This is a genomic window from Chitinophaga hostae (assembly GCF_018224885.1).
In the GTDB taxonomy this organism is placed as follows: domain Bacteria; phylum Bacteroidota; class Bacteroidia; order Chitinophagales; family Chitinophagaceae; genus Chitinophaga; species Chitinophaga hostae.
The window spans coordinates 114,752-345,437 of record NZ_JAGTXB010000003.1 but is presented as its reverse complement, the minus strand read 5'-3'; the positions used below and the strand labels follow the sequence as shown (position 1 = coordinate 345,437).

The 230,686-nt window shown below is 43.4% G+C and carries 170 protein-coding genes, 1 tRNA gene and 2 pseudogenes (1 of these 173 only partly in view); 99 read left to right on the top strand and 74 right to left on the bottom strand.

What is annotated here, in order from left to right:
* The first annotated feature begins 148 nt into the window (after positions 1 to 148).
* The 3 genes from KE626_RS08510 (at position 149) to KE626_RS08500 (ending at position 4,280) form a co-directional block, all read left to right on the top strand.
* Positions 149 to 1,966 (top strand): helix-turn-helix transcriptional regulator, encoded by a 1,818-nt coding sequence (locus KE626_RS08510; RefSeq protein WP_211972444.1) that lies wholly within the window; start codon positions 149 to 151, stop codon positions 1,964 to 1,966.
* A 246-nt stretch (positions 1,967 to 2,212) separates the two neighbouring features.
* A complete protein-coding gene (locus KE626_RS08505; RefSeq protein ID WP_211972443.1) occupies positions 2,213 to 3,208 on the top strand; it encodes a terpene synthase family protein in 996 nt (331 codons plus the stop codon).
* Positions 3,209 to 3,272: 64 nt separating this feature from the next.
* A complete protein-coding gene (locus KE626_RS08500; protein ID WP_211972442.1) occupies positions 3,273 to 4,280 on the top strand; it encodes a terpene synthase family protein in 1,008 nt (335 codons plus the stop codon).
* Positions 4,281 to 4,356: 76 nt separating this feature from the next.
* On the opposite strand, the gene KE626_RS08495 is transcribed toward KE626_RS08500, so the two are convergent.
* Positions 4,357 to 4,734, bottom strand: coding sequence for a winged helix-turn-helix transcriptional regulator (locus KE626_RS08495; protein WP_211972441.1), 378 nt, complete (start codon positions 4,732 to 4,734; stop codon positions 4,357 to 4,359).
* 192 nt (positions 4,735 to 4,926) lie between these two features.
* Here KE626_RS08495 and KE626_RS08490 point away from each other — a divergent pair, with 192 nt between their 5' ends.
* On the top strand, positions 4,927 to 5,460 hold the full coding sequence (locus KE626_RS08490; protein WP_249207360.1) for an FMN-dependent NADH-azoreductase: 534 nt from the start codon (positions 4,927 to 4,929) through the stop codon (positions 5,458 to 5,460).
* Positions 5,405 to 5,530, top strand: coding sequence for a hypothetical protein (locus KE626_RS35170; RefSeq protein ID WP_428845023.1), 126 nt, complete (start codon positions 5,405 to 5,407; stop codon positions 5,528 to 5,530). The genes KE626_RS08490 and KE626_RS35170 overlap by 56 nt, the downstream gene beginning before the upstream one ends.
* A gap of 92 nt (positions 5,531 to 5,622) precedes the next feature.
* On the opposite strand, the gene KE626_RS08485 is transcribed toward KE626_RS35170, so the two are convergent.
* From KE626_RS08485 to KE626_RS08455, 7 genes are all read right to left on the bottom strand, one after another.
* On the bottom strand, positions 5,623 to 6,732 hold the full coding sequence (locus tag KE626_RS08485; protein WP_211972440.1) for a type I restriction endonuclease: 1,110 nt from the start codon (positions 6,730 to 6,732) through the stop codon (positions 5,623 to 5,625).
* Between the two features lie 39 nt (positions 6,733 to 6,771).
* Entirely contained in the window at positions 6,772 to 7,764 is a 993-nt protein-coding gene (locus KE626_RS08480) for a DUF4407 domain-containing protein (protein ID WP_211972439.1), read from the bottom strand.
* Between the two features lie 11 nt (positions 7,765 to 7,775).
* Positions 7,776 to 8,342, bottom strand: coding sequence for a hypothetical protein (locus KE626_RS08475; RefSeq protein ID WP_211972438.1), 567 nt, complete (start codon positions 8,340 to 8,342; stop codon positions 7,776 to 7,778).
* Between the two features lie 10 nt (positions 8,343 to 8,352).
* Positions 8,353 to 8,754, bottom strand: coding sequence for an HNH endonuclease (locus KE626_RS34640; protein ID WP_249207359.1), 402 nt, complete (start codon positions 8,752 to 8,754; stop codon positions 8,353 to 8,355).
* Between the two features lie 433 nt (positions 8,755 to 9,187).
* The gene (locus tag KE626_RS08465; protein ID WP_211972437.1) at positions 9,188 to 9,853 is read right to left on the bottom strand and encodes a response regulator transcription factor; all 666 of its coding nucleotides are present in this window, start codon (positions 9,851 to 9,853) and stop codon (positions 9,188 to 9,190) included.
* Positions 9,850 to 11,526, bottom strand: coding sequence for an ATP-binding protein (locus tag KE626_RS08460; protein WP_211972436.1), 1,677 nt, complete (start codon positions 11,524 to 11,526; stop codon positions 9,850 to 9,852). The genes KE626_RS08465 and KE626_RS08460 overlap by 4 nt, the downstream gene beginning before the upstream one ends.
* Positions 11,527 to 11,636: 110 nt before the next feature.
* Positions 11,637 to 11,789: a hypothetical protein gene (locus tag KE626_RS08455; RefSeq protein WP_211972435.1), complete on the bottom strand. Its 153-nt coding sequence runs from the start codon at positions 11,787 to 11,789 to the stop codon at positions 11,637 to 11,639.
* Positions 11,790 to 12,152: 363 nt separating this feature from the next.
* Here KE626_RS08455 and KE626_RS08450 point away from each other — a divergent pair, with 363 nt between their 5' ends.
* The gene (locus tag KE626_RS08450; RefSeq protein WP_211972434.1) at positions 12,153 to 13,157 is read left to right on the top strand and encodes a hypothetical protein; all 1,005 of its coding nucleotides are present in this window, start codon (positions 12,153 to 12,155) and stop codon (positions 13,155 to 13,157) included.
* Positions 13,158 to 13,231: 74 nt separating this feature from the next.
* Here KE626_RS08450 and KE626_RS08445 read toward each other — a convergent pair whose 3' ends face one another.
* The 7 genes from KE626_RS08445 to KE626_RS08415 form a co-directional block, all read right to left on the bottom strand.
* The gene (locus KE626_RS08445) at positions 13,232 to 14,596 is read right to left on the bottom strand and encodes a TlpA family protein disulfide reductase (RefSeq protein WP_211972433.1); all 1,365 of its coding nucleotides are present in this window, start codon (positions 14,594 to 14,596) and stop codon (positions 13,232 to 13,234) included.
* A 15-nt stretch (positions 14,597 to 14,611) separates the two neighbouring features.
* Positions 14,612 to 16,144 carry a PKD-like family lipoprotein gene (locus KE626_RS08440; RefSeq protein WP_211972432.1) on the bottom strand — a complete coding sequence of 511 codons (1,533 nt, stop codon included), beginning with the start codon at positions 16,142 to 16,144 and terminating at the stop codon, positions 14,612 to 14,614.
* Positions 16,145 to 16,162: 18 nt separating this feature from the next.
* Positions 16,163 to 16,930 (bottom strand): DUF4843 domain-containing protein, encoded by a 768-nt coding sequence (locus KE626_RS08435; protein WP_211972431.1) that lies wholly within the window; start codon positions 16,928 to 16,930, stop codon positions 16,163 to 16,165.
* Between the two features lie 14 nt (positions 16,931 to 16,944).
* Positions 16,945 to 18,399, bottom strand: a complete 1,455-nt coding sequence (locus tag KE626_RS08430; protein WP_211972430.1) for a RagB/SusD family nutrient uptake outer membrane protein — start codon at positions 18,397 to 18,399, stop codon at positions 16,945 to 16,947.
* A gap of 19 nt (positions 18,400 to 18,418) precedes the next feature.
* The gene (locus tag KE626_RS08425) at positions 18,419 to 21,781 is read right to left on the bottom strand and encodes a SusC/RagA family TonB-linked outer membrane protein (protein ID WP_211972429.1); all 3,363 of its coding nucleotides are present in this window, start codon (positions 21,779 to 21,781) and stop codon (positions 18,419 to 18,421) included.
* Positions 21,782 to 21,920: 139 nt separating this feature from the next.
* Entirely contained in the window at positions 21,921 to 23,066 is a 1,146-nt protein-coding gene (locus tag KE626_RS08420) for a FecR family protein (protein ID WP_211972428.1), read from the bottom strand.
* Between the two features lie 62 nt (positions 23,067 to 23,128).
* Positions 23,129 to 23,710 (bottom strand): sigma-70 family RNA polymerase sigma factor, encoded by a 582-nt coding sequence (locus KE626_RS08415; RefSeq protein WP_211972427.1) that lies wholly within the window; start codon positions 23,708 to 23,710, stop codon positions 23,129 to 23,131.
* A 490-nt stretch (positions 23,711 to 24,200) separates the two neighbouring features.
* Between KE626_RS08415 and KE626_RS08410 the strand changes: the two genes are divergently transcribed.
* Together KE626_RS08410 and KE626_RS08405 are read left to right on the top strand one after the other, a co-directional pair.
* Positions 24,201 to 24,950, top strand: coding sequence for an outer membrane beta-barrel protein (locus KE626_RS08410; RefSeq protein WP_211972426.1), 750 nt, complete (start codon positions 24,201 to 24,203; stop codon positions 24,948 to 24,950).
* Complete coding sequence (locus KE626_RS08405; protein ID WP_211972425.1) at positions 24,934 to 26,130, top strand: S41 family peptidase; 1,197 nt, start codon at positions 24,934 to 24,936, stop codon at positions 26,128 to 26,130. The genes KE626_RS08410 and KE626_RS08405 overlap by 17 nt, the downstream gene beginning before the upstream one ends.
* A 43-nt stretch (positions 26,131 to 26,173) precedes the next feature.
* On the opposite strand, the gene KE626_RS08400 is transcribed toward KE626_RS08405, so the two are convergent.
* Positions 26,174 to 27,151 (bottom strand): M57 family metalloprotease, encoded by a 978-nt coding sequence (locus KE626_RS08400; RefSeq protein ID WP_211972424.1) that lies wholly within the window; start codon positions 27,149 to 27,151, stop codon positions 26,174 to 26,176.
* Between the two features lie 177 nt (positions 27,152 to 27,328).
* On the opposite strand from KE626_RS08400, the gene KE626_RS08395 reads away from it, so the two are divergent.
* Together KE626_RS08395 and KE626_RS08390 are read left to right on the top strand one after the other, a co-directional pair.
* The gene (locus KE626_RS08395; protein ID WP_211972423.1) at positions 27,329 to 28,513 is read left to right on the top strand and encodes a sialidase family protein; all 1,185 of its coding nucleotides are present in this window, start codon (positions 27,329 to 27,331) and stop codon (positions 28,511 to 28,513) included.
* Positions 28,492 to 29,013 carry a GNAT family N-acetyltransferase gene (locus tag KE626_RS08390; RefSeq protein ID WP_249207358.1) on the top strand — a complete coding sequence of 174 codons (522 nt, stop codon included), beginning with the start codon at positions 28,492 to 28,494 and terminating at the stop codon, positions 29,011 to 29,013. Before KE626_RS08395 ends, KE626_RS08390 begins: the two co-directional genes overlap by 22 nt.
* Before the next feature lie 31 nt (positions 29,014 to 29,044).
* Here the strand turns inward: KE626_RS08390 and KE626_RS08385 are convergent, their stop codons facing one another.
* From KE626_RS08385 to KE626_RS08375, 3 genes are all read right to left on the bottom strand, one after another.
* The gene (locus tag KE626_RS08385) at positions 29,045 to 29,368 is read right to left on the bottom strand and encodes an MmcQ/YjbR family DNA-binding protein (RefSeq protein WP_249207357.1); all 324 of its coding nucleotides are present in this window, start codon (positions 29,366 to 29,368) and stop codon (positions 29,045 to 29,047) included.
* 83 nt (positions 29,369 to 29,451) lie between these two features.
* Complete coding sequence (locus KE626_RS08380; RefSeq protein WP_211972422.1) at positions 29,452 to 30,609, bottom strand: FecR family protein; 1,158 nt, start codon at positions 30,607 to 30,609, stop codon at positions 29,452 to 29,454.
* 43 nt (positions 30,610 to 30,652) lie between these two features.
* On the bottom strand, positions 30,653 to 31,240 hold the full coding sequence (locus tag KE626_RS08375) for a sigma-70 family RNA polymerase sigma factor (protein WP_211972421.1): 588 nt from the start codon (positions 31,238 to 31,240) through the stop codon (positions 30,653 to 30,655).
* A gap of 241 nt (positions 31,241 to 31,481) precedes the next feature.
* On the opposite strand from KE626_RS08375, the gene KE626_RS08370 reads away from it, so the two are divergent.
* The 4 genes from KE626_RS08370 to KE626_RS08355 are packed head-to-tail and all read left to right on the top strand — an operon-like array spanning position 31,482 to position 39,438.
* Positions 31,482 to 34,964: a SusC/RagA family TonB-linked outer membrane protein gene (locus KE626_RS08370; protein ID WP_249207356.1), complete on the top strand. Its 3,483-nt coding sequence runs from the start codon at positions 31,482 to 31,484 to the stop codon at positions 34,962 to 34,964.
* A 21-nt stretch (positions 34,965 to 34,985) separates the two neighbouring features.
* Positions 34,986 to 36,950 carry a RagB/SusD family nutrient uptake outer membrane protein gene (locus tag KE626_RS08365; protein WP_211972420.1) on the top strand — a complete coding sequence of 655 codons (1,965 nt, stop codon included), beginning with the start codon at positions 34,986 to 34,988 and terminating at the stop codon, positions 36,948 to 36,950.
* Between the two features lie 42 nt (positions 36,951 to 36,992).
* On the top strand, positions 36,993 to 38,204 hold the full coding sequence (locus KE626_RS08360; RefSeq protein ID WP_346344360.1) for a DUF5000 domain-containing lipoprotein: 1,212 nt from the start codon (positions 36,993 to 36,995) through the stop codon (positions 38,202 to 38,204).
* 28 nt (positions 38,205 to 38,232) lie between these two features.
* Positions 38,233 to 39,438: a DUF4998 domain-containing protein gene (locus KE626_RS08355; protein WP_211972419.1), complete on the top strand. Its 1,206-nt coding sequence runs from the start codon at positions 38,233 to 38,235 to the stop codon at positions 39,436 to 39,438.
* 108 nt (positions 39,439 to 39,546) lie between these two features.
* Here KE626_RS08355 and KE626_RS08350 read toward each other — a convergent pair whose 3' ends face one another.
* The 4 genes from KE626_RS08350 to KE626_RS08335 are packed head-to-tail and all read right to left on the bottom strand — an operon-like array spanning position 39,547 to position 47,223.
* A complete protein-coding gene (locus KE626_RS08350) occupies positions 39,547 to 41,304 on the bottom strand; it encodes a family 43 glycosylhydrolase (protein WP_211972418.1) in 1,758 nt (585 codons plus the stop codon).
* A 4-nt stretch (positions 41,305 to 41,308) separates the two neighbouring features.
* Complete coding sequence (locus tag KE626_RS08345; RefSeq protein WP_249207354.1) at positions 41,309 to 42,637, bottom strand: glucoamylase family protein; 1,329 nt, start codon at positions 42,635 to 42,637, stop codon at positions 41,309 to 41,311.
* Positions 42,638 to 42,647: 10 nt separating this feature from the next.
* Positions 42,648 to 44,132 (bottom strand): RagB/SusD family nutrient uptake outer membrane protein, encoded by a 1,485-nt coding sequence (locus tag KE626_RS08340; RefSeq protein WP_211972417.1) that lies wholly within the window; start codon positions 44,130 to 44,132, stop codon positions 42,648 to 42,650.
* A 16-nt stretch (positions 44,133 to 44,148) separates the two neighbouring features.
* A complete protein-coding gene (locus KE626_RS08335) occupies positions 44,149 to 47,223 on the bottom strand; it encodes a SusC/RagA family TonB-linked outer membrane protein (protein WP_211972416.1) in 3,075 nt (1,024 codons plus the stop codon).
* 454 nt (positions 47,224 to 47,677) lie between these two features.
* On the opposite strand from KE626_RS08335, the gene bglX reads away from it, so the two are divergent.
* Positions 47,678 to 49,975, top strand: a complete 2,298-nt coding sequence (gene bglX, locus KE626_RS08330) for a beta-glucosidase BglX (RefSeq protein ID WP_211972415.1) — start codon at positions 47,678 to 47,680, stop codon at positions 49,973 to 49,975.
* Between the two features lie 168 nt (positions 49,976 to 50,143).
* Here bglX and KE626_RS08325 read toward each other — a convergent pair whose 3' ends face one another.
* Positions 50,144 to 50,875, bottom strand: a complete 732-nt coding sequence (locus tag KE626_RS08325; RefSeq protein WP_211972414.1) for a hypothetical protein — start codon at positions 50,873 to 50,875, stop codon at positions 50,144 to 50,146.
* Between the two features lie 154 nt (positions 50,876 to 51,029).
* Positions 51,030 to 51,473, bottom strand: coding sequence for an SRPBCC domain-containing protein (locus KE626_RS08320; RefSeq protein WP_211972413.1), 444 nt, complete (start codon positions 51,471 to 51,473; stop codon positions 51,030 to 51,032).
* A gap of 170 nt (positions 51,474 to 51,643) precedes the next feature.
* On the opposite strand from KE626_RS08320, the gene KE626_RS08315 reads away from it, so the two are divergent.
* Both KE626_RS08315 and KE626_RS08310 read left to right on the top strand, forming a co-directional pair.
* Positions 51,644 to 52,180, top strand: coding sequence for an RNA polymerase sigma factor (locus KE626_RS08315; protein ID WP_211972412.1), 537 nt, complete (start codon positions 51,644 to 51,646; stop codon positions 52,178 to 52,180).
* Positions 52,155 to 53,588, top strand: a complete 1,434-nt coding sequence (locus KE626_RS08310; protein WP_211972411.1) for a S41 family peptidase — start codon at positions 52,155 to 52,157, stop codon at positions 53,586 to 53,588. Before KE626_RS08315 ends, KE626_RS08310 begins: the two co-directional genes overlap by 26 nt.
* 59 nt (positions 53,589 to 53,647) lie before the next feature.
* On the opposite strand, the gene KE626_RS08305 is transcribed toward KE626_RS08310, so the two are convergent.
* From KE626_RS08305 to KE626_RS08280, 6 genes are all read right to left on the bottom strand, one after another.
* Entirely contained in the window at positions 53,648 to 54,364 is a 717-nt protein-coding gene (locus KE626_RS08305) for a hypothetical protein (RefSeq protein ID WP_211972410.1), read from the bottom strand.
* A gap of 5 nt (positions 54,365 to 54,369) precedes the next feature.
* On the bottom strand, positions 54,370 to 55,113 hold the full coding sequence (locus KE626_RS08300; protein WP_211972409.1) for a hypothetical protein: 744 nt from the start codon (positions 55,111 to 55,113) through the stop codon (positions 54,370 to 54,372).
* Between the two features lie 69 nt (positions 55,114 to 55,182).
* The gene (locus KE626_RS08295; protein WP_211972408.1) at positions 55,183 to 55,563 is read right to left on the bottom strand and encodes a hypothetical protein; all 381 of its coding nucleotides are present in this window, start codon (positions 55,561 to 55,563) and stop codon (positions 55,183 to 55,185) included.
* Between the two features lie 75 nt (positions 55,564 to 55,638).
* Positions 55,639 to 57,054 (bottom strand): hypothetical protein, encoded by a 1,416-nt coding sequence (locus KE626_RS08290; protein ID WP_211972407.1) that lies wholly within the window; start codon positions 57,052 to 57,054, stop codon positions 55,639 to 55,641.
* 123 nt (positions 57,055 to 57,177) lie between these two features.
* A complete protein-coding gene (locus KE626_RS08285) occupies positions 57,178 to 60,411 on the bottom strand; it encodes a TonB-dependent receptor (protein ID WP_211972406.1) in 3,234 nt (1,077 codons plus the stop codon).
* Positions 60,412 to 60,474: 63 nt separating this feature from the next.
* Positions 60,475 to 61,389, bottom strand: a complete 915-nt coding sequence (locus KE626_RS08280) for a FecR family protein (RefSeq protein WP_211972405.1) — start codon at positions 61,387 to 61,389, stop codon at positions 60,475 to 60,477.
* 214 nt (positions 61,390 to 61,603) lie between these two features.
* On the opposite strand from KE626_RS08280, the gene KE626_RS08275 reads away from it, so the two are divergent.
* From KE626_RS08275 to KE626_RS08255, 5 genes are all read left to right on the top strand, one after another.
* Entirely contained in the window at positions 61,604 to 62,170 is a 567-nt protein-coding gene (locus tag KE626_RS08275) for an RNA polymerase sigma-70 factor (RefSeq protein ID WP_211972404.1), read from the top strand.
* Between the two features lie 80 nt (positions 62,171 to 62,250).
* Entirely contained in the window at positions 62,251 to 63,312 is a 1,062-nt protein-coding gene (locus tag KE626_RS08270; protein WP_211972403.1) for a FecR family protein, read from the top strand.
* Between the two features lie 134 nt (positions 63,313 to 63,446).
* The gene (locus tag KE626_RS08265) at positions 63,447 to 66,764 is read left to right on the top strand and encodes a SusC/RagA family TonB-linked outer membrane protein (RefSeq protein ID WP_211972402.1); all 3,318 of its coding nucleotides are present in this window, start codon (positions 63,447 to 63,449) and stop codon (positions 66,762 to 66,764) included.
* Positions 66,765 to 66,789: 25 nt separating this feature from the next.
* Entirely contained in the window at positions 66,790 to 68,334 is a 1,545-nt protein-coding gene (locus KE626_RS08260; protein WP_211972401.1) for a RagB/SusD family nutrient uptake outer membrane protein, read from the top strand.
* Between the two features lie 160 nt (positions 68,335 to 68,494).
* The gene (locus KE626_RS08255) at positions 68,495 to 69,388 is read left to right on the top strand and encodes an ATP-grasp domain-containing protein (RefSeq protein ID WP_211972400.1); all 894 of its coding nucleotides are present in this window, start codon (positions 68,495 to 68,497) and stop codon (positions 69,386 to 69,388) included.
* Between the two features lie 295 nt (positions 69,389 to 69,683).
* Here KE626_RS08255 and KE626_RS08250 read toward each other — a convergent pair whose 3' ends face one another.
* The 3 genes from KE626_RS08250 to KE626_RS08240 all read right to left on the bottom strand — a co-directional run bounded on the left by KE626_RS08250 (position 69,684) and on the right by KE626_RS08240 (position 75,822).
* Positions 69,684 to 71,195, bottom strand: a complete 1,512-nt coding sequence (locus KE626_RS08250; RefSeq protein WP_211972399.1) for a RagB/SusD family nutrient uptake outer membrane protein — start codon at positions 71,193 to 71,195, stop codon at positions 69,684 to 69,686.
* A 58-nt stretch (positions 71,196 to 71,253) separates the two neighbouring features.
* Complete coding sequence (locus KE626_RS08245) at positions 71,254 to 74,322, bottom strand: SusC/RagA family TonB-linked outer membrane protein (protein WP_211972398.1); 3,069 nt, start codon at positions 74,320 to 74,322, stop codon at positions 71,254 to 71,256.
* A 195-nt stretch (positions 74,323 to 74,517) separates the two neighbouring features.
* A complete protein-coding gene (locus tag KE626_RS08240) occupies positions 74,518 to 75,822 on the bottom strand; it encodes a glucosidase family protein (RefSeq protein WP_211972397.1) in 1,305 nt (434 codons plus the stop codon).
* Between the two features lie 478 nt (positions 75,823 to 76,300).
* Between KE626_RS08240 and KE626_RS08235 the strand changes: the two genes are divergently transcribed.
* Positions 76,301 to 77,032: a GntR family transcriptional regulator gene (locus tag KE626_RS08235; RefSeq protein ID WP_211972396.1), complete on the top strand. Its 732-nt coding sequence runs from the start codon at positions 76,301 to 76,303 to the stop codon at positions 77,030 to 77,032.
* Between the two features lie 147 nt (positions 77,033 to 77,179).
* On the opposite strand, the gene KE626_RS08230 is transcribed toward KE626_RS08235, so the two are convergent.
* Positions 77,180 to 78,064 carry a COG4315 family predicted lipoprotein gene (locus KE626_RS08230; RefSeq protein ID WP_211972395.1) on the bottom strand — a complete coding sequence of 295 codons (885 nt, stop codon included), beginning with the start codon at positions 78,062 to 78,064 and terminating at the stop codon, positions 77,180 to 77,182.
* A gap of 168 nt (positions 78,065 to 78,232) precedes the next feature.
* Here KE626_RS08230 and KE626_RS08225 point away from each other — a divergent pair, with 168 nt between their 5' ends.
* Positions 78,233 to 82,261 carry a DEAD/DEAH box helicase gene (locus KE626_RS08225; RefSeq protein WP_211972394.1) on the top strand — a complete coding sequence of 1,343 codons (4,029 nt, stop codon included), beginning with the start codon at positions 78,233 to 78,235 and terminating at the stop codon, positions 82,259 to 82,261.
* 254 nt (positions 82,262 to 82,515) lie between these two features.
* Here KE626_RS08225 and KE626_RS08220 read toward each other — a convergent pair whose 3' ends face one another.
* Both KE626_RS08220 and KE626_RS08215 read right to left on the bottom strand, forming a co-directional pair.
* Positions 82,516 to 83,274, bottom strand: coding sequence for an SDR family NAD(P)-dependent oxidoreductase (locus KE626_RS08220; protein WP_211972393.1), 759 nt, complete (start codon positions 83,272 to 83,274; stop codon positions 82,516 to 82,518).
* Positions 83,275 to 83,301: 27 nt separating this feature from the next.
* On the bottom strand, positions 83,302 to 85,020 hold the full coding sequence (locus KE626_RS08215) for an IlvD/Edd family dehydratase (RefSeq protein WP_211972392.1): 1,719 nt from the start codon (positions 85,018 to 85,020) through the stop codon (positions 83,302 to 83,304).
* Positions 85,021 to 85,242: 222 nt separating this feature from the next.
* Between KE626_RS08215 and KE626_RS08210 the strand changes: the two genes are divergently transcribed.
* The 6 genes from KE626_RS08210 to KE626_RS08185 all read left to right on the top strand — a co-directional run bounded on the left by KE626_RS08210 (position 85,243) and on the right by KE626_RS08185 (position 91,281).
* Positions 85,243 to 88,017 carry an outer membrane beta-barrel protein gene (locus KE626_RS08210; RefSeq protein ID WP_211972391.1) on the top strand — a complete coding sequence of 925 codons (2,775 nt, stop codon included), beginning with the start codon at positions 85,243 to 85,245 and terminating at the stop codon, positions 88,015 to 88,017.
* A 7-nt stretch (positions 88,018 to 88,024) separates the two neighbouring features.
* Positions 88,025 to 88,795, top strand: coding sequence for a GLPGLI family protein (locus KE626_RS08205; protein ID WP_211972390.1), 771 nt, complete (start codon positions 88,025 to 88,027; stop codon positions 88,793 to 88,795).
* A 14-nt stretch (positions 88,796 to 88,809) separates the two neighbouring features.
* Complete coding sequence (locus KE626_RS08200) at positions 88,810 to 89,610, top strand: AraC family transcriptional regulator (protein ID WP_211972389.1); 801 nt, start codon at positions 88,810 to 88,812, stop codon at positions 89,608 to 89,610.
* 149 nt (positions 89,611 to 89,759) lie between these two features.
* Entirely contained in the window at positions 89,760 to 90,134 is a 375-nt protein-coding gene (locus tag KE626_RS08195; RefSeq protein WP_249207351.1) for a VOC family protein, read from the top strand.
* A 95-nt stretch (positions 90,135 to 90,229) separates the two neighbouring features.
* A complete protein-coding gene (locus KE626_RS08190) occupies positions 90,230 to 90,496 on the top strand; it encodes a hypothetical protein (RefSeq protein ID WP_211972387.1) in 267 nt (88 codons plus the stop codon).
* A gap of 251 nt (positions 90,497 to 90,747) precedes the next feature.
* Positions 90,748 to 91,281 carry a hypothetical protein gene (locus KE626_RS08185; protein WP_211972386.1) on the top strand — a complete coding sequence of 178 codons (534 nt, stop codon included), beginning with the start codon at positions 90,748 to 90,750 and terminating at the stop codon, positions 91,279 to 91,281.
* Here the strand turns inward: KE626_RS08185 and KE626_RS08180 are convergent, their stop codons facing one another.
* Positions 91,282 to 91,719 (bottom strand): acyl-CoA thioesterase, encoded by a 438-nt coding sequence (locus KE626_RS08180; RefSeq protein WP_211972385.1) that lies wholly within the window; start codon positions 91,717 to 91,719, stop codon positions 91,282 to 91,284. It abuts the gene before it with no gap.
* Between the two features lie 190 nt (positions 91,720 to 91,909).
* On the opposite strand from KE626_RS08180, the gene KE626_RS08175 reads away from it, so the two are divergent.
* Positions 91,910 to 91,994 (top strand) — tRNA-Ser (locus KE626_RS08175).
* 725 nt (positions 91,995 to 92,719) lie between these two features.
* On the opposite strand, the pseudogene KE626_RS35165 reads toward KE626_RS08175, so the two are convergent.
* Positions 92,720 to 93,508 (bottom strand): annotated as a pseudogene (locus tag KE626_RS35165) (recombinase family protein); the annotation flags it as partial.
* Positions 93,459 to 93,662, bottom strand: coding sequence for a hypothetical protein (locus KE626_RS08165; protein WP_211972384.1), 204 nt, complete (start codon positions 93,660 to 93,662; stop codon positions 93,459 to 93,461). The gene KE626_RS08165 and the pseudogene KE626_RS35165, both read right to left, overlap by 50 nt.
* 901 nt (positions 93,663 to 94,563) lie before the next feature.
* Here KE626_RS08165 and KE626_RS08160 point away from each other — a divergent pair.
* The 12 genes from KE626_RS08160 (at position 94,564) to KE626_RS08105 (ending at position 113,936) form a co-directional block, all read left to right on the top strand.
* Positions 94,564 to 95,982, top strand: coding sequence for a hypothetical protein (locus KE626_RS08160; protein WP_211972383.1), 1,419 nt, complete (start codon positions 94,564 to 94,566; stop codon positions 95,980 to 95,982).
* Positions 95,983 to 96,013: 31 nt separating this feature from the next.
* Positions 96,014 to 100,072 (top strand): DUF5977 domain-containing protein, encoded by a 4,059-nt coding sequence (locus KE626_RS08155; protein WP_211972382.1) that lies wholly within the window; start codon positions 96,014 to 96,016, stop codon positions 100,070 to 100,072.
* 39 nt (positions 100,073 to 100,111) lie between these two features.
* Positions 100,112 to 104,425 (top strand): DUF6443 domain-containing protein, encoded by a 4,314-nt coding sequence (locus KE626_RS08150; RefSeq protein WP_211972381.1) that lies wholly within the window; start codon positions 100,112 to 100,114, stop codon positions 104,423 to 104,425.
* Between the two features lie 12 nt (positions 104,426 to 104,437).
* The gene (locus KE626_RS08145) at positions 104,438 to 104,764 is read left to right on the top strand and encodes a hypothetical protein (protein WP_211972380.1); all 327 of its coding nucleotides are present in this window, start codon (positions 104,438 to 104,440) and stop codon (positions 104,762 to 104,764) included.
* Between the two features lie 446 nt (positions 104,765 to 105,210).
* Entirely contained in the window at positions 105,211 to 105,531 is a 321-nt protein-coding gene (locus tag KE626_RS08140) for a hypothetical protein (RefSeq protein WP_211972379.1), read from the top strand.
* A gap of 4 nt (positions 105,532 to 105,535) precedes the next feature.
* On the top strand, positions 105,536 to 105,862 hold the full coding sequence (locus KE626_RS08135; protein WP_211972378.1) for a hypothetical protein: 327 nt from the start codon (positions 105,536 to 105,538) through the stop codon (positions 105,860 to 105,862).
* 440 nt (positions 105,863 to 106,302) lie between these two features.
* Positions 106,303 to 107,460: a helix-turn-helix domain-containing protein gene (locus KE626_RS08130; protein ID WP_211972377.1), complete on the top strand. Its 1,158-nt coding sequence runs from the start codon at positions 106,303 to 106,305 to the stop codon at positions 107,458 to 107,460.
* Positions 107,461 to 107,849: 389 nt separating this feature from the next.
* Entirely contained in the window at positions 107,850 to 108,659 is an 810-nt protein-coding gene (locus tag KE626_RS08125) for an RteC domain-containing protein (protein WP_211972376.1), read from the top strand.
* A 236-nt stretch (positions 108,660 to 108,895) separates the two neighbouring features.
* Positions 108,896 to 109,192, top strand: coding sequence for a helix-turn-helix domain-containing protein (locus tag KE626_RS08120; protein ID WP_211972375.1), 297 nt, complete (start codon positions 108,896 to 108,898; stop codon positions 109,190 to 109,192).
* 118 nt (positions 109,193 to 109,310) lie between these two features.
* Positions 109,311 to 110,786 (top strand): DUF3945 domain-containing protein, encoded by a 1,476-nt coding sequence (locus KE626_RS08115; protein ID WP_211972374.1) that lies wholly within the window; start codon positions 109,311 to 109,313, stop codon positions 110,784 to 110,786.
* A gap of 24 nt (positions 110,787 to 110,810) precedes the next feature.
* Positions 110,811 to 112,889 (top strand): type IA DNA topoisomerase, encoded by a 2,079-nt coding sequence (locus KE626_RS08110; RefSeq protein WP_211972373.1) that lies wholly within the window; start codon positions 110,811 to 110,813, stop codon positions 112,887 to 112,889.
* A 69-nt stretch (positions 112,890 to 112,958) separates the two neighbouring features.
* On the top strand, positions 112,959 to 113,936 hold the full coding sequence (locus KE626_RS08105) for a hypothetical protein (RefSeq protein WP_211972372.1): 978 nt from the start codon (positions 112,959 to 112,961) through the stop codon (positions 113,934 to 113,936).
* 153 nt (positions 113,937 to 114,089) lie between these two features.
* On the opposite strand, the gene KE626_RS08100 is transcribed toward KE626_RS08105, so the two are convergent.
* Complete coding sequence (locus KE626_RS08100; protein WP_211972371.1) at positions 114,090 to 114,269, bottom strand: histone H1; 180 nt, start codon at positions 114,267 to 114,269, stop codon at positions 114,090 to 114,092.
* Between the two features lie 153 nt (positions 114,270 to 114,422).
* Between KE626_RS08100 and KE626_RS08095 the strand changes: the two genes are divergently transcribed.
* Positions 114,423 to 114,860: a DUF1896 domain-containing protein gene (locus KE626_RS08095; protein ID WP_211972370.1), complete on the top strand. Its 438-nt coding sequence runs from the start codon at positions 114,423 to 114,425 to the stop codon at positions 114,858 to 114,860.
* Entirely contained in the window at positions 114,847 to 120,240 is a 5,394-nt protein-coding gene (locus KE626_RS08090) for an N-6 DNA methylase (RefSeq protein WP_249207350.1), read from the top strand. Before KE626_RS08095 ends, KE626_RS08090 begins: the two co-directional genes overlap by 14 nt.
* A gap of 57 nt (positions 120,241 to 120,297) precedes the next feature.
* Here the strand turns inward: KE626_RS08090 and KE626_RS08085 are convergent, their stop codons facing one another.
* Entirely contained in the window at positions 120,298 to 120,705 is a 408-nt protein-coding gene (locus KE626_RS08085) for a hypothetical protein (protein WP_211972369.1), read from the bottom strand.
* A 306-nt stretch (positions 120,706 to 121,011) separates the two neighbouring features.
* Here KE626_RS08085 and KE626_RS08080 point away from each other — a divergent pair, with 306 nt between their 5' ends.
* Positions 121,012 to 121,305, top strand: coding sequence for a hypothetical protein (locus tag KE626_RS08080; RefSeq protein ID WP_211972368.1), 294 nt, complete (start codon positions 121,012 to 121,014; stop codon positions 121,303 to 121,305).
* A 1-nt stretch (position 121,306) separates the two neighbouring features.
* On the opposite strand, the gene KE626_RS08075 is transcribed toward KE626_RS08080, so the two are convergent.
* The 3 genes from KE626_RS08075 to KE626_RS08065 all read right to left on the bottom strand — a co-directional run bounded on the left by KE626_RS08075 (position 121,307) and on the right by KE626_RS08065 (position 124,593).
* Entirely contained in the window at positions 121,307 to 122,329 is a 1,023-nt protein-coding gene (locus KE626_RS08075; RefSeq protein ID WP_211972367.1) for a terpene synthase family protein, read from the bottom strand.
* 69 nt (positions 122,330 to 122,398) lie between these two features.
* The gene (locus KE626_RS08070) at positions 122,399 to 124,144 is read right to left on the bottom strand and encodes an ATP-binding response regulator (protein ID WP_211972366.1); all 1,746 of its coding nucleotides are present in this window, start codon (positions 124,142 to 124,144) and stop codon (positions 122,399 to 122,401) included.
* A 107-nt stretch (positions 124,145 to 124,251) separates the two neighbouring features.
* A complete protein-coding gene (locus KE626_RS08065; protein ID WP_211972365.1) occupies positions 124,252 to 124,593 on the bottom strand; it encodes a hypothetical protein in 342 nt (113 codons plus the stop codon).
* A gap of 618 nt (positions 124,594 to 125,211) precedes the next feature.
* On the opposite strand from KE626_RS08065, the gene KE626_RS08060 reads away from it, so the two are divergent.
* Positions 125,212 to 125,454, top strand: a complete 243-nt coding sequence (locus KE626_RS08060; RefSeq protein WP_211972364.1) for a helix-turn-helix domain-containing protein — start codon at positions 125,212 to 125,214, stop codon at positions 125,452 to 125,454.
* A 193-nt stretch (positions 125,455 to 125,647) separates the two neighbouring features.
* Here the strand turns inward: KE626_RS08060 and mobC are convergent, their stop codons facing one another.
* The 5 genes from mobC to KE626_RS08035 form a co-directional block, all read right to left on the bottom strand.
* Complete coding sequence (gene mobC, locus KE626_RS08055; RefSeq protein ID WP_211972363.1) at positions 125,648 to 127,666, bottom strand: conjugal transfer protein MobC; 2,019 nt, start codon at positions 127,664 to 127,666, stop codon at positions 125,648 to 125,650.
* Positions 127,667 to 127,980: 314 nt separating this feature from the next.
* Positions 127,981 to 129,432 carry a hypothetical protein gene (locus KE626_RS08050; RefSeq protein ID WP_211972362.1) on the bottom strand — a complete coding sequence of 484 codons (1,452 nt, stop codon included), beginning with the start codon at positions 129,430 to 129,432 and terminating at the stop codon, positions 127,981 to 127,983.
* A gap of 690 nt (positions 129,433 to 130,122) precedes the next feature.
* A complete protein-coding gene (locus KE626_RS08045) occupies positions 130,123 to 130,374 on the bottom strand; it encodes a hypothetical protein (RefSeq protein ID WP_211972361.1) in 252 nt (83 codons plus the stop codon).
* Between the two features lie 122 nt (positions 130,375 to 130,496).
* Positions 130,497 to 131,447 (bottom strand): DUF5712 family protein, encoded by a 951-nt coding sequence (locus KE626_RS08040; RefSeq protein ID WP_211972360.1) that lies wholly within the window; start codon positions 131,445 to 131,447, stop codon positions 130,497 to 130,499.
* Positions 131,448 to 131,449: 2 nt separating this feature from the next.
* Positions 131,450 to 131,998: a BfmA/BtgA family mobilization protein gene (locus KE626_RS08035; RefSeq protein WP_211972359.1), complete on the bottom strand. Its 549-nt coding sequence runs from the start codon at positions 131,996 to 131,998 to the stop codon at positions 131,450 to 131,452.
* 929 nt (positions 131,999 to 132,927) lie between these two features.
* Here KE626_RS08035 and KE626_RS08030 point away from each other — a divergent pair.
* From KE626_RS08030 to KE626_RS08010, 5 genes are read left to right on the top strand one after another with little or no spacing between them, the layout of a single operon-like run.
* On the top strand, positions 132,928 to 133,695 hold the full coding sequence (locus KE626_RS08030) for a ParA family protein (protein WP_211972358.1): 768 nt from the start codon (positions 132,928 to 132,930) through the stop codon (positions 133,693 to 133,695).
* Between the two features lie 4 nt (positions 133,696 to 133,699).
* Entirely contained in the window at positions 133,700 to 134,107 is a 408-nt protein-coding gene (locus KE626_RS08025; protein ID WP_211972357.1) for a DUF3408 domain-containing protein, read from the top strand.
* Between the two features lie 7 nt (positions 134,108 to 134,114).
* Positions 134,115 to 134,405 (top strand): DUF3408 domain-containing protein, encoded by a 291-nt coding sequence (locus tag KE626_RS08020; RefSeq protein WP_249207349.1) that lies wholly within the window; start codon positions 134,115 to 134,117, stop codon positions 134,403 to 134,405.
* 2 nt (positions 134,406 to 134,407) lie between these two features.
* Positions 134,408 to 135,040, top strand: a complete 633-nt coding sequence (locus KE626_RS08015) for a conjugal transfer protein TraD (RefSeq protein ID WP_211972355.1) — start codon at positions 134,408 to 134,410, stop codon at positions 135,038 to 135,040.
* A 54-nt stretch (positions 135,041 to 135,094) separates the two neighbouring features.
* Entirely contained in the window at positions 135,095 to 135,919 is an 825-nt protein-coding gene (locus KE626_RS08010) for a hypothetical protein (protein WP_211972354.1), read from the top strand.
* A 50-nt stretch (positions 135,920 to 135,969) separates the two neighbouring features.
* On the opposite strand, the gene KE626_RS08005 is transcribed toward KE626_RS08010, so the two are convergent.
* Positions 135,970 to 136,575, bottom strand: coding sequence for a hypothetical protein (locus KE626_RS08005; protein ID WP_211972353.1), 606 nt, complete (start codon positions 136,573 to 136,575; stop codon positions 135,970 to 135,972).
* A 423-nt stretch (positions 136,576 to 136,998) separates the two neighbouring features.
* Here KE626_RS08005 and KE626_RS08000 point away from each other — a divergent pair, with 423 nt between their 5' ends.
* From KE626_RS08000 to KE626_RS07910, 19 genes are all read left to right on the top strand, one after another.
* A complete protein-coding gene (locus KE626_RS08000; RefSeq protein ID WP_211972352.1) occupies positions 136,999 to 137,304 on the top strand; it encodes a DUF4134 domain-containing protein in 306 nt (101 codons plus the stop codon).
* Between the two features lie 11 nt (positions 137,305 to 137,315).
* Positions 137,316 to 137,633: a DUF4133 domain-containing protein gene (locus KE626_RS07995; protein ID WP_211972351.1), complete on the top strand. Its 318-nt coding sequence runs from the start codon at positions 137,316 to 137,318 to the stop codon at positions 137,631 to 137,633.
* An 11-nt stretch (positions 137,634 to 137,644) separates the two neighbouring features.
* Positions 137,645 to 140,149: a TraG family conjugative transposon ATPase gene (locus tag KE626_RS07990; RefSeq protein ID WP_211972350.1), complete on the top strand. Its 2,505-nt coding sequence runs from the start codon at positions 137,645 to 137,647 to the stop codon at positions 140,147 to 140,149.
* Positions 140,150 to 140,173: 24 nt separating this feature from the next.
* Positions 140,174 to 140,803, top strand: a complete 630-nt coding sequence (locus KE626_RS07985) for a DUF4141 domain-containing protein (RefSeq protein WP_211972349.1) — start codon at positions 140,174 to 140,176, stop codon at positions 140,801 to 140,803.
* Positions 140,804 to 140,814: 11 nt separating this feature from the next.
* Positions 140,815 to 141,837 carry a conjugative transposon protein TraJ gene (traJ, locus tag KE626_RS07980; protein WP_249207348.1) on the top strand — a complete coding sequence of 341 codons (1,023 nt, stop codon included), beginning with the start codon at positions 140,815 to 140,817 and terminating at the stop codon, positions 141,835 to 141,837.
* Between the two features lie 148 nt (positions 141,838 to 141,985).
* Positions 141,986 to 142,609 carry a conjugative transposon protein TraK gene (gene traK / locus KE626_RS07975; protein WP_211972348.1) on the top strand — a complete coding sequence of 208 codons (624 nt, stop codon included), beginning with the start codon at positions 141,986 to 141,988 and terminating at the stop codon, positions 142,607 to 142,609.
* A gap of 98 nt (positions 142,610 to 142,707) precedes the next feature.
* Positions 142,708 to 142,962: a hypothetical protein gene (locus tag KE626_RS07970; RefSeq protein WP_211972347.1), complete on the top strand. Its 255-nt coding sequence runs from the start codon at positions 142,708 to 142,710 to the stop codon at positions 142,960 to 142,962.
* A gap of 5 nt (positions 142,963 to 142,967) precedes the next feature.
* Positions 142,968 to 144,278 carry a conjugative transposon protein TraM gene (gene traM, locus KE626_RS07965; RefSeq protein ID WP_211972346.1) on the top strand — a complete coding sequence of 437 codons (1,311 nt, stop codon included), beginning with the start codon at positions 142,968 to 142,970 and terminating at the stop codon, positions 144,276 to 144,278.
* Between the two features lie 21 nt (positions 144,279 to 144,299).
* Positions 144,300 to 145,244 carry a conjugative transposon protein TraN gene (gene traN, locus KE626_RS07960; RefSeq protein ID WP_211972345.1) on the top strand — a complete coding sequence of 315 codons (945 nt, stop codon included), beginning with the start codon at positions 144,300 to 144,302 and terminating at the stop codon, positions 145,242 to 145,244.
* Between the two features lie 28 nt (positions 145,245 to 145,272).
* A complete protein-coding gene (locus KE626_RS07955) occupies positions 145,273 to 145,836 on the top strand; it encodes a conjugal transfer protein TraO (protein WP_211972344.1) in 564 nt (187 codons plus the stop codon).
* Positions 145,837 to 145,852: 16 nt separating this feature from the next.
* Positions 145,853 to 146,302, top strand: coding sequence for a TraQ conjugal transfer family protein (locus KE626_RS07950; protein WP_211972343.1), 450 nt, complete (start codon positions 145,853 to 145,855; stop codon positions 146,300 to 146,302).
* Between the two features lie 268 nt (positions 146,303 to 146,570).
* Complete coding sequence (locus tag KE626_RS07945; RefSeq protein ID WP_211972342.1) at positions 146,571 to 148,112, top strand: T9SS type A sorting domain-containing protein; 1,542 nt, start codon at positions 146,571 to 146,573, stop codon at positions 148,110 to 148,112.
* Between the two features lie 2 nt (positions 148,113 to 148,114).
* Positions 148,115 to 150,814 (top strand): RHS repeat protein, encoded by a 2,700-nt coding sequence (locus KE626_RS07940; RefSeq protein ID WP_211972341.1) that lies wholly within the window; start codon positions 148,115 to 148,117, stop codon positions 150,812 to 150,814.
* A 5-nt stretch (positions 150,815 to 150,819) separates the two neighbouring features.
* Positions 150,820 to 154,398 (top strand): DUF6443 domain-containing protein, encoded by a 3,579-nt coding sequence (locus KE626_RS07935; protein ID WP_211972340.1) that lies wholly within the window; start codon positions 150,820 to 150,822, stop codon positions 154,396 to 154,398.
* An 82-nt stretch (positions 154,399 to 154,480) separates the two neighbouring features.
* Entirely contained in the window at positions 154,481 to 154,972 is a 492-nt protein-coding gene (locus KE626_RS07930; RefSeq protein ID WP_211972339.1) for a hypothetical protein, read from the top strand.
* Positions 154,973 to 155,124: 152 nt separating this feature from the next.
* Positions 155,125 to 155,679: a hypothetical protein gene (locus KE626_RS07925; RefSeq protein WP_211972338.1), complete on the top strand. Its 555-nt coding sequence runs from the start codon at positions 155,125 to 155,127 to the stop codon at positions 155,677 to 155,679.
* Positions 155,680 to 155,844: 165 nt separating this feature from the next.
* Positions 155,845 to 156,396, top strand: coding sequence for a hypothetical protein (locus KE626_RS07920; RefSeq protein ID WP_211972337.1), 552 nt, complete (start codon positions 155,845 to 155,847; stop codon positions 156,394 to 156,396).
* Between the two features lie 7 nt (positions 156,397 to 156,403).
* On the top strand, positions 156,404 to 157,237 hold the full coding sequence (locus KE626_RS07915) for a hypothetical protein (RefSeq protein WP_211972336.1): 834 nt from the start codon (positions 156,404 to 156,406) through the stop codon (positions 157,235 to 157,237).
* Between the two features lie 249 nt (positions 157,238 to 157,486).
* On the top strand, positions 157,487 to 157,726 hold the full coding sequence (locus KE626_RS07910) for a hypothetical protein (protein WP_211972335.1): 240 nt from the start codon (positions 157,487 to 157,489) through the stop codon (positions 157,724 to 157,726).
* A gap of 324 nt (positions 157,727 to 158,050) precedes the next feature.
* On the opposite strand, the gene KE626_RS07905 is transcribed toward KE626_RS07910, so the two are convergent.
* The 8 genes from KE626_RS07905 to KE626_RS07870 form a co-directional block, all read right to left on the bottom strand.
* Positions 158,051 to 158,854 (bottom strand): PRTRC system ThiF family protein, encoded by an 804-nt coding sequence (locus KE626_RS07905; RefSeq protein ID WP_211972334.1) that lies wholly within the window; start codon positions 158,852 to 158,854, stop codon positions 158,051 to 158,053.
* On the bottom strand, positions 158,851 to 159,570 hold the full coding sequence (locus KE626_RS07900; protein WP_211972333.1) for a PRTRC system protein B: 720 nt from the start codon (positions 159,568 to 159,570) through the stop codon (positions 158,851 to 158,853). The genes KE626_RS07905 and KE626_RS07900 overlap by 4 nt, the downstream gene beginning before the upstream one ends.
* Positions 159,567 to 160,739 carry a hypothetical protein gene (locus KE626_RS07895; RefSeq protein WP_211972332.1) on the bottom strand — a complete coding sequence of 391 codons (1,173 nt, stop codon included), beginning with the start codon at positions 160,737 to 160,739 and terminating at the stop codon, positions 159,567 to 159,569. The genes KE626_RS07900 and KE626_RS07895 overlap by 4 nt, the downstream gene beginning before the upstream one ends.
* A gap of 19 nt (positions 160,740 to 160,758) precedes the next feature.
* A complete protein-coding gene (locus tag KE626_RS07890; protein WP_211972331.1) occupies positions 160,759 to 160,977 on the bottom strand; it encodes a PRTRC system protein C in 219 nt (72 codons plus the stop codon).
* Positions 160,978 to 161,003: 26 nt separating this feature from the next.
* On the bottom strand, positions 161,004 to 161,561 hold the full coding sequence (locus KE626_RS07885; protein WP_211972330.1) for a prtrc system protein e: 558 nt from the start codon (positions 161,559 to 161,561) through the stop codon (positions 161,004 to 161,006).
* A gap of 488 nt (positions 161,562 to 162,049) precedes the next feature.
* Positions 162,050 to 162,586: an antirestriction protein ArdA gene (locus KE626_RS07880; protein ID WP_211972329.1), complete on the bottom strand. Its 537-nt coding sequence runs from the start codon at positions 162,584 to 162,586 to the stop codon at positions 162,050 to 162,052.
* A gap of 74 nt (positions 162,587 to 162,660) precedes the next feature.
* On the bottom strand, positions 162,661 to 163,125 hold the full coding sequence (locus KE626_RS07875) for a hypothetical protein (protein WP_211972328.1): 465 nt from the start codon (positions 163,123 to 163,125) through the stop codon (positions 162,661 to 162,663).
* Between the two features lie 34 nt (positions 163,126 to 163,159).
* On the bottom strand, positions 163,160 to 163,555 hold the full coding sequence (locus KE626_RS07870; protein WP_211972327.1) for a single-stranded DNA-binding protein: 396 nt from the start codon (positions 163,553 to 163,555) through the stop codon (positions 163,160 to 163,162).
* A 642-nt stretch (positions 163,556 to 164,197) separates the two neighbouring features.
* Here KE626_RS07870 and KE626_RS07865 point away from each other — a divergent pair.
* From KE626_RS07865 to KE626_RS07845, 5 genes are all read left to right on the top strand, one after another.
* Positions 164,198 to 164,725 (top strand): RNA polymerase sigma factor, encoded by a 528-nt coding sequence (locus tag KE626_RS07865; protein ID WP_211972326.1) that lies wholly within the window; start codon positions 164,198 to 164,200, stop codon positions 164,723 to 164,725.
* A gap of 118 nt (positions 164,726 to 164,843) precedes the next feature.
* On the top strand, positions 164,844 to 165,689 hold the full coding sequence (locus KE626_RS07860) for a FecR family protein (RefSeq protein ID WP_211972325.1): 846 nt from the start codon (positions 164,844 to 164,846) through the stop codon (positions 165,687 to 165,689).
* A 139-nt stretch (positions 165,690 to 165,828) separates the two neighbouring features.
* Complete coding sequence (locus KE626_RS07855; protein WP_211972324.1) at positions 165,829 to 168,930, top strand: SusC/RagA family TonB-linked outer membrane protein; 3,102 nt, start codon at positions 165,829 to 165,831, stop codon at positions 168,928 to 168,930.
* 11 nt (positions 168,931 to 168,941) lie between these two features.
* On the top strand, positions 168,942 to 170,312 hold the full coding sequence (locus tag KE626_RS07850) for a RagB/SusD family nutrient uptake outer membrane protein (protein WP_211972323.1): 1,371 nt from the start codon (positions 168,942 to 168,944) through the stop codon (positions 170,310 to 170,312).
* 2 nt (positions 170,313 to 170,314) lie between these two features.
* Positions 170,315 to 172,816 (top strand): S9 family peptidase, encoded by a 2,502-nt coding sequence (locus KE626_RS07845; RefSeq protein ID WP_211972322.1) that lies wholly within the window; start codon positions 170,315 to 170,317, stop codon positions 172,814 to 172,816.
* Positions 172,817 to 172,834: 18 nt separating this feature from the next.
* Here KE626_RS07845 and KE626_RS07840 read toward each other — a convergent pair whose 3' ends face one another.
* From KE626_RS07840 to KE626_RS07830, 3 genes are all read right to left on the bottom strand, one after another.
* Positions 172,835 to 173,092 carry a DUF6520 family protein gene (locus tag KE626_RS07840; protein WP_211972321.1) on the bottom strand — a complete coding sequence of 86 codons (258 nt, stop codon included), beginning with the start codon at positions 173,090 to 173,092 and terminating at the stop codon, positions 172,835 to 172,837.
* Between the two features lie 57 nt (positions 173,093 to 173,149).
* The gene (locus KE626_RS07835; protein ID WP_211972320.1) at positions 173,150 to 174,634 is read right to left on the bottom strand and encodes a DoxX family protein; all 1,485 of its coding nucleotides are present in this window, start codon (positions 174,632 to 174,634) and stop codon (positions 173,150 to 173,152) included.
* A gap of 138 nt (positions 174,635 to 174,772) precedes the next feature.
* The gene (locus KE626_RS07830) at positions 174,773 to 175,576 is read right to left on the bottom strand and encodes a helix-turn-helix domain-containing protein (protein WP_211972319.1); all 804 of its coding nucleotides are present in this window, start codon (positions 175,574 to 175,576) and stop codon (positions 174,773 to 174,775) included.
* Between the two features lie 201 nt (positions 175,577 to 175,777).
* On the opposite strand from KE626_RS07830, the gene KE626_RS07825 reads away from it, so the two are divergent.
* The 8 genes and pseudogenes from KE626_RS07825 to KE626_RS07790 all read left to right on the top strand — a co-directional run.
* Positions 175,778 to 176,407, top strand: a complete 630-nt coding sequence (locus KE626_RS07825) for a TetR/AcrR family transcriptional regulator (protein WP_211972318.1) — start codon at positions 175,778 to 175,780, stop codon at positions 176,405 to 176,407.
* A gap of 807 nt (positions 176,408 to 177,214) precedes the next feature.
* Positions 177,215 to 179,230 (top strand): AAA family ATPase, encoded by a 2,016-nt coding sequence (locus tag KE626_RS07820; RefSeq protein WP_211972317.1) that lies wholly within the window; start codon positions 177,215 to 177,217, stop codon positions 179,228 to 179,230.
* A complete protein-coding gene (locus KE626_RS07815) occupies positions 179,217 to 181,073 on the top strand; it encodes a UvrD-helicase domain-containing protein (protein WP_211972316.1) in 1,857 nt (618 codons plus the stop codon). The genes KE626_RS07820 and KE626_RS07815 overlap by 14 nt, the downstream gene beginning before the upstream one ends.
* Before the next feature lie 327 nt (positions 181,074 to 181,400).
* The gene (locus KE626_RS07810; RefSeq protein ID WP_211972315.1) at positions 181,401 to 182,444 is read left to right on the top strand and encodes a ComEC/Rec2 family competence protein; all 1,044 of its coding nucleotides are present in this window, start codon (positions 181,401 to 181,403) and stop codon (positions 182,442 to 182,444) included.
* Between the two features lie 5 nt (positions 182,445 to 182,449).
* On the top strand, positions 182,450 to 183,544 hold the full coding sequence (locus KE626_RS07805; protein WP_211972314.1) for a trypsin-like serine protease: 1,095 nt from the start codon (positions 182,450 to 182,452) through the stop codon (positions 183,542 to 183,544).
* Positions 183,537 to 183,992 (top strand): hypothetical protein, encoded by a 456-nt coding sequence (locus KE626_RS07800; protein ID WP_211972313.1) that lies wholly within the window; start codon positions 183,537 to 183,539, stop codon positions 183,990 to 183,992. Before KE626_RS07805 ends, KE626_RS07800 begins: the two co-directional genes overlap by 8 nt.
* Positions 183,993 to 183,997: 5 nt before the next feature.
* On the top strand, positions 183,998 to 186,115 hold the full coding sequence (locus KE626_RS07795; RefSeq protein WP_211972312.1) for an AAA family ATPase: 2,118 nt from the start codon (positions 183,998 to 184,000) through the stop codon (positions 186,113 to 186,115).
* 114 nt (positions 186,116 to 186,229) lie between these two features.
* A pseudogene (locus KE626_RS07790) lies at positions 186,230 to 186,505 on the top strand (helix-turn-helix domain-containing protein); the annotation flags it as partial.
* A gap of 314 nt (positions 186,506 to 186,819) precedes the next feature.
* On the opposite strand, the gene KE626_RS07785 reads toward KE626_RS07790, so the two are convergent.
* On the bottom strand, positions 186,820 to 187,407 hold the full coding sequence (locus KE626_RS07785) for a hypothetical protein (RefSeq protein ID WP_211972310.1): 588 nt from the start codon (positions 187,405 to 187,407) through the stop codon (positions 186,820 to 186,822).
* Between the two features lie 41 nt (positions 187,408 to 187,448).
* Positions 187,449 to 188,036: a hypothetical protein gene (locus KE626_RS07780; protein WP_211972309.1), complete on the bottom strand. Its 588-nt coding sequence runs from the start codon at positions 188,034 to 188,036 to the stop codon at positions 187,449 to 187,451.
* 415 nt (positions 188,037 to 188,451) lie between these two features.
* Here KE626_RS07780 and KE626_RS07775 point away from each other — a divergent pair, with 415 nt between their 5' ends.
* The 10 genes from KE626_RS07775 (at position 188,452) to KE626_RS07730 (ending at position 209,342) form a co-directional block, all read left to right on the top strand.
* Positions 188,452 to 190,464, top strand: coding sequence for a M13 family metallopeptidase (locus KE626_RS07775; RefSeq protein ID WP_211972308.1), 2,013 nt, complete (start codon positions 188,452 to 188,454; stop codon positions 190,462 to 190,464).
* A 222-nt stretch (positions 190,465 to 190,686) separates the two neighbouring features.
* On the top strand, positions 190,687 to 192,615 hold the full coding sequence (locus tag KE626_RS07770; RefSeq protein ID WP_249207347.1) for a family 43 glycosylhydrolase: 1,929 nt from the start codon (positions 190,687 to 190,689) through the stop codon (positions 192,613 to 192,615).
* Positions 192,616 to 192,733: 118 nt separating this feature from the next.
* Positions 192,734 to 195,121: a glycoside hydrolase family 127 protein gene (locus KE626_RS07765; RefSeq protein WP_211972307.1), complete on the top strand. Its 2,388-nt coding sequence runs from the start codon at positions 192,734 to 192,736 to the stop codon at positions 195,119 to 195,121.
* A gap of 81 nt (positions 195,122 to 195,202) precedes the next feature.
* Positions 195,203 to 196,093 (top strand): alpha/beta hydrolase, encoded by an 891-nt coding sequence (locus KE626_RS07760; RefSeq protein ID WP_211972306.1) that lies wholly within the window; start codon positions 195,203 to 195,205, stop codon positions 196,091 to 196,093.
* Between the two features lie 369 nt (positions 196,094 to 196,462).
* Entirely contained in the window at positions 196,463 to 199,600 is a 3,138-nt protein-coding gene (locus tag KE626_RS07755) for a SusC/RagA family TonB-linked outer membrane protein (protein WP_211972305.1), read from the top strand.
* An 11-nt stretch (positions 199,601 to 199,611) separates the two neighbouring features.
* Positions 199,612 to 201,489, top strand: a complete 1,878-nt coding sequence (locus tag KE626_RS07750) for a RagB/SusD family nutrient uptake outer membrane protein (protein ID WP_211972304.1) — start codon at positions 199,612 to 199,614, stop codon at positions 201,487 to 201,489.
* Positions 201,490 to 201,535: 46 nt separating this feature from the next.
* The gene (locus KE626_RS07745; RefSeq protein WP_211972303.1) at positions 201,536 to 204,355 is read left to right on the top strand and encodes a SusC/RagA family TonB-linked outer membrane protein; all 2,820 of its coding nucleotides are present in this window, start codon (positions 201,536 to 201,538) and stop codon (positions 204,353 to 204,355) included.
* A 33-nt stretch (positions 204,356 to 204,388) separates the two neighbouring features.
* Positions 204,389 to 206,158 (top strand): RagB/SusD family nutrient uptake outer membrane protein, encoded by a 1,770-nt coding sequence (locus tag KE626_RS07740; RefSeq protein ID WP_211972302.1) that lies wholly within the window; start codon positions 204,389 to 204,391, stop codon positions 206,156 to 206,158.
* A 53-nt stretch (positions 206,159 to 206,211) separates the two neighbouring features.
* Positions 206,212 to 207,165 (top strand): DUF5627 domain-containing protein, encoded by a 954-nt coding sequence (locus KE626_RS07735; protein WP_211972301.1) that lies wholly within the window; start codon positions 206,212 to 206,214, stop codon positions 207,163 to 207,165.
* Positions 207,166 to 207,194: 29 nt separating this feature from the next.
* Positions 207,195 to 209,342: an endo-1,4-beta-xylanase gene (locus KE626_RS07730; RefSeq protein WP_211972300.1), complete on the top strand. Its 2,148-nt coding sequence runs from the start codon at positions 207,195 to 207,197 to the stop codon at positions 209,340 to 209,342.
* A gap of 92 nt (positions 209,343 to 209,434) precedes the next feature.
* On the opposite strand, the gene KE626_RS07725 is transcribed toward KE626_RS07730, so the two are convergent.
* Positions 209,435 to 213,538: a hybrid sensor histidine kinase/response regulator transcription factor gene (locus KE626_RS07725; RefSeq protein ID WP_211972299.1), complete on the bottom strand. Its 4,104-nt coding sequence runs from the start codon at positions 213,536 to 213,538 to the stop codon at positions 209,435 to 209,437.
* 238 nt (positions 213,539 to 213,776) lie between these two features.
* Between KE626_RS07725 and KE626_RS07720 the strand changes: the two genes are divergently transcribed.
* The 5 genes from KE626_RS07720 to KE626_RS07700 all read left to right on the top strand — a co-directional run bounded on the left by KE626_RS07720 (position 213,777) and on the right by KE626_RS07700 (position 218,864).
* On the top strand, positions 213,777 to 216,686 hold the full coding sequence (locus tag KE626_RS07720; protein WP_211972298.1) for a family 43 glycosylhydrolase: 2,910 nt from the start codon (positions 213,777 to 213,779) through the stop codon (positions 216,684 to 216,686).
* A 10-nt stretch (positions 216,687 to 216,696) separates the two neighbouring features.
* Positions 216,697 to 217,797, top strand: coding sequence for an endo-1,4-beta-xylanase (locus KE626_RS07715; protein WP_211972297.1), 1,101 nt, complete (start codon positions 216,697 to 216,699; stop codon positions 217,795 to 217,797).
* A 158-nt stretch (positions 217,798 to 217,955) separates the two neighbouring features.
* On the top strand, positions 217,956 to 218,243 hold the full coding sequence (locus KE626_RS07710; protein ID WP_211972296.1) for a hypothetical protein: 288 nt from the start codon (positions 217,956 to 217,958) through the stop codon (positions 218,241 to 218,243).
* Between the two features lie 2 nt (positions 218,244 to 218,245).
* Complete coding sequence (locus KE626_RS07705) at positions 218,246 to 218,419, top strand: hypothetical protein (protein WP_211972295.1); 174 nt, start codon at positions 218,246 to 218,248, stop codon at positions 218,417 to 218,419.
* Between the two features lie 4 nt (positions 218,420 to 218,423).
* The gene (locus KE626_RS07700; protein ID WP_211972294.1) at positions 218,424 to 218,864 is read left to right on the top strand and encodes a hypothetical protein; all 441 of its coding nucleotides are present in this window, start codon (positions 218,424 to 218,426) and stop codon (positions 218,862 to 218,864) included.
* A gap of 281 nt (positions 218,865 to 219,145) precedes the next feature.
* Here the strand turns inward: KE626_RS07700 and KE626_RS07695 are convergent, their stop codons facing one another.
* From KE626_RS07695 to KE626_RS07655, 9 genes are all read right to left on the bottom strand, one after another.
* Positions 219,146 to 219,538: a VOC family protein gene (locus KE626_RS07695; RefSeq protein ID WP_211972293.1), complete on the bottom strand. Its 393-nt coding sequence runs from the start codon at positions 219,536 to 219,538 to the stop codon at positions 219,146 to 219,148.
* Positions 219,539 to 219,578: 40 nt separating this feature from the next.
* Complete coding sequence (locus KE626_RS07690) at positions 219,579 to 220,052, bottom strand: SRPBCC family protein (protein ID WP_211972292.1); 474 nt, start codon at positions 220,050 to 220,052, stop codon at positions 219,579 to 219,581.
* Between the two features lie 263 nt (positions 220,053 to 220,315).
* The gene (locus tag KE626_RS07685; RefSeq protein ID WP_211972291.1) at positions 220,316 to 221,749 is read right to left on the bottom strand and encodes a trehalase family glycosidase; all 1,434 of its coding nucleotides are present in this window, start codon (positions 221,747 to 221,749) and stop codon (positions 220,316 to 220,318) included.
* Between the two features lie 10 nt (positions 221,750 to 221,759).
* Positions 221,760 to 222,962 (bottom strand): glycoside hydrolase family 27 protein, encoded by a 1,203-nt coding sequence (locus KE626_RS07680; RefSeq protein WP_211972290.1) that lies wholly within the window; start codon positions 222,960 to 222,962, stop codon positions 221,760 to 221,762.
* A gap of 15 nt (positions 222,963 to 222,977) precedes the next feature.
* Complete coding sequence (locus tag KE626_RS07675) at positions 222,978 to 224,021, bottom strand: PEGA domain-containing protein (protein WP_211972289.1); 1,044 nt, start codon at positions 224,019 to 224,021, stop codon at positions 222,978 to 222,980.
* Positions 224,022 to 224,032: 11 nt separating this feature from the next.
* Entirely contained in the window at positions 224,033 to 225,715 is a 1,683-nt protein-coding gene (locus KE626_RS07670; protein ID WP_211972288.1) for a RagB/SusD family nutrient uptake outer membrane protein, read from the bottom strand.
* A gap of 40 nt (positions 225,716 to 225,755) precedes the next feature.
* Positions 225,756 to 229,100 (bottom strand): SusC/RagA family TonB-linked outer membrane protein, encoded by a 3,345-nt coding sequence (locus tag KE626_RS07665; RefSeq protein ID WP_211972287.1) that lies wholly within the window; start codon positions 229,098 to 229,100, stop codon positions 225,756 to 225,758.
* 238 nt (positions 229,101 to 229,338) lie between these two features.
* Positions 229,339 to 230,535, bottom strand: coding sequence for a FecR family protein (locus tag KE626_RS07660; protein WP_211972286.1), 1,197 nt, complete (start codon positions 230,533 to 230,535; stop codon positions 229,339 to 229,341).
* Positions 230,536 to 230,611: 76 nt separating this feature from the next.
* Positions 230,612 to 230,686 carry the final stretch of an RNA polymerase sigma factor gene (locus KE626_RS07655; RefSeq protein WP_211972285.1) on the bottom strand. 516 nt of this gene lie beyond the right edge of the window, so 75 of the gene's 591 nt are visible here — the last part of the coding sequence; its start codon lies off the right edge, out of view; the stop codon is at positions 230,612 to 230,614.

Genomic DNA, 230,686 nt, shown 5'->3' with positions numbered 1-230,686 from the left:
AAACCGTCTACCCTCCTTGCAGGAAAGCGTCTACAATACGACTACATCCTGAAAAATATTTTGTATATCAATTATTTATAAAGATGATTAATGTTTATATTATTATATTCTTGCCATCACTTTTACCAATTTATAGTAATTTGCCGGCATGAAATTCTTGCTTCATTTTCTGTTTATATGTATTTATATTAGTTTGTCATTGGATGGTTTCACACAAACGGAAGCTGCTCAAAAGGACCAATCGGGCCTATTCTATCAACAGGCAGAAACCTATAGGATCAATAGAAGCTATGAAGCTGCCTTGTCGGCAGCCAGTCAAAGTATCCAAACCGCCTTACAAAGTAAAAACTATACCGGGGCTGCCAAAGCTTACACATTGCTGGTAAATATTAAATCCAACGCCAGGCAGTTGACCACGCTGACGAAAACAAGTGATTCGGCACTGTTGATGGCACAACGGGCGAATGACCCGGTGGCAATGGCTTATGCTTATTATGCCCGGGTACTGTTATATAAAACCCTTGACGACGCAGAAAACGTGGTGAAAAATTGCCAGTCCGGCCTGAAAGAACTGGAAAGAAAAATGGATCATAACATCGCGGGCAAATTCTACTATCAACTGTATGTGGTCAATTCAGACTGGAATAATGAAGATAAAGTAAATCTCTACGCGCGGAAAGCAACAGAAAATATCCTGCAAACAAAGGATTACAACATGTTAAGCAACTGTTATACCGCCCTGTCGGTTGCCCATGAGTATAATTATAATGCCCAAAAGGAAAAGGGGGAACTCGACAGCACCTTATTTTATTTAAGTCAATCGGAAGCACTATACCGGCAACACCCCGGTCAGGTGGCCGATTATACCTATGCTATTGCGTGTATTAATATTGCTAACTGTTACCTGAAATATTTCCCGGAAACAGACGCAGGGGCTAAAGCCCAGGCGATTCATTTCGCCAATACAGCCAGAACTGTGTTGAAAGATGCAGGTCGCAGCCAGGAAGTTGTTGCCAGTAGCTTAGGCATATTAAGCGAATATGCCCGTAGGGAAAATAACAATGCACTGGAAGAGCGCTATTTGCTGGAGGCTTACGAAGTTATGAAAACAGAACAACCGCCTTATTATTACACCATGATTAATGTGGTAAATGCATTATCAGCGCTTTATAAACGTAAAGGCGACTATCAGAAAGCACTGGATTACCAGGAAAAAGTAACGGAATACAGCAACAAAAACTTTAGTCAGAAGCAGGCGCAGAGCGCGCAAAAGCTGGAAATACAATACGAAACAGAGAAGAAGGATAACGAAATGAAAGTGCTGAAAGAACGGGAAAAAAGCCGGATGCTGCAAAACTACCTGTACGCCTGTATCGCAGTGGCTTCCTTGCTTGGCCTGGTGTTTATGTTCCGTTCCTATCATTTCAGGTTGCGCTACGCTATGCAACGGGAGAAGCAGTTGCAGTTGGAAAAACTGGATTCCGAATTACAGATAAAGCTTCAAAAAGAAGAACAGGCAAGGCTCCTGGCAGAGCAGCAACTGATGGAAACCCAGCAACAACAGCTTCAGAAAGAAGTAATGGCCAATGTATTACACCTGGAACATAAGAACCGCATGTTGCTCAACATAAAGGATAAGTTATCCGAAGGCGGCCCGGTAAATATGCAAAAGATACTAAAAGAAGAACTGGTCATTGATAATGATTTTGAAGACGCAAAATTGCAGATCCAGCGTGTTCATCCCGATTTTTTTAACCTGATTAACGAGAAAGCCCAAAGAAACCTCAGTTCGCTGGACCTGAAACTATGTGCCTACCTTTATCTCAAAATGGATACGCGGCAGATAGCCCAGCTGATGAATATCGAAGCCAAAAGTGTCCGGATGAGCCGCTATAGGATAAAGCAAAAGCTTGGACTGGGAAGAGACGAAGACCTGAATATCTTTTTACAGGGCATAGGTAGTTAAGTCCGTGTAATGCAAAACCAACTTGGCCCAGGTCATCTAAATGCTTAGGAACGCAAACCTTGTATGCGTCATCGAAACGCCCGGGAAAACTAAGTCGGGAAAAAGTACAGGAACTCACAAGATTAACATAGAAAGCGATCATACTGCTATTATACTGCAGTGATCCTTACTATTTTTGAAATGGTACAAAGAGCATCAAGCGATTATCCAGACGAAGACTCCTCAAAATAACCCAAAGCGATTTCCATGAATACTGCTATGAGAACAACCCTCGCACGTTTTCGTTATCCTTTCCCAATGCTTAAAAATCCTTTTGCCGAGCAGCTGCAGGATATCACTGATAACCAGTGGATCGATGGTGAATATCTTTACCTGTACAAGAACGATCCTGATACCCGGTATAAATATAAGAAAACAAAAACGGCGCATATTGCCTCCCAATGGTTCCCTACTGCAAGCCTGGAGCGGCTCAAACCCGTTTGCCGTTTTATGCTCTGGACACTTTACAATGATGATATGTATGAAGAGGCCCCTCTTTCGGAAGTAAAGCTTGTTCATGAAAAATCCATAGCCGTATTAGGCGGGGAAATAGCTGCAGAAGAAGCAGGAATACCTTTAGCTTTACTATTAGCGTCTTTGCGTTCAGAATTGTTACAATTTATTCCTGTTGAATCGTTACAACGTTTTATTACGGCTCTCAATAAATATTTTAATGGTCTGGAACAAGAGCTTACTTATAAGGAGAAAAGAACATTCCCTACGATTGAAGAATGTATCGCTATCCGTGAGAACTCATTGTGCCTTTTTCCGTTCCTGGAATTGATGGACATAGAAACCAAACTGCCGCTTCCTGCCAATATTTGTAATCATCCGGCGATACAACGACTAAAAGCATTGGCCAGCCGGATGATGGTATGTTATAATGAGGTGCAGTCAGTAGGAAAGGATGAAGCAACAGGAAGTATCTATTATAATCTGGTAAAAGTTATCCAGCATAATCGTAACATATCACTGGAAGAGGCTTGTCTGGAGGACTTACGCATTCATGATGAAGAACTGGAAGAATTTATTCAGTTGCAGATGTCTCTTCCTGATTTTGGCGAATGGCATGACGCTGTCGTTAACAGAATACACTACATTAGTATGACGTTAAGCGGTTGGAAAAACATTTCTGCTAAAATGGATAGATATAATACCATGGATGGATTCCCTTCAGTGCAAGCAATAAAAGCCAATAATTGATCGACTCCGGAGATAAAACCCCTCAGGAAAAATTACATAGTACTAATCTTAAGGCAACATAGCAATGAGACCAGAAGAATACAACTCAGGAAACTATCTTCCGATAAACTATTATCCATGGCCCAATTTGATTAATCCGCATGTAGAACAAATGGGCAGGGATATGGATGGGTGGATCGATAACGACTATACATTTTTGACGGAAAAGCAAAAAGTAAGATATAAGAAGATGCGCCTGCATGCCTGTACTGCTTGTATGTGGCCACATTTAACTTACGAGCAGGCGACTCCTTGTAACAGGTTTATGCTTCAGTATGTTGTGCTGGATGACCAGGTGGAGGAGTCCTCTTCCGAGGAAATCGAATATCTGCGAACCCGTTGTACGGCAATACTTCGGGGAGAGCAGCCAACTCCAGAAGAAAATGCACTGTATCAACATATAGCATTGCTGAGAGATGAGTTCAGGGCTTTCATGCCTGACATATGGGTGGAACGTTTCGCTAACTATTTTTATATCACCACCAGGTATGGGATCGAGCTTGAACATCCTTATAAAGTTGCTAATCGCCCGCCCTCCCTCGCGCTTTTCAAAGTACTTCGTGAATATAACGTCCTGATGCTGCCCTATCTTCTTTTTGGGGAGATAGAATCAGGGCTTATCTTGCCAAAACATATTGTGGAGCATCCGGTGGTACAACGAATGATCACCTTGCTGAGCAGGGTTATTGCCTGGCAAAACGATATCCATTCCCTGCCAAAGGAACTGGCAAAAGGCACAGAGGTTTTTAATCTGATTTTTGTGCTGCAACAGGATTGCCATCTTTCGCTGGAAGAAGCCTGCGTTGAGGCGCTTCGTATTCATAATGAAGATCTGGCTGAATTGCTTGCCATACATAAAGAGTATCGTGAATTTGGTGAATACCAGGAGCATGTAGATCAATTTTTGTACTATTCCGGAATAGGGATTCAGGGGGTAAATACTTTTTACCTGCAGGAAACAGAGCGTTACAGGCACGGCGGAGCCGGATTTGCCTGGCCGGATGCTGCAACGAAAAATAATCTTACACTGTAAGATAAACGCATGCTTCGTAAATGATCATTTGCAAGATAAAATCTTGATTTTACAATTTCCAGGTAAGGCCGTCTGCTCAGGATTGTTTCCGCATGCTTTGCCTGATCTTTTCCCGGTGTAGCCCGCCCCAGGCGCCCAGTTCGCCCAGCACTTTTTTTAAGGTGCGGCTGTACTCGGTTGCTTCATAGATAATAGTTACCGGCGTGGTTGGGTATACATTGCGCCTGATAAAATAATTTAGCTCCAGGTCTTTCAACTCTTTGGCTAAGATCCTGGAAGATATACCGGGTATTTCATGCTGGATCTCATTAAAGCGCTTTGATGATTGCATCAGGCAAAGAAGCAATGCCAGCTTCCATCTTCCGTTAATAACAGATAATGCATCAAGCACGTTTTTGAGCGCAGCAGCGCATTCTTCATTCCTGGGAAGGGGCTCATTTATTATCATACTCATACACACAAATGTAATTACATTACCTAAATGTAACCGCTTCCCTTTGGGTAAGTGCTCCCTTTTGACCACCCGGCAACCATAATTTTGTCTTCGATAATTCGAGCGAAAGAATTCTTTTATTGCTAGCACAGAAAGAAAATCCGGCGATCTCGAAATCTAAAAATGATAAGATTATTAAAAAAGTAGATTTTTATGAAACGTATTCTTCATTTAATTTCAAGTATACAGGAAAAAGGATCGAACAGTATTCAACTGGGGAATGCTATCATCGAAAAAATTCAGGAGAAATATTCGGGCAGTACAGTGGAGGAATTAAACCTGGTTAATATCGAAATTCCACATCTTAACCCTGCTGTTCTTCGCACTTTCTTTATTCCCGGAGATCAGCTGACGGAAGAAGAAAAAGCGTCTATTCGTTTTTCTGACGAAATGGTTAAACAGTTACTAGCTTCAGACATCATTGTGATTGGTGCCCCGCTTTACAACTTTACCATTCATACCGCGTTAAAAGCCTGGATTGATCATGTTACCAGGGTGGGAATAACTTTTGGGTATGGTGAAAATGGTCCTGTTGGAAAAGTGACAGGGAAAAAAGTGTATGTGGCCAATGTCGTCCGGTGGCGTTTATTCAGAAGGTCCCGGCAAAGCCAACGACTTTGTTGCTCCTTATCTGAATGCTTTCTTTGGCTTTTTAGGCATGACAGATCTGACGGTAGTGCGTGCTGAGGGACTAAAAGTGCCGGGAGTGATGGAGGTTGCTATGGAGAAGGCAATTGGAAGTATAAGGATTGATTAATTAATATCTTCTGATCCTATAGATCAAAGGAGTTATTTCTTGTGAAATAACTCCTTTGTTATTTTTATAAATGATAGTTAATTAGTGGGCTGTCACTGTTCCAATGTTTGTATTAATTTACCTGCACTTTTTTCTGCATCATACCAATCAACCGTCTTATGAAGTATTTCTTCGAATTTAAAGATATCATCTACCGTCATCATCTCAGTCCTGGTTTCTTTTTTTTGCTCATCAAAAGTGCCAATATATTTTCGTGAACCGTTGAAATACAATCTGCATATCGTTTTTCGATTGTTATCATCCAGTAGTATGGCGAAATAAGATTGAGCATCCCGATAGGCTATCCTGGCCGCCTTTATTTTTTGACGGAGAATTGTTTTTACGATCATGTATCCTTCTTTTTCCTCCTCGGTGGTTTCAATCAAAGCACCTTTTTCTTCGGCATTTGTTGTGGCTGTTTCCTTTTCCGCATCAGCCGGCTCAGTATCATTTTCCTTTTTCAGCGCAGATTTAAGTCTGTCCGTTATCAGGTCATTGATATATTGTTGTATTGACTTCCTGGTAAGCGCGCCGAACTGCTCCACAATTTTTGAAGTTAACATGCCCCTGTATATCTGTTTGGTGAAGAGCTTAATCAACCCTTCAGAAGGATTCTGGAACTCAATATTTATCAGGGTTTTGAGCTCATTCATATATTTTAGCTCGCTTGCGGTGGTTTGAATGTTTTCCAGGTTGAAATATGACTTATGGAATTTTTTTAGTTCTTCGATCTGGTTATCTTTTATATCTGTCACGTTAAATTCGAAGAATGGTTTATCATCCATTTTATTCTGCTCAGTAAGATCTGTATAAAAACGGTAAATGATTCCGTTGGATAACAGGCCGAACTTGGCGGTTGTTGTATGGAAATACCGGAAAAGCTGGGAGTTGTGTGGATCCAGGCTTTCTCCCCAATGCTTACATTCGATGAGTATAGATGGCTTGCCTTCTTTCAGTATGGCATAGTCCACTTTTTCACCTTTCTTAATCCCGATATCCGCGATGAATTCCGGCATTACTTCAAATGGGTCAAATACATCGTAGCCCAGCACCTTAATGAAAGGCATGATAAAAGCATTCTTGGTAGCTTCCTCTGTCTGGATCTGGTTTTTAAGCTTTTCGACTTTATCGCCGAAGAGTTTGATTTCATCTTTAAAATCCATCTTAATTTTTTTTGATATTGATGTTATCAGAAAATGTTATCATTCAAATCCTTTTCCAAGGGCATCGAGCCGCCGCATCTGTAAGTTCATATGATGGAGCACTACTTTTTCGTAATCATTTGACTTGTCGCCCAGCTTACTGAATAGTACCAGCATCTCCAGGAACAGGAAGAAAAGTATCCACAGGAACCAGAAACACATTGCAATGTAGGATGCGGATAACATCTGCTTCATGATCGTTAACTCATCCAGGAACCCTGTACTCGCTTTCATTTCTTTTTCAAGTGCAGGCTTGATGTATAGCAATTCGTTTTCTTTTTTGGCTTTTTGTTGCCGCATAGCATCAATGGCGGCGTCGAGGGATGGCAACAATGCTATTTTGGGGTTGGGTACTAAGGTAGAGGCAACAGTAACATCGCTTGTTGTTTTCCAAATAGTTGAGTCCCTGCCCGAAGATGTTATGGTATGCTCAGGCGCCCGTTTTGTTGCTCTTTGCGTGGTGGTGGCAGTTGTGGTTGGATGCTTACTGATATCCTCCACGTAGTTCCCTCGCTCCTGTTCCTTTTTACTAATTGTTGTGTCCAGTGTGGCTATCTGCTTTCTTAATTCTTCTGTTTTCGAGGGTAATATCCTGTCTACTTTTTCCGATACGTAAGAAATTTTCTGGATCTCAATATCTTTTTCGAACAATATCTGATCGATGATGACAGCTCCCAGCACAGACATCATGAGCGCCAAACAGCCCCTGGAAATTACCAGCAGCCGGTGCGGGTTGATAGACAGCACGATCTGCTTTTCGACCTGTACAATGATGATGATGGAGAGCGCTCCTGCCAGCATGCAACCCGGCAGGTTGAGCGACAGGTAACGATGTGCAAAAGTAAAACCAATAAAAAACCACAGAATGCAAACGATGAGCATAGCGGCAGTATACTTCTTCACGGATTTAAAAGCAGCTTCGCTGCAGTTTCGCAGGATGTTGTAGTTGTACCCGGTGATGAAGCAGCCGAAACGGATCCACAGATGTTTCATAGCGCCCGATTTTAAAAGTTTTTGTTCAGAATCATATGACTGGAAATGGCCGCAAGCCCATTCCTGAATCCGCGGGTATAGCTGATAATGATGCCATGCCCGACGCCCTCGTTAACCTTTGCCTGCGCTTCTATTTCTTTGACCTGGCTGATATGGCTCTCGGCAATTTCCTTCTTGACGGTAAGTTCGTCCACCGTATCTATCATGCCACTTCTGCTCCTGCTTGAGATATGGAAATTGATTTGCCGGATAAAATCTTCGTAAAACGTTTTTACTTTCCGGATAGATCTTTCGAGGTCATTTTTCAACGCGATCACATTTTGGTCCAGGTGGGTGGCATCCGGATTTATCAATGCATCGTTATATCCTTTGGATTCATAATTCTTATCGAGGAAATCGTATAACAGATGTATTCCTCCATTGAAGGGTGTTACAGATTTTTCTTCGGAAGGCTCTTTTTCCGGCGCTTCCTTCTCAATGAACGTAGTTTCGGGAATATCTGGTATCGGGTTTTCAATTGCCACCGTGTGGCTGTGCCCATTTTGGCGTTGCCGGTTGAAAATATCGAATAAGCTCATAGATATTTTATTAAATAGTGATTGTAGGCACTTTATATTTATTATGCCCTTTACTGTGACAGGATTCACAAAGCGTGATCAATAAATGCCCGGGATACTCCCAGGGAAGCCGGAACTTTTGCTCGCTTGCTATAAAGTGGTATTGCCGGTGATGCACCTGTAAATCTTTATCGCTGCTGCAATGCACACAGCGATGCATGTCGCGGTGCAGTATTTCCTTTCGTTTCGCCTTCCAGTTTGGATGAAACAGTAGTGCGCCATAACTGCCATGGGACTTGGCATTCAGAAAACCAGGGTCCTGAGTTTTGGCCGGAGGAGATTTTGCAGGAATATCTTCCCGGATATACCTGCTGTAAGATTGGTCTCCCTTAAACTGCAAATACTTATAGGGTGCATTGTTTGGGGGTGTCATAATAACATTGGTTGAAGGTGATTGAAATATAGTTCCGGTCGCAGCCAACTTATTGCTCCCACTTACAAAGGGTTCTTGTTGTCATTGCTTTGTCGAGGGGAACGCTGATGATTCGATGCTTACAATTGCTCAGTCCACGGCAATTTGAATTATAATGATACCTTGTAGCACTTTTGCTGTCGCAGATATACACCATTGTTTGGTTGCAGTGAACATAGCTTATAAGCAACCAGGTATACAGGAGTTTCATGGCGCGATAGGAAAGTGGTAAGCGGTACTGACGTGAACTTCACAATGGGGGCTGTTGTTTACATGATACTGCTGTTTCATGCTGTGATTTTTAATTTATGAAACAAAAATATATTTCGTTCACGTCCTTTTTTTACGGGAAACCGTAATCCGGTATTTTCTTTCAAATTTTTTTTAAAGATGTTTATATAGCGCCTAAATCCTTGCAGTGGGCTACGAGTTGCTCATTCTTGGTAAAGCCAAGTGCATCTTTCATTTGATTGAGCCTTTTTTCTATGCTGCTTAGGCCGGATGGTTTTATGCCGTTACGTTGAAGGTGGGCGGGTATGTCTTTCTGCAGCATTCCTTGTGCCAGCAGTGTGATGATCCTGATATCAAATTCCGAAAAAGAGTAGGCGTTTTTTTTGTCGATCAGCTGCCTGATATGATGTGGGAAGTAGCGCCGGTGCTGGGCTATTTCATTGATGGCCTCTTTAAGCGACCGGGCGTCGTTCCGGGCTTTGGGCACAAAGCCGTCTATATCATACTTGTTATAAAGTTGGTCAATAACAGCGGGCCTGTTTTCTAACGAGAAGATCAGGATATTCAGATCGGGCTGTACTTCCCTGGCGGCGATAATCAGATCCATACCACCGGACAGGACCTGTTTGCGACCATCCGGTTCGAAATGCAAATCTGTAATCAGGAGATCGAAGGAGCTTCCGGCCCTGACTGCCTGTGTTATCTTGTACAACGCATCATCGCAATAGTAAGCGTGTGCTATATCCATGACAGCCAGATCTTCCAGCGTTTTTTGCACAGAAATATTGACGGTTTCGTGATCTTCAGCAATAAGTACCTTTGTAATCATGAGGACTGAGCTATTGGGAAAGAAATATGAATTTTTAATCCTTTAGCAGGATGTTCAAATATATATTGCCCGTCAATTCTTTTAATACGGTTTCCCGTATTCTGCAGTCCGTTCCCATACTTAACTTGCGGAGAAATACCGATACCGTTATCGGTATAGAGAATTTGAACCTGGTTGTTTTGACTTTCGAACTTTATCATTACAGCATCAGCCAGGCTGTGTTTTTTCATATTAATCATTAATTCCTGCAGAATATGTTCCACTTCATGCTGTACCTGCGTATTGATCCGGCTCCAGAGGAGAGGGCTGTTGCCAATGATCAGCACCTTGATATGTTCGGATCCGAAGGACTCCAGCAAATCGTCGATTTTAGTATGAAAAGGAATCTCTGAGGTGGCGGGAGTTTCGTAAGAGATATCACGGGATCGCTCATACAGTACTTCAATCTTATCAATCAATTCCTCTTTGTCTACGGCCGGTTTATATTCAAGGTCTGTCATGATGCGGTACAATCCGTTTGCTACGACATCGTGTACTTTTTGGGAGGTTTTAAGCTGGTGTTCCTGTATCGCCTGCCTGGAAGCAAATTCTATCTGTTGGCGGCGGCGGCGATACCGGAGGATTAAAATAATACCGGCCGTAATGAAGAACAGGATGGTGAGTGCCAGTAAGAACCATTGTGCCAGCAGCTGTGTTTTCTTTTGGACATTATCTTTTTGTAGCTGAAGATTGTCGGCTTTGCTTTTTGCCGCTTCGTACCGGATTAGTGCAAATTGGTTCTTGGCGGCGTTCTTTGCGGTTTGGATACTATCTGTCAGATGCTGGTAACGGATAAAATATGGTTTCAGCAGGTTGGTGGGGCTGAGTGTAATAAGTTTGGAAAGGGCTTCGACTTCGTTGTCCGGACTCTTCATTTCCCTGGCGATTTCGTATCTTTTCAGGGCATAATAAAGTGCCGAATCGGGCAAAGAGCTTGTATAATAGTCCGAGAGATGCGCGTAGCTGGCATTAAGACCCCTGATGTCGTTTGAATCCCTACGAATTTGCAAGGCGTGTTGCAGCTCAGGTCCGGCAGGATAAGCGGAATCTTTTAACCATTTAGTTTTAGCATAGTTGGAAAGCACACGGGCATATTCTTTTTTATCATCCTTGCTCTTATCCAGCAGGGATTTGTATAGATCGATCGCCTCAGCATAGTCGCCTTTCTTCTGGTAAGTAAGGGCTATACTATTTAAAGCAATGGCTTCAACGTTTGGTTGTGTGATGTATTTGAGCGCCTTATGATAATAATCGATCGCCGCCTCATAGTTTTTAAGATTCAGACAGATATTGCCCAGCTCATGGTAATTTGAGCCCAGGCATTCCTGGTCGTTCTTTTTGTGTTCATCGAGATACGTAAGGGATTTCAACAGGCTTTCCTGCCCGCCATAATGGTCTCCCTCATGCGCCTGGATGATACCCATATAAGTATAGGCCATGGCAATTTCCAAACTGTCTGTAGCAGTGGTTGTAACAATATTAAAGTAATAAAAGGCAGAGTCGTTATTGTTATTGAAGAATGCTTCTCCTTTTTCCAGTGTGGGTGCAGAAATCGGTGGCGAAGGCTCCCGGTTGGATGTGCAGGCCAGCAGACTGCAGAAGAGTATGGTCAGGATGATGTTTGAGGGACGCACAAGGGATTATTTCTCTTAAAAGTATCGAATTTCTCAATTTTGAGGAATTATTATTAACAGGCAACAAAAAAAGTGAGGCAAGAACTTTCCTGCCTCACTGAGATGATATGTTATGGTTTTTTCCTTGGAGGAATTGTTCCGGTTTCACCATCGGTATCATCCAACGTAGTAACCTGTTGGCCATTGTTATGGTTATGGTTACCGTTATTGTTGTGGTTGGGGCATAAGAATGCCAGGAAGAAACTTAATATAATGTTAAGCATTGTGTTAGGTTTTTAAATTTTTGGAAATAGGCCGCCGGTTGCCGGGCAGCCGGCAGCGTGGTTTTGAGTCAGCGAAGAAGCGCTTCTTGCTTGCTTGTTTGGGAAGGATGGGCGTGGATTACGGAAGCTGATGATCGCTTCCCAAGCCGGTAACCGGCTTCCGCTTTCTTTGCCCGGGGTGAATCGGTTCTGTACAGAGTGCCTCTTAGCTAAGGAGGCGTTACCCGATTGCAAAACAAAGATAGGTCGAGGTAAGAGGTTGATTTACAAACAATTCCGATAATTCCGATGATTCCATTTGTTCCATTTGGAATTCCGGGAATGCGGGTTTAATTCCGATTATTCAGTTCTATAATCTCACTTATGGGCACACATTTTATCGACTACCAGCAAATGATTATGCAGGCGTATGAGCGAAAGAAGTTAAACAATACGCTGCCTCACGGTTTGAAGCACCTCACGCCCGCGAACCTCAAAGAGGAATGTTTGAAGAGATGCACAAAAGAGGTAAGCAGGCGGGATGAAAAAGCTATCAGGGATTTCTGCGTGGATTTGAAAGAGGCGAAAGACTGTCATGCTATCATTCAGCGATGCCATACGGATAAGTTCAGACCGCTGGTGAATTATCTGAAAGGGAAGTCTGGAAAGCCGGATGGGAAGAATATAGAGCTGCTGGCCTGGCTGATTGATTTTCCTGGCAGGCCCTGGGAATTGAGAAAGGAGATTTCCGCCGATGAGGAGGTAAAGGAAGAACCATCGTTAGATGGTATTAGTCAGGTGACAGAAGCCCCTGTAAGTGCAGCTGATGCCCCGGAGAACCCGCCGGCGACGGGCATTGATAAACCCGCCGGGGAACCGGGAATTCCGGAAATTCCAAAAATTCCGCTCGGGCTTTTTGGCCCGGTTGGAAAGGAAAGTGAGGGCGTTAAACCCGTGGAAATTGTTAAGCAGGAAGAAAAGTTAAAGGGGAAATCCGCGAAGATCCTGGCGGCCGCGGTGATGTTATCGCTGGTATTGGGAACAGGCGGCATGTGGTGGTGGAAAGATAAAAATCAGACCCCACGCTCCGGGTACTGTATGTATTGGCAGGAAGATCATTTTGAACCGGTAGCCTGTAACCAGAAGGTATCTAATGCGAGGGTTATAGCGCTGGATACCATGAGGTTGAAAAATTTAAGGAAGATAACCAGGCCGGATACCATCAGCTACCTGGCCGTAGGCAAGGTTTGGTATTTGAAAATTGATGGGAAACTGGAATTCTACACTTCGGGAGGAGAGCATCCGGTGATCTTTGGCCGTGAGCTGAGGCCAATTACCTTTTATATTATCGATAAGTACATCCGCTCGGGTATGATCGCGAATCAGTAACACGGTGAATACACCCCAAATAGAAAAGGCCGCCCGATGGCAGCCTCTTCACATGAATGGTTGGTTATTGAGCATTACTTTTTTACCTCGCTCTCGAGCAGCAACTTCAACTCCTTATTGGATGGCCTCGGCGCATCTGTTGAAACGATATTCCCTTGCTTATCAAACACCATAAAGCGTGGAATGCCTTTAATGTTATAGAATTTGGCAATATCGCTCCATCCGCTGGCAAACAGTTGCACGCCGCCCAGCTTTTCGCTGGCAATAAAATCTTTCCATTTCTGATGATCTTTTTGCTCGTCTACAGATACGCTCAGGAACGTTACATCCTGTCCGTGCATTTCTTCCTCCAGCGTTTTGAGGTAGGGGAGTTCTCCTTTGCAGGGACCGCACCAGGTAGCCCAAACATCTACTAATACTACTTTGCCTTTGAAATCAGTCAGGGATGTTTGTTTACCGTTCATATCCGGGTAAGTGAAGTTCACTGCCTGGCCGCCGGCGGCAGTGGCTTTCTTCGCCAGTTCCGCTTTTATGTTGTTGGCGCGATCGACCTGGTCGGAAGTGAGCAGGTATTTACCATATTGCTTGTCCAGGTCAACATAGCCAAGGTAGGTTTTCAGAGAGGCAGCCTGTTGCACCACAATTTCACCTTTCAGGGTATCGTTTTCGATGCCTTTCATCCTGGCTTCGATACTATAGTCCTTTACATCACCATTGCCCATCCTGGCTGGCAGCATTTGCAGCGTACGCATCATGCGTATACCGTAAGGATACCGAAGCAGCCGGGTATCTGTAGTGAAATAGGGGACATGTATGTTTTTGAAATAGGGGGTATAGTCGTTTTCAGAGGGATGTGCGGAACGGGGAGTACTCAACAACTCTGCAGCACAGTGCAACATATCCAGCTCACGGAACTTCTCAAACTCACTGTCAAACTGCTTGTTGCCGGAGGAAGCAAATTTTGTTTCCAGTGCTTGCCTGTGAAGCGTTTCCAGCAATGGGAAGAAGTCCACGTAAGTACTCCTGGACGTATTGAAATAAACACCCCTTCTTTCGAGCGGCAATATTGTATTATGCCATTTCTCCACGGCCCGGTTCTCAGGTGAGTTCTTACCGGTGAGCGCATAGGAGGTATCGGTGATCTTTACGTTCAGCTGGTCGTTCTTTTTGAAATAGAAGGTGTATTTGTCCATGGGCGTTTGACTGTTACCGGTGCCGATCACATAAAACCCTTCGCGTTCCGGGCGGAAATAAAACCCGAAAGATGAATCGGTGCCAGGTTTAGACGAAGCCACTTCTTCCAGTCTTCCATGCTCTACGCGATAGAGGTGTACGTTACCGTCGTTCCGGCGCATCCATTCACCGGAGATAGTTACCTGGGCTTTCATAAATGCAGGCAGGCAAAGGAGGGTGGTTAAACCCAAAAGTAATTTTTTCATTTGTAGTGAGATTGTTTAGTAACTGTTTGGATATGTATAGTTGCTAACCGGGGGAGCAATGTAGATCACATCGCCTACGCTTCCCTTTCCTTCCATTGTGAAATCAGGAGTGGTAGCGAGGTTGCCGGATGTTTTCCTGAATGCACGCACTTTATAACTTCCACCGCTGGTAGTACCTATCAGCATATAGTTGTAATAAAAAGGCTGCTCAGTGGCATTGCTGCCGGTGTATTTACGGTGACGAATGAACGTTATTTTCTCTCCCGCCGGCACGGTGTATTGCAACTGCTCAACACCGTTGCTCAGGTTCCAGGACCATATTTCCTGCCCTACGGAGAAGTACAGAATGTTCTCGTCTTCTATGATCAAACCAAAACGTTCTGCCTTGTTCAGCTTGTCCGTTGAGGCCAGCGTATCATTCACGATCTTCACGGCATAGTTGGATGGCGAGATGGTGGAAATTATCTTTAATGAAGGATCTGTTTTGTCCCTGAACAGCGCTATCCCTACGTACGGGTAGGTGGATTTCAAACCCATGAACAGCAGTTCTTTGTTATTCCTGTTGGCAGGCATTTCTGTTTCGGGTGCATCTGTTACAGCCGATAGCACAGAGCCGGTACCTGTGGCGGAAACAAAAGAACTGCTCGTTTCATCAAAGAAGAAAGGGTTTTCGAAGGGATATGCCATGAAATATTTTGAAAGACTATACGGACTGTTGTTATCATCGCGCAGCTGTTTACCACCGAACAGGCCAACGTTGGCCGACATAGAATAAACACTATGCAGGTGCCCGTCGTTTACAAAATAGTTGGCCTGTGAGCTTTCGCTGATACTTCCCGGTTTTTTTGCCGAAGGTGTTTCGTAAAAAAGGTCATTAATGCCATGTATCTCTTTAAAAGTATTAATGTTTACAACGCTGGCATCTTTGTCAGACAAAATGAACAATGCCCTGGTATTGGCATAAGCACCTGTTACATTGGATTTATAATTTGAGTAGAATCCAAAGAGGCTTGCTTCCCCATCGAGTTTTTTCCCGTTCACCAGTGAGAATACATTTTCCAGCCTGGATTGGGGCGCAATGCCAGAAGGCGTTAAGAAGAGGTCTACATCGGTTTTGCCGCCATCGCTCTTCATGATATACCAGCCACGCGTGAACTGGGTGACCACATTGACATTGGCTGTTATTATTTTGCTGAACCCGGTATGTTCATTCTTTGCACCGAACACCAATACCCAGCCTTTAGCCGGCTGTGTTACCAGGTAGTCCAGTGTTTTGGCGCGACCGATCGTATCTACTTTAGGTGCTGAGCCCTGTACATTTGTTTCATATATTCCCCACCAGTAGGAGAATTTCGCATCGGGATCAGTAGAGTTGACTTTCGGATCGATGCTGATCTTATCTACCAGCGACACTTTATCATAAGAGGTTTCAACGCCGCTGATAGTGATGTCTTCCGGGACTTTGTATATATAATTCCCCTTGTCCTTGTAACAGGAGGCCATCAGCAGTACACAGCAGGTAGCCAGGATTTGATATTTTAGTTTCATGAAAGGCTGTTTTGAAGGTTAAGGGAATACGACTGTTTCACCCGTTTCATCTGTTAGCGGCGCGCCGGGGTGAGCGTTATTGTAATCCGTGAGCACGGTTTTCAGCTTCAGTCTCCAGAAGGTGAGCAGTGCATAATCGGTGTTGACGAAAGTGAGGAATTCCTGATCCCATTTCTCACCTGTTTGACTGATCATGAAGGAGTGTTTCACCTGGCTGTATTTGCCCCAGTAGTATAGTCCGGCAGAGGTATTCCAGGCTGCGGGCTGACTGAGCATATCGGTGAAGTCCACCCTTCTCCACAGTTTTTTGATTTCCCCGGGTTGAAACTGATCATTCGCTTTCACCTGTATCTGCAGCTTCACGTTTCCTTTTTTCAGTGAAGTGTCGCGAAGCAGGATCACTGGCACGGAGGCATGTACCTGTCCTGCTTTGATCACATATACATCTTTCAGTGAGGCGTCGGAGAAAGCTTTGTAATGGGTGCCGGGCACGGCGTTTTGTTCACCCTGGAGCGTTACCTGTTCAAGGGTGAAAGGCCGGTCGCTGCTGCTCACACCTCCGATGGCATAGATGTCGAAGAACACGGTATCTTGTGTGATCGCAGCCGGTTCGTAATAAAAGGTGAACGGCTTCACGGTATCAGCCATTTCGAAGGATGCCGTATAGATCCGGTCGGGCGTAGGTCCAAACTGAATCCGGGCGATATCGTTATAGAGGTAATACTGATCTTTTTTGCAGGCAGCCAGTAAAGCGGTCAGCATGGCTACAGTGAGTATCTGTTTCATTCTTTGCGCTTTTATCATTGAACAAATTCATTTAATGGCAGTGGCACCAGGTAATTGATGGTTGCTGCGGAAGGCGCCCATAGGAAGCTGGCTTTGGGTGCGTTGATGCGTTTGTAGGCAAAAAATGCCTGTCCTTCGGCAAATAATTCCTTCCGGTACTCTTTCACCAGTTCCAGCTGTACCTGGGCAGGGTCGGCGGGCAGCGTGGAAGCGGTGATATTACGCGCGGTTCGGAAAGCCTCCCAGTATTGCTGGCCTTCACCCGCCGGAGCGGTTTCTGCGGCTACCAGGTACATTTCGCTGACACGCAGCATGGGTATCTGGAAAGGGGCAATAGCGGAACTGGTTGCAGCCGCCATGTATTTTCTCATGATGTAGCACTTGGAACCATTAGCCAGCGTGATCAGCGTCCAGAGGTTAGTTTCCCGTATATCCGTTCCAGTATTGCCATACAACTGATTATTTACGGTGGTTACACCGCTACCTTTTTTCAGCACACCGGACGTGAACTGTTGTTCAAATTTTTTTGCCAGCTGGAAATCATAGAGTCCGAAAATATGTTCCATGGAGAGGTTGAAGTTGCCGCCGGCCATATCGCTAAGCACCCCGAGCCGGAACTTCGTGTTGCCATCCGGGTTCTTCGCATCGATCACTTCTTTGGCGCAGGTATAAGCAGACCTGTTATCCTGGAACCAGAGGTATGCGCGGGCCTGCAGTGCTTTCACCGCATAGTAGTTCATACGAAGGAAACGGAAAGCGGAGTATGTATTTTCCGGCTTGAAAGGAGAGCTCACGCTGCCGGGATTGGAGAGATCAGCCTGCGAATACCGGGTGAAAGGATCTACCTCTTTCAGCAGGGCGGCGGCAGCTGTAAGATCGCTCAGCAGCTCCGTTTTATATTGATCGTAGGGCAGATGCTGATTGGGTTCTTTGGACACCTTTTTCACGTATGGCAACACGGTGCCACCCTGTATATTGCCCGGTACCGGGCCAAAAAGCCGCAACAGGTCCAGGTGGCAATAGGCACGCAGTGCAAGGCATTCACCTTTCATCATTTCGTAGGAGCCGGCGGAAAGAAACACGTCCCGGTGGGTATCTACTTCGGCCAGAATAGCATTGATGCTGGCAATGATCTTATATTCCTGCGCATACATGGAAGACAATGCGCGTTGTACGCCGTCGTCGGTATAGTTGAACAGACCGAGGCGCTGTTCGGTGGTGTTGGTGGTGACATCCCAGGAAGTCGTCAGTCTTTCTATGGTACCAAAGGTCATATCCTGGCCATAGGCGCTCCCGGATTTCATTTGGATGTACACCCCCGTCAGCGCATCCTGGAAGCCGCTTTCCGTGGTGAAAAGCACATCGGATGGCATCTGGGTTTTAGGCTGAACGGTGAGCCATTTTTTGCAGGAGGCAGTGCACATGGCAATTCCCAACAGCCCAGTGATTATATATTTCATCGGTGTCATGGAACACTAAATTTTCGGTTTAGAATAAAGCATTTACAGTAAGCGATAGCTGCCTGGAGAAAGGATAGGTGGTTCCTCTTTCGCGGCGCACGGTAGACAGGTAAAAGAGGTCGGCCATGTTGGCGGAGAAAGACAACGCCTGCATTTTTAGTTTTTTCGCGAATGAGCTTTTTACGTCATACTGAAAATTGGCATTCTGCATGGTGAGTGTCTTTTCGTCCTGCACAAAGCGGGAAGTCCTGTTGGTAGCAGCTGTTACCAGCAATCCTTTGAAAGCGGCATTGTCTCCCGGTTTTTGCCAGCGATTGTCGTATACACGGGCATCTACATTGTAACGGTAATCTGCATTCTCCACTTTGTTGATCAGTGTTTGGTTGTATAGCTGGCCACCGAAGCGGTAACCGAAAGACAGGTTCATGGAGAAATTCTTATACCGCACCAATGTGCTGAAGTTGCCGAAGTAAGCCGGTTCGCTGATGCCGCTGGCGCGCAGATCCAGGGAGTTCCAGAGGTAGGTGGGCTCCCCGTTCCTGTTTAGATATAGTTCCTTTCCGGTGCTGGGATCTATACCCAGCGAAGGCACTACCCAGATGGTGTTGGTGGAATACCCTTCTTTGTAAAGCATACCTGGTACTGCGCCTGTTGCATTCTCACTGCTTTTCTGTGCCGTTTTCAGCGCTTCGGAGATCATCAGGATCTTGTTCCTGTTATGTACCAGTGCGCCGCTGATGCTCCAGGTGAACGCTTTCCGCAGGTTGCGTATAACAAAGGCGGTAGCTTTTACCTCAAATCCGCAGTTCTCAAGCTTGCCGATGTTCTCAATATAATTGGGGAAGCCGCTGGATGCAGGAAGGTCTACGGATGATATAAGACCATTGGTTGTTTCGATGTAATAGTCAGCAACAAGACTCAGGCGGCGGTTGAAAAGGTCGGCTTCAAGACCTGCATCGTAGTTCATTTTCTGTTGCCATTTCAGCGACTCGTTGCCGAGGCCCATCAGATAGGCGCCTGTCCAGCTGTAATAGCGGTCGTCTGTATAATACCCGTAGGTAGACAGGGCCTGGTAGGCGTTGAAGTTCTGCGAACCGGTAACGCCTATGGAGCCGCGTAGTTTCAGGCGGTTGATGAATGACAGGTGTTTGAACATCGCTTCCTTATGCAGGTTCCAGCCGAGGCCCGCAGACCAGAAAGGCGCGAAGCGATTGAGCTTTCCAAACTGGGAAGCGCCGTCTGAACGAAGGGAGAGGTCCATGAAATATCGTTCATCATAAGTATAGTTCACGCTTCCGGTAACTCCTACTGAGCGGGTAAGACTTTCCGCACCACCCGGTTTACCGCCCTGTGCATATTGCAGCGCCATGGAAATAAAGTCAAATTTTGGATTGGTGAAGCCTTCCGCAACAAAGCTGTACCCGGAGGTTCTGGCTTCACGGATGTTATAGTCCAACCCGGCAAATATTGCATGGGCGCCGAGTTGACGGGTATAACTGAGGTTGGCGCTTGCATCATAGCGGAAGCCTTTGTTCACACCGTATTGGTAAGAACCTCTGCGGAGTATGTCTTCCGTGGCAGCAAACGCTGTATGGTCCGCAGGCCGGAAATAATCCGAATCTGAGTTCATTTTGGTGAGGCCCAGTCTTGCCCGGAAGAGGAGGTCGGGCTGTATGCGCCACTCTACGGAAAGGTTGTTGGTGATGTCTGTGGTTTTATATTTCTGAAAAGTATTCAGGGTAGCATCGTACAGCGGGTTGGTGGGCAATGTGTTCCAGCGGTTTCCATAGATATTGGAGCCGGGGTTGCCCAGCAGTTTTATTACGCGGCCATTTTCGTCGTAGGGCGCCCAGTAAGGGTTCATCTTCACGTAATCGGAAAATGAGCCATAGGGAGATTCGGCGCTTTCGCCCAACCCGATGATCAGATTGTTTGTGAAGCGGATGTTCCGGTAATAGTAACTGAGATTGATGGTGCCATTGAATGTACGGCGGGAAGAGCCTTTCATTACACCCTGTATATCGTTCACCTGTGCGGAAATAGAATAACGGAATGCGTTGTCGCCGCCTTCCATTCTTACGTTATGGCGTTGACCGATGCCGGTGCGGACAGGCTTGGACAGCCAATCCGTTTCCACTCCCCGGTTCACTTCACTCATCAGGTAGTTGTAATATTGTTTGAGCGGCACATCATTTTCCGCGCGGGCATTGTCGTATAGTCCTACTTTATATTCCAATTCCAGTTTTTCGCGGGCGTTCAGCACGTGATATGCGGTGAGGTCCGGCATTTCAATATTGACGTCGCCGCGGTACGACAAACGCAGTTTTCCGGGTTGCGGCGCCCTGGTTGTGATGACGATCACGCCATTGGCGCCACGTGAACCGTAGATAGCTGTGGCGGACGCATCTTTCAGCATGGTGATGGAGGCTACTTCGTTCTGGTTAATGTCCAGTAACTTTTGCAGTGAAGATTCGAATCCATCCAGGATCACCAGCGGTGTATTCATCCCCACACGTGTTTCATCCTGCAGTTCATTCACATTGGGCAGACTGGAGTTGCCGCGGATCTGTATTTCCGGTAGCCTGTTTGGATTGGAGCCGAATGTATTGCTCTCCACGATGTTAAAGGAAGGGTCAATGTTGCGCAGGGAAGTGATCAGGTTCCGGTTGCCGAATGCGGCCAGTTGTTCCGCCGTAACAGTAGTAACAGCGCCGGTAAAGCTTTCTTTTTTCCGGTTAAAGATACCGGTCGTCACTACTACTTCATTGATCTGTTGCTGTGATTTGACCAGGACGATATTCAGTGTGCCGGGGCCTGGTACTTTTATTTCACGCAATGCATATCCCTGGCAGCTTACCAGCAAAGTGACGGGGAATGCGTTCACATTCAGCCTGAATCTTCCGTCCGGTGAAGATACGGCGCCCCTGTTGGCTCCCTTCACCGCTACCGTAGCAAAGGGAATAGCGAGGCCTGCTTCATCACGCACGTAGCCGGATATCTCCTGGAAAATTGCGTTAACGGGAGTGAGCGTTTTTTCATTGATCACTACCATTTTGTTAACGATCCTGTATGTAAGCGGTTGGTTGCTCAACAGGATAGCCATTGTTTCCGGCAGGGTGGCATTGCTTACCTGTATATCCTGCGGATGGGATATTCTCAGTACGTGTTCATCCCACATAAATGATAAACCTGTTTGTGCTTCCAGTTTCCCGAATATCTCTTTCAGGGAAGCGTGTTTCAGGTTAAGATTAATCTTTTGTGCAGCGGCTGTACCGGTCTGGAGAGATACGATCAAGAGAAGAATAGCAGCGGCTTTCACGCGCTTTTGCAGTTCCATCAATAGTCCGGCAAGGGCATAGAAATGCCGGACCAAAAACGCAATTAATTGCATACATTTGGGTGGTTTTTGGTTGATAAATAAAACAGAACCTGTATTTAGTTTATTAGCCCGACCTTAATAGCCGCTCCGTGAGTCAGACGGGGCGGTTTTCTTTTTTTAGGCTAATTTCTTTATGGTTGTACGATTTTCTTTATGGTTGTACGATCAGTTTACCGTTTTCTAATTTGCAATTCACGCCATATATATTCAGCGCCTCAATCATATCGGAGAGGTTTACGTCCCTGTCGATAGTACCGCCGAATGAGCGTTTTGGGAGTTCGCCTTTCATGTTCACTTCTATGTCATACCATCTTGATATTTGCCTGAACAATGCCGGCAGATCTGTACTGCTCATCACGAACAGTCCTTTCTTCCATGCGATTGCGTTTTCCGTTTCTGCGTTGTCTTCTATTGTAATGCTGCCATTGTTATCAATATTTGCCTGTTCTCCCGGTTGAAGTACCTGTTGTTTATTGACCCTGATGCTGCCGTGCAGCAGGGTAGTTTTTACCAGTGGTTCATCCGTATAGGCGTTGATGTTAAAGGAGGTACCAAGTACTTCCACTACACCTTTTTCATTGAAGTGTACTGAGAATGGCTTCGTTGCATCTGCGGCTACTTCGAAATACGCTTCGCCGGTGATCCGTACCTCGCGCGTATTGCCGGAGAAAGCCACCGGGTATCGCAGGGATGATGCGGCGTTCAGCCAAACTTTGGTGCCATCAGGCAGCACAACGTTGAATTGCCTGCCTCTTGGCGTGGAGATGGTATTATATGCGGTAACAGCTGCGCTGGTTTCCCTGGCATCATATACAACCTGTCCGTTGTTGAGTACTACATTGGTGCCTGCCTGGCTGGCCACTACGCCGTTCTTCATGCTATCAAGCAGCACAGTGGAACCGTCTGCCAGCATGAGCACTGCTCCCTGTTTCCCTGGTGTAACAGTTGCATTGTGTTTTACCGCAATTGGCGTGCGCTTATGCTGTTCCGTTAACCGGTAGATGCCACCTGCCAGTACGAGCAACCCGATAGCTGCCGCCCAGCGCCAGTAGCGCATCCGTTTTACCGGCGTCTTACGGGGCAGGTCTACTGACTTCACATTATCCAGCAAAGGCAGCAGAGACGGATCAAATTCCAGGTCCATATCAGGTGATCCGGTCAGCTCCATGAATTTTTCCGTGAGGGCTTCCCGTTGACCGGGATCACCCAGGAGGGCATAAAATTCCTGCAAACCAGCTGCATCCAGCTTGTTGTCCAGGAAATCCTGCGTCAGTTTATGTAATCGGGTATTTTCCATGGTGTTCATAGTATATGATCAGGGTAATAATTGTTTTGTCATCATGGGACAAAAAAAATTTTTTACCCGTGCAGCAAAAGGATCAGCATCAGGAGTCCGGAAGTGGTTAGCCGCTCCCTGATAATTGCGAGGGCAGCGCTGAGTGCATTGCGCACATAACCATGGGATAACTGCAGTTTTTCTGCGATCTCCCGTGTGGTTTTTCCTTCCACACGATTCAGGTGGTATATGATTTTCCTTTGCGGAGGAAGGGATTCAATGGCTTCATGTACGAGCCGGCGGATTTCCTTCAGTTCAAGGGTACTGGTGTTATCAACAGGGCTCTGTGCTATTTGGATGGCCTCCAGCCGTTTATCGTTTGCCGCAATCCGCTGCAGCGCAAGCAGGCTTTGGTTGATGGTAATTTTCCGCAGCCAGGCGCCCAGGTGCTGTACTTTGTCGAGCTTATCCCGGTGAAGCCATACTTTGATGAATACTTCCTGTACCACTTCCTGCCGGGCATACTCACTCTTCACTATCTTCATGGCGATAGCGGCAAGCGGGGTGGCCCATGTTATAAATAAGGAGGAAAAAGCCTGCTCGTCACCTTCTGCTATGCGGAGTAGGAGCGCGGTTTCATCTGTATGTAAAGATTCTGGCGGCACTTCTGGCTTGTTTAAGATTTTGGCAGTTCATTTCAGCAAAATATAGCAACCTGAATTGAACGCCACAGCAGATCCTGGTTGTTTTTCTTGCTTGTCATTGCGTCTTCTAAAAAGTGAGGCATAGTGATCATTGTTCTCCTTGTAAATCAGTCAGCCAACGAACTTGGTTCTCATGGTTTGTTGCCGGCCAATCCAAACTTATTGATCGGTTCTTGCTAATGTCCTCTCTTAAATCACTAAATATGTTCTTACGCGATGTCTTAAAAAAGGCGAAAATAACAAGTAATTGATTTAATTGATTAAAATTATTAAATAAAATTAATGCCGGAAAGCGGTAGGCGGCTGTGAGCGCATTGTCCCCGGGAATTAGCGCTTGGGGTTATTAACCAAAGGGTTTGGCTGAGATTTCGTAAATGTTTCTTTGGAATTGTGTCCGCAAGAGTCACCCTTTTTTACAGTCTGGCTGACGTATATATGAAATCTCCTGCTGATGAGAACACGGACCTTCCTGGTTGTTTTGTTATACTTTATTTCCGGGTTGCCTGCCAGCGCACAGCTGAGTATGGGGCTGGAAACCGGCATGACCCGTAACCATCTTTACACCAGTTTGAATAACCGATCCAATACCGCTTATGAGGCAGTGAATGGCTGGCTGATAGGTGTTCCGGTAACCTATCAATTCAATTCCTGGTTGGGGATACAGGCAGACCCGCTGCTTATGCAGAAGAATTACCGGTTACGAAGAACCGGTTACTATGATGGGGTATATCATCAAAATAATAATTACTACCTGAAGTTGCCGGTGATGGCTCAATTATGCCTGCAATACCACCGGCTGCAACTGTTTCTGCATGCGGGAGGCTATGTTGCCTGGTGGATGGCCGGGCGGATTAAAGGTGTGCAACCGGCTATATTGAATAATGCGGACCCGCTTCCCGCTGATGAGGAACCGGATAATATACTGCAAATGCAACAGGCATACGCATATCATGAGCGGTATACTTTTGATGCGAGGAAAGACAGAAGGATAGAACTGGGAGGGCTTGCCGGGCTTGGAGCAGGCTGGCAGTTACCATCCGGGTATCATCTATTTGTGGAGGTACGGTATTGCTCAGCATGGAATCAACACCAAAAACCATATATGATCCGACAGCCGGCAGCATATAATGAAACACTGATGATAATGACTGGTTGCAGGTTTTATATCGCAAAACGTAAAAGAAATGAAAATGCAGATTAAATATAGCGGATTGGGGCGGCTGATGTTAACCTTACCGGCGCTGTGTTTGACGCTGGCCTGCCATAAAATGAAGGATGAGCCGGCGCCGGACAATACTGCTGATATTACTTTGAGGCAGTCATTTGAATCCTTTTGGGATAATATGAACCGTAACTATCTTTTCTGGGATATAGATACGACTGACTGGGACCTGGTATATGAAAACTATCAACCGCTTTTTGCCGCTCTGGACAAGGGTAATCCCGCTGATGTCAGAAAGGGATATAGTTATTTCAAAGCCATGACGGCCGGCCTCATAGATGGACACTATACCCTGATGGTAAATCACACGATCCCGGGAGTGGAGGATGCTGCTGATATAAGACCGGTTGAAGAACGAAAGAAATTACAGCCCGGTTATCATCCTGTTTATGATTACGGAAATACGGACCTGGTGTACCTGGATAAAGGCTACCGGGAAGCGCTTTATACAACAGCGGACGGTGATGCCTATGTGAGATGCGGTAATATAGGGAAACGGGTATTGTTTCTCCGCTTCAGCCAATGCAATTTAAAAGCGGCTGCAGCACAGCTGTCCACTGGCGTTAAACCGGTTGTTCAGTATTTCTTCGACCAGCTGCACCAGCCAGCTATCAAAGGCATAATAATAGATGTGCGGGCTAATAATGGCGGCAATACTGAAGACCTGGATTTTATTATAGGTAGTATGATCGATACACCTTTGCATTATGGATATACCCGCCTGAAATCGGGTAATGGACGTTTGGATTATACGCCCTGGATAAATGCGGTGATAAGGCCCGGAAGTGAACATGCTGTTAAAATTCCCATCATGGTACTGGCAGATCTTTATTCAAGGAGCGTAGCTGAGCTTATGACGATGGCGGTAGGCGCCCTGCCCAATGGTATGGTGATCGGAGAAACTACGTGGGGAGCTACTTCGCCGTTGGCGCCCAATGAAGCATATAACGGAGGTCCGTTCCAACTGTCTGCCCAACAATTTAATGGAAGTCTTTTTTATAAAGTATATACTTCCTCCGCTATTTTTAAATATAAGGATAACAGGATTTACGAGGATAGTGGATTTCCGCCGGATATCCTGGTAAAGCCTGATCCGGTTGCGTTTCGTAATGGTCGTGATATGCAGTTGGAGAAAGCGGTGAGCTGGATAAATCAATAGCAAAATAGTCTGCCATGGTGAACATGACAGACTATTAGTTGTTCTACTTGGCTATGTTCACTGTATCTTTTTTAACCGGGTAAAGATATTTAAGTGCGATGGTGTCATTTTTCGTAAATGGTCTGTCATTATCACCCATACATGCCAGCATCCAGGATCCGGGATCGCCATTTGCTGTTGCCGGTGTACCCGGAATATTTGCAGCTGGTGAGTAAGAAAACTCATTCCTGCCGTTATAGATATCCCTGATACCATTCCAATCGGCATCAGACCAGTTTACTCCATACAGTTTGTTCATTTGCCGGTTAGTATACTTCGCCAGGTTCTTGAAAAAAGTAGCATTACCATATAAGTTAGGAAGGCAGCTGAAGGTGCGGTCTCCGGCATCAGTGTGGCGCATACCTATTGCATGACCAATTTCGTGGGTGATCACACAGGCAAACAGGCTCAATGCATTACCTGCATAATCTTCTGCTTTCTTAGGATACTCAGTTGATTTCAACTTTATTTCGCTGCCTGGTTTTTTGTTAGCACCAGGAAAAACAGATTGCCCCAAAGTGGATGGGTCGGGAAAAACATAGGGTACCAGGTTGATCTCGGCCGTTGAGTCCTGCGGCACCCGTATGAAAGTAAGTTTGAGTTTAACACCGTTATAGCGGGCGATTGCATTATCGAGGGCCGCAATCCACCCGGTATAGGTACTGTCGTTTACTTTTAACCGGATGGTGTCATAGTTTTCTACGATGTCGTCAGTCATATACTGGCCTGTTATTTTCCGGGGATCACGTAAGGATGCATTGCTCACAAATATGTCTCCTTCCACCAGGTAACCATCTGTTGTTTTAACAGTGAAAGAAGGATCAAACCCGGCGCCAACGAGTTTTATCACATCTGTAATGCTTAATCCGTTGAGCTTCCCGGTAGGGTCATCCTGGGATTTGCTAGCGGAGTCATTTTTTTTGCAGGCGGATAGTACTGCAATGCCTAGCAGCAATGCACAAACGAGTTTTCTGATTTTCATAATTCTGATTTTGGTTTTGGGTAAAAACGGTTTTCTTACTTATGACAGGTTACCCCTGCAAAAGGGTGACCCGGTTTTTATTTTTTTTACAGGAGCCGTGGCAAGGGCCAGAAACAGCTTTCAGATGCAAGAAATTCGTATTATATTGTTTGTCATCATCTACATAATAACAGCCAAATGAAAAGCATCGGGTTCATTGCATCATTGCTCTTTACCATTTCATCCTCCGCCCAGGAGTCCGGTTCAGGAAAGGTACCCGGCGTAGTCATTCAGCATGTTTTCGCGACAGAGAAATTATATATCGGTTCTCCGAGTATTTGTATACTGCCCAATGGAAATTACCTGGCCAGTCACGAATATTTCGGCCCTAACCGCAGCGGCAAGAGCAGGGTCCAGGTATTCAACTCCGGCAACCGGGGGAAATCCTGGGAAAAAATAGCCGAAATTAATGGCCAGGAGTGGTCCGTATTATTTGTGCACAAGAAGGATGTATTTATTATCGGACCAGAAACTGCCGGTGGCGATGTTGTTATACGCAGATCATCCGATGGCGGCCATTCCTGGACCCAACCGGATACCGAACAACAGGGAAGACTCCTTAAGGGCAGGTTTCATTCGGCGCCAACACCAGTGCTTATTTACAAGAACCGCATATGGAAAGCGCTGGAGGATCTCAATGGCCCCGGGGGCTGGGGGCCCGGTTTTCGCTCTTTTATTATTTCTGCACCGGTAGATGCGGACCTGCTTAATGCGGAGAGCTGGACTGTGTCCAATACGCTTGGATATGACTCCACCTATCTGGATGGTAAATTTGGAGGCTGGCTGGAAGGCAACGCTGTGCCTGCCCCGGATGGCCATGTGGCAACGGTGTTACGAACCGACTACCGCGTAAACGGAAACGAGAAAGCTGCTATTATCAACGTCAACGACGATGGCAGCCAGATATCGTTTACACCAGCCGCCGGGTTCATTGACTTCCCTGGCGCGTGTAAAAAATTTTCCATAAGATATGATCCGGTGAGCAACCGTTACTGGACCATCAGCAACTACGTGCCGCAGGCATTCAGGGGCGGGAATCCTGAAAGGACCAGGAACACTGCCGCGTTAATGTCATCATCTGACCTGAAAACGTGGAAGGTTTGTGGTATTGTGCTGCATCATCCCGATGTGGAGAAGCACGGTTTTCAATATTTCGATTTTCAGTTTGACAATAAGGACATTATCGCGGTATCAAGAACTGCATTTGATGATAAAGATGGTGGCGCGGATAATCAGCATAATGCCAATTACCTTACATTTCACCGGATCAGGAACTTCAGGAGCTATGTAACGCCTGAAGAATGGCGGCAGCTGCTGCCATGAACGATATAGCCGTAAACAGGGGTATTTCTAAAATTGGTATGTTTGTAAGTATGATTTTCAGAACTGCAAAACTTTCAGATATTAAGCAGATCCAGGTAGTAAGACACCTGGTGAAAGAAAATACCCTGAGTAATCCCGACCTGGTGCCGGATAAAGATGTTGCTTATTATATTTCTGAAAAAGGAAAAGGGTGGGTTTGCGAGATAGACGGCCGGATTGCAGGTTTCTCTATTGTAGACCTTCGGGAAAGAAGTGTATGGGCATTGTTCGTAGACCCTGCCTTTGCGGAAAAGGGAATTGGAAAAGAGTTACATCGACTCATGATAGATTGGTACTTTCAGCAAACCAAAGAAAAGTTGGTGTTGGGAACGGCGCCTAATACACGAGCAGAGCGATTCTATATGCTACAGGGATGGAACCTGGTTGGCAGGTATGCCAACGGCGAAAGTAAGTTTGAATTGAATTATGCCGACTGGGTTAACAGAGATGATTTAAGATAACTCACAACTGGTTATGAACTTGTATATTCACCTATTTCTTTGTCTTCATCACTTCATTATAAGCAGATAATAAAGCCTCCAGTACCAGTTCCCTCGCTACCTTGCTGAGTACAAAAGTAGTGGCTCCTTTTTCGCCCCATTTGTTGGGTACCGGGTAAATATGTTCCTTATCCATTTTGCAGAACAGGGACTGCTCCTGTGGCGTAAGAAAAATATTGGCGGTATTGTCCTGCTCCAGGTAGCTGGCGAACATCCGCCTGCCGGTTACTTTAAAACCGGTTCGTTCAAAATGCGGCTGCTGCCCGGTTCCTGGAAAAGAAAGCGCCATTTCTGTAAATGCTTTTCCGGTGATCATGCTAAACGTGTTTGTTGGATAGTACTGCAAATATACCGGTGATTTCGGTAACCTGGAGATCCCGCATTTGCATCGCCGGAATTTTACAGAATCTGAAGTACACTGCCGTTCAGCTGGTATTTGATGTCGGTGGTTTTTGACAGGTTATCCATAAATTCCGGCAGCCCGTCTTTTTTGGTGAGCACGCCACTCACGTTCATATTCTCCACACCAGCCGTATTGAATTGTACGGTTACATCAAACAGGCGCCTGATCACCATGGCAATTTCCTTTAACGTAGTATTCCTGAAATAGTATTTCCCTTCCATCCAGGCAAGCGTATTCCTTGCATTAAACGCATCCACCCTGAAACCATTGTTCTGTTGGGAATTGTAGGTGGCTTCATAACCTGGCGACAGCTGCACACTTTGGTTACCGGTTTTACTTTTCAGTGCAACTTTACCCGAAGAAAGCGAGAGCCGGGGACTATTACTGCTGTAGGTGTTGATATTAAATGCCGTGCCAAGCACATTAACAGAAAACTGGCCTGTGTGTACAATAAAAGGCCGGTTGATATCTTTGCTGACAGAAAAATAGGCTTCCCCATTTACAAATACTTCACGCGTAGGACCGTTGAAGGATACCGGGAACCTGATCTCGGACATGGCATTCAGCCATATTTCCGTACTGTCCGGCAGGGTAAGTTTATAGTCTTTTCCGGCGGGCACTTGTAAGAGGTTCATGGCCATGGGTGCATTGGCGTCGGCGGATTCATACTGCAGGCTTTTGGGCGATACCCGCATCTGCGCGGCGCCGATGTTGAGCAGCGCTGATTGTGCCGTATCGGAAAGAACGATGGTTTGCCCGTTGGCCATCTGCAGTATAACATTATTGGCTGTTGCCGCCGGCTTTACGCCCGCAAGGGGATGGGGTTGTTGTTCCCGGGAAAGGAACAGGTACAAAGCGCTGCCAAGCAGCAGCAACAAACCAGCTGCTGCTCCCCGGTATAATACCCGCATGTGGCGGATATTGCCTTTTTGAAACAGGTGTTTTCGTTTTTCCCACAGCTGTGTTTCATCCAGTTGACGGAGGTATTGCTTTGCCGCGGGGGTGTGGAGTTGCTCTTGCATACGGCTGAACGCATCTTTCAATGCAGGATCGGCGGCCATAAGCCGCCGGAGCGTATGGTCGTCTTCCGGGGAAATCATCCCGGTCAGCTTTTCCAGCATTAATTGATCAGTATGTTGCTTATCAGAGGTCATTGATAGTAAACTTAATGAGAGAGGTGAACGCTTGCAGTACATTTCATTCCGACACTGGCGGGAGCAGTTTGTTGCGCAGTGTTTTAACAGCTATTTTAAGATGGGTTTTCAGTGAATTGATGCTGATCCCCATATTGTCGGCCACTTCATGATATTTTTTTTGTTGCATGTACACCAACGTAAATGCCCGCTGACGCTGGGCCGGCAGCTCGCTCAATAATTCATGGAGCTGCCGGTGAAGTTGCTCCTGTGCGTTCCACCGATCTTCCATGTCCCTTTCCTTAAGAATATTTGACTCGTACATGCCGGAATGCGTCACCGTTTCAGCGTATTTCTCAATCTTTTTCAGCGCCCTTTGTTTCACCTTATGATAGTCGTTTACCTGGTTGCGGACAGCCGTAAGCAGGTAACTTTTAAGACAGCCGTTTATATTGCGGTACAATTTCTTTTCCCACATACCACTCAATACTAACTGCACAAGATCGTCTGCCGCCACCGGATCGTTGGTGCCGAGATAGGCTTTTGTCCACATTAACCGGTAATATTTTTTAAAAATAAACTCGAAAGCATCACCGGTGTTGCCAGTTTTTAATAATGCAAGTATGACTTCATCTCCCGGGTGTTCAGGCATAAAAATACTTTTTAGACTGGTTGATTAGATAACGCGGATAATATTCATCAGGGACATTGAAGTTAAATATAGGGTGTTTGTCTGATAAAATGTTAGTTTGACAATTATTAATTTTTTTAAGCAAGCGGGATACGGGTTTTTCATTCACCCATTTTTTAAATGTGTCGTCTTAATAGAGTGCGCCATAAAAACCAGCACTTATAGTTACCACGTTACAGTCATTGTCAACCAAACAAGGAAAATGAAAAGAAGTATCCCGTTATTGAAGACTGGCCGGCGTTTTATTGCCGGTTCCAGGGTATGTATCACCATTATTTTGCTCATTTTTTTAAATGTTAATGCGCGAAGTCAAAGTACTCCTGTATCCACGGTGACCGTCAAAGGAAATAATATGACGCTGGAAGGCATTTTCCAGGCGATTGAAAAACAAACAGACCTCACTTTTTTTTACAGCGACGACCTGTTGAAAAGCGAAGTAGTCAGCGGCCCCATTGAGTATACCAATGCCAGGGTGACCACGGTGCTGAACGAGGTCCTGAAAGGCAGAAGTTTGTTGTATGAGTTAAAGAAAAATGTGGTGTTGATAAAACGGGGCACGAAAGCCGTGGCCGATAATACTGGTCAGGCAGAGAAACAACATTCCGGCGCAGCACAGGAGCGGCAGATAGCGGGACTGGTGCTGGCGGAAGATACCCGTACCCCGCTACCGATGGCAACGGTAATGCTTAAAGGCACCACCACCGGCGCTAAAACAGACCAGGATGGCCGTTTTAAGTTGAAAATTACGGGAGACAATAAAATACTGGTGGTGCAGTATGTGGGTTATATGTCGAAAGAAATACCCGTTAAAAGTAGTCCCGGTGATTATGAGATATTGCTTTCCCCCAGGGATAACACCATCAAAGATGTGGTGGTGGTCGCTTACGGCACCCAGAAAAAATCCAGTATGGTCAGTTCTATTACCGCTATTGAGCCCAAGGAACTCAAAGGACCTACCGGTAACCTTACCACCATGCTGGCCGGCAGGATACCGGGAGTGATCTCTTACCAGCGAAGCGGAGAACCCGGTGCCGACAATGCACAGTTTTTTGTCAGAGGCGTGGGAACCTTCGGCGCCGGAAAAGTAGACCCGCTGATTTTAATTGATAATATAGAATCATCCTCCAGGGATCTTGCCAGGCTGCAACCGGATGATATCGCGGGTTTTTCTGTATTGAAAGACGCTACGGCCTCTTCGCTGTATGGGGCCAGGGGCGCCAACGGCGTGATACTGGTAACTACCAAAACGGGTAACCTGGGAAAAATGCGTTTTAATTTCCGCATGGAGAATTCCACATCTGCCAATACCCAAAATTTTAAACTGGCAGATAATATTACTTATATGAAACTCGCCAACGAGGCGGTGCTGACGAGAAACCCGCTGGGAGTATTGCCATACTCACAAAATAAAATTGATCATACCGCCGCGGGAGATGATCCGTTATTGTATCCTAATAACAACTGGATACAGCAGCTAATAAAAGACCGCACCACCAACCAACGTTTTAATATCAATGCCAGCGGAGGTTCTGACAAGGCAAAGTATTACCTGGCAATGACCTATAATATTGATAATGGTATCCTCAAAGAAAATAAGCTGAATAACTTCAGCAATAATATCAAGCTCCGTTCATATTCCATTTTATCAAACGTTACTTTAAATCTTACCAAAACAACGGAAGCATTGGTAAGTCTCAAAGGACAGTTCGATGATTACAATGGCCCTATTGGCGGCGGCGCCGCTACTTTTAACAACGCTATCTGGAGTAACCCGGTGGCATTTCCGGCAGTGTACCCGTCGAACCTCTTGCCCTATGCCAAACATCCGCTGTTTGGGAATGCCCTGATACCAGGCGGCGGCGGGTTATATGTAAACCCTTATGCCCGTTCGCTTTCCGGGTTCCAGGCCACTAATACCAGCACGCTGACGGCGCAGCTTAGTTTGCGGCAGGATCTGCAGGCGGTTACTCCGGGGCTTTCTGCCAGGATGATGGCGTATACCGGGCGTTATGCGAATTTTGCGGTATCGCGCCAATACAATCCCTATTACTACCGCTCAGGTGCTGTAGATGGAAAATTTACCGGCTTAAGCCTGATCAACGACGGGGGCGTTGGCAGCGTTGGTGATATACCCACAGAGTACCTCACCTATGCACCCGGCGATAAAAATGTGAATACTACCACCTATGCCGAAGTAGCTGTAAACTATTCGAGGATCTTCGATAATGTGCATAACGTAGGAGGCATGGTAATAGGTACCATCAGGAATTATCTTACCGGAAATGCCTCCAGTTTGCAGCTTTCTTTGCCGGCCCGCAACCAGGGCATATCCGGCAGGTTTACCTACGGATACGATAACCGCTACCTCTTCGAGTTTAACTTTGGATATAACGGCTCAGAAAGATTTGCCGCCAACCACCGCTTTGGCTTTTTCCCCTCAGTAGGAGGAGGCTGGATTGTATCGAATGAAAAATTCTTTAAGCCACTGGCTAATACTATTGACCAGCTGAAGTTTCGGTTTACTTACGGCCTGGTGGGCAACGACCAGATCGGCAGCGCCACCGACCGGTTTTTCTATCTCTCAGATGTTAATCTAAATGGCGGCGCAACAGGATACTTCGGTACCAATTTTACCTATAACCGGCCCACCGTAGCGATTAACCGTTATGAAAACCGCGATATCACCTGGGAGCTGTCGAAGCAAACCAACATCGGGATGGACCTTACAATATTTAAGGATTTTACCATCACAGTAGATGCCTATGAGCAAAAACGTACCAATATCCTCATGGTGAGGGGCACCGTACCCAGCTCTATGGGATTGCAGGCCAATATTTCTTCCAATGCCGGGAAGGCATTTAGCAGGGGAATTGACCTGGTGGCCGACTACCGCAAAACATTTAATAATTCGCTGTGGATACAGGCACGCGGTACTTTTACCTATGCTAAAAGTAAACTGCTGGTAAACGAAGAACCACAGTATGCAGAAAATAACCGGAACTTATCTAAAGTAGGAAACTCGCTGGGCCAGATCTATGGCCTGATTGCAGAGAAACTGTTTGTGGACCAGGCGGAAGTAAATAATTCTCCCCTGCAATATGGCAGTATCATGGGCGGGGATATTAAATACCGTGATGTTAACGGAGATGGAAAAATTACCGATGCCGACTATGTTCCAATCGGATTCCCATACACGCCGGAAATTATCTATGGTGCCGGTTTTTCCATAGGATATAAAAATTTTGATCTGAGCACTTTTTTCCAGGGATCCGCCAGGTCTTCTTTTATTATTAACGCCGCCAACACCACGCCTTTTTACCTGAACGGAGGATACCAGAACGGGTTGCTGCAGGTGATTGCAGATAGCCACTGGTCGGAAGACAACCGCAACTCCTATGCTTTCTGGCCCCGCTTAAGCAATACTATCTCAGAAAATAATACGCAAACATCTACCTGGTGGTTACGGGATGGTTCGTTTTTACGCATGAAATCAGCTGAGATCGGGTATAACATTACCGGTTCGTTGCTGAAGAAATTACGCCTGAGCAGCGGGCGGATTTATGCCAACGGCCTGAATTTGTTTAGCATCAGCGCCTTTAAGCTATGGGATCCTGAGATGGGCGCGTCCGGACTGGGATACCCTGTTCAGCGGGTTTATAATGTGGGAGTAGCAGTTGGTTTCTAACATTCATAAAGCATTAATCATATGAGCGATAATAAGTTTAAGCGCAAAGGCCTTGCCGGTATACAGGCCCTGCATCGTGTAATATATTACATCACCTGTTTGCTCATCATCGGCGGAACCGCCTGTAAAAAGCCTTTCCTGGATGTAGTACCGGATAATGTGGCCACCATCGATAATGCCTTTACTTCCAAAACGGAAGCTGAAAAATATTTATTCTCCTGTTATGCCTACATTCCTGTTAACTACGATCCCACTTACAACGTGGGACTTTCCGCCAGCGATGAGGTATTTGTGCTGGACCCCACTAATAATATCAGGTCTACCAATGTACTAAGACTGAATTATGGAGATCAGAATACGTCAAATCCCATCTCCAACTACATGACCGGCGACAGGGATGGTGTGGCCTGCTATAAGGCTATCAGGGATTGTAATATTTTTCTCGAAAATGTAGGCAATGCCGGTAAGGTGGCAGATCTCGACATCGACACCAGGAACAGGTGGATGGCGGAAGTTACCTTTCTGAAAGCCTACTATCATTTTATTATGTTCAGGGCCTATGGACCTATACCGGTGATTGACAAGAACCTGCCCATCAGTGCATCTATCAACGAAATGTATGTTAAACGGCAGCCGGTAGATTCGGTGGTAAATTATATCGCCGGCCTGCTGGATGCCGCAGCGGTAAACCTGCCGCTGAGCATCGCCAATATTGCTTCTGAATCGGGGCGTATCACCAAACCGGCTGCACTGAGCTTAAAGGCCAAATTGCTGGTAACAGCTGCCAGCCCGTTATTTAACGGGAACTCCGACTATGGCGCTTTTAAAAATAAGGACGGCGCACAACTTTTTAATACTGCTTTCAGCGCTGCAAAATGGCAACGGGCGGCAGATGCGTGTAAAGCAGCGATAGATCTCTGCGATGCGCAGGGAATCCGTTTGTATACTTTCCCGGCGCAAACGATACCGCTAAGCGATACTACTATGACGCAGATGAGTATCCGCAATTCCATGAGCGAGCCCTGGAACAGTGAGCTGGTATGGGGTTCTACCAGTGGCGTTACCTGGGGATGCACATTCCTGCAACGCTGTGGTATAGGGCAGTTTGATTTTACAAATGCCGTGGCATCAAAAACAGGAGGCCATCCCTTGTTGGGGCCTACTATTAAGATGGCTAAAATGTTTTATACGCAAAATGGTGTTCCCATCGATGAAGATAAAACACTCGATTTTTCAAATATCGCTGCACTCCGTGTTGCTACGCATGCAGAAAGGTTTAACATCAAAGAAGGCGAAACAACTGCCCGCTTAAATTTTGACCGGGAGCCAAGATATTATGCCGATATGGGATTCGACAGGGGCGTTTGGTATATGGCCAACAGCCCGTCGAAAAGTGATGAAAACACTTTCTGGCTGATGGCCCGCGGCAGTGAACTGAGCCAGTCGTCGCCGGTGCCTATTGCAGGATTTTATATGAAGAAAGTAGTGAACTGGCACATGGACTGGAATACGGTTACCTACCCGTCTTATCCCTATCCTGAAATACGCCTGGCTGATCTGTACCTGCTTTATGCAGAAGCATTGAATGAAGTACAGGGGCCCAATGCAACCGTATACGATTATGTTAACAGGATAAGGGCCAGGGCCGGTTTGAAAACGGTACAAAGCGCATGGGCCACGTACAGCCGGAATCCTTCCAAATATACCACCAAAGAAGGGATGCGATCTATTATCCAGCGGGAAAGAGCTATTGAGCTTTGTTTCGAAGGTCATCGTTATTGGGATCTGTTACGCTGGAAAACAGCCAGCCAGGAGCTCAGCGGAAATATTACCGGTTGGGTAGTAAACGGTCGCACCGCAGAACTATACTACCGGGAAATTTCTTTTCTCTCCAGGCATTTTGTTGCGCCCCGTGATTATCTGTGGCCAATAAAAGAAAGCGACCTGCTGGCGAACCCCAACCTGGTGCAAAACCCTAACTGGTAAACTGCACTGCGTGCGGATGTTTTAACCTTAAATGATTAACAAGTGAAAACAATCAAATCAGGTACGATCTTATATACAGCGTTTTCGCTGATGTTGGTATCAGGCTGTAAAAGAGACGAGCTAAATAAAGCCATGGCTACCAATAGCAATCCTCCCGGTGTGGTAACAGGGGTAACCGTTGTAAACGCAAATGGTAAATCTGTACTTACTTACTCGCTGCCTTCCGATGCGGATCTTTCTTATGTAAAAGCGGTATATGAAACTTCTCCGGGCCATCCTGCGGAGGTAAAGGCTTCTCATTATCAAAATACATTGACGGTGGATGGCTTCGGAGATACGCTGGCTCACACCATAAAACTATATGCAGTCAACTCCAGCGAGGTATCTTCCCCGGCAGTTACCGTTAGCGTGAATCCTTTAACGCCCGCTATCAACCTGGCTTACAGGTCGCTCATAGTGGAGCCCACCTTCGGCGGGTTCACGCTTACCTGTAATAATCCAACGCTGGAAAACCTCGCGATCATTCCGCTGACAGATACTTCCGGCACAGGAAAATGGGTACAAACAGCCGGAATGGACAATGTTTACAGCAATGATCCTGTGATTAAAAGTGCCGTGAGGCAACAGCCTGCCGTGAAAAGGAATTACGCTTTCGTGGTGAGAGACCGGTGGATGAATTTTTCGGATACACTGATCGTATCACTAACACCATTTTTTGAACAGCTGTTACCTAAATCGGAATGGAGTAATTACGTATTACCAAAAGACGCAGACATTCTGAATAACGGTGGCCGCACCGATGTGCGTTACATCTACGACGGTGATTTCCACCCGGGATGGCCGCGTTGCTTGTTTACCCTCGAGCAGGCTGGCAGTCCGCAAATGGTTACGCTGGACCTGGGCAAGGCGCATATCTTCAGCCGTATGCAGGTGAATCCCTACAAAGAGGTGGGCAACAACTACTATGTAAGGGGCAATGTGAAAGATTTCGAAATATGGGCTTCTAATAACCCCAATCTGAGTGGCAACCTGGATGAGAGCTGGACCAAACTAACGACCTGTCATGTGGTGAAACCATCAGGGTCGCCTTATGCCACAGAAACTGCATCCGACCAAACACTGGCTTACAATGGCTGGCAGTTTGATTTTCCTACTGGGCAAACCGCTTACCGCTATATCAGGATCAGGAGCTTGTCGAACTGGCAGGGGTCTTATTTTATCAATATTGCCGAGTTCACCTTGTGGGGTAACTAGTTATCATCAATCAACGAAATTCAAAAAAATGAAACAACATCAACTCACCGCTTCGGGTATCATACTGGCGCTGGTGTTCCTTATAAGCGCCTGTTCCAAAATGGATGACTACAGGGATAAATATATGGGAAGCGGGGCCATCACCTATCCCGGCAAACTGGATTCTGTAAAGGCGTTTTCCGGTAAAAGCAGGGTGCTGATCACCGGTCTTTTTACTTCTGATCCCAAGATTGCTGCCTACAGGGTATTCTGGAACAGCCGGCAGGATTCCGTTGAAGTAAAGGTAAAAAGAACTGCCGGCGTAGACACCGCCAAGGTGATTATACCGGGTTTGCCGGAAGGATTGATGAATTTTGAGATCAGGACGTACGATGCCGCCGGCCATGTTTCTATCCCGGTGAATACTGCTGCTAACGTATTCGGGCAGTTGTATGAGAGCGCGCTCATTAACCGGGCTATTGCCAACGCAGAGATGCAGCTGGATGGTTCCGCACTGATCAGCTGGGCAGATGTGAATGAAGATGCAGGCGTGATAAACATGCGGATAAAATATGAAGATAATACCGGGAAGATGCATGATACCCTGATCATATCCGGCAATACCGCATTTTCCACGTCGTTGCCTGCTTTTAAAACGGGCAGCGCTGTTAGCTATCGTACAGCCTATTTACCCAATCCAACGGCATTTGATACCTTCTATGTGGCCTTCCAGGAACAGCCCGTAAAAGCGGATGTAACAGGCCAATACATGCAGAATACAGGACCTTTTGTAAGGGCCACCTACGACGGCGGCAGATGGGGTACGCTGGCTGCGCCCTGGATCACCAGCGATAATGTAAAAAATCACGGCGGCTTTGGCGGGTATGTAGCGGATGCCGGCGGCTGCCTGGTAATGGAATCCGGATGGGGCGGAACAGCCAGTATTATCAATGGTAAGATCAGTCAGACGGTTACTTTACCGGCAGGAAATTATATTTTCCTGGTGAACTGCTACACCGAAGCGCTTGACCCGGTTTACGTGGTAGCTGCTGCGGGCAACACATTACCGGATATCAGTAACCTTTCAACTGCAGCAGGATATGTCGCATTTCCAACTACCCGGTTTGCGAATGCAACGGTGCAGTGCCGGTTTACCCTTGCACAACCACAAACTGTTGCATTGGGTTTTGTGGCCACCATGACCTCGGGCAACCAGTACTGGCGTGTGCCTTCGGTTAAACTTATTAAAAACTGATCCTTTTTGTCCTATGCCTGGAGCCTGTGCCGGTAACGGGACAGGCTTTCTAAAAACTTCCATAAGCAAAAGAGGCCATCATCTGATGGCCTCTTTTGCTTATGGAAGCTATTCTGTTTTGATCACCTTTGTTCCCGCAGAAATTCCATGCTCGTTAATGGCTACTATCGAGAAATAGTAAGGCTGCAACTTATCCATTCCCTTAAAATAATACTCGTTGGCGTTATGCACCATGATACAGTTATACAGTTTGTCCGGCGAGGTACCAAAGTAAATGTTATAAGCATATGCATTGTTTACCGGCTGCCACTTGATCCACGCGCTGCGTTTATCTTTTTCGGTGCGCAGTACTATAAACGACTTCACGGTATCGGGTGCGGGGCCGTTGCCGTTTCCAAATACCCGTAGCCCGCTGATCGCGAATTTGCCGCCGGGCATATGTATATTTTCGAGTCGTATATACCGTGCCTTTACCGGTTTTGATAAGGCTACATAATCGTGCGGCACATCGGTTTTATTTTCGCTTTTATCAGCCAGCATCAGCCATTTCTTTCCGTCGGTGGAATAGCGGAGTATATACTGATGATAAATATCCAGCTGTTTCCCCATAAAAGGGGCGTCCTGGTCGGCGTAGTTGATTTGTACCGCGTTTACTGTACTGACGGCGCCCAGATCGGTTTGGATCCACTCGCCTTTGTTACCGGAGGCAGCACTCCAGTAAGTTTTAATGTTTTCGTCTACCGCATTGTTGGGAAGGTAGCCGCCAAGCGTGGATGATACTGTTACCGGCTTATTGTAATTGAGCAGCATCCAGCCGGTGAAGGAAGGATCTGCGCGAAAATCCGTATGCCCGTTCACGTTAGCATCGCGGGAAATGCGGTGCGGATAGTCGCCGAAGGCGGTATTGCAGTACAGCACATCGTCGTGGTCGAAGCCGGCGGGCCATAGTCCCAGTCGTCTTTCAAAACTGTTTTTTACGGATATCACGGTGGTGGATACATGCCACCAGTTACCTTTGGTATCCTGGAAGGTGCTGCCATGGCCTGCGCCGCGGGCAAAGCCGCCCGGCTTAAATGAAAAAGGATTTTGTGCCTGCGGGGTAAAAGGCCCCAGCGGATGATCGCTGACCACCACACCATCGGCATAGCCGCTGAACTCCGTTCCGGGTGCGCCATATTGCAGGTAGTATTTCCCGTTGTGTTTGGTCATCCAGGCGCCTTCTATAAACGGGTCCAGGAAAGTATTATCCATGTACTCCCCAAATCGCTGCCACCCGTAGCGTTCGTGGTTCAACAGGTAGAGTTCTTTCCTGGCGCCTTTGAGCTGCAGCGTTTTCCTGTTTACCTCCCCGCCGTACAGGGGATAGCTGTTGCTGCTGCCGTTGTATTGATACAATCTTCCGTCATCATCTAAAAAGAAATCCGGATCCCATCCACCGGCTGAAAAAGAATCTACTGCAGTTTTCCATTCGTTGCCTTTGGGATTGGTACTCATCCAAACAGGAAAATCGCTGGTATATGTGGAACCAAATACCATCATGGTATCGCCCATTACCCAAACTGCCGGCGCACACAGTTCATCGTATACATGATGCCAGGGCTGCAGGAATTTACGCGAAATAAAATGCCACCGGGTAAGGTCGTTGCTCCACCAGTATCCCCATTGGTTGGTAGAAAAAAGATAGTAATCGCCTTTATAGGTTACTATTACCGGGTCGGCGGTGGCGCGGTGTTTGCCCCATTCCGTAAAATTGGGAATGGGGCAGTAGCCGTAGTCGAGGTTCATCGGGTTACAGTAAGTATCTTGCGCGTATAGCCGTTCCAGTGATAACAGGCTTATTACCAGTAACAGGAAGTATGTTTTCATATCCTTATTTCAATTGCGGACTTGTAAAATCCAGTTTTTTTAACCCGGCTTGTATTTCCGGACAACTCATAAACAGTTTCCATAGCAAACCGCTGCGATAGTTTTCTATCATCACAATAATAGGTCCCTGGTCAATGGCCAGATGTGAAGAAGCGTACCATTGCCGGCTTTCGTTAAAGGCGTCTGTAAATCCGTACTGACTCCAGATCTTCTTTCCCTGTTGGTAATAAAAGTATTTCAGTGCCTGCATGGAATACGCCGGCGTGTAAGGAAAGGCTGATAAGGCGGCTGTGGGAGCAATGGTTCCAAAGTCATTTTCCGGTGAGTGGGCATTGTAACCATCGTAGGTATCACAGGCGGTAAGGCCCCAGCAATCAGCGCTGTATCCCTTGAATCCTTTAGGATTATGCACGCAGTATTCCCGGTTGATGAGCGTATGGTTTTTATTCTGTTCCCAATAGTCGGCATAACGGTCTTTTAACCCGCGCGGATCGAGGCCGAGGAAAGAATAATGCGAGAAGAAGAGCGGACCGCCATAGTCAAACCCCAGCGGCAGCCGTATCCCGAAAAATTCCTTGCCGTTGCGGAAATGGCGGCTGACAGCCCAGCCGCGGTGATATACTTCTGCTTTTACCGGGTAGGTGGTGGAAGATGCAGCCAATATATAGGTAATAAGACATTCATTCCATCCCCTGATTTCGTGGTTCATACTCCATCCGTTGTTAGGGCTCCAGTGCCAGAACAGCACCTCTCTTCCGTCGCGTGTAAACCAGTCCCATTCAACTTCCTGCCAGGTCAGGTTGATTTTGTTACGCAGCTCCTTTTCGCCGGGTGTGTCCCGGTCAAAGTATTGACGGGCGGTTAGGAGTCCTTCAAAAAGATAGGCTGTTTCCGCAAGATCGCCGCCATCGTCTTTCCGGCCGAAAGGAATGGTTTTCCCGGTGCTGCCGTTAAGCCAGTGAGGAAATACACCGTGATAGCTATCTGCTTCCCGTAAGAAGTCTACGATCGTGTGCAGCCTGCTCAGTGCGGCTTCGCGGGTAATCCATTTGCGTTCTGCGGCCACTACGATGGCCATGACGCCAAAGCCGGTACCGCCGGTAGTTACCACGTCGCCGCCGTGATCAGCGGCTTTGCTGCTGCGTTCCCGCGTCATGCCGGAAACGGGGTGACCGAAGTCCCAGAAGTAGCGGAAGGTTTGTTGCTGCACAAGTTCCAGCAATGCCGAGTCGGAAAGTCCTTTTTGTATGGCCATCCGGTTGGGCGTGTGCTGTTGCGCCTGCACGCCGGAAGCGAGCAGGCACAACAAGATGAAATATTTTAATGATTGCATTCCTGTTTGTTTAATATCCTGGATTTTGTGTCAGTTTGCCCGCGCTGATGTCTATTTCATTTTGCGGGATGGGCCATACTTCGTTTTTGCCGGTTACAAACCCAAGTTTGCCAAATACCTGTGGTGCTCTTCCCTGGCGGATTACGTCGAAATAGCGATCACTCTCCATGGCTAATTCTACCCGTCGTTCCTGCCAGATAGCATTGCGCAACGCTACTTTTTCCGTTACCGTTATATCGGGCAATATACCGGTTAAACCGTTCCTGGCCCTAAGTCTTACTGCATTAACGGAAGAAAGCGCCTGTTGTGTATTGCCCAGTTCATTGGCAGCTTCGGCGTTTATCAGCAACACTTCAGCATAACGTATTACGCGGATGTTTTGATCGGCGCCTTCGTTATAGCCACTAATGAACTTATCAAAAGGTACATATGATTTCTGGTTAAACCGGGGGTTTACACCGGCGAGCGCAATGGCATCGCCTTCGGGGGTAGTTTCGCCCCGGAAAATGATGGTGGCATCACGTCGCGGATCGCCGGTTTCATAAGTGCCCGCCAGATCAGCCGTAGGTACGTTAAAGCCCCAGCCGCCGCCTACTGCCTCTTTCACACCCTGGATCTGCGAATACTGGGAGTTAGAGGCATCTTTGTTGCCAGGAATCAGCTGTGCCTGTATTTCAAAAATGGATTCCCCAGCATTTTCATTCGGAATACGGAACAGCTGTTCATAATTGGGAAATAATGTATACCCCAGTTTCATGACCTGGTCGGTAAAATTGAGTGCGTCTGCCCATTTTTTCCGGTACATCGCTACTTTGGCGTGTAAGGATAGCGCCGCGCCTTTGGTAGCTCTTCCTTTATCGGCCGCTGCATAGCTAACGGGCAATGCGGTTGCAGCTTCGGTGAGGTCCTGTTCTATGGCGGTCCATACTTCTGCTGCGGGTGTTCTGGATAAATTATATTCTTCCGGTGTTTTCGGGAGATGTAAACGCAATGGCACATCGCCAAAAGCGCGCACCAACCGGAAGTTGGCATAGGCCCGGATGAATTTGGCTTCGGCAATATAGCGGGTCTTCAGTGCAGCATCCATACTGATGTTAGGTAGGTTGTCGATTACCTGGTTACAGAAGTTGATTTCCTGGTATTGTCCCTGCCAGAAATCAAGGAGCTGTCCTTCGGCAGGAGAAACGCTGAAGTTATCAAAAGTGGTAAGGAAGCTGGCGTCGGCGGGCGTGCTGCCTTTTTCGGTATCATCGGAGCCCAGACTTTCCACCCCTACGGAGGCAAAGCCTACCTGTTTCCATTCACGAAGATTAGCATACATGGCGTTAACGCCTTTGGTGGCGTCTGCCTGCGACTGCCAGAATTGCTCGCTTGGCTGCTGCCCCTGTGGTGGCACATCCAGGAAGCTTTTTCCGCAGCCGGCTGTTATGATAAAAAGTATCGCAGTTAAGTAAACGGCTATACGTTGTTTGTAATATATACGGCTATTTTTCATGGTTGCAGTGATTTGGTTAGAAAGTAACATTTACACCAAAGTTGTAGGTGGCATATAGTGGGTACACGCTGTTGTCGATGCCAACATTGTTAGGTGTGCCACCAATTTCGGGTGAAAATCCGCGGTATTTGAAAAAGTTGAAAGCATTCTGTGCGTTGAGATATAGCCGCAGGTTTTTCATCTTCCATCTTTTGGTCATATCGGCAGGGAAACTGTATCCCAGCTGTATGTTCCGGATCCTGAAGTAGCTGCCGCTTTCCACGAAGAAGGAATTGGGCAGGTAATTTTGGCGGCCGCCGATAAATGCGGAGGGGTAGGTGTTGGAAGTACCTTGTCCGTGCCAGCGCTTATCATAAAATTCCTTTGTGAAATTTTCGTTTCCGAAACGTAATCCCAGGTTGGCGTTATATACGTCAACGTCTGCAACGCCCTGGAAGTCGACCGCGAGGTCGAACTGTTTGTAGGAGAAATAGGTGTTGATGCCATACGTATATTTCGGGTTTGGATTGCCCAATGGCACGCGGTCATTAGCATCTATTTTCCCATCGGGTGTGCCATGTGAACCACTCAGATCACGGAATTTAAAGTCTCCCGCTTTTGCGAATGGCTGGGCGGAGGCCGCCGCTTCTGCATCTGTCTGGAAGATGCCTTCTACCTGGTATCCAAAAAACTGGCCTATCGGCTGACCTACAACGGTACGTGTTCCCAATGCGCCCCCGGTAGCGGCGGCGCCACCGCCATAGATGGGGTTGTTACCACTGGCTACAGAAAGTACTTTATTATTGTTGATGCCAAGGTTAGCGCCAACGGAGTAGCTGAAATCCTTATTGCCGGGTTCATCTTTCCAATTCACTGTAAACTCCCAGCCACGGTTCTGGATATTGGCCTGATTGGTAATAATGGTGCTGAATCGTGTACCCACAGATCCTGGGAAGGGAACATCAAAAATAGCCCGTTGTGTTTCACGGTTATAGAAGCCAGCTTCTATATACAACCTGTTTTGCAGTACGCTGGCTTCGAGGCCAACATCGGTACCTACGGCTCTTTCCCAGTAGGTAACCGGGGCCACCACAGCGTTGATGCTGGCGCCGGTGTTAACGTTACCTCCAAAGATGGCTGTCAGGTAAGGATCCTGGGCTACCCTTAACACTGATACGTTGGCGGGAATGGAAGCATTCCCTATTTTTCCCCAGCTGGCGCGTAGTTTCAGGTTATCGAATATGCCTGCATTTTTCAGGAAGGGTTCTTCACTGACCACCCATCCGGCTCCTACGGAGGGGAAATATCCCCATCGCTGGTCACCGAAAAATTTGGAAGAACCATCCGCGCGAATGGATGCAGTGAGCAGGTATTTATTTTTGTAGGCATAATTTAACCGGCCGAAATAGGAGGCTACGGTATAAAGGTCGCCTTCATCTTTTACTTCCCTGCCGTCGGTATTTCCCAGCCGCAGATAGCGGTCTCCTTCGCTGTTATTGGGCACGTTCTGCGCGGAGGCAATGAGTTTGTACAACTTGTATTGCTGGGCCGACTGGCCGGCAAGTATACGCAGGTCATGATCGCCGAATTTGTTTTCATAGGTCAGCGTATTTTCAACAATCCAGTTGGTACGGTCGGTACCCGTGCGCATTAACGTGCTGATATTATTCTGTTGTATTGTTGTAGCCTTGTAGGCCGGCGTATAATTACGGATAATACTGTCTCCATATTCACCACCGGCGCTCGCGTGGAAGGTGAAGTGTTTGGCAAAGCGAAGATCGGCATATACGCTTCCGGTGACTACATGCCTTTTGGTGGTTTGGTCGTAAAAATCCAGCGTTACCTGCGGGTTGTTGGCGGGACCGTTCCCCAGTTTGTATTTGCTGGGATCACCATAGGAGCCGTCGGGGTTGCGCACCGGCACTATGGGCGCAGAGTTATACAGCTGGCCAAAAATGGCATCGGGCACATCATTGGAATTGTATACGGAGGCGGTTACGGTATAACCAATTTTCAAAGGTTCAAATACCTGGAAATCGTTTTGCAGTCTTGCTGTAAACCGGGAGAAGTCATTTGTTTTAACAATGCCTTCCTGTTTAAGATATCCCACAGAAAAGCTGTAGGTGGATTTTTCCGTACCGCCGCTGATGGATAGCTGGTGGTTGGTGATCATGGCATTCCGCAGTTCCTGTTTGTACCAGTCGGTACCTTCACCAAAATCATCCGGTTTCAGCAGGTCGGGCTGACCATTTTGCGCGCTTAATTCATTGACCATAATCGCATATTCGTGACCGTTAGCCATTTTTACCCTGTTGGTGACCCGTTGGAAACCAACAAAGCCATTGTAGTTAACAGCAGGTTTGCCGGCTTTTCCTTTTTTGGTGGTAATGAGTACTACGCCGTTGGCTGCGCGGATACCATAGATGGCCTCGCTGGACGCATCTTTCAGGATACTCATGTTTTCGATGTCTGCAGGGTTTAAAAAGCTGATGTCATCATACCACACGCCATCCACAACATATAGTGGGTTGGGGCTGCCATAAATAGTACCGGCGCCCCTGATTTTGATGTTGGGGGCGGCGCCTGGTTTTCCGCTGTTGGTGATTTGCACACCTGCTACTTTTCCCTGTAAACCGCTTACTGCGTTGGGAGCGGGTTGTTTGGATATTTCCGAGCCTTTCACCTGCGAAATAGCGCCGGTAATATCCACTTTCCGCTGAACGCCGTAACCCACTACCACCACCTGTTCTACCTGGGTAACAGATTCTGAAAGGGTGATGTCGATCGTAGTCTGGTTGTTTACCGGCACCTCTTTACTGGAAAAACCAATGAAAGTAACTACCAGGGTAGCATTGGAAGGAGCAGAAATCGTATAGGTGCCATCGTTACTGGTCACGGTTCCGCGTGCGGTGCCTTTTACGGTGATGGTGGCACCCGGTATTGGCGCAGGGGTGCTGCCTCCTGTAACTTTACCGGTAATTTTTATATCCTGTGCCTGTGCCGCCGCAGTTTGCAACAGGAATATAAAAGAAAGTAAAAAAGGAATGGTGGCAGTGCGCATTTTCTTAAGGGCGTACAAATGGCGCTCGTAGCCTGCTAACAGTTTTCTCATACGTAGATGTTAAATGTGTGGGTAATAACAATTTTACTGCGGTTGCCGGTGTAAAATTGTTGTCTTGTTTTCAAATGAATAGTGGTGCATATTTGCGCTCATGTAATTGCTTCAGGAGCTGTTGTAAATCTGCAGGATCATAAACAGGTGTTTAGCAAGTGATAGAAAAAGAAGCATCTGGGCTATACAGTATAATAAGTTTTAGTATTTGAGCCCTGTGAAGGGCTCCTGCAAGGTTTCCGCTAAAAGATGCTTAATGTTGTGCCGGTATTATCTGATCTCAACAAAATAATGGTAACAGGTCTGTTCGCTTCATATGTTGTGCCAGTTATTACATAAACGCCGGTTACGGAAAATAAATTACCTGGAAGCGACGGTAGAATTATGCAGGTCTTTGTAATTTTATAGAGATGGTGGGTTACCCAAAAAAAATTTCGCATTTAAATATGTTGTTATGAAAAACCTTTTTTTTCCCGTTCTAACAACCTGGATCGTTGGTTTGTTACCGTTACAGGCACAAATACCGGCCGCAACAGCTAAAATGAATGCATTTGTCAGTGGACTGATGAGCAGGATGACTTTGGAAGAAAAGATCGGTCAGTTGAATTTGCTCACGCCGGGTGGGGGTGTTGCTACTGGTGCGGTGGTGAGTTCGGATGTGGAAACAAAGATCAGTAAAGGACAGGTAGGTGGTTTGTTTGGGGTAATTGGTGTGGAAAAAATCCGCAAAGCGCAGAATCTTGCCATCAGTAAGAGCCGGTTAAAGATCCCGTTGTTATTTGGGTCGGATGTGATTCACGGATATAAAACCACTTTCCCGATTCCCTTAGGGTTATCCTGCAGCTGGGATATGGCGATGATTGAACATAGTGCGCGTCTTGCTGCCATAGAAGCCAGCGCCGACGGATTGTGCTGGGTATATTCCCCTATGGTGGATATTGCCCGAGATCCGCGCTGGGGGCGGGTAGCAGAAGGTTCGGGAGAAGATACCTACCTGGGTTCAAAAATTGCTGCGGCCATGGTGCGGGGCTACCAGGGAGAGCAACTTTCGGCGAATAATACAGTGATGGCCTGTGTAAAACATTTTGCGCTGTATGGCGCGGCGGAAGCCGGGCGGGATTATAATACCACGGATATGAGCCGCATCAGGATGTACGAATATTACCTGCCTCCTTACAAAGCGGCTATTGATGCCGGTGCAGGAAGTGTTATGACATCTTTCAATGAAGTAGATGGCATTCCGGCCACTGCCAACAAATGGTTGATGACAGACCTGCTGCGCCAACAATGGGGATTTAAAGGCTTTGTGGTAACGGACTATACTGCTATTAATGAAATGATGGCCCATGGTTTGGGGAACCTGCAAACCGTGTCAGCCCTGGCGCTGAATGCCGGCGTGGATATGGACATGGTAGGGGAAGGGTTTCTTACCACGCTGCCTTCTTCACTGCAGCAACACAAAATTACACTGCGACAAATTGATGATGCCTGCCGGCGTATCCTGGAAGCCAAATACAAACTCGGGCTCTTTGAAGATCCTTATCGTTACTGCGATGATACCCGTGCCAGTCGTGAAATTTTAAGTGCGGACAAAAAACAGGCAGCCAGGGAGTTGGGCGCGCGTGCCTGCGTGTTGCTGAAAAATAACCAGCAGGCGCTTCCGCTGAAGAAATCCGGCACCATCGCTTTGATAGGTCCGTTGGCCAACAACAGGCATAATATGCTGGGTACCTGGGCTATCAGTGGTGATCCGCAGGCGGCGGTGCCCATCATGGAGGGGATTAAAAATGCAGTGGGCAACAGTGCAAAGGTATTATATGCGAGGGGCGCCAATATCAGCGATGATTCCGTATTTGCAAAAAAGGTAAACGTATTTGGCGAGCGCATCGATATTGCACCCGAACCTGCGGAGCAGTTGCGGGCAGAAGCCCTGGAAGTGGCCGGCAAGGCCGATGTAATTGTGGCTGTAGTAGGAGAGGCTTCGGAGATGACCGGAGAGGCAGCCAGCAGATCAGATATAGGTTTGCCAGGCAGCCAGCAGCAGCTATTACAGGCCCTCGCCAAAACAGGTAAGCCATTGATAGTAGTGCTGATGAGTGGCCGCCCGTTAACACTCACCACCGAAAATGAACTGGCTACTGCCATGTTGCAGGTATGGTTTCCCGGACTGGAAGCAGGCAATGCCGTGGCCGATGTACTTTTTGGTAATTATAATCCTTCCGGTAAACTGACCATGAGCTTCCCACGCAACGTTGGACAAATTCCTGTGTACTACAATCATAAAAATACGGGCCGCCCTCAACCTGATGGCCCTACGGAAAAATTCCGTTCCAACTACCTGGATGTGGCCAATGATCCGCTGTTCCCATTTGGTTACGGGCTAAGCTATACCACATTTAAATACGACAACCTGAAACTGCAGGCAACGTTGGGTTTGAACGAAAAAATGGACCTGTCTTTTACGCTCACCAATACCGGCAATTATGCAGGGGAAGAAGTGGTGCAGTTGTATTTACGCGATATGGAAGCCACCATCGCAAGACCGGTAAAGGAACTGAAAGATTTTAAAAAGGTCCTGCTGCAGCCCGGGGAAAGTAAAACAATTCATTTCACCATCGACAGGGAAAAGTTATCTTATTTCAACAGCAACCTGCAATGGGGGGCAGATCCCGGCATGTTTGACATCATGATCGGCAGTTCCTCTGCGGATATTCGGCTAAAGGGTAGTTTTGAGCTGAAGGCAAAAAGCTGAAGGCAAAAAGCAGAAAGCTCGTTGCTTTAAATCAATATCTTTTTTTATAAATTAAGGTTAACTGCTAACCGCTAATGGCAAACAGCAAACAGCTAACAGCTGGACACTAAACCTCCACCTCTTAACAAATTCAGGTTAAAAGCTAACAGCTAACAGCTAAAAGCTATATCACGGTTCATCGCAGTGGATCGTTTTGGTACTGAGAAATAGTTTTTTCCATTCTTTCTGTATCGTTTCGGGGGTGTAAATATCGTTGGCGGTTTCAATCACGCTGTTGGCGCTGTTGCCCCAGCCAAACGCAATTACATATACGAATGCATGACGGAGTTTATCGGGGGAGGCCAGTTGTGCTTTATACTCCTGCATGATCCTGTCGGGGTCACTGTTACGGGCGGCGCCTTCTTTTGTCAAGGTGTACCAGTCCTGCAACAGCGAGTCACCGCCGGCCATTAATGCACGGGCATGACGTTCAACATCCGGGTTTTTTGACTGATATGTTTTCAGTGCATTTACATCTTTATAGGCTTTAAAATAAGCGCGGTGAAATTCGTAGCGTTGTTGTTGTTCTTTTAGTTTTGCGGCTTTAAAATTTTGCCAGAAAGGTGTAGCCGGAAGGTCCAGTTTTTTTAGCGCAGTATTAACCCGGGTAAATTCCTCTTCCAGTGCTTCCGGATGCAATTGATCAATGTCTGTTGGTTTAAAAACAGCCGGCATTACCGTCACGTCAAAATCTTGTTTCAGTACCAGGCGCTGACAGTTGTTGATCCGCTCCCAGGTTATTTTTTTGCTGTCGAATACTCCCTGGTAGGAACACAATTCATCTTCCCATTTATATAGTGCTTTTTGTGCGCTGGCGGTGCCCGCGATAAAAACGGCTATTGCTATCAGTAAATGCTTCATATACAGGTTGTTTTAGACCGCCATGATTCAATATCACCATGCGATATTGTAGCAAAGGAAATACTTTTTTTATAAAGATAGTGTTTGCGGTTATACCCGGAAACAGGGATACAGGAAGATGACAACGCAGGTATGTACAGGATATAAAAATTAATTAGCGCAGTTGGGCTGCCTTGTAAACGTTTTCCACATAGGATTTAAAGTTATTCAGCACACCGGTGGTGAAGTCGAGTTGTACGTTGGCGGGTAATCCGTTTTCCGGTTCAAATATTTCCGTAACGTTGATCCCTTCCGGGGTAACGGCAAAGAGGTTAACGGTTTGCCGGCCATCGGTAAGCGTATAACTGATTTTTTCCTGTGGCCGTACTTCGGTATATACGCCACCAAAGTCAAAGCTGCTGCTGTTGTTTTTCAACTGCATGGTAAAAAGGAATCTGCCGCCACGCCGCACATCGTTTTCCACATGGGAAGTATGCCAGTCTGCCGATGGGCTGTTCCATTGGCAGATATGTTCCGGGGTGGTCCAACAGGCCCACACGTCCGTCATGGACGCCTGTACACTCACAGTTGCAGTAAGAAGTTGTCCGGGAGGATTCATACCTTAAATGTACATGCTGTTCTGCAGATGGGAGAGGGGGGAATGAGACAAGATAAGGGGAGTTTTAGGCCATGATATTATTCCTCTTTTCTCAGAAAAAAAGACGCCTTAACATTCCTGTAACATAGCCGGCTTATATTTATATCCGGATCAAGTTACAACCTCGAACTATGTCTGATAGCCCTGCGAAACAACTTTTTGAGAAAATATTTGAGGAGAACAATGCAAAGGTTTACCGGTTTGCGTTCAAGTTGACCAACGACGCTGCCAGAGCGCAGGAGATGACGCAGTTATGTTTTGTACGGTTGTGGGAAAACATAGAACAGGTGAAACAGGAGCAGGATATTTTCCCGCTGTTGTTTGTGTATGTGAAGCACCTGGTGATAGATGAAAGCCGCAAACTGTACCGCGAAAAAAAGGCGCTTTCCCTGGCAGCGAAGGAGCAGCAGGACATCACGGACAGCGGTGAAAAAGTATTTCTTCACAAAGAATTCAGCTCGCAGCTGCATAAACTGGTAGAAAGAATGCCGGAGCAACGTCGCAATGTATATACCCTGAGCCGTGATCACGGTTTTAGCCATAAGGAAATTGGTCAGCAATTGTCTATTTCTCCCGCTACTGTAAAAAATCATCTGACAGCCGCCCTCCAATATATCAGGAAGGAGCTGACCAGTCATTTTTATGTTGACCTGGAAAGAAGAAAATAACCCAACTATCCTCACCAGAAAATCTTTCTCTATGCGATATGCCAGGTCTTTATTTTGCTGTTGCCTCATCGCAGGACTGGCAGCCTGCAGTAAAAAGGACGATGCGCCGGCAGTGCCCACCGGGCCGGTTACACAACAGGAAATAAATAACTGGATACTAGACAGCATGCGCCTGTTTTACCTGTGGAATGATCAGCTGCCTGCCCAGGCAAACAATACCCAGGAAACAACCGCTTTTTTCAATAGTATCAAAAGCGGGGAAGACAAATTTTCTATTATCTATAATCCCGGTGACCCGGCAACAATTAAAAGTGATATGTTGTATAAGTATGGGGTAGACTTCAGTATTATCAGCTGGCCCGCCGCCCCGGGTGGTGTTATCGGTGTGGTGAAACTGGTGGTACCGGGTTCGTATGCAGCTGCTGATGGGTTGAAGCGCGGGGCTTACTTTACACGTATCAATGAAACGGTGCTGACTTCGGGCAATAGTGTGCCGCTCAGTGAGCAATTGCGTACGGGCAGCGGAGGTACCATCACACCCGCTGTGGTGAATGGCAATGTGATTACTGAAGGAGCGCTTGTATCGCTGCGTCCCGGGAAAATAACCGAAAACCCGGTGTATCAGTCGATCGTTATAAACAGTGGCGCCAAAAAAGTGGGGTATCTTTTTTATAATGCATTTGTAGACGGTTATAACAACTACCTGCTAGCCGCTTTCCAGGATTTTAAAAACAAGGGTGTCAGTGAACTGATTGTTGACCTGCGCTATAATGTAGGCGGCAGCCTGGCTGCGGCAGCCATGATCACTGCGATGATTGCACCCAATCTCACTGAAAAAAGCACTTTTGTTAAATACAGCGGCAATTCCCGTATGGGTGTTCATACGCTGGATTTTGCGGCTGCCCTGGCTGTTCCCGAAACCGGTGATCCGGTCAGTTTTAATAGTTTATCTGCCGGCAGGCTTCATCTTCCCCGTGTATTTGTTCTCAGTGGCCGCCAAACAGTATCGGCGGCAGAGTTGCTGATTAATAACCTGAAGCCCTATACGCAGGTGATACAGATAGGGCAAACAACAGTAGGCAAGGATAAGGGTGCAGTGATTGTATACGATATGCGCACGCCGCAGCGTATTCCATGGATTATACACCCGCTTACTTACCGGCTGGCCAATGCAAGCGGAGAGGGGAATTACACCGCCGGTATCACACCGCAGTATACGATCGATGAAATGAATCGTCAGCCCCTGCTGGCATTGGGTAATGCGGCCGATCCGCTGATTGCAAAAGCATTATCGGTAATAGACGGTAATGGAAGGGCTATTCCTGAAAATGCGGTGTTTACCCGCAGCCATATTTATGACGCCCGTGAGAAGGCAGTTGTGAACAGTGTTCTCGTCTTCCCCAAATAAATAGGAAAAAAAAGGGTTAACAACAATGGCACATCTGAATGAAATGAGGGTTCTCCGGATTAATCAACTTTTTTAAGCAGTCCGGTGGTTTTCAACTCAGACTTCTTCATGGGCAGGGGGTGGATGATGATATGGTCAACAATGGTTCTGGAGCCGGTTCCCAGCAGCAGTAAGCCGCCGCGAAAGCCTGTTCCGTTTGCAGGGTAATAATCGATATATAGATGTTTAATGACACCGGAGCTATCGTCGGGTGCATCACCGCCATAAGCGAGATGGCTCACCGAAGGATCGTCCGGGTTATCGAGCAGGTTGTTTTTTCCGGAAGGGGCTGCCTTGCCAAGCACAATAATACCTGCGCCTCCGTTGCTGATTGCTTTTTCCACAACAACATGCACCGGTAATGTGGCGGTGCCTGCGGCGTGGATATATGCGCCCCGGCCGATGATGAGGCCACCGCTATGGCGGCCGGTCTCTTTATTTACCGCCGAAGGCAGTATTTTTATAATAGTACCTGCTTCCAAACGCAGTGTAGCCTCGTTGGTAACGTACACCCAGCCATCGATATACCAGGGATGACTGGCCGTAAGCAGGGTATTGGAGGCTATCACCTGCCGGATGGTATCGTTGGCAGGGATCATTTCCATTTTTATTTCCGGTGAAGCAGAAAGTAATGCTTCATCGTTTTTTTTGCAGCCTGCCGCTATAACGGATAAGCTGCTGATACCATACAGGAGATATGGAAGCAGACGGGTTATATGTTTTTTAGCAGGTTGCATGGTTATTAAAGGTCAATTTCATTTTGAGATATGGCCCCGTTGTTGTCATCGAAAATGGTAGTTATTTTTGATTTTCCTCCAAGGTCGCTGCCCGTGAAAACAAAAAACTCAGATCCATCCGGCTGTAGCACAATCTCTCCGGTAGCAGGATCTCTTAGTTTAGCGGCATAGGTATATACTGAACCATCACTCGCCACTCCTTTAAATCTCATTACAGGAGATAATTGTTTCCGGCCCCAACCTTTTACCGTTACATCAGATTCAAGGATTTCACCGGAAATGGGGTCTAAATAGATAAATGACAGATCGTATACTTCTTTGGGATAAAAGGCTTTACTTAAATTATTAAACAAACGCACATCAAAGGAGTCTTTGGGCACGGTTGAACTACCTCCTGCAGATACAAATCCTTTAAGCCCGAACTCAGGACTGTATGCAAACTTAAATTGTTGTACTGCATTAGGCGCTATGGTAATAAGCGTATCTGCCAGGAATTCATGACTGATGGCATCAAAGGCAGCCAATTTACCTTGTTGTCCTGCCTGAAGCACAAACCTGCTTCCCAGTGCAGTGGTGAGGATGGTATCCAGTTGTTTGCCATCAAAATACATCATTACTTTTGGTGTATTCGGAAGGTTCATGATAGTAACGTTTACTTTACCAAAGTAGTGTTCCTCCGGCAGGTCTCCTTTTCGGCAGGAAATTGCTAACACCCAAACAGAGAAAAAGAGAGCAATGTATTTAATCACAGCAGATGTCATTTTATTCACGTGTAAAAATTGAACAGATAAAATTATGTAACGAAATTTCAACTTATGTTAGCAGATAATGATGGCCATTACTTTTGCGCCCCGGGTAACAATTAAACTGCCGCTGGGTGTTCCGGGATTACCTCCTATGGCAGGTATCCCTTTGATCCCTTTAATCACCGTACCTGCTTCAATAGTTAGCGTAGCATTGTTTGATACATATACCAAGCCATCGAGTTTATATATTTTACAACTTTTCAGTGTCAGGTTGCTGGTAATAACACCGTAAATGGTGCTGTCACCACAGGTGCCTGCCGTTCCGGATGGTCCGCCTGCTACAACTGAACGATGATGGGCCTCATCATTCTTACCTTCCTTCTTACAGGAAGAGGTGGATATTAATCCTGTTAAAATTACAGGTAAGAAGTAAATGAAATTTCTCTTGTACATGGGATGCCGATTGTATAAATAAAACTATAATAACGTATAGGGGAAAGCCCCCTATACGTTATTATGAAGAGGATCTTACAGAACTGTCCAGCCATTAGCCCATGTAGTGTTTCCTGTAGGGAAAGCACCTGCAGCTTTTGCAGGAGACAAAGCTTTTGGAACGTAGTTGCTGAAAGAACGTGGTGAAGCAAACGGGTTTGTTAACTGGATGCTTGCATTAGGATCTGCGTTAACATATCCTTTGTTGGTAGTACCCAGCGGAGTGATAGCAGTAAATGCGGTATTGTTGTACTCTTTATCATACGCCAACAGGTAAGCATGTACATAGTTGGTGGTCAGAGTGGAAGTACCCAACAGATACTTGGAGTAAGTATTGGCAGCAGGTGCAGCAGGTAATGCTGAATCTTGTGAAATACCATAATTGAAACCAAGGAAAATAGAGCTGTTGATAGCAAATTCTGCATTTCTTCTCAGGTGAGCAGCACGGCCATATTTACCAGTACCGGAAGGTGCGCCGTTAGTGATGGACGCAGCTGCAGCAGTAGGCTGACCGATGATGGTGATGTTGTTGTAAGTAGGATGAGTGTACGGAGTCAGTGCAGCGCCAGTGGCGTTGTTATCGCTTTCAAAACCGTTAGACTGGCTCTTGTCAGCGCGGTTAGGGTCAGATACGCCAATAGCGTAAGTGATAGTACCGGAGTAACCATTGTCAGTATCAAACATATCGTCCAATGCATCAATAGCTACCAGGTGAGAAGCGCTTACAGTACCGCCAAAGAATTCGAAAGCATCATCTTTTGATTTGTACACTTCGATGAAATCCAGGGTAGTACCGCTACCAACACCAGCCAGTGTTAAACCATTCAATTCATTGTCAGTTGACAGTTCATAGCCGGCATATTCAATTCTTACATATTTCAGGGTACCGGAGTTGTCGGCAGAAACGTTATTGGTTGGTCCGCCATAGTATGCGCTTACCGGAGAAATGCCACCAATACCTTCTACTTTTACTGAATCCGGATGATTAGTAGGTGCTTTACCTAACAATACAACGCCACCCCAATCACCAGATGCAGGAACTGCTTCATTAGATGTGAAGATAATTGGGTCAGTAGATGTACCAATAGCGATCAATTTAGCGCCACGGGTAACTACCAGTCCGCCTCCTGGTGTGCCAGGATTAGAACCTGAAGGTGGAGTGCCTTTAATACCTTTAATGACAGTACCTGCTTCAACAGTTACAGTTGCGCCGCTGGCAACATATACTAAACCATCAAGTTTGTAAATTTTACAGCTTTTCAGCGTAATGTTACCGGAGATAACACCAGTAATAGTACTGTCGCCGCAAGTACCTGACGCTCCGGAAGGACCGCCGGCTACTACTGAACGACCAGCTACATCGTTGTGTTCTTTTTTGCAGGAAGTGCCTAACATCATACCCAGCAATGCTGCTGCCGATACGAGGGTTACCGCTAAGGGCTTCTTGTTCATGGGATTTTTCTTTTTTAGTTTAAAACAAATGAATTGTGAAATAAAGGATAACAATACCTGATCAGGATATATTTTTGTTACGCGTAAAAAAGGTGTTGTACGCCATTTTTTGTTGCTGACAGACTAAAATTCATAACTAAAAGTGGCGCTGTATGTACGTCCTGGTGTTAGCTTATAATTGATGAAATCTTTTGACGGCTGATATGCCATTTGGGATTTAGTAGGTGATTTTCCATTATTGGAAGCCGCCAGTTCCTCTGCCGAAAGGTTATTTGAATAGATGATGGAGAAGCTATTCAAAATATTACCCACATTCAATCTTACTGCGGCTTTATTCTTTAGTATCCGTACGGCTATTTGCGCATCCAATGCTTCTAAGGGCTTTTCCATTAATGCTCTTAAAGCGTACGTATTGGGCACAAATACGCGGTTCGTTACTTTATTGTAAGCAAGACTGAATGACACCGGTTGCATATCATAGTATAAACCTGCATTGAACATATAGTTGCTGGCCCCCATCTGCGGACGCTTCTCCTCTTCTCCAACTGACTCCAATACATTTATTTTCAGTGGGTTATTTGGATCATTCGCTTTTGCCTCCACGGTCATTGGCTTTACTTTAGCATCCAGGTAGGTGAAATTTCCATACAAAGTAATGTTACGCAATACCGGTACTCGTGTAAAAGCCAGCGATTTCCTGATTTCTATTTCAAAGCCGTAGTCTTTTGCTGATTTACTATTCCTCAACTCAAAAGCATTCGCATCAATTAGCTTAAATATTTCCATTGGATAAGCAAGATCCTTATAAAACAGGGAGGCAGAAATGATCTCTCCCGGGCCAGGGTACCATTCGTAACGCAGATCATAGTGCTTAATAGTGGTAGACTTTATCAGGTCTCCTGTATATTCTCCTCCCAGTTCAAAGTCATATTCCCGGAAAACAGAAAGCTCTCTCAGATCTGGCCGTATAATACTTTCCGAATAGGCAGCGCGAACGTTCATGGATGGGGTCAGGGAATAAGTAAGATTGGCGGAAGGGAAAAAACGCCAGTTCGGTTCCCTGTTTAGCATAGCTGTATAATCATACTCCTGTCCTGGCTCACGCTTTAAACTTTTGAAGGTAGAATCCAGCCTGTCATTTACCCGGTTCAGATTATAGAACTCCGATCTTACTCCCCATACCAGTCTTAGTTTATTACCAATCTTATGATCGAACATGGCAAATAACGCATGCAGAGCAGCCGACTTTCGTTTGAAATTGTCACCAAACTGGCTTACGCCTGTCTGTACATTGTTTTCAGTACTAAATGCTTTCGCAAGCGGGAAATAATTTTGATCCTTGTTCTCAAACTTTGAGGTGGTATTTAATACAAAAAAAAGTCTGTCTTTCACCCAGCCGGCATATCCGCCTTTGAAGGTATTTTCAACTGAAACTTTACCCGCATTAAACTTAAATGGAACTGATACTGCCGCATCCCAGTTATAGTTATTTTCAAATGCCCGACTCCAGAAGCGTAATGCACCTTCGGAGAAATTACTTGTAACCCGCTGAATATTGTAATCATTTAAACCGGCATTGTCCGCCTGCTTGTAATCTGCAAGCATCATGTGATTATCAGGTTTCTGTCTGTCCAGCTTTAAATAACTACCTGTCCATTTTAATTTCACGCCGCGGTTTCCCAATGCATGTTCACCTTTTAGCTGATTCTGCCACAATGATGTTTGCATAGCATTATCAAAGTAACCCAGCGTATTTTCTCCAATTCTTTCATTTATCCCTGTTCCCGCTATCAGCTGTTGATCCAGCGTGCGCAGATACAATGATTGGAAGCCTATCCTGTTCTTTTCGTTACGATAACCGATACCCAGCATCCCGCCCATGTTAGTGGTAAATCCATAACGCTGTCCCTTAAATAACCCGGCATCTGTACCATCCGTCCGCTCTAGAAAATTAAAACCTTCTCTTCCGAGGATAGCGTCCTGTGTAGCCAGTGTATTCCTGTAACTCGCAGATGCTACCACACCCCATTGCTGGCCACCACCAGTCCGAAATACACGGCCAAGGGAGGCCTGGAAATTTGGTGACACCGGCGCCTTCATTTTTGTTATGCCCCAGTTATTGCTTAATGGCAATGAGGTCTTACCCGATTCCTGAAGTTTCTTTATAATATCATCTCTATCTTTCCAGTCAAGCGTGCCAAACAATTTCCTATGACTGCTCACACTACCCCCATACTCCCTTCCGCTCAACGGCAGGGACAAAAAATCCTTCCCTACTGTTTTATCATTATAACTTGCGCCGGCAGCTATATTCAGGAAGTTGCTGGTAGGAATATCCAGTGTATTCACTTCCACTAAACCACCGCCAAATTCGGCATTGCGATCCGGCGTGATTGTTTTTATCACGGTTATGTTCTCTACGATATTGGAAGGGATGATATCAAAACTGAAATTTTTCCGGTTCAATTCTGTGCTGGGCATCACCTGTCCATTCAGCACTGCTTGGTTGTAGCGTTCGCTCAGACCACGTACCACCACATATTTATTGTCGAGGGTAGCCAAACCGCTTACCCGTTTTAATACTTCACCAATATTCTTATCCGGTGTGCGGGCAATCTGTTCTGCACTGATACCATCTGTAATCGCAGCGTTGTTCTTTTGTAAGGCATACAACCCTTCAATAGATGCTTTGCGGTAGTTGCCGGTAACGGTTACTTCTTTCAGTCTTGAACCGTTGCTTTTTAAAGTAATATTCAAAGGGGTTAATCCATTGTCTTTCACCGCTATTTCTGTCACTTTACGTGTTTCAAACGAAACATAACTAAACGTAAGGTTATAGGTACCTGGTGTTAATGCAATATCGTAGGTGCCGTCTACATTGGTGATGGTGCCCTGTCCGCCCTGAACGGCTATGGTTACGCCGGGTAATGGTTCATTTTTACTGTCTACTACTTTCCCGGTGATGCGGCCATTGCTTCTGCTGGCAGGTTTGGCAGCTGCGCCCTTGCGTACTGTGATCACTTTGTCTTCTGTGAGTTCAATATCTAACGGCGCATTATTATCGATATAGTTTAATACTTCTCCCAATGGCGTTCCGGAAAATCTGATCTCATTCATGGCACATTGCTGCAGGTATTCCGGATCATAGATGAATGTATAAGGTGTTTGTTGTTGTAATGCTTTTACGACTTTGGCAGCGTTCGTTTTACTCAGTTGTAATTCTATCTTTTCACTCAGGCGTTTGTATGATTGTGCTGCTGTTATCAGCGGCGACAAGGTTGTTAATAAAACTATCAGAAAGACCACATGACAAGGCATACTTCTTCCTGTACAAAATCTGTTTGTAGATTTTTGCATAAGGCTGTACTTTATTTTTATTGATTTAAAAGATTGAATCTGCCGGGTTGCTCCCGGTGTTAACTACTTGCTGCGGGCATAGAACGTACTGTCATCCACCCGCCTGAACGAGATGTTGTGTACGTACGCCAGTGTTGACAATATTTTTTCCAATGACATATCGCGGTTAAATTCTCCGGAAATTTTCTTTTTTAACAATTGTTGTTCCTCCAGTACAATTCTGCATCCATAGCGCTGTTGTAATTTGGCCAGAACGTCGGCGAGCAGGGTGTTATCGAAATAAATTTTTCCTTTCTTCCAGTCCAGTACCTCATTACTCGCAAAGGCCAGCAGTTGCGGCGCTTTTCCATCCACGTACTGCAACATTTGTCCGGGAAGTAATATTTTATTAAAAGTGTGTTGTATGCTTACAGCTACTTTTCCTTCTATCAAACTTACCTGTATGCTGCCATCTGCTTTGTTGGCAGTGGCGATGTTGAATGCCGTTCCGAGTACGGTGGTGGTCAGGTTGCCGGTGTGTACCAGGAAAGGACGCTCCTCATCTTTTACCACTTTGAAGTAGGCTTCTCCGTTCAGCCATAGTTCGCGACGGTCTTTGTTATAGTCCTGCTGACTGATAAGTGAGGAGTGTGTATTTAACCATACCTCGCTACCATCGGCCATGGTAAATAATTGTATGTTGTTGGTGTTGTTGCTGAGTGTATCCCTTTTCAGTGCAACAGGTCTTTTGGTGCTGCCATGCTGCCAGAAAAATCCCATAACGGTAATAGCGCCCAATACCGCTGCCGCAGCAGCTCCATACCAGATACGGTGTATGGTTGTTTTCTTCACCACGGGTTCGTTCGCTTCCGTCCATTTTTGCATCATAAACTCGTCCAGCAGGCGAGTGTCCGACCCGGAAAGCCACGCTTCAACAGCAGTGACCTCCTGTTCTGTACAATCGCCTTTAAAATACTTTTCAAGTAGTTGTTTGTCCATATCCCTTCTTTGGGTGTTTTCAAGAAGAGTACGTCCGGGAGGAAAGATGTTCCTAGTCGGATTTACGGGTTAACAATTTGGTAATAGTAACCCGGGGAATTTGCCGCGATAATAGAATTATACCCTTTCCTGCTGCATTATGGCGAATTTAGCATCGAAAATGGGTAATCCGGTATATACTCGGTATTAAAAGAAGTACTATTTTAGTTTATTCATGACCAGGAGCAGTAAAGATCAGGATTATTCTTCTTTTTGGATGTGGGGCGATCTTACCGCATTTAAGGAGATAATGAAGGCATTCACCGCCTCATTAAAATACTTCGCGTGCAGTATTGTTGGTAATGAAGCAGAAGCAGAAGAAATAGTGGCAGACGTATTTATTAAAATATGGCAGCAAAGAGAACATATTACCCCACCGGAAAGCCTGCAGTACTACCTTTTTAAAGCCGTTAAAAATACAGCCCTCAACTATCTTAAGAGCAATGGGCGGAGAAGCGCACATTATTCGGCCTGGGAAATACAGGTAAACCCGCATCGCTCCCAAAGCCCGGAAGATATCCTGATCAGCAAGGAACAGGTAGACCAGATCCGGGACGCCATACAATCGTTACCTCCCCGCTGCCGGCAAATCTTTATCCTCGTAAAGGAGGAAGGACTTACCTACGAACAGGTGGCAGTACTCCTGGACTTATCAAAAGCCACCGTAAATGTTCAAATGACCCTTGCCCTGAAGAAAATATGGGCGGCACTGGGTACCACCATCAAATATTCCTACTCATAATTTTTTTTCACCGCGGTTAATTGTTTTCTTTTTGGGAGTTGTCTTACTCTTGAATTAACCGAAAATTAGACTTTCTGTAAATGACCAAGCGGTTATCGGAGTTATTGGCCTTGCACTGGAGCGGAGAAATTTCCGACGAAGAAAAGGCGGAACTGGATGAATTGTTATTGCAGCATCCGGGCGACTGGCTGAAAGCAGGCCAGCTGGAGCAACTTGTGTTCAGTAAGGTAACTGCTGACGAAGAGGATAAAGTAAACAGCCTGATTGACCGGGTGAGTAATATTATAGGCGATGAAAACCGGCCACAGCTACCCCTGATGCCGGCCACGGCGCCCAGGCGTTTTCGTGCCCGTACGTTGCTTGTTGCGCTATTGCTGCTTGTTGCGGGCGGCGGGATGCTGTTTACCTGGCTGTACAGGGCCCAGGGATATAAGATCGTGACCACGGATGTGGGAATGAAAACCAAGATCCGTTTGGCAGATGGCAGCAGCATCATCCTGAATGCGGGCAGCACGCTGCGATATCCGGAAAAGATGGACAAGGGCATACGGGAGGTATATCTTAACGGCGAAGCCTTTTTTGATATAAAACACGCTGCCAGTCGCCCGTTTATTATACATGCGGAAAAAATGGATGTCCGCGTGCTGGGTACCAGCTTTAATGTGCGGGCCTATAAAGAGGAAGATTTCGAAGAAACGGCCGTTATATCCGGAGCAGTGGAAATGGTGGTAAAAGAGGATAAACAGGTGATCCGGATTGCTCCCAACGAAAAAGTGCTGCTCCATAAAAATGCTGATCACGAAAAAACAAAAACAAATAATACCACGGCTGCCACCGGAAAACAGGCAGCAGCAATTGAACGCAGTCCTTTATCGCCTATTTCCGCGGCCGACAGCAACCACGTGCTGGAAACCGCCTGGCTCAACAACCAACTTATCTTTCAGAATGAAACATTGTCCACTATTGCGCAAAGACTGGAACGCTGGTATGGGGTAAAGATTGTCATCAGGGATCCGCAACTGGCTGCTTTAAGGTTCTCTGGCCGGGCCGATAATGTATCCATCGAAAAATTGCTGAACATTTTGCAGGAAATTCAACCATTCAAGTACTCCGTCCAGGATGATATAGTAACGATTAACTAAACCTTTTCAGCATGAATATTAGTGCCATTATTGGGGAGCACCCTCCCTAGCGGGATTGCTATGCCGGGTAGTTCCTGCCATCGACCATCATCGAATTCCACATTTATTGAGTTTTAATAAGAATCTTCCAGGTTATGAAAATAGCAACCAAACAAACCACGTTTGTACTACCAAGTTATGGACGAAAATTGTTACTGATGTTTAAATTCACCGGCGTGTTGTTCCTGCTCTTTTTCCAGGCATCCGCATCAGGGTATTCACAGAATACCATCTCTGTTTCTTTTGTAAAAACAGATGTAGAAAAGGTATTTCACTATCTCGAAAGGAAGTCAGGCTATACTTTCTATTACAGCAATACTGCCATAGAAAAGCTGCCGAAACTGACCCTCACCATGGAAAAGGCCGATATCAGGGATGTATTGAATGAAGTAGCCCGGCAAACCGGTCTCCATTATGCCATCATGGAAAATAATATGGTGGTGTTCAAGAATGCGGCCGATCAGATCCATTCAAAGAAAATTACAGGTAAAGTAGTAGATGAAAAAGGTCACCCGCTGCCTAATATCACCGTACAAGTAAAAGGCACCACCACCGGTACACTAACAACCGTGGAAGGACAATTTGCATTACAGGTACCAGATAACGCCGTACTGGTTATTTCCGCCATCGGCTTCTTAAAACAGGAGATCGTTATCACTGATCAAACAGTATTAACAATTGTATTAAAGGAAGACGTAGCCGGACTAAACGAGGTGGTAGTAGTAGGGTACGGCACACAGGAAAAACATAAACTGACCAGCGCCGTGGCCACCATATCCGGCGCAGATTTGAATAAGCGGGTAGCCACCAACCCGGTTTCCCTGTTACAGGGCCAGCTGCCTGGCTTACAGGTAACACAGGGCTCCGGCGAACCGGGAAACGAAAACATACAATTGCGTATCAGGGGGGTCAGCACCTTCAGCGGCGCCGGTAATGACCCGTTGGTAATCGTAGACGGGCTGCCAGGAAGTATGACGGCACTAAATCCCAATGATATAGAATCCATATCTGTATTGAAAGATGCAGCTTCCGCGGCTATCTATGGCTCCCGTGGTGCTAACGGGGTGATCGTAGTTAAAACAAAAAAAGGGAAGAACGGTTTTTCGCTGACCTACGGTTATAACCTGGGAATCTCCAAAGCCGCTAAACTGCCGGATATTATTTCCAATTCTGCTGAATACATGCAGCTCTCCAACGAGGCCAGAACTAATTCAGGTCTTGCCCCATTATATGAGCAGCAGCAAATAGACCTGTATAAAAACGCTACTGACCGCGTTAAATATCCCAATCACAACTGGCTGGACGACATATTCCAAACCGGGTACACACAGAACCATTACCTGAATATGAGTGGTGGAAAAGATAATACCAACTATAGCGTTGGTATTGGCATCACCAATCAGCCGGGTGTATTGATCGGTTTCGATTATAAAAAATATACCCTGGATCTTGGTCTCAGCTCCCGGGTCACCAAAAGGGTGACCATCGGTACCAATGTACAGATGCGTTATGCCAACAGGAAGTATCCCGAAAACGGCGCCGGTGACATGTTCCTCTCTGCCCTGGCCCAGTCGCCGTTATATCCCGCTTCCAGCGACGGAAAGTGGATCAAGAAAGCCTATTCCAACGAATTGGGTAACAAAAACCCGGTAGCCATCGTAGATGAAGATATACGGGTACGTACCAACGATTACTACGCACAGGGTAATTTATCCCTGGATGTGGATATCGTGGATGGATTAAGATGGGAAAACAGAGCGGGTATGAACTACGACAACTACAAATACAATGATTTCAGACCTGTAATACCTACTTATTACTTTAGTGATATGAGCCCTGCCGGATTGCTTGATGATGGTACACCGGGGCTGAGCGTGGGTAATAGCGGAAATATCTACACGGTATATTACACACAGTTTACCTATAAAAAGAAATTCGGTCAGCATAGCCTGAATGCCCTCGGCGGTTTCCAGCAGGAGCAGAATAAGGCCGATAACCTGGACGCTTCGCGTACACAGTTTGCCTCCAACCTGCTGAGAGAAATTGATGCCGGGCCAACCGATGGGCAACGTAACAACGGTAACTCCAGCCAATGGGCTATCCAGTCGTTTTATGGTAATGCTAACTACGACTACCGCGATAAATACCTGTTTAGTACCAGTGTACGATATGATGGTACGTCAAGACTGCCATCAGATACCCGCTGGGGCTTGTTTTATTCCTTTGCAGGCGCATGGCGTATGTCTGAAGAATCATTCCTGAAAAATGTTTCCTGGATCAATGACCTGAAACTGCGCGCCTCCTGGGGGCAGCTGGGTAACCAGAACATCGGTACTTACCCTTATCAATCCACACTGGACAACCGCCCCTATGTTTTCGGCTCTAATGTGGCCGTGGGCTTTAACGGCAGCCAGATCATAGATCCGGGGCTTACCTGGGAAACAACACGGGTGCTGGATTTTGGTATTAACCTGACCGCCCTGGATAATAAACTCACTTTTACCGGCGACTGGTTTAACAAAAATACCTTTGACATTTTGCGTGCATCACAGGTGCCGCTATGGCTGGGTTTAAAGGCGCCCACCATCAACAATGGTGCAGTGAGGAACAAAGGGGTGGAGTTTAACATACAATATAACGACCGTATCGGGAAGAATTTCACCTGGTATGTAGGCGCTAATTTCCAGAGCTATAAAAACATGCTGGAAACATTTGGTAAAAGGGAAATTGCCGGTAATACCATCCGGGAAGAAGGACACCCGCTGGATGAATACTACGTGTATATATGGGATGGCATTTTCCAGAGCACGGATGAAATTGCAAAATCACCTAAACAGCCAGTGGCGGCCACTCCCGGCGATCTGAAAATAAAAGACGTGAACGGCGATGGCGTGATTGATGATAAAGACCGCACCTACGTAGGCGGTAAATACCCAACCGCACAATATGCTTTTAACCTGGGCGCCTCCTGGAAAAATTTTGATCTGAGTGCACAGTTATACGGCTCTTCAGGCCAAAAGATCTATGTAAATGGATGGGGAATTGAACCATTCAGACAAGGTTCCGTACCCACCACCGACTGGCGCAACCGCTGGACACCGGAAAATCATAGCAACACCATGCCTAAAATCTATGTAGCCGATGGATACGCGCCTGTTCAAAATTATGCGTCGACCTATTTCCTCAAGGATGCCTCTTTTTTCAGGCTCAGAAATGTACAGCTGGGCTATAATATACCTGCTTCCACTATCGCCAGGATTGGTATGAAGTCGCTGCGCGTATACTTTACAGCGGATAATGTATTTACCGTCAGCAAATTCCCGGGCCTGGATCCGGAACGTGTAGGCGACGGTACCTATGTGACCTACCCGCAAACCAAAACATACACATTCGGCGCCATGGTGCAGTTTTAATTTCTTCCTGTTAAAAGAATCAGTTATGAAAAAAAATCAGATACTAATCATCGCAGTTACAGCACTCATGATATTCAGCGGATGTAAGAAAGTGCTGGATGTGACACCGCCCGATAAACTGGCATCTTCCCTGTTCTGGAAAACCCCGGAAGATGCCGATAAAGCGCTGACAGGTTTATATAACTACCTGTATGCCGACGGACAAGGATATGCTACTTCCCAGTACACCGTTTTTGCCTGGGATAATTTTACCGACGATTCCTATGGACAATATAATTACGGCGGAGGCCTGAACGCCCTTACTTCGGGCATTACACCGCAGTCCGGCGACTTTGTAAAGGCTTATTACACCAACTGTTACCAGGCCATCGCCGCGGCTAATTCGTTCCTGGCCAATGTGGAAAAGGTGGTGAGTGGAGATAAACTTAAACTATACAAAGGAGAGGCATATTTTCTCCGCGCATTTAATTACTTCTGGCTGGCACAGCTCTATGGAAATACGGTGATTACTACAGAAGATCCTTTCACCGTTGACTATACTTCCTCCCGCGCCAAATCCAACAGGGATGAGGTGTTGAAGCTGGTGCTGACCGACCTGGATGCTGCCATTGCTGCTTTACCGGATGCTGCCTACAGTGACGGACATGCTGTAAAAGCCACCGCCCAGGGGTACAAGGTAAGAGTGCTGCTTTTCCAGAAACAGTATGCTGCCGCCGCCGCGCTGGCAAAAGAAATTATGACTGCCAATAAATTCAGCCTGAACCCGAATTATGCAGGCAATTTCTATAAACCCGACCAGAACAACAGTAAAGAAATCCTTTTTTCTGTAAGATACCTGCGGCCGAATATGCTGCACCAGGATGTAGCGATCGCCGTAAACTTGCAGCGCTGGAAAGGGCAGCAGGGAACACAGGACCTGATCAATGAGTACGAAGCCGCAGATGGGAAAGATACCGCCTCTTCAGGTGTTTATGTGCCGGGTAAACCATTCGAAAACCGCGATCCGCGCATGCGTCAGACATTCTTTTTCCCCGGTGATACAAAAGCACAGGGATGGCCTTTTACAGGTGCGCTCTCCATTGCCACACCAGGAAAAGACAGCTGGACAAAAGGGTATTATGCTGTGAAAAAATGGCTGGATCCCAGCTTAACAGATCCTGATTACGGTACCATCGACGACAACGACTTTGTACTGCTCCGTTATGCAGATATCCTGCTGATGTATGCAGAAGCGCAAAATGAAGCCGCTGGTCCGGATGCCAGTGTGTACGCCGCCATTAAACTGGTGAGGAACCGCAGTAATATGCCGGACCTGCCTGCCGGTTTATCAGCAACGGATATGCGTGCCCGTATCCGCCATGAAAGACGCGTGGAATTTGCACTGGAAGGAATCCGTTATTTCGACCTCAGAAGATGGGGCATTGCCGTGCAGAAACTGAACGGATTTGTACCCAATCCTTTGCAGCCTACAGTCAAAACAAAGTACCAGGCTAACTATGAGTTCTGGCCTATCCCGCAAGGCGAAATTGACCGTAATGCGCCCGCACTGGAGCAGAACCCCGGATACTAGGTAAGAATAATCTACACATATCAGCAAACGCAGTAAAACAATAACTACTTATTGTTTTACTGCGTTTGCCGTTTTTATAATAATATCAAAGAGAAATTGCTTTCACTTATTTTTGCGGATGGAAAATGTGGAGCGTATTATTACTATAAAAGAAGAAACTATGAACAAAAGAATAGCACTGGTTACCTATCAGCAACAGGAAAGGTATAATTCAGGCGTAAGCGACAATGAAGATGAAAACCTGCTCCGCTTTCTGCGTGAAAAAGGAGTCGATATTGAACCCGTTATCTGGAATGCGCCCGGCGTTAACTGGCAGCAATATGATGTGGCTATCATCAAATCGCCCTGGGACTATCATGAACAGATCGACACTTTTTACAACTGGCTGCATGCCACCGGGCAGGCTGGTGTACAATTCCTGAACCCGGCGGATATCATGATCTGGAACAGCAATAAAAAATACCTCCTCGAAATAGCGGCGGCAGGGTTACCTGTTATCCCGAGCGTGCTGGTTGAAAAAGGCAGCAACCCCGACTGGCACTCGTTTTTCGGTCTTTGGCATACCGACAAAATAGTGGTAAAGCCTTGTGTGAGCGCAGGCGCCAAAAATACCCTGCTGCTAACAACAGGAGAAATAGATGCAAAACAAACGGAATTGAAAGCCCTGTTGCAGGCGGAAGATTATCTTGTACAGCCCTTTATGAAGGAGATCGGAGAAGGAGAGTGGTCGTTCATGTTTTTCGGCGGACAGTTCAGTCATGTGTTGCTGAAAACGCCCAAAAATGGCGATTTCAGGGTCCAGCATTACCACGGCGGCAGTTTCCGGGAAGTCGCGTCTACCGATGAGCATATCCGCAAAGCCGGCGCCTTTGTAGAACGCTTTGCAAAAGGATCGCTGTATGTGCGGGTAGATGGTGTTATAAAGGACGGCGAGTTTTACCTGATGGAACTGGAAATGATTGAGCCGTACTTATATTTGAGCACCGCGGAAAAAGGCTATGAAAATTATTATCGTGCCCTGATTGAAATATTGGCCCCAGGCCATCAACAGTGAACTATAAAAAGTGAGCAATGAAAATCAACCTGTTTTTCCATACCTGGAGAAAACTTGGTCTGACAGGCGTTTAGCTGTTTTCAGGCATCTTACTCTCACAGGCACAATTGCCGAATTACGCCCTGTTGCTGAATGGCAAGGATCGAATCATTTGGCGGTACTCACGGCGTTTGAAGAAGGCGTAAAGCAGAAAGCAAAAAGCTACTGTAGCGAATGAACTAATCGGATATCGTATTCCGCATTAATCATTCGCTACAGTAGCTTTTTGCTTTCTGCTTTACGCCTTGAGCTTCCCCTAGAAGCCCGGGTTATTCGGCAGCAGATTCGGATTTACGTCCAGTTCCTGTTTAGGTACCGGGAACAGTAAATTCTTTTCTGCAAAAGTGGCGTTAAACACGGTGGTATGACCTATAAAGTTATCCCAGTTGCCGGTTACGTCGTTGTGTACTTTCCTGGTGCGGATCATATCAAACCACATTTTATTTTCAAAGCACAATTCGAAGTAACGTTGCAGCCACACTTCCTGTTCGAAAGCGGTTTGCGTCATACTAGCCGGCAGCGGCGCCAGTTTGGCGCGTAAACGGATATCGTTTACATACCTTTTTGCATCTGCATTAGGCCCGCCTTCTGCGCGGTTGGATGCTTCCGCATACATCAGGTATACATCGGCCAGCCGGTACACGGTGTAGTTGAGATCGGATTTTGCCGTATTTCTCACCGCCAGCGAATCGAAGAATTTATAGATGTATGTATTCCGGAATGTTACCGTATCTGTGCCATTGATTTTCCGGTATTTGGTGTAGAAGAATTGTCTTTCCTGCGCCCGTTTATCTCCTGCAGGAAACGACTTGATAAACTGCGGGGTAGGATACACGGAACCGTATTCGTCAGAATATTTAGAGATACCCGCATAGTTCGGAATCGTCAGCGCCGTAAGCGGGTTGGTAGACGGTACCGATGCTGCATACTGTACCTGGAATATGAATTCACCGATATTTTTATTACCGGGATTGATCATATCTGTATATTCTTTGAACAGGGAAGCACCGCTGTTGGTAATCACTGCTTTGGAAGCGGCGGCCGACAAGGCATAGTATTGTGCCCCGCCATTAATGGCTGCACCTGCGTAAGTGAGGTATACATCTGCCAGCAGCGACTGGATCATGCTCATACTAACACCACCTGTATTGTCTTTCCAGGGAAGTGTTGACTTGGCTGCTTCTACCAGGTCAGGAATGATAATACTGTCGTAGATCGCTTTGGCAGGGGAGCGCGACAGGTTCAGGTTGGGTGGCGTAGGTACGGTAGGTACCACGGTTATTTTAGGAACTGCACCATAGAGCCGTACCAGGTAAAAATAATACAATGCCCGTAATGCCCTTGCTTCCGCCAACTGGTTGGTGGTAGTGGCAGGCGCCTGAATGGCTTTTGGAATGTTTTCAATGGCCAGGTTACATGCGCCTACGCCCAGGTACATACGTTGCCACCAGGTATCTACGTAAAAGGAGGTGATGTTGTAGCTAAGGTTCTGGAAGTTGATGAACCCGGTTTGGCCCAGATCACTATTTGCCTTACCGGTCATAAACTCCATGAGGTTATAGGTATTACCTCCATAAGAAGAAGGTTGTCCCCATATCAGCCCCTGCAGGTTCTGATAGCAGCCATTGGCAAATGCGCGTGCTACTTTTGGACTGGTGAGATCGGCATCCGGTGTCAGGAAGTTCGTGGGCTGTTCTTCCAGGAACTTTTTGCAGGAACAACTCAGCAACACCAGCAAGGCTATTAATATATGTTTTGTCGTTTTCATTTTCAGATTTTTTAATTCACTAAAATGATATCACATCAACGGGTATACGCTGCACGGCTTAGAAATTAACATTCACACCCAGGTTCCACACGCGGGGGCGGGGATAAGGGAAGAAGTCAATGTTCTGTGAAAAGCCGATGTTGGCGCCATAAGTGCTGTTGAACGTATCTACTTCAGGATCGTAACCGGTGTATTTAGTGATCAGGAACAGGTTTTGTACGCTGGCATAAATACGGAATTTGGAAATATGACTTCTTTCCAGGAACGAAGCCGGGAAGTTATAGCCCAGTGTGAAATTCTGACCACGTATGTAGGAGCCGTCTTCTACCCACCAGGTGTCGAAGTGCGAATCCTGTGTGAATTTATAACTGCGAACCTGTGCGATGGAGGTGTTCTGGTTGTTAGGTGTCCATGCGTTTAATACCGTAGCAAGACTGTTAGCCAGTGTTTGCCTGTCTTCCACGGAGTGTTTGAACGTAGCTGCAGTATTTACGCCCTGTACAAAGCGGATATCGGCGGTCAGGTCCCATCCTTTGTATTTGAGGGTGGTGCTGAAGGTACCTGTCCATTTCGGATAGGCGCGGCCTATGATGCTGTACGACGGGTTGCCGTTGGCGTCATAGATATACTTTCTGTCGCCCGGCAGCAGCGAATGTTTGGCTGCTTCAGCTGCTTCTTCTGTGCTGTAGGTACCCAGCCTGGTCATGCCATAGAAAGAACCGATGGGTTCTCCTACGCGCAATACGTTTGTTTGGCCGAGGAAGTTAGGGCCGGGGAAGATATCCGCATTGCCTTCGTTCAGGGTAAGTACCGTGTTTTTATTGGATGCAAAAATGAAATCGGTAGACCAGGTAAAGTTGGTTGTCTGGATGTTCATTGTTCTCAGATCTACTTCCCAACCCCTGTTTCTTACAGATCCTACGTTTTTGTATACGTTGGCATTGAACATACCGGCAGACCATGGGATGGGTGCGGCGAGTAACAGGTCTTTCGTGGTGCGGTTGTAATAATCCACGTTCAGGTTAATCCTGTTTTGCAGTATTGCCAGCTCTACGCCTGCATCCACCTGGTTTGATTTTTCCCATTTAAGATTGGGGTTACCGATGTAACCGGGCACCAGCGTTGCCTGGTTAGCGCCGCTCAACACGGTTTGATCAGGCCTGTACTGTGGAAAGTTCTGGAACTGACCAATTTCCTGGTTACCGGTAAGGCCATAGCTGGCGCGGATTTTCAGGTTGTTGATCAGTTTGCTGTGTTTCAGCCATTCTTCTTCAGACACGCGCCATGCTGCAGCTACAGAAGGGAAGAAGGCGAATTGTTTATCCTTACTGAATTTGGAAGAACCGTCATACCTGCCCGTTGCTGTAAAGAGGTATTTATTATGCAGGTTATAGTTTACACGCGCATAGTAAGAGTTCATGTCCCATGGATTGGTGAGGGAGGTGATGTTCTGCCGTACAGAACCCGCTCCCAGGCTATTCCACTGGAAATAATCAGACAGGAAGTTTTGTGTTTCCGCGAGGGCATTTTCTCCTGAGTATTTCAGGAAGGAAATACCGGCTACCGCGTTTAAGCTGTTATTGTTGTTGAATTGTTTGTTATAAGTAAGATAACTTTCCGACTGCCAGTACTTGTTATAATCGGTGGTAATCCTGGCTACGCCGCCCTGGTCCTGCGACAGGTGAGGAAGGTCAGCGCCTGAGTAGTAGTTGGCTTTCAGGCTGGTCAGGTCGTAACCAAAGTCTGTTTTAAAATCCAGGTCTTTGTTGATATGAAACAACAGGTATACGTTGCCGAGGGTATGCTGCATATTATTCAGCGTATACCTGCTTTGCGCAATATGCACCGGGTTAGGACCTCCCTCCAGACCGGCTATATCATTGTTGCCGGCCCAGGTGCCGTCAGGATATTTAACAGGTACGATGGGTACTTCTTCTGTTACCATCCTGGCTACGTTCAGGGAGCCGTTTCCATCGGATATCAATCTTTGTTTACCTGAAATGATATTCAGGCTACCGCCTATTTTCAGCCAGTCTTTTACATCGTTATCAAACGTAACCCTGGCGGAGTATCTTCTGTACCATGACTGTGTCATTAAACCGTTCTGATCCAGGAAGCCGAGGGAGGCGCTGTACAACATTTTTTCGTTGCCGCCCTGGAAGTTCAGCTGGTGGCTGGTAGAAACGGCCGGTTTATATACTTCTTTTTCCCAATTAGTGTTATACAGCGGTTTGTCGTTTGCATCAAACAGCAATGGAAAATTCTGGTGGTTCAGCGCAGCTGGCGGCGCCCAGGTACCATGTGCCGGATCAAACTTGGTGGCATTTACAAATGCTTCGTTGTAAACTTTTACAAATTCATCTGAGTTGAGGGTTTTCAGGTGTCTGGCTAAAGTGCTTACGTTCACATCTCCCTGGTAGCTTACCTGGGTAGGGCCTGCCTTACCACGTTTGGTGGTAATCATGATAACGCCGTTGGCGCCCCTGGCGCCATAGATGGCTGTGGAAGAGGCATCCTTTAATACTTCCAGTGAGGCGATATCATTGGGGTTGATGGCGTTTCCGTCTACACCGGATACTCCATCCACCACGTACAGCGGATCTAACGACGAGTTGATGGAACCAATACCACGGATACGTACTTTGGCCGCCTGTCCGGGCGCGCTGCTGTTAACGTTTACGTCTACCCCGGGTATTTTACCCTGCAATGCCTGTGAAATGTTGGGTACGGGTGCATCCATGATCTTTTCCGCTTTGAGTGAAGAAACCGCCCCGGTCAGATCTGATTTTTTTACGGCACCATAACCAATAACGACCAGGTCGTTCAGTGTATTAACCTGTTCGGATAATGTTACGTTGATAACGGTTAAATTGCCTACCCTGACTTCTTTGGTAGCAAATCCTGTAAAGGAAAATACGAGTACTGCGTTTTCGTTGGGTACCTGGAGGGAGTAAACGCCGTCCACATTTGCAATGGTACCACTTGAGGTGCCTTTTATGGCCACCGTTGTATTCGGAATGGCGCTGCCGTCGACAGCATTGGTGACCTTTCCACTTATTTTAATCTGAGCCATAGCATGCATGGAGAGTAGTATACATGCAAGCACATAAACAAGTTTTGTTTTCATAACAAGTGTTTAGTGATGAATAATAGCCGGTAACAAAATCGATTTAGCTGGTGTTGAACGCAAAGGAGGCTTTACACGTGGAAGCCACCTGGACAAGTTGATTTAGTGTTTAATCATAGTAATAACAAGGTTTTTTAGTCAATACGATCTGGTTGAATAAGTAAATAATTAATTAACAAATAGTCACAGAGGATGCTACTGGTGACCGGCCGCCCACTTTTTTAAAAGGGTGATAGCATCCAGTAACACGCCTGCTTCTCCTCTGAAATCTCCTGAGCCTTTGGGTTTTCCTGTTTGTACGTCGTACCATTCGTAGAAACCGTTGTGAGCAATGACGCGGTCAGTCATGGGTTTAAGCTCATCGACGGCCTCCTCTATAAATCCATTTTTTATGAGGGCTTGTATCATGCGTCCGCCGAACCATGTCCAGTCACCTGCGTTCTGGTAAACGTAGGGATGCATATTCGGGTACTCCTGCGCCGGGTAGGGAGGATATACTGTGATGCCAATGGTAGCGAACTTTTCTTTGGCTGCCGCCTGTGTCATCTGTTTATTGATGGCGGCAATTTCTGCTTTGGAATGAAATCCAGCCAGCACTGCGCAGGCGGATCCACCGGTGTACAAAATTTCTTTTTCATTAAAAGAGGGAGAAAAAGGACTGCCGTTTAAGTAGAGGTGTGGAATATACTTTTGCGTGGTCGGCTCCCACAAATATTTGCGGACATTTTTCCGGATACCGGCAGCTACCTGGTTCCAGTTCCGCGTGGGTTTATAGGTGACGGGTTTCATAGCCAGAAAATCCTGTATGGCGATAACAAACATGGCATTATCGTATATGTCGATGGCCCATTTCGTTTTTTCATTGATGGCTACACCCCATCCGTTTTCCGGTTGCACATCTCCCCAGTCGATAGTGGTAGCTCCTGTAATAAGCCCGTATTTTTCCGACCAACGCTCTTTCAACAGGTACTCCAATGCCCACTCCATGCGTTGCAAAATCGTTTTATCACTAAGGGATAAAAAAAGAATAGACTGATCGCCGGTAGCAACTATATATTTTCTAACTGCCTGAATCAGGGAAGATTCCTGGTCTGTTTCAACGGTATTTTTATGTGCCGCCCATCCGGGTGCACGATCTGAATAACGGTATTTATAGGCAACATTCGCTTTGTCTTTCCGTATCACCCCATCTACAATATCACCGCCATCGCCCTGCATACGGAAAAACAACAGCAGCATATCCTTGATCGTATCACGGGGAAGTACCTGTAAAGAACCGTTTATAAAGGTATTGAAATCCCTGATCCACACTTCTCCATATGAAGTACCGGCAGATAAGCCGGTGAGTAATTGTAATGCGCGGGACTGAATGGTATCCAGACGGCTATCTTTCAGAATGGACGATGCCAGGGCCGTTTGACGATCATTTTGAGCATGCACGCTTTCTGCAAAGAAAACAGGAAGGATCATGCAGCCAATAATGGGAATCAGATTTTTCATAATGTGGGCCCCGGATGTTATGTACAAACATAAAAACATAAATTTACTAATGCAAGAAAAGTTTTTCACGGCGGGGAAATATTCTTTTCTGCCAGCCATACAGTGAGTATAACACCTATAAGGGTCAATTGTTTAAGCTGTTAGCCATTAGCTTTTAGTTAAATGCAGCGGATTTTTTTTGCCCAGGATTAGACTGATTTTGATGATTTAAAGGATTTTTTCCTTTGGGATTTTAAAAGATTTTTCGGAGATCTAAGTGGATATTTCCACAGGGATCTCCCAAAATCTTTTAAAAATCTTTTTAATCAAAAAAGGAAAATCCTTTAAATCATCAAAATCAGTCTAATCCTGGGCAAAAAAAATCCGCTGCATTTAACTAAAAGCTAAAAGCTAATGGCTAACCGCTTAAATGGCTAACCGCTAAAAATATCCCCACCTAAAATTGTTTTTCTTATTAATTTCCAGTTGTTTTGCAGACATGAATTTGAGTATAGATCATAAGAATCCTTTACCGCTTCATATTCAGGCCGAAAATCTGTTGCGGAGCATGATCAAGGACCCGCAATATGCAGGGGGGAAATTTTTACCTAACGAGGTACAGTTAGCAAAACAGCTGGCTATTTCCAGATCTACCTTACGTCATGCTTTAAATAAACTGGTATACGAGGGTTTACTGACCCGGAAGAAAGGAGTAGGAACCAAGGTGGCGGAAACGGCTATCAGTTCCAAATCCAAGAACTGGCTCAGCTTTACCCAGGAAATGACCGCCCGTGGTATCGTGATAAAGAATTTTGAGCTGCATGTTACCTGGGTATTGCCGGATGAAACCATTGCCAACTTCTTTGAGATAAGTCCTGCTAAAAAAGTGCTGAAACTCGAACGCTTAAGAGGCAAGGCTGAAGGCCCTTTCGTTTATTTCATTTCTTATTTTCATCCGCGTATTGGATTAACAGGAGAGGAGGATTTTAAACGCCCCCTGTACGATATCCTGGAGAAGGACTATATGGCCATTGCCACACTGTCTAAAGAAGAGATCAGTGCAAAAACAGCAGATAAATTTATTGCCTCCAAACTGGAACTGGAAATCGGAAGCCCCATCCTTTTGAGAAAACGGTTTGTGTACGACCAGGGCGAACGGCCGGTGGAGTATAACCTGGGTTACTACCGCGCCGATAGTTTTGTGTATACAGTAGAAAGCCGGCGGGAATAACCGGCCGCGTTCCGTTAGCATCACGAACGAACCTATCTTCACTCGTTAGCTTACTGTTTAAGATATTGCTCACCGGATATTTTATTCCGGTACAGGTATTTTACAATAGTACCGGCCCTGTTAAAAGGCCGGTACTGTGCTCATGCATCAGGGCTGCGGTGCCGCAGCTGCATCCTTTGTCACAACTGGCCATACACCCGGCGCCGGGAAGCTCACCCCTTTATTCGAGCCTCTTACACCTGCGTCCTGTCCGAAGTAGTACAGTGGCCATCCTTTGTAGGTCAACTGTTTTTTACCAGCTACCGTGATACTGCCAAATAATGTTTTATCGAGCGTGGAAGGCACTACTATCTGATCTGTTTCATAAATAGGCCATACAGCATTATTGGAGAAATCAGGTTTAGTGAATTTATTGATATTGAAGCTGTCCTTTGCGAAAGCATAGAGGGTAAGACCCTTTGCATCGGTGAAGTAGAGGGTTTTACCAGTGCCTTCGGTGTGGTTAGACAGGTAGTTTTTACCATCGGCGCCCACTAGCTGCGCATTGATCAGCTGAATGCTGTAATCAGTTTTTGCTACAAACCAAACGTTGTTAACTGCTTCCCCCTTTGTTTCACCGGCAGCCTCCCGTACGTTGGTGCCATTTACATTTGGCGCAAAATAATAAAGCGGCCATCCTTTATAGGTCGTTTGTTTTTTACCGTCGGTAGTAATAGTGCCAAAATCTTTGATGTCTAACCCGGTGCCCAATGCAGCCTGTGCCAGGTTATCGCCCGCATAGTAAATAGGCCATACTGCCGCACATCCGCCGCCGCAGTTATTGGCGCCATTAAAGTCATTGGAGAAATAATAAAGGGAGTTGCCGTCTACATCGGTGATGTGATTGCCCAGGGTTGCACTGGCGCTGATTTGTACTACGGGTTTAGGGGCAGGTTTATCAGGATTGTTGTTGTTATCACCGCCACAGGCGCTGAAAGTAACGATTCCAGCCAGGGCTATCCAGGAGAATAAGGTGTTTGTTACACGATTCATGCTGATTTGATTTTTGAGATTGAAAGATAAATACGCAGCTGCCTGACCGTTGGTCAGCAAGGTTTGGCAATATGGTACGTATCCTTATTCGCAGAAAACGGTAAAAAGGTTGCCGCACTAAAAAAATAATTTTAGTACAGGGGTGGGAGTTAGCCTAAATTTGCCGACATGGTCAACGAAAGCTACTATTTGCAGCAGTATGAATCACAGCAGGGCGATGCCCGACTGGTGATGGACGTGATGTCGGTGTACCTGTATCCATTGGAAACATTCACCATTACAGATGCGGTGAACATGATCCGGGAAATGAAAGGAACCGACATCAGCATTATATTAAAGCACCTGGTCGCTACCGGCCTCGTTATCAAAAATGTAACAGGTAACTATTCACTGATCCCGGAACTGAATTTTATCCTTTTTCCCCGGAATATAGGACAGTCTATATACGCTGCCCTCCCCGGCAGATCCCGGTTTGCAGCGCATGCTTTTTACAGTATTACCGGGCGTTTGCAGGACCTGCAACAATTGCTGACGGCTTATTTTACCGGTGACCGCTTTTTACTGCCGGCCCCGGTTAGAAGACTGGAAATGGAATTGGAGGAGTACCAGCCCTACCTGTCTTATCTCCTGTACTTCCCTGCATATGCAGGCCTGTTAACTTTTTTTAGCCGGGAAAGCCTCCACCGGATGGCTGTGTACGCCCTAAAGTATAACCTGCTGAAAATGCCGCCGGTGAATGAACTGGAAACATTCCGGCAACAGTATGCCGTTGACTTTCCGGAACTCCCGCTTTTACAGGGACATTTCAATCTGCCACCTGCCGATGCTACTGCAGACGATTTATATGCCCAGGCAGTACTATTACTGTATAACCGCCAGCCAGCCAAAGCGTTGACACAATTTGAAAAAGGCATCAAACGGCAACGGCAGTACGATAAAAAGAACAGTTTGCCTTTATCTCCTGTATTTGCTTTCTATTATGCATTTACATTGGCGGTATTGCCCGGTGAACAGGTAAATCCACTGATAGCAAAAATAACGGCTGCTTATGAACGGAAGCTTACGCCCGCATTAACACCCGCCATTTGCCTGCTGCATTTCCACGCCGGAAGAAAGGAGAAAGCGGAGAACCTCCTGCTGATCTTACTGGAAGGCAATGAAAGTAACCTGTTGAGTTACCTGGCTATCCTGTGTTTACAATTGCTGCATCCTAAAAGCAGGTTGCTTCGCAGGTTTAGCCCGGATGCCGGCCGACTGCTTACTTTGGGCATGGAGCGCCACTACCGGTTACTGACCTACGAATATTTATATTTATTCAGGGGAGATGATTATGTGGGTTATGAAGGTCAGTTCCAGGAAGCTGCTGCTATCACCGGTCACCCGCCGGTATTTTCGCAGATGGAGCAAACGCCCGACTGGGAGCGGCTGTTGAATACATTACTGGGCGCCGACAATCATCTCAGCAAAAAAGAAAAAAATGTAGTGGCTTCCCGCCTCATCTACCTCATAGATTTTGATCACTATAAAATACAACCGGTGCTGCAAACCTCCCAGGGTGCTAATACCTGGAGCGCCGGCAGAAATGTATCACTGAAAAAGCTGAAGGAGGGAAAAGCGGAAGCGATGACCGACCAGGATTTTCGTATAGGTGCCACCGTACAAAAGGACCATTACTATAACCATGACGGAGAATCTTTTTCCTTCGCGGAAACCGTATGGCAGGAAATTGCCGGACATCCGTTATTGTTTTCGGCAGACGATCCCACTATTTCCGTGGAGGTGGTAAAGGCGCAACCGGAACTGAGTGTAAACAACAACGGACAGGGATATACGTTTAGCGCCAACATCGCCGATTTTGTCAGCGAAACAGTGTTTGTAAAAGAAAGTAACAGCCGGTTGAAAGTGATTAGTCTTACTGCCCAGCAACGGCGCTTGTTACAAACGCTGCAACAGATCCCGGTAGTACCCGCCGCAGGAAAAGATAAACTTACGCAGGTATTAAAAAGCATCGGTGCACATCTTACCATCCATGCGGATATGGGTGATATTGCCGCCAATATCAGCAAACGGCCGGGCGACAGCCGCATTGTTATTCAGCTGCTGCCCCTGGGCGACGGACTGAAAGCAGGCATATACGTAAAGCCATTTACGATAGATCCGCCCTATTGCAAGCCAGGCATGGGGGCGCATAATATCATCGGCATCAGCAACGGCGAACGGTGGCAGGCCATCCGCGAGCTGGCGAAAGAAAAGAGTAATATCAACACATTGCTGAACCTTATCCAGGGAGCTATTGCACAGGACCTGTCCGATGATACCATTATTTTTGAAGACCCGCTGGATTGTTTGCAGTTGCTGGAAATCATCCACCAGCATCCCGAGCTGGTACGGGCGGAATGGCCGGAAGGAGAGCGCTATAAGATAAGCCACCAGGCAGGATTTGCACACCTGAGTATTTCACTGAAGGAAAAGGATCACTGGTTTACCTGCAGCGGTGAGCTCAAAGTAGATGAACTTACCGTACTGGCACTGAAAGATCTGCTGGACACCAGCCGTACCGTTAAGAAACGATTTATAGCGTTACAAAACGGCGAGTACCTGGCGCTGACGGCCGACTTACGCCGACGCCTCAACGAAATGTCGAGTGTGGCAAAGATAGAACGTGATTCAGTGAGTATTCCGCCCTTTGCGGCGCCGGTATTCGATGAACTCCTGGCGCAGGCCGGGAGCGTTACCACCGATGCCACCTGGAAAGCCTTCTCCCGTAAGCGTACAGCAGCGATGGAGTTGATCGTTCCCGTACCCGGAACGTTGCAAACAAATTTGCGGCCCTACCAGGAAGACGGATTCCGCTGGATGACGCACCTGGCGGCCTGGGGAGCCGGCGCCTGCCTGGCAGATGATATGGGATTGGGTAAAACCATACAAGCTATTGCATTGCTGTTGCACCGCGCCGCTGAAGGGCCCGCATTGGTTATTTGTCCGGCTTCCGTGCTATCTAACTGGGGCAACGAAATTACCCGTTTTGCGCCTTCCCTGAACGTGATATACCTGCACAACGGCAAACGTGTGGCATCCGTAAAAGGCGCCGGCCCGCTGGATGTGGTGATTACCACCTATGGCCTGCTGCAGGCAGAAGAAAAATTGTTGTCTGCCGTAAAATGGCCTACCGTTGTGCTGGATGAAGCCCATACCATCAAAAACTTCCAGACAAAAACATCCAAAGCGGCGATGTCGCTGCAGGCAGGCTTCAAACTCATGCTAACGGGAACGCCTATACAAAATCATATGGGCGAAATCTGGAACCTGTTTAATTTTCTCAACCCGGGTTTATTGGGAACGCTGGATCATTTTAATAAACAGTTTGTTTTTCCATCGATCAGGAACCCGGAAAGTACGGTGAAGCAACATCTCAAAAAGCTGATTGCCCCGTTTATACTGCGTCGCACCAAAACGGGCGTGCTGGATGAATTGCCGCCAAAAACAGAGATCGTGAAACTGATCAGTTTATCGCCCGATGAAGCGGCCTTTTATGAGGCATTACGCAGGAAGGCGCTGGAAAATATCAAGGCACAGGAGGGGAGTATGGCCCAGCAACATATCCGTGCGCTGGCAGAGATCAGCCGTTTGCGCATGGCGGCGTGTAACCCGCAGATGGTGGATGCGGAAACTGATATTCCATCTTCCAAATTAACCGTATTTAGGGAGATAGTAGAGGAGCTGGTATCCAATAACCACCGCGCACTGGTGTTCAGCCAGTTTGTGAAGCACCTCGACCTGGTAAGGGAAGCGCTGAATACCATGGGTATTGCCTATATGTATCTTGATGGCAGCACGCCAATGTCGCAGCGGGATATGCTGGTGAAAGATTTCCAGGCGGGGAAGGGGCAGTTGTTTCTTATCAGCCTGAAAGCAGGTGGGCTGGGTCTCAATCTTACTGCGGCCGACTATGTGATACATATGGATCCGTGGTGGAACCCGGCCATAGAGGAGCAGGCATCGGACCGGGCACATCGTATTGGTCAAACAAGACCGGTGACCATTTACCGGCTGGTGGCGCAGCACACCATTGAAGAAAAAATTATAGCGCTGCACAACAGCAAACGTGATCTGGCCGACCAGTTGCTGGAAGGCAGTGATCAGTCAGGAAGGCTCAATGCAAAAGAGCTGCTGGCGCTGATTGCAGACAGGGACTGAGATTTTTTCTTTGCCCGGGATTTTTTCTTGCCCAGGATTAGACTGATTTTAATGATTTGCAAGATTTTTTTTGATATTCTTTTGATTTTAAAAAGATTTGCGAAGATATAGGCGAATTTTATCCGCTTATGTCTTCGCAAATCTTTTTAAAATCAAAAAAAACAAAATCCTATAAATCATTAAAATCAGTCTAATCCTGGGCAAGAAAAAAATCCCTGGCAAGAAAACTCCTCCGGCAGGAAAAAAGAATCGTATCAAAACGGCGAAGGGCTGATGCTTGTCCACCCTCCATCAATGATGAGGCTTTGGCCGGTGATATGCCTGGCCAGGTCCGATACCAGGAAAAGGGCGGCGTTGGCAATATCCAAGGTGGAAGCGGGGCGGCCCATGGGTGTAAGTGCCGCCCAGGTTTTTTCATAGGCCGGATCATCCATGGTGCGTTCGGTCAGCGTGGCGCCGGGAGCAATGGTGTTGACTGTAATATTATGCGGCGACAATTCTATCACTAAATTTTTTGCGAGCATTTCCAGTGCCGCTTTACTCATACCGTAGGCGGCGAGGTCTTTATGTGCCTGGTGGCCGGTTACCGAGGAAGTAAACAGGATGGCGCCGCCGTGTTCCTGTTGTTTCATTTTGTTGGCAGCCGTTTGGGCGAGAAAAAATGTGCCGCCCAGGTTTACCTGCATTACCCGGGTAAAAGCTTCCGGCGTATAGGTGAAGAAGTTGCCAAACAGGGTAATACCGGCATTGGCGATGATGATATCGATGCTGCCATACCTGGTAACGGCGGTATTAACCATTTTCCCGATAAAGGTAACATCGCTGGAATCGCCGGGCATAGCGATACAGATGCCTTTATCGCTGGTGATCTGATCGGCTGCGTTGTTGGCCATTGCGTCATCAATATCATTCAATATAACGATGGCGCCCCGCTGCACTAATTGTTTGCATATTTCAAATCCAATACCCTGGCCGGCGCCGGTAACGATGGCTACTTTATTTTCAAAACGCATAACGGATATATTTGCTGCAAGGTTTAGTTAATGTGAATCCCTGGTTACTTCGCTGCCGGAGCCTCCTTTGAGGAAGTCGAGGTCGGCACCCAGATGCGCCTGTTCCACATGCTGCTGGTATAGCTGTACATAACCACGGGCAGATTGCGGGTATACCGGCTGCCAGGATTTTTTCCTGGCGGCAATTTCTTCAGTGGTAATGTCGGCATGCAGGCGGCGGTTATGTACATCCAGCGTAATCACATCTCCATCGCGTAGGATGGCAAGGTTGCCACCGGCGGCGGCTTCCGGCGATACGTGTAATACCACGGTACCAAAACCGGTACCGCTCATCCTGCCGTCGGAAATGCGTACCATGTCGGTCACACCTTTGGCCAGCAGTTTGGCGGGCAATCCCAGGTTGCCTACTTCCGGCATGCCGGGGTAGCCTTTGGGGCCTACATTTTTAAGTACCAGTATACTGTTTTCATCGACGTCCAGCGCGGGATCATCGATACGTTTTTTATAGTCATCAATATCCTCAAATACCACTGCTTTACCGCTGTGCTGCATCAGGTGCGGACTGGCGGCTGAAGGCTTAATTACAGCGCCTTGCTCACAGATATTTCCTTTTAATACCACAATGCCGGAAACAGCATTAAAGGGACTGTCGAGTGGCGCAATCACTTCTTTATTATAACTGACGGCGTTGGCGTAGTTGGCGCCAATGGTTTTTCCGTTGGCAGTGATACAATCTTTATGCAGGTGATCGAGCAGGATATTGATGATGGCCGGGAGACCGCCGGCATAGTAAAGATCTTCCATAAAATAACTGCCCGATGGCTGCAGGTTGGCGATCAGCGGGATGCCGGCAGAAAACGTATCCATGTCCTGCAGGTTCAGTTCCACGCCCATACGGCCGGCGATGGCCAGCAGGTGGATCACGAAGTTGGTGGAGCCGCCGATGGCGGCATTTACCCGGATAGCATTTTCGAAGGCCTCCCGGGTCAGGATATCCGACAGGCGCCTGTTTTCCCGGACCATATTCACTATTTCGGAACCAGACAATTGTGCCAGCACTTTACGGGCAGCATCCGGCGCCGGGATGGCAGCATTCTGTGGCAGGGAGAGTCCGAGGGATTCTACCATACAGGCCATGGTGGAGGCAGTACCCATTACCGCACAGTGGCCGTCGCTGCGGCACATACCGGCTTCTGCCATCATCAGTTCTTCGTTGGTCATACGGCCGGCCCTTACATCTTCACTAAATCTCCATATATCACTGGTGCCGATACTATGGCCCCTGTGGCGGCCGGTGAGCATAGCGCCGCCGGAAACAACGATGGTGGGGATGTTAACGCTGCAGGCGCCCATTACCAGGGCAGGTGTGGTTTTGTCACAACCGCATAGTAATACTACGCCATCCAGTGGATTGGCGCGGATAGATTCTTCCACATCCATGCTTACCAGGTTACGGTATAGCATAGCGGTAGGTTTAATCAGCGTTTCCCCCAGCGACATTACCGGGAATTCAAGTGGATAGCCTCCTGCTTCCAGTACGCCGCGCTTTACAGCTTCCGCCAGTTCCCTGAAATGTGAATTGCAGGGTGTGAGTTCTGACCAGGTATTACAAATGCCGATGACCGGTTTGCCTTCCAGTTCATGCGATGGGATGCCCTGCTTTTTTAACCAGGCACGATAAATAAAACCATCTTTGCCGCCCCGGGCAAACCAATGACTGCTTCTCAGTGAATGTTCCTGCTTCATAACGGGAATGGATATAAAATAAGATACAATTATTTACAGACTTTGAAATGTACAGATTTTGAAGTTGTCATGCAACGCTATTTTTTGAATCTCCCCTTTCCCTACATGATAAATAGGCTGTTATTTAACAGATGTTTATCACACGGCTTCACAAAAGTTCAGATTTTATTGTGGAATTTTATCCCCGTTGCATCTGTACACAACAACCTGTAATACCAAACAATGAAAAAACTATTTGGAGTTGTCCTTTGCATACTCTTTGCGCAGTTCTGTCTGGCACAACAAGCTGTCGTAAAAGGAAGTGTGGTAGACACACTTAACCGCGTTCCACTGTCACACACGGTTGTAGCCCTGCTTCATGCAAAAGATTCTGTATTGGCAAAGTTTGTCCGAAGCGATGAAAAGGGGCATTTTGAAATAAATCATGTTCCTGCCGGTAAGTACCTGCTCTTGATTAGTTATCCTGCCTTTGCAGATTACGTAGACCCGTTAACGTTATCAGATACTTCGGTGATACAGCTTGGTAAAATTATGCTGACCCAGCGATCCAGGTTATTACAGGAAGTGGTGATACAACAAAAGGTGGCTGCCATTAAAATGAAGGGGGATACCACGGAATTCAATGCCGGCAGCTTTAAAACAGAGGCTAATGCCTCGGTGGAAGACCTGCTGAAGAAGCTGCCGGGCATACAGGTAGACAGCAAAGGGCAGATCACTGCGCAGGGAGAATCCGTAAAAAAGGTATTGGTAGATGGAGAGGAATTTTTTGGAGATGATCCCACACTGGTCACCAAAAACCTCCGGGCCGATATGGTGGACAAGGTGCAGCTATATGATAAGAAAAGCGACCAGGCAGTGTTTACGGGTATTGATGATGGTGAGAAAAGTAAAACGATCAATATTCAACTGAAGGAAGATAAGAAGCGGGGTTTTTTCGGGAAAGTGGCGCTGGGGGCCGGAGATAAGGGCTTTCATAATAATGAAGCCATGATCAATGTATTCAGGGGGAAGCAGAAAATATCGGCATATGGTATTATATCCAATACGGGGAAGATTGGTCTTAACTGGGGCGACCGGGAGAAGTTTGGCTCCGGCGGTGGTGAAATGTCGATGAGTGATGACGGGGATATGGTGTTCTACAGCCAGGGGGATGACCTGGATGGCTGGGACGGGCGTTACCAGGGCCAGGGTTATCCGCTGGTACAAACCAGTGGCTTGAATTATAGTAATAAGTGGGACCGGGATCAGCAAAACCTGAATGCCAACTATAAGATCATGAAGTTATTTGTAGATGGAAGCACACATACCGAGTCGCAAAACATATTGCAGGACACCGTGTATTATGATAATTCCAGGGAGAACTTCCAGAACAATATTTTCCGTAACCGGCTTAGCGGCAGCTATGAAAACCAGATTGATTCCAGTTCTTCGATCAAACTGAAGGTGGATGGCAGCCTGGATCATAAAACATCCGGTGCCTTCAACCAGTTGGAGCGCTTGAAAGGAACAGACCTCGTGAATAACAACCAGCGGAAAACCTCTTCCGTATCGGATATCGGAGGGTTTAATGCGAGCCTGCTATGGCGCAAGAAATTGAAGAAGAAAGGCCGCACCATTTCATTGTCAGTGGCCGAAAACTATAGCCGTACTAATGGAGAAGGTCTCCTCGACGCTGTCACCAATTTTTATAAAATGGGGCAGGTAGATTCTGTTCAAAAGATTGATCAGCGTAAAACCACTAACAATGAACGAATAGAGATCAACAGTAATCTTGCGTATACAGAACCGTTGTCGAAGTCATCGTCGCTGTTAGTGAACTATGGCGTAGTAGTCACCAATAACCACTCCAACAGGAACTCTTACAACCGGAACGCAGATGGAAAATACGCATCGCTGGATTCGCTTTACAGTAATGACTATGCCTTTAATATACTTACCCATAAGGGAGGTATCAGTTATGGGTACACGAAAAAGAAACTGCGAATTAACCTCGGTGGTAATGTAGGACTTACCAGCTTTCATCAGAGCGATGTGTTCAGGGATACCATGAGAACACGGAATTTTGTGAACTGGTATCCCAGGGCGGTTTTCCGGTATAACTTTACGCAGCAGCGCCGTTTGTCGTTTGACTATAACGGCTACACGCAACAGCCTAATATTAACCAGTTGCAACCGATCCTGGTAAATGATGACCCGGTGAACGTGGTAATTGGTAACCCTAACCTGAAGCCTGCATTCAGCAGTAATTTTAATCTTAATTTTTCTGATTATAAGGTAATGACCAACAGGAGTATCTGGATGTCTTTAAACTATCAGACCACCTCTAATGGTATCAGTAGCCGGAGTTACCTGGATCCGTCAGGTAAAAGAACAACCCAGGCAGTGAACGTGAATGGTAACAGTAATGCCAGGTTTTATTCTTATTTCGGCTGGAAAGTAGTGCCATTGGATATGAGACTGGGCGGAAACCTGAGGGGCAGTATTAACCGGAATATCAATTATGTGAACGATCAGTACAACGTAACCCGCTCCAATAATGTGGGGCTTGGCCTCAATGCTGCGAAGGACAAGGAAAAGAAATACCAGGTATACCTGGATATGAGCGCAGACTATAATACCAGCGTTTCATCAGTACAAAGTAATCTTCGTACCAACTACTGGACGTATAATATCAATCCCAGTATGGATCTTTACCTGCCGCTGAAAATACAATTGCATGGCGATATGAATTATATGATCCGTCAGAAGACGCCTGTATTTACCACTAATAACAATGCAGCCATTATCAATGCTTATGTTGCGAAGAAATTTGGTAAGAAGGAGTTGGTGCAGGTAAACTTATCTATGAATGACGTATTGAATCAGAACATAGGATTCGACAGATCTGTGGAAACGAATACCATTACCCAAACAACACGTACCACTATTGGTCGCTACGGCATGTTGTCTTTTATCTGGAATTTTAACAAACTGGGCGCCGCAGCGCCAAAAGAATAGCTGTTTTATGCAACATATTGGAAAAAAACTGTGCTTTCTCCTGGTCCTGTTCCTGTTTGCTATTGGTACACAGGCGCAGCATACCATTTTCCTGGATCACGGGCGCATTGAATATGAGAAGCGTTTGAATGTGCATGCCCGGATGAAGCAGATGTCGGGCGGAGAGGAGGATTCCTGGACAGACATGCTGAAAAAGGGGACGGATCAATACCAGGTGACCTATTTTGATTATTCTTTTGCCAATAACACCACGTTGTATAAGCCTGGAAAAGAGAGCCCGTCGGAGAATAAGAACCCGTTCTGGGGAGAAGCACCGGCAGAACAAAACGTGGTGTACTCGCGGTTAGACAGTATGCAGAGCGTTTCGCAGAAGAAGGTATTTGAACAGCTGTTTGTGGTAAAGGATTCGATCCGCAGCATCCGCTGGAAAATTACGGACGAAACCCGCAAAATAGCCGGTTTTGATTGTCGCCGGGCCAACGCCATCATCATGGATTCCATTTATGTGGTGGCTTTTTATACGGATGCTATCATTACACCCGGAGGGCCGGAGTCGTTCGGCGGGCTGCCGGGAATGATCCTGGGCGTGGCCTTGCCGCATGAGCATATTACCTGGTTTGCCACCAAGGTATTGGTAGATGATATAAAGGAAGATGCGATGAAGCCGCCGGTAAAAGGAAAACCGGTAGATATAAAAGCGCTGAATGAGGCCCTTGCCAAAAGTATCGGCAAATGGGGAAACTGGGGAAAAGCATATATTAAGGCGATTTTGCTATAATTGCATATCGCTTGATGAAAACAATCCACAACATAAGAGCCCTTTATATGCCGGTTCAGCCTTGTGTAAAGGAACCGGCAGGGGATGTGTTGTATCATGAATTTTTACCGGATATCAGGCTGCGGGAGTTTATTTATTGTTACTGGCAGCTGAAAACGGAGAATCCCCTCACAGCGCCCTATCATTACCGGGTAGTAGCGGATGGCTGTATGGATATCTTTTTCGAATTAGCGGATCCGGCGCATGCTTTTGTAATGGGTTTTAATGACGCTTATTCGGAATTCCCGCTGGCTGCCTCTTTTAACTATGTCGGTATCCGTTTTTTGCCGGGCATGTTTCCGTTGCTATATAAGGTAAATGCTGCAGAGCTGGCGCATCATGCAGCCAATTTTGATGAGGTGGCGCCGGCCGGTTACCGGTTTTTGAAAGAGGGCCTACCCGGGCATGCCGCGGTATCGGAAATAAAATCGATGCTGGATGCGCACTTTCTTGGTCTTCTCCCAAAAACAATTATTACGGCAGACAGCAGGTTATACGAGTCCATTGATACTATTCTTCGTACAGCAGGCAATGTGCGTATTGAAAAGGAGCTGCCGCAGGGCATTAGCGCCAGGCAGTTGCGCCGGTTGTTTGAGTTTTATATTGGCGATACCCCCAAAGCATTCAGTAAGGTAGTCCGTTTCCAGCAGCTGCTCCGGTCGCCTGGCGATATCCTGAAAAGCCGAGCTTACCTGGAGGCCGGGTATTATGACCAGGCTCACTTTATCCGGGAATTTAAACGTTTGTACGGCCTGACCCCTTCAAAGGTCTCCTGAAAATAAGTTGTCCGATTTATACAATGTTGGCGCCCCGGCGGGTGATAACTTTGCTGTTGTAAATCGTCAACAACATGAAGCGGCTATTGTTATCAGTGATTTTCACTTTTTTTGCATGTTCTCTTTATTCACAAACAAAACCTGGCAAAATGAAACTAAATGCGGGCATTATCACGGCTAAATTAGCGGAGAGTAAAAAATTTTATACGGAGACATTGGGCTTTGGGGTCACCTTTGAAAACGATTTTTACCTGTTGCTGCATACCCCGGATAAAGGGGCGGAGATCAGTTTTTTGCTGCCGGAACATGCGTCGCAGCAACCTTTGTTTAAAACTGCATTCGATGGGAAAGGCGTATATCTGACTCTTGAGGTAGCAAAGGTAGACGAGATATATCAACAGCTGAAAGCCAGGGGAGTGGCCATTAAAATTGATATCCGGGATGAGCCGTGGGGGGACCGTCACTTTGCCATACAGGACCCGAATGGGCTGGGGATAGATATTGTCACCTATTCGGCGCGTTAACATAATTTTAAGATAAAGAAATCATAAAACGCCCGGAGCTGGCATCAAAGGGAACCATTTTTGTTTTACCTGGTCTGAACTAAAAAATTTTAACCATGGCAAAGCAAAGTAAGGACGCAGTAAAACAAGAAATTCAGGAATTGGCCATTGGTAACTATAAAAGTTATCCAGCTGATTACGAAACCGCAACTGCAGTAGTTTCCAGGAATATTCAGTCGTTGGCAAAGGGCTATTGGGATAGCCGGGAATTCAAAGAAGTTGCGCGTGATGAGCGGTTAGGAATAAACCTGGAGGATTACCAGCACTGGACAAAGGAGGCGTATGAAGCCTTTATGGGAGCTAATCATCAATCTTTGAATTGATATCACCACATTTTTTAAAAGCGATGGCCCCGGTACTCACGTGCCGGGGCATTTTTTTGGAAACTACAACCATTTAAGGAAGCAGATTGTTTATATAGAACGGTAGATTCACTGCCATATACATGTAGTGGGCACTACACCTGCTTTTGATAACGATAATGCCTATACACCCCTATTGAGCCGGTGTTCTATACCCCCTGATTGCATTGGGCCTGTGGCTGAAGCTGCCATTAAATTTAAAATTTCAATGCATGAAAAAGCTTATCTGTTTGTTGATGATCCTGGGCGCCGCCTGGCGGCTGAGTGCTCAGACTATGCCTGCAGTGGCAACTGTTCCACAGGATGATGACCTGGTAACCCAGATCTTTGGCAAGAATAAAGAGGCCCTCCTGGATGATTTGTTGAAAATATCTCCAACAGAAATGCAGGCTTTTCAGACTGCCTTCCTGGAGTATGAAACCGAAAAACGGCCCTGGTTAACAGAGCGCATTGCTTTACTGAAGATGTATAACGAAGAATTTACGTCTATCGACGAGCGGAAAATGAATTCGCTCACCAGGCAGTTTATTAACAATGACCTGGAGTTTGGCCGTTTACAGATGCGTTACTTCCGCCGGATGAACAAGCTGCTGGGTGCTACCCGGGCGGCGAAGTTCTTTCAGCTGGACAACTACCTGGAGCAATCTTCCCGGGTATATTTGCAAAACCAGCTGCCATTTATCAGGGAGCTGGAAACAGACAAACAGGAGTATATACGCGACAGCAAGCCGTTTACACGCCGATAATCAAACCGGTTCTTCCACAAAGTCTTCGCTGCGTGGAATACCTTTGAATTTTTCGAGCAAGTCTGCCGGGAGCCCTGTGAGCTTACGCTTGCGGGTATCTATCCATGCGCCGTCTACCAATACCGTAGCTGATTTGGTGCCATCGCTGCGGAAAATTTCATGTTTGATAGACCAGCGCGAAGCGTCTGCCCGGCATTTGGTCAATTCGCAGGTGACCCGTACTTTATCGTTGGGGCCAATTTCCCGGTGGTAGAATAGTTCTTCCCGGAACAGGATAGGCCCCAGCTGTAGCTGTACGAAATGGGAGGCGTCGAGTCCTACGTGCTCCAGCAGGGTTAGGCGGGCCTGTGCGGCAAAATCGGCGTAGGCCGAGTGCCGCAGGTGCATGTTAGCGTCTATCTGTGACCATAGTACTGGTCCTTCAAAGAATACGTTCATGCTTAAATTTACGAAAAAGTGGTTTAAAACGACCGGGGGTAAAAGCGGTATCTTCTATCTATAACGGCTATACGTAAACTATTTTGGTGGCCGGAGGTGTACCAGGGGGTGGGGTATTAACGAATTTTTTCAATAAAAAAAAGTAAAACAAATTTTTTTAGCATCATTTCGTTTTATACTTTCGCAGCCTGGAGAGTTGGCAGAGCGGTCGATTGCGGCAGTCTTGAAAACTGTTGACTGTAACAGGTCCCGGGGTTCGAATCCCTGACTCTCCGCTGTGAGGGGCTTCATTAAGAAGCCCCTCTTTTTTTTCAAATATCAACAAACCTTTTTCTTTCATTTTCAAATGGTTATGAGATAGATCACGCAGCATAGTTGGTGTTCGATAGATACCATTTTGATAGTATAAATTGCTGTCGAACACCAGATTTACAAATTCGCGTTTTTCTAGTGTGTCACAGGTAGAATATACATGACGCATATCTGTCAAAAGGTCTAATTTCTTTTCCAGAATGTTGAAAGCTAGGCTTTGATCAAGACTCAATCTATCGATTGCTCCTTTTAGGTTTAATATATTATCATTGTAAATGGAGTACCAGCGTTCATAAGTATCTTTGTTGATTTCATTCTTTATCCACTTCTCTTCCACTGAAAACAGCTTTTCTTCGACCTGCTGTAATTCTAACTTTTTATCATTTGCCTTTTTACGGTTTCCTTCCATTTCCTTGTCGATAGAAGCTTTGCTTTCCGTTCTAATTTTCCTAACTTTCTGAGAGGGAAGGCTCATTAGTTCACAAACACTTAAAAGCTGCTCATGGGCTTTGATGGCACTTATATTGTTATGCTTGGAATGTTTACATTTATAATAATAAAAATATTTTCCTGATTTTCCTCTTGAAGGCGCTCCTGAGATTGGAGTTCCACAGTGGCATTTTAAAACGCCTCGCAAAGGAAGTTCTTCATCAATTACTGTTCGTGTCTTTTCAGGCCTTTTTATTTTTTCCTGAACCATCCTCCAAGTAGTAATATCAATGATTGGTTCGTGAATCCCATCAAATAACCCTCCTTTATAATCCTTATAGGAATCAACTTTGAGTAATCCGGCATAAATTGGATTTTTTAATACACGTTCAATTGCCATATTACCTTTAGTGGTAAATCCCAACTGTTCTGCTTCTTGTTTTATACGATATAAAGGTGTATTTCTAAGATATGCATCATAAATGAAACGTATAATTTTTGCTTCAGCTTCATTTATAACCAAATGTTTTTCCTTACGTTCACCTTCCTTCTTGTAGCCGAATGGTGCATTTTTGAAAACAAACCTGCCTTCCTTTGCTTTTGCTGTATAAATACCTCCTTTAACTTTGATGCTTCGATTTATATTATCCTCTTCAGCAAGTAATAACTGTAATCCGGCACGAAAGAAACTTCCGGGAGTGTTATAGTCAAATATTATTCCTTCAGTGACACTAACTACTTGAATATTGTATTTTTTTTGTAGGAGTTTAACCATATTCATTGCCTCTCCTGCATCCCGACTAAAGCGATCTAATTGGTCTACTAAAAGATAATCTACCGTTTTGTAATGTTTATTAATAAATTCCTTCAGCTTAATAAAATCGGGACGATCAAAAGTTCGGGCACTTTTACCACGGTCAATAAATGTATCTACTAGTTCAACATTATTGTATTGCATCCATTGATCTGTATATAATTCTTGTCTTTCAATAGAGCTGTTACTCTGCCCCAGTTGACTGAATCGTAGGTATCTTATTGCTCGTTTCATAGTATTCTTTTAATGTTGTTGACACAACAATTTGTATAATTAAATTTACTAATTTTTCTTCTTTCTCTTGTTCCCATTCGTCATTTATTTTTGTAATTGAATCATCTATGTTGTTGATGCTGGGAATTCTACCTTCTTCCTTCTCATTTTCCATAATTACCTTCTTTTATTTATTAAATAAACCTGCACATTGCTTGGGTATTCATAAATTTAAAATGGGAATGAAGTTGAGTCGAAAGAAATGTCGTGGTATGGTACGATTTGACCGTTCTTGTCTAAAGTCAAAGATATCTTTGGGGAGATGAGTTTTAACAAGCTTAAAGCAGGTATAAGTTAAACTGAGTTTGTTGAACCTTGCGAAACTGGAGTTTCTATAAAGAAAGATCTTTGATTTCTTTACGCAGATAGGATGCGTTCAGGTTCCTTACCTTTATTTTAGAAATAATTAGGATACCGTATAGTTTTGACTCCTATTAGATGAACCGTATAAATACGCAATTTTATTGAGCCGTATATATACCTGATTTTTTGAAACAACGCAATAAATTAAAATATGCTCATTATATTGTAGGCCGATTGTTTAATGTGTTTGAGAACAATGAATCCCAGGATTGTTAAACCCTAGAAATTGATTAGGATTTATTGCAATAAACAGCAGGACTCATAGATAGGTAATTGGTCGTTAGATTGGTTTTACCCCTGGAAAATTAAATACTTTATCTTTTCCCTTACAATAGAATGCCTGTTCCATTGTGTGTACCTACAAGCAGAGTATAACTAAATTGACAAAAACCTTTACTATGAAACTTCTTTCATTTCAACAAAAGACTTAGCATTTAATACAGCATCTAGATTTTCAATTGGAAACATAACCTGTACAATAGAATATGTGTTGTCAGTGACCAATTACCTTTTATTAGTAAAAGAGTAATATTCTATGCTATAGCGGTGATTGTTTCAACAGGATTCTGATCTAACTATGATCAGAGTTGGCTTCCTATGCCGTTGTATTTCGACCGCATAACAATTCCAATCACCAATTAACGGACCGTTCAATGAAAACTGTCATCACACTTGTGTGCCTGCTATTAATGTTCAATGAAACTACCTACGCACAAGATTCGATAACACAACTTTCGCCAAAAACTTCGCTTAAATATCTGTCTCAGGTTAAGCGAAAAGCAGATGGAATCTCCAGACGGATAACCAACACATCGGATAAAACCCTGGAACGGTTTTTAAAGTCTGAGCGGAAAATAAAAGCTAAACTACGGGTTTCCAATCCCGCAGAGGCAACGTCCATTTTTGTCGATTCCTTTAAGACGGAACAAAAGCTTCTTCACAGCATGAAGAGTAAGTTGGGTAAAGTTTCAGGTCTTGCTAAATACACAGAAACAGGAGGTACTTATCTTGATTCTCTGTCCGGGTCACTATCTTATCTAAGCCAGGCTAATAACTTATTGGGGAAGTCTGGAAATATTGGTGAAAAACTGCGCGGTACGATCAGTTCAGTTGATATTCTTAAAGATAAACTCGAATATGCGGAACAGATCAAAGCCTTCATCCGTGAACGTAAGAAGCAACTTACCGATCAACTAAGCCAGTATACGGGGTTTTCCAAAGAAGTGCAGGGATTGAAAAAGGAGGCTTATTATTATTCGGCACAACTAAGAGAATATAAGGAAGTGCTTAAGGACCAGAAAAAGGCAGAACAAAAAGCCATGGAGTTGTTGCGAAAGATCCCTGCTTTTAATGACTTTATGGCTAAAAACTCAATGTTGGCGGGTCTGTTTAACATTCAGAGCGGTAGTGAACTACAGGCAGGATTACAAACGCGAACACAGGTGGAACAAATGATTGAAGGAAGGGTTGGAAGCGGTCCGAATGCCACAGCTCTAGTCAACCAGCAGATGGACGCCGCAAAAAGTAAATTTGATGAACTGAAAAAAAAGTTCCCAGCCCTAAGTGATGCAGGTGAAATGCCGGGTTTTAAACCAAAGGAAATGAAATCCAAAAGTCTGTTACAACGATTGGAGTTCGGGAGTAATATACAGTTTCAGCGCAGTAATCAGTTTTTTCCTACAACCAGCGATCTGGCAGGACAAGTAGCTTATAAGTTTCACAAAAACGGGAGTGTAGGTATTGGTTTATCTTATAAACTAGGTTTAGGTACAGGTTTTAATAACATTCGGTTTTCCAGCCAGGGTATGGGGCTTCGCTCATTTGTCGACTGGAAACTGAAAGGGACATTTTTCCTCAATGGTGGTTATGAACAAAACTACCAGCCTGAGTATACCGGAATCCCAATTCGTATTGGACAACAGTGGACTCAAAGTGGTCTTCTTGGAATCAGCAAAAAGTATAAAATCAATAGTAAGCTGAAAGGAAACGTAATGGTGTTGTTTGATTTCCTATATAATCAACATATCCCCAGGACAGAACCGATAAAGCTCCGAACAGGTTATAATTTTTAAAACAAGAGTCATTTTATAAAATTTTTATTCTATGCTTCGTAAATGTTATCCCTTTATTCTCTTATTCCAGTTAATCCTGGTCAGTACCGTTCGAGGTCAAGTAGACCTTCCGACAGGCAAGGCAAATTTTAGTCTACCTATTTTTAATTACTCGGATGGTGGTAGATTATCCTTTAATATTTCACTGGATTATACTGGTGGTGGCGGCATTTTGGTAAATCAAATTCCATCCAGCGTTGGTTTAGGTTGGAATTTAATAGCCGGTGGTGTAATTACTCGTCATGTCATTGGAGAACCTGATGATCAGGTAGAGGGCACCTATGGTGGGATAAAAAAAGGGGCTGGATTTATGGTGCCGTATTTTCCACGAACGGCCCCGCTTTCAAAGAGAGCAGGCTTTGTACCGCTTGTTCCAAATACTGGACCAGACGATGAATATCAGCCGGATTTTGATGTTCAGCGTGACTTTCAACAGGATATTTTTGAATTTCAGTTCGGTGGCAGATCAGGTAGGTTTATCATTTCTGATGACCAGCATTTACTCACGATGGATAATTCCAAACTGAAGATAGAAAAAAGAGAAGTTGCGGTACCAGCAGATGGTAACGTCATTACCACCATCAATAAATTTATTATTACAGATGAAGCCGGGATAAGGTATACATTTAGCGCATGCGATAGAAGCAATTTGATTAAGTATAAAAAAGGTAGGCAATTGACCGCAACAACTGGACAATCTGTTACTGTTCCATATTTTGACGTCAGCGATTATTCCATCAGAACATCGTGGTACCTAACAGAAATTAAAGACCCTCTATCCGGCCATAAGATTACCTTTAATTATACCGACTATCATTTGCAATACCTAATTGGATATGAAGGAGTTTACACAACTTCAACCATTGATGGTCAAACTAAAAGCGCTGCTCAAAGCTTGCCGCTATGGTTCTCAGGTACCAAAAAACGTCTGACAGATATTACCATGGCCGATGGTAGGACTGTAGTTTCTATGATTTACCATGATGGTGAATTAGCTGATCTACCAGGTGAAAAGGCACTAAAGCAAATCGTTGTAAAAAATGATTCCAAGGTCATATCAGGATATCAATTTGGGTATGAATACTTCTTTAATGATTCTACGCGGGCATTTGATTTTTCCTTTGCTCCGGAGGAATTGAAGTATGCAAGGCTATGTTTGAAGACCGTCCAGAAAACAGGATTAGTTAACTATCCTGATGCCCCGTATACCTTTTCGTATTACAATAAATATGGCACACACTATGTGCCTGGTCGTGCCTTAATGGAGCGGGACCACTGGGGATATTCCAATGGTCATTTATATGCACAGAATTACAATACTGCTGATGATTGTCTATCCAGCATAAAACTATTGACAACTGAGTTTAACCGTCAGGTTTTTCAATCACCTGGTGCATGTGTAGGAATGCTCAAGTCGGTACAATATCCAACAGGGGGGAAGTTGCTTTATGAATATGAGAACAATGATGCGCTTAGCGCTGGTGTAAAAAAGCTTTGTGGAGGTATTCGCGTAAACAAAACCACCCTATATGATATGGTGGACACTACAAAGAAAATCATAAAGCAATACCGATATATAAATGCAGATGGCACATCATCTGGCTGGGGATATGAGGTGCCTATTTATAATGAGGTTAATTATACCAACTTTGTCCTACCTCCTTCAGGGAGTGGTTTAAAGGCGGGAAATATTATTTTCACAACTGCATTTACCACAAATTTCATCCCAGTTATATATTCTGCCTGGTCCTTTGGTGGTGTACAGGGGCTCGGATCATTTATTGGAAGTAACCTATTTTTCATGATAGTGACTGCAATTATAACTGATATTTTGACCCCATCTCCTAGTTTGCGTCAACTGGCTGCCACGAATACCCAGACATTCAGCCACCACGCAGCAATGAATAATGAATTACCACATTTATATAAAAGGGTCGTTGTCTATGAAGGAGACACAACAAATAATATTGGGAAAATGGTTTATCTATTTACTTCTCCCGATGATTTCCCGATAACCGTTCCAGTACAGAGCCAGCCTTATGCAGAGAAATCCAGGTGTCTGCCGTGGGTCTATGGGCTTCCTAAAATTACACAGGAATACTCCAAAAGCAACAAACTTTTATCTGAAATCACTTATTCTTATAGCCCACAGTCAATTGTAACCGGCAATACCAATGTTGCCTGGAAACCTAAGACCGTCCTGATGTGTCCTGAATATGCGTTTTCATCTTATTCGCCAGTTATTGAACTATATTCTGATCAGTATACCCCATTATTTGGACGCACCAGTGTTTCTTCCATTACAAGAAAAGATTACGATAGTACCGGGAATTTTAGCCAGCTGTTAACTTCCTACACATACAATCCTTCAAATCTTCTACCCTCGAAAGTCAATACCGTCAACAGTGTAGGTGATACTATTGAAACCGCTACCTATTTCCCGAAGGATTATGACAGCAATAACTTGCCGGTGCACAAGGCTTTTAGTGATCTGAATATGATTTCTATGCCAGTTGCTATCGAAACCTGGCAAAAAAATTCAACTGGGCAGAAACTAACCGGCGCTTCAGTAACTGAATTCAAATTCCAGGCTAATGGTGATATTAAACCAGAGCAATTACATGTTCTGGAGAGTGGTACCCCATTGTTAGCCACCGTTACTGGACCATTTACTGGTGCATCGCTCAATAGGATACCTGCATTTATCAAACAACAGCAGGTGAATAACTTCGACGGGGAAGGGAATCTTGTACATACTTTCAAGCCGGATGGTATGGAGATCGGCTATAAATGGGGATATGGAGGTCAGACAGGTGAAGGGAAACAAAAGGTTACCGCTTTTATCCAGAATGCACATGCGGCACATATTGATAAAAAGGGAGTTTCCGGTCCAGTAACCAACAATAGTTTGATTGTAACAGATAATTCAACACAGTCGGCAACGATCACTTTATCACAACCAGGAACCATCTATCTGCATCTTGAGGATTATCAAAGCTATGACGGTGCTTTGGTTGATTATACGCTTACAGGTGGTTCTCCAGTAAGAAATTATTCAGGGACTTTATGTTATGTAAATGTGGTATACCGGATGGAAGATCCGTATAATAGCTTTGCGGATTCTTTCCCAAGACATAAATTTTTTGCTGATCTTCCTGCGGGAACCTATACGTTAACTGCAAAGAAAAAATACCAATACAATGCCTTTAAGTTGGGATATACCTACTTTATTGACCCAGGGGCTAATACCACTACTGAATTTAGCTACGAAGGGTTTGAGGATTCACCTTATACCGGAACTATAAAGCCATATGCCGGCAATGGATGTAAGTTAGGTGACTATACTACGACATTTACTATCCCCAATTCGCGAAGTTATCGAGTAGATTATCGCTATTTGTCTGGTGGAAAATGGCTATATAATGCCAAGCCATATACTAACGCTATGACCTTATCAGATGGAGACGCCATAGATGAAGTGAGGATTTATCCGGTAGATGCAGTCATATCAACTGTTACCTATGATCCAGTGTTTGGCCCTACGTCCGAAAGTGACTTGAATGGAAATACTATTTTTCGGGAATATGACTACCAGGGTAGGCCAAGCTTTATCCGGGACCAGGACGGTAATATCCTTCAACGGTTTTGTTACAACTACGCCGGCCAACCAGAAGACTGCGGGGGTAAATCTTATGGGAATATTGCTATCTCCCAGACTTTTACCGCTAATTGTGGACCAGGATATACCCCAGGTCAATATACCTACACCGTTGCTGCCGGAACTTATACAGCTGATGATCAATCTGCAGCAAATGTTTTGGCCATGCAAGATGTGGTAAAGAATGGTCAGAAGAATGCTGATCAATCGGGAGGATGTGTATGCGTCGGGCCATTGCGTAAGGAGATTGGTGGCCAGTGTGTAGCAGGAGTGAGAGAAGATTTTGTACAGGAAGTTGAAGGGGGAGCCCGTTGCAGGGCAGCCTACTGGTATAGCTATCCCGATGGCACTCACTCTGCGGCAGTTCTCGGTGCTTATGTAAACTGTCCGTAAATCTCGTTTCACATTTTCTTATTTTAAAATGTTTGATAAATGAAAAGGAAATTAATCTCATATAATATTGTCTTTTATTTGCTATCGGCCTTCTTAATGGAGACGGATGCCCAAAATTCTCCCTCATCCTCAACAAGGCCTGCAGCCACACCTTTGCCTGTGCCTGCAGCATATGTAAATCCGACAATTAACTATATCAGAACCTGGGAGCCGTTAATGCCGACTACAGATCCGGTTACAGCTACAAATAATGCAAGAACTACCCAGGAAGTTGTTCAGTCGACCGTTTATAAAGATGGACTCGGCAGACCAATCCAGACTGTAATTAAAGGTTCAAGTGCTTCCGGAAAGGATGTTGTAAATGCGCAGGCGTATGATCCTTATGGCCGATCTCCTCTTGTATACCTACCATTCGTACAGACTTCCGGAAACATGAATGACGGCAAATTTAAAAGCAATCCATTTTCGGTACAAAAAGCCTTTTTGCCGGATCCATTGTTGAATCCGTCCGGAGCTGGTGAAACGATCTTTTATGGACAAAATATTTATGACGAGTCACCATCCTCAAATGTTGTAAAAAAATTTGGACCTGGTAACAGCTGGGCAAATGAAGGTGGTAAAAAAAATAGCCAGCATTTGGATTTTGTGAATACTATCGCTGATTCGGTGCGGCTATGGACCATTACGGCAGATATACCCATTACCACCAAAACCTATGATGCAGGGCAATTAAATAAATCCATTAGCGTCGATGAAAATGGTTATCAGCTGATTGAGTATACTGATAAATCCGGTAAAACAATTCTTAAAAAACTACAAACTGGCACAGGGACAGCGGCACATACTGGTTGGCTGTGTACTTACTTTGTTTATGATGAGCTGGACATGTTAAGGTTTATTATCCCTCCCCTTGCAGTCGATAAAATTATTCCCACCTGGTCTGTAGTAAGTTTGCTTCCCGGCTTGTGTACCATTTACAGGTATGATACTAGGGGCCGAAATATTGTGACTAAACTGCCAGGCGTAGATTCCACTGAAATGGTCTATGATTCTCGTAACAGGGTAGTACTTATGCGAGATGGAAACCTGAAAGCAAAAAACCAATGGCTTGTAACTTATTATGATAACTTGGACCGTCCAGTACGTGCTGCAGCGTATTCAGTAGTTGGGTCGACTAGAGAATCGGTTCAGGCTAATGTAAATGCAGCACCAATTGGGACTTTACCCTTTATTCCTGTGGGCAATCTTTCTGATCTTGGATTTGCATTCTATGACGATAATTATTCCTTCCAAGGGGCTCAGCCTGCACTTACATCAGATTTTGCGAAGCCTCAAAAGGGCAACAATCAGTATGAAATACCCAACTCAGGAATCAGCCATCGTGCAATGGGGAAAGTGACTGGGATGAGAGTTAAAATCCTTGGCACCACTCAATGGCGGACAACCACCATTTATTACAATGACAAGGGTAGAGTGCTCCAGACTATTTCCGATAATATCTACGGCGGAAAACAGACAAAGACCTATCTGTATGATTTTAGCGGAAAAGTTCTGAGTACCTATTTCCGCCACACAAACCCTCAGAGCGCAGTTACACCTGAGACAAGAATTTTAACAAACCTAACTTATAACGGGCTTGGTCAGATTGCGCAGGTCAGCACCCAGCTAAATGACGTAGCTGCCAGCACGAGGATTGTTGCCAGCTACACCTATGATGAGCTTGGAAATGTAAGAACCAAAACCATCCCGAAGGAATCCCAAACCATAGAGTATAATCTGGGGGGCCAGCTCAAAAGCATCAACAAGGTATTTGTTAACACTCCTGGCAGCAGCTCAAATTGGTTTGGTGAAGACCTGTCATTCGACTATGGCTTTAATATCAATCAGTACGATGGCAGCATAGCTGGAGTAAAATGGAAAAGCAGGGGCGACGGTATATCCAGAGCATTAGGCTACTCCTATGATAAAGCTAACCGGATTACTGCATCAGAATTTTCTCAACAAAATCAGGGTAGCAGTGCATGGTTAAATGACAAAGTTGATTTTACATCCAAGGGTATCAGTTATGATGGAAACGGGAATTTACTGACCTTGAAACAGACTGGGCTAAAAGGCATCGCTAAAGCAACGATCGATAGTTTGAAATATGGTTATATACCTAATACTAACAAATTATTTTTCGTCTCAGATAAGAGCAACGATGCCCAAAGTAAATTAGGAGACTTTAAAGAGATCAATAACCAGGAAACGCAAGATTATGATTACGATTCTTCTGGTAACCTGGTTTTGGATATGAATCGTCTTTCAGCCCCCAAGCCTTATAACTTCTTGAACTTACCTGATAGTATTATAATCCTGGGTAAGGGAAATATTGCGTACACGTATGATGCTGATGGCAATAAATTACGCAAAATAATCACGGATTATTCAGGAGCTGGAACAGTTACGAAAATTGACTACATAGAAGGATTTGTATACGAAAACGACAGTTTAGTTTATTTTCCCCAGGCGGAAGGTCGGGTACGAGCTCTATATGCAGCCGGAAAGCCAGTAGCATTGGTCTACGACTATTTCCTATTAGATCACCTTGGCAACACACGCATGGTGCTTACGGAGGAATCTGGTAAGTTGAGTTACGCAGCTACAATGGAATCTGCTGCCTCTGCAAAGGAAAATGCACTTTTTGCAAATATTGATGCCACAAGATCTGCTAAACCAGTAGGGTATCCTGCAGATGGAACTACGTCACCGAATGATTATGTCGCCAAATTGAATGCGACTGCCGGGCAGCAGAAGATTGGTCCATCACTTGTGTTACGGGTAATGGCCGGGGATACCATTCAGCTTGGCTGTAAGGCATTTTATAAATCGGCTGCTGCAAGCACTTCCAGTACTCCGGTTGCAAGCATGTTGACATCACTGCTTCAGGCGTTTGCTACAGGTAGCGGGCCAGCTGATGGAGTTCACGGAAATGGTACGGGAACAGGTGCACCCATTACAAACCTTACTTCTGCCAATTACCAATCTATTCGTGACAAAGACCCGTCCCAAAACCTGGCAGCCATGCCGAAGGCCTACCTGAACTATGTTCTATTTGATGAACAATTGAATATGGTGGACGAAAATAGTGGTGTACGACAGGTACAGGGGAGCCCTGATCAGTTGCAGACGTTGGCTACCTCCTCCATGGTGATCAAAAAAAATGGATTTATCTACGTTTACACCAGTAACGAAAGCGTTCAGGATGTTTTCTTTGACAACATTGTGGTTGCCCATAATCCAGGGCCATTGCTGGAGGAAACCCATTATTATCCGTTTGGGCTTACCATGGCAGGGATTAGTTCAAAAGCCTTAAAAAATCCATATGTTGAAAACAGAGACAATTTTAACGGAATTGAGCAGACGACTGAGTTAGGATTAAACCAGTATGAAGCATTTTACCGGACCTTAGATCCCCAAATTGGTCGATGGTGGCAAATGGATCCTGCCAGTTCAAATTATATGGGAATAAATCCATATAATTGTAACTTCAATAATCCAATTTCATTTACGGATCCGGAAGGAGATGATCCCTTTTATGGTCTTTTATGGTGGCTTAACACTGGTATTGGGTATACACTGCCCCAACTAACTGTAACCGCGCCACGAATTGGAGTAAAGCTCATTGAAAATAGCGCTGTAAGATACATTACTAGTGGTGTTCTTCAAACTGCAGTCAGTACCGTCGCAACCGCAAAGGCTATTAAAAATTTTTACAGTATAGAGAATGCCAGGAGAAACTTGAATGATATTTCTGAATGGTCATCTGGAAAAATTGATCAGGGCATTCAGAATGTCAGGTATAGAATTCAAACCCATACCACTACGCCGGAACTAATTGCAAATAGTTTCATGGAGAATCCGATGACGGCAATTACTGGCATTGCCGGAGCGGAGAGCTGGTTGGGAATTGCAACTCTTGAGGAACTGGCATATGGGGCAAGGGGCGCTGGTAATATACCGAATGGCAAGTTTTACTCGGTTGCGTTTGAAGCAGAGCTACCAAGTAATTTGTATCCAGGTCATCGACGCGGGGTGCATTTTCAAGCGTCAAATAAAGTGTTAGATGATGCAATGAAGTCGGATGCGGCATTTGCAAAAATTATGGAAGATCTGGGTGTGGAGATTCCTCGATCTAACAAAGGAACAATTCTTGGAGAAGCACCAAAGGGGTGGGTTTGGCATCATCATTTAGAACCTGGAAAAATGCACCTAGTGCCGAAGTCTCAACACCCTAATAATCCAGGTGGCATTTTTTGGAGAACAATGCATCCCAATTGGAAAGGGGGGATGTCGTTATGGGGTAACCAATAAAATTAAATGTTTATGAATATTGTTGAATTAATTGATCACTTAAAGTCCAGGAAACTTGCAGAGGAATTAATCAGTCGATTATTACCTGAAGTAGAATTTGGCATGATTGAAATTTTCATGAAGGAAAATGTAAGTCTGGAATCAGAAATTAATCTCTTTGACGCTGAAAATATTCCAACTACTATCGTTATTGAGGTTAATGGTATTAAGTATGAAAACTTCTTCCCCTTAAGCGAAGCCCAGGAAATGGTGGAAGACTATGTACGGGATTATAATAATAGATTAAGTAGTCTGGACATAGCAAAAAGAATGTTCGATTATCGCTTGAATGACGCTTAATTTGTGTTAAGAAATTAAACAATTGGCATTCATTGGGTACGTGAATGTTATGACGGTCGGTCAAGAAATGACCGACCTTTTTTTCTTAATATTGGCAGTTTGTTTAGGGAAATTAATTGGTAGATGGGAAAGGCGGCGTGGAAGGTGTCGTAACCAAAGGGGATGTTAAGTATTACTATCTAATAGAAGTTTTTTTGGCGCAGGAATTTATTGAGGATTGGGTAGCAACATTTGATACTCGACCTTCAGATAGTGGAATTGCAAAAAGACTTTATGAGTATGCGTTAAATGACGCCTGATTTGTCCTTAAAGGTATTTCACTCAAAGTTTAATTGAATAAGCTACAAGTCAAGATAATTATCGAAGAATTAAGCTGTCTCATGAATTTGAGACGACTTTTTCTAATTTGCGAAAATTTTTATCAGAAACAGCATTCAATGTCCATCATGACCATCGTAGAATTAATAGATCAATTAAAAACTATTGATCTCGCAGAGAAACTAGGACAACAATTTTTACCAGATGTTGAATATGATTCTATCGATATCTATATGAAAAATCAGGTTGGAATCGAATCCGAAATTTACCTTTTTGACTCAGGAATATTGGACAATAATGTTCATATTGAAGTAGAAGGTATAAAATATGAACATTTTTTTGCCCTTTTTGAAGCCCAAGAAATGGTGGAGGCACTTGTCACAAAACAAAGTGCCAATAATATTGAAATGGCCAAAAGGATGATTGAATATAGTATATATGATGCTTAAAAATATGAATATCATTGAATTAATTGATCACTTAAAGAGTTTTGATCTTGCTGAAAAATTCATCAATAACATTTTGCCAGAAGTTGACTTTGATGAGATCTTGATTTATATGAAAGACAATGTTGGGCTTGATGCTGAAATTTCTTTTTATGATGCTGAGTCGATTCCGTCGCAACTTATTATGGAAATTGATGGAAACAAATTTGAGTTTTTCTTTCCATTGTACCAAGCCCAGGAAATGGTAGAAGAATATGCAACCAAATACAATCAAGAACTGAGCAATTTGGAAATTGCCAAGCGAATGTTGGATTATCATTTAAATGATGCTTAAAGAAAAAGGTGATTTTACTCCCTATAATTTGAAGTATCCATTGAGAAAATGGCAAATGGATAGTTCAAATTATAGGGATATTCTTATTAAAGGTCGGAAACTCCAATCAGGTTAGAATCAATAGAATTTAAAACAGCTTTCTTCCAACGCCGCATTTTAACCACCTATATTAAACAAACGATTACACATGATCAGTATGATATAAAGTTACTGTATGATCCAATTGAAAGGGTTTTGAGGGAGAATTAGCTTTTCCCAAATTCATTTAACCAAAAATATTATGTTAATTAAAAATTAATAAAATGCTGATTGTCAGATTATTTATTATTATTTTTGAATTAAAGTTTCGATTTTATAACCCAGACCGGAGCTTTTTATTCAGCAGAGCAATAATTTAATAAGTCTGAGAGCCGATGAGTGTCCCGTTAAGTGTTTTTGATATGATCGTTATTGTAGGTGTGATACAAGGAATGGTCATAGCTTTCGTTTTAGGATTTCAGTCTTCCAACTCGTCTGGAAAGAAGCTATTATCTGCTATATTACTTACATTGGCATTGTTAACTATTAAGATCTTGCTGGATATTTTCGGACTCTATAAATATCCTGTTTTTCAATATCTCCCGGTGGCCATTGATACCCTTCTCCAGCCTCTTGTTTATTTGTACGTATGTTCATTAACAGAAGATAACTTTACTTTTAACCGGAACAAATTATGGCATTTTTTGCCCGTGCTTCTATTCCAGATGCATGCTGCTATAACCTATAGTGTTACTCTTATTGAGCCTAATTTCCACTTAAAATATGTCATTGCTGAGCATTACCTATTTTATAATAGGATTAAAGGGATTGAAAAAATTGTGGCTTTTTTTTCTATTGCTATTTATTGGTATCTCAGTTTCCGAAAAACACTGAACTACAGCCAGAGGTTATCTGTAAGCCGGAGAGCAATTCGCTATTCAAATTTGATCTGGCTGAGAAATCTTCTTATTGGCACTGGTATATTAGGAGCTATACTATTTTTATCTTCAGTTGTGCCTACTATTTTAGGGCTTGTTGATTCTTTTGGTAATGTCAAAGTTTTTTATGGCTATCTTTCGGTGCTTACCTATTTCTTTTCGATCCGGGGTTATCAAATGATATTGCCTTCTGAGGTGAAAGTTGCAAGGCTACCTGAAGATACGCTTACAAAACAAATGGAATCAAATGATTTTGCAGATACCTCCGAACCCATCATCGAAGTGGAAAGGGACTATTCAGATATTCTGTCAGCATTGAACAAGGCTATGGAAGAACAACTTCTTTTTCTGGAACCGGAATTGAGCTTGAAGAAAATGGCTAAAACGATAGGTTATCCGACAGGACAAGTTTCTGCAGCGATCAACGCTGGGTTCGGACTCAACTTTCGGACCTGGGTGAATGGGTATCGGGTAGCAGAAGTCAAAAAAAGGCTTGCTCATTCCGCTTATAAGCATTTGAGTCTTACGGGTATCGCTTTTGAGTGTGGCTTTAATTCCGAAGCCAGCTTTTATCGTATTTTCAGGCAGTGTACAGGATATTCTCCTAAATCGTACCTGCAGGAAATAAAGCGAGAATATTAAAAACCTCTCAAAAGATGTTCTGAGTGGGGCAGGTTGGCTGGATATCGTTTATTTACAAGAAATAATCTGCCCATGAATTCACTACAACTAGAGATTTTACATCTCCGAAGGTTGCCGGATATTTTCCAAAATCCAGCACTAATTAAATCAAACATCACAGAAATTAACCGGCATTGTAATAATTGAACATAACAAGGGAAATTAGCAAAATCAATAATTCGTTAGACCAGATCCGGATAGGGTCAGATTTGCGAATTGTTCGTTAATTTCTTGTTTGTGAGTAACTTAAATCAAAATGGACCGTTAGTACTAATGAACTATCCCTCAGAGTTTGCATAACCCATTAAATAAGATCCATGAGACCCATTTTCAGAAACACTCTTCAGATTATGAAAGCGGAAGAGGAAAGAATTAGCTTAGCTCCCGAGCTGGTGGTAATGGAATCGCGGAAGATGGTTACCTGCCTGCATGAGCATCTTGAAAAGTTGAAAGAGAGTGTTCTTAAAGAAGGTTTTGATAGCTCAGAGGATGAAATTGAGTTTTTCAGGATCATTAAGCCGCTGATTTTTGGTAAACTGCTATATTACAATAAAATCTTTAAGATTGAAGCAGGTCGGCCAGTTGAAGTAGGTAACATATCCAGAAAATATTTTAAAAGCAAACTAGAAAAGCTCGAAAGTTATTATATACGGGATGTTGTGGGTACTGATTTTTATAAATATTATCGGTCGGATAGTTCGGAAAAAGATGAGCAGTATTTTGTTAGAGGACAACTTGATTTGCTGCCTGGCACCAGAAATCGGTTTTTTGATACAGATCATCGTTTTTCAACCTATTATGATTATGAAGCGGCGCGGATCATCGAATGTGAGTTATTGTATGAATACCTTCATTTACGGCTTTCCGGGCAGAATGACCATTATGGTCATTCATTACCTGAGAACCAAGGCGACAAAAAAGTTTTATGGACAGAGTCCAAGAATGCACTTATTGAGCTGATTTATGCGCTTCATGCTTCTCAATCGGTAGGGCATGGAAAGCTCAGTATCCGCCAGATGGTATCCTTATTCCAGATGGTTTTTAATGTTCAGCTGGGGGATGCCCATCATGCTTTTCACCGCATGAAATTCCGCACCAGCAACTCCTTCTTAGACCGGCTGAAGTCAAGCCTCGATTCTTATATGGATAAAGATCTATAATCATTCCTTCAATTTTCTGTCGGTTTTGTGATTTTAATATGAACGCCTGCCCATGCCTGCCCATTGGCATGATCTTCCACTTTGTTTCTAGCCTTTGTTTGTACTCCGTGTTTATGCGGTTTATCAGTACTGCAGTATGCTTTTATTTCTCTTAAAAAAGTCGCATTGCGATGGGTAAGCCTTGGCAATGAATTCTATGAAGTGTTGGGAGCTTTGTAAAAAGAAAACCCATTATCATGAATATAGACAAGATGGAATTTATCTCCTGGATGGAGCGGTTATTCACTCGGCTGGATATCATCTCAGAACAGCTAAAATCTTCTGATAAGCGGCAGCATTTAGTGGATGGTGAAGAACTTTTGGATAATCAGGATGTGCTTCAAATCCTTAAGATTAGCAGCCGCTCCCTACAGAGATACCGCGGATCAGGAAGACTTCCTTATTATCGGATCAGTGGTAAACCTTACTACAAACTCTCAGATGTACACCAGTTTATCAGGGAAGGGTTCTCCCACCCAGTACAAAAAGCATAATTCAGCCAATAGAAGAACAAGTAAGATTGACACTATACATGCCTTTTCCGGACAAATGCAGACAGCATTTGGAGGGGGACTATTTCGCCAGATTACATTTGAATAAAAAAGGAAAATAATGGAAGACGAAAATTTAAAAACAGAGACTGGGGATTTGTCGGGGCAGCTGCACGAGATCCTTTTGGTCTTTGATAAAGAAGAGAAAAAGATATCAGCAGTTACCGGAATTGATAAAGATGGTCAGCTAAAAAAGACAGACGTACAGGAGAAAAGCCAGGGTGAATTTATGCGTGTAGATATGCATGGGGACCTATTCACCAACTTCGTTTCGAATTTTCTTCGACAGCTTAAAGACCCAACGCGGTTTTCATTCTTTAAAGTCCCGTTAAAGTCCGCTTTTGACATGGCTAAGAAGCTGCAGTCGCATGTCAGTTCTCCCACAAAAGAAGGCGAAGAACTTTTTAATAAGTATCAGATAAAAGAAGAAACAAAAGAAAATCAACAAAAAAAAGAAAATGCAATGGAAACAACAGGAGTAACACCACAAACCACTGAAGCAGCGCCAACTGAAACCGCTCCTTCACAGGAAAATCGCTTTAAACCGGAACAGATTGATTGGGAAACCATATCTAACCTGGGCCTGAGCAAGGAAAAATTGGAAGAGAAAAACCTTTTGGAGCCTCTGCTTAAAGGCTACAAAACAAATGTTCTTGTTCCGGTACATGTAAATCTGGGTACGTGTATTTTAAGTGGAGAAGGGAGATTGTCCCTTCAGGAGAAAAACGGAAAAGTCGTGATGGCCATTCATGGCATCCGCAATGAGCCCAATCTGCATTCTCCCTTTTTTGGTCATCAGTTTACCGAAGAGGATAAGGCTAACCTACGCAAGAGCGGGAATATGGGACGTATTGTTGATTTGACAAATCCTAAGACGGGTGAAATTGTTCCCTCAATCATCAGCGTAGATCGATTGACCAACGAACTTGTAGCGTATCGCTCCGACTGGATCAAAATTCCCAATGAAATTAAAGGGGTGAAATTGAACGAAGATCAAAAAAAGAGCTTACAGGAAGGTAAGCCCCTCTTCATTGAAGGGATGACTTCCAGCAATGGAGAAAAATTTGATGCTAAGGTACAGTTTAATGCCGACAAGCGGTATGTAGAATTTCTTTTTGACAGAAGCAATAGTAATAGTAGGTCACAAGGCCAAAGTGGAGAAAGTCAGGAGGCTCCAAAAGTCTTCAGGGGCAAGGAGCTTGACGACAAGCAATTTGAGAAGTTAAAAGAAGGGAAAACGGTCTATCTGACTGGTCTTATTGACCAGAAGGGGGTGAAATACGATGGGTATATCACCTATAATAAAGAAAGCGGTAAAACCTCTTTTGCCTTTAAAAACCCGGACGCATTGAAAGACAAGGTAAAACCGACCGAAGCTCATTCAACACAAGTAGCAGTTAACTCAGAGGGAAAAACCAACGAAGCCACCAAAAGGTTCAAAGAAGCGCTGAAATCTGGCCAGCAGGGACCCCAAAACGCTAAAGAAGTGGAGCAGCAGGAAAAACCTGAAAAGAAATCCAGAGGAATAAGACGATAGCGTAATCAATCAATAAGAAATTTTATGAAAGCCGTAATTGCAGAGAAGCCGAGTGTAGCGAGAGAAATTGCTGCACTTTTAGGAGCTACCGAGAAGAACGAGGGTTATTTTGAAGGAGGTGGCTACCAGGTGACCTGGGCATTGGGACATCTGGTGGCTTTGGGTATGCCGGAAGACTACGGTATTACAGGCTTCAGGCAGGAATCTTTACCGATCCTGCCTGATCCTTTTGTGCTGACCGTAAGAAAGGTAAGGAAGAATAAATCATATGAGCCGGATACAGGTGCTTTGAAGCAGCTCAAGGTTATTGACAGGGTGATTAAAAGTTGTGACAGCATTATTGTGGCAACGGATGCAGGAAGGGAGGGCGAGCTTATATTTCGCCTTATTTATCAGTATCTACAATGTACAAAACCATTTGAGCGGCTATGGATAAGCTCTTTAACAGAGAAAGCGATCAAACAGGGTTTCGAGTCACTTAAACCAGGTAGTGATTTTGATGGTCTGTATCTGGCCGGACAGGCGAGAAGCCGTGCAGATTGGCTGGTAGGAATCAATGCTTCTCAGGCGCTTACCATTGCCGCGGGCAGCGGCATATATTCCCTTGGTAGAGTCCAGACCCCAACACTCGCCCTGATTTGTAAACGATATCAGGAAAATAAAAATTTTTCCGTTCAGAAATACTGGCAGGTTCAGTGTCTGCACCGCAAAGAGTTCATAGATTTTAAAAGCCTGTCTGTGACAAAATGGGATGATGTAAGAAAGGCAGAAGAAGTGCTGAAAGCAGTAACAAGAACAGGGATAGCAACGGTTGGAAAATTAGACCACAAAACGGTCACGGAACAGCCTCCTTTGCTTTTCGACCTTACAGGGCTTCAGAAAGAGGCGAATAAAAGCCTGGGGTTTTCTGCTGAAGAAACCCTGAATATTGCTCAAACGCTGTATGAGAACAAATTCATTACCTATCCCCGCACTGGAAGTCGGTATATTTCTGATGATCTTTGGCCTGAGATACCTCTCCTGGTCAGAGCATTGGAAGAAAAGCCATCCTTGAAGGAAGCTGTTAAAAAGGTCAGTTGGGGACATTTCAATAAGCGTATCGTGAATGATGTAAAGGTTACAGACCATCATGCTCTGTTAGTGACTGGAAAAGTACCTGTGGAGCTTCCGGCAAAGGAAAATGCTATTTATGATATGATTGCATTCCGGCTGCTGGAAGCTGTCGGACAAGCCTGTCAAAAGGAAATAACCGATGCCACCCTTCAAGTACTTCATTATGACTTTATGATAAAAGGTTGTCAAATAGTAGAGGCAGGCTGGCGCAGTATAAAGGGCAGTTTTACCGATGAGGAAAATGGCCCGATGGAACAGCTCCCGGAACTTCATGTAGGTGACGAGCTGAAGGTTGGTCGCGCCGGTGTTTTGGAGAAAAAAACCAAACCCCCGATGCTTTATACTGAGGCCAGTTTATTATCTGCTATGGAAAATGCCGGAAGGGAAATTGAAAATGATGAGGAACGTAAAGCGTTGCAAGGTATTGGCATTGGAACACCTGCTACACGGGCAGCGATCATTGAAGCACTTTTCACTCGTGAATATATCCTGCGGGAAAAGAAATCATTGATTCCTACAGACAAAGGATTACAGGTATATCATTGGATTAAAGACAAAAAAATTGCTGATGTCGCAATGACAGCAGGATGGGAATTGATTTTATCAAAGATAGAAAGCAATGAAGTCGATGCACAGATCTTTGAAAAGGATATGGGAACCTATGCAGGAATAATCACCAGAGAGCTGTTGGCGTTAACTGCTACGATGCAAAAGCAGCCCGATCTGCTATGTCCGAAATGTCAAAAGGAACATCTTCTTTTTCGGGATAAGGTGGTTAAATGCTCTAATGAATCCTGCAATTGGATTCAATTCAGAAATATCTGTGGAATAGTACTCACTATTTCAGATGTTGAAAATCTTGTTGCGAAAGGAAAAACCGGACTGATTAAGGGAATGAAAAGTAAGGCGGGAAAGAAATTTGATGCGTATATCGTGTTAAACAATAAGGGGGAAACTTCATTTGAATTCCCATCAATAAAGGGTAAGTGAAAATGTTCTCAAAGGCAGGAATAGTATCTGGTTCATATCCTTATATTTATCTATTCTAAAGCACGTATAATGAACACATATGAATTATTGATCGCAGATAATGTCTCTGAGGAAAATCAAGAAATTATTCGAAAGTACTGGCAGCTTGAAAATGAAAAGTTTTCATTTCCAGCGGGGGATTTAAAAGACCAATTGGGCCTTAGCCAACGCGAACTCAGTATAATTATTGCTCAGCACTCATCCTGCCGAATTGTAATCGGTGGCTGCAAGGATTGTGGTGAAGAGATTGTTGAAAATGTTACTTCCCAAACCGGATTTAAAGCCGCAATTCGAAAGGAAAGTGATCGCTGTAAGCATTGTGATGCAGTGTACTGGGAAAAGGTTCATAAAGGATGGGAGGAATCTCGGGCTGCCGAACAGAAGTTAAAAGTGGAACAGCTGGCTGATAAGAAAAATCATAACAATTGGAAAAAATTGAACCCGGAAGAATTACACGTATTTAAGCAGATTCTTCACTGGAAGAAACGGAATCTCATCTTTTCGCATGTATTCAGTGGCAATTATAATGAGACTTGGAAGATTGTCAATAAGCTAGAGCGCTTATCTTTAGTACAAGTTACGCGGGAAGGCAAAAGGGTTTTGGAGTTTTTGTTTAGCGATGATTTTGAATTTCTGTTGGGTGGGGAAGAAGGTCAGGATCAATCAATGGATAAGTTTGATAGCGCGGAATTATATAATACCATTAACGCATATACTTTCAATATTCCTTTAAGTAATCATCCAGCTTCCGAAAGATCCCCCAAATATTCTAAGGCGTTTACTTTACCAGTAGACGTCTGTTTTGAAAAAGGAGTAGAATATCTCGTTGGAGCCTGGATTTTGACAGATGGCAGTATTAACATTAATTTCAGGCCAAGAGATACTATTATCCGCTCTGAAGACCGAGCTCTTACAGCACAGGAAAATGAATCCTGGTATGATGATCCTTTCACGCAGCCCCCGAATTCAATGGATGGTATTGATGATGAAGATGATTTTCCCCTCTAATGAATTGTTAGAAAATTTGTGCTATTTAGGTTGACGTTCGTTTTCTCTAACAAGAAATGATTCATTTAGTTTGAATTTGAGAATTGACTTCTGCCTTTTCAGATACCGTCTGATAGTAAAAAAACACGCCTCACTTTTAGCGAGGCGTGTTTTTTATTTTTTATTGGTTTCCTCCATTGATAGTTTTCGGAATTCCTTCATCAGCTTTTCCAGTGATAAAGAAGCTTTTCGGGCTCTCATCCCAGCTGCTTTATTACTTTTTTCAGACTGAAGTTCTGCATCTGTTTTAAAAGCCTCGAACTCTGCACCAATTTTTTCGATTAATTCTTTCATGTGGGTAACAATTGTTAATTAAGGCGCTAATTTAAGTTTTTCACAATGCACTCACAATAGTACACCGTCAAATACCGCCCCAACAGGACAAATTCTTCCACACTTCCAAATTCTGTATGTACCCATATTACTTTGGACTTTAAAGTTCACAATATGAATACAACCGAAAAAGACCTGTCTTATTTCAAGTTAAGACTACAAGAATTATTGTATACCAGTTTCCCTGAATTAGCGGGGAATATGGCATTTATCAATCAGCGTTCAGAGAATGCTGCTTATGTGTATCAGGAAGCATTCCGCTGTGGAAATTCTATAGACAGGTGCAATGAGATTGCTGATCAGATCCTGTTTGAAGACCTTTATTTTTCTAGGTTTGACACCCTCTTCAAGGTGGTCTGTGAAGAGTTTGATCACCTTATGGCTGATCAGGATCTACGGCCTTTTGCCCTGAAAATGTTTCCGGTTTGTGAATCGGTATTTACCGGCTACGAATTAACTGATGATTTTGTGTACACCACAGAGTTTGACCTCCTTTATACCGAGCTGACGGGAACCATTCAAATTTTTATTGAGGACCATGGCCTTCAATAAACGCCAACATCTCCAACTGAATATTGATGCCCTACGAATAGCTTTTTTACTGGAAAAGGAGAAGCGAGAAGCGAGTATTGGGGAAAGACAGCTATTGATGCAATACAGCGGATTTGGCGGTCTTAAATTCGTTCTCAATCCTATAGAGAAAGAGACAGACATCAATTCCTGGCGAAAGAGTGAACAAGACCTTTTCTCTCTTACTCGTGAGCTGCATCAGGTGTTGAAAGAAAATGCTACAGATGAAAAACAATATCGGAGATATGTTGAAAGTTTAAGGGGTTCAATACTTACAGCGTTTTATACTCCATTCATTGTTATTGACGCTGTTGCGGGTACGTTCAATGCAAATGGTATAGTTGCTAAGCACTTTCTTGAGCCCTCAGCGGGTATCGGTTCATTCTTACCTGCTTTCACCGGAAATCAAGGGAGAGGTGCTACTGCCTATGAAAAGGACCTGCTGACCGGAAAAATACTGCAACAGCTTTATCCTGGCAGTAATATCCATGTACGTGGTTTTGAGGAAATTCCCCAAGAACAGCAAAATAGCTATGATATTGTTGCAAGCAATATTCCTTTCGGAGATACTTCTGTTTTCGATCTTTCCTATTCCCGTAGTACTGATCTGGCAAAAGTGCAGGCTGCCAGAAGTATCCACAGCTATTTTTTTCTGAAAGGAGCTGATATGCTCCGTGAGGGTGGCTTGCTTGCCTATATCACCTCACAAGGCATTTTGAATAGTTCTAAGAATGAATTGTTACGAAGGGCTTTAATGAAGGATAACCATTTGATTTCGGTAGTACGTTTACCCAACAACTTGTTCACTGATTATGCCGGAACAGAGGTGGGCAGTGATTTGATTATCCTCCAAAAGGATCCGTCAAAAAAAAGTCTTACCGATAGAGAAGAATTATTTTGTCAAAGCACTCTGACGGAATATAATACGCCCGGTAATGCATTTTTTCAGGATAGCAAGAGGATTGTGCATAGCGAGTGGAAATTAGATACTGATCTTTATGGGCATCCAGCCTTAGTCTACACGCACAATGGTGGAACTGAAGGTATTGCCCAAGATATTAAAAAGATACTTTCTGAAGACTTTGGAAGACACCTAAATATGGATTTGTACAAAGGTCAGCAGAATAGCCAACCTCTTGCACTCATTCCCCAAACAGCGCTACAAGCTTCTAATGAAGCGGTGGCTATTAAGCAGGAGCTACAGCCTTTAGTTAGCTCTAACAATACTGAGGAAAGTCCACGGGAATTTAAACAGTTAAGTATTTTTGACTTGTTTGAAAATCCCACTCAGCAAATGGCTGCAACGGTTCTGGCACCTGCACGGAAGCCTGTTCAAGCTAAGGAGTACTCTGTTAAAAAGAAAAAAACTATTAATAGAAATCAGATAGACCTTTTCAGTACTGTTGTTGAGAAGCCTTATGTCGCCGCTGGTTTTGGTTCTACCCCTGTTGAAAAGAAGGAAAGTACCAAGAAAGAAGTTCTTGGCGATCTGTTTTCCGGTTTACCGGGAAATAAGGAGATTGAAATACCGGTGGTCAATACTTCTGCTCCTGGACCATCGGTGTATACGCAGGAATTGCAGGATTATCACCGAAATGACTGCCTTGTTACCGATAATGGACTGGTTGGATATCTCAAAGATTTAAGAAGTGATAAGTTGCAGGCGATGTTCCATCCTTTGCCTTTATTTCCAGCACAAAAAGAAAGAGCGCTTGCCTATATCATGCTTAGAGATACTTACCATGATCTCTATTACAAAGAGGTAGAATTTCATACTGAGCACAAAGCGGAAAGAGAGCAGCTTAATAAACTGTATGATGCTTTTGTCAAAAAATATGGAAACCTTAACGATGCTGACAATATCAAATTGATTAAGACAGATAGTTCAGGCAGGGAAGTCCCTTATCTGGAACGTGCTATTGGCGGGGTAGTGCATAAAGCAGATATATTCCATCGTCCGGTAAGTTTCTCTACCACAACATTATCTACCGATAATCCTGAAGAGGCATTGGCCGCTTCACTCAATAAGTACGGTGGGGTTAATTTACCTTATATGTCGGAAGTAAGCAGCCAATCTCCCGACGTTTTGAAAGATGCCCTGCATGGGCGAATTTTCTATAATCCGCTGGAAAGAGAGTATGAAATATCCGAGCGTTGGATATCCGGTAATGTCGTGGAGAAAGCCGAGTCTTTAAAAAGTTATCTCGAAATTCACCCCGATGATGCAGAAGCTAAAGAAAGTCTTAGCGTTTTGGAAGAGGCACGTCCAACACGTATCGAATTTGAAGAACTTGACTTTAACCTTGGTGAACGTTGGATACCCACAGGTATTTATGCTCGTTTTGCCTCTCACCTGTTTTATACAAAGGTACATATCCAGTATTCTGAAAGCGGAGATGATTTCTCGGTCACGTGTGACCAGAAGAATGTGCATATACGAGAGAAATACGCAGTTAAAGCAGAAAGCCGGACATTTGACGGGATTGCCCTTCTCAAACATGCCCTGGTCAACACGACACCAGACATTACCAAGAAAATAACGGTTGGTGACCAGGAGGTTAAAGTACGGGATATGGAAGCCATCCAGATGGCGAATACCAAGATTGATGAGATGCGCTCTGCTTTTACTGATTGGCTGTATGAACAGAATGATGAATTTAAAAAAAGGCTGACCGATCAGTATAATGATACCTTTAATTGCTTTGTCCGCCCGAATTATGACGGAACCCATCAGGATTTTCCTGGATTAGACCGTAAGGCGCTTGGTATACAAGATCTGTATTCGAGCCAAAAGGATGCGGTATGGATGATCAAGCTCAATAACGGTGCTATCTGTGATCATGAAGTTGGGGCTGGAAAGACACTAATAATGTGTACCGCCGCACAGGAGATGAAACGTTTGGGGCTGGCCCACAAACCAATGATTATCGGATTAAAAAGTAATGTACACGAAATAGCCGAAGCCTACCGGACTGCGTATCCCCATGCTAAAATTCTATATCCAGGCAAAGAAGATTTTACCCCCAAGAACCGCCTCCGGATTTTCGGTGACATTAAAAATAATGATTGGGATTGCGTGATCCTCACTCATGATCAGTTTGGGATGATCCCTCAATCGTCGGAAATGCAAAAGGAGATTCTTCAAATTGAGCTAGAAAGTGTGGAGCGAAATCTGGAGGCATTTCAATCGCAGGGGAAAGACGTTACCCGGGCAATGCTTGTGGGATGTATCAAACAGAAAGAAAATCTTGAAGTTAAGCTTAAAACATTACAACACGATATTGACAACCGCAAAGATGATGTCGCAGATTTTAAGACGATGGGTATCGATCACTTATTTGTGGACGAAAGCCATCAGTTCAAAAATCTGATGTTTAATACACGGCATTCCAGGGTTGCGGGGTTAGGCAATATGGCAGGAAGCCAAAGGGCCATGAATCTGCTCTTTGCGATCCGTACTATTCAGGAGCGGACTGATGCCGATATGGGAGCTACTTTCCTTTCAGGTACTACTATCAGCAATTCATTAACAGAATTATATCTGCTGTTCAAATATTTACGCCCAAGGGCGTTAGAAAAGCAGGGAATCTGTTCATTTGATGCGTGGGCAGCCATTTTTGCCCGAAAAACAACAGACTATGAATTTTCCGTTGCGAACACTATTGTGGCAAAAGAACGTTTCCGTTTTTTCATTAAGGTACCTGAATTGGCCCAGTTCTATTCTGAGATTACCGACTATCGAACGGCAAGGGACATAGGGATTGACCGGCCGGAAAAAAACGAGATATTTTGCCATATTCCTCCCACTCCTCAGCAGGAAGTCTTCATTAAGAGCCTCATGGAATTTGCCAAGACGGGGGTTGGAGAATTATTGGGTAGAGGGCCGCTAACTGAAAGTGAGCAGAAAGCCAAGATGCTCATTGCAACTGATTATGCGCGAAAGATGTCGCTCGATATGCGGCTTATAAGCGCTCAATACGTTGATCATCCCGATAACAAAGCTTCCCGTTGTGCAGAGCAGATTTTCAAGTATTATCAGAAATTCCACGCTCAGAAAGGAACACAGTTTGTTTTTTCGGATCTGGGTACCTATAAGCCTAGGGAGTGGAATATTTATTCAGAAATCAAACGAAAGCTCGTAGAAGACTATGGGATTCCGGCGCACGAAATCCGGTTTATCCAGGAAGCGAAAAACGAAAAGCAGCGTAGGGATTTGATCTCAGGTATGAATGAAGGAGAAATTCGGGTATTATTTGGTTCTACCAGTATGCTGGGAACAGCAGTGAATGCACAGAAAAGGGCAGTTGCTGTTCACCATCTGGATACGCCATGGCGTCCCAGTGATCTTGCCCAAAGGGATGGTAGGGCAGTCAGAAAAGGCAATGAAATTGCCAAGTTTTTTGCGGATAATAAAGTAGATGTTCTCATTTATGCGGTAAAAAAATCTCTGGACAGCTTTAAGTTTAACCAATTGTATAATAAGCAGTTTTTTATTGGACAGTTAAAATCCAATAGCTTGGGTAAACGTACCATCGACGAGGGAAGTATGGATGAGCAAACAGGAATGAATTATTCTGAATATGTGGCCATCCTGTCTGGAAATACCGATTTGTTAGATAAAGCCAAGCTGGAAAAGCAGATTGGAGGACTGGAAAGTGAGAAACAGGCATTTATCCGGTCGAAATTCAGCGCGAGGTATAAATTGGAAGATCTTTCTGCTGAGTTTACCTCAGCAGAATCCAGGAAGGAGAGAATGAGTCTTGACTGGAAAAATTTTCAAGAGCGTGCTGAGAAAAGACAGGATGGAACCATTATTAATCCCGTTAAACTTGTTGGGTTACCGGCTGATTTAGATATGAAACATGTTGGCGCAGAACTTAACAAGATTGCAGAAAAAGCCCGTACTGGTGGCCAGTATGAAGAGATTGGGGGCTTGTATGGGTTTATGCTGCTTGTTAAAACAGAGGTTACTCAGAAAGAAGGATTGGATATTAAAGTGAACCGGTTTATGGTCCAGGGTGAAGGAGGAATTAAGTACACCTATAACAATGGGCTGATGCCTTCGGACCCAAAGTTAGCCACGATGAACTTTCTTAATGCCCTGGAAAAACTTCCGGGCTATATTGATGAGGAACAGAAGAAAATGGAAAAATTGCAGAAAGACCTTCCGGTATTACAGGAACTGGTAGATGGGGTGTGGAATAAGGAACACCAGTTAAGCAAACTGAAAACGGATCTGGCAGCCATTGACCGGAAAATTATGTTATCTATTGAACCAGAGCCTCAGAATCAACAGCCTTCAGAAAATGAATATGTTGAAATAATGGGCCTCACTAGCAAAAGTGGAGCTGTAAAGCTTTAGAATCAGCTGATCTGTTGAAAAGCATCCTCTAACTATAATCATAAAACAGGTGAAAATTTAGCTGGTTATGGGTAATACCTCATAGATCCATTGAAGCAGAACGTGTACAAACAGATCAAGGTATGCCCTCTCGGTTGGTGAGGTCCGCAGGTAGAAGGGACATGTTTTTCTATACTCATTGATATGCTTCAACCGTTGGCATACATCTGTTGCATTATACATCTTAAAAATATCTACGCGAATTTTCCAGGTAGGATCGTAATGCAAATGCAGCAGGTCAATAGCAACACGTGCTATTTGCAGGAACTCGCTGCGATACCGCAGATTTTGGTGCAGCATAAATTCGCGGGTACCAGTATAATAGCAAAGAAATAGTCTGTAATTCTCTATTGCCTGCTCATGGGTAAAACAATCCGATAATGATATCTTCTCCGGGTTGCCGCTTCCGGTTATATAACCATCCATATAATGAGATTTTGTCTGGGATTGAAGGAATCTTGAGGGAAACGAAACTCCCCTTATTGGTCAGGGGTATAACTACATTGTAACTAGATAAGAATATAAATTCTTTGGCTTAAAAATATAAGTACTCGTAACTGGCTTATTGTAAGCCCTACACGAGTATCAAATATAGGATTTTTAAATAAAAAGAAGAAAAAATGAACTAAAAATATTAATTATAGAACTAAAAAATGTACCGTATCATATAATAAATTGCTATGGGCAATTATTAGAGCATATTAGTGACAGATATTATTTCACTAATCAGCAATGACAACACATAAAACCCAAGATAAAGAGGTATATGCTACTGTAAAGGTGTTAATTGACGCGGGTCATGCTACAACATTCAGCTCTATTTTTCCGACTGTTAAGAAAACGAATTTTGCAAAGGATATGGGGATGAATTATCAAACTCTATTGTACCGGATCAAACGTCTGGGTTCTTTTACGGTGGAGGAAATCAACGCGGCTGCTTACCTGATCGGGGTAGATAAGCGAATTATTTTTGGTATGATTGCAAAAGAGATAGAAAGTAAACGCCAAAAAAACAGCATGAAGTAAATTATTCCCGGGCATAGGCAAACTCGTAACGAGTTGTTTCATTTTGTGACCAGTCCACATTTCCGCGGATAATATATTTGAGTCCATTTATATAATGGGTGAGCGAAGGGGATTTTCCTACCAACGCATCGGCCTTGATTTGAAAACGTTTCATGGCCTGGTCATGAACGCCAACTGTTTTTATAATCGCCTCATCCAAAGAGAGGCCGTACACCTGTTGAATAAGCAGTACAAGGTTATAAGTATCACCCTGTTCTATTTCTTTTGCAAGGCTGTAGAGATCATTTGCCCAGCAAACAATATTCTCTGCCAGCTGGGTGAGTTCCACCACCTGCTGCGTCAGGGAACCCCAATTGCTGGGGATATTCAGGACGGCAGGTATGGAAGCTGTAGCGATATTGGCTGCTCCTAAATAACGGCGGTGCATCTTATATTCTTCTAAGGTCGGCTTGTAGTCATTTTTGATATTCTCCATCTGCCAGAGAGCGGACTGGAAGGTTTGACAAAGTGCTGTGGCGAATTGCCATTGCCAGAGATCCGATGTTAAAGCAGTAGCTCTACTCCAGAAATCGGCCAAAGCGTTTAGAAAAGGATGGTTATATTTCTGGGGCAAAGGATTAAACAAAACGGACATGAAAGACGAGATAAAAAGCCGTAACTGAGGTTTATCTGCTCCGGAATCCTTTGAAACCGGGTCTATTTGATCGTCAAGCAAAAAAAGAAGACTGTTAATATCAGTGAGTGCAAAAAGCAGGGGTTTCTGTGCTGTGGGAAACATTCTTGCGACCATGTAAGCAAAACCCTGAGTCCTGTATTTTTTATAAGCAGTGTTGTCGGGCAGTAACTTAAATTGGCGCAGCCATGCATCTGTATGATTTTCTGCCAAATCGACAAGCGGGTTAATCGTTCCATTGTAAGGACAATAGATACGGGGAAGTGTGACAAGCATTTTTTTATCGTTGTGAGTAAAGTATGGCCAGCGTGGACTGGTACCGATAAAAATACGGATAGCGGCTGCAAACAAGTTGCAGCCGCTTTATTATTGATTTTGTGTTTTATCAATGTTCTAAATGTTCTCCATGCTGTTATTTTATTACTTTTCTGTAGGGGTAATTTGAAAACAGTTCGCTGCCATGGCCCTTAATTCCTTCAAAATGATGGGCTTTAACAGATAGTCACAGGCACCCGCTGTTATGGCATCCTCCCGCCGTATGTTATTATCAGCAGTTACCATGATGACGGGAATCAGGTCAAAATGGCTTTTTTGCAGTGCTCGGAGGAACTCAATGCCTGTAGTATCCGGCAGCGTATTATCCAAAATGATCAGGTCCACTCGATGTTTATCCAATTGGTTAAAACTTTCCTTTCCTGTTTCTGCAAGATGTACGACAGCACCATTACTTTCCAGATATTTTTTCACGTAAGTGGCCTGCATCAGATCATCGTCAATAAGAAGTATTTGTTTCCCTTTCAGATTAGATTGTGCGATGGAACCATTGTCTGAAGGGCTTTCCACATGTGGAGCTGTTGCTATTAATGGAAATCGCGTTACGAAAGTACAACCCTGACCAGGATGGCTGAAGACCTCAATTTTTCCTTTTAAAAGACCAATGGTTTCATTAACGAAATAAAGCCCCAGGCCCGTTCCTTCTGCACTGTTGGTACTGGTTGAATGAAATATTTTAAAGGCTTCATCCAATTCTTTCTTAGCTATACCTTTGCCTTGATCAGAAACACTAATGCTCCAAAACATTTCATTACTATCTACCGTAATGGTTACCGTGCTATTTTTGCTGGTAAATTTGATAGCATTGTATAATAGATTATTGACGATTCGTGTCAACTTTTCATGATCGCCTTTAAGGTAGCTGGGAACACTTGGTCTAACTGTTGTTTTGATGGTCACCTGTTTATGTGAGGCTATGTATTGGAAGATCGCCGTAATATCATTGATCCAGCTGCGTACATTGATCGTGGTCAATGTGACCGGATAGGTACCCGCTTCCAGTTTAGAAAGATCTAAAGCACTGTTGATGATGGTAAGCGTTTGATAACAGCCTGCATTGAGTGTTTGTATATCTTCTTCGAACTGTTTGAAATGCTCCAGTGTAGGTAATTTTGCAAGCAATTGTTGGGCGATCGAAAAAATAGCATTAAATGGACCTCTGATTTCGTGGGTGATCTGTTGTACATATTTGGCTTTGGAGGCTACTGATTGTTGTAGTTGTTCAGTCAGCTGTTCCAATTTGTGATTGGCGTGGGAGAGGGATTCATTCGCTTTGCGTTTGTCTTCTTCATTAAACCAGACCACGACCATTACTAAAAACAGAATAACGGCCAGGCTTACCCACCGGGAAATACGCTCCTCATGCAGGCTAAGGGATATCGGCTCAAAAATGGGATATTGATAATTGTATTCCAGAATAAACAAGGTCATGCAGGTGATAATTGAACACGTGATCTTTACGTGTTTATCGGTGAACAAAAGCAATGGTATGATCCCTAAAAAAACGATCATTAATTTTACATCCACATGTTTTCCGAACAGAAGACCGAAATATAGGACGGTTGCATTTTGGAAAATGTGAATGGCAATACGTGCAACACCATATTTCTTAAAATGGTTCATAACAATAATACTGGAAAACATGCCTACTTCAGCATACGCCGCAATACCGATGGCAGCCTTCCCGGTGAGCATGAAAAGAAATGTTCCTGCTGTAAGCGCAAGTAAAGAGGTAATAATCGAAATGGTATTAACAATTAAAATAATTTTTTTTTGCGTTTCGCTTACACCAGATGTACCAATATGCCGAATGGATTTGAGGGAATAGCTCATTGAAAAAGGGTTTAGTCAAAATAAAACTTTTGTAAAGATTAAAGTGTAAATCCTTTGTAAACGATTTGGGTATTAACAATTGCTGTGTTTTGGGGATTTCAGAGTAGTTAACTTACATTGACGTTTACTCTTATATTTTCACCATATAGAAGCAGGTGAGAAATGCAGCTTGCAAGTTCCTGCTTGGAGCTAATATATTTAATATCTGCAACAATACATTGATTCAATTGCCTGCCATCAGGGACAAAAAGGAGTGTTATTTTATATAAATAGCTTTGCTCGTTGGCGGTAGTGTGCATGAGGGTGAATGCCATGGGGCAATGAGCCGAAAGGTAGCGGAAATGTACAATACCAGAAGTCTCGGAATGGGTATCAACCTGTATGATATAAAAAGATATTGGAGTCATCGCTTTAATTTTGGGTTTAGTATTCGGGTTATTCGTTTTCAAAGAAATGGGTTATGCGGCCATTAAGAACAGGCGGATTTGGTCTTGGAGCGCTGAAAGAACGTTTGTTTCTGCATGTTCCCACGCCAGATTACTTCGTACTAAGAGAATAGAAAGTAAAATAGAAAAAATAGTACTCAGTCCCAAAAGAATAATCAGGGTAAGCACCAGGTAGCGGTAATAACGTACTTCGTTTGATAAGAGATTATTCATCTAATGAGGTTTTACGGGTAAGAGATATCCGGGGGTAAAGATTGTGTTGGCGTAAATAAAAATGACGCGGACACTCACTTGCCTAACGCTTCGTCTGGTTGCCTTGGACGGGAGACAGACTAACATTAACAAGCGAGTGCCCGCGCCAATTAGCTGCGAGCATCGCTTTTCCGATTACTTGCTCTCCCGTCCAAGGTAACGCAAGTATGGAATTTTTCGCACACGTCAAGTTTAAATATGATCTATTCCTTGAAAACGGAGATCAATAGCAATTGAATATCAATTTACTATAACCTCAGCTTTCGATATTGTTCTAAAAAACCGTTTTATAAGTCTAAAATATATAAAAAACGCAAATTTACCAAAGGTGAGAAATCAAATGCCAGAAATTGACAGGATTTTGCAAAAATGAATGGTTTAGACGATAAAATTGTATTATATGAGATAGGTGCCAATATCAGGAAGAAGAGAATCGAGCTGGGTTGGACACAGACTGATTTAGGCATTGCTGCCGGTGGCATGGGTGTTGGCAGGATCAGCGAAATTGAGAATGGCTTACGTGATATGCATACCGTAACATTGGTAGCACTCATCTGGGCACTGGGAGCGGAGCCTGGTGAGATCATTCCCTATGCCAAAAAGGATACATAAAAGATCAGTGAGACTCTTCGTTCCATATAAAAACTACTATTTAATAATTGTTGTGCAATACTAGTTTGCTGAGATGAATTAAGCTGTTATGCAGACGTTAATCCAAAATATTATAGTAATACTGGTAAATTTGCAGGAGTTCATTAGGGCCTATTATTGTTTGGAGCATCAATATTATATAAAAAACAGTTGCTTATTGTGGCTTCTTTTTAGGATCTGATGGCGGCACCAAATGCTGCAGATCAGGATCATTTTTAATCCTATCCAACTCGCTTTCGATAATTTTTACAACATCAAGCTTTACTTTCCTGTAATTGGCATCAATTTCCTGTTTCATGGTATCTTCTCCTTTATCGTTACAAAATGAACGTATTTGCTGTATTTTGTTGTAGGCTTTGGTTTCAGCAGCAACTTTTTTGTTGTCTACAACAATTTCACCATGAAAAATCTTTTGATCAATGCGCTCATCATAATTATCGGCAACGGCTCCCACAAACATTCCCTGCGTTAGGGTAGAAATTTTGGAGGCCGGTATCAGGCTGTCGAGTTGTGTCGATATTGAGGTTGATGTATCGTTCCTGTTTATTGAAATACTTTGTCGTTTTTGTAAAACCTTTCCGAATCTCTCAGAGAGATTTTTCGCCGTTTCACCTACCACCTGTCCTGAAAAAATATTACCTACGGTATTTTGAATGACCTTAGCTTCTTTATCACCATAGTCCCTGATTAATTGCGAAAAATCCTGAAAGCCAAGGCAAACGGAAACCTTATTGCTACGAGCGGTGGCTATAAGAGTATCCAATCCTCTGAAATAAATAGTAGGCAATTCGTCAATAATGACTGAACTTTTCAATTGCCCTTTTTTATTAATCAGCTTTACGATACGGGAATTATATAATCCCAGTGCTGCAGAATAAATATTTTGCCGGTCCGGGTTGTTACCCACACAAAGGATCTTGGGTTCTTCAGGATTGTTAATATCGAGAGAGAAATCATCACCGGTCATCACCCAATAGAGTTGGGGAGAGATCATTCTTGACAGAGGAATTTTTGCTGAAGCGATCTGCCCCTGAAGCTGATCCTGGGCACCGCTCTGCCATGCATCCATAAATGGAGAAAGATAATTTTCCAGTTCAGGATAAGAGGTTAGTATTGTAAAAACATCTGCATATTTTTTATTGAGTAATTCAATGGCGTGTGGAAAGGTACAGTATCGTCCGTTATCATAAATTTTCAGATACCATATAATGGCTGCAAGCAATATTATTGGTGAATCCACGAAAAAATCACCTTGCTTTAAAATCCACGATTTATTAAGATTCAGCATGATGGTATAGGCAGATTCATAGGCATCAGAAATATCGGTCATGAATTGTGGATTGATAGGATTACAGCGGTGACTTCGACGGGGATCATCAAAATTGATGACGTAGAATTTAGGTTTTACCTTGTATTTATCAGTATGTTTTAGGAGATGATTGTAGGCAATGGTAGAAAGGTCATCAAACTTAAAGTCGTAGATGTACATGCTGAAGCCTTTCTCAATGTGTTGCTTTATGTAATTATTGACCACTGCATAGGATTTCCCTGATCCCGGAGTCCCCAGCACGATTGTGGCCCTAAAAACATTTACAACCGATATCCAGCCGTCGTTCCATTTACCCTTATAATAAAATTTCGTTGGAAGATTGACAGAGTATTCATTTTCTAAACATCTGGTTTCTTGCTGAAAGCTCTCGTTTTCATTATTGAATACATCATCCATCAGGTTGTTTTTTAACAACCTGCTCATCCATAGCCCTGCAACCATAAGAGCTATATATCCTAATGATGTCGTTAGCATGTATAGCGAAGCTGCCATTGCTGTGGAAAGCTTCAATAATGGTGTGCTTAGAAAAAAAAGGACAAATCCTACAGATAATACGGTGTTGATTCTTGCCCATGTAATCTTTTCATTTTTCACTCCTTTAGTGCCTAAACAGCTTAATGCAAGAAGCACCAGAGCAAATGCTTTGGTGTAAAAAGGGCTTGAAAATAGTCCGGCGGTTTTGTTGAAATTGGTAAGTATTTTTCCTATAACTTCCAGTGTCCACTCTCGTTGTACAAAAAACTCGTAGCAAAACCAGTAAAAGTGCATCAGTACTAAAAGAATACTTACAGCGCGCATAAAAGCCATAATCTTGGCTAATCCTCTTAAATCTTCTCCTTGCATAATGGTATATAATTATGTTGGAGACCAATGTAGAGGCTGTGTGTATTGGCTATGGCAGACGTGGAGTGGATGGCTTATAATGGCGGCCTTTGGCGTATAGGAGTGAGAATTAACGGGGGGCAGTTATTGAAGATAATTGGCGTCTTTGGAATTAGGATATAATCGAAATGTTGGCAGGCGATTGGTAATGCTGTCAAGTGTAGGCTGCTTATGCAACTGAGCATATTATAATCCATTCAGTTGTCTTAAGAAATGGGCTTATCGTGATGACTTGCCTGAGATGAGTATAATCATGGTGGGATATTCTTTTTCCCCTATAATTTTAAAGCCTTTTTGTATCGGTATACCGTTGCCTGGCTGGCCATACCTTTGTCAACAATGGTTTGTATGGACCATCCAGCATATAACGCTTCTATGACTTCTAGCAGCGGTTTTTTTCCTGGTTTTGTGTACTTTGGAATGTTTTCTTTATTATCCGTTTTGGTTTTTAACTGTTTAGAGTAAATTATATCACCTATAGTCTTTTGAGAACATCTGAAATCCTGTGCTATTTGGCTAATGGTGACGCCCTGGATGTAAGCATCTTTAACGTACTGCTGACCTGTCGAAGTGTATAAGATATCGGTTCGCATCCGTAAATTTATTAATCTCTGTTCGGAATACCCGGTTATACAGGCTATTTCTTTTAGGGTTTTTCCTTCCTTCAGCAGTGTTCTGAACTGACTCCTCACTTTGTTCCAAATATCTCTATTTTGTTCCAGCACTCTTTGGCGTATTGTTTTGATATCAGTATTAGATAACTTTAGGGCAATCTTTATTTTATGAATTGACAACTTGAATTCTGAAGAAATATCCTGAAGTTTTTTTCCTGCTTCAATTTCCTTGATGAGTGCAGCAGCAAGTTGTTCGCAGTGGGGAGTACTGTTTCTCAGGCTTCTCTGAGCTTCCCCTTTTAAAAATTCATCACAGTTATTATCAGGGGGATGGTTTGAGTCTATTGTAGGACATCGTTCTCCAATTTTCGTATTGATGTGAAGGCAGAGATCATTATATTCCCGAATAAGGTCACTTTCGGTAGTAAAAGGCAATCTTTTGATCGCTATTTGTGTACAAGTCTTTAAGGAAATAGCCCATACTTGGAAGTGCATCGCAATATTGGCGATATCGTATCCTTCCTTAATTAATTTTCTGCTGATAAGGATATCTCGGCACTTGGTAAGCGTCTTGATTTTTTGAATTTCCATGGAGTCGATGCCGACGCTGCTAAGCATTTCAAAAATTTTACGCACGGATTTGTCATGTTCTTTTGCAATTTCGGAAACCTTTTTGCCTGTAAACATCTCCCTGATAATGTCCTTAGCCTCCAGTATGTCCAATAATTTTAATTCATTATTTTGGGGCTCTTTCCTTGGACTGTAATTAATTGAAGTGTGTTTGAAGCTGGATCGGGACTGTTGTGATTGATAAAGATTGACCAGTTGATCCGCTGTATAGACTGTACCGATAACCAATTTTATATCGAGAGAAAGTTTTTCTGCAATTTTTGAAAGAAGAACTCCGGCATCATATAAGTCAAGAATAATCCTGCGGTCATTTTCTGACGGTGATTTCTCGCAAATGAGCAGCCTATTGCCTGATAGTATAAAAATAACTTTGATGTGGCTCATTTTTAGAGTACTGGCAATGAACTCGGTTGCAGAACCTTGTTTAAAAAGGTCAATAACAATCTTTTCCTTCGGGTGTCGTTGATGAATTAATTGAACCACTAATTAAAAATATTTACAAATGAATAATACATCAATTCCAATTCGGAAAAAGGCAATAGAGCCGTTTCTCCAAACTGCAGAAATCACTACTATCATGTGAAAATATATGTTCCCGGTACACGGCCCGGAACTGGAAAATCAAAAGAAACGGCTTGAGAAGAATCAAGAGCCGGTTTTCTATTCATTGTTTGTTAACCCCAAAAAAATTGAATTGTGACACTCAGCATACGCTGGTTGAGAATATCATATAACCTATCGCAGGAGGGTGAACTCAATGGCAAAATGATTTTTTTATTGAGATCATTAACATTAAATCAACTTTTCATGGGCTAACACTTGAATTTATCGAGTTATTTCTTCGCCTTTATTCTGTAATAGTGCCTTAACCTGATTGTTCAGGGTTTCAATTCTCAGTAATAATATATTCAAAGTCACATAGCTCGTGCCCACAATAGCGAGGATAATGGCATTCTCCCCATATGAAGTAAACATTCTCATAATGAAAATGAGAACTAATACTCCAACACTGACAATGAATACTGTACTTAAGAATTTTCCTCTCCAGGGTTTGAATCTTTTCAAGATGTTCATACAAAATGTTTTAAAGTATACCCCAAACCTTCAAAAAAGGTACTATTAGGTTGACAAATAATTACAAAAAGACGAACCACATCCTGTATTGCTGTAAGCTTAGCTGTTGATTATCGCTTCTGATAAGTTTGCTTCCAGATCAATATATTCTTTTGGACAACTCATTCTGTCAGTGATCTTGAAATTTTTTCCATCTTCAGTCTGCATATGAAACCGGTACTCCTTATCTCCGAATCGGGTATAGACCTGATACAATTGTTTTTCCCTGATATTTACAGGGTGCAAATCAAAATGTATCATCTGTGACTCCAGAGGCAAAGTAATATTGAATTTCTTAATTTCTTGTGTCATCGTTTTCTTTTGTGTTCAATCGTTGAAGTTCCTGTAATATAATCTTTCCAGCAAATTTTTATTTGGGAATGTTTTGATTTTTAACCGTTTTATAAAGGGAGAAATGTTAGCTCGTTCCCCAATCAGTTGTTTTGTCCAGGTGGCCGCTTCTTCTTCTTTTTCCGTTGGAACATTGCATGAAGATCATTTTGCTCATTACTGCCTGGGTCTGAAGATAGCAGGTTGTCGAGAAGTCCCCCCGAAAATTCAATAGCAACACCCTGTTCCTGTGTATTGTTAGGATCACGCAAAATTTCAATATTGGGTTCAGGGAATTTTCTATCGTTTTCATCTGTCTGTTGGGCATAGAAGTGTTTTTTCTCTTCCATATTGCTGCCCTTCATGGTCAGCGCATAAATCATCGTGTCCTTAAGTTCTCTGTTATAGCCGAACATGGTGTCGAATAGCGTTTCTCCGGATTGCTTAAAGGCTTTGCGGTCGAATTGTCCTAGTTTGGCGGAATGTTCAGTGTTTTTTCCCCGCGAGTTGTTCATTGGGCTGAGCTTTATTTTGTCCGTAATATCCTTACGGCTTACCACCACCTGCACATGCATTTGATCCCCTTCTTTGCGTTCTCCCTCCTTACGGTGCCCGCTTTTAACCTCCGGATCTGCATGGCTATAATAGCGATAATGCTCCAGTTTTCCGTACCATAAGAGGTCAATATTACTTTCTATGCCCTCACGTTTAAAGTTACGGGCATATTCATCCATAATATGTATTGCAAAGTCTTTTAGTTTTTGTTCTGCGCGCTGTTCGCCGAATTGCTCTTTAAGGTGAGCTATTTCTTTTTGGCTTGGACTGATGTTGATCAGATAGAACTTTGCATCATTTTTCCCCAGTTTAGCTCTGTTATTATCAATTTTTACCCGGACTTCTTGGTGTATAGCGTCTTTTCTCTGGCCATTAAACCATAGTTCTGGGTGAGGCTTTTCCTCACCGATAAGCCTGTTTTCCTTTTCCAGATAGTGTATGAGTGCAGCGCAGCTGCCCAGGTTATTTCCGGTTTCTGAGTCCGTAATATTGATAAACATGATTATAAATTTTTCAAAGATTTACGAATATGAGCTGCCAATTCGTCCTTTTTCTGGGTGGTTGTAGTCCAGCTCATCTCTTCACGCTGAACAATATAGTATTCTAATAATTCGCTAAAACACTGTTTGAGGGTGTCTTTTTCGGCCTGCCGTGTGGCAATAATCTTCATCCCAGCCAGAAGACGGTCAGTTTTTTCGATCAAGGAAAGGGTCTTTTCCCTTTCTGCTAAAAGAAGTTTGGCGATACCCTCTAATAGTTCCTTTTGTTTTGAGCTGGCGGTTTTAAGAGAAGCTGCATCAGTAAATAGGGGTAACAGAAAATCCTTTTCCTGCTGGCGGATAAAAGAAATGATCCTATTAACACCTGCCGAGAGTTCCTTTTTAAGTACTTCATCTCCTGGGTCAGCAGGATCTTTTTTACTTCGGTAAAAGTAATCTACCATTTGGCAAAATAGTTCCTTTTTGCTTCGGCTTAGGTTTTTGGCCAGCTTTTCCATCTTTTCGTCTATCTCTTGTGGATAACGTATACTGTTCGTGTCTGTCTGTTTCATTGAATCGTCATTAACTGGTTCCTGCTATTTTTTCTTTATCCAGAGTGCCTTAGAATCCGGGATATCATTATCCAGGATACCGGAGAGTATACCCAATAAGGTATTAACAGGCTCTCATAGGTCCAAAGTATACCTGGAGTATACTAAAATCTCCCGCAGCCTCAGCTGGGGGCAAGCGAGTAGGGCCACTGCCCAACTCCCGCTTGCTTTTTTCAAAACATTAGTATGCGTCCTAAATATTTTCATTTGCTATCACATTTATTAAAAAGAAAATGAGGAAAAAGCTTGCTTTTTCAACTCGTATCGTGCTGTTATCTGGTAATAATCAAATCCGCTTTACGGGGCGGACTAGATGTTGGCTACGGAAAGTTATCCTTGGCCGTTAACTATGAAACCATGCCGGCCGAAATTCCTTTCTGTGTTTCTATTTTAAAATCTTTTTACAAAGTACGGGCTTAAAAATAGAGTACTCTAAGTCGTAGGTCGGCCATATGACGCCAATGCGTGCCAATGAATGCCAACTTTACGAAAGCAAGTATGTATCTGCATTTCTTTGTATTGGCATCTGCTCCTATAGTTGCAAATAGGTTTATACGTCTGTACGCAAAAACTAATATACTGATGTATCGATGCAATGAGTTGTGGACATAGGTTGGCATGCTAAGAGGTATAGAGGTAACTGATTTTATAAGTACATGAGCAAATAGTCATGTATGAGTGGATAGACATGAGTAGTTGATTTGAGATGTATGTTGCTACTTAAAGATATAGTACCATACACAGATGCTGAATTAATTATGTGGGCTAATAGGTAAGCGTGTATTTCGGTATGGCCCTTTATCCATAGAGATAATTATAGGTTGCTAGGTAATTAGATAGGGACTGAAGTAATTATAAGCATAGATAAATATTTAAAAATAGTGATACATATGGACACAACACACAAAACAGTATTTATTGCCTTTTCGTCTCAAAAAGGAGGCGTAGGAAAAAGCACATTTACGGCACTTGCTGCCAGTATCCTGCACTACAGGCTAGGTTATAATGTCGCGGTCTATGACTGTGATTTTCCCCAACATAGCTTATTGAAAATGAGGAGCCGGGATATGGCTGCTATTATGGAGAATGAGGTTTTTAAAAGAACAGCCTATAAGCAATTTACAACGATCAACAAGAAGGCATATCCCATTTTGCAGCATGGATCTGAGGGAGTATTGGAGGCAGCCTATGAGTTTATGGATTCATTATCGGTACCTGTAGATGTTATTTTTTTTGACCTCCCTGGGACGGTAAATACGCCAGGTATATTGAAAGCACTCGCGGGGATGCACCATATTTTTACCCCGATCACTGCCGACCGGGTTGTGATGGAAAGTACACTGGTATTTTCACAGCTGATGAAGGATGTAATCATGAAAAGAGGTGAGAATAGCATTGAAACCATCAATTTGTTTTGGAATCAGGTTGATGGACGTGAACGCTCGCCCTTGTATGATATTTACAATACGCTGATTGATGAACTGGGACTAAGCCTGATGCAAAGTCAGATTACCAGCAGTATGCGTTTTCGCAAGGAAAGTGAAGCCCTTGCTAAAACTGTATTTCGGTCTACATTATTGCCGCCTGATGAGAGGTTAATGAAAGCCTGCCGCCTGGACTTGTTTATAGATGAATTTGTGAGAACCATTCAATTATAGTGCTATGGAAAAGAATGATAAAAAGAAAATTACACCTGAAATTGATGAAGCGATGATGATGGCTATTATGGCTGATGGTGTGAAAAAAGAAGGCTTACAGGCTCAACCTGAAGTTTCAGTTGGATCAGTGGCAGAAAAATCTCTTGGAAAAGAGCGAAGTAAGGCAAAGAAAGCAAGTGATGTGGACTATGAAGAGCTGTTTTTCAAAAAAGCGGAGACCACTGCGCGTGACGGAAAGTCTGTGTATATCCGGCCTGATTTTCATGAACGTCTTTCGCGTATTGTACAGATCATTGGAGAAGATAAAATAAGTATATACGCATACCTGAATAATGTGCTTGAATATCATTTTCAGGAGTTTGGAGATCAGATCACCACCAACTTTAATAATAAATACAAACCTATTTTATAATTACATCATGGAAAAGAATAATAAAAACGGAAAGCAGGCCATAGCAAGTACCGGTTCCAATGGGAAGCAAAGTTATGGAACTCAATTTCTAAAAAAGACTTCATTGACCCGTCGTGGGGATAAATCAATTTATTTACGCCCTGAATATCATGAGCGCCTGTCACGTCTTGTGCATATTATAGGGGAGGACAAGATTCCGATGTATGCCTACCTGGATAACATACTGAAACATCATTTTGCGATATTTGAAGAGGAAATTATCAAAGATTATAATCGTCATATTAAGCTCCTTTTTTAATTATGGAACTCTTGATTTTACTATGTCTTTTGATCGTCATCTTCCTGCTTGTGGAAGAAAAGATGAGTGCGCACAGAAAGGCAACAAAGAAGAATACGAAGAACAATCCGGAAGTACAGCTGCCGGATATTATGGGTCAGCCTAAACCTATTGGAAGCCATATGCGGCCAAGTACTGCCAATATCAGCCATAATAATGAAGATCAACCCAAAGCTGATAATTTTGATATTGAAATCAACAAGAAAGAAAACAGTATTCAAATTCCGCAGGAAGAACTGGATGAAGTTTTCGGTGATGGTCCTGATTTACAGAAGGAGGAAGAAGAATGGAGTGGATATGGGTTATCCGGAGGCGACATCGGTTTTACCACAGGGGTTACCTTTGATGAACTAAGCACCGTGGGGATGCTGCTTCAGCAGGACGTGCTGGAGCCCTCTCAGCAGAAAACAGCGGTTAGGCTTGTTCAAAAGATACAGGGGACCGAATTGTTCAGCTTACTGGAAAACTCAATGGAAGGAGCTTCACGCAAGATTGCAGGGTTATTGGACAGGAGTCTTTCTGTTGGAACGGATTCCAGTTCTTCTTTAATGCGGAATAATAGTCTTGACGATTTTGACATCGGGGAGTTTGTGTAAGAATAATTTCTTTCTTGCTCAGGCTCCTTTTTTAATTGTTATAAATAGAATAGTATGGAAAGAGTGCTGCCGGTATTAACTATCGAAGGAATCAAATTTACTGCAGACGCCATTCAATTGGAGCTGCGAGAGAAGGAAAACCCGGAGAATATTATTTCATTTGAGAATATGAGGGATGTGGGGAATGGTTATTCTTTTGAGTACTCTCGCAGAGAAAAGAATCTACCTTCTTTGTTCAATATGGAAAGTGTTACTGTCACTATCCCGGAATGGGTGCTTCTTGATCCTGTAGGCATGGCCCAAAAATATGGTTTAACACCAGAAACCTTGAAAGGAAAAACAGATTTTGAGCTGATGGTTGATCAGGAGGCATTGGATTATAGGATCAATAAAGGGATGCTTCCCACGGTGGATATTGCTGGTCAGTTATTTTATGTGGATCTCCGTATGGATATGCTACGTCCTAAAGATGATTTTCTGTCAAAGGGAATTGTATTGTCCGAGATAGGATCATATCATTTGGGAGAATCGGACGAATATCTTATTCCTTACAATCCCAAAACTCATGAGTTTCAGGAAATAGATTTGGGGAAAATTACAGAGTATCCAAAAGACCTAATTGCTGCAAAGTTTCCCAGTGAATGGAAGCTAGACCCTATAGGATGGAATCGGCTTACACGCGTTGATTGGCATGATGGATTAAAGCATACAGGGCTTCGGAGTCATTGTAATGCAGAGATCATTCCCTGGGAAAAAACTGTTCTTCGTGACGTGATTAGAGAAAACCGCGAGCGGGAAAACAAACAAACCGAAAATAAAAACATACAGCCGTCAGATCACGACATAGAGCAGGGGAGACGTAAAGGACGTAAGAGGTGAATTGATTGCCAGTAATTTCTGGCAATCGTTTTCGTTAACCTGCAAATGCACTAAAGTTGCCCAGATGTTGCTTGGACTTCTTTTGTATATCCTTCTATTCTACGTTGCCGGGCACTGGTGACTGATTCCAATTCCTGCTTCAAATCATCAACGGGATTCCAGTCATTATAGACCTTCTTTTTGATCCCGAATTTTTTGCAGAGGTCATCAGATAACTTGTAAGCTGTTAACCCAAATTGGCAATAATAGAATTTTCTCTCCTCGAACCACTCCTCAAAGTCTGGAGGATCTGCTATTTCCGCTGCTGCTTTGATCATTCTATTCCCGTCCTCAACCTCCGCGGGGAAGGATAGTATCCTGTACATCAGTTCGTGGTCTATACTTTTCCAGTCAATGTCATCCGGATAAGCTGGTGGGACAGGTGTTTGTACCTGCGCTTTCAAACAGCCGTCTGGTGTCCGTTGTCCATAGGATAGTCCATCATCTTTAACTACATCTGTACAATCGTCAAGATATTTATCAAAAATACAAACAAGGCGTATTGCCAGATATCTGGCGTTTTTCTTAGTTTCTCTTCTGTTTGACCAGGAAGATTGAAACCAGGAAATACCAGATCCAATTACTACTCCAACAAGCCCAATTATTGCTTCTGTCATATCATTTTAATTAAAGTTTTCCAATATACGGAATTGCTTGGAAATTTCCAGGACTTGCTTGTTGAATAACTGCTGACAATTCCGGCTAGGCCGGAGCGAATGATTTTGCTTTGATGTAGGAGGAAGCACTGTGTTATAACAGAGCTTCCTCTTTTTTAGTGGAAGTCATGCTGTCTCTCCTTAAGGTTTAATTAAATCCTACTTATAAGTGGTCATTTTTTGCCAGTGATATTGCTCTTTTATCTTTTTCGCAGATAAGATTTTCATTGGATGAAATGCAGATATAAGGTCCTTCATTTTGTCCATTTTACAGCTGAATTACGACATTTTTGGACAAGCGACGACATGCTCAGACACTTCACTGGTGTGGGTTTTATCGCCTGATACATTTGCTCCATGATACAACAAATAAAATTTATGATCATGGAAAAAAGAAGAAAAAAGATTCTCCTCTCAGGAGTTTTGATGGTGTGCGCCACCTGGGTGGCAGCACAAGGAAATGGTTCTGCAGGCATTAACGAGGCCACTCAAATGGTTACGTCTTATTTCGATCCTGCCACTAAACTCATCTATGCCATCGGTGCTGTGGTCGGATTGATAGGCGGGGTCAAAGTCTACAATAAATTTTCAAGTGGTGACCCGGACACCTCAAAGACTGCTGCCAGCTGGTTTGGTGCCTGCATCTTTTTAATCGTAGCGGCTACTATTCTAAGATCCTTTTTCCTTTAAGACCAGGCGCTATGTCAAAGTTTAAAATCAATAAAGGAATTGGCAGAACAGTGGAGCTGTATGGACTGAAAGCTCAGTATCTGTTTGTATTTGCAGGCGGTCTTCTAGGGACACTTATTCTGGTTATGGTACTGTATATGGCGGGCGTGACCCCTTACGTCTGTATAGGAACTGGTGCTGTTGGATGTACATTAATTGTGTGGCTGACCTTCCGGCTCAATAATAAGTATGGGCAGTATGGGGTAATGAAATTAGCTGCAAAAAAAAGACATCCCAAGTACATCCTCTCCCGCAAAGCCGTCTTCCGGTATTTCCATTCAACCCAATAAAGTTAGCCCTCATGAAAAACACATCAAAAGCAGCGACCCTGGAAAGTATGTTTCCGTTACTGGGTTTCGAGCAGGGATTCTTAATCTCTAAGGAGGCAGATATTACCGCCTGTTTCAAAGTGCGTCTTCCTGAGATCTTTACGGTAGGGACGGAAGAATATGAAACGATACATTCCACCTGGCACAAGGCTATTAAGACGCTGCCTGATTACACTGTGGTCTGCAAACAGGACTGGTTTATCAAAGAGGATTACCAGCCTGACCTTAACCGTGAAGATCAGAGTTTTTTAGGACGCAGCTATCAGCTTCATTTTAATGAGCGCCCTTTTTTAAATCACTACTGCTATCTCTACCTAACGGCGACCACTAAGGAAAGGATGCGTAAACAAAGCAATTTTTCATCGCTTTGCCGGGGTTCACTTGTTGCTAAGGAGCGTCAGGATAGTGAAACCTTATCTCGCTTTGCTGAAGCCGTAAGCCAGTTTGAGCGCATTATTAATGACAGCGGTTTATTGTCCATGGTAAGGATGGAAGAAGAAGAACTCTTGGGTGATCGGAGAGGGCAGGGACTTTTATCTAAGTATCTGACCCTACAAAATGATCAGGCAGGAGTCCTTCAGGACTTGCATCTGGGAGCCAAGGAAATGCGTGTGGGTAATAAACGGTTATGCGTCCATACGTTATCGGATACCGATGATTTGCCTGAAATAGTACGTTCTGAAACCCGGTATGAAAAATTATCGACAGATCGCAGTGACTGCATGCTTTCATTTGCGGCGCCCGTAGGACTGCTTCTAAGCTGTAACCATATTTACAATCAATACTTGTTTATAGACAACAGCGATGATAATCTCCGGAAGTTTGAGAAGACCGCCCGCAACATGCATTCATTAGGCCGGTATAGCCGTAGCAACCAAATCAACAGGGAATGGATAGAAAAGTATCTGAATGAAGCTCACTCTTATGGGCAGGCTTCAATCCGGGCGCATTTCAATGTAATGTGCTGGGCCGAAGATCCTGTTGAGCTGAAGCAGGCAAAGAATGATACGGGCAGTGCTTTGGTCGTTATGGACTGTATCCCAAGGCTTAATACAACAGATGCAGCGACGTTGTATTGGGCCGGTATTCCCGGTAATGCCGGTGATTTTCCCAGTGAGGAAAGCTTCTACACTTTTATGGAATCGGCATTATGCTTTTTCAATGGTGAAACCAATTACAGGAATTCCCCGTCTCCTTTTGGCATCAAGATGTCCGATAGGCTGACAGGAAAGCCTGTTCATTTGGACCTGTCTGATCTGCCGATGAAAAAAGGGATCATCACCAACCGTAACAAATTTGTATTGGGTCCTTCGGGGAGTGGAAAATCTTTTTTCACCAATCATATGGTGGAGCAGTATTACCAGCAAGGGGCACATGTTCTTTTAGTGGATACCGGGAATTCCTATCAGGGACTCTGTGAGCTTATCAAAGGAAAAACAAAGGGGAAAGACGGTGTTTATTTTACGTACACCGAGGACAATCCGATATCCTTTAATCCATTCCATACCGATGACCGGGTTTTTGATATTGAAAAAAAGGAGAGCATCAAAACTGTGATCCTCACACTTTGGAAGCGGGATGATGAACCGCCGACCCGTTCCGAGGAAGTGGCATTGTCCAATGCGGTCAACCTGTACATTGATCTCCTGAAGAAAGATATAATACATCTGCCATCCTTTAATGGCTTCTATGAATTTGTAAGGGATGAGTACAGCCAGGTATTGGCAGAGAAAAAAGTCCGGGAGAAGGATTTTGACCTCGCCAACTTTCTCAATGTATTGGAGCCTTATTACAAAGGAGGAGAGTATGATTATCTTCTTAACTCTGATAAACAGCTGGATCTTCTTTCCAAACGCTTTATTGTCTTTGAAATTGATGCGATAAAAGATCACAGAATTTTATTTCCGGTGGTGACCATCATCATTATGGAGGTCTTTATCAATAAGATGCGAAGGCTTAAAGGAATCCGGAAGATGATTTTGATTGAAGAAGCCTGGAAAGCCATTGCCAAAGAGGGAATGGCGGAATATATCCGCTATTTATTTAAAACGGTCAGAAAGTTTTTTGGAGAGGCAGTAATTGTTACCCAGGAAGTTGACGACATCATTCACTCACCAATCGTTAAGGAATCCATCATCAATAATTCGGACTGCAAGATTCTTCTGGACCAGCGCAAGTACATGAACAAGTTCGACGATATCCAAAAAATGCTGGGCCTGACAGAGAAACAAAGAGGGCAAATCCTTTCGATTAATCAAAATAATGACCCTTCACGGCTGTATAAAGAAGTATGGATTGGCCTTGGCGGAATCCATTCAGGGGTTTATGCTACAGAGGTTAGCCCTCAGCAGTACTTGGCATTCACAACGGAAGAAGCCGAGAAACTCGAAGTCATGCAGCTTGCTGCGCAGCTTGGAGGCGACATCGAAGCGGCCATTCGCCAGATCACCGCTTTAAAACAAGAAAACAACGACTAAAAAATCAAACAAAAAATGTATTCAATGAAAAAGTTAATCATGATGCTCTGTGCTATCCTATTATTAAGCACGTCATCACTCAAAGCACAATTTGTAGTTACGGACCCTGGAAACCTATTTTCCGGTATTATCAACAGTGCCAACGAGATCATTCAGACCTCTTCGACTGTATCTAATGTTGTGAAAAATTTTAAAGAGGTTGAGAAGGTCTACAGTCAGGGAAAGGAGTACTACGACAAACTCAAGGCGGTCAATAACCTGGTGAAAGATGCCAGGAAGGTACAGCAGACTGTTCTGATGGTTGGGGACATTTCAGAAATGTATGTGACCAACTTTGGAAAAATGATCAATGACAAAAATTTTTCTCCGCAAGAAATCGCAGGTATTGCTTTTGGTTACTCTCAGCTCCTTAAAGAGAGTTCAGGCCTTCTAAAAGATCTTAAACAGATCGTAGGGAACACAGGGCTGGAAATGAACGACAAGGAGCGAATGGACCTCATTGACAAGGTATACAAAGAAGTCCGGGAATATTACAACCTGGTGCGCTATTACACCAATAAGAATGTCTCGGTAAGCTACCTGAGATCCAAGAAGCAGAATGATGGCGCGAGGGTATTAAAACTGTACGGAACAGATAAATTAAGATACTGGTAAAAATTCAGATTATGTTATTACAGATAGAATTTGAGAGCCTGCACGAAGTGCTTCGCACGCTCTATGACGAGATGATACCGCTATGCTCCCAAATGTCGGGAGTGGCAAGAGGGATTGCGGGGCTGGGAGCGCTGTTTTATGTTGCCTACAGGGTATGGCAGTCTCTCGCCCGCGCCGAACCTATTGATGTATATCCTATGCTTCGTCCTTTTGTTGTTGGGATCTGTGTGATGTTCTTTCCGGTAATCGTGCTGGGTACCATTAACAATGTACTCAGTCCTATCGTCACTGGTACGCACGGGATGCTCGAAGGGCAGACCCTGGATCTCCATAAGCTTCAAGCTCAAAAAGATCAGCTGGAAAAGGAAGCGCTGTTACGAAATCCCGAAACAGCATTTTTGACCTCCAATGAAGAGTTTGACAAGAAGCTCGATGAGCTGGGATGGTCGCCCTCTGATATTGCAGCGATGGCAGGAATGTATATGGAAAGAGCTTCTTACAATTTTGAAAAGCAGATCAGGGACTGGTTCCGGGAGCTGGTAGAAATTCTCTTTGAGGCGGCGGCTCTGGTGATTGACACCATACGGACCTTTTTCCTGATAGTACTCAGCATTTTGGGACCCATTGCATTTGCCATATCAGTGTGGGATGGTTTCCAGTCTAACCTTACCCAGTGGATATCAAGGTATGTTTCGGTGTACCTGTGGCTTCCTGTAGCAGATATCTTCAGTACTATGCTCGCGAAGATTCAAGGCTTGATGATTGAGAAAGATATTGAACAGCTTTCCGATCCCAATTTTATCCCCGATGGTTCAAGTACGGTCTACATCATATTCATGCTCATCGGAATTGTCGGCTACTTCACGATTCCTACTGTAACAGGATGGATTGTCCAAACGGGAGGCATGGGTGGTTTCAGCCGTAATATCAACCAATCTGCACGCAAGGCAGGCAGCCTTGCTGGGGCAGGTGCGGGAGCTGTTGCAGGCAATATGGCAGGACAGGTAAAAGGTGAACTCTTGAGCAAGAAGTAATCATTTGCTTTAACATGTAGGGTCGGTCGGAAGGGTTACTACTGGCTTATTGGTGGGGAAATTCATTTTCTCTATACCTGAAGTGGAATCATCCTTATTGATAAATATAGGTAACCCAACCGGCCTTTTAACTTTTAACAATTATACTATGGAATTTAAAATATTAAGAAATATTGAAAACAGCTTTAAGCAGATCAGGTTGTATTCTTTTCTCTTTGCGGGGCTTTGTTTGCTCGTCTCCGGTTTCGCAATCTGGAAGTCTTATGAGTTTGCTGAGGCGCAACGTCAGAAGATCTACGTGCTGGAAAAGGGGAAGTCATTGATGATGGCCTTGTCGCAGGATGCGAGAATCAATCGTCCGGCGGAAGCGAAAGAGCATATAACGAGATTTCACGAACTCTTTTTCACTCTCGCACCCGACAAAAGTGCTATTGAATATAATATGAAGCGGGCATTTCTCTTATCCGACAAAAGTACATTCAATTATTACAAAGATCTTTCGGAAAAAGGGTACTATAACCAGATCATCTCAGGAAATGTACTCCAGCGGATAGAAATAGACAGTGTTCATTGCAACTTTGACAGCTATCCTTATGCCGTCCAGACCTATGCCAGGCAGTACATTACACGGAGCAGCAGTATAACAGAGCGCAGTTTGATTACCTCCTGCTTCCTGGTTAATTCAGTGAAGTCTGAATCTAATCCGCAAGGATTTATCATCGAGAAGTTCACAGTATTAACCAATAAAGATCTGCAAGTGGTCGATCGTTAAGCCAATGCTACTACTGTATTGCGATAGGTCTATTGCAATGAGGTATTTACTCCAAATAATTCAACCCTAAATAGTAATTCATGAAAAATCTAAGAAAGATGGCAGCGACTCTGGAGTCGGATATAAAGGCGTACTGTAACAGTATGACCCATCGCCAACGCCTTCGATTCATCCTGATTATTTCCTTGATATACCTGTTAATGGCAATTGCTACTATGGTGTGGATCTATCTGGATGCAAAGAAAGGAAAGAATGGAGGTAGTGGGATTGACCATATCGTTAATCCGTTACCTGCCTTGCATAAAAGCAAAAAAGTAGCCTTAATGACTACTGAGCGTAACAACAAAAACTAAAGATTATGGAAAAAGAAAGGAAACATACGGTGCTTATCCATGAGACGGAAGAAAATAATGACATGAAAGCAGAAGCCAGTACCAGGAAAAAGCCGGAGTTTAAGAAAGCTCTTGTTTATAGTCTGCTTACCATTGCTTTTGCAGGCTGCTTATACCTTATCTTTCGGCCTGCCGAAAATAAGGCTATTCCTGAAGCAGGTTTGAACAATGCTGTTCCGCAGGCTAATGATGCTGGTTTATTAGGAGATAAGGAAAAAGCGTATGAGCAGGAACTTCTTGAAAAGAAGCAGAATGAAAGGAAAAATGCAATGCTATCCCTATCGGATTACCTGAATAAGCAGGACAGTACTGTCACACCAAGTCCTTTGATTGGCGAAGATCGTGGTATGAGGTCTAATCCTGCTTTAGCGGGAAGACAAAATTATGATGAAATACAGAATACCCTGGGAAACTTTTACCATGATGATAATCAGAATGAAGCATTGCGGAGGGAGATCAGAGAACTGAAAAGAGAAAAAGCCAATGCCGTTTCTTCGCAAGAAGTGAATCCTGATCCTTTGGCTATGATGGAGAAATCCTATCAGATGGCAGCCAAATACCTTCCCCAAGTAATGCCGCAGCAGAAACCAGCCTCTCCGGATACTGCAAAACTGGTAGCTGCTCCTAAACGATATATTGAACCGGTCTATACCCCCGATAAAAATGTGGTGTCTTCCCTTAACCAAAAACAGGGACAAACCGATCAGGAATTTATGTCTTCGGTATTGAACGGACCGACAGAACGTTTTTTCGATGGCCGCTCTGCAGATCAGTTTTCTCCTGTTAAAGTAATGTCCAATAGCATCCATGCGTGTATTCATCGGACTCAAACCATTACGGCGGGCAGCAGTGTTCCTTTGCGTTTGCTTCAAGGGATACGGATCGCGGGTATGAATATTCCTCCCGGAACTCTTCTGACAGCAAGAGCCAGTGTAAGGGACGGAAGGTTAGGCTTGGATATTAGTTCGGTGGAATACAAAGGGAGCATTGTTCCTGTGGATATTTCTGCCTATGACCTGGATGGTCAATTGGGACTAAACCTGCCATATTCTCCGGATGTCAATGCCGTAAAAGAGATTGCTTCCGGAATGAGCAGTTCCGCAGGAACCAATATTGTGCTCAGCAGTTCCACCGGGCAGCAACTGATCTCTGATCTCACGAAAGGAGTGGTACAGGGAACCGCAGGATACCTCGCTAAGAGGATAGGAACGGCAAAGGTTACTGTAAAGGCCGGATACCTTCTCTTTCTATTACCCAAAAACAATAAAAACAACTAGACAACGCATTAAAAAATAATTATGAAACATAGAATTCAAATAGTCGTCATTATCCTGTTAGCCCTTATGCAAAATCAAGCATGGGCGCAGACCGGAACTCCGGAACTCCCGGCTGATAGCTTGGGACTACCGAAGAATCTTCCGGAAAAAGAGAATTATGCCAGTATCGCTCCCTATGAATTACGGGTGACCTATGATAAGACCACCCATATTATTTTTCCCTCCGCGATCCGCTATGTGGATTTGGGAAGTGAGAATATTACTGCAGGAAAAGCCGACAAAGCAGAAAATGTACTTAGAATTAAAGCTACCGTGAAGGGATTTACAGAAGAAACAAACTTTTCAGTCATCACCGATGATGGAAAATTCTACAATTTTAATGTCCGCTACAGTGAGTACCCCGGCAGCCTTACAATCAGTTTGTCTAAGGCTCAAAAAGGAAAGAACGAAGGCTTATCTACCACTAGTGAAGGGGAAGCCCTTTTCAAAGATCTAGGGTCTGATCCTCCGATGTTGTCTTACCTGGTGATGGAAACCATTTACAAAAGGGATAAGCGGTTTGTTCGCCATATTGGATCGGAAAGTTTCGGAATAAAGGTGGCACTAAAAGGTATCTACACGCTGAATGGAAAGCTTTTTTTCTACCTGCAGTTTAATAATTCTACCAATATCCCTTTTACCATTGATTTTATCAGCTTTAAAATAGTGGATAAGAAGGTAGGTAAACGCACCGTGATTCAGGAAAGAGCAGTGGAACCTCTTGGCGAATATATAGAAATGGAGCAGGTACCTGGAACGAGTACGGAGAGGAATGTATATCTGCTGGAACAGCTGACTATTCCTGATGATAAGATGCTGATTATCGAAATCTTTGAAAAGAATGGTGGCCGGCACCAGTTGCTCAGAATCGAGAATGATGATCTCATCAAAGCAAGACTAGTTAAGGATATGCATCTCCATTTTTAATTACGAATACTTTTTAATCATCAGAAAAATGAAAAATACACTTTTAATATTAATGATGCTTTTGGCTGGCTTTGACCTGGCGCAGGCGCAAAGGCATCTGCAAAGGCAGAAAGGAGTTGAGCTTTCAGTAGGGAGAACCTGGGGAGAGAATTTTTTACCTACACCATTCTATTTGCAGGCTGGGATGACTGTTGCTGCAAAAAAGGAAAACTATATGTTATGGGCAATAGACTACTCCAGGCGGAAGCAAGCTTTTGAAGGCATAGAAATTCCGGTAGAGAGCTTTTCGGCGGAAGGAAGCTATAATCTGTATGTACTCGGAGATTGGACGAGGACCTTATCTCTCTATGTGGGGCTTGGCCCTGTAGCAGGCTATGAAATCATCAATGAGAGTAAAAAAGTACTGCCAATGGGAGCGGTCATTCTCAATGAAGACCGTTTTATATACGGAGGTGGGATTCGCCTTTCTTTGGAAACATACCTGGGAAATAGAGTAGTGCTTTTAGTACAGGGAAAAGCGCGGTATGTAATGGGTACAACCCTGGAGCGCTTCCGACCAGGAGCAGGCGTTGGAATCCGATTTATTTTCTAATTTAAAAATAAGTACAATGAAATATATTTTAAGCCGACCATTATTAATCGTAAAAAGGTGTGTCATTAAGAAATCAGGTATGTTATTAATGCTCTTGCTTTCCTGTTTTGCATTTATCTCCTGCTCAAAGGATCTGGACATCCAGACTAATTTTCCTTTTGAGTTGGAGATTATGCCGATACCGTCCACAGTTCCTGCTGACCAGGTTGTAGAAATTCCCTGTCATATAAAAAAGACTGGAAACTATACAGAGACAAAATATACGATTCGGTATTTCCAGTATGAAGGCGTGGGCAGCTTAAAGTTTCCTGGCGATAAACCATTTATCCCTAACAAACTGTATAAGATTCCGAAGGATACATTTATGCTCAACTACAGACCGAAAACAAAAGAGAAACATTCATTTAAGATATGGGTTGCAGATCAATTTGGCAATGAAAAGAATGCTGAGTTTGATTTTAATTGATATGGGTTAATTAGTAGAAGAATGTTAACGGCTGGGGATTCATCCCCGGCTTTTTTTATTGTGATTATAAAAAAGTGAAGTAAAATATTAATTCCAATTTAATACGACACGTTTTGGCGCTGTGCGTGTATAGCTTTGCCATATGATATAAGACGTTGAACAGCAATATATATATGTTACGAAGAATTCATAAAAATATGGGGTTTTTACGGAGTATGTATATAGAATTTTAGTAATATTTTTAACCCGTTAATTTTAACACAAGCTTATGACGAAAAATTATTTTGGTGCAGTCCTATTATGCACCGTTGTTAACCTGTATTCCCAACAGGTTCAGTGGCAGAAAGACATCAAATCCTCGACGCAGGATTTTCTGAGCCAGGTGACAACAACAATCGATCAGCAGTATCTGATCACGGGAAGCTCAATTCGGAGCGACAAATTACAACAAGCCAGTAAGCAGAACAATGGGTATGATTTCCACCTGGTAAAACTTAACCAGCAAGGGGAAGAAGTCTGGGAAAAATACTTTTCCGGGATAAACCATGATTATTTGTCTGCTGCCGTTACCACACAGGATGGTGGATTTTTGATTTCAGGTACCACATTCTCCGGGAAGGGGCTTGATAAAAAGGATGACAGTAAGGGTGGTTCAGACATTTGGCTCATTCGTTTGGGTGAATTTGGAGATGAATTATGGCAAAAAACATTAGGAACAGCTGGAGACGAAGAAGCAAGAGCTGTTATTCAAACAACAGACTTAGGATTCTTTGTTTCCGGAAATATACAGAATGCTTCAAAAGGATATGGTTCCAAAGATGTCTTCATTACCCGACTGAATAAAGACGGAAAGGAACTTTCACAACTAATTTTGGGTGGAAAAGGTTTAGATGAAGTTGAAAAAATGATTCCAACACCTGACGGTGGCGCACTTCTCGGAATTTATTCCAGAAGTGGTACTGGTGGTTCAAAAAAGACGGAAAACTACGGAGAAGGAGATTTTTGGGTGATAAAACTTGATAAAAACTCGAAAGTAGAATGGGAAAAGAACTTTGGGGGGAAAGGTGATGACCATATCAGAACCCTGGCCTTAACTTCCGGCGGTTTAATGATCGGTGGAGAGTCCAGATCGGAAAGATCAGGGAACAAAAATACAGGGATAGAGCAAGGAACAGACTTATGGCTTATTGCACTCAATGATAGGGGGGAAGAACAGTGGCAAAAGTCTTACAACTTTGGTAATCGTGATGTCCTGATGGGAATGAGCGTTCTTCATTCCGCAGATGACAAATCTTCTAAAGGAATTTTACTAGGAGGTTATACCCCTTCAGAGGGAAGAGCAAAGGAAGACGACAATACGTTTTGGCTCCTTTACATAGACTCATTAGGGAATGAGCAGTGGAGAAAACACATTTCCGGAGAATCCAGAAAGAAAGAAGAAAGGCTTTCAGATATAAAGCTAAACAGAGACGGTTCAATTGTTCTGGCTGGAACCAGTGCCACAGAATTAGGTAAAGAAAACTGGAAGATTGTGAAACTAGGTGACAAACAAGTTGCTCAGCTGATCGAAAAATATGAAATCAAGATTTATCCAAACCCTGTCTCAGACTATGCTTATATAGAAATTGGCTATGAGTTCAAAGAGGCTGATATTCTCTTATATGATATGAGTGGAAGACAGCTCCAAAGCGTGAAAACCAAGAATAAAGTAACCAAAATTAATACGCAGGCTTTGGTTCAAGGGGCTTATCTGGTGACTATAAAAACGGATACCAATAAAACGGCGAATGCCAAACTAATTAAGAAGTAAACATGATGAAAAAATTACTAGTACTATTTATATTAGTGTACGGATTGGGTAAAGCCCAAATAGAGCGCAATTTCGGTACTACCCCCGACCCGGTACCTTCTGCATCCTCATTTGCCTCATATTCCAATACTCCTATTTCGTTGGCTACAGGAGTGCCGGAAATCTCTGTACCACTTTTTACTTTACCAACAAGCAATAAGAACCTTACTATTCCTTTAGGACTTAGCAATCATGTGTATAATGTAGGCTTAAAAAAGCCAGCTGGTGAAGTTGGATTAGGTTGGTCGCTTTCAAAAGTGGGTATTATTTCCAGAGTGATCAACAATGATGTGGATGAGAAATATGATAATAACTCAAAACCGGATTATAAGAAAAATATTTTTGATGATCTCTATTACTATAACATACCGGGAAGTTCCGGGAAATTTAAGTTTGTAAGGGATACGATCAACAATACCTTTACGCTTAATAATATCTCTGGAAATAATGTTAAAATAGACTATACCAGAACTGCCAATACGGCAACACTTATTCTGGAATCATTTAAAATAACAGACGACAAAGGATTCAAGTATTTTTATGACAACTACAGTATTGCTTCAAGGGAAGGTTATAAAACCAACTACAGATCTGCATTTTATCTGAGCAAAATTCTTGATGAAAATGATATTGAAATTGTAAATCTTGCTTATCAGAAAGATACCAGATATAGTGGGACATCTACAAAATATCAAAGTTGTAACCTGACAACAGTCACAACCATCTTTGGAAAAATCAACTTTGAGAATATATATGAGCCCTATTGGGAGAATAATGGAAGCAGTGATCCCAACAAGCTGCAAAGTGTTTCTTTATTGGATAATTCAGGAAGGCAGGTTTCCAAATACAAATTTGAGTATGGGATCATTAGTATACCAAATAATCAAGCAGAAGAAAAAAGAATTCTGACAAATCTGTACAAACTTGATAAAGATCAGAATACCATTGCAAGATATTCTTTTCAATATGAGAACTCAGGCTCGACTCCTTCACAGATGATCGGAGCCCTGACGGAAATGAAGTTGCCGGAAGGTGGTCGTGTCGTCTATCAATATGATGCGAATGAGATCTATACAGCTGTCAGCTATCCTGGTGCAGATAATTATTCGATCAAATATCCTGAAATCCAGCGATATGTCTATGATCAAATATTTTTTGACACAAATATCACCCGCACCTATACTTTCCAGGTAGATGAACCGCGAGCTATTTTTATTAGAAAAGATGACTACGTTTTCTATAAAAACAAGTATCAACTGGGTATTCATGATAATCCTGATACTTATAATTACCAAATCACATACGTTGTCAAAAAGGCAGGCACGGTCGTTACAAGCAATGAGACACCAAAATATTTATTGACACCGGGAACCTATACAATAGAAGTTAATACTGGTTTTGGAAACGGGGAGTTTAGTATCGGAAGAATTGAGACAGATCCGCCACCCTACCGAAATGCTAAAACAATAGCAACAGGAGCAAGAATTAGAAGGATAGAATATTATGATAATAATACTCTGAAAAAAAGTATTAATTATAAGTATGATGCTTTTGATAATGCGTGGAACTCAAGTGGAGATTATTTTACACTGGAAACCTGCCAGTCACAGGAATATGATTACCTGAACTCTGTGATCTTATACAACAATGTAAAAGAGATATATGGCGATTCTAATAATCTTGGATATTCCCAATATTACTTCAAAAGACCTACAGATTTTATAGGAAATGGAACAAGGCCCCATTATAATCTTGTTTCAGGAGGGTTACTATATAAAAAAGAAGTCTATAATACACAAAATCAATTGGTTTCAAGTGAAAATATAGACTATGTACTCAATGAAATCAATAATGCATCTGAATATACTCTATGTGACGGAACAACAAGCAAGGCATCTTGGACGCGGTCAGCAAAAACAACCTCAAAAGCATTTTTTAGCGATGGGTCAGCATTGGAAAATATCTCTGAAATAACGTATAGTCCTCTTAATTTTGAGCCTGTCTATACAAAGGTTACAGCTCCGGACGGAAAAATTACAGAGACGAATATAAAATATTCTTCTGATCTAAATAATATCAAGCTGGTTAATGCCCGGATGCTTTCGACTGCCCTTGAAACGGAAATGAAGATAAATGGAAAACTTGTCAGTAAGGCAGAAACCAAATATGATAATCCGTCTTCGTTGCAGGTAACCTCTATCAACTCATATGAAATGCAGAACCAGTCAGCGCAGACTAAGGTAATCTTTAGTAATTATGACAGCTATGGAAATCCTGTAGAAACCAAAACTCCTAAAGGGATTCCGACCGCTGTTATATATGGATATAACAATACCAAACCTATTGCAAAAATAGAGGGGTCTTCATATGCTCAGATTATTTCCCTGCCTGCCGTACAGAATGCAATAACAGCTTCTAATTCTGCAACCCCGGAAAATGAGTCTGATCTGAAAACAGCTCTGGAGAATCTGCGAATTAGCAGCTTTCTGAAAGAGTTCAACGTTAGTACCTATACATGGGATGTCCTCACAGGAATGACCTCCATTACAACGCCTAATGGTTCAAAAGAGATGTATACCTACGATAAAGCCGGAAGACTTGAGAAAGTAGTGGATCAGAATGGTAAAACACTTAAAACTTACCAGTATAACTATAAGCAATAAAACACATGATTATAAAAAGAATATTATCAATAGTAAGCTTAGGGCTGGCATTGTTTATAAATGCCCAGACGCTGAGTTCTGCGGAAAATTATATATACAGCAAAAAATGCCTAGATACAACCTGTACCAAAAAGAATGAAGAAGTAGAATATGTAGATGGGTTTGGCCGAAGTAAACAGGTGATTTCCATTGGGGCTACTCCGTCCGGAAAGGACATTGTTCAGCATAGAGAATATGATAATTATGATAGACAGGCAAAAAGTTTTCTTCCCGTTCCTCAGTCCGGGTCACAGGGTGGGGCTATTTATTCCACCCCGCTTGCCAATGCTGGTGCAGCATATGGATCTGAGAAAATATATTCTGAGAATATATTTCAGAATGATATCAGCGGACAGGTAAAGCAGGTGATTCCGGCAGGTAATTCATGGGCATCACACCCATTACAGCTTGCTGTATCTGCCAACGCACAGGGTGATAATGTCAAAAAGATATCCGTTGTCACTTCCTGGGTTAATAACGCTACTTCTTATACACTGACCTACAGCCCGGATTATGCTGCCAACACGCTTTCTAAAAGCATTACAACGGATGGAGATAGTAACGTAAGTACTGAGTTTAAAGATGGTGCCGGTAAAACTATTTTGGTAAGGAAAAATGATGGGACAAAAACAATAGATACTTATTATTTATATGATGAATTTGGAAACCTTGCATATGTGATCCCACCGCTGGCATCCACAGGGATATCTGTTTCTGTACCGCTTAGTACTTCTGTACTGGATAATCTATGCTATCAGTACCACTATGATTCCCAGGGAAGGCAAGTGGAGAAAAAACTTCCTGGTAAGGGTTGGGAATTCAGTATATACGATCAGCAGGACAGGGTTATCTTGACACAGGATGCTAAGCTTAGAACGGTGAACAATTCTTTTTCTGCGAAAGGGTGGATGTTCGTCAAGTATGATAAATGGGGAAGAGTGCTGTATTCCGGGTTTTTCCCAAGTGCGGATTCAAGGATAGTCCTTCAGAATAATGTTAATAACATTACCATTAACGCTGAAAATAATGAATCAAGGAGTGATAGTTCCTTTACAGCAAATGGGATGCAGGTTTTCTATACACAAAATGCTTTTCCAACCGGAAGTGTAACTGTATTAAGTGTTAATTATTATGATACCTATCCTGTTTATAGTTTTAATCCTGCCTTTCCGGTAAGCATATTCGGGCAAAGTGTGATCACTGATATAACAGGCACTTCTGTTAGTACAAAAGGTTTCCCCACTCTTAATCTTGTTAAGAATATTGAGGATAATAACTGGACTAAAAGTTATGCCTATTATAATACCAAAGGTATGGCTATTGGTACTTATTCCATTAATCACCTTGAAGGATACACAAAAACAGAAACAGAGTATGATTTTGCAGGTGTAGTGAAACAGACCAAAGTCTATCATAAGAGAGTGATTGCTGATACAGAGAAAATCATCAGCCAGGTTTTTGAGTATGACAGTAAAAACAGACTAAAAAAGCAATGGCACCAGATTGGCACCCAGCCACAGGAGTTACTTGTGGAGAATTCCTACAATGAACTTTCACAGCTCAGCAACAAAAAGGTTGGAAACAATCTGCAAAATATAGATTATACCTATGACATTCGTGGTGTACTTACTAAAGTGAATGATCCTACACAGCTGGGAACAAAACTGTTCGGGTTTGAACTGAAATATACCAATCCCCAAAATGCAAACAATTCTCCGGCAAAGTACAATGGGAACATCACGGAAGTAACCTGGAAAACTTCTACCGACAATATATTAAGACAATACAACTATCAATATGATGCTTTAAACAGATTAAAAAAGGGAATTTATTCTGAACCTAATGCTTCTGTGCCTCAAAACGGCTTTTACAATGAGATCATGGAATATGATTCCGGAAGCAATATCACTTCGATCAAGAGAAATACAGGAATGTCAGGAATGGCCTCCCTTATGGATGATCTTACCTATAGTTACACAGGGAACAGATTGAACTCAGTAACAGATGCTTCTGCTAACTACAACGGATATCCAGACCTATCTGGAAATATGATTTCTTATGATGATAATGGGAATATTGCAGATCATAGGGATAAAGGTATTTTGCAGATAGATTATAACTTCCTTAATCTTCCAGATTATATCAAATTTGACAAGGGATTGCAAACACGTACAGGAATCATTAATGAAAATACCGCGTATACGTATCGTGCTGATGGAACAAAAGTGAAGAAAGTATATAACTATACTCCTTTCGATCCATTAGGTACTGCGACAGAGCTTACATCTAATACTACCGAATACCTCGATGGTTTTCAGTATGAAACCACAACAAGCAAAAAAGGAACAGGGCCTCTTGTTTTAAAATTTGTTCCCACTTCAGAAGGCTATTATAATTTTGAAAATAATAAGTATATTTACAACTATACAGACCACTTGGGAAATATACGCCTCAGCTATTTTAAAAATACTAGTGGCAGCGCAGAAGCTCTTGAAGAGAACGACTATTATCCTTTTGGGTTAAAACACGCAGGATATAATACTATAGGAGGAAACCCATCCTACAATTACAAGTATAACGGTAAAGAGCTGCAAAAAGAAACCGGTTGGAATGACTATGGAGCAAGGATGTACATGGCTGATATCGGAAGATGGGGAGTCATTGATCCGTTGGCTGAGACTTCAAGAAGATTTAACCCTTACAACTACGCACTTAATAATCCAGTAAGCTTTATTGATCCTGATGGTAGAAAAGCCGTACCTGCTCCTTACGAAGGAATGGAGAACCATTTGGTGCCAGGTTCATATATGTGGCAAATGGCGGGTGGTAGCTTTAATCCTCATCAGAAAGTTCCTAATGGAAGCGGTGGTACCTCTGCTGATTTTGGAGGATTTGGGTATATAACAGAAACTTCCAGTATCTCTTCTTTATACGGAGGAAATGGTGTCGGTTTTACTGGGAATTATGCACTATTGGTTTTAAACTTCATTCAAAATCAGATTGCAACTACTGGAGGTATTAATTTAAAAGGATTTCATTTTGTCCCTCAGGCACTAACTCCTAATATATATAGACATACTTTGAATTCGTTTATAAAAGGCAAACCACAGATTCTACATTATGATTCTGATAAAAAAGCGAGAGATGATAGGAGTAAAGCTAATATAAAAAATAGTGGATTACCTTCAAAATATCCAATTTTTCAAAGAGATGAATATCCATATGCTTCTACATTTGAGGGTGTCAATTCTGATGTTGTATATGTTCCATCAAAAGAAAATTCTTCACAAGGAGGTAGTTTAAGTGTTTTATATAGAGGCTTGAAAACGGGAGATGCATTCATGGTAATTCCCGTTCCGGAAGGAAGAGATCCAGAAGATTTAAAGCAACGAGCGTTAGAGGGCCTTGTTCCTGCTCCTGCACCGGTGGTTAGCCATCCAGATTTTAGCCGTCCAGCAATTCCATATAAAATGTGGCCTGTTATAACTGCAGCAGCAGTTGTACTTGGTGCATATTACATTTTGAAGAATGTTCCTGTTCCATAAAAAATAAATAATTATGAAAAAAATATCATATATAATAATCTTGTGCATATTATGCTCATGTACATTTAACACACATAAAAATATGAAGGTAAAATACTTTGAGTTTTCAACTCAATATAATCAATTCTATATTGAAGATGGGAAAGACGAAAATAAAGGGAATGCTGGGTCAGCAAATTTTTGGAGTGACGAAGCTTTTAATAACCGATTGGCTTTGGAGAAAGGAATAATTGGAGTTGGTACTGAAAGTTATGGTAATATTAAAGGGGAGATCGAAATATTGGATAAACCAGTTATAAACTTAGATTACAACAAATATGATCATATTGTAGAGGGGGGAATCAATTTGCCATCAGGAGAACTACAGATCAGAGATTGTCCTAATGCTCATTTAGAATTATCAATTAAAGTTAATCCTGGCAAATATCGAGTAAGGGTTTATTCTTCCAATCTTGCAAGCGTAAAAGAAAATGATTTACCTAATGATACTGATAATGATCATTATCGTATTGAAGCATGGCCTAGCGATGATATGGAAAGGAAGGTTTTAAAGCAATATAATAATCCTCAATAAACTACGAATTAGAGTGCTGATAAGCACTCTAATTTTTTAACAAGGGGAAATCTTTATAACCTCACGGCCAGTTGTAATGGGGGCTGCTGTGGTATATGCTGCCTATTTAATTTGGAGAATGGCTCCAGTTGTTCCATAAAATTATAATTACTATGAAAAAATTATTAATAATATTAGCAGTAATGAGCATATTTGGTTGCCCACCTAAAACAGAAAAAGATATGAGCATAAAAGATTTTAAGTTTAATACTGAATATAACCAGTTTTATATAACCAGTGATAAAGCAAGTTTTGTAGAAGATAGCATTAAAGCTGATAAAGCGGCGTATATTGCTAGGCTTGGGGTAGAAAAAAATGCTCTTGTGATCTTTACCCAAAGTTATAGTAATGTAAAAGGGAAGATTGAAGTTTTAGAAAATGGTCCTGTTCAAAATATTGATTTCACTAAGTATGATCACATCGTTGAAGGTGGTATTAAATCGTCCTCTGGTAATTTAGAAATACTAAGTTGGCCAGGAAGTGATGTTGAATTATCTATAAAAGTTAAACCCGGAGATTATCGAGTAAGAATCTATTCTTCAAATTTTGCGAGTGTTGAAGAAACTGATTTAGCGAATGATACTGATAATGATTATTATCGAATAGAAATTTGGCCGAGTCACGACATGGAAAGAAAAGTATTGAAACAATACAATAATCCCTTATAAATTTGGAATTAGAGTGCTGATAAGCACTCTAATTTTTTAATGTAGTAATGTTAATTTTAATCTTCTAATATAACTTACCCTTCTGTAATAAGTACGTATATCTCCATAATGTGGAGCATGTTTAGGTTGTATCTTAGAATTAATATTTAAGTTAAAAATATAAAAATGAAAAAAATTTCAATCTTATTAATGGCAAGCATTATGTTTGCATGTTCACCAAACCCTAGTAAGGATCAAAAAAGTCAAAATTTTAAATTTTATACTCAATTTAATCAATTCTATTTAAGTTCTGTTGGCAAGAATTTTATTACAAAAAAAGACTTTAATTCCTTTAAAAATGATATGAATAAACGTTTGTCGTCTGAAGATAGTGCGTTGATAGTATTTACACAAAGTTATGGTAATGTCAAGGGAGATATTCAAGTATTAGACAAGCCAAATACTGATATGGACTTTAGCAAATATGACCATGTTGTAGAAGGTGGGCTTAAAATTACTTCTGGGGAATTACAAATCTTAAATAGTCCCAATAGTTTGACAGAGGCCACTATAAAAGTGGTGCCTGGTAGTTATCGTGTACGAGTGTATTCATCTAATTTTACAAGTGTTCAAGAGGTAGATCTTGCCCATGATAACGATAACGACTATTACCATATAGAAATCTGGCCAAGTGAAAATATGGAAACAAAAGTGTTGAAACAATATAAAGAAAATTGAAGTAAATATGTCTATTGAAAAACTTCCAAAAAAACTAAGAGTTTTTTTTGACGAGATCAGAAACGGAGTAGTAGAAAATTGTATTACTAATCTAGATAGCATAGAAGGCTTCGATGCACAAAAGGGTATTGTTTTGGCTGAGATATTCTATTATCAAAGTGATTATAATTCTGCAATGGATTATGACGAGCGATCTCTTTTACATAATGATAAGTGGTATGCCGGAAATATACTTACCGAACATTTTTATGCCTATACTTATGCAGCTATTGAAAGTGATCAGGTAGAAAGAGCAATTAAATTTTATAATTTTTTTTTAGAGGTAAAAGAACAATTAGATTTGCCTGAACATTTAGTAAGCCAGTATAGATATTTGACTGAACAGCATATTTTAAAACTAAAAGGATATAAAAAATTATACATTGATCAACCTCCAATTAATTTAATAACTGAGGGGAAAGCTAAAAGAGAGTTTGAAGATCAGTTGAGAAAGTATCGACCTAAACTAGACCCAGATAGCATAGAGGGAATTGAATATATTTTGCAGTTTATGATCACTGATTGCGCAACTTCTGATGTTTTTGAATGTTATGAAAAGTATGCGGATAAAATTAAGATTGAGAATATTCATGTAGATATAGCGAGACTTTATGTGATTTCAGGTAGACTAGAGTTGGCATGGAAAACTTTAATTCGCTATGCAGAAAGATCTTGGTGGCCGGTGGAACATCTTCAAGTTTTACCTATGAGAGTCTTTGAATACGGAGAATTATTGCCAATTTTAAATAATGAATTTAAAATGGAAATTTTAAACCTGCCCAAAGTTAAATTAACGAAGTAATTAGGTTATTCACCCCAAAACAAGTGAATGTATGAATCTAAAACACTTTGAATTTTACACTCAATAAAAGAATCAAAAAACGACCAAAATTGATTATTATCAAATGACGAGTTGACAAAGCTTCTATTTAATTATGCAATTAGTGATGCATAGGAAATAAATGACAAGAGATACCCAAGGTTTCCTCTTGCTTTCAAATGCAAAATTTTAAGTAATGTGTGAACTTTTAAACCTTAAGTATAGGAAATTATGCAGGAATTATTTGTAAAAAAGTATTGGAAGGAAGAAAATATATGGTTTTATATACAGTTCCAAAATAAGCAAGCTATCAGGCAAATTGAACTTAGTTCTCGCGGGAAAGTATTTTTAACATTAGAAAACTCTCAGAATGGAGAATCAATGTTATATGATCAAACTATTGAAGAACTTGATTTAGAGAGTTCTGATTTTATAACAAAGGATGAATTTGAAAAAGAATGGCAAGATTAAACTTGAGTTAAATAAAGTGAAATAGTCTCGATTTTTATCTTTGGAATTTCCCAAATCAAAAAAAGCCTGTAATTGTGGTGCTTTTATAAATTGTACAATGACAGGGCTGACATTAAGTAGATGAATTTCTATTAATATTCCATTTGGATTACAATTTCGGAACTCAAGAGAGTTCCGTTCAAATATGCTGTAGCCGGTCAGGTATAACGTGAAGTAGGTTTGTGGAGAGGATAGGGTTCTACCTGACGGGCTACGCCATTTTGAGTGCAAAAATGCGGTCCCTCCACTTCGGAAGGGATGGCATTTTTGCCGCCGATTTTGACATCAGACGGGAATGGGTACAGAGCGGAAATCTTTCAAATTGAGAAAGAATCCCCTATATGGGGTCATTCCGTTGCGAAATAACCCCCACAGCAAGGAACAGCCCATTTGAGCCAATGCTGAATTAATATACAGGTCTTGCTTTCCAAGAGCTTCGGCAAGAGAACAGCTTGGGGTATCGTCTGATATTTCAGATTGTTGTAAGAGATCACCATATTCGTCTGTCATAAAAGGTAGATTGGCAACCGTTTCAAATTTTTCGGATTTGGGTTGTCTGATTTCTCCAATGGTTGAAAGGATCACCTGTCCCGTAAATTGGCTGTTCCCATAATCAAGGAGATATGTTGGATGACCTCCATAGTTTCTGTAATCCCCAAGTTCTTTGAGGATGTCGGTAATCTCAAACCGTGCTTTTACCGTATCAACACAGCAGATATACAATGTTGCTTTTGCATGGGTGGGTAACTTTCCAAAATTGTCCTTTCCAAATTTTATAATTTCAGCCTTCCAGTTAGTGCCAGCCCATCGGTTGGCGCGGTTAATGAGCGCAACGGATTTATACAATCCTGTTTCACACTGGGCAAACCTCTGTCTGCCTATATTGGCATCACTTATTGTGTCACTATCCCAAAGGCGGACAGACAGCCCCGGATGTCCCAATTCAATGAGGCTGTGGTTCATTTCCAATAGACAGGTAAGGACTTTTGAACCTGTACCACCCGCGCCGATCAGGTTTACAGTAATCGGATTGGTAGGATTGAGAAGCTCTTTATCTGTAAAATGCATTTTGGGTTTTTCAGTATTCATTTTAATAGATCTTTAAAGGTTGTGTTGCTTTTTTTGAGTACTTCTATTGGGAATCTTTCTCCTGTGGCAATGAGATTACCCCAAAGGCTCACACAGTTCCCGTTAATAGGGTTGTGTCCTGCCATCAGATGGCTGAAATAGCTATTAAAGAAATGATCTTCCCAAGTTCTGATAAAATCTTCCAGTGAGGCCGTTTTCTCTATCCGCACATCAACGGTTCCCATACATACTTTTCCATCTTCATAAATGTTGAAGAACGGAGCATGATAAAGCATGGTCTTTTCAGTGGGTCTATGGTTGCTGGCCAGTGCAAACAGCGTTAGGCTCTGCCTATTTGCTATCCACAATAGAGGTGGCACAAATGCCTTTCCGTTAGGCAGGTTAAGGTTTTCAGTAAAGCAAAATTTCCTTTGCGTTGACTTTGTAAACCATATTGCCTTACCATTTAGAGGGGCAACATGCAGAATATGACTGTCCATAATACCATGAGATTGCAAACAGTTGACTTTTTCATCAGTAATGGACAACGCTTTAGTCAATGCTTTAGCTTCCCTTACAGTCAGTGGATGAGCATTAATAGGCATTCCGGTATGATCCATGTCAAAATACTCTACATAGGCATCCGGTGTCTTTTCTTCTGTCTGATAGAAAATCAGTGCTGATTTAGGAAAGTATAGCTGACCTAATTCGGGGGTAATATCATATAGTTCTTTCATTTCGTTAAGGGTTTATAGTGATATAAAACGTAACAGAGATCATCTAACAGTGGAAATAGACGATTTTCAAAATCAAGGTTAAGCGGTGCCAATCTCTTGCTGTTAAAATGTTTGAAAATAGTAGGTTCTTCAATCTGTCCATATTCCTGCAATTCGTTATTAACGGTTTGTTCAAGAGTTTCACTCAGCCATCCGTGATCATTGGCACAAAAGGAAATATACCTGTCCATTGAAATTGTATTGTCCCAATCATACCCGTCTGTTTCGCTATTAGGTTGGGCATTTTGGAAAATGGTATTATCTGGGTATTTTTCATAAATTGTATAGGCTTCACAGGCTAATCGCTGGCAGTCTTTATCAAAAGAGTCTTTGATTTCAAAAGAATCTAAACGTGTTTTAAATAAATCTAAATGGATATGGTTGGAAATCATTTGTTCCATATAGTCGCCTATCTGCTCTGCCTGCGTAAATTCGGCTATACAATCTTTCTGTTCTTCTTCTTCATACTCACTTTCAATTAACCAATCTTGGAGCATTTGATACTGCCAGTATAAGTAACTGTTTTCATCACGGTAGTAGGGAATATCTGCAATATTATAGAGGTAAGAAAACACAGATAGAAGTAAAAGGGCTGTATTTTCGCGCTGTGGTTCTTCAAACATTCGATGGATTGGTATAATCGGGATATAATAAAGGCTTCCATTTGTATTATAACGCTCTGTACAGGATATATATATATTCTTACTGTCCTGTATCAGCCTAATGTCCTGGCAATCCTCATATTTTTCGTTGAGTTGCTTTTGAGTGTCCCATAAGGAGAGAGCCATATTATATGGATAGCCAAATGAACGGGTTTGTAGGGGTTTCAGATCATAGTGATCGGTGAGATAGGAAAAGGATGAAAAAAAATCCCTTTCCATTTTTTCTGCTTTTTTGCAAACCTGTACCTCTTCATCTTCTTTCAGTTTCGGCAAGAATGCTGTTCTCAGAAAACTAAAGGAAGCATTGTAACCGGGACAGGCTGTCGCCTGTCTTTTTTCACTTCGCTGGCATCCTTGGGTTTTTTCATCCAGCTTGCGAACTCCATCAGCTGACTGTGGAGCTTTTGTTGCTTTGGGTCTTCGGGAAGCTTTATAGTCCCTGATATTATATGTGGTTGCATAAGTCATTGTTTTACGATTTAATGGGTTAACCTTTTGTACCGATCGCGCTCTCGAAGCGGTACTGTACTGTATCATCTTTGATCACGGGTGCAGATATTTTGGCAGTGGTCAGGATGGGGTATGTGCCTGAATAGAAATTAAGTACTGCCTGTACGTTCCATTTTGGCTCAGGGTCGGTAAGTTTGATTTCCTGTCCTTTGTCGGTAAAGAGAAATACTCTCTCTAATTGTGTTGCTAGTAACATGATTTTTCATTTTTAATGTTAAATAGTTATTCTTGAATCTCCGGTTCTATTTCTTGCGGAGTTTGCTCGGCGTTAAAAAGGTCGGGGGCAAAATGACGGGCAAAGTCATCCTGCCGTTTCCTTATGATTTCTGCGTATTCAGGATAATCAGCCGTTTTGGGCAATGCCGTCCATGCATCTTTATACCTCTGGCCTTTTTCAAAGGTGTCTGCTTTCAACATCGCATTGTGGTATTTTTTCTCTCTTGCTTCTTTTTCCAGTTTTTCTTTATCGGTTTTTTCCTTTTCCATTGAGGACCGTAAGCGAGCTTCTTCTAACTGTTTCATAAAAGATTCCATGTTATCGAGTAAGCCGGAGACGGTTTGCATTGGACGTGTGATCCTTTCAATAAATCCCATATCCAGTTCCTCCGCAGTACCTCTGAGGGTAAATGGTGGTATTATGTCTTTTGCTTTATCCGTGCATGTTTCATTTTGTAGCATTACGGACACAATAAAGCTGTTTCCCTCTGTTGGGGCTATGGTAAGGAGTAAATTTCCAGTGATATTGAGTTGGGCAATCTGCCCGAAAAAATTTGCGTTCATGATCTTTTTATTTAGAAGTGTTTTTTAATTGCCTATGGATTTCCACCAGCTTATTGTATAGGTCTGTCCAATAGGCATTTTGTCTTTTATCAAAGTCTGAGAAACTTTTGTCCTCATGCCTGTATTCCTTGAATAGTTGGGTTTGTCTTATTGCTTTATTGAGATTAGTAACCTCTATTGTACAGCCGTATAGATCTCTTATTTTCATCCTTTTAATTGATGGGGTTATCACTTTCCTTGATGTATGTTCCGCTAACTGAAAAAGGGTCTTTGCCTTCTGTTAGGCGAATTATTGATTTGAATTGTATAGACAGTGTTCTTACATATCGTACCGCAGTTGATCTGCTATGGTATCTTTTTGGAAAAAATTCTATCTGTTCCCATTCCCTTTGGTCATTCTCTTGCTTTATTTGAAAGTTATATTGTGTTTTCATTATTGTTTGTTTAAAGGACGACTGCCTGTATAGATAGTCACCAGTAGTTAATTTTTATGAATTATAGAATACAAAGCCGTTATCATACCAATAGTCAGAACAAAATATATCATTGGCGTATGCCTTATAATCGAAGTATCGTTTTGCAAACTCATTGAGATCATCTCTCAGTTCAATGAGTTCCAAAGCAAAATCTTCTTCGCTATCATATTCTCCTATGTAATCATCCTGAAAGGAAGAAATAAGGTCGTTAATGTCTTCCTTTAAGAGCTGATAATGTTTATTGGTACACCAAATTAAAAATGGGTCTTTCTGACTCTCATCCATATTGGCAAAAGCTTCAATGATTTCAAAAACCTTTTCGCTTATCCAATATTCCTTTATCAAGCCTTCAGGAATATTTTCATAATCCTGAAACATCATTTCCGGCTCATCCTCGTCCTTGTGTAATTCATTACAGGCATCATAGAAGTCGTCTTTATCAGCATAGTCCCCCAGTTTCAGCCATTTTCCATATAATGAGCCATTATTGTACTTGTGATATGTTCCCACATATACACTTGCTTCTGTTATATCTATTTCCTGTGTCATGATATTGAATTTTAAAATGATTGTTTAAAGTTTAGAACATGGGCAATCCTGTCGTGAGGACTGCCCGGATAGGATTACAGGCTGTCTTTTGTTTCGCCTGTTGAATGATCTGTTTCGTTTTGGATGTCGAGGGCTGAAGGATTATCAAAGACGTAGGTGAAGATTTCCTCTATTTCGCTTACGGATAGCTTACGGGCGTACTTAGCTTCGCTATAGGCTGGTGTAATAATTACTTCCTTATCCGATTGAAAAGCGAGTGCTACGGGAATACCTTGTGTTCCTTCATCTACCCAAAGGGTAAGGCTCAAATCATTGGCGAACTGGCTGGCAATGATTAAGGTATCATAGCCGGTATAGCCACCATCTTCCTGTACTTGGTGGATTGTTTCATCCTCAAACCAAACTCTGGCCAATCGGTTAAATTTTTCCTTTCTCTGGCTCGCCATCTCCTTGGCAAAAAGCATCGGGGACATGGGGGCGCTTATCTTATCTCCCTTACGAGAGAGAAGGTTCTGTATTGTGAACTTGAATGTTTTCATTTTGCTAAATTTTGAATTGATTGATTGTAGATGGTCAGAAAGGGAGGTCGCCTGTTCCGTTTTCCTTATCTGTTTTTTTGTTTTTCTGCGGTTCAGGCTTTTCTTGTGCATTGCTGTTTTTTCCGCTACCTCCATATAGCTTAATTTGCGAGGTATGGAAATTCAGCCCTGCATGGGCTTTCCCGTCTTTCCCTGTCCATGCGTTGACAGATACCCTTCCGGTGAGTTCTACGAGTGTTCCTTTCGCAAGAAATTTAGCTACCCCTGTGCTGAGCCAGTAGGAGCAATCGAAATAGGTGGGCTGGTTAATGCGTTCGCCTTGCTTGTTCCTGTAGCTGTCGTTCACTGCCAGGGAGAAGCTAACTACCTCTTTGTTGGCTGTCGTTGTGCGTACCTGTGCATCTGCTGTTAGTCTTCCGATGATGTTCATGACTTTGTTCTTTTAGTGTTAGAGAATCTTTTTTTGTCCTCTTTTTCCCTGTTTGCTTCGTTTTTTCGTGATACTTTCCAAAAGAAAAACCGGAAAAAAGAAAGCAGATATGGAAGACGAACAAAGGGAAAAGCCAAAAGGAAACGGAATAATTGGGGGGACCCATTTATGGGGGGAAACCGTTTATGCCGTAGTCTTTTGGCAGGCGTGTGCGTGAGGTGTACGTCTTACCTTAGCTGCCTTTTATCCGGTTTCTTTGGAAAGTATTACCTGTGTAAATTGTCTCTGTATGGAGTAATGTTTTCATTGGGATCAATGGTGCCAGGCGTGAGGGAATAGAAAGTGCGTGGAGAAAACAAAAACGGAAGGAATATGGAGTAATATATTTTCGGGAGTACTATTTGATAGTAGTGATCAGGTGAATTATAGATGTAGAAAAACCAGTTGTTTCGTTGATATGGTTTGATATTTTGTGATATAAATCACTTGTTATTAAATAATTCCTATATTTGTTTCAGTAATGTTTATATTTTGTGATCTGAATTTTTCAACACAAAAGTGAAGACAGCTGGAAGACACTTCATTCCCTGTCTATGTAAAATCTCTGACTCATTGCAATGAATAGAATGATCCCCGAATAAGATGTTTGTTTTAAAGAAATACAGGGACTTCCAGAAGGAAGTATTTGAAAAGTACAGCCAGTTTATATTCTCCCACGTTTTTAAAAAAGTAGGAAAAAGAAATGATGCATTGGATATTGTACAAAATGTTTTTATTCATCTATGGAAGTACCGGAAGCAGCTGAAAAAAAATGTTGCTGATGCCATTATCTTCCGTACCTGCAGGCAGGAAATCTATCATTTTTATAAAGAATATCATTCCGGTGTATTGGGAGGGTCTGTTTCCCTTGAAGAATTGCAGGTTGAGATTTGCGATTATTCAGAAGAAGAGCTGGAAATCCTGCTGGAAAAGGAGCGTCGCCTGGAAGCAATTTATTGTACTCTTGATCTGGTTCCCGAGAAAAGGAAGCATATTTTCCTGATGAACAAAATAGAAGGAAGAACCCGAAAGGAAATTGCCATGGAAATGAATATGTCTCCCTCTGCGATTGGCAATCAAATTGATAAAACGTTTAGGTTTCTGCGGGAAAAATTGGGTTTTAAAAATTAGCTATTGATGTTAAATAGTATTAAATAATGTTAATATGTATTAAAGACACTCCTTCTTGGGGTGTTTTTTTTTGACTTCCGGACTATATATTCATAGAGGACCTAAATGAATACATTCTATGAAAAACAACGAGATTAACGATCAAGAAAAAAAAGGGCAAGAATTAACCCCGGAAGAGTCAAAGACACTGTGGGAGAATATTTCAGTGGGTATTGACCGACAAGAGAAAAAGAAGAAAAAGCAAAAGCTGGGTGTTACTACTATGATCATTGTACTTATGGTTATAGGTTTTTGGGGATATCATCGGATGACGAGGCCGGAGGTATTTATGGCAGAAGACAGAGACATAGAGCTTGTCTTAAAAGACGGCTCGAAAGTAAAACTTTTATCTGGTGGAAAACTAACGGTGGAGAGGTCATTTCCTGCCGATACGAGAGAAGTTTATTTGGAAGGCAATGCGGTATTCCGGGTGACAAGATCCGGGGCGCACCCTTTTATTGTGTATGGAAATAACTATCAGGCTAAAGTTCTTGGAACGGTCTTTAAAATGATGCAGGAGAAAAATACTTTCAGGGTGGAATTGTATAAAGGAAAAGTGGCTGTCTCTGAAAATGAACATAAGGACAGGGTATATGAATTGTCTCCCCATGAAGCATTTGATAATTATGGAAGCCGTAAAGTAGCTGTGGTTACAGGCATCTCAACAGTGGCAGGCACGGAAAAAACCTCCAAGGATAATATACAGCATATCAATCTGCAATTTGATGGTGCCCGCTTGGATGAGGTCCTCTTGGTTATAGAAAAAACGTATGGTATAAGGGTGGAATATCCAGCAGAAGCTTCTGCTACTCTTGTTTCAATGCATTCGGAGAATAGAACAGGAGAATCGGTCCTTCAGGCACTGGCATTATCGACAGGCTTAACATTTAAAAAATATGATACAGGATATCAACTGGAAAAGTAAGATCTGGCAGCTACTGGGTTTTGCTTTCATCACAGGGAACTGATGGTTCAGATAAAATATAAAGGCCGGTATTGCGAGTACCGGCCAGAAAAAAATTAATAATTATCAGAAGAATACTAATTTTTAACCATGCAAAAATATGAAAAATGTTATTTGCTTAGCAGGATTGCTGTTAATTCTTAGCAATGCTGTATTAAATGCCCAGGAGGGCATTTCCGGAAAGAAAATTAATTTCGAGACCGGGAAAACAACGGCAGCCAAGGCCGTTGAAGAATTTTTCAAAAAGAATAGGCTGGAGCATTCCTTTTCTCCAGAGCATTTAAAACTATTTACTATAGAAGGTGTCAAATGTGTCAATGTGGATGCCGTCACTTGTTTAAGGACCATGCTCCATGGTTTACCGTTTGAAGTATTGTCGAGAGATAAAGCTTTTATCATTATCAGGTATAAGGAAGGTATGAATACTGCGGGTTTGTCCGAAGATAATCTTCACCTTTTAGAATCAGATACCCTTAAAAAGAAACTGGCTCTTTCCGGGGAAAAACCGCAAAAGATTGATGAGATCATTTTGAACGGCGGGTACTATAAAGTAAAAGATCGGGAACGCACCGGGAGTATTTCAAAAGTTACGGCAAGGGAAATTCAGAATCAGCCGGTCACTAATGTGTTATCAGCAATACAGGGACGCATGTCCGGGGTCAATATCACGCAAGGTTCAGGAGTTCCTGGCGGGGGCTTTGATATCCAGATCAGGGGCAGAAATAGCTTACGTACCATCAGCAACAGTGATATAGACGGTAACCAGCCCCTGTATGTGGTTGATGGAATACCTATTGGCGGTAAGATGACTTCCTTATATTCCGGTGTGGCACTGCCTGGTGCTAATATCAATCCTTTGAACAGCATTAATCCTGGTGATATAGAAAGTATAGAGATCCTGAAGGATGCAGATGCTACGGCTATTTATGGTTCCAGGGGAGCTAATGGAGTTGTACTGATTACTACCAAGAAAGGAAAATCAGGGAGGCTGGGACTTCAGTTCAATACGTCTTATGCACTGAGCCATGTACTGTCCAATTTGCATATGATGAATACCCAGCAGTACCTTGATATGCGTAAAAAGGCTTTTGCCAACGACGGAATTACCAATTATCCTGCGACAGCATATGATGTTAATGGGACTTGGGACCAGAATCGATACACAGACTGGCCTAAACGACTGATAGGAAATACTGCCACTACCTCTAATTCCCAGCTTTCATTAAGCGGTGGCAGTAAGACTACAACCTTTTTGCTGAGTCTTGGACATAATGAGCAGACCACTGCATTTATGAAAGACTTTAAGTACAAAAGCAATACAATTTCTACAAGTATCAGCCATCAGTCAGAAGACAAGCGCTTTCAGCTCAGTGTGTCCAATCTCTTTTCAGTACAGAAGAATAATGTATTAAGGACCGATATGACACGTCAGGCTTACTTTCTGCCTCCCAATGCTCCTGAGTTATATAATGCAGATGGAAGTGTGAACTGGGAGCATAATACTTTTACGAATCCGGTCGCTCTATTCAATAGCACGTATGGTAATGAAAGTAAGCAAGTGCTTATTAACGTTAATGCGGCTTATGAAGTCATTCCGAGGCTCCGTATTAAGCTTAATGGAGGAATTAATTACCAAACGTTTAACGAAACTGCCCTTCAGCCTAATACGATGTACAATCCTTCATTTGCATTAGGGCAGTCCAGTGCTACCTCTAAAGCTTCTCAAAGTAATCAGGACCGGATTTCCTTTATTTTGGAACCCCAGTTGAATTGGGTGTATAAGAAAGAGAGCCACGAACTGGATGTTCTTATCGGTGCGACTTTGCAAAGTGAAGATAGTAAGCAGGCTTCGATGACAGGAATTGGGTTTGAAAGCAATGCCTTTATTCAAAATATTGGAGCGGCACAAACCAAAATCATCTCTGATCAATTACAGAGTGAGTACCGCTATGCAGCGATATTTGGAAGATTGAATTACCAATATAAAAACAAATATATTCTCAATATCACCGGAAGACGGGACGGAAGCAGCCGTTTTGGACCTAACAAACGCTTTGCCAATTTTGGAGCTGTGGGAGCTGCCTGGTTATTTTCCAAAGAGCCATTTCTATCCGAGGCAAAGTGGTTGAGCTTTGGGAAACTTCGAGGAAGCTTTGGAACAGCTGGAAGTGATAATATTGGGGATTATGGGTACCTGGATACTTACATTGTCTCTCCTTCCTCCGTTTACAACGGGACCACCGGCCTTTTGTCCTCCCGTTTGTATAATCCCGATTATAGCTGGGAGAAGACCCGAAAACTTGAAATGGCTTTGGAACTTGGCCTCCTTGGTAATAAATTGAATGTTACAGCCGCCTGGTATAGAAACCGTTCTTCCAATCAGTTGGTGGGGTATCAGCTACCTGCAGTAACAGGCTTTGGAAGCGTGCTGGCAAATCTCGATGCCACCGTTGAAAATACAGGATTGGAGTTTGAAGCCAGTGCCCGTCCTCTATCATCAGGCTCTTTACAATGGGAAACGGGATTTAATATCAGTTTTCCCAGAAATAAGCTGATTTCTTTTCCCGGATTGGAAGGATCGACTTATGCGAACCAATACGTCATTGGACAGCCTACCTCCATTGTTAAAGTGTATCATTTAGAAGGCATTGACCCTAAGACCGGGCAATATCAGTTCACTGATTTTAATGGCGATGGAAAAATTTCGTCCCCTGATGACAGCCAGGTTATTGAAAATGTCGGGGTAAGATATTTCGGCGGGTGGAGCAATACACTCAAGTATAAGAATTGGGACTTGTCCTTTTTGGTGCAGTTTGTAAAGCAAAGAAACAGGAATTACAATTATATCATGCCTGTCCCCGGAAGTATGAATAACCAGCCGGTAGAAGTCATGAATGTATGGTCGTCTGAAAACCCTAACGGCTTTTATATGCCGTATCATTCCGGCAGCAGTTCCTCCCATATTCTTTTCCAAAACAGTGATGCCGCGATTTCAGATGCTTCTTTTATCCGACTTAAAAATGTGCAGCTGGGATACCGCATTCCTTTACAGCACAGTGTATTTAAAGATGTGAAAATCTATTTTCAGGGACAAAACCTTGTTACCTTGACCCGGTACTTTGGTATTGATCCGGAGTTTCTATTTATGGGATTTCTTCCGCCGTTAAGAACGTTTTCTTTTGGACTACAATTTAACCTTTAAAAATTCAACCTATGGAAATTATAAAATTTATATCAATAGCTATCATCATGTTTTTATTGACCATCTTCATTTCCTGTGAGCAGCTGATCGAAGTGGATGTTCCCAATAACCAAATCCCTTCAGGAAATGTATTTGAAAATGTTCAGACCGCCGATGCAGCATTAGCTGGTTTGTATGCTGGAATGAGAGATAAATCGCCGGTGTCGGGTGATAAATCAGGAGCATTATTAGGAACTTATACCGATGATTTGGATTTTTATGCCACTGCCAATCCTAATGGGGTCTTTGATCTCTATCGGAACCAACATATTGCAACCAATAATGATGTCTATTCTTATTGGAGCGATGCCTACCAGCAAATTTATTTGGCTAACAGTATTATAGAAGGGGTAGAGCAATCTTCCTCACTTTTGGCGGCCGATAAAAATAGGATCAAAGGCGAAGCTTTGCTCATGCGTTCCGTGATTTTCTTTTATCTATGGCAGGTGTTCGGAGATATTCCTTATCCAACCACGACCAGTTATAAGGTTAACCAATCTTTGACCAAAAATCCAGCAGTAGAAGTAGCCTCTAAACTGGTGCAGGATGTGAATACCACCGTTAGTTTGTTAAATGATGAATATAGAAATCAAGAAAGGATTTATCCTAATAGAAAGGTAGCCCAGCTGATGCTGGCAAAAATCTATATGCTGCAAAAACGATGGGCAGAAGCGGAACCGATACTAAAAAGTATAGTTCAAAGTCCGTTGTATCAGTTTCAGAATGATATAAAAGCAGTATTTACGAAGTCTGGACGTCATATATTGTGGCAGCTGAAACCTAAGCCGGGATTTCCAACATTGGAAAGCATGGCGTATTACTTTGCCGGTGCTGCGCCAAGTACTTACGCCTTATCACCTGATCTTATCAGTAGTTTTTCAGCGGCTGATTTGCGCAAACAGAATTGGACAGTTCCTGTAACTGTTGCTCAGAATACCTGGTACAGGGCAGATAAATATAAAAACAGGAATAATGATACGACAGAGTATTCAATTGTTTTCAGGCTGGAAGAAGTGTATCTGCTATTAGCAGAAGCACTGACCCAACAGAATAAAATATCTGAAGCTTTGCCTTATATCAATGCCATAAGACAGCGGTCAGGCTTACTACCTCTAACCGGTTCCATCACAAAAACGATATTGTTAAGTGAAATTCTTCTGGAGAACCGAAAAGAGTTCTTTACCGAAATGGGACACCGGTTTCTGGATTTGAAACGCCTTGACCATCTGAGTGATCTTGTTGCAGTAAAGCCTAACTGGAAGGAATATCATAGGGTATGGCCCATTCCACAGCAGGATCTTCTTCTAAATCCGAATCTTAACCCACAAAATTCAGGCTATTAGATATGAGAAAGTTAATCTGCATATACCTATTGTTACTGATTAGTAGCAATATCTCAGCACAAGGTACTAAAGATACGCTTGAAAGCTGGATGTCGAAATTTTACAGGCTGGCGAATCCAGTCCTTTCCGAAGACGGGAAGTGGGTGGCCGTTAGAAAACGTTATGATATCCGCCAGGATACATTGCTTGTGGTCGATACACGAAAGCCGAATATTATCGCAACCACCATTGTTTTGGACGGTTCCGTAAGCTTCCTAAAGAATGATGAGGTTCTGGTCTATGGGAATCGTCAGGCAGAATTTGTTGACCTGAGATCAGGAAGAATACTGCACTATGATAATGTTGTGACTGCCTATCCACTTTCGGAATTAGGGAAATACGGTATACTTACAAAGGATTCTACCCTCAGTATTTATAAAAAAGATGGAACTCTGCACCAACAAATAAAAAAAGTGCAGGGTCTGCCAGTATCGGGTGATCATAAAAAACTGTATGTCGTTAGAGAGAATGATCATACTTATGAGATAATGGTTGCCTCAGAGGAGGGAGTAAGAAGGCTGACTTCAGTTAGTCACGCCATTACCAATCTGGAATTACTACCCTCTGGTAAACAGCTGGCTATTTCGGGTTATGAAAATGGAACAAGAAAGATACAGCTAACCCTTGTTGATACTGGAAATGGAAAAACTACAACTTTGTCAAAGACTGCTGCAAGTACGGAGGACTTTTTTAAGGTAACAGAAATACAGGAAGGGAAATCGTATTGGATCGGGTTATACAGCGTTGAGAAGCCTGAGAATGGAATGGTTAACATTTGGTACGGCAATGACGATAACCTGGCTGCTAAGAAAAGTGGAACCAGAACTGGAAGATATTGGTTTTGGAAATCGGGATCAGACGAGTTCCGGGAGTTTCCAAATGATAAGTATCCGGCGATGGCTTCACTCAATAGTGAGCGGTATTTTCTAGCCTATCATCTAACCAAAGGACATAATTTCCTAACTCTTGAACCACAGTTTATAGATACCTCTGTTTATGATGTGGAACAAAATACCTACCGCCCATTAGGGGCTTTTAAAGGTATTTTATATGGTTCTCCTGAATTGATATGCTCAAAAAGCGGGAGGTTTGTTGTAGGGAGTGATGATGGCAAAAAATGGATAGTCCTTGATCTGGAAAACCAATCAAAGTACAGCATTGATAAAGCTGGGTTCCAAAATCCTGTTTTTTCCAGTGATAGTCAATATATCTTCTTTGAGAGTGAGGATGGTGTATGGAAGCTTGATATTAGGACTCAGATCCTGGTCCCGACCAAGGCTGTTCAGGGTAAGTCAGTAAAAATTGTGAATGCTAATGACTATGGTTTATTGCCATTTTCTTATATTAATACCAGGAGTTTACCCCCCAATAAACCCATATTGCTGGAGGTCAAAGACAGGGTTAAAAACCTGACATCCTTTAGCCTTTTGAGTGGTAATACCGTAAAAGAGATTATTCCTTTTACCGAGAATAGGGTTGGTAATATCGAGTATGATCCTAACTTGGAGACTTTTTGCACGCTGGAAGAAAATTATAATAGATCACCAGAGTTAAACCTGATAAAACGTAATGGGCAGAGACAACTGCTCCTGAAGGGCAGCACTTTTGATCAAAACGTATCTTTACTTAGGCAGGAGGTTATTCGCTACACGAGTGTTGAAGGATTGCCCCTTAAAGGTGTGTTATACTATCCAGTTAATTATAGCCCTAATAGAAAGTATCCGATGGTGGTTCATATTTACCAAATTCAAAGTGATAAATCGAATGAGTATTTTACTCCAAGCTACAATAACCGGGATGGATTAGATATTCGCACATTGGTCGAAAGAGGGTATTTTGTGTTATTGCCAGATACGGTTGTTGGAGACGCTGGGCCGGGATTGTCAGCGCTGGATTGTGTTAACAAAGCCTTGGATAAAGTAAGTAATAATCGTAATATTGATGTGCAAAAAGTAGGGCTTATAGGCCATTCTTTCGGCGGCTATGAAACGAATTTCATAGCAACACATTCTGATCGTTTTGCTGCCTATATTTCCGGAGCGGGGATCAGTGATATTATACGATCATATTTTTCCTATAATTACCATTATCCTGGGCCACATTACTGGCAATACGAGAATGGGCAGGTCAATATGAATGCCTCATTTTTGGAAGATAAGTCTCGTTATTTCCGGAATAACCCTATTTACAGTGCGGAAAAAGTAAGTGCGCCAATCTTATTATGGACAGGAAAACGGGACGAAAATGTTCCTTGGGATCAAACTACAGAGTTTTATATTGGCCTTAAAAGAAATGAAAAACCAGTTATTGCTTTGTTTTATAAAAACGGAGGGCATGCCTTGGGCTTTAATTCTACAGAAAAGAAAGACCTGTATCAAAAAGTCCTGGAATGGTGGGACTATTTTCTGAAAAATTGGACGAATGTTCCATGGATTAATAAACAGATGAAACAGGGCGCTTTATAGCACCCTGTTCCATTGTAATTAGGGCTTAAACAATTCATTGCCACACATGGTCGGAGTTACCGGAGCCTCATGCAGTGTTACCGAAGGATCTTCGGACCAGGTACATGGAAGCCCGAGATTGGTACTACATTTCTGTTCAGCATCCACACATTGGCCTGATACAGCATCAATGCGATAGCCGTCAACGATAACTCTCTTACCACTGTTCATCTTTGTTGCAAAAGCTGCACCTGCGCCCATCAATACAAGGGCGGCAGGAAGGATCAATTTTTTCATAAGATAAAATTTAAAAGTTGTGCCTACTCTGGGATCAGGTTTTCGGCAATCCCTGCTTTAATTAAAGTATTTGGATATCGGTTCTCGAAACCGGTAACGTTTGAGTTCTTTTTCAATGAGGACATATAGATATTGATCATCAATAGCAATATGAGAAAATGCTGTTTTTCCTTTATTCTCGATGTAAAAACTGCCGATGTATTCTTGTTGGTCGGTGCGGTATATATCCACTACCGAGGCTCGTTTCCACATTTTTGAAGATTCATGTCTCCCTTTAAGATTAGAATGAATAAAGAGCAGATTTCGGTTTGAGGCAACAGTACCATTTACTTTGAGTGGAGGGGCACTCATTTTATGTGTACCATCTGAAAGTCTTCGTGTTTGTATTTTTGCAATTGTGGTCGTATCGATGGTGTGAAGTTTTCTGAGTATGTTGAGCTGTTTATCCATAGCCAGGATTTGATTCCTGTAAGTATAGGTATAGAGTACTTCAGTGCTATTAGGGGAGAAAGTAAATTTACCATCGACATCAAATACACCATCAATCTGTTTTTCAAGAATGGAAGGATACAAATGTAATTTAGGAATCTCTGGCAAGTTCAGAGTGGCAAGCATATACTGGCGGTTTTGACTGCTTTGGGTTCTTATAATAAAATGAAGCGAGTCAATAATAGCTAATTGAGTAAAGAAAGCATCCTGATAGCTGATTGTATGAACCATTGTATCACCCAAAGTGCCGCGATAGATGATTGGTATACTACCATCATACAGATAATAGCTAGAATCCTTTACCTGCAATTGAAGACTACGGAAGGGATAATCCGACTTGTCAAGGTGTACCCGTAATACACGAGTAGTATTTAATGCTGTGTCTACGGTTGTAAGCAGAAGGGGAGCTGTAACATTTCCCAGATAGATATTGTTACCGCTAATCCCTGCAAAGTAGTAGGAATTAAGAGCAAGATCCAAGGATTTGTCTTCTAATACAGGATGGAGTAGGAAACGTCTTGTAAAGTTGTTATCTTTTTTGATGATGTACTCTGAGCTGCTGAATAGTATGATGACTATAGCACTGCTAATCACTATGGTTGAGCTGCAAAATACTGCAGGTAAAATCAGGCGTGGAGCTTTTCTTTTTTCAAAAATGATAATACCTGCAACAACCAGGATAACACATATTGTATTAAAAATTAAATGCTCAGTCCATCCCAGTTTTTCAAGAATACCTCCGCAGGAACATGGTATGAAATCGCTGTAGTTGAGAATTAAGTAAATGTAAATTGTAAATCCACTCATTAGGCTTAAAGAGGCGTATAATCCGACCACTCGTGTTTGAGGAAAACAGAGTAATAGACTTATGATGAATTCTATACTGATGACAGCATATGAAATGAATCCTGCATAAGCACTGAGCAGTGGAGATTGGGCCAGCTGCAGTTGGAAGTTTTCGAAGTCTAGTAACTTGCTTACAGCAGCATAACAGAATAGCAATACGAAGAAATATCCGATGATAACGGGAATTTGAGGGTTTATCTTTTTCAAAGCGTTTCGTTTTGGAATCTGTTGTAAAATTCGCAAACGCCATTGGATTTTAAAATGTCAGAAAATGACTTTGTTATGCCTATTACCAGCTCAGATATGGTAAAAAGCGGCTGAAAGATGGTGAATAATTCTACAGCTTTATATCAAGGTTAGGAATCTTGGAATTTGCTGTAATGGGAAATTGTATTGTTTGCTAAAGAGCTTGTACATACTGCCATAATCCGCGAAATTATTTTTGAATGCAATTTCTTTTAAAGTGAGATCTGTAAACATAAGATCATCAATTGTATCCAACATTTTAAGTTTTAAAACAAAATTATATAGGGTTGTCCCAAAGTATAATTTTGAATCCTTTTGAACTTGTTTGTAGCTTTTCCCAAACATTGTTGCCAGGGCTTTGACCGATAAGTCAGTTTTCTTTTGATAGATATCGAGAAGCTGAGTAAGATAAACAGGTTTATAGATAGTAAACTCAACCATTGAAAGGGGCATTCCAAGTTGATGGATCAGACTAACTGCTGTTGAGGATTCCTTATCAAGTATGCTAATACCGGTTAGAAGCATAAGATCCGTGGAGCTGCTATAGTGCTGGAAAATAGGAATAACCCTGTTTTGCTGATCATCTGTTCTTTTCAGATGGTCAGTAATAGTTTGCTGAATAGCTGTAAGCGCTTCACCCTCTATTATTTTGTCCAGTCTGGATTGAGAACCTTTTAAATTATGATAAATAAGGACTTCTTGCTTATAGTATCGGTTATAGACAGGGATTAGGTTGACGGCGTTTAGGAAATCAAGGCGATTTTTCAACATGATAGCGCCGTTGTGAAGTATTTGACTGTAAAGGTTGGAGTTTAGCGCTGTCGTATGGAAAGGGAGCCTGGAATACTTCAACACGGAATCTTCTAGTTTTCTATCAAGAATAGCTATTAATTGGACGTGCATAGGACAATGGGTTATACGTGAAAAAGTGAGTACAGAATGATGCTATGGGTTAATGATGTATCTGAGGGTCAGTTTAAAGTTTTCTAGTTAAATTCAAGTCTGCTGGATCTAAAGCTAATCACAAACAAATATATCACCATTTAGTGACAAAAATATCATATTTAATTTGTAATTTTTTTCATTATCCATGAAATGAGAACTATGAATAGAAAAGTTGTAGGTGGCGCCATCAGAAATAAAGAAAAAAGCAAGCAGAAGTTTTTAGATGCAGTGGGCTGGATACTTAAGACAAAGGGATTTGCTGCCCTGAAGGTAAATAATATTGCTACCGTTGCAGGATTAGATAAGAAGCTAATCTATAATTATTTTGGTGGCACCGATCAGCTAATAGATGAGTATTTGCATTCGCAGGATTTTTGGAGTAGCGTCCCTAATGAAATAGATAGCGTCGATATTGCTACTGGTGGCAGGCAGACAGCTAAAGCCCTTGTACATTCACAGTTTGATCATGTTTACCAAAATAAGGAACTACAGAAGATTATTCTTTGGGGACTTTTGGAAAATAGAAAATCTTTACGAAGACTCGCTGAGAAAAGAGAGAAGGAAGGAGAGGTGTTATTGAAAAATGTTGGTGATCCTCACTTTGGTGATAAAGGTCCGCGTTTCAGGGCTATTATGGCCTTGCTTGTTTCCGGGATCTATTACCTGGATATTTATGCTACTTCCCATAATCTAACATTCTGTGGATTGGATCTTAGAAGTAAAGAGGGAAGGGAAGAGGTTAAAGAGGCTATGTCTTTTATTATTGATCGGGCGTATTTAGATTTATAGTTTTTCTCTTTGAGCCTACACTTTGAGCCATTAGAAATCAATTATATTGTCAGTTACTTTGTAATTATTAACAAGTCAAATTGTCAACTTGAAATTAAGTGTACCTATTGAATTGAGGGTGGCGGGGTTGAAAAATTATGTATGATTTGAATTCTGTTCCATCGATTTAGGAATTAATAGTGTAAAACCAATAACCTAAAAAAATGCCTAAAAGCCAAAGTTCAAATTTAAATACTAATTATTTTAGCATTTGGCAAAAGTGACATATTATAAGCGTTCGGTTAATTTTGTATCAAGAAGAATTTGTTTTAATATATATATGTTTGAAAACTTTGCTATCCCAAATATTTTAGTTTCTTGATAATTTTATTAACAGGAGGATAATTGTTCTATTTTATGGGTTCCCGTAAATCTAAATACTGAATTTCTATTATATTTGTATGAGTTGCATTTTGTAAGCTTTTTGTTCGTAATTGCAACAACAAATGTCATTGTGGCACCCTCAAATATTGATCTTAATACAAAAACTAACACCCTAACTCCATGGTAACATATAAAAACCCCCTTATATCGAGAGTTCAATCATAATTTTTTTAGATAGGTCTTGTATAATCAGCCGAATATTATAAAACTAAAACTGAGAAGATGGATTCTTATCTCTATCTAATTATTATAACATATATGAGTATATCTATTCTGATATGCAAAAAATTTCCACAACAGTCATAGATGAAGGTTAGAATATAGCGTCAATCGGAGAATAGTTAGAAAGAGAAAGTAGGAAAACTAAGAACACAAAATCATCATATGAAAATATCTACAATTAAAATAAAAGGTTACAAATCTTTCGGACCGGAACCGGTAGTGATTCCTCTACAGGATAAACTAGCAGGTTTTATCGGATTGAATAGCGCAGGAAAAACCTCGGCACTGGAAGCTTTAAGGAAGCTTTTCGGCTCTTCAACAATGGAACGAGAAATTTATCAGTCAGATTTTCATATAGGGAAAGACGAAAAACCGGAAGATATTGTACAGAGAGAATTATCTATCGAAACTAGAATTGATTTCCCAAGCGATGATGAAGATTCAATCCCTCATTTCTTTAGTGATATGGTTGTCGATGACGAAGGTGAATCTCCTTATTTACGTTTAAGGATAGAAGCAAGTTGGCAAAAATCGGAACTTACGCCTCAAGGAGATATAGAAGTTAAGACTTATTTCATTAAGGCTGCCGAAGGAGAAACCGAAGATACCGATAGCAAAAAAGTTTTCCCAAATCATCTCAGAAGCCTTATCCAAATTTTATATGTCCCTGCAATCCGGAGGCCAGCCGAGCAACTAAAGTATGCTTCTGGGACCATTTTATATCGTGTTTTAAAGAAGATCAAATGGAATAATGAATTCAAGAATGATTTTGATGAAAAGATAAGTGAAATCAACGAAGCTTTTAAGGGATTGGCAGAATTTAGCATTATTCAGAGTTCCATTACTACCTTTTGGCAAAAGTTTCATAAAGATAAACGTTATAAAGAAACCTCACTTGGATTTGAAGGAAGTGATTTTGATGCTATTCTCAAGAAAATGGAGATATCTTTTAATCCAACAGGTACACACAAACCATTTAGTGTTGAGGAATTGGGAGAAGGATATCGGTCATTATTTTATTTAACATTGGTATGTTCACTTTTAGATATAGAAGAAAAATTATCGGAAGATGAGGATGAAGATACAATTGGAATTACAAGACCCCTGCTTACTATATTGGCAATCGAAGAGCCAGAAAATCACATTGCGCCACAATTATTGGGCAGAGTTATCAAAATTCTCAAAACAATTGCAGAAAAGGAGAATTCTCAAGTATTAATATCTTCTCATACACCAGCTATAATAAAACGGCTTGACCCGAAGGATATTCTTCATTTCAGAATTACAGATGATTATGAGACCGAAGTAAATCCAATATTGCTTCCTGAGAAAACAAGTGAGGCTTATAAGTATGTGAAGGAAGCTGTTCATAATTACCCGGAAATTTACTTTGCCAGATTAGTGGTTATTGGAGAAGGAGATAGTGAAGAAGTTATATTCAACAGAATGATGGGTGTTATGGATGTTGATTTCGACGATAATATTATATCCTTTGCGCCGTTAGGTCATCGGTTCGTGAACCATATCTGGAAATTATTAGAGACACTACATATTCCATATGTAACCCTCCTTGATTTGGATATAGAGCGAGAAGGCGGCGGTTGGGGAAGGGTTAAATATGCACTTCAGCAACTTATTCAAATTGGAGTAAATAAGAAAAAACTCTTGGGAATTGAAGGCGGTATTCTCTCAGACAGTGAACTGGATAAGATGCATACTTGGACCTTAACTAATGACGATTCTATTAAGAATTTGAATGAATGGGTTAATTTTTTGAAGAGATACAACATTTTCTATTCTAATCCTCTGGACTTGGATTTTTTAATGCTTATGCACTACCCTGAATTTTATAAAGAAGCAATTCCTGAAAATGGAGGTCCACGAATTCCAGATAGGAGCAAGAAGCCGAAAGAGTTTGCAGAAAAGGTAAGTAGTGCTAAACAAGCTACCTTGAAATCAGAGAAAGCTAGTGGTGAGACGTATTCAGATGATGAAATTGAATTAATGATTTGGTATCACTATCATTTTTTAGGCAGAGGGAAACCTGCCACCCATATTCAAGTTCTCTCTTCAATGAGTGATGATGAAATTAATGGTAATCTTCCACTGGTATTTACCGAGATTTTTGAGCGTATTTCTTCCATCTTAAAAAAGGAAAATGGAGATGAAGAGAATTAACCCAGAATTATGGATGCCAGCGGATGATATGACACTTGAAGACAGTGCGCTTCATATTGCTAAAAATTCAGCAAATCATTTAGTAGTTGCAGGGCCAGGAGCGGGGAAAACAGAATTGTTAGCTCAAAAAGCGTGTTATCTTTTGCAAACTAATACTTGTACTTTTCCATATAAGATTTTAGCTATAAGTTTTAAAAGAGATGCTGCTTATAATTTAAAAGAGAGAGTACGCGAACGTTGCGGGGATGAGCTTTCCAAAAGATTTGATTCTTTGACTTTTGATTCGTTTGCCAAGCAAATTTTAGATAGATTCAAGCAAGCATTACCGAATGAATATAAGATCAATTCTGAGTATGAAGTCGTTCTTAGTGAACAGCCTATTTTTGATCACTATCGATCGGAAGACATCCAGTATTTTAGTACAACTACTAGAGAAGATATTATAAAATTTCATTCAGCTCAGCTCCCTCATGATGACAGCGCATCTCATGGAAATATTAGGAAGCATATATGGGGAGAAATGTTAAAATCAAATCCTTCAAAATTATCTTTTAAAATGATAATGAGATTGACAGAGCTTATTATCATCTCAAATCCAAAAGTTAAGCGATTTCTGCAACAAACTTATAGGTACGTTTTTTTGGATGAATTTCAAGATACAACAACTATTCAATATGATCTGTTTAAAAGTTGCTTCCTTGATAGTGATAGCAGTTTTACGGCAGTTGGAGATGATAAACAACGAATTATGATGTGGGCGGGAGCAAGGAAAACTGTATTTGATGATTTTATGGCAGACACCAAAGCCATTCGTGTACCACTCACTATGAATTTTCGTAGTGCACCGCGATTAGTTAAGCTATTAAACTATTTAACAGAACATTTACTTGGTAAGACGGATTTTGCAACGGCTTCATCCAAGTGGAGTCCTGATCAAGGGGAATGTTCGGTTTGGGTATTTGAAAATCCTGATGACGAAGTGGAAATTTTGTTTCAAGAAGTGTCTAACTGGGTTGTAAATGATGGGGTAAATCCAAGAGATGTCTGTATTCTTGTGAAACAGCAGCTGCCAACATATGCAGGTAATTTAATAGATTACTTTAATCAAAATGGAATAAAAGCACGTGATGAGAATAGTTTCCAGGATATCCTCACCCAAGAAGTTTGCCTTTATATCATTAATGTTTTATATAGAGTTTTTGATCGAAAGAATATTGAAGCCCAAAAGGGCATTTTTGATTTCTTAGGCAATATTCATACTGAGTTAGAAGATGATCAATTATTGAGATTAGAAGGAGTTTTAGCTAAATTTATTAGGGAGACGCGAAAAGAGTATCCAACTTCAACATTAGATGATAAACTCATTAAAGCGCTTATAAACAAAATTATTGGGTTTGCTGGGAAGGATCGAATAATGGCCTCTTCTCAAAGTTTTAGTAATATTCAAGAGTTGAATGCTTATATTGAGAAAGTTCAGGAAGAATTGATTCGCAATTTTAATACAACAAATAGTATTATTTCTGCATTGGACAGACTGGTCGGAAAAGATACAATTCCTGTAATGACGATTCACAAGAGTAAGGGATTGGAATATCATACAATTATATTTATTGGGCTGGAAGATGGTGCATTTTGGTCTTTTCAACGGCAACCTGATGAAGATAAATGTGCTTTCTTTGTGGCTCTTTCAAGAGCAAAGGAAAGAGTTGTTTTTACTTTTAGTAAGCAAAGGGAAGGGCGTTTTGGTTTGCAGTCCCAAAGTATCACAAAGATCAAAGTTCTTTTTGATGAGCTTCAGAAATCTGGCATTGTAAAAATGGAAGAAAAAAAACCTAGAAAATAGACTTAATTGAATTAAAAGCTAACTGATAAGCCTAAGGAAATGTTAGTTTTCCGTGAAATGAGTGGGTTGAAAAAAACTCGGTATGTTGAAACAAGATCAAAGTTTCTTAGTACTTCTTATTGAACGCTGTACAATGCCGAGTATCTTTAATTACGATTTATATTCAGTATTCCAAAGTTTTTTAAACTTATCAATAAAATCTAAATAACTACTGTTGCCTAGATGCAATACTTATACTGTTAGAGAGATATTATGATAGCTAAAATTTAGTATATTAGCTATTTTTGATATTAGAATAATGCGAAAAAAGAAACCCTATTATATTGAATGAAAAGAAATAAAACTGAATTTGCCATATTACCCGCATTTCATGGCGATTGTATTCTCATAAAAACGTTTGATACTGACCAAAATGAGTTTATTATTCTTATTGACGGTGGTACTTCTCAGACTTTTAGACATTCTCTTAAGAAAGAATTGGAGAATATTAGTCACATTGATTTATTAATACTGACTCATATTGATTCAGATCATATAGCTGGCCTGGTTAACTTATTTAAGAGTAGCCTTATTGATAATATTACTATTGATGAGATTTGGATGAATCATCCTGAGCTTGTCGAAGTAGATGATGGTGAGTTAATTAGTACAAAACAAGGGAACAATCTGAAGAACTTGATTCTTCTAAAAAAGCCAGACGTAAAACTAATTGAAATATCTACCCTTACGAAATTGGTTGTTAAATCAGGAATTGAGTTCGTTATATTGTCACCAACTCCTGAAATTAATAACGAGTTGTATCGTCAATGGCAAGTAGCAAATTTGGCAGAAATAAAAAAAGATAGGGTAAACATTTCATCTATTAAAGACTCGTATTTTAAATCATTGGAAGATTTAAGCAAAATTCCATTTTTCCCTGATAAAAAGATTAATGATGATATATTTAATTCATCATCTATTTCATTCGTACTCAAATGTTATGATACTTCAATTTTACTATTGGCAGACTCTCGACCCGAAATCATATCTGAAAGTTTGAGATCGAACGGCTTTAATGAATGTGCTCCTCTTAAAGTAAATTATGTCAAAATTTCTCATCACGGAAGTCTTAATAATACATCACAAGAATTGTTGGGATTGCTAAGATCTGATAATTTTATAATTTCTACCAATGGAGGAACTTCTTTCCATAAACACCCATCTAGAGAAACTATTGCTAGAATAATCTTTAATTCACAGAGAACAGACGAAGTGTTGAATATTTATTTTAATTACAAAGTTGAGGATATAAAGAGACGCATTGGTGATTTTATAATCGAGGATGATTTTAACAGTGGTAATTGGCTAGTTGAAAATAAAAATTGGTTTTAAGAAAAATGATATATAATCTAGCAGAAAAATATTGTGTTCGAATAAAAAGTAATGGGCACACAGGAAGTGGAGTTTTACTTCCAGGGAAAGACACATTTTATGTTTTAACAGCTGCGCACTGTTTAGGCGATAGTAGACCTAGTGCAGATGAAATAATTATAGAGAAGCAAAATGATTATACTTCTGAATTCCAAATAATTACTGGTGTTGAAATCAAAGAGTTTAACCAAGAACACGATTTTGCTCTTATTGAGATTGACTTCGATCATGAAGAGAAATTGCTCTATCAATATAAACTAGGTCGTGGGGTATTGTCTGAAAATGAAATAAAGTTCTGCGGATATCAAGGAGTAAATCTAGAACAGTATCGACCTTTCACCGGAAAAGTATTATCTACTAGTGAAGACATTGGCTGTTTTAAAATCACCTTAGTTGGAGAGACATTCGATCAAGGTGGGGAAGATGGACATTATTTAGCAAAGGGATTATCAGGTAGTGGTGTATTTATTTATCGGCATAATTCTCCATTTCTTATTGGTATTCTTAATTCAGTTATTACAGATAAGGCATGGAATGATGATATTGACTGTTGCTCAATAAAACATCTTGAACAATACATCTCAGAATATGTGGACTTGTCTGATTTTGAGAACTTAAAACAATGGAATGAAAATTTAGAAAGAGAACGGACGGATCGGGAGATTGAGGCTTTTAAAAAAGAAAATAGTGATTTTTTTGAGAAGCTTTATCGGAAAAATAATGTATTGTATTCTGCTACTTCTAAAGCTAATTCCGTAACGGCCAAGCAAGTCAGAAAATTTTTAGCAATGCGAGATAATATCAGAACAATAGAAAATGACTATCCAATACTATACTCTAAGTTTAAAAATATTGTTAAAAGATTTGTAGACCAAGTTGAAGATGATTATTCTAGAAATGTCAATGAGAGCAATGATGCAATAGGTTTGAAACTTGAACTTCAAAATCAGTTAAAAACCCAGTTTGAGGGGCTTCCAAGCTTTACAAATTTAGACTTATCTGAATATCAAGTGATAGAATGGTTAGGCATATGTACTTTAAATTTTACTAAGAATGATTAATATTCAATTAGATCAAAAGCCAACGTCAATATCTATTCGATATAATGGGTATTATAAGGTGGTTTTATTATTAGCTATTATTGCAAAATGCGGTTACGCTAAAAAGGCAAGCTTGGATTTAATACATATTGTTTTTTGGAGTTTACGTAGTGAATCCAACTATCAGGTATTGCTAGATTTGGCGAACCAACAGAGAAATAGTTTAACGCCATGGACATTTGAGCATGGTATAGATGAGGTATTAGCCCTAGGCCTAATTAATAAATACATTGAACGAGTGATTGTAAGTCAGACACTTGAAATTCGGATAACGGATAAAGGTGATGAGATTATTAAGGCAATAGACCAGTTTGAACTGTTTCAAGATGAAATACAGAAAATAAAGGCATTGGGGAAGATACCAAAAAACAGATTAAGTAATGCAAATAGGAACTGGAAATTAATATAGAAAATATGTTTAAGATAAATAAAGTAAGAGCTGAAATCCTAACAGATAAGAGTGAAAATATAGCTGATTTATATGGTTTCGATTTTTCGTTTAAACAGGGATTGAATATTATTGCTGGACCAAATTCAAGAGGAAAAACAACCATAAATACCTGCATTTATTATGGACTTGGAATGGAGGAACTTCTCGGAGCTCATAACGAAAAAGCCTTAGATAAGGCTCTTAAAGAAGAATTTACTATTAAGTTGAGCGAAGAAGAAGATGGTATTATTTACAAGGTACTTTCTTCCAAAATTGTCTTAGAGATAGAAAATGAAAATAATGAAATTGTTTGTTTAGAAAGATATATTAAATCTAATACGGAAGAAATAAAAACATCAAATATCATAGTTCATCAGTCTTCATTTGAACATATTAATGACCTAGATAATCACATCGATCAAAGTGTTTTTTTTGTTAATTCAAGAGGGAATAATGAAGATCCAAACGGTTTTTTTAATTGGTTGACTGATTTTATAAACATTCAATTGCCGAAGGTAAGCAATAGCTCTAGGTCAGATAATTACAGCCCACTTTACCTTCAAACAATTTTTTCAGCATTATTAATTGAGCAGACAAAGGGCTGGTCTGATTTTTTTGCTACGATGCCTTTTTTTGGAATTACAAAGGCTAAAGAAAAAATTGTTGAATTTATACTTGGATTGAATGAAATTGAGCTTTCTACCCAGAAAGATGTATTAAATAAAGAGAAAAGTACAATAACTGAGGATTGGAGGAGAAAAATTAAATCATTCTCCTATTTAGAAAAACAAAATAACGCCACAATTATTAACGTTCCTGAAGAACTTACAACGGACAAAACTGAAATTGAAAAAATTACTGTTTTGTTCTCTACTTCTGAAGATGAGAGAATTGGATATGATGAGTTTCTGGGTCAAAAAAGTCTGATAGTTAGGGAACTGGAAAATAGACCCATTTCTACTATTAGGGAAAATAGGGAATCGGCTATATTAGAATTTAATGAGCAAAAGGAGGAATATTTCAGGCTCAAAGATTATATTGAAAGGTTTGAGAATAAGTTACGGATAGAGAAGCAACAATTTGCTAGCTTAAGTAGTCAATTAAACGTTGTGGAATCCGAGATTAAGGATCATATCAATCTACAGAAGGTCTTTAGCGAAAATATAATTAATGAGCGAGGGGCAAATTATTGCCCAACTTGTTCCCAAGAAGTTACAACTAACCTTATTTCTACACAAAACATAACGATTCCTCAACTTACATTAGAAGAGAATACCAGTTTTTTGCGAAGCCAAAAGAAAATTATCGAATCTTCTATTGGAAGTTTGAAGGAAACAGTTAGCGAGAAAGACACTCTTTTACAATATTTTAAAAACTCATTGCGGCAAAAGGAAATCTTAATAAAGGCACTTTCAAAAGATCTAATTGCAGACGATAGAGCATTTTCTGAGTCAGAAGTGGTAAGGAAACTTCAACTTGAGCGGGAAATTGAAAATTTACAACTACTTAAGGAGTCTATTTCAGAATTGAAAAAGGAATTGGAAACGTTAGCTAATAAATACCATAACAACAATGTGAAAATTGGAAATTTGGGTGAATCAGAAGAGGAGGATGGGGTCAAATTATCTGATTTTGAAACTCAGTATAAGAATTACCTTTTTGGATTTGGTTATGAAAGTAATGAAAAATATCAAATTTCTATAAACAGAAAAGAGCCGTTCAAATATTTTCCTGTATATAAGAATCATAGAAACGATATTACACCTCAATCGATTCGTATTAATTCATCTGCGTCAGACTTTGTTCGTAATATTTGGGCATATACATTAGGTCTATTAAAAAATGGAATTAATCATCCTGGTATTATAATTTTTGATGAACCAGGACAACATCGAACAAATTTAAGTAGCTTAAAATCACTTTTTAAAGTATCATCTAGTATAACAGAAAAGCAAACTATAATTTTCACTTCAATTGACAAGCCTCTTCACAACGAGGAGAATGAGAAAATTGATTTGGATATCCTAATAGAGGATTTAGATAGTACTAACTACAAATTGATTAGGCTTGATAATGTTCATAAAGTGATTGGTAAGCTGTAAAATTATACAACTAGAAAGTGAAAATAGCAATGGTAAGTATTAAGGCAAGCTTTATTTGAAAAATTTTTTGAACAAATTAATTCGAGAATTTTCATCGCTACATAGACAAATGATATCAAAAACAAAGTAGGCCTACTCAGATTGGCCGAAGAATTAGGAAATGTATCACAAGCATGCAAGATCTTCGGTTTCAGCCGTGATAGATTTTATAGATATAGAGAGCTATTTGATAAAGGAGGGGAAATCGCTCTTCAGGAGATCAGCAGAAAAAAGCCCATATTAAAGAACCTGATAGAACCTGAAGTAGAGACAGCTGTCGTGGAGATGGCAACCATGAATCCAGCTTTTGGTCGACTGGGGGCCAGTAATGAGCTTCGAAAACAGGGTGTGGCTCATTTAGAAAGGGCTTAAAATATAATTATAAATATATATGTAAATATTCTGTTATTTAATGAATGAACTTCGAAGTTTTGTTATATTTTGTATAAAGTATTTGTAAATCAATTATTTAATATTGTTTAAAAAACTCAAAAGAGGTATTAGGAGTTCGACAGGACTCCCTCTCTCTCCGCAAAAATTAAAAAGCCTTCGCATTATGCGAAGGCTTTTCAGTTTATTAAGAGAAAGTCATCGCTTTCAATGACCATAAAAAGAAAGGCTGCCTCTGTCGTAAGAGGCAGCCTTTCCGTTTTAAATGCTTAGATCTATTTAGCTTTTTTAGCTACGAATTTGCCAAGTACTTTACCGGCTTTGGCGTATGCATCACCGATACGCGGACCGGTGGCAAACTGACCTTTACCGCCTTTCATATCATTCAGCATAATTTTGCAGAGGACTTTAGATTTATCAGCAGCATCGTAAAAATAAATTTCGAGATTAACCGCTGCTTTGGCAGAACTAATGCCTACATTGTATCCTACCTCGATAAATTTGGTGTGTACTTCCATGATATATTTAGTAGAAGCATCTTCGCTGATGGTTCTTTTGGAATATTTCGCAAATAGCTCGTTGAATTTTGGCTGGTAATGATTTTTTCTATCGCTTATCCAGCTTTCTTCCCATGCTTTGCCGGTGCCGGGTTCTTTTGATTCTTTCTCTGCTTTTTTTCTTTTGATGTAAGTGGCTTCTTTGCCATCCTTGCCTACGGTTATATTATCGTATACATAAGAAATCTGTATTTCTTTAACATCTTTCAGGAAGGTCAGGTTACCCTTAACAACATCCTGCGCCTGTGCGGAAATGCCGGTCATCATTGATCCAGCCACGAGGATCAGTGCAAATAATTTTTTCATAGTGAAAAGGAATAAATGGTATAAAGTGAAAAAAGAAATGTTTAGAAGTTAAACAGTGTTGCCAAACTGTAAATGTCAGGTTTATTATCTGTTACACCTTTCATGTAGCTCAGTTTTATTTCTATGTTGTGTATCCTGCCCACGCCTATACGAAGACCTGCATTGGCCACGGGACCGGTAGTGCTGGAACTTTCGGCAGAGTTGTACTCGCCATAGTCGCCTGAGTAATTGTCGGCCTCGGTGCTAAAGTGATACCCGTATCCTGCGCCTACAAAAAAGCCCATGCGGCTATGTGCGTTCTTGCTGGAGCCGCGGCCAAAGTTTGCATTGACTATTGCCGGCAAATTGAACATGAAGCGGATGTTAGTAGTTTCATTCCTGTAGGAGCCGATATGACTGCTGTAGTTACCACCTAATCCCACGCTCAACGGAATACCCACAGATAAGGATAAATTATCTTTCCGGAAAAAATTAATGCGGGGGGAATAAGTAAGTCCACCCACTGCCCTGGCATCTGAATACTCGGTTTTATCTACCAGAACGATGACGCCTGCGCCATGCATAAACTTTTGAGAATAAGCGCTGAAACATGCTGCAAAGGCAAGGGTCAACAATATGATCTTCTTCATTGTGCTTTGGGATTTTATGAATATGAATTAGTGTTACAATTTATAGGTTACTGCTACCGTACTTCAGAGCGGGTGCAAATTAAGTACATTAAAATCAGTTTAAAAAATGAAATAATGGAAATACCATGAACGTGTGATTTCTAAAACGTAGATGCGTTATCGTTATAATAAGTTGTGCTGGCCTGGTTTTGAACAGATCTTATCTTGATCCTGTTTGGGCATACAGTGGGAATATGTTAATTTAAATCTTCACAAAAGCATGTTCCTGTATATTCCTACGTTTCCGTCCGCATGATTGTCAAAGATGAACTATAAAGATTCCGGCATCTGAAGTATGGTATAGTTGAAAAAGTATTAGATAGAAACGATATCTTTATTAATCATTTAACATCATTTCGCAACCAATCTAATCTATATGAAAAACTGGTTTTTGCTATCCGTTTTCTTAGTTTTTGTTGCCTGCCAACCGCAAACAAATAAAAAACCCTTCATTGCTATTGAAGGAATCGACTCGACCATTCAGCCGGGTGATAATTTTTATAATTATGTAAATTTAAAATGGTATGATACCGCACAGATACCACCCAGCCAGTCGGGCGTAGGTGCATACCGATTTATGAACTATCAGCAACGTCTCAGGTTACAAGGTATTCTTGATAGCGTATCAAAAAGTAATAATCCTCCGGGCAGCCTTGAACAAAAGATCGGTGATTTCTTTGCTTCCGGAATGGATACCAATATAATCAACCAGCGTGGCTTTGAGCCGCTCAAAACCGGGTTACAGCGGATTAATGCCATCACCGGTATTGCTGATATGCTTACATTCATGGCAGAAGAAACCAAATTGTCAAACATCTCTCTTATTGCCTTTCAGGTTGCGCCCGATCAGGAAAACAGTAGCATGAATATTGGGCATATTTATCAAACTGGTATCGGCATGCCTGACAGGGATTATTACTTCAAGACTGATACAACCACTGTTGCTATACAGCAGGCATATAAAAAATACCTCGCAGATCTTTTTATGCTGACGGGAAGCGATACTGCCTTAGCACAAAAAAATGCGGCACTTGTTTACAATATCGAAAAGCAGCTGGCAGCAGCACATAAAACCAATGTTGAGCTGCGGGATGTAAAAGCCAATTTCCATAAAGTAGGGCTGGCGGCTTTAAATAAGCAACAACCCAATATAGGTTGGACAACTTTCTTCCAACATATGGGTGCTACCATTGATTCACTGGATGTAGCCCAACCAGGTTATTATGACAAATTGAACACACTTCTCAAATCGATTCCGCTCGGGGATTGGAAAGTATACCTGAGCGCAAATTATATTAGTACCTATGCAGATTACCTTAGCAAACCCTTTGTAAATTCATCTTTTGAGTATAATAAAGTCCTTACGGGACAAACCATGCAGAAAACACGCGGCGAGATCATGTCAGGCGTGGTGGATACCTATCTTGGCCAGGCATTGGGACAATTATATACGAAACTATATTTCCCGGAGTCTGCCAAAACACGGATGCTGGAGCTTGTGAATAACCTGCAGAAGGCGTTCTCCAATAGGGTGGACAAGCTGGATTGGATGAGTGACAGCACCAGGCAAAAAGCCAAGGTGAAATTATTTGCTATCACTAAAAAGATCGGATATCCGGATAAATGGCGAGAATACAGTAAGGTAAATATTGTGAGGAATAAATATTTTGAAAATGTGGTATCGGCAGCCGCGAACAACTTCCAATACAACCTCGCCAAATTGGGGAAGCCGGTTGACAAGACTGAATGGTTCACTACACCTTCCACAGTTACAGCTTACAACAATCCTTCCGCCAATGAGATTGTGTTCCCTGCCGGAATTTTGCAGCCTCCTTACTTTGACAATAACGCTGACGACGCGCTTAACTATGGTGGCATTGGTATGGTGATCGGGCATGAAATGACGCATACGTTTGACGATCAGGGTGCTCAGTTTGATAAAGATGGTAACGTAAAAAACTGGTGGACACCTGAAGATTATAAGAAGTTTAAGGCCAAAACACAACAGGTCATTGACCTGTACAGTACGTTCACCGTACTGGATAGCATTCATATAAAAGGGGCGCTTACAGTAGGAGAAAACACAGCGGATATCAGCGGAATTGCCGTGGCATATGATGCTTTTAAAATGACCAAACAAGGACAGGATACAACGAGGATCGGAGGCTTTACACCTGACCAGCGATTTTTCCTTTCAGTGGCCAGGATCTGGCGGGTGAAAATGAAGGATGAATACCTGCGCTACTGGGTTAATAATGATCCTCATTCTCCACCCATATGGCGTGTAAATGGACCGCTAATGAACATCCCCGCTTTTTACTCAGCTTTTAATGTACGATCCGGAGAGAAGATGTTCCTGGACGAAGATAAGCGGATCAAGATATGGTAAGGTGCGGAAAAGACCTTGTAAGCTCCGGCAGTATTTAACCGTCGGAGCTTTTTAGTGCCATATAATCCCCCGGCAGAACATTTTTACCCATCATTTCAACATTTGTGGCAGCCGGTTGAAGGGGTGCTTGCTTACCTTGCCTCCACAAAAATTATCTGGCACATGTTTTTAAGATCAATGACTTTTGTCTTTGTCTGTTTAAGTCTGATGATACAAAACGGGATGGCCCAACAAAGCGGTTCTACCGGGGCATCCGATCTACAACCGGCAGCAGATCCTGTAAATTTCTATTCCGCGGTAAATACCTATGTCAATCCGGTTTTGCCTGGTGATCATCCTGACCCCACGTTACTGAAGGTAGGGAACGACTTCTATCACTGTGGTTCTTCTTTTCATTTTAACCCTTATCTCCCCATCTATCATTCCACCGACCTGGTACATTGGAAAGTGATTGGACGCGTATTACCGCCCGCAAATACCGGTATGGTAACAGATCGTCCCGGCGCCGGCGTATGGCAGGGAGCCATCACCTATTTTTATGGCGCCTACCGGATCTATTTTTCTTCGCATGGACAATGGTTTTCAACGGCGTCATCACCAGCCGGACCATGGTCGGCCCCGGTGCGGGTAACGGAACATGTCCGGACAGGGCCGCTGGGTTATGATAACTCGATTTTTGTAGATGATGACGGTAAGCCTTATATGGTGATTAAAAACGGACAAAAAATAAACAGACTGCAGGCGCTTGGAGTTGACGGGCAGCTCACTGATACGGTGATCAACCTGGATTGGATGAATGCGGGTTTGCAGTACAGCTGGGCCGAAGGCCCGGTGATGTGTAAGCGCAACGGGTACTATTATTATTTCCCGGCCGGTGATGTATCGGGGGGGCAGTATGTTTTGCGTACAACGGCGCTGACGGCCGATTCCTCCAAATGGGAAAGGCTGGGCGATTTTTTCAAACCTATTACGGACCCCGGCAATACTTTCCCGCGTCCCAATCATATATCAGCGCCTGTTCAGCTGGCTGATGGCACCTGGTGGACATTGGGACAGAGTTATGAAAAGCGTGGTAATGATGACTGGTCCGGCATGGGGCGGCAAACTTCACTTTACCGGGTAGTATGGGAGGGCGATCGTCCCTGGGGAGTGGCGCCGGTTAGCGGGCCGGTGGTAAAGCCCGCACTGGATAATGATAATACGCCCTGGCGCAGTGTGCATACTGATCGTTTTGATACAGACAGTCTGGGCTCCTGGTGGCATTTTTTAACGCAACCCGCCGCCGCCAGCTATTCGCTGACGCAACGCAAAGGATGGATCCGTTTATCTCCCGATACCGGAAGAACACACCTGGTGCAAAAAGAAACGGACCATTATTATACCACCGTTACCCGGGTAAATGTGGGGGTGGGCATTCCGGAAGCGCATGGCGGCATCTATCTTACCAACGGAAAACAAAGTGTGTTTGCTCGCCTCTACTATAAGCATGGTGATAATCCGCGTATCGTATTCCAATTAGATACCGCACTGAGGGAAGTACCCTACCCTAAGGGAAAAGATGTTTGGCTTAAACTGGAAAGGTTTGAACACCGGTTGACCGGCTTCTTTAGTGCAGATGGTAAAAGCTGGCAACAGGTTGGTCCGTCGCTGAGCGCGGCGCCCATCGATAAAGCACAACCTGATTTCAACAGTTGGGTAGGCACAAGTATCGGTCTGTTTGCAGAGAGAGGGCCGGTTGATTTTCATTTTTTTATTTGTAAAGACGGCTTCTCCGGATTACCTGCGATAGGAAGCAATAATTATTACGGCATCAGCAAAATAAATCGGGGCGATAACCGGGGCGTTACAAATTCTTCCACCCATGGTGGCTGGCTGATGATATCCGGGGTAGATTTTGGCGCCGGCGGTGAGGCAAAAGCCGTTGAGATAACAGGCAGTGCCACCAAAGGAGGGCAACTGGAGCTGCTGACAGATGACCCGCAGAATGGCCGGCAAATCGCTGTGGTGCCGGTTAAGCCGGGTGGGCAGGCCGTACACACCGGCAGTTTACCTAAGGTGTCCGGCCAGCATGATCTTTTTATCCGGTTCCCCGAAGGATCGCCCGGAGATATCACTATCCAAAGCATCCGTTTCCTGAGAACAACCAGGTAATAAACCACCGTAATTGTTTTGCAGGGTTACACTGGTTATTATATTTTAATTGTGTAAATGACAATTATTTCTTAAAAAAATAATAAAAGTATTTATCTTCCTTTAAAAAGAAGCAAATATGAGAATAGCACAAGGTTTGGCCGGTATGATACTGTGTATCTTTTTGATGAATAGCAGTCTCCATGCGCAGGACAGCCTGTACAACAATACCTTTTCCCTCTCTGATATAAAATTGCTGGAAGGTCCTTTTAAGCATGCCCGGGATGTCAACATTCAAACCCTGTTGAAATATGACGTGGACCGTTTGCTGGCTCCCTACCGTAAAGAAGCAGGGCTGCCGGCAAAAACAAAAGGATATTCAAACTGGGATGGTTTGGATGGTCATATCGGTGGCCACTATTTGTCTGCCTTAGCCATCAACGTTGCTGCGACTCATAATGCGGAATGCAAAAGAAGAATGGAGTATATGCTGCAGGAGCTTAAGTCCTGCGTGGATGCCAACGCGGCCAATAACCCGGAGTGGGGTATTGGATATGCAGGAGGAGTACCCAACAGTAAAAGGATATGGTCAGCATTAAAAGCGGGGGATTTTACGCCTTATCATGCTGCCTGGGTTCCCTGGTACAACCTGCATAAAATGTACGCTGGTTTGCGGGATGCCTGGTTATACACCGGCAACCAGCAAGCTAAAGCGCTGTTTTTACTGTTCTGTGATTGGGGAATAAATATCGTGGCCACGCTAACCGATAGCCAGATGCAATCCATGCTGGACACTGAACATGGAGGGATGAACGAGATTTTTGCGGACGCTTATGAGATGACGGGTGATCATAAGTACCTGGACGCAGCACGGAAGTTTTCGCATAACATGCTGTTAGCGCCCATGGCAGCCGGAACTGATAACCTTGATAACAAGCATGCCAACACGCAGGTGCCAAAAGCCGTCGGTTTTGAAAGAATAGGAGAACTGGCCCATGATCCGCAATACAGCAAAGCGGGCAGTTTTTTTTGGGAAACCGTAACCACCAACCGGAGCGTGGCTTTCGGAGGAAACAGCAGGAGGGAATTTTTCCCCGGTACCACCGCCTGCATGGATTTTATCAATGATGTGGAAGGTCCGGAATCGTGCAATTCCAATAATATGCTGAAGCTGACAGAAGATCTTTTCAGAATCAACCCGGAGGCAAAATATATCGACTACTACGAAAGAACACTGTACAACCATATATTGTCCACTCAGCATCCGGTTCACGGCGGCTACGTATATTTTACACCTTTGCGTCCGCGCCATTACCGGGTATACTCCGCGCCCAATGAGGCGATGTGGTGCTGCGTAGGTACCGGCATGGAAAATCACGGGCAATACAACAGGCTGATTTATACGCACAGAAATGACTCGCTGTCGCTCAATCTCTTTATAGCATCAGAACTTAACTGGAAAGCGAGGGGCATTACTATCAGGCAGGAAACACAATTTCCTTATACGGAGAAAACCAGGTTAACCGTCACAAAAGGAACTTCGCGGTTTGTGTTGATGGTGCGCTATCCCGCATGGGTAAAAGAAGGCACCCTGAAGATGATGGTGAATGGCAAGCCGGTAAACTATACCGTCAGTCCTTCCTCTTACATTGCGCTGGAAAGGACATGGAAAGAAAACGATGTGGTAGATATTCAGTTGCCTATGCATAACACCATAGAACGCCTGCCAAACGTACCCGCCTATATCGCTATCATGCATGGGCCGGTGCTGCTGGCGGCAAAAACAGGCACAGAACATTTGACCGGTCTCGTTGCCAACGATAGCCGCTGGGGGCATATTGCCAGCGGGGAAAAGTTACCGGTTGATAAGGCGCCGGTTATTGTTGAAGACAACCTCTCTGCTATGGCGGATGGCCTGGTACCGGTAAAAGATAAACCCCTGGCCTTTACTTTCCCTGCATTGAAAATGATCAACCCGGCGAAGCTGGTGTTGGAGCCGTTCTATCAAATCCATGATGCCAGGTATATGGTGTACTGGATGGCGCTGAGTGGTACCCAGTACCAAACTTATCTCGATTCGTTGGCCGCCACAGAAAAAGAAAGGTTGGCGCTGCAGCAGCGTACTATAGACTTTGTTGCACCAGGTGAACAGCAGCCCGAAGCTGATCACAATATCCAAAGCCATCAATCCCGGACGGGGTCATCTTCCGATGAATTTTGGAGAGAGGCGGCCAACGGGGGATATTTTAGTTATAGCATGGCTACCAACAGGGAAACCAATATTCAATTAATGGTACGTTACCAGGGCGCAGAACGGGGCAGCAGGAAATTTGATATTTATATCGACGGAGAAAGACTTGTTTCGGAAGACAATACAGCGCGTTGGAAGCAGCCCGGCTTCTTTAACGTAACATATACTGTTCCAGCTGCCATGATAAAAGATAAAGATCGTATCAGTATAAAATTCCAATCCCCGCCGCAAGGCAGCACCAGTGCGGTTTGCTATATACGTCTGCTAAAAAAATAGCAGGCAGTTTACAGATTAACCGGTTAAACAGCACATAGCCGGTTGATCTCCCCATTTTTTATTTCATAAAAAATACACGCTATGAAAAAAACAGTATTTAGTCTTTCCCTTTTTCTATTGTTTACAGTACCGGCTTTTACACAAAATGTTGCTGAACACGCGCCGGCTGGTTTCGACTCCCTGCGTACACCTATCCCACATGGCAGGATTGATACCATCAGTTATCATTCGGCAACAGTGGGTAGCCCGCGTAAAGCGCTGATTTATATACCACCGGGATTTTCCCAACAGCAAAAATACCCGGTGTTATACCTGCTGCATGGTATTGGCGGCGACGAGAAGGAATGGTTAAAAGGTGGTACTCCCCAGGTAATCCTCGATAACCTCTACGCCGCAGGACAAATTGAGCCTATGATTGTTGTGATGCCTAACGGAAGGGCTATGAAAGACGACCGGGCTACCGGCAATGTAATGGCGCCTGATAAAGTACAGGCCTTTGCTACTTTTGAAAAAGACCTGTTGAATGATCTTATTCCCTATATAGAAAAGAATTATCCCGTTTACACCGACAAGGATCACAGGGCCATTGCAGGTTTATCAATGGGAGGCGGGCAGTCATTGAATTTTGGCCTGGGCAACCTGGACAAGTTTGCGTGGATAGGCGGTTTCTCCTCTGCACCTAATACGAAAGCACCGGAGCAATTGGTGCCGGATCCGGCAGCAGCAAGGCAGCAAATAAAATTACTCTGGATCTCCTGCGGCGCCAGCGACGGGTTAATTGCTTTCAGCAAACGCACACATGAATACCTGCAAAAAAACAATGTGCCACACATCTATTACATTGAACCGGGCGTGCATGACTTTAAAGTGTGGAAGAATGGATTGTATATGTTTTCCCGGTTGATCTTTAAACCAGTGGATACTGCCACGTTCTCAAAATATGAGGCGGAAGGAGCGCCTGCGGAAAGATAACAGGTCTGCGTCCTATTTATACATTATTGCTATCCTTTTGGAGATTCGTGCCATTTATAGATACTTCCCTATAGTAGATTCGGCTGTTGTTTTTTGTTTCAGTGTGTGCTGACCGATCTGCAACTTTTACGTTATGAAAAAATTCTCTACTTAAACGCTAAATGATTACTTATGAAGTTTCAGTGCGCCCGGGTCGCCACGTCCCGCTACAACCAAATTCAGTTTCATCACTTAACCAGGTAGTATCCGCATCTCTGTAGGGATACTCCTTTTTATCGCATTGTAATTGTTCCAGCCGGTATCCGGCGTGACGGTCTGATACAGGCTGTCAGAACCCTTATTGCCCTAACATTAAATATTTTGAATTCCATGTTTAAAATGATTCTTTCGCAGGTGTCATGGAAATGGCTGGTGGTGACAGCGTTGATGCTGTCGGCAGCACCCGGTTATTCTCCGTTACAGGCCCAGGATGCAGGTGTGGTCCGGGGAGTAGTGCTGGATGAAAAAAAGACACCCATCCCGGGTACTACGGTATTGGTAAAAGACACAAAGGTCAGTACCAGTACCGGTGGTGACGGTAAATTTCTCATTCATGTTCCGTCCGGTAAACACGTACTTGTTTTTAGTTACATAGGAAAGCAATCGCAGGAGGTGAATATCCAAAACCGGCAGGATATATCCGTTACCCTGAAAGATAAGGTGGTGGGCTTGGAAGATGTGGTGGTAGTAGGTTATGGCCGGCAGAAGAAAGCAAGCGTGGTCGCCGCAGTTTCACAAACTACCGGCAAAGTCCTGGAACGGGCAGGTGGCGTATCAAATATTGGCGCTGCACTCACCGGGAATGTACCGGGTCTTATCACCGCCCAAAGTACCGGTTTACCCGGTGAAGAAGACCCTCGGCTTATTATCCGTGGCCTTAGCACCTGGAATAACAGCAATCCGCTGGTATTGGTGGATGGTGTGGAACGTCCGATGACAAGTGTCGATATCGGCTCCGTGGAAACAGTCACCGTTTTAAAGGATGCTTCTGCAACAGCGGTATTTGGTTCGAGGGGCGCCAATGGTGTTATTCTCATTACCACTAAAAGAGGGAAAACGGGCAAAGCATCTATCCGGGCTACCGTAAACACTATTATGAAAGCGCCTTCCAAATTACCCGGTAAAGCGGATTCGTATGATGCTTTACGCACCATCAATGAGGCCATAGAGTATGAACTGGCGTTAAAACCTGAAAGCTGGAATAACTTTTACCCTCAGGCTGTCCTGGATAAATACCGGTACCCTGCTAACCTGGAAGAGGCCGAGCGCTATCCTAATGTAGACTGGGAAAAAGCCTTATTCAAGGATTACGCGATGTCGCAAAATGCGAATGTGAATATCAGCGGAGGCACGCGTTCCGTAAAATATTTCACCAGCGCGGATTTTCTGCATGAAGGAGATCTTTTTAAAATATACGATAACAGGAGAGGATACAAACCAGGTTTCGGTTTTACACGATTAAATGCCCGTTCCAACCTCGATTTTCAACTAACGCCCTCTACACTCTTTAAAGTAAATCTTTCCGGATCATACGGGGTGAGAAAAAGCCCATGGGGATTTTCAGGGAGTCAATACGGCGCCTGGATCGATGCGTATACCACCGCGCCCGATGTATTTCTACCAGTGTATGCCGACGGTTCCTGGGGGTACTTTGCTCCTAATGAAGGCCGGGCAGAAAACTCGGCCAGAAGTCTCGCAGTGGGTGGGATTCAGTACCAGACGACTACCCGCATCACTACTGACTTTTCGGTGGAGCAAAACCTGGATATGCTCCTCGATGGATTAAAGCTCAACGCCACACTTTCCATGGACAATACCTTCGTTGAAAGTGACAGAGGGGTGAATGATCTTTTTCATGATGTGCAGCGCAAATGGGTGGATCCTGAAACAGGCAATGTATTTTATAAGAGCGCTTTTGACGGCGTTACCAATTTCGATTTCCAGGAAGGCGTGAAGTGGTCGCCGGCAGCAGGCGCTGTAACAGATAACCAGCGCAGGCTCTTTTACCAGCTGCAGCTTAATTATGCTAAAACCTTTGCGGATAAACACAACGTAACCGCCATGGGACTGCTGAACCGTAATATTACGGCCTACGGCAGTATGATTCCCTCGTACCGCGAAGATTGGGTGTTCCGTACCACTTACACCTACAACGATAAGTATACGGTAGAATACAACGGCGCTTATAACGGTTCGGAAAAGTTTGCACCGGAATACCGGTTTGCTTTCTTCTCTTCCGGTGGTGTGAACTGGATCATGTCCAATGAGAACTTCATGAAAAATATTGGATTCCTGGACCTGTTGAAATTCCGTGCTTCTTACGGGCAAACCGGCTTTGATGATGTAGCCGGCCGCTTCCTGTATATGACTGAATGGGCCTATGGTGGCCGGTCGCGCTTGGGTACTACCGGCGAAGGCGCCGAACAGAGCCCGTTCAACTGGTACCGGGAAGCTACCGTAGGTAATCCAAATGTACAATGGGAACAGGCGGAGAAAATTAATGTGGGCACCGACTTTGAATTGTTCAAGGGATTCATCAAAGGAAAGATGGATTTCTTCCAGGACAAGCGTTCCAAAATATTGCTGGCTAACAGGTCTTCCGTACCTTCTTATTACGGCACCACCCCGCCGGTGGCCAACCTTGGCCGGGTAACCTCGCATGGGTATGAGGTGGAGTTACACTTCAACTACCAGGCTTCGAAAAAACTCAGGCTTTGGTCTGACCTGAATATGACCCATACCAAAAATAAAATCATCGAGGCCGACAACCCTGAACTGTTGCCTGCTTATCAAAAATCAGAGGGCATGCAGATCGGACAGGCTTATTCGTATGTGAACCAGGGGTACTACAATACCTGGGATGAACTGTATGGCAGTACGATCCACAACACCAACGACAATCAAAAGTTACCGGGTAACTATTACATCGTTGACTATAATGGCGATGGTGTGATCGACGCAAACGATAATATCCCCTATGGTCACAGCGGCTGGCCTACGAATACCTATAACGCTACATTCGGCGTGGATTGGAAAGGATTAAGTGTTTTCGTACAGTTTTATGGCGTGAATAACGTAACGCGGCAGGTGGTGTTTAACAGCTTAGGCTCCCAGGGACACACGGTTTATAACGAAGGCAGTTACTGGTCAAAGAACAATACCGGCGCAGATGTTCCGATGCCACGCTGGTTGTCAACACCGGCGGGCTATTACCGTGGCAACCAATATATGTACGATGGTTCTTACCTGCGATTAAAGAATGCAGAAATCGCATACACTTTTGATAAGGGATTTATACGCCGTGCAGGCCTCGAATCCATGAGGATATATCTCAATGGTAATAACCTGGCAGCCTGGAGTAAAATGCCGGACGACCGCGAATCAAATTTTGCAGGCACTGGCTGGGCATCACAAGGTGCTTATCCTACTGTGAAGCGTTACAACCTCGGCGCCAACTTTACTTTCTAAACATGAATGGTATGAATAAGTATATAAAAACATTGCTTGCGTGCGCCGGTATAGCCGTCACCGTTAGCCTTGCATCCTGCAAGAAATTCCTGGACAAGGAGCCGCAATCTATTGTATCTGCAGACAACGCATTTAAAAATTTCATCAGTTTCCAGGGCTTTACAGAAGAGCTCTATCACTGTATACCGGATTTCACGAATGCGTACTGGACAAATTCCTGGAATTGGGGGGAAGATGAAATACAATCTACCGCACGTGATTTTCACTTTATCATCAAGATAGATAACGGGGATTTCTGGGGCTGGCAGTCACAGTTTGATGGCTGGCAGGCCGGATGGATGGACCGGAACAACACCAGTACCAATGATGACCGTTTTGCAAAATCGATGTGGAAACTGGGCTGGTATGGTATCCGGAAAGCCAATATGGGACTGGAGAATCTTAATAAGCTCACCGATGCCACCCAGGAAGAGAAAGACCTGATTAAAGGGCAGCTGCTGTTCTTCAGGGGATGGTTTCATTTTATGTTCATCCAATATTTCGGCGGCTTACCTTACATTGATAAAGTACTTCCCGGCGATCAGAAATTAGCCCTGCCCCGTCTCAAATACAATGAATGCGCAGATAAAGCGGCAGCCGATTTCAGAGAGGCGGCTAACCTGCTGCCTGTCAACTGGGATAATACCACTGCAGGTAAAAGGACCCTGGGAAAAAATCAGCTGCGCATTAATAAGATCATGGCGTTGGGATATCTCGGGAAAAATTACCTGTGGGCCGGCAGTCCGCTGATGAACTATGTATCAACCGGCACTAAGTTGTACGATGCAGCATATTGCAAAAAGGCCGCAGAGGCATTTGGTGAATTACTGCAACTGTGTGAAACCGGTGAGGCGCCTTATAGCCTGGTAGCATTTTCAAAGTACTATACCAATTTTTATAGCGCCGGTCAAAACTGGTTAATGCCAGGTAGCACCGAAGCTATCTTCCGCGGCCCGTATTACGGCGCACATGGTTCTACCTACGGTACTGCCAAGCAATATGGCCCGGCTTTAATCACTGAAGAAGCCATCACATTTGTGCCTACTGCCAATTACGTAGATTATTACGGTATGGCGAATGGATTGCCCATCAAAGATATCACGCAGCCGGACCCTGAATCAGGATATGACCCCGCTTATCCCTGGAAAGGCCGGGATCCGCGCTTTTACAACGATATTGTTTTTGATGGTGTGAAGTGTGTACAGGGCGCTACTACCGATGAAAAAAACCGGTATGCAAATCTTTATACCGGTGGAAGCTACCGCGATATCAGCAGTGGCAGCCGCTCCGGCTACCTGTTGTACAAATTTATTCCGATGACAGCCAACAGGTTTGATAATGGCTGGTCTTACGATAAGGCGCTTAATATTCACCTGCCCTATATGCGTCTGGCGGATGTGTATCTGATGTATGCAGAAGCGGCAGCCCAGGGCTATGCTACCGCTGCCGGCAAATCTACCAATTATAATAAAACAGCATTAGATGCCATTAATGTAATCCGCGACCGCGCCGGCGCAGGGCACGTAGCTGCCCGCTTCACCGGTTCTCTGGACGCCTTCATGAGCGAGGTACGCCGTGAACGGGCGGTAGAACTATCTTTCGAGGGCCATCGCTTCAATGATTTAAGAAGATGGATGCTGCTGATACAAAGTCCGTATACGCTAAAAAAATCTGTTGAATTTGACCGGTCCTCAACGTTCGGTACCGCTGACCCGAAGAACAACCGGGTACTCAATTTACGCGAAACGGTGATCCTGGAGCGCAGGTATTCTGAGAAACATTACTGGCTGCCGCTAAAAAATGCAGATGCCAATATGTACCTGGAATTTCCACAGAACCCGGGGTGGTAAAACGTGCAATCCTTACATGTATCGTTTACTCTAATTTCAAAAATTCATGAACCAGATAAAAGCATTAATAGCGTCTGTAGCGCTGATGAGCCTGATGCCGGTGTTGCAGGCACAAGATACTACGGTCCGTACCATATCAAATGTTCCCGGCGATAACACGGTACAGGTGGCGTTCCGGAAGCTGGATAAAAAAGACCTGCCGGGAGATGTATCGGTGGTAGATGTATCTTCTCAATTAACACAAAACTATATGACCTACAGCCTGGAAAATATGGAGGGCTGGGCGAATGGTTTTAATGGAAACAGTATGTGGGGAATGGGTAGTTACCTGCTTGTTATTGATGGTGTGCCCCGGGATGCAGGCAACGTATTGCCCACAGAAATAGAACAGATTTCCTTTCTTAAGGGCGTAAATGCCGTGGCACTTTATGGCAGCCGGGCCGCAAAAGGAGTGGTGTACATCACCACCAAAAGAGGAAAAGCAGGCGCTCAGCGGATCGATGTAAGAGCAAATGCAGGCATTCATGTTCCCAAAGCTTACCCCGGCTACCTGGGATCGGCAGAGTATATGACGCTTTATAATGAAGCACGCCGTAACGACGGACTGCCGGAGCTATATAGTTCAGAAACTATTTATAATTATGCCTCCCGCAAAAATCCATTCAGGTATCCTGATGTAGATTATTACGCAGACGAATACCTGAAAAAATATTTCACCCGCTACGATGTAACTGCAGAGATATCCGGCGGAAATGATAAGGCGCGGTACTATACGAACATCGGTTATCAGACCTCAGGTTCATTGCTTAACTTCGGAGAAGCCCGTCAGAACGGGAAGTCAGATCGTCTCAATTTACGCGGTAATGTAGATGTTAACCTGAACGACTATATTACCTGTAATGTAGATGCTACCGCTATCTTTTATACCGGGAGAGGTGTAAATACCGATTACTGGGGAAGCGCTGCCACCTTACGTCCCTATCGTTTTGCCCCGCTCATTCCATTAGACAGGATAGAACCGGATGATGAAGCGTCGAACCTGCTGGTGAAGAATAGTAACCATATCATCGACGGAAAATATTTGCTGGGGGGAACACAATTGGACCAAACCAATCCCTTTGCCGCCATTTATGCCGGCGGTAACAACCGCTACATCAGCCGGCAATTCCAGTTTAACACGGGCGTGAATGCAGACCTGAAAAATCTGCTGAAAGGTCTTTCGTTCCGCGCTACATTTGCGGTGGACTATAACACGTCCTATAACCTGGCGTTCAATAACAACTATACGGTGTATGCGCCCACCTGGAATACGTATTCGGGGGTTGACCTGATCAGCAGTCTTACGCAATACGGACAGGACGCTACTTCGGGCGTACAGAATGTAAGCAACAGCTGGTATCGCCAAACGATTTCCGCTACCGGTCAGTTCAATTATGTAAACACGATACGCAACAAACATCACCTTTCTGCCGTATTACTGGTGAATGGCTTCCAGCAATCGGAATCGGCGATATATCATCGTACAGGCAATGCCAACCTGGGCTTGCAGCTGGGCTACGATTTCAGGAATACGTATTATATCGATTTCAGCAGTGCAGTGGTTCATAGCGCGAAGTTGCCGGAAGGAAACCGTAATGCGTTTTCGCCTACCATGTCGCTGGGCTGGCGGCTCAGTAACGAGCCTTTCCTGCGTAATATAAGGGGCATCGACGATCTCCGTTTAACAGCTTCTGCCGGCGTGCTGCATACCGACCTGGATATTTCATCCTGGTATTTATACCAGGGCGTTTATACCTCACTGGGAAGCTGGTTCGGCTGGAAAGACGGCACGGGCGTACAGGCAACGGAATCGAGACGGGGAGCTAACCCTGACATGCGTTTCCCAAAAAGGGAAGAGATCAGTATCGGTTTGAACGGTTCCTTCTTTCATCAGCTGATAAAAGCCACCGGTAATTTCTTTATCAACAAAATTACCGGCAATATCATACAGCCCGATGTATTATATCCCTCTTACTTCACCACCGGTTTTCCATCTTCTTCCTTTATTCCATATATAAATTATAATGACGACAAACGCATGGGGGTTGATTTCAGTGTGAGCTTCAACAAAAAACTGCACGACGTTAGTTATTCAATAGGGCTGGTAGGTACTTACTATAAAACCACTGCCACTAAACGCGCCGAATTGTATGCAGACAGTTACCAGTATCGCCAGGGCAAACCTTTAGACGCCATATGGGGACTGCAAAACCAGGGTTTTTTCCGCGATGCAGATGACATTGCAAAATCTCCAGCGCAGACTTTCGGCCAGGTTAAACCGGGTGATATAAAGTATAAGGATCAAAACGGCGATGGGGTGATAGATGCGCGCGATGAAGTGTACCTGGGCCGTGGTGGCTGGGCCGGCTCGCCGCTTACATTGGGAATAAACCTGAGCGCGAAATGGAAGAACTTCTCCCTTTTCGCATTGGGGATAGGCCGCTATGGCGCTTTTGATATGAAAAGAAGTTCCTGGTTCTGGGTGGATGGGGAAGATAAATACTCCGCGGTGGTAAGAGACCGCTGGACAGAAGAAACAGCTGCATCTGCAAAATATCCCCGGCTGACCACTTTCAACAGCGATAACAATTTCCGCAATTCTGATTTCTGGTTGTACAAGACCAACCGGATAGACCTGGCCAAGGTACAGATCTCCTACGATATGAGCGGCTTGCTGGGCAAGAAAAAAATTGTAAAGGAACTGGGCGCCTATGTTAGTGGTTTTAACCTGCTGACGATTTCTGCTGAACGCAAAACAATGGAAATGAATGTTGGCAGTACCCCCCAAACACGCTTATATAATCTGGGTATAAAAGGATTGTTTTAGTTATTCTCTTTAGCCTAATTAAGTATCCACTTTATGAAAAGAAATATTATCCTTTTGCTGGCAGGTATTTTTTTGCTGGCTGGTTGTAAAGATTTGCTGGTGCCGGAAATTGAAAATAACCGGGATCTGAATGGTGTAAATTATCCACCCAATGATGCCGGATTGCCGTTTGGTATACTGCTCAACGGATACAACCGCATCCCCACCAATTCGTGGTCATTTAATGACGTAGCCACCGATGATGCTGTAACGAATGACCAGAACAATGGGTTCCTGAAAATTGCAAACGGACAATGGACCGCCAACAATAATCCGCTTAATCAGTGGACCAATGCGTATGCTGCCATCCAGTATCTTAACATCATGTTGCGCGATGTGGATACGGTACAATGGGCAGCCGACCCGGTAGTGAGTAAGTTGTTCCGTATGCGGGTGAAAGGAGAAGCGCATGGTTTGCGTGCCTTGTTCTACTATCACCTGTTGCAGGCGCATGGAGGATTGTCTGAAAGCGGCGCTGTGCTGGGTGTTCCTCTGAACCTGGAGGTGCAGGGACCCGCAGCGGATTTCAACAAACCCAGGGCCACTTTCGAAGCATGTATGCAGCAAATTTATAGTGATCTTACAAAGGCGGACGACCTGCTTCCGTTGGACTATGAAAATATTGCTGATGCAGCGCTTATTCCTGCAAAGTTTGGCTCCATTACCAGCGAGCAGTATAACCGCGCCTTTGGCGCAGCCTTCCGCGGATTTCTTACCGGCCGTATCGTGAAAGCGATCCGGTCAAAGGCTGCGTTACTGGCTGCCAGCCCGGCCTTTAGCAACGGGAACACCACCACCTGGGCAGACGCCGCCAACTATGCGGGCGAGGTTATTTCGTTGAAAGGCGGCGTAGGCGCATTATCACCAAATGGTATTACCTGGTACTCCAATGCCGCTGAAATTGCGGGATTGGCCGATGGCGCTAATCCTGCTGAAATACTATGGCGAAATAATTATGGCGATAACCGCGACCTGGAACAGGCCAATTTTCCACCGGGGTTGTTTGGCAACGGCCGTATCAACCCAACACAAAACCTGGTGGACGCTTTCCCCATGGCAAATGGATTGCCCATCGGTAACACCGGAAGCGGCTATGATGCCGCTAATCCATATACCGGCAGGGATCCCCGTTTGCGGATGTTTATTTTAGTCAATGGCAGCACAGCAGGCCCCAATAGTACCCTGATCAATACGGCGGTTGACGGCCCCACCAACGATGCGCTTAACAAAGTAGAAACTTCTACCCGGACAGGCTACTACCTGCGCAAATTGTTGCGGCAGGATGTGAACCTGAATCCTAACTCCGCTAATAATCAACGGCATTATAAACCGCATATCCGGTATACGGAAATTTTTCTCAACTATGCAGAAGCCGCCAATGAAGCCTGGGGGCCACTGGGAGCAGGTAAATATGGATTCTCCGCCTATGATGTGATCAAAGCCATTCGTAAAAGAGCAGGCGTAGGAACAACCAATGGTGATGCTTACCTGGAAGAAGCGAAAGGCAGCAAGGAGCAAATGAGCGCGCTGATCAGAAATGAGCGGAGAATAGAATTGTGCTTTGAAGGATTCCGCTTCTGGGATCTCCGTCGCTGGAAATTAAATCTCAGTGAAACAGCAAAAGGGGTAAGCATCAGGAATAACATTCCTGCTGTTATCAACGTAGAAGTGCGACAGTTCCAGCCATTCACGACCTATGGCCCCATTCCTTACGGGGAGATACTCAAGTTTGGCGCTTTGGAACAGAACAAAGGCTGGCGTTAACAGCGAATAAATGCAGCGATATTTTTTAATTGACTTTTTTGAAAACAGCAAAGATGAAAAAGTTTTTAATGCCAATCATGCTGTTGCTTGTATTGACAGCATGCAACAAAAACGTAACGTTTCCGGATTATAAATACCAGACGGTGTATTTCGCCTATCAATATCCCGTACGCACCATCACTTTTGGTGAAGATGTATTTAGCACGGAACTCGATAACCAGCGCAAGTGTAAAATCATGGCCACCACCGGCGGTGTTTATTACAGTAAAAAAGACCTGAGTATTGGTATCTCGGTAGATAATTCCCTGTTGGGAAACGGGTTGCTGTTCGGTGTTGGTAAAGAGGAAATTCTGCCTATGCCTGCTAACTATTATTCGCTGGCCGCCAACAACATCATCATCCCCGAAGGCAGTCTCACCGGGGGAGTGGAGGTGCAACTGACAGACGCATTTTTTAATGATCCGAAGACGGTGAAAAATACCTATGTGATTCCGCTGCGCATCACCAATAAATCGGTGGCAGACTCCATACTGAAAGGGAAAGACTTTATACTCTATGCCGTTAAATATGTGAATACATGGCAAGGTAACTACCTGCGCAGGGGAAAAGATGTAATTACGGGAAATGTAAATCAGACGGTAGTGCGGCATAAACAGTATGTGGAAGAAGATGAAGTAAATAAATTAAATACAAGATCCTTAAAGGAACTGGAGTTCCCGGTAGTATACAAAGACAAGGATGGCATTAATGTGAATTGCACATTGCTGCTCACCTTCGGCGATAACGATAAATGCACCGTTTCCGCTGCTACAGGAAATTTTACTGCCACAGGGAATGGCCAGTTTGTAAAAAAAGGAGAACACAACAGCTGGGGAAGCAAAGACCGTGATGCCCTTTACCTGAACTACCAGGTTACCTTACCCGGTATGCAGGTGTCTGCATCAGATACGCTGGTACTAAGGGATAGGTCTGTAACAATGGAAACATTTACACCCGTAGGTAAATAATTTTTCTGTCCTACATTAAAGTAATACATATGAATCAACTTCATAAAATAGCAGCCGGCTTTATTGCATTTGTTGTCATTACTTCATGCAATAAGTATAAAGGGCTGGAATTTAACGTAGATAAACCGGAGAGCGTTGCTGTTCAGGAGGACATAGATGCTTATCCTGCTCTGAAAAGCTATATTAACCGCGTTGCACAGCCGGGATTTAAATTAGGCGTGGCGCTGGGTTTGCAGGAGTACCTGGATAAGGGTGTGAAATACCGGTTGGCGAACAGGAACTTCGACGAAATTGTTTTGGGCTATGAAATGAAACATGCCGCCGTAGTGAAGGCCGATGGTAGTTTAGACCTGGTGAAAGTAAACTCATTGCTTCAAACGGCAAATGCCGCAGGGATGCAGGTGTATGGTCATGCCCTGATGTGGCATGCCAACCAGAACGCCGGTTATTTAAAGGGATTGCTTACGCCCTTAGTGGTCACCTCCCCGGCTTACGCCAACGATTTGTCCCTTACCGGATTGAAGGATAAGAGCTTCGCCGGCTGGAACCGCGCCGTCGCAGGAGCGGGTATTTCAATAGCAGATGGCCAGGGGATGCGAACCGGGAATGGTGCCGTTAAGCTGATCTCAGATGGAGGCGCAGCCGACCTGCAGCTCATAAGCCCTGGAATTACGGTAAACAAGGCGCATAAGTATGAAGTGGTGATGTATATCCGGTCAGAAGGAGCCGGGGAAGGAAGGATCTCTTTCGAAGGTTTAAATAACAATACGCCTTTGGTAGACTGGACCAGGTCCGGAACACCTGCTGCCACCTTCACGACGGGAATTTCCTGGAAGGAGATCCGCTTTACCATCAATGATTTTGCTGCCGGCAATTTTAAGCTGCATTTTGATCTGAAAAATAAAACAGGTGTAACCTATTATATCGACGTAAACAACTTGTACGTGTATGATACGCAGGGCACACCGATGATTAACAACCTGGTGGCCAATGGCGATTTTGAGTCGGGCAGCGGCTGGGGTGGCTGGGGAGGTGGCTCTTCCCGCGGCGTAACGGCCGACGGCATGGGAGTGGGAAACAAAGGCAAGGCTTTTTTTGTAACCAACCCGGCTAAGACTGCCAATTACTGGGAGGTGCAAACCAGCTATGATTTTGCAGCCCCGCTGGAAAATGGCGCCACCTATGAATTGAGCTTTTGGGTAAAAGGAACAGCGCCGGGAACAATCCGTCCGGAGCTGCAAAGCACCAACTATTCTTCCAATGGATACGGACAGGTAGAGGTCACCACCGAATGGAAGCTGGTAAGCATTGCCACTACCGCTACTGCGGCAGACAGGACACGGCTGATTTTTAGTTACGGCGAATTTGCCGGTACCGTTTACATCGATGATGTAGTGCTGAAAAACGCCAGGGCCACCGGCGGCAATACGACAGTGGTGGAAAAAACAGCTGCGGAGAAAAAGTACCTGCTGACAGAAGCCCTTGATAAATGGATGAGCGGCATGGTGGGTGCAGGCAAATCGGTTGTGAAGGCCTGGGATGTGGTAAATGAACCGATGGATGATGGAAATCCCTCTGAGCTCAAAACCGGTGTGGGTAAACCCAATATGGCAACGGACGAGTTTTACTGGCAGGACTACCTGGGCAAAGATTACGCCGTTACAGCGTTTAAGATGGCCAGGCAATATGGTAATGCAGGCGATCTTCATTTTATCAATGACTATAACCTGGAGTACAACCTGGATAAATGTCGTGGCCTGATTGCCTACGTTAATTACATAGAAAGTAAAGGCGCGAAAGTAGATGGCATTGGCACGCAGATGCATATCGATATCAGCAGCAGTAAAGAAAAGATCGCGGAAATGTTTAAGCTGCTGGCGGCTACCGGGAAAATGATAAAAGTTTCCGAGCTGGATATGGGAGTAGGTGTAAAAACAACTGTTGCCACTGCTGAACATTATAAAGCCCAGGCCGAAATGTATAAGTATGTAATTGAGAAATATTTTGAGCTCATTCCCGCTAAACAGCGGTATGGTATTACGATCTGGAGTCCGCTCGACAGCCCGGTCAGTTCCTTCTGGCGCCCCGGTGAACCAATAGGTCTGTGGACAGAAGCATATGTGCGGAAGACCGCTTATGCCGCGGTGGCACAGGCACTTCAGGCGAATGCTAAATAAAGAGAACGATCAATGATAGTGACGTAAACAGTCCCGGGATGCAAATTCCGGGACTGTTTCGTTTAACGAAGCATCATAATAACGGAAGCTCCTCAGGAATGAGCATTGTCTTTTTTAGCCCTGGCTATAAATTCCGATGGCAGCATATTGTATTTTGTTTTGAATGATTTGGCAAAATAGTTAGGCGTGGAAAACCCAACCTGGTAGGCAATTTCGGCAATGGTCATGTCGCTTTTCTTCATGAGGGCCGCCGCTTTTTCCAACCTGTACGAGCGGATATATTCAACAGGCGTTTGCCCCGTCAATTCCAGTAATTTATTGTACAGGGAACTTCTGCTCATACCTACTTCTTTACTCAGGCTTTCAACAGATAATTGCGAATCGGTCAGGTTTTCTTCCAGGTGGCCAACGATCCGGGCCAATAATTTCTCCTCTGTTGACTCCCTTGCAACTTCGGGCGCAAGCAGCTTGATCTGTTTGGTATAGGTGTTTTTCAGGGTATGATTAAGATGTAACAGGTTCCTGATCTTGGCGTGCAGGATCTCGAAATTAAATGGCTTGGTGACGTAATCGTTAGCGCCTGTAGCCAATCCCGAAATTTGTTGTTCCTCGTTGGTGAGTGCGGTGAGCAGTATAACCGGAATATGACTGGTTCTTTTGTCGGCTTTCAGTTTTTGCAGCAGGCTTATACCATCCATTTGCGGCATGGTGATGTCGCTCACAATCAGCTGAGGATGAAGTAACAGGGCTTTTTGCCAGCCTTCTTTTCCATTGGTGGCTTCTACTACTTTGTAACTGTTACGAAGATTATCCTTTAGGTAGAATCTGAAATCTTCATTGTCTTCCACCAGTAATATGGTGAATATTTCTGCGTCACCTTGCGACGGTGCTTCCTGTAGTTCCGGTAATGGCAGGATATTTTCTTCCTCGGCTACCAGGTCGGGGGCTGCCTGGTTTTGTGTACTTATTTTTAATGGAAGCTGTATGGAAAAAGTAGCGCCTTGTCCTGGTTCGCTTTCCACGTTAATAGTGCCTCCGTGCATTTTTACAAATTCCTTTGTAATGGATAAGCCGATCCCCGTGCCCTGGTTAAGTATGGCAGGGCTGGTGCTGCCCTGGAAAAAGTGTTCGAATACCTTCTCTTTTTTATCTTCCGGAATACCAATGCCGGTATCTTTCACCTGTATAAGGATCCATTGCTGATCTGAAGCGGATTTTGTATCCAGTAGCTGCAGTTCAACGGTAACGGTATCGCGTTCCAAAGTAAATTTAAATGCGTTGGAAAGTAAGTTGAACAGGATGCGTTCTATTTTATCATGGTCAAATAAAACATGTAATACGCTTGGGCCACTGTTAAACGTGAAACGGATATTTTTCCGTTCCGCGAAGTCGCAGAAAGAATCAGTCACCTCTTTGATGAAGGATACCAGGTCTCCTTCCAGCAGCTGTAGTTTTAATTCACGTTCTTCCATTTTCCTGAAGTCCAGCAATTGATTAACCAGGTTCAGCAGCCGCCTGGAATTTCGTTTGATCATGTTTAATTTGTCGAGCCGGTTCCCCGTTTTTTCGCCGGCAATTAACTGTTCCACCGGCCCCATGATCAGTGAAATGGGTGTTCTGAAATCATGACTGAGATTAGTAAGAAATTTAATTTTCAGTCTGTCCAGCTCCTGCACCCGTTTCACCTCCTGTCTTTCCTGCTCCAGCAGGAATTTTTTCCTGATCCGGGTAATCCCGCGGTAACGGCTATACAGCAGCAACAGGCAGATGGCAGACAGGTAAAACAGGTATGCATAGGTGGTTCGCCAGAAAGGTGGCCGCACAAAGATCTTTATCCTGGTATCGTTGGGGTTCCATATCCCATCACTGTTGCCTGCCTTTACGTGGAAGGTATACTCTCCCGGGTCAAGGTTCGTATAGGCGGCCGTGTTAGCAGTGCCGGTATAATTCCAGTCTTTGTCGAATCCCTCCAGCTTGTAGGCATAATAATTTTCACGGGGGTTTGTATAATTAAGCGCCACAAAACTGAGCACAAAATTTTGTTTGTATGCAAGCCTGATATTATCAGCAACAGCAATAGGTGTCTGGATAGGGCCGTCGTCGCCGGGGGCAATCGATTTATTGGCTACTTTTAAGTCGGTCAGCAGCACAACGGGCACGTTTTTGTTGACCGTTAAATCAGAGGGGGTAAAATAATTAAACCCTTCCAATCCGCCGAACATCAGCTCTCCATCAGACAATCGTATACCGGAGGTATGATAGAAATTATTATTCTGCACACCATTATAGTGAGAGTAATTATGGAATTTTTTTGTGACAAAATTAAAGCTGCTGATGCCTGTATTGGTGCTGAGCCAGATGCTGCCGTTTTTGTCTTCAAGAATTTGGTAGATGGTGGTATTTTGCAGGCCATCTTTTTCACAAAAATTGATAAACCGTTGCCTGGTTTTATCAAAAAGGCTCAGGCCACCACCATAGGTGCCTACCCACATGCGGCCATTACTGTCGCGCAGCAGCGCCTGTACTTTATCACCGGGCAGCTGGCTGTTGTTTTGGGTATAAACATCCCATTGCCCGGTAGCGGGATGATAAACACCGATTCCTCCGCCATGTGAACCAATCCAGATATTCCCTTCTGCATCTTCCTCAATTGCCCTTACATATCCGTTAAGCGGCAGCTTTTTTTCGTTGCTTGTTGCCGGTCCGGGCTGGGGACGATACCTGGCAATAACCTGTTCATTTTTTAATACGTTTACCCCTTCGCCATTTGTGCCTATCCAGATATTGCCCCTGCTATCTTCCCTGATGCAAAAAATATCGCTGGAGTTCAGGTCGTTTGGTCCGGTACCTTTGGCCAGGTACTTATAACTTCCGGTGGCGCGGTTCATGACCAGCAAACCAAGTGCATAAGTGCCGATGTATAGTTTTTTCTCGCGGGTATAATGGAGCGCCATGATGGAAACTTTGCCGGCCTTTACCGGGAGGGGAATGTTGACAGGCAGGACTTTTCCTGTTTTACGGTTGAATTCGAACATGCCACCGCCGTCGGTTCCTACAAAAACGTTTCCTTCACTGTTTTCTGCAAAAGCACTTGCGATGGATGATTGACGGCCATCGGTGTGAAAGACGGCCCCCGGTTTGAAGCTAAAGAGACTCAGGTTTTTATCATATTTATTGATCCCGCCGCGAAGGGTGCCCAGCCAATAAATACCCTGCTGGTCAATATAGGCGCATTTAATGGCTTCATTGGTGAGACTGTAAATGTTTTCATCATCAGGAACATAATAATCCGCCGTGTTAGTGCTGGTATTAAGAATGATCAGCCCTTGTTCTGTGCCGATCCATAGTTGATGATCCTTGTCCGGTTCAATGCAATTCACCAGTTTGTTGTCTAGCAAAGGCGCTCCGGGTGCGGAATGGTAGGGAGTAATGCCGGCGCCGTCGGGTTGCACTGTATACAGTCCTTTTTCGGTGCCTATCCAGATCTGACCGTTGCTGTCGCCTGCAATAGCCTTAATGTTATTATCCGGTGTATTTCCCGGTTTATTACCAGGTACCTGTTTTACTGCGCCGGTGGAAGGGGAGTAACAGTACAGGCCCCTTGTGGTGCCTACCCAGATTTGTTGCTGCCGGTCAACAAAAATACAGTTGGGTATTTTCCTGATTGCTGAACCGGTTGTTTCGGTGTCAAGGCTGATTTTGGAAATATGGCGGGTGGCGGGATCAAGCATAAACAAGTTTTCGAACTGCGCGATCCACACTTTACCTGAGGTATCGCTGCTGATGTCCATAATAACGGCATTCGGCGGCAGTTGAGGAGCATTTGCATGGAGGGGGAAATGTATAAAAGCATCTTTCTTCCGGTCATACAAACTCAAACCTCCGCCACTGGTGCCTATCCAGAGATTGCCTGCCTTGTCTTCGTGCAGCGTTAATACTTCGTTAGCTCTGAGACTCGATGAATCGCCGGAACGGTGCCGGTAAACAGTAAAATTGGTACCGTCAAATTTGTTTAAACCATCATCAGTGGCAAACCACATCAGGCCGTAATGGTCTTTTATAATGGCGTTCACCGTATTGGACAACAGCCCATCCTTTGCGGAAAGGGAGGTGAAGTTGATATGCCTGGTTTGCGCCCGGCTTATCTGGGCGAGGTATAGGAAGAAACAGAGAAACGTGAATTTATAGGTAGACATATTTGACTATCATTAAAAACGAGATGCTGGTTGAATTATTCAAACGTGGCTTTTTCTACGAAGCGAATTTAGGTACGAAATGTAATCCCAAGATATTCAAATTTCCAATTACCCGCCAGGATATTATCTTTGAAATACAATTATTGTCTGTAAGACATTTTTACTACTAATTTAAACAAATGAGCGATTGACTGAATCGTGGTGCTGGTATTTTTGTTTTTCGTATAACATTTTAAAGATGTGTAAAAAATTCCTCGTTATAGCACTCCTGTTCCTAAGCAGGTTGCTCTATGCCCAACAATCAGACAACGAAGATGGTACTTATACCAATCCTGTTATATGGGCTGATTTCCCGGACAATGATGTGATCCGCGTTGGCGACACGTATTATATGGTAACCACCACCATGTATTTTTTTCCAGGGGTACCGGTGCTGAAATCAAAAGACCTGGTAAACTGGGAGTATGCCGCCAATGTTGTTCCGCAGTTTAAACAACATCCCTTTTATGATTTAAAGGGCGGTAGCAGGTATGGCAGAGGCCAGTGGGCCAGCAGCATACGCTATCATAATGGCAAGTTCCATATACTTTTCATGACACTTGATGAAGGCGGGTTTCTTTGTACCGCCACAAAGGCGGAAGGTCCCTGGGAAATACGGAAGTTGCCGAGGCCCTATTATGACGCAGGATTGTTTTTTGATGACAATGGCCGCATTTACATTGCCCATGGTTATTCCAAGATATCCATAACGGAGGTTGACGCCAACCTCGCGCCAATCAGCCCCGACAGCATTGTATTTGACAAAGTACAGCGGCCGGGACTGGAAGGTTCGCATGTTTACAAGATCAACGGGTATTATTACATTTACGCCACCTATGGCGGTGGCGATGGTTACCAGGTTTGCCTCCGGTCAAGAAATATTTATGGTCCCTATGAAGAAAAGGTTGTACTGAAGGATGATATGAACCTCAGTGGCAAGGGCATTCACCAGGGAGCACTGATTGAAACGCCGGAAGGCGAGTGGTGGAGTATTATCTTCCAGGACAGAGCAGGCGTGGGAAGAGTGCCTACGCTGCAACCTGCGCATTGGGTGGATGGCTGGCCAATATTGGGGGAAAATGGCAGGGCAGTTGTCACTTACAAAAAACCTACGGCTGCCGTTTCCCCGGTACGTGTGCTACCCACCAGCGATGAGTTCAATCGTGATCAGTTAGCCGTTCAGTGGGCCTGGAACCACAACCCGGATGATGGCGCCTGGTCTTTAACTAAACGAAAGGGGTATCTGCGGTTGACTACAGGCAGCATTGCCGCAGATCTTCCGCATGCCAGGAATTCCTTAACGCAACGAATATTTGGTCCGTTCTCTGATGCCACCACCGCCCTGGATATCAGCCAGATGAAAGAGGGCGATGTAACCGGACTTGCAGTATTGCAAATGCCACATGCCTTTATCGGGGTAAGGGCAGGAGCGCATGAAAAGTTCATTGTAATGGAGCTTGCCGGCAATACTGTTGACAGCGTAGCGATTGGTAAAAGAAGTATGATCTTTTTCAAAGCGTCAGTTAACACGGTAAAGGATCAGGCTCATTTCTATTATAGCTTTGATAATAAAACATTTATTCCCCTGGGAGATACCTTGAACATGCAATTTGACCTGAAAATGTTTACAGGTAACCGGTTTGCCCTTTTTAATTATGCCACTACCCAAACCGGCGGCTATGTTGATCTTGACTGGTTTAGAATGGATACCCGGCAGGGGCCTCCCAATCTTTTCAAAGCTTCATCGCCTATCCAGGCAGAAATGTATGATGAAATTTACCAGGCACATGTCAGGCCCGGTGGCGATGTGGATGGCCCGAAGGAACAGGATGTTGCCAATTGGGTTGACGGTTCGTGGATCAGGTTTAACCAGGTGGATTTTGAAGACGGATATAAGCACCTGTTGCTGCGGCTGGCCCCGGGAATGGGGCGTATAACGGTATATGCTGATGGAGATTCGTTGAATCCATATGCAACGGTTACTATTCCGGAACAAACAGGTAAAGCGTATAGCACTGTCGGCACACCGGTTAAGCCGCTGACCGGCAAGCACCGGTTGACGTTTAAGTTTACGGGAACAGCAGCATCGGCGCTGCGTCTGAACTGGTTCTCTTTTACGAATAGCTCCCAACAGGCTTATGTATCAGCACCGCTGATATCGCATATTTATACTGCTGATCCGTCGGCGCATCTTTTCAACGGAAAAATATACATCTATCCGTCTCATGATACTGCCACTAAAACAGCGGAGAGCGATAATGGCGACCACTTCCAGATGGCCGATTACCACATTCTTTCCATGGACTCCATTGGCGGAAAAGTAACCGATCATGGTGTTGGATTGCGGGCAGCGGATATTCCCTGGGTCTCCCGGCAGCTATGGGCGCCGGATGCCGCGTTTTCACAAGGCACTTACTATTTGTATTTCCCTGCAAAGGATAAGCAGGGCGTATTTAGAATAGGGGTAGCTACTTCAAAACAGCCGGAAGGCCCGTTTGTAGCGGAAAAGAATCCGGTAGCGGGCACCTATAGTATTGATCCGGCTGTATTCAGGGACGATGACGGCTCCTTTTATTTATACTTTGGAGGTATCTGGGGCGGACAACTGCAAAACTGGAACAACAACCGGTATGATGCTGCAGCAAAGTTGCGCACTAAAGAGGAAGCAGCCATTCTTCCCCGTGTGGCGAAGCTTTCCCCGGGAATGAAAACATTGGCGCATGCACCTGCTGAAATAAAAATAACAGACAGCAGTGGTAACCTGTTCAGAGAAAAAGATAATGACAAACGTTTCTTTGAAGCAGCCTGGATGCATAAATACCAGGGTAAATATTACTTTTCCTATTCAACAGGCGATACCCATAATATTGCTTATGCCATTGGGGATAATCCATATGGTCCCTTTAAATACCAGGGCATTATCCTGAAACCTGTTGAAGGGTGGACAAATCATCATTCCATTGTTCAAATCGGTGACAGGTGGTACTTGTTTTATCATGATACACAATTGTCAGGCAAAACACATTTGAGAAATGTCAAGGTGATGGAGATGAAATATAATAGTGATGGCACCATTCAACCTATGAGTGCTTTTTCAGGAACAAATTAATAAATGGTTTATGAAAAATACCCGCTACGGCATTATTGTTTTAATCATTGTTTCAGTGAATTTTTGTTGTGCCGCCTATCTTCGTAAAACCGCTGTTGTTGCAGCAACGCCGGGACTAAAGGATTATTACAAGGATTATTTTCCTATAGGCGTGGCCGTTTCAGCCCGTGCACTGCGAACAGATGAAGCGGGGTTGCTGGTCCGGCAGTTTAACAGTCTCACGCCGGAAAACGCCATGAAGATGAGTGTTATTCATCCTGAGGAGCAACAATACAACTGGCGGGATGCGGACTCTATTGCGGCGTTTGCCCGTAGAAATGGGATGAAGCTCAGAGGGCATACCTTAGTATGGCATAACCAGGCGCCCGGATGGATTTTTAAGGGTGCCAACGGGCAAAAGGCCGATAAAGAAGTATTGCTGCAGCGCCTGAAAGAACATATTACTACAGTTGTAAAGAGATACAAAGGAGTAGTGTATGCCTGGGATGTAGCCAATGAAGTAATCAGCGACCGCAAGGATGAATTTTACCGGAACTCTTTATGGTACCAGATCTGCGGCGAAGAGTATATTGAAAAAGCATTTCAGTGGGCGCATGAAGCCGACCCGGAGGCATTGTTGTTTTACAATGATTATAACGAAATCAATCCTGTAAAGCGGAAAAAGATCATACAACTGCTGAATGGCCTGGTCAGCAAAGGCATACCGGTTCATGGCGTTGGTTTGCAAGCCCACTGGGCAATAAATGAGCCTTCGGAAGAGCAGCTGGAAAAAACGATCACTGATTTTATAACAACGGGCTTAAAATTACAGGTTACTGAATTTGATATCTCAGTTTATCCGAAAGAGCATGAGATGAGGATGAGACAGCCGGAAGACAGCGCGGTGGCTTTTACCGCTGCAAAGGAGCAACGCCAGCTCGAACAATTCCGCTTGTGCTTTAATGTTTTTCGGAAGTACCGTGGTGCTTTGACAGGCGTAACTTTTTGGAATATCTCTGACAGATATAGCTGGCTGGATAATTTCCCGGTGCGTGGCAGAAAGGATTATCCGCTGTTATTTGACAAAGATTTGCAACCCAAAAAAGCATTCTGGCCGGTGGTACAATTTTAATGTATGACGATTTCACTTGCGGGCAAAAAGGCTACAGGTGGTTTGATCTGTCGGGAGCTAACGATAGCCGAACAAAAAAGCACTGATAACGCAGGTTATCAGTGCTTTTTTGTTCGGCTACTACCACGCAGTGTTTTATTAACAGATCTCTGGCTGAATTGAATGTAAAACGATTTTTATATTTTGGTTTTGTGGGGCAATATTTTTTTGAAAAAAAATTACGGGCAGCCCGCCGTTTGGATATAGATACCTGGATGATTGTCGTGCAGCAGGATGCGCTCCTTGAAATATCTAAATTAACGGGTGTAGGAGACGCACAATTCACTAACTTTATGCGTGGGTATAAGGTCTTTGAATTAAGTGATCATTTGGGGAATGTACTGGCCACTGTATCGGATGATAAGCCAGGCATCTCACCCGCGGCAACGCAACCTCAACTATTTTAGGAATGACCGCTCCAAGCTTCTTGAAATCTGTTACAGCTCATTTTAGAAAGACCGTCGATCTGGTAGCTGTAGATTTAAAAGATTTAAATAAAGAGCGGGTTGCAGAAGTAATGGATTATATTAAACTCAATCATGCTAGTGATATGAATAGATTAATAGCAATAGGAGGTAAATAAAAATATGGCAAGTAGTTTTATTGATTTTAAAAGTAAAGGGTTTTGGATAAAAGACAATATTTTAAACTTGACCCTTGGTTTTCTATATTCAAAAATGTTAGAATGTGATTTGCCTCCATGGGCAATTGACTTTAGGAATTTAATTAAGGAGAATGCTGCTGGACACTTTTATGGATTTGTAGATTTGCAGTTGGACGATTTTTTAACTAGCGATGAAAGGAGATTATTCTTCATAATATTGCTAGATAAAACTACTCAAGATCTAAATAAAGCCGGGCCGGGACTGCATAGTACTGAGTTGTATAAAAGGGTGAATGATTGCCTTGACCTTAAAGGAATTATTATCGAAGTCGATAGGCTTACAAAAGTCATTTATTATTTAAATAAACTTGTGAAGGGAGAAATTTTAACAACGGAGTCTGACCCAATTGATTATTTTTTTTGATCAGATTATAAAAGTGAGTAAAAGTATAAAATGGAATCATTGGAGGTCAATTAGGAATGGCCGCTCCCTGCCTTGGGCCGAGAGTTGCAGGAACCAGTTTTACAATTTTTTGGACTAAAGAGGCGACTTCGTCAACTGGTTCTGTGGAATGGATGATCGTAGAACCTTATTGAGCTATCCAAATTGAGGAAGTATATTAAAGACGTAAAAGCCTGCAGATACTAAGATCTGCAGGCTTTTTGTCGAATATGCCAACGCATCCCAAGTCATAGTCTGATATCTTATTTCGTTTTCGTCAATGAGAAGAACCCAATGGGATTACCCTCTGTATCAACACACAAACTACAATAACCTGGAGCATCCACCGGGAATTGAGACTTTAGAACTTTACCGCCGGCCGCTATCACCTTTTTTTCGCTTGCGATGCAATCATCAGTCGGGAAGTAAACAATGGTGTTTACTGCTCTTTCGTCACCGGCCTTAGTGCCCTCCATTTCTATCAATGCGCCGCTAACAATGCTGCTGTCTTTTCCGGTAGCAAAAGACGCCATTTTCAAAATGGGGGTTTCTACCACCTCATTTATTTTTTCATTCAATACCTCTATATAAAAAGCTCTTGCCCTGTGAATATCTTTTACGTAAATCTCAAACCAGCAAATGATGTTCTTTTTCATAAAGTTTTTTTTAGTTGTTATTGAATGTAGAAAAATGTAGTCATTGATTTTTACTAAAGAATTTTTCTATGCGGTTATGAGCCATATTGATACCTTTTGCAAATGACGTTTTAAGCAGCTGGTCCCTGATACTCACTGATTTGAATATCATTTGCATCGTAAGTTTACTGGTATGCGTCGTGAGTTTTTCGAATTCCATAAATTCTAACTGCACAGGAAATGGACCGTTTTCGATCTCAAATGTTCGTGTAATTTTTTCGTTCGGAATAAACTCAAGCATCACGCCAACAGCAACAAAAAGTTTGTTTCCCTCCGGGTCCGTGGTTTCAGCTTGCCAATTGCCAAATTTTTTGTTTTCCTGTTTCACCCGTGTTGTTCCCAGTTCGTGCGACATCCATTGACCGATAATTTCGGGCTCAGCATGTGCTTTAAAAAGCAAATCCAGGGGTAAGTTAAATGCTCTTGTGATAATTAGTTCCTGTTTATCTTCCCCGGCATCGATTTTTGTTTCCATTGCTGTTTGTTTTATATTTTACGGATGCTGATTGGTGGAATAGCCCCCAACCTGGTAGTGAAGTTCTTCTGGTTGGGTTTGTTATGACTTTAAATAGGTCCTGTCTTAAATTCTTTTTGTAGTCATTTGGCTACAAATATAAATGTAGTTATTTAACTACGCAATTTTTTTTGAAGAATTTTTTCGGGAGTGGGGGGGAAATATAATTGGCTGACCTGTACAATGTCTGGAGCGGGCGTATCGGCATAATATCTCCTGCAAATCTATTTCCCTGCCCTCGCCCTGAACACACCACTTCCCTCCACCATCACCTCCACATAAGATATCATATTTCCATTATTATCCACCTCCTTCCTCGCAGGCATAACGGTATTATTCACGGTTATTATACGATAATCCCCTGCAAACGCAGCCCTCCATAGAAAGTCGCTGTTACCCTTGTTATGTAAATCTGTTTGTTCCCCTGTTTGACTGATAGCGATCATCGTGTTTAATACATGCAGATCCTTCAATGCAGCGCTGCTGCCTTTTTTACCGCGATATAAGGTCGTGATCCGCTTTGCTGCAGCATCCGGCTCTATTCCCATCAATCCTCTTACAATGCCTTCCAGTACAGCAAAAGATACTTCGGGATACTCCCGTCTTGGTGTATTGGTATCAGTGAGTTGTAACAGATACTCCCTGGCTTTGTTCCAGTAGCCGTGTTTAAACAGTATCACAGGCAAATAGGAAGTGGTTTCCACATTCCAGGATGTTGCAATCAGGTGGGCGATGGTTTTACGGCTTCTGGCGGTATCTTTTAGGGCATCAAACCATAGCAGGAATACTTCTCCTTCTCCTATACCGAATTTACCGGCGTTATTATACCAGGTATAATAGCGTGCGGCCTGCTCATTCCACCAAACGGCATCTATCTGCTGCCGGTATTGTTCTGCTGTTTGTTTAAACAGCGTTGCTTTTTCCTTATTCCCTTTTAGCTTTAGAATGGAGGAATAAGACAATAATCCCCGGTAGATGGTTGCGGGAAGATCGATACCCACTTTCAGATCGGGTATGTTTTCCACGTAAGATGGCAGTCCGCGGCAGGTATGGAAATTATCCTGCGGATGAAAGGGCGATGGCGCGTTGGGATGCATGGGCCTTGTCAACAGGGAGTCGGGCTGCAGCACCCACTGGTGAATATATTCATTGACGGTTTTTTCAAAGAAGTTAATCATTGCCGGATCGCTGATATACCAGGAGTCGCCTGTCCAGCCGTATAATTTCCAGCAGGCAGATAGCAGATCAAAGTTAGCATTGAGGTTATACCAGAATGCGGTATCGTTCCTGTAGTCTTCGGGCGCTGGTAGGCCGTATTTGTTGATTTCCCAGTAGGAGCACCAGTCTTTACCGGCGGAGATGTGCCGCGCAAAGGCGCTGATCATATTCCTGTTTTCTTTGTTCAGTCCGTATATAGCTGCACCGATAGTTTGATGTGCTACATCACGCATACAGAATGCAGCGCGGGAGGGCAATGCCGCCTCATACCAGGGACCCACCGGGTCGGTGGGGTTTCCCTGGTAATGCTGCACCATGCGTCCGGCCCATTCATAGGCCCGTTGCATGGCGGTGTCTGAAGATGTGAAGACAGCGGGCGCCTGGGCCCGGGCAAAAGTATAACAACAGCTTAGCAACAGCAGCAGTAAGCTTCTCTTCATGCTTATTTTTTTATTTCTTTAGTCTGAACATCAGCACATCATGCGACTTTAGCATGGCGCTGAGATTTTTTTTGGTAGTGCCCGCGGACTTTCCTGTCCATACATCGAACAAGGTGTAGTCAATGTTGTTGTTTAGCGTATAGTGGTAGAGGTTATCTTCCACCGGTGTTTGTTTCCAGTTAAAGTTAACGGGGGTATCATGGTTGCTCCGGTTAATAAAGCAAACGGCCCAATCGCCCTGCTGCAGTGGTTTGAACCATACCTGCAAACTATCCCTGTCGGTAAATTTAAACCCCTGTATACCCAGTGGATCCTGGTCTATGGCAATGATGTTTTTATTGGTGAGGATTGCTTTGGTTTGCGCGGTCATTTTCCGGATATCGTTACCTGCTATTAAAGGGGCAGCCATCATGGCCCAGAGGGCGAAATGGGTTCTGTCTTCCGCATAGGTCATTCCGTTACCCACTTCCAGCATGTCGGGATCGTTCCAGTGATCGGGACCGGCATATTTACGCAGGGTATCCTGCAGGTCGGCAATGCGCATAACGCTCAGGGCATCCCAGCTGCCCTGGTTATGTACGGAGTCGAATACCTGGTAGATATCTTCCGTGGTGCGCCATAACTGGCCTACCGGCTCGCCCCACTGCCAGGGTTTGTTAACACCCCATTCACACAAGCTGAATATCATAGGGCGGCCTGCTGTACGCAGTGCTTTGCTCATGGTGGTGTAAGCTTCTTTGGCATTGATACCGGCTGTGTTACACCAGTCGAACTTCAGGTAATCGATATTCCAGGCGGCATAGTTCCTGGCATCCTGGTATTCATAACCGCGGGTGCCGGGATATTTTGCGCAGGTAAGTGTACCGGCACAGTTATACAAACCGAATTTCAATCCTTTGGCGTGCACATAATCTACTACAGCTTTGAGTCCGTGCGGGAATTTTTTCGGATCGGGAACGAGGTTGCCCAGGCTATCCCTTTCCATGGCCATCCAGCCATCGTCCAGCACAAGGTAGGTGTAGCCGGCATCTTTCATACCGGATGATACCAGGGCGTCTGCTATCTCCATGATCATTTTTTCGTTGATGGCTGTCTGGAAGGTGTTCCAGCTATTCCAACCCATCGGCGGTGTGGGCGCCAATCCCTCAAATTTCTGTGCAGAAACGCTATTGGCGGCCAGCAGCGCCAGCATCCAATAAATAAGTTTTTTCATATCTCTTTAATGTGATTAATCATTACAATTGTTCGTCGCCTTTTCTCTTACGGAGCAACCGAGGAACGCTTCGGGGCCTATACCCAGGTATTTGGGGCCATCATATACATTGGGTACCCTTGCCGACATAAAGTCGAGATACCAGTCCATCCATGGAAATATATAATGATACATTTCCGCTGCATGTACTGCCAAACCGTCGCCTGCTTTACGTGGTAACTGGAGGCCTTTGTCCTGGTAAAAATTTTCACCAACGGTATGCAGCCACTCATGTACCCATACACCGGGATCGTTGTTTTTGTAGTAATTGATCCGGTCAGCGAGACTGCTACCTGCATCAAATTTGACGGTAACATAACCTGTTTTGATGCTTTCTTTCATCGGATTGGTCCAGGCAAGTCCGAAATAGTTGCTTTTGAAGCTGCAGTTATTTTCACTTTCGCGCCAGAACACAAATACACAGTCGTAAACGCCGGGCTGAATTTCAGGCATCATGTCGGCGATGGTGGCGGGATCTACGGTATACATGGCATTGGCGCCACGTGTAAGCATCACCGGTAGTGTGATGTCTTTCCGTGTTACCTCCCAGTGTATGGTGCCGTAGGCATACTTTTCGAAATGCTGTTGCAAACTCCATTGAAAGAAATTATATCCCTGATCCAGTTCAGCTTTGGTGAAATGGGTACTGCAATCGCCCGTGAGGGCAGTGCCTTTGGTTTCGTTTAAGCCGATCCAGAGTGCTTTCCACACTTTAGGGGCGGGCTTGTCGGCAGTGGTGAGCTGCAGGGTGATGCCCGCCGTTATATTCACTTCTTTGCGAAGATACCGGAAGGAGTTTTGCAAAGCCACACCTAACACGTGTTTACCTGCGGTAACAGCGATGTTGCCGGGAGCAACAATGCCGGTATACGCGCCATCCAGGTATATATATCCGGCTTCCGGCGCTGTAACAGCCACCTGGATTTTGTCATCAGGTTTATTACCGCCAGGGGCGGGGCTGCTTTTTTTGCATGCACCCGCCCCTGCCAGCAGTAATATTAACATCCATTGTTTTTTCATCACTGGGATTATTAATTATATCCGGGATTTTGAGGGAGATTGGTTCTTCTGATTTCTTCCCTTGGAATAGGCAGCAGGTAATGCTGTGACTTAAATACCCTGTCCTGTACTTTGATGTAAGTATAGGTTTTTGAGCCGTCTGCATTCTTAACAATTTTTACGCCGCCCAATGGGGTATTCTCTGTAACGTCGGCAATCTTCCAGCGACGTACATCGTAGTAACGCTGACCTTCCAGGCACAGCTCTACCCGCCGTTCGTTCCGTATTTTCGCTAACAGGGCGGCTCCGGTTAAACTTCCGGGCAAATCGTTGGTAATACCGGCACGATGTCTTAGCAGATCGAGGTACTGCCGGGATACATTTTCATGCCCCAGGTTGAATTCCGCTTCTGCGTAGTTTAGGTAGATCTCTGCCAATCTTGATACAATCCAGAATTTATTGGTTTGTGTTTCTACGTTGAAATTGAAAGTGGTGTCCTGGTACTTTCTAAAGCTATACCTTGTCATGCTGGCATTCCAGGTATCCCATCCCTGTTGGGAGTCGAGTCCGCCTTCGTACATTTCTGCTACGTTACTATGTCCGGCATTATAGCGGTCTTTGAAGAAATCCGGTTTACCATAAGGTCTTCCGTCAAAAATGATATCGTCGTAAAAACGGGGATCCCGGTTGGCATAAGGCTGTTGTGGGTTGTAGCCGGAGCCGGCGTCGGTGATATCTTTTCCATCAGCAGTTCCGAATGCATCTACCAGGTTTTGGCTGGGAGCAAACGACGACCATCCGTGGAAGCCACAGGGAGCCATGAACATTTCCACACCCTGGAAGGCATTCCACTGATACTGTTTGTTTCCCTGGCGGGCCATGAGGATTTCCGAATTCCAGGTAGTGAAGATATTCACATAACTGCCGGTGTAGAGCTGGTATCCGGGCAGGTCGATCACTGCTTTTGCAGCATCGGATGCCTGTTGCCATTTTTGTTTATCGTTAGATGTATTCCATAAAGGGCTGGCGGCATATAACAGGGTTTTTGATTTCAATGCCAGGGCAGCGGCTTTGGTGGCGCGTCCCAGTTCTGCGGCGCCGGAGCTGTAACTCACCGGCAGCACGGCGGCGGCGGCATCGCATTCGGTGGTAATAAAAGCCACGCACTCATCAAACGTGCTTCGCGGTGTTTCAAATTTACTGTTCAGGTCAAAAGGCTTCTTCACCAGGGGAACGCCGCCGTAATCGCTGATCAGTTTAAAATACGCATAGGCGCGCAGATAGATGATTTCAGCTTTGAGCCGGGCACGCAGGGCATCGTCGCCAGGTACGGCATCAATTTTAGACAGGAAGAGATTACAATCCTGTATCCTTTTATAGGTTTCACTCCATATATCGAAATTGCCAAGATTGTCTGGTGTAAGGGAACCGGAGTTCATGATAGAGGCGTTGTAATCATCAAACTTATTAAATGCTTCATCCGTAGCGGAAGACAATGCCCAGGTGCGGTTGGTCAGGTTATCCCAGTAATGACCGGGATTAGGCAGCACGGTATATTGAAAATCAGCAAATGCTTCTGCCAACTTCAGATCTTTCCAAACTGACCGGTCTGAGAATGAATCCAGGGGCACTTTATCGAGCACATTTTTCTGACAAGCCATTAAAAACAGGGTAGCTAAAAATGCAGTACCTATTCTCCAGTATATTCTTTTCACAATAAATAAATTTAAATGTCCATAAATATGATAAAATGGATTACAGGCCAACGCTGATACCTGCGCGATAGATCCTTGTTTGCGGATAATTGACACCGGTAATGTTGTTTGTTTCGGGGTCACGGTTAAACTTCTTCATTTTGTCGATAGAGAAGAGATTGAAACCACTTACAAACACACGGATGTTGTCGATGCCAATACGGCCATATAAGTTTTTAGGGACGATATAAGAAAGCTGAGCTGATTTTAAGCGGATAAAAGATGCATCTGCCAGCCAGAAGTCGGCATATATGGAATTGCGCGGATCCCTCGAATTAAATGCTTTTGGATAAGCGGCATTGATATTATCCGGCGTCCAGCGGCCGTCATACAGCCACTGTGGCGGCGCTACCACGGAGCCTTGCATCTGGGGCAGGATCAACTGCTTGGCTTCCGTCTGGCCTGCCCATACAAGGTCGAGTGCCAGTCCTTTATATTCCGCTCCCATGGTAACACCAAAAACGATTTTTGGGAATGCAGATTCAGGAATCCTTACCTGGTCATCGTAGGTGATCACGCCATCATTATTTTTATCTTCTATCCAAAGGTCGCCGGGCTTGGCGCCTGCCATGTGCGCGGATTTATCCACTTCTTCCTGGGTACGGTAAATACCTTTGGTCTGGAATACCACCCAGGAGTCGATGGGTAATCCGGTTGATTTCTGGTAGTCAGGAATATTGGGCGCTTCATCGCGGAACAGCACTTTGCTTTTGGCGTAGGTGAAGTTGAAGCCTGCATTATATTTAACGGCCCTGGCTTTTCCGTTGTAGTTAACGATAAAATCAAAGCCTCTGTTCAGTGTTCTGCCAATATTTTCAGCCGGCAGCTTTAAGCCTGTATACAGCGGCACGGAAGCATTCCGGGGCGCCAGGATATCTTTACGGAGGTTATGGAAGTAGTCGGCGGTTACACTTAACTTATTATTGAAGAAAACGGCATCCAGCCCGAGGTTCCTGGTATCCTGTTTTTCCCAGGTGATATTGGTATTGGGAATAGACGCCAGGTACAGCGCAGTAGCCTCTGAGTAATTGGGACCGAAATAAGTATAATATTCTTTGGGATAGGAAGAATAGTCGGAAGACATATTACTTACCAGTGAATACCTGGCCAGGTACATGTATTTGGCTACTGCATCACTGCCCATTACTCCCCAGGAAGCGCGCAGCTTCAGGTTATCCACAAATTTTACGTGATCCTTGAAGAATGTTTCTTCGGAGATGCGCCAGCCCAGTGATACGGACGGGAACATACCCCAACGTCTATCTCCGGGGAAGTTAAACGAACCGTTGTAGCGGCCTACTACTTCTGCGAGGTATTTATCGGCATAACTATATGAAACCCTGCCCAGGTAGCTTTCGCGGCCATCCTGGCTTGCGCTGCCGGTGGCATTCTGGTCTGTGGTGCTGCCGGAGAAAAGTTGATCCAGCTGATCGCTCAACAGATTTTTCCTGAAAGCAGAGGTCATTTTGTAGCTGGAAACGGTTTGTTCATATCCTGCAAAAGCACTGATGGTGTGCTTGCCAAAGGACCTGTCGAAAGCAATTTTATAGAAATAGGTATTCTCATTGAAAATCCTTTCATCCTGTGTCAGGCTGAGAATAGCGGTACTTGATTTTTGATTGTTGTACGTGTTGGTAGACAGGCTATACGTGTATGCATCCCAGGGGCGGGTAAAATTCTTTTCGCTTCTCAGGCGGTAGTCGAAGGCCGCGTAACCGCTCATCGACAAGCCTTTCAGGATAGCGGGCAGCTGCCAGTCGAATCCTATTTTAGGTTGCACGGTGAGGTCTGTTACGTTATCATAGCCGGGAGCAGACGACATCATCAGGTAAGGATTACGCCCGTTTGAAATACCGGCAGAAGGCTGACCGTTCGTCCAGTGTACCGGGATAAAAGGATACATGCTCACGGTTTCGTGCAGTATGTTTCCTGCGGGAATAGCGGGGTATTTCCGTTCTTCCTTCCTGGCGGCGATATCAAAGGTTAGCTTTAAATTTTTTGAAACGGATGCATCTATATTGGAACGCAGGTTATAGTTCTTGAAATTTTCATCACTATTGCTCCAGTTGCTTTGCTGCGACAGGTACTGACCGGAAATAAAGAATTTCACGGCATCGCTGCCACCTCTTACAGAAATGCTGTGATTGGTTTGAGGCGCGTTTTTGCGGAACACCTCCCGTTGCCAGTCTGTGCTGGTATAGTTGGGATCATTTCCCGCTTTGTATTTGTCGATGTCTGCCTGTGTATAGGGAAGGGTATTGCCCTGGTACTTGTTCAGCTCATTGTAATAGGTCATGTATTGCCAGGAGTTAACACGATGTTCCATCCTGGTCAGCTGCTGGATATCGTAGGTGCCTTCGTAGGAAATCACCGGTTTGCCGGATTTTCCTCTTTTGGTGGTGATGAGGATGGCGCCATTGGCGGAGCGTACGCCGTAAATCGCTGCGGAGGCATCTTTCAGTACGGTAACACTTTCAATGTCGTTGGGATTGATCCTGTCAATATTCCGGTCAGGAATACCGTCCACTATGATCAAAGGGTCCACCCCGCCACTAAAGGAATTGAATCCCCTGATGTAGAGGGAGGAATAGTCATCACCGGGGCGGCCGGAGCGGTTGTTGGCAATAACACCGGGGATATGACCTGCAAAGGCATTTGAAACGTTGGCGGTTGGTACCCTTGCTATTTCTTCTCCTTTCATGGTGGCCACGGAGCCGGTGAGTGTTGTTTTCTTCTGTGTGCCGTAGCCCACTACCACCACTTCCTGTTGTTGGGATACGAGCCGTTTCAATACAACGGTCACGTATACACTTTTCCCGATGACCACTTCCTGTCTTTCCATCCCGATGAAGGAAAACACAAGCACCCCGTTGGCGTTGTCGGGTATATTGAGCTGGAATTCGCCGTTTTCCCTGGTAACCACGCCGGTGGAACTGCCTTTCAGTTGCACGGTTACACCGATAAGAGGTGTGCCTTCCTCCCCGGTAACCCTTCCTTTTACGGTGATCGTTGCCGCAGCAAGGTGTTCATTGCCGGGGGCGCCGGTCACCGGCAATGGCTTTCGGACGATAATCGTTTTATCGATGATCTCGTAGGTGATAGGCTGTTGTTTGAAACATAGTTTCAGTACATCTTCCACGTTGGCGTGGTTTACTTCGAGGTCTACTTTGCCGGTATGTTCCAGCAGCGTATTGTTGTAAACGAAATTGTATCCTCCCTGCCGGCTGATTTCTTTAAATACCGTGCGGAGGGAAGCATTCTTCAGCGAAAGTGTGATCGTTTGTGCATTCGTGGCGGCGCCCGCCTGGATAATGAATGCAAATAACAGCAATGTTGTCAGCTTCATTGTCAATCTGATTTTGGTCCACAATCCCTTTTGAGGTCGTTGCTGTGTGACATTACAGCCATTCAAAAAAGTGGAATTACAAAGAACATTTTGCATATTTTTGTTAAGGTTTGGATGTAAACAATTAGCAGTCCGGAAATGATTGTATAACTGTATCGATCCAACAATCCGCCGGGGAGTGCCGCAAACACTACCCGGTTTTTTATTGCATCAATTTCTTAATTGATAAATTTTGGTCTTATTTTCTTACGATGACTTTTCTTTCATTGATCACAAAATGAGCGCCCCCGCTTAGTTCCATGAACTGTAATAATTTTGACAAGGGAACGTCTCTTGACATTTCCATACTATAGGAATCAGCAATTTTATCTTCGAATATGACGTCTACATCGTACCAGCGGCTGATTTGCCGCATAATGGTTTTCAGGTCCATATTATTGTAGGAAAAGCGGCCATCTTTCCAGGCCATCAGGGTTTCTATGTCGGCATGTTGAATGACCCTGATGCCTTCCGCTACCTGTGCCTGCTGACCAGGATTGATCAGCACATTCTTTCCCTGGTGTGATACCATTACCTTTCCTTCTATCAAGGTTGTATTAATGGCTGTTTCATCTGCATAGGCATTGACATTAAAATGAGTGCCCAATACTTTTACCTCCATGCCCTGTGTCAGTACTTTAAATGGTTGGTCTTCTTTCCGGGCTACTTCAAAATAAGCTTCCCCGGTTACTTTTACAATACGTTCCTTCCCGGTAAAGCTGGTGGGGAAATACAGGGAGGAAGCTGCGTTCAGCCATACTTTGGTACCATCAGGCAGTACAACCTGGTATTGGCCGCCGCGTGGAGTAGTTACTGTGTTGTACGCCACATCTGCCGCAGTATTGTTGACTAAATTATAAGCGAGTTGGCCATTGTTCATTTTCATAACAGCTGAAGCTCCCTGCCTGGTCAGCGTACCTTTTGCCGCGCTGTCCAGTTCAATATTGCTGCCATCAGTGAGTGTAAGTATAGCCCTGTTTCTGCCGGGTAGTATTTCGCCTTTGGCAACCTGGCGGGCGTTGCCACCCCGGTGTGAGGAATACTTCATGATCAGAAGCGCGGAGGTTCCCGCTAATACCAGGACCATGGCAGCAACGGCAACCCTCCATATACCCGTACGTCGCTTTACAGGTAGCGGGCTATTTTCATCTGCCTGCGTAAATGTACCTTCTTCGGCGCCGGCCTTCCGGAGGATGTTCCGGTAAATCCGGTCTTTTTCGTCACTACCTGTTAGCCGGGTAAATTCCCCGCTTCCCAATGCTTCTTCAATCACCGACAACAGCTCAACTGCATGTTCATGTCCACGCAGCTGGTCGATTAACCCCCTCAGCTCTTCGGCAGAAAGGGTATTATTGAGATACTGTTGTAATAGCTCTTTTAAATGTTCTTTATCCATTTTAAAGCATAAAGGTGAACGTTACTATAAAGACACCAGAAAAAGGGGGAGGTATTAGTGGAAATAAAAAAAAATTTCAGGCAGCAAAAAATGTAGCCTGCGCAAAGGAGCAAAGGAGTAGTAATTCCAGGATACTATAGTGCCGGAGATA

Excerpts from the sequence above, each read along its gene's own strand:
- KE626_RS08510 (WP_211972444.1), top strand. The coding sequence starts at position 149 with ATGAAATTCTTGCTTCATTTTCTGTTTATATGTATTTATATTAGTTTG.
- KE626_RS08505 (WP_211972443.1), top strand. The coding sequence starts at position 2,213 with ATGAATACTGCTATGAGAACAACCCTCGCACGTTTTCGTTATCCTTTC.
- KE626_RS08500 (WP_211972442.1), top strand. The coding sequence starts at position 3,273 with ATGAGACCAGAAGAATACAACTCAGGAAACTATCTTCCGATAAACTAT.
- KE626_RS08495 (WP_211972441.1), bottom strand. The coding sequence starts at position 4,734 with ATGAGTATGATAATAAATGAGCCCCTTCCCAGGAATGAAGAATGCGCT.
- KE626_RS08490 (WP_249207360.1), top strand. The coding sequence starts at position 4,927 with ATGAAACGTATTCTTCATTTAATTTCAAGTATACAGGAAAAAGGATCG.
- KE626_RS08485 (WP_211972440.1), bottom strand. The coding sequence starts at position 6,732 with ATGGATTTTAAAGATGAAATCAAACTCTTCGGCGATAAAGTCGAAAAG.
- KE626_RS08480 (WP_211972439.1), bottom strand. The coding sequence starts at position 7,764 with ATGAAACATCTGTGGATCCGTTTCGGCTGCTTCATCACCGGGTACAAC.
- KE626_RS08475 (WP_211972438.1), bottom strand. The coding sequence starts at position 8,342 with ATGAGCTTATTCGATATTTTCAACCGGCAACGCCAAAATGGGCACAGC.
- KE626_RS34640 (WP_249207359.1), bottom strand. The coding sequence starts at position 8,754 with ATGACACCCCCAAACAATGCACCCTATAAGTATTTGCAGTTTAAGGGA.
- KE626_RS08465 (WP_211972437.1), bottom strand. The coding sequence starts at position 9,853 with ATGATTACAAAGGTACTTATTGCTGAAGATCACGAAACCGTCAATATT.
- KE626_RS08455 (WP_211972435.1), bottom strand. The coding sequence starts at position 11,789 with ATGCTTAACATTATATTAAGTTTCTTCCTGGCATTCTTATGCCCCAAC.
- KE626_RS08450 (WP_211972434.1), top strand. The coding sequence starts at position 12,153 with ATGGGCACACATTTTATCGACTACCAGCAAATGATTATGCAGGCGTAT.
- KE626_RS08445 (WP_211972433.1), bottom strand. The coding sequence starts at position 14,596 with ATGAAAAAATTACTTTTGGGTTTAACCACCCTCCTTTGCCTGCCTGCA.
- KE626_RS08440 (WP_211972432.1), bottom strand. The coding sequence starts at position 16,144 with ATGAAACTAAAATATCAAATCCTGGCTACCTGCTGTGTACTGCTGATG.
- KE626_RS08435 (WP_211972431.1), bottom strand. The coding sequence starts at position 16,930 with ATGAAACAGATACTCACTGTAGCCATGCTGACCGCTTTACTGGCTGCC.
- KE626_RS08430 (WP_211972430.1), bottom strand. The coding sequence starts at position 18,399 with ATGACACCGATGAAATATATAATCACTGGGCTGTTGGGAATTGCCATG.
- KE626_RS08425 (WP_211972429.1), bottom strand. The coding sequence starts at position 21,781 with ATGCAATTAATTGCGTTTTTGGTCCGGCATTTCTATGCCCTTGCCGGA.
- KE626_RS08420 (WP_211972428.1), bottom strand. The coding sequence starts at position 23,066 with ATGGAAAATACCCGATTACATAAACTGACGCAGGATTTCCTGGACAAC.
- KE626_RS08410 (WP_211972426.1), top strand. The coding sequence starts at position 24,201 with ATGAGAACACGGACCTTCCTGGTTGTTTTGTTATACTTTATTTCCGGG.
- KE626_RS08405 (WP_211972425.1), top strand. The coding sequence starts at position 24,934 with ATGAAAATGCAGATTAAATATAGCGGATTGGGGCGGCTGATGTTAACC.
- KE626_RS08400 (WP_211972424.1), bottom strand. The coding sequence starts at position 27,151 with ATGAAAATCAGAAAACTCGTTTGTGCATTGCTGCTAGGCATTGCAGTA.
- KE626_RS08395 (WP_211972423.1), top strand. The coding sequence starts at position 27,329 with ATGAAAAGCATCGGGTTCATTGCATCATTGCTCTTTACCATTTCATCC.
- KE626_RS08390 (WP_249207358.1), top strand. The coding sequence starts at position 28,492 with ATGGCGGCAGCTGCTGCCATGAACGATATAGCCGTAAACAGGGGTATT.
- KE626_RS08385 (WP_249207357.1), bottom strand. The coding sequence starts at position 29,368 with ATGATCACCGGAAAAGCATTTACAGAAATGGCGCTTTCTTTTCCAGGA.
- KE626_RS08380 (WP_211972422.1), bottom strand. The coding sequence starts at position 30,609 with ATGACCTCTGATAAGCAACATACTGATCAATTAATGCTGGAAAAGCTG.
- KE626_RS08375 (WP_211972421.1), bottom strand. The coding sequence starts at position 31,240 with ATGCCTGAACACCCGGGAGATGAAGTCATACTTGCATTATTAAAAACT.
- KE626_RS08370 (WP_249207356.1), top strand. The coding sequence starts at position 31,482 with ATGAAAAGAAGTATCCCGTTATTGAAGACTGGCCGGCGTTTTATTGCC.
- KE626_RS08365 (WP_211972420.1), top strand. The coding sequence starts at position 34,986 with ATGAGCGATAATAAGTTTAAGCGCAAAGGCCTTGCCGGTATACAGGCC.
- KE626_RS08355 (WP_211972419.1), top strand. The coding sequence starts at position 38,233 with ATGAAACAACATCAACTCACCGCTTCGGGTATCATACTGGCGCTGGTG.
- KE626_RS08350 (WP_211972418.1), bottom strand. The coding sequence starts at position 41,304 with ATGAAAACATACTTCCTGTTACTGGTAATAAGCCTGTTATCACTGGAA.
- KE626_RS08345 (WP_249207354.1), bottom strand. The coding sequence starts at position 42,637 with ATGCAATCATTAAAATATTTCATCTTGTTGTGCCTGCTCGCTTCCGGC.
- KE626_RS08340 (WP_211972417.1), bottom strand. The coding sequence starts at position 44,132 with ATGAAAAATAGCCGTATATATTACAAACAACGTATAGCCGTTTACTTA.
- KE626_RS08335 (WP_211972416.1), bottom strand. The coding sequence starts at position 47,223 with ATGAGAAAACTGTTAGCAGGCTACGAGCGCCATTTGTACGCCCTTAAG.
- bglX (WP_211972415.1), top strand. The coding sequence starts at position 47,678 with ATGAAAAACCTTTTTTTTCCCGTTCTAACAACCTGGATCGTTGGTTTG.
- KE626_RS08325 (WP_211972414.1), bottom strand. The coding sequence starts at position 50,875 with ATGAAGCATTTACTGATAGCAATAGCCGTTTTTATCGCGGGCACCGCC.
- KE626_RS08320 (WP_211972413.1), bottom strand. The coding sequence starts at position 51,473 with ATGAATCCTCCCGGACAACTTCTTACTGCAACTGTGAGTGTACAGGCG.
- KE626_RS08315 (WP_211972412.1), top strand. The coding sequence starts at position 51,644 with ATGTCTGATAGCCCTGCGAAACAACTTTTTGAGAAAATATTTGAGGAG.
- KE626_RS08310 (WP_211972411.1), top strand. The coding sequence starts at position 52,155 with ATGTTGACCTGGAAAGAAGAAAATAACCCAACTATCCTCACCAGAAAA.
- KE626_RS08305 (WP_211972410.1), bottom strand. The coding sequence starts at position 54,364 with ATGCAACCTGCTAAAAAACATATAACCCGTCTGCTTCCATATCTCCTG.
- KE626_RS08295 (WP_211972408.1), bottom strand. The coding sequence starts at position 55,563 with ATGTACAAGAGAAATTTCATTTACTTCTTACCTGTAATTTTAACAGGA.
- KE626_RS08290 (WP_211972407.1), bottom strand. The coding sequence starts at position 57,054 with ATGAACAAGAAGCCCTTAGCGGTAACCCTCGTATCGGCAGCAGCATTG.
- KE626_RS08285 (WP_211972406.1), bottom strand. The coding sequence starts at position 60,411 with ATGCAAAAATCTACAAACAGATTTTGTACAGGAAGAAGTATGCCTTGT.
- KE626_RS08280 (WP_211972405.1), bottom strand. The coding sequence starts at position 61,389 with ATGGACAAACAACTACTTGAAAAGTATTTTAAAGGCGATTGTACAGAA.
- KE626_RS08275 (WP_211972404.1), top strand. The coding sequence starts at position 61,604 with ATGACCAGGAGCAGTAAAGATCAGGATTATTCTTCTTTTTGGATGTGG.
- KE626_RS08270 (WP_211972403.1), top strand. The coding sequence starts at position 62,251 with ATGACCAAGCGGTTATCGGAGTTATTGGCCTTGCACTGGAGCGGAGAA.
- KE626_RS08265 (WP_211972402.1), top strand. The coding sequence starts at position 63,447 with ATGAAAATAGCAACCAAACAAACCACGTTTGTACTACCAAGTTATGGA.
- KE626_RS08260 (WP_211972401.1), top strand. The coding sequence starts at position 66,790 with ATGAAAAAAAATCAGATACTAATCATCGCAGTTACAGCACTCATGATA.
- KE626_RS08255 (WP_211972400.1), top strand. The coding sequence starts at position 68,495 with ATGAACAAAAGAATAGCACTGGTTACCTATCAGCAACAGGAAAGGTAT.
- KE626_RS08250 (WP_211972399.1), bottom strand. The coding sequence starts at position 71,195 with ATGAAAACGACAAAACATATATTAATAGCCTTGCTGGTGTTGCTGAGT.
- KE626_RS08245 (WP_211972398.1), bottom strand. The coding sequence starts at position 74,322 with ATGAAAACAAAACTTGTTTATGTGCTTGCATGTATACTACTCTCCATG.
- KE626_RS08240 (WP_211972397.1), bottom strand. The coding sequence starts at position 75,822 with ATGAAAAATCTGATTCCCATTATTGGCTGCATGATCCTTCCTGTTTTC.
- KE626_RS08235 (WP_211972396.1), top strand. The coding sequence starts at position 76,301 with ATGAATTTGAGTATAGATCATAAGAATCCTTTACCGCTTCATATTCAG.
- KE626_RS08230 (WP_211972395.1), bottom strand. The coding sequence starts at position 78,064 with ATGAATCGTGTAACAAACACCTTATTCTCCTGGATAGCCCTGGCTGGA.
- KE626_RS08225 (WP_211972394.1), top strand. The coding sequence starts at position 78,233 with ATGGTCAACGAAAGCTACTATTTGCAGCAGTATGAATCACAGCAGGGC.
- KE626_RS08220 (WP_211972393.1), bottom strand. The coding sequence starts at position 83,274 with ATGCGTTTTGAAAATAAAGTAGCCATCGTTACCGGCGCCGGCCAGGGT.
- KE626_RS08215 (WP_211972392.1), bottom strand. The coding sequence starts at position 85,020 with ATGAAGCAGGAACATTCACTGAGAAGCAGTCATTGGTTTGCCCGGGGC.
- KE626_RS08210 (WP_211972391.1), top strand. The coding sequence starts at position 85,243 with ATGAAAAAACTATTTGGAGTTGTCCTTTGCATACTCTTTGCGCAGTTC.
- KE626_RS08205 (WP_211972390.1), top strand. The coding sequence starts at position 88,025 with ATGCAACATATTGGAAAAAAACTGTGCTTTCTCCTGGTCCTGTTCCTG.
- KE626_RS08200 (WP_211972389.1), top strand. The coding sequence starts at position 88,810 with ATGAAAACAATCCACAACATAAGAGCCCTTTATATGCCGGTTCAGCCT.
- KE626_RS08195 (WP_249207351.1), top strand. The coding sequence starts at position 89,760 with ATGAAACTAAATGCGGGCATTATCACGGCTAAATTAGCGGAGAGTAAA.
- KE626_RS08190 (WP_211972387.1), top strand. The coding sequence starts at position 90,230 with ATGGCAAAGCAAAGTAAGGACGCAGTAAAACAAGAAATTCAGGAATTG.
- KE626_RS08185 (WP_211972386.1), top strand. The coding sequence starts at position 90,748 with ATGAAAAAGCTTATCTGTTTGTTGATGATCCTGGGCGCCGCCTGGCGG.
- KE626_RS08180 (WP_211972385.1), bottom strand. The coding sequence starts at position 91,719 with ATGAACGTATTCTTTGAAGGACCAGTACTATGGTCACAGATAGACGCT.
- KE626_RS08165 (WP_211972384.1), bottom strand. The coding sequence starts at position 93,662 with ATGGAAAATGAGAAGGAAGAAGGTAGAATTCCCAGCATCAACAACATA.
- KE626_RS08160 (WP_211972383.1), top strand. The coding sequence starts at position 94,564 with ATGAAAACTGTCATCACACTTGTGTGCCTGCTATTAATGTTCAATGAA.
- KE626_RS08155 (WP_211972382.1), top strand. The coding sequence starts at position 96,014 with ATGCTTCGTAAATGTTATCCCTTTATTCTCTTATTCCAGTTAATCCTG.
- KE626_RS08150 (WP_211972381.1), top strand. The coding sequence starts at position 100,112 with ATGAAAAGGAAATTAATCTCATATAATATTGTCTTTTATTTGCTATCG.
- KE626_RS08145 (WP_211972380.1), top strand. The coding sequence starts at position 104,438 with ATGAATATTGTTGAATTAATTGATCACTTAAAGTCCAGGAAACTTGCA.
- KE626_RS08140 (WP_211972379.1), top strand. The coding sequence starts at position 105,211 with ATGACCATCGTAGAATTAATAGATCAATTAAAAACTATTGATCTCGCA.
- KE626_RS08135 (WP_211972378.1), top strand. The coding sequence starts at position 105,536 with ATGAATATCATTGAATTAATTGATCACTTAAAGAGTTTTGATCTTGCT.
- KE626_RS08130 (WP_211972377.1), top strand. The coding sequence starts at position 106,303 with ATGATCGTTATTGTAGGTGTGATACAAGGAATGGTCATAGCTTTCGTT.
- KE626_RS08125 (WP_211972376.1), top strand. The coding sequence starts at position 107,850 with ATGAAAGCGGAAGAGGAAAGAATTAGCTTAGCTCCCGAGCTGGTGGTA.
- KE626_RS08120 (WP_211972375.1), top strand. The coding sequence starts at position 108,896 with ATGAATATAGACAAGATGGAATTTATCTCCTGGATGGAGCGGTTATTC.
- KE626_RS08115 (WP_211972374.1), top strand. The coding sequence starts at position 109,311 with ATGGAAGACGAAAATTTAAAAACAGAGACTGGGGATTTGTCGGGGCAG.
- KE626_RS08110 (WP_211972373.1), top strand. The coding sequence starts at position 110,811 with ATGAAAGCCGTAATTGCAGAGAAGCCGAGTGTAGCGAGAGAAATTGCT.
- KE626_RS08105 (WP_211972372.1), top strand. The coding sequence starts at position 112,959 with ATGAACACATATGAATTATTGATCGCAGATAATGTCTCTGAGGAAAAT.
- KE626_RS08100 (WP_211972371.1), bottom strand. The coding sequence starts at position 114,269 with ATGAAAGAATTAATCGAAAAAATTGGTGCAGAGTTCGAGGCTTTTAAA.
- KE626_RS08095 (WP_211972370.1), top strand. The coding sequence starts at position 114,423 with ATGAATACAACCGAAAAAGACCTGTCTTATTTCAAGTTAAGACTACAA.
- KE626_RS08090 (WP_249207350.1), top strand. The coding sequence starts at position 114,847 with ATGGCCTTCAATAAACGCCAACATCTCCAACTGAATATTGATGCCCTA.
- KE626_RS08085 (WP_211972369.1), bottom strand. The coding sequence starts at position 120,705 with ATGGATGGTTATATAACCGGAAGCGGCAACCCGGAGAAGATATCATTA.
- KE626_RS08080 (WP_211972368.1), top strand. The coding sequence starts at position 121,012 with ATGACAACACATAAAACCCAAGATAAAGAGGTATATGCTACTGTAAAG.
- KE626_RS08070 (WP_211972366.1), bottom strand. The coding sequence starts at position 124,144 with ATGAGCTATTCCCTCAAATCCATTCGGCATATTGGTACATCTGGTGTA.
- KE626_RS08060 (WP_211972364.1), top strand. The coding sequence starts at position 125,212 with ATGAATGGTTTAGACGATAAAATTGTATTATATGAGATAGGTGCCAAT.
- mobC (WP_211972363.1), bottom strand. The coding sequence starts at position 127,666 with ATGCAAGGAGAAGATTTAAGAGGATTAGCCAAGATTATGGCTTTTATG.
- KE626_RS08045 (WP_211972361.1), bottom strand. The coding sequence starts at position 130,374 with ATGACACAAGAAATTAAGAAATTCAATATTACTTTGCCTCTGGAGTCA.
- KE626_RS08040 (WP_211972360.1), bottom strand. The coding sequence starts at position 131,447 with ATGTTTATCAATATTACGGACTCAGAAACCGGAAATAACCTGGGCAGC.
- KE626_RS08035 (WP_211972359.1), bottom strand. The coding sequence starts at position 131,998 with ATGAAACAGACAGACACGAACAGTATACGTTATCCACAAGAGATAGAC.
- KE626_RS08030 (WP_211972358.1), top strand. The coding sequence starts at position 132,928 with ATGGACACAACACACAAAACAGTATTTATTGCCTTTTCGTCTCAAAAA.
- KE626_RS08025 (WP_211972357.1), top strand. The coding sequence starts at position 133,700 with ATGGAAAAGAATGATAAAAAGAAAATTACACCTGAAATTGATGAAGCG.
- KE626_RS08020 (WP_249207349.1), top strand. The coding sequence starts at position 134,115 with ATGGAAAAGAATAATAAAAACGGAAAGCAGGCCATAGCAAGTACCGGT.
- KE626_RS08015 (WP_211972355.1), top strand. The coding sequence starts at position 134,408 with ATGGAACTCTTGATTTTACTATGTCTTTTGATCGTCATCTTCCTGCTT.
- KE626_RS08010 (WP_211972354.1), top strand. The coding sequence starts at position 135,095 with ATGGAAAGAGTGCTGCCGGTATTAACTATCGAAGGAATCAAATTTACT.
- KE626_RS08005 (WP_211972353.1), bottom strand. The coding sequence starts at position 136,575 with ATGACAGAAGCAATAATTGGGCTTGTTGGAGTAGTAATTGGATCTGGT.
- KE626_RS08000 (WP_211972352.1), top strand. The coding sequence starts at position 136,999 with ATGGAAAAAAGAAGAAAAAAGATTCTCCTCTCAGGAGTTTTGATGGTG.
- KE626_RS07995 (WP_211972351.1), top strand. The coding sequence starts at position 137,316 with ATGTCAAAGTTTAAAATCAATAAAGGAATTGGCAGAACAGTGGAGCTG.
- KE626_RS07990 (WP_211972350.1), top strand. The coding sequence starts at position 137,645 with ATGAAAAACACATCAAAAGCAGCGACCCTGGAAAGTATGTTTCCGTTA.
- KE626_RS07985 (WP_211972349.1), top strand. The coding sequence starts at position 140,174 with ATGAAAAAGTTAATCATGATGCTCTGTGCTATCCTATTATTAAGCACG.
- traJ (WP_249207348.1), top strand. The coding sequence starts at position 140,815 with ATGTTATTACAGATAGAATTTGAGAGCCTGCACGAAGTGCTTCGCACG.
- traK (WP_211972348.1), top strand. The coding sequence starts at position 141,986 with ATGGAATTTAAAATATTAAGAAATATTGAAAACAGCTTTAAGCAGATC.
- KE626_RS07970 (WP_211972347.1), top strand. The coding sequence starts at position 142,708 with ATGGCAGCGACTCTGGAGTCGGATATAAAGGCGTACTGTAACAGTATG.
- traM (WP_211972346.1), top strand. The coding sequence starts at position 142,968 with ATGGAAAAAGAAAGGAAACATACGGTGCTTATCCATGAGACGGAAGAA.
- traN (WP_211972345.1), top strand. The coding sequence starts at position 144,300 with ATGAAACATAGAATTCAAATAGTCGTCATTATCCTGTTAGCCCTTATG.
- KE626_RS07955 (WP_211972344.1), top strand. The coding sequence starts at position 145,273 with ATGAAAAATACACTTTTAATATTAATGATGCTTTTGGCTGGCTTTGAC.
- KE626_RS07950 (WP_211972343.1), top strand. The coding sequence starts at position 145,853 with ATGAAATATATTTTAAGCCGACCATTATTAATCGTAAAAAGGTGTGTC.
- KE626_RS07945 (WP_211972342.1), top strand. The coding sequence starts at position 146,571 with ATGACGAAAAATTATTTTGGTGCAGTCCTATTATGCACCGTTGTTAAC.
- KE626_RS07940 (WP_211972341.1), top strand. The coding sequence starts at position 148,115 with ATGATGAAAAAATTACTAGTACTATTTATATTAGTGTACGGATTGGGT.
- KE626_RS07935 (WP_211972340.1), top strand. The coding sequence starts at position 150,820 with ATGATTATAAAAAGAATATTATCAATAGTAAGCTTAGGGCTGGCATTG.
- KE626_RS07930 (WP_211972339.1), top strand. The coding sequence starts at position 154,481 with ATGAAGGTAAAATACTTTGAGTTTTCAACTCAATATAATCAATTCTAT.
- KE626_RS07925 (WP_211972338.1), top strand. The coding sequence starts at position 155,125 with ATGAAAAAATTATTAATAATATTAGCAGTAATGAGCATATTTGGTTGC.
- KE626_RS07920 (WP_211972337.1), top strand. The coding sequence starts at position 155,845 with ATGAAAAAAATTTCAATCTTATTAATGGCAAGCATTATGTTTGCATGT.
- KE626_RS07915 (WP_211972336.1), top strand. The coding sequence starts at position 156,404 with ATGTCTATTGAAAAACTTCCAAAAAAACTAAGAGTTTTTTTTGACGAG.
- KE626_RS07910 (WP_211972335.1), top strand. The coding sequence starts at position 157,487 with ATGCAGGAATTATTTGTAAAAAAGTATTGGAAGGAAGAAAATATATGG.
- KE626_RS07905 (WP_211972334.1), bottom strand. The coding sequence starts at position 158,854 with ATGAATACTGAAAAACCCAAAATGCATTTTACAGATAAAGAGCTTCTC.
- KE626_RS07900 (WP_211972333.1), bottom strand. The coding sequence starts at position 159,570 with ATGAAAGAACTATATGATATTACCCCCGAATTAGGTCAGCTATACTTT.
- KE626_RS07895 (WP_211972332.1), bottom strand. The coding sequence starts at position 160,739 with ATGACTTATGCAACCACATATAATATCAGGGACTATAAAGCTTCCCGA.
- KE626_RS07890 (WP_211972331.1), bottom strand. The coding sequence starts at position 160,977 with ATGTTACTAGCAACACAATTAGAGAGAGTATTTCTCTTTACCGACAAA.
- KE626_RS07885 (WP_211972330.1), bottom strand. The coding sequence starts at position 161,561 with ATGAACGCAAATTTTTTCGGGCAGATTGCCCAACTCAATATCACTGGA.
- KE626_RS07880 (WP_211972329.1), bottom strand. The coding sequence starts at position 162,586 with ATGACACAGGAAATAGATATAACAGAAGCAAGTGTATATGTGGGAACA.
- KE626_RS07875 (WP_211972328.1), bottom strand. The coding sequence starts at position 163,125 with ATGAAAACATTCAAGTTCACAATACAGAACCTTCTCTCTCGTAAGGGA.
- KE626_RS07870 (WP_211972327.1), bottom strand. The coding sequence starts at position 163,555 with ATGAACATCATCGGAAGACTAACAGCAGATGCACAGGTACGCACAACG.
- KE626_RS07865 (WP_211972326.1), top strand. The coding sequence starts at position 164,198 with ATGTTTGTTTTAAAGAAATACAGGGACTTCCAGAAGGAAGTATTTGAA.
- KE626_RS07860 (WP_211972325.1), top strand. The coding sequence starts at position 164,844 with ATGAAAAACAACGAGATTAACGATCAAGAAAAAAAAGGGCAAGAATTA.
- KE626_RS07855 (WP_211972324.1), top strand. The coding sequence starts at position 165,829 with ATGAAAAATGTTATTTGCTTAGCAGGATTGCTGTTAATTCTTAGCAAT.
- KE626_RS07850 (WP_211972323.1), top strand. The coding sequence starts at position 168,942 with ATGGAAATTATAAAATTTATATCAATAGCTATCATCATGTTTTTATTG.
- KE626_RS07845 (WP_211972322.1), top strand. The coding sequence starts at position 170,315 with ATGAGAAAGTTAATCTGCATATACCTATTGTTACTGATTAGTAGCAAT.
- KE626_RS07840 (WP_211972321.1), bottom strand. The coding sequence starts at position 173,092 with ATGAAAAAATTGATCCTTCCTGCCGCCCTTGTATTGATGGGCGCAGGT.
- KE626_RS07830 (WP_211972319.1), bottom strand. The coding sequence starts at position 175,576 with ATGCACGTCCAATTAATAGCTATTCTTGATAGAAAACTAGAAGATTCC.
- KE626_RS07825 (WP_211972318.1), top strand. The coding sequence starts at position 175,778 with ATGAATAGAAAAGTTGTAGGTGGCGCCATCAGAAATAAAGAAAAAAGC.
- KE626_RS07820 (WP_211972317.1), top strand. The coding sequence starts at position 177,215 with ATGAAAATATCTACAATTAAAATAAAAGGTTACAAATCTTTCGGACCG.
- KE626_RS07815 (WP_211972316.1), top strand. The coding sequence starts at position 179,217 with ATGAAGAGAATTAACCCAGAATTATGGATGCCAGCGGATGATATGACA.
- KE626_RS07810 (WP_211972315.1), top strand. The coding sequence starts at position 181,401 with ATGAAAAGAAATAAAACTGAATTTGCCATATTACCCGCATTTCATGGC.
- KE626_RS07805 (WP_211972314.1), top strand. The coding sequence starts at position 182,450 with ATGATATATAATCTAGCAGAAAAATATTGTGTTCGAATAAAAAGTAAT.
- KE626_RS07800 (WP_211972313.1), top strand. The coding sequence starts at position 183,537 with ATGATTAATATTCAATTAGATCAAAAGCCAACGTCAATATCTATTCGA.
- KE626_RS07795 (WP_211972312.1), top strand. The coding sequence starts at position 183,998 with ATGTTTAAGATAAATAAAGTAAGAGCTGAAATCCTAACAGATAAGAGT.
- KE626_RS07785 (WP_211972310.1), bottom strand. The coding sequence starts at position 187,407 with ATGAAAAAATTATTTGCACTGATCCTCGTGGCTGGATCAATGATGACC.
- KE626_RS07780 (WP_211972309.1), bottom strand. The coding sequence starts at position 188,036 with ATGAAGAAGATCATATTGTTGACCCTTGCCTTTGCAGCATGTTTCAGC.
- KE626_RS07775 (WP_211972308.1), top strand. The coding sequence starts at position 188,452 with ATGAAAAACTGGTTTTTGCTATCCGTTTTCTTAGTTTTTGTTGCCTGC.
- KE626_RS07770 (WP_249207347.1), top strand. The coding sequence starts at position 190,687 with ATGGCCCAACAAAGCGGTTCTACCGGGGCATCCGATCTACAACCGGCA.
- KE626_RS07765 (WP_211972307.1), top strand. The coding sequence starts at position 192,734 with ATGAGAATAGCACAAGGTTTGGCCGGTATGATACTGTGTATCTTTTTG.
- KE626_RS07760 (WP_211972306.1), top strand. The coding sequence starts at position 195,203 with ATGAAAAAAACAGTATTTAGTCTTTCCCTTTTTCTATTGTTTACAGTA.
- KE626_RS07755 (WP_211972305.1), top strand. The coding sequence starts at position 196,463 with ATGTTTAAAATGATTCTTTCGCAGGTGTCATGGAAATGGCTGGTGGTG.
- KE626_RS07750 (WP_211972304.1), top strand. The coding sequence starts at position 199,612 with ATGAATAAGTATATAAAAACATTGCTTGCGTGCGCCGGTATAGCCGTC.
- KE626_RS07745 (WP_211972303.1), top strand. The coding sequence starts at position 201,536 with ATGAACCAGATAAAAGCATTAATAGCGTCTGTAGCGCTGATGAGCCTG.
- KE626_RS07740 (WP_211972302.1), top strand. The coding sequence starts at position 204,389 with ATGAAAAGAAATATTATCCTTTTGCTGGCAGGTATTTTTTTGCTGGCT.
- KE626_RS07735 (WP_211972301.1), top strand. The coding sequence starts at position 206,212 with ATGAAAAAGTTTTTAATGCCAATCATGCTGTTGCTTGTATTGACAGCA.
- KE626_RS07730 (WP_211972300.1), top strand. The coding sequence starts at position 207,195 with ATGAATCAACTTCATAAAATAGCAGCCGGCTTTATTGCATTTGTTGTC.
- KE626_RS07725 (WP_211972299.1), bottom strand. The coding sequence starts at position 213,538 with ATGTCTACCTATAAATTCACGTTTCTCTGTTTCTTCCTATACCTCGCC.
- KE626_RS07720 (WP_211972298.1), top strand. The coding sequence starts at position 213,777 with ATGTGTAAAAAATTCCTCGTTATAGCACTCCTGTTCCTAAGCAGGTTG.
- KE626_RS07715 (WP_211972297.1), top strand. The coding sequence starts at position 216,697 with ATGAAAAATACCCGCTACGGCATTATTGTTTTAATCATTGTTTCAGTG.
- KE626_RS07705 (WP_211972295.1), top strand. The coding sequence starts at position 218,246 with ATGACCGCTCCAAGCTTCTTGAAATCTGTTACAGCTCATTTTAGAAAG.
- KE626_RS07700 (WP_211972294.1), top strand. The coding sequence starts at position 218,424 with ATGGCAAGTAGTTTTATTGATTTTAAAAGTAAAGGGTTTTGGATAAAA.
- KE626_RS07695 (WP_211972293.1), bottom strand. The coding sequence starts at position 219,538 with ATGAAAAAGAACATCATTTGCTGGTTTGAGATTTACGTAAAAGATATT.
- KE626_RS07690 (WP_211972292.1), bottom strand. The coding sequence starts at position 220,052 with ATGGAAACAAAAATCGATGCCGGGGAAGATAAACAGGAACTAATTATC.
- KE626_RS07685 (WP_211972291.1), bottom strand. The coding sequence starts at position 221,749 with ATGAAGAGAAGCTTACTGCTGCTGTTGCTAAGCTGTTGTTATACTTTT.
- KE626_RS07680 (WP_211972290.1), bottom strand. The coding sequence starts at position 222,962 with ATGAAAAAACTTATTTATTGGATGCTGGCGCTGCTGGCCGCCAATAGC.
- KE626_RS07675 (WP_211972289.1), bottom strand. The coding sequence starts at position 224,021 with ATGAAAAAACAATGGATGTTAATATTACTGCTGGCAGGGGCGGGTGCA.
- KE626_RS07665 (WP_211972287.1), bottom strand. The coding sequence starts at position 229,100 with ATGAAGCTGACAACATTGCTGTTATTTGCATTCATTATCCAGGCGGGC.
- KE626_RS07660 (WP_211972286.1), bottom strand. The coding sequence starts at position 230,535 with ATGGATAAAGAACATTTAAAAGAGCTATTACAACAGTATCTCAATAAT.